Origin of the sequence: Pseudomonas syringae (assembly GCF_023278085.1) — a bacterium.
Lineage (GTDB): Bacteria > Pseudomonadota > Gammaproteobacteria > Pseudomonadales > Pseudomonadaceae > Aquipseudomonas > Aquipseudomonas syringae_Q.
This window is the reverse complement of record NZ_CP066265.1, coordinates 2,954,622-3,177,500: the sequence shown is the minus strand read 5'-3', so window position 1 is coordinate 3,177,500 and position 222,879 is coordinate 2,954,622. Positions and strand designations below refer to the sequence as shown.

At 59.0% G+C, this 222,879-nt stretch carries 191 protein-coding genes, 4 tRNA genes, 3 rRNA genes, 9 pseudogenes and 1 riboswitch (2 of these 208 running past the window's edge); of the genes and pseudogenes, 103 read left to right on the top strand and 104 right to left on the bottom strand.

Features of this window, described 5'->3' with window-relative positions:
* From I9H07_RS14105 to rrf, 5 genes are all read left to right on the top strand, one after another.
* Window positions 1-179: ribosomal RNA gene (locus tag I9H07_RS14105) — 16S ribosomal RNA — on the top strand (it extends 1,360 nt beyond the left edge of the window).
* A gap of 123 nt (window positions 180-302) precedes the next feature.
* A tRNA-Ile gene (locus I9H07_RS14100) sits at window positions 303-379 on the top strand.
* Between the two features lie 30 nt (window positions 380-409).
* Window positions 410-485, top strand: a tRNA-Ala gene (locus tag I9H07_RS14095).
* Window positions 486-727: 242 nt separating this feature from the next.
* A 23S ribosomal RNA gene (locus I9H07_RS14090) occupies window positions 728-3,621 on the top strand.
* Between the two features lie 157 nt (window positions 3,622-3,778).
* A 5S ribosomal RNA gene (gene rrf, locus I9H07_RS14085) occupies window positions 3,779-3,894 on the top strand.
* Together the 16S, 23S and 5S rRNA genes with 2 tRNA genes alongside form the textbook arrangement of a ribosomal RNA operon.
* A 258-nt stretch (window positions 3,895-4,152) precedes the next feature.
* Here the strand turns inward: rrf and queD are convergent.
* Window positions 4,153-4,509 (bottom strand): 6-carboxytetrahydropterin synthase QueD, encoded by a 357-nt coding sequence (queD, locus tag I9H07_RS14080; RefSeq protein WP_005886646.1) that lies wholly within the window; start codon window positions 4,507-4,509, stop codon window positions 4,153-4,155.
* A 314-nt stretch (window positions 4,510-4,823) separates the two neighbouring features.
* Between queD and I9H07_RS14075 the strand changes: the two genes are divergently transcribed.
* The 7 genes and pseudogenes from I9H07_RS14075 (at window position 4,824) to I9H07_RS14050 (ending at window position 10,441) form a co-directional block, all read left to right on the top strand.
* Window positions 4,824-5,132 carry a PepSY domain-containing protein gene (locus I9H07_RS14075; RefSeq protein WP_024674058.1) on the top strand — a complete coding sequence of 103 codons (309 nt, stop codon included), beginning with the start codon at window positions 4,824-4,826 and terminating at the stop codon, window positions 5,130-5,132.
* A complete protein-coding gene (locus I9H07_RS14070) occupies window positions 5,132-5,440 on the top strand; it encodes a PepSY domain-containing protein (RefSeq protein ID WP_024674057.1) in 309 nt (102 codons plus the stop codon). Before I9H07_RS14075 ends, I9H07_RS14070 begins: the two co-directional genes overlap by 1 nt.
* A complete protein-coding gene (locus I9H07_RS14065) occupies window positions 5,440-6,108 on the top strand; it encodes a response regulator transcription factor (protein WP_024674056.1) in 669 nt (222 codons plus the stop codon). The genes I9H07_RS14070 and I9H07_RS14065 overlap by 1 nt, the downstream gene beginning before the upstream one ends.
* Window positions 6,105-7,424: a sensor histidine kinase gene (locus I9H07_RS14060; RefSeq protein ID WP_024674055.1), complete on the top strand. Its 1,320-nt coding sequence runs from the start codon at window positions 6,105-6,107 to the stop codon at window positions 7,422-7,424. Before I9H07_RS14065 ends, I9H07_RS14060 begins: the two co-directional genes overlap by 4 nt.
* Window positions 7,425-7,550: 126 nt before the next feature.
* A pseudogene (locus tag I9H07_RS25095) lies at window positions 7,551-8,372 on the top strand (cache domain-containing protein); the annotation flags it as partial.
* A gap of 15 nt (window positions 8,373-8,387) precedes the next feature.
* Window positions 8,388-9,230, top strand: coding sequence for a methyl-accepting chemotaxis protein (locus tag I9H07_RS25090; RefSeq protein ID WP_419178524.1), 843 nt, complete (start codon window positions 8,388-8,390; stop codon window positions 9,228-9,230).
* A 146-nt stretch (window positions 9,231-9,376) separates the two neighbouring features.
* A complete protein-coding gene (locus I9H07_RS14050) occupies window positions 9,377-10,441 on the top strand; it encodes an AI-2E family transporter (RefSeq protein ID WP_236425559.1) in 1,065 nt (354 codons plus the stop codon).
* A 116-nt stretch (window positions 10,442-10,557) separates the two neighbouring features.
* Here the strand turns inward: I9H07_RS14050 and I9H07_RS14045 are convergent, their stop codons facing one another.
* Window positions 10,558-11,481, bottom strand: a complete 924-nt coding sequence (locus tag I9H07_RS14045) for an alpha/beta fold hydrolase (RefSeq protein WP_058391809.1) — start codon at window positions 11,479-11,481, stop codon at window positions 10,558-10,560.
* Window positions 11,482-11,618: 137 nt separating this feature from the next.
* Here I9H07_RS14045 and I9H07_RS14040 point away from each other — a divergent pair, with 137 nt between their 5' ends.
* A complete protein-coding gene (locus I9H07_RS14040; RefSeq protein WP_058391810.1) occupies window positions 11,619-12,575 on the top strand; it encodes an AraC family transcriptional regulator in 957 nt (318 codons plus the stop codon).
* 69 nt (window positions 12,576-12,644) lie between these two features.
* Here I9H07_RS14040 and nuoN read toward each other — a convergent pair whose 3' ends face one another.
* The 22 genes from nuoN to I9H07_RS13930 form a co-directional block, all read right to left on the bottom strand.
* Window positions 12,645-14,114 carry an NADH-quinone oxidoreductase subunit NuoN gene (gene nuoN / locus I9H07_RS14035; protein ID WP_236425558.1) on the bottom strand — a complete coding sequence of 490 codons (1,470 nt, stop codon included), beginning with the start codon at window positions 14,112-14,114 and terminating at the stop codon, window positions 12,645-12,647.
* A gap of 7 nt (window positions 14,115-14,121) precedes the next feature.
* Entirely contained in the window at window positions 14,122-15,654 is a 1,533-nt protein-coding gene (gene nuoM, locus I9H07_RS14030) for an NADH-quinone oxidoreductase subunit M (protein WP_024646628.1), read from the bottom strand.
* Between the two features lie 39 nt (window positions 15,655-15,693).
* Window positions 15,694-17,547 carry an NADH-quinone oxidoreductase subunit L gene (gene nuoL, locus I9H07_RS14025; RefSeq protein WP_024646627.1) on the bottom strand — a complete coding sequence of 618 codons (1,854 nt, stop codon included), beginning with the start codon at window positions 17,545-17,547 and terminating at the stop codon, window positions 15,694-15,696.
* Window positions 17,544-17,852, bottom strand: a complete 309-nt coding sequence (gene nuoK, locus I9H07_RS14020; protein ID WP_003380111.1) for an NADH-quinone oxidoreductase subunit NuoK — start codon at window positions 17,850-17,852, stop codon at window positions 17,544-17,546. The genes nuoL and nuoK overlap by 4 nt, the downstream gene beginning before the upstream one ends.
* On the bottom strand, window positions 17,849-18,358 hold the full coding sequence (gene nuoJ / locus I9H07_RS14015; RefSeq protein ID WP_024646626.1) for an NADH-quinone oxidoreductase subunit J: 510 nt from the start codon (window positions 18,356-18,358) through the stop codon (window positions 17,849-17,851). The genes nuoK and nuoJ overlap by 4 nt, the downstream gene beginning before the upstream one ends.
* A 10-nt stretch (window positions 18,359-18,368) precedes the next feature.
* A complete protein-coding gene (gene nuoI / locus I9H07_RS14010; RefSeq protein WP_024646625.1) occupies window positions 18,369-18,917 on the bottom strand; it encodes an NADH-quinone oxidoreductase subunit NuoI in 549 nt (182 codons plus the stop codon).
* Between the two features lie 11 nt (window positions 18,918-18,928).
* The gene (nuoH, locus tag I9H07_RS14005) at window positions 18,929-19,936 is read right to left on the bottom strand and encodes an NADH-quinone oxidoreductase subunit NuoH (protein ID WP_003411662.1); all 1,008 of its coding nucleotides are present in this window, start codon (window positions 19,934-19,936) and stop codon (window positions 18,929-18,931) included.
* Window positions 19,933-22,650, bottom strand: coding sequence for an NADH-quinone oxidoreductase subunit NuoG (nuoG, locus tag I9H07_RS14000; RefSeq protein ID WP_236427074.1), 2,718 nt, complete (start codon window positions 22,648-22,650; stop codon window positions 19,933-19,935). Before nuoG ends, nuoH begins: the two co-directional genes overlap by 4 nt.
* A gap of 137 nt (window positions 22,651-22,787) precedes the next feature.
* Window positions 22,788-24,146 (bottom strand): NADH-quinone oxidoreductase subunit NuoF, encoded by a 1,359-nt coding sequence (gene nuoF / locus I9H07_RS13995; RefSeq protein WP_058391814.1) that lies wholly within the window; start codon window positions 24,144-24,146, stop codon window positions 22,788-22,790.
* Window positions 24,143-24,640, bottom strand: a complete 498-nt coding sequence (nuoE, locus tag I9H07_RS13990) for an NADH-quinone oxidoreductase subunit NuoE (RefSeq protein ID WP_024674049.1) — start codon at window positions 24,638-24,640, stop codon at window positions 24,143-24,145. The genes nuoF and nuoE overlap by 4 nt, the downstream gene beginning before the upstream one ends.
* Window positions 24,641-24,642: 2 nt before the next feature.
* Complete coding sequence (nuoC, locus tag I9H07_RS13985; protein ID WP_024646621.1) at window positions 24,643-26,424, bottom strand: NADH-quinone oxidoreductase subunit C/D; 1,782 nt, start codon at window positions 26,422-26,424, stop codon at window positions 24,643-24,645.
* Window positions 26,425-26,498: 74 nt separating this feature from the next.
* Window positions 26,499-27,173 (bottom strand): NuoB/complex I 20 kDa subunit family protein, encoded by a 675-nt coding sequence (locus tag I9H07_RS13980; protein ID WP_024646620.1) that lies wholly within the window; start codon window positions 27,171-27,173, stop codon window positions 26,499-26,501.
* A 10-nt stretch (window positions 27,174-27,183) separates the two neighbouring features.
* Entirely contained in the window at window positions 27,184-27,597 is a 414-nt protein-coding gene (locus I9H07_RS13975) for an NADH-quinone oxidoreductase subunit A (protein ID WP_002554011.1), read from the bottom strand.
* Between the two features lie 458 nt (window positions 27,598-28,055).
* Window positions 28,056-29,381, bottom strand: coding sequence for an isocitrate lyase (aceA, locus tag I9H07_RS13970; protein WP_024674048.1), 1,326 nt, complete (start codon window positions 29,379-29,381; stop codon window positions 28,056-28,058).
* Window positions 29,382-29,655: 274 nt separating this feature from the next.
* Window positions 29,656-30,393, bottom strand: coding sequence for a secretin N-terminal domain-containing protein (locus I9H07_RS13965; protein ID WP_236425354.1), 738 nt, complete (start codon window positions 30,391-30,393; stop codon window positions 29,656-29,658).
* 180 nt (window positions 30,394-30,573) lie between these two features.
* Window positions 30,574-30,996 (bottom strand): GNAT family N-acetyltransferase, encoded by a 423-nt coding sequence (locus tag I9H07_RS13960; RefSeq protein ID WP_024646617.1) that lies wholly within the window; start codon window positions 30,994-30,996, stop codon window positions 30,574-30,576.
* On the bottom strand, window positions 30,989-32,155 hold the full coding sequence (locus I9H07_RS13955) for a cupin domain-containing protein (RefSeq protein WP_024674046.1): 1,167 nt from the start codon (window positions 32,153-32,155) through the stop codon (window positions 30,989-30,991). Before I9H07_RS13955 ends, I9H07_RS13960 begins: the two co-directional genes overlap by 8 nt.
* Before the next feature lie 60 nt (window positions 32,156-32,215).
* Entirely contained in the window at window positions 32,216-33,586 is a 1,371-nt protein-coding gene (gene purB, locus I9H07_RS13950; RefSeq protein WP_236425355.1) for an adenylosuccinate lyase, read from the bottom strand.
* Window positions 33,587-33,717: 131 nt separating this feature from the next.
* On the bottom strand, window positions 33,718-34,338 hold the full coding sequence (gene hflD / locus I9H07_RS13945; RefSeq protein WP_058823639.1) for a high frequency lysogenization protein HflD: 621 nt from the start codon (window positions 34,336-34,338) through the stop codon (window positions 33,718-33,720).
* Entirely contained in the window at window positions 34,338-35,468 is a 1,131-nt protein-coding gene (gene mnmA / locus I9H07_RS13940; RefSeq protein WP_024674043.1) for a tRNA 2-thiouridine(34) synthase MnmA, read from the bottom strand. The genes hflD and mnmA overlap by 1 nt, the downstream gene beginning before the upstream one ends.
* A gap of 60 nt (window positions 35,469-35,528) precedes the next feature.
* Window positions 35,529-35,975 (bottom strand): NUDIX hydrolase, encoded by a 447-nt coding sequence (locus tag I9H07_RS13935; RefSeq protein ID WP_058391818.1) that lies wholly within the window; start codon window positions 35,973-35,975, stop codon window positions 35,529-35,531.
* A gap of 74 nt (window positions 35,976-36,049) precedes the next feature.
* Complete coding sequence (locus I9H07_RS13930; RefSeq protein WP_058823638.1) at window positions 36,050-36,955, bottom strand: LysR family transcriptional regulator; 906 nt, start codon at window positions 36,953-36,955, stop codon at window positions 36,050-36,052.
* A gap of 297 nt (window positions 36,956-37,252) precedes the next feature.
* Here I9H07_RS13930 and I9H07_RS13925 point away from each other — a divergent pair, with 297 nt between their 5' ends.
* A complete protein-coding gene (locus I9H07_RS13925; RefSeq protein ID WP_236425356.1) occupies window positions 37,253-38,134 on the top strand; it encodes an alpha/beta fold hydrolase in 882 nt (293 codons plus the stop codon).
* Window positions 38,135-38,287: 153 nt separating this feature from the next.
* Here I9H07_RS13925 and I9H07_RS13920 read toward each other — a convergent pair whose 3' ends face one another.
* The gene (locus I9H07_RS13920) at window positions 38,288-40,510 is read right to left on the bottom strand and encodes an NADP-dependent isocitrate dehydrogenase (protein WP_236425357.1); all 2,223 of its coding nucleotides are present in this window, start codon (window positions 40,508-40,510) and stop codon (window positions 38,288-38,290) included.
* A gap of 625 nt (window positions 40,511-41,135) precedes the next feature.
* Complete coding sequence (gene cspD / locus I9H07_RS13915) at window positions 41,136-41,414, bottom strand: cold shock domain-containing protein CspD (protein WP_080266597.1); 279 nt, start codon at window positions 41,412-41,414, stop codon at window positions 41,136-41,138.
* Between the two features lie 220 nt (window positions 41,415-41,634).
* Between cspD and clpS the strand changes: the two genes are divergently transcribed.
* Window positions 41,635-41,997 (top strand): ATP-dependent Clp protease adapter ClpS, encoded by a 363-nt coding sequence (gene clpS / locus I9H07_RS13910; RefSeq protein ID WP_004884680.1) that lies wholly within the window; start codon window positions 41,635-41,637, stop codon window positions 41,995-41,997.
* Window positions 41,998-42,027: 30 nt separating this feature from the next.
* On the top strand, window positions 42,028-44,301 hold the full coding sequence (clpA, locus tag I9H07_RS13905; protein ID WP_024646607.1) for an ATP-dependent Clp protease ATP-binding subunit ClpA: 2,274 nt from the start codon (window positions 42,028-42,030) through the stop codon (window positions 44,299-44,301).
* Between the two features lie 115 nt (window positions 44,302-44,416).
* Here clpA and infA read toward each other — a convergent pair whose 3' ends face one another.
* The 3 genes from infA to aat form a co-directional block, all read right to left on the bottom strand.
* The gene (infA, locus tag I9H07_RS13900) at window positions 44,417-44,635 is read right to left on the bottom strand and encodes a translation initiation factor IF-1 (RefSeq protein WP_002553999.1); all 219 of its coding nucleotides are present in this window, start codon (window positions 44,633-44,635) and stop codon (window positions 44,417-44,419) included.
* Between the two features lie 101 nt (window positions 44,636-44,736).
* Entirely contained in the window at window positions 44,737-45,444 is a 708-nt protein-coding gene (locus I9H07_RS13895) for an arginyltransferase (RefSeq protein ID WP_024674036.1), read from the bottom strand.
* A 51-nt stretch (window positions 45,445-45,495) separates the two neighbouring features.
* Window positions 45,496-46,185 (bottom strand): leucyl/phenylalanyl-tRNA--protein transferase, encoded by a 690-nt coding sequence (aat, locus tag I9H07_RS13890; RefSeq protein WP_236425358.1) that lies wholly within the window; start codon window positions 46,183-46,185, stop codon window positions 45,496-45,498.
* A gap of 467 nt (window positions 46,186-46,652) precedes the next feature.
* On the opposite strand from aat, the gene ftsK reads away from it, so the two are divergent.
* The 6 genes from ftsK (at window position 46,653) to cysG (ending at window position 54,164) form a co-directional block, all read left to right on the top strand.
* Complete coding sequence (gene ftsK / locus I9H07_RS13885; protein ID WP_236533860.1) at window positions 46,653-49,058, top strand: DNA translocase FtsK; 2,406 nt, start codon at window positions 46,653-46,655, stop codon at window positions 49,056-49,058.
* A gap of 75 nt (window positions 49,059-49,133) precedes the next feature.
* Entirely contained in the window at window positions 49,134-49,757 is a 624-nt protein-coding gene (lolA, locus tag I9H07_RS13880) for an outer membrane lipoprotein chaperone LolA (RefSeq protein ID WP_236425286.1), read from the top strand.
* 18 nt (window positions 49,758-49,775) lie between these two features.
* On the top strand, window positions 49,776-51,098 hold the full coding sequence (locus I9H07_RS13875) for a replication-associated recombination protein A (RefSeq protein ID WP_024674032.1): 1,323 nt from the start codon (window positions 49,776-49,778) through the stop codon (window positions 51,096-51,098).
* Entirely contained in the window at window positions 51,098-51,472 is a 375-nt protein-coding gene (crcB, locus tag I9H07_RS13870; protein WP_024674031.1) for a fluoride efflux transporter CrcB, read from the top strand. Before I9H07_RS13875 ends, crcB begins: the two co-directional genes overlap by 1 nt.
* A 16-nt stretch (window positions 51,473-51,488) precedes the next feature.
* Entirely contained in the window at window positions 51,489-52,769 is a 1,281-nt protein-coding gene (gene serS, locus I9H07_RS13865) for a serine--tRNA ligase (protein WP_024674030.1), read from the top strand.
* Window positions 52,770-54,164: a siroheme synthase CysG gene (gene cysG / locus I9H07_RS13860; protein WP_236425287.1), complete on the top strand. Its 1,395-nt coding sequence runs from the start codon at window positions 52,770-52,772 to the stop codon at window positions 54,162-54,164.
* A 54-nt stretch (window positions 54,165-54,218) separates the two neighbouring features.
* Here cysG and I9H07_RS13855 read toward each other — a convergent pair whose 3' ends face one another.
* From I9H07_RS13855 to tusD, 6 genes are all read right to left on the bottom strand, one after another.
* Window positions 54,219-55,217 (bottom strand): glutathione S-transferase family protein, encoded by a 999-nt coding sequence (locus I9H07_RS13855; RefSeq protein ID WP_058391824.1) that lies wholly within the window; start codon window positions 55,215-55,217, stop codon window positions 54,219-54,221.
* 108 nt (window positions 55,218-55,325) lie between these two features.
* Entirely contained in the window at window positions 55,326-56,327 is a 1,002-nt protein-coding gene (locus tag I9H07_RS13850) for a glycosyl transferase family protein (RefSeq protein ID WP_236425288.1), read from the bottom strand.
* Entirely contained in the window at window positions 56,324-56,659 is a 336-nt protein-coding gene (locus tag I9H07_RS13845) for a TusE/DsrC/DsvC family sulfur relay protein (protein WP_058391826.1), read from the bottom strand. Before I9H07_RS13845 ends, I9H07_RS13850 begins: the two co-directional genes overlap by 4 nt.
* Window positions 56,656-56,955: a sulfurtransferase complex subunit TusB gene (tusB, locus tag I9H07_RS13840; protein WP_058391827.1), complete on the bottom strand. Its 300-nt coding sequence runs from the start codon at window positions 56,953-56,955 to the stop codon at window positions 56,656-56,658. The genes I9H07_RS13845 and tusB overlap by 4 nt, the downstream gene beginning before the upstream one ends.
* Window positions 56,955-57,317, bottom strand: a complete 363-nt coding sequence (tusC, locus tag I9H07_RS13835) for a sulfurtransferase complex subunit TusC (RefSeq protein WP_058391828.1) — start codon at window positions 57,315-57,317, stop codon at window positions 56,955-56,957. Before tusC ends, tusB begins: the two co-directional genes overlap by 1 nt.
* Window position 57,318: 1 nt before the next feature.
* Window positions 57,319-57,711, bottom strand: coding sequence for a sulfurtransferase complex subunit TusD (gene tusD / locus I9H07_RS13830; protein ID WP_024674023.1), 393 nt, complete (start codon window positions 57,709-57,711; stop codon window positions 57,319-57,321).
* A gap of 309 nt (window positions 57,712-58,020) precedes the next feature.
* On the opposite strand from tusD, the gene I9H07_RS13825 reads away from it, so the two are divergent.
* Both I9H07_RS13825 and I9H07_RS13820 read left to right on the top strand, forming a co-directional pair.
* Window positions 58,021-59,322 carry an MFS transporter gene (locus I9H07_RS13825; RefSeq protein ID WP_024674022.1) on the top strand — a complete coding sequence of 434 codons (1,302 nt, stop codon included), beginning with the start codon at window positions 58,021-58,023 and terminating at the stop codon, window positions 59,320-59,322.
* A gap of 15 nt (window positions 59,323-59,337) precedes the next feature.
* On the top strand, window positions 59,338-60,117 hold the full coding sequence (locus tag I9H07_RS13820) for a substrate-binding domain-containing protein (protein ID WP_236425289.1): 780 nt from the start codon (window positions 59,338-59,340) through the stop codon (window positions 60,115-60,117).
* Here the strand turns inward: I9H07_RS13820 and I9H07_RS13815 are convergent.
* The 7 genes from I9H07_RS13815 to I9H07_RS13785 form a co-directional block, all read right to left on the bottom strand.
* A complete protein-coding gene (locus tag I9H07_RS13815; RefSeq protein WP_024674020.1) occupies window positions 60,103-61,011 on the bottom strand; it encodes a LysR family transcriptional regulator in 909 nt (302 codons plus the stop codon). The two genes, I9H07_RS13820 and I9H07_RS13815, sit on opposite strands and share 15 nt — an antisense overlap.
* Window positions 61,012-61,100: 89 nt before the next feature.
* Window positions 61,101-61,517: a hypothetical protein gene (locus I9H07_RS13810; protein ID WP_024674019.1), complete on the bottom strand. Its 417-nt coding sequence runs from the start codon at window positions 61,515-61,517 to the stop codon at window positions 61,101-61,103.
* 165 nt (window positions 61,518-61,682) lie between these two features.
* Entirely contained in the window at window positions 61,683-62,948 is a 1,266-nt protein-coding gene (locus tag I9H07_RS13805) for an aminotransferase class I/II-fold pyridoxal phosphate-dependent enzyme (protein WP_058823655.1), read from the bottom strand.
* A 4-nt stretch (window positions 62,949-62,952) separates the two neighbouring features.
* Window positions 62,953-63,297 (bottom strand): AzlD domain-containing protein, encoded by a 345-nt coding sequence (locus I9H07_RS13800; RefSeq protein ID WP_024674017.1) that lies wholly within the window; start codon window positions 63,295-63,297, stop codon window positions 62,953-62,955.
* Window positions 63,294-64,028, bottom strand: a complete 735-nt coding sequence (locus I9H07_RS13795; RefSeq protein WP_058391831.1) for an AzlC family ABC transporter permease — start codon at window positions 64,026-64,028, stop codon at window positions 63,294-63,296. Before I9H07_RS13795 ends, I9H07_RS13800 begins: the two co-directional genes overlap by 4 nt.
* A gap of 49 nt (window positions 64,029-64,077) precedes the next feature.
* A complete protein-coding gene (locus I9H07_RS13790; RefSeq protein WP_058823629.1) occupies window positions 64,078-64,959 on the bottom strand; it encodes a sugar phosphate isomerase/epimerase family protein in 882 nt (293 codons plus the stop codon).
* 128 nt (window positions 64,960-65,087) lie between these two features.
* Entirely contained in the window at window positions 65,088-65,687 is a 600-nt protein-coding gene (locus I9H07_RS13785; protein ID WP_024674014.1) for an acyl-homoserine-lactone synthase, read from the bottom strand.
* 95 nt (window positions 65,688-65,782) lie between these two features.
* Here I9H07_RS13785 and I9H07_RS25085 point away from each other — a divergent pair, with 95 nt between their 5' ends.
* Window positions 65,783-66,106 (top strand): helix-turn-helix domain-containing protein, encoded by a 324-nt coding sequence (locus I9H07_RS25085; RefSeq protein ID WP_419205018.1) that lies wholly within the window; start codon window positions 65,783-65,785, stop codon window positions 66,104-66,106.
* Here the strand turns inward: I9H07_RS25085 and I9H07_RS13780 are convergent.
* Entirely contained in the window at window positions 66,041-66,760 is a 720-nt protein-coding gene (locus I9H07_RS13780) for a helix-turn-helix transcriptional regulator (protein WP_236425290.1), read from the bottom strand. The two genes, I9H07_RS25085 and I9H07_RS13780, sit on opposite strands and share 66 nt — an antisense overlap.
* Window positions 66,761-66,900: 140 nt before the next feature.
* Here I9H07_RS13780 and I9H07_RS13775 point away from each other — a divergent pair, with 140 nt between their 5' ends.
* A complete protein-coding gene (locus I9H07_RS13775; protein ID WP_058823628.1) occupies window positions 66,901-67,854 on the top strand; it encodes a PDR/VanB family oxidoreductase in 954 nt (317 codons plus the stop codon).
* Between the two features lie 116 nt (window positions 67,855-67,970).
* Here I9H07_RS13775 and I9H07_RS13770 read toward each other — a convergent pair.
* Window positions 67,971-68,058, bottom strand: a tRNA-Ser gene (locus I9H07_RS13770).
* 121 nt (window positions 68,059-68,179) lie between these two features.
* Here I9H07_RS13770 and I9H07_RS13765 point away from each other — a divergent pair.
* The 6 genes from I9H07_RS13765 to I9H07_RS13740 all read left to right on the top strand — a co-directional run bounded on the left by I9H07_RS13765 (window position 68,180) and on the right by I9H07_RS13740 (window position 75,713).
* Window positions 68,180-68,851, top strand: a complete 672-nt coding sequence (locus tag I9H07_RS13765) for a Bax inhibitor-1/YccA family protein (protein WP_005893886.1) — start codon at window positions 68,180-68,182, stop codon at window positions 68,849-68,851.
* 426 nt (window positions 68,852-69,277) lie between these two features.
* On the top strand, window positions 69,278-70,705 hold the full coding sequence (locus tag I9H07_RS13760; protein ID WP_236425291.1) for a serralysin family metalloprotease: 1,428 nt from the start codon (window positions 69,278-69,280) through the stop codon (window positions 70,703-70,705).
* A gap of 65 nt (window positions 70,706-70,770) precedes the next feature.
* Window positions 70,771-71,154, top strand: coding sequence for a protease inhibitor Inh/omp19 family protein (locus tag I9H07_RS13755; protein WP_236425292.1), 384 nt, complete (start codon window positions 70,771-70,773; stop codon window positions 71,152-71,154).
* A 74-nt stretch (window positions 71,155-71,228) separates the two neighbouring features.
* Complete coding sequence (locus tag I9H07_RS13750) at window positions 71,229-73,016, top strand: type I secretion system permease/ATPase (RefSeq protein WP_236425293.1); 1,788 nt, start codon at window positions 71,229-71,231, stop codon at window positions 73,014-73,016.
* A complete protein-coding gene (locus I9H07_RS13745) occupies window positions 73,013-74,350 on the top strand; it encodes an HlyD family type I secretion periplasmic adaptor subunit (protein ID WP_058390883.1) in 1,338 nt (445 codons plus the stop codon). Before I9H07_RS13750 ends, I9H07_RS13745 begins: the two co-directional genes overlap by 4 nt.
* Before the next feature lies 1 nt (window position 74,351).
* Complete coding sequence (locus I9H07_RS13740) at window positions 74,352-75,713, top strand: TolC family outer membrane protein (RefSeq protein WP_024674007.1); 1,362 nt, start codon at window positions 74,352-74,354, stop codon at window positions 75,711-75,713.
* Here the strand turns inward: I9H07_RS13740 and solA are convergent, their stop codons facing one another.
* The 3 genes from solA to I9H07_RS13725 all read right to left on the bottom strand — a co-directional run bounded on the left by solA (window position 75,714) and on the right by I9H07_RS13725 (window position 80,075).
* Window positions 75,714-76,889: an N-methyl-L-tryptophan oxidase gene (gene solA / locus I9H07_RS13735; RefSeq protein ID WP_236425169.1), complete on the bottom strand. Its 1,176-nt coding sequence runs from the start codon at window positions 76,887-76,889 to the stop codon at window positions 75,714-75,716.
* A gap of 450 nt (window positions 76,890-77,339) precedes the next feature.
* Window positions 77,340-78,923 carry an aldehyde dehydrogenase (NADP(+)) gene (locus tag I9H07_RS13730; RefSeq protein ID WP_024674005.1) on the bottom strand — a complete coding sequence of 528 codons (1,584 nt, stop codon included), beginning with the start codon at window positions 78,921-78,923 and terminating at the stop codon, window positions 77,340-77,342.
* Between the two features lie 261 nt (window positions 78,924-79,184).
* Window positions 79,185-80,075: a LysR family transcriptional regulator gene (locus I9H07_RS13725; RefSeq protein ID WP_236425170.1), complete on the bottom strand. Its 891-nt coding sequence runs from the start codon at window positions 80,073-80,075 to the stop codon at window positions 79,185-79,187.
* A 104-nt stretch (window positions 80,076-80,179) separates the two neighbouring features.
* Here I9H07_RS13725 and I9H07_RS13720 point away from each other — a divergent pair.
* Both I9H07_RS13720 and I9H07_RS13715 read left to right on the top strand, forming a co-directional pair.
* A pseudogene (locus tag I9H07_RS13720) lies at window positions 80,180-80,721 on the top strand (GNAT family N-acetyltransferase).
* A 57-nt stretch (window positions 80,722-80,778) separates the two neighbouring features.
* Window positions 80,779-81,423: a TetR/AcrR family transcriptional regulator gene (locus tag I9H07_RS13715; RefSeq protein ID WP_236425171.1), complete on the top strand. Its 645-nt coding sequence runs from the start codon at window positions 80,779-80,781 to the stop codon at window positions 81,421-81,423.
* 38 nt (window positions 81,424-81,461) lie between these two features.
* On the opposite strand, the gene I9H07_RS13710 is transcribed toward I9H07_RS13715, so the two are convergent.
* Window positions 81,462-84,203 (bottom strand): beta-glucosidase, encoded by a 2,742-nt coding sequence (locus tag I9H07_RS13710; RefSeq protein ID WP_024674001.1) that lies wholly within the window; start codon window positions 84,201-84,203, stop codon window positions 81,462-81,464.
* A 495-nt stretch (window positions 84,204-84,698) separates the two neighbouring features.
* Here I9H07_RS13710 and I9H07_RS13705 point away from each other — a divergent pair, with 495 nt between their 5' ends.
* The 13 genes from I9H07_RS13705 (at window position 84,699) to I9H07_RS13645 (ending at window position 95,870) form a co-directional block, all read left to right on the top strand.
* Window positions 84,699-84,926: a hypothetical protein gene (locus tag I9H07_RS13705; protein WP_024674000.1), complete on the top strand. Its 228-nt coding sequence runs from the start codon at window positions 84,699-84,701 to the stop codon at window positions 84,924-84,926.
* Between the two features lie 82 nt (window positions 84,927-85,008).
* Window positions 85,009-86,733, top strand: a complete 1,725-nt coding sequence (gspE, locus tag I9H07_RS13700) for a type II secretion system ATPase GspE (RefSeq protein ID WP_058823622.1) — start codon at window positions 85,009-85,011, stop codon at window positions 86,731-86,733.
* Window positions 86,730-87,932 (top strand): type II secretion system inner membrane protein GspF, encoded by a 1,203-nt coding sequence (gspF, locus tag I9H07_RS13695; protein ID WP_024673999.1) that lies wholly within the window; start codon window positions 86,730-86,732, stop codon window positions 87,930-87,932. The genes gspE and gspF overlap by 4 nt, the downstream gene beginning before the upstream one ends.
* A 24-nt stretch (window positions 87,933-87,956) precedes the next feature.
* Window positions 87,957-88,388, top strand: a complete 432-nt coding sequence (gene gspG, locus I9H07_RS13690) for a type II secretion system major pseudopilin GspG (protein ID WP_024646572.1) — start codon at window positions 87,957-87,959, stop codon at window positions 88,386-88,388.
* An 8-nt stretch (window positions 88,389-88,396) separates the two neighbouring features.
* Window positions 88,397-88,831 (top strand): prepilin-type N-terminal cleavage/methylation domain-containing protein, encoded by a 435-nt coding sequence (locus I9H07_RS13685; RefSeq protein WP_080266594.1) that lies wholly within the window; start codon window positions 88,397-88,399, stop codon window positions 88,829-88,831.
* Window positions 88,831-89,202, top strand: a complete 372-nt coding sequence (locus tag I9H07_RS13680) for a prepilin-type N-terminal cleavage/methylation domain-containing protein (protein WP_024673998.1) — start codon at window positions 88,831-88,833, stop codon at window positions 89,200-89,202. The genes I9H07_RS13685 and I9H07_RS13680 overlap by 1 nt, the downstream gene beginning before the upstream one ends.
* Window positions 89,199-89,831 carry a prepilin-type N-terminal cleavage/methylation domain-containing protein gene (locus I9H07_RS13675; RefSeq protein ID WP_236425172.1) on the top strand — a complete coding sequence of 211 codons (633 nt, stop codon included), beginning with the start codon at window positions 89,199-89,201 and terminating at the stop codon, window positions 89,829-89,831. Before I9H07_RS13680 ends, I9H07_RS13675 begins: the two co-directional genes overlap by 4 nt.
* Window positions 89,828-90,562: a general secretion pathway protein GspK gene (locus I9H07_RS13670; protein WP_236425173.1), complete on the top strand. Its 735-nt coding sequence runs from the start codon at window positions 89,828-89,830 to the stop codon at window positions 90,560-90,562. The genes I9H07_RS13675 and I9H07_RS13670 overlap by 4 nt, the downstream gene beginning before the upstream one ends.
* Complete coding sequence (locus I9H07_RS13665; RefSeq protein ID WP_236425174.1) at window positions 90,559-91,629, top strand: type II secretion system protein GspL; 1,071 nt, start codon at window positions 90,559-90,561, stop codon at window positions 91,627-91,629. Before I9H07_RS13670 ends, I9H07_RS13665 begins: the two co-directional genes overlap by 4 nt.
* On the top strand, window positions 91,604-92,215 hold the full coding sequence (gene gspM / locus I9H07_RS13660) for a type II secretion system protein GspM (RefSeq protein WP_236425175.1): 612 nt from the start codon (window positions 91,604-91,606) through the stop codon (window positions 92,213-92,215). Before I9H07_RS13665 ends, gspM begins: the two co-directional genes overlap by 26 nt.
* The gene (locus tag I9H07_RS13655) at window positions 92,212-92,742 is read left to right on the top strand and encodes a general secretion pathway protein GspN (protein ID WP_024673993.1); all 531 of its coding nucleotides are present in this window, start codon (window positions 92,212-92,214) and stop codon (window positions 92,740-92,742) included. The genes gspM and I9H07_RS13655 overlap by 4 nt, the downstream gene beginning before the upstream one ends.
* On the top strand, window positions 92,742-95,075 hold the full coding sequence (gene gspD / locus I9H07_RS13650) for a type II secretion system secretin GspD (RefSeq protein WP_248957183.1): 2,334 nt from the start codon (window positions 92,742-92,744) through the stop codon (window positions 95,073-95,075). The genes I9H07_RS13655 and gspD overlap by 1 nt, the downstream gene beginning before the upstream one ends.
* 75 nt (window positions 95,076-95,150) lie before the next feature.
* Window positions 95,151-95,870: an alpha/beta hydrolase gene (locus I9H07_RS13645; RefSeq protein ID WP_058392045.1), complete on the top strand. Its 720-nt coding sequence runs from the start codon at window positions 95,151-95,153 to the stop codon at window positions 95,868-95,870.
* On the opposite strand, the gene I9H07_RS13640 is transcribed toward I9H07_RS13645, so the two are convergent.
* Window positions 95,867-97,066 (bottom strand): MFS transporter, encoded by a 1,200-nt coding sequence (locus tag I9H07_RS13640; protein WP_236425176.1) that lies wholly within the window; start codon window positions 97,064-97,066, stop codon window positions 95,867-95,869. The genes I9H07_RS13645 and I9H07_RS13640 overlap by 4 nt on opposite strands.
* Before the next feature lie 247 nt (window positions 97,067-97,313).
* On the opposite strand from I9H07_RS13640, the gene I9H07_RS13635 reads away from it, so the two are divergent.
* Both I9H07_RS13635 and I9H07_RS13630 read left to right on the top strand, forming a co-directional pair.
* Window positions 97,314-98,669 carry an AAA family ATPase gene (locus I9H07_RS13635; RefSeq protein ID WP_236425177.1) on the top strand — a complete coding sequence of 452 codons (1,356 nt, stop codon included), beginning with the start codon at window positions 97,314-97,316 and terminating at the stop codon, window positions 98,667-98,669.
* A complete protein-coding gene (locus I9H07_RS13630; RefSeq protein WP_236425178.1) occupies window positions 98,656-99,306 on the top strand; it encodes a TIGR02646 family protein in 651 nt (216 codons plus the stop codon). The genes I9H07_RS13635 and I9H07_RS13630 overlap by 14 nt, the downstream gene beginning before the upstream one ends.
* 39 nt (window positions 99,307-99,345) lie before the next feature.
* Here I9H07_RS13630 and I9H07_RS13625 read toward each other — a convergent pair whose 3' ends face one another.
* From I9H07_RS13625 to pncA, 8 genes are all read right to left on the bottom strand, one after another.
* Window positions 99,346-102,384, bottom strand: coding sequence for an efflux RND transporter permease subunit (locus I9H07_RS13625; protein WP_236425179.1), 3,039 nt, complete (start codon window positions 102,382-102,384; stop codon window positions 99,346-99,348).
* On the bottom strand, window positions 102,381-103,481 hold the full coding sequence (locus I9H07_RS13620; RefSeq protein WP_236425180.1) for an efflux RND transporter periplasmic adaptor subunit: 1,101 nt from the start codon (window positions 103,479-103,481) through the stop codon (window positions 102,381-102,383). Before I9H07_RS13620 ends, I9H07_RS13625 begins: the two co-directional genes overlap by 4 nt.
* Window positions 103,478-104,677 (bottom strand): efflux RND transporter periplasmic adaptor subunit, encoded by a 1,200-nt coding sequence (locus tag I9H07_RS13615; RefSeq protein WP_236425181.1) that lies wholly within the window; start codon window positions 104,675-104,677, stop codon window positions 103,478-103,480. Before I9H07_RS13615 ends, I9H07_RS13620 begins: the two co-directional genes overlap by 4 nt.
* A 98-nt stretch (window positions 104,678-104,775) precedes the next feature.
* The gene (locus I9H07_RS13610) at window positions 104,776-105,702 is read right to left on the bottom strand and encodes an alpha/beta fold hydrolase (protein ID WP_024673984.1); all 927 of its coding nucleotides are present in this window, start codon (window positions 105,700-105,702) and stop codon (window positions 104,776-104,778) included.
* Between the two features lie 510 nt (window positions 105,703-106,212).
* On the bottom strand, window positions 106,213-107,610 hold the full coding sequence (locus tag I9H07_RS13605; RefSeq protein ID WP_236424702.1) for a sensor histidine kinase: 1,398 nt from the start codon (window positions 107,608-107,610) through the stop codon (window positions 106,213-106,215).
* A complete protein-coding gene (locus tag I9H07_RS13600; protein WP_003343378.1) occupies window positions 107,588-108,271 on the bottom strand; it encodes a response regulator transcription factor in 684 nt (227 codons plus the stop codon). The genes I9H07_RS13605 and I9H07_RS13600 overlap by 23 nt, the downstream gene beginning before the upstream one ends.
* Before the next feature lie 86 nt (window positions 108,272-108,357).
* Window positions 108,358-109,293, bottom strand: coding sequence for a formate/nitrite transporter family protein (locus tag I9H07_RS13595; protein ID WP_058823615.1), 936 nt, complete (start codon window positions 109,291-109,293; stop codon window positions 108,358-108,360).
* Between the two features lie 139 nt (window positions 109,294-109,432).
* On the bottom strand, window positions 109,433-110,077 hold the full coding sequence (gene pncA, locus I9H07_RS13590) for a bifunctional nicotinamidase/pyrazinamidase (protein ID WP_236424701.1): 645 nt from the start codon (window positions 110,075-110,077) through the stop codon (window positions 109,433-109,435).
* A 197-nt stretch (window positions 110,078-110,274) separates the two neighbouring features.
* Here pncA and I9H07_RS13585 point away from each other — a divergent pair, with 197 nt between their 5' ends.
* Window positions 110,275-112,401 carry a TonB-dependent siderophore receptor gene (locus I9H07_RS13585; RefSeq protein WP_236424700.1) on the top strand — a complete coding sequence of 709 codons (2,127 nt, stop codon included), beginning with the start codon at window positions 110,275-110,277 and terminating at the stop codon, window positions 112,399-112,401.
* Between the two features lie 104 nt (window positions 112,402-112,505).
* Here I9H07_RS13585 and I9H07_RS13580 read toward each other — a convergent pair whose 3' ends face one another.
* On the bottom strand, window positions 112,506-113,750 hold the full coding sequence (locus I9H07_RS13580) for a cellulase family glycosylhydrolase (RefSeq protein WP_236424699.1): 1,245 nt from the start codon (window positions 113,748-113,750) through the stop codon (window positions 112,506-112,508).
* A 449-nt stretch (window positions 113,751-114,199) separates the two neighbouring features.
* Entirely contained in the window at window positions 114,200-115,417 is a 1,218-nt protein-coding gene (locus tag I9H07_RS13575; protein ID WP_236424698.1) for a cellulase family glycosylhydrolase, read from the bottom strand.
* Between the two features lie 600 nt (window positions 115,418-116,017).
* Here I9H07_RS13575 and I9H07_RS25080 point away from each other — a divergent pair.
* Both I9H07_RS25080 and I9H07_RS25075 read left to right on the top strand, forming a co-directional pair.
* A pseudogene (locus tag I9H07_RS25080) lies at window positions 116,018-116,551 on the top strand (MCP four helix bundle domain-containing protein); the annotation flags it as partial.
* Between the two features lie 51 nt (window positions 116,552-116,602).
* Window positions 116,603-117,646: a methyl-accepting chemotaxis protein gene (locus tag I9H07_RS25075; RefSeq protein ID WP_419178522.1), complete on the top strand. Its 1,044-nt coding sequence runs from the start codon at window positions 116,603-116,605 to the stop codon at window positions 117,644-117,646.
* A 39-nt stretch (window positions 117,647-117,685) separates the two neighbouring features.
* Here I9H07_RS25075 and I9H07_RS13565 read toward each other — a convergent pair whose 3' ends face one another.
* The 4 genes from I9H07_RS13565 to I9H07_RS13550 all read right to left on the bottom strand — a co-directional run bounded on the left by I9H07_RS13565 (window position 117,686) and on the right by I9H07_RS13550 (window position 122,210).
* Entirely contained in the window at window positions 117,686-118,642 is a 957-nt protein-coding gene (locus I9H07_RS13565) for a D-2-hydroxyacid dehydrogenase family protein (RefSeq protein WP_236424696.1), read from the bottom strand.
* Window positions 118,643-118,679: 37 nt separating this feature from the next.
* Entirely contained in the window at window positions 118,680-119,333 is a 654-nt protein-coding gene (locus I9H07_RS13560) for a DUF1345 domain-containing protein (protein WP_236424695.1), read from the bottom strand.
* Between the two features lie 148 nt (window positions 119,334-119,481).
* The gene (gudD, locus tag I9H07_RS13555) at window positions 119,482-120,834 is read right to left on the bottom strand and encodes a glucarate dehydratase (RefSeq protein WP_236424693.1); all 1,353 of its coding nucleotides are present in this window, start codon (window positions 120,832-120,834) and stop codon (window positions 119,482-119,484) included.
* 50 nt (window positions 120,835-120,884) lie between these two features.
* A complete protein-coding gene (locus tag I9H07_RS13550) occupies window positions 120,885-122,210 on the bottom strand; it encodes an MFS transporter (protein ID WP_024673973.1) in 1,326 nt (441 codons plus the stop codon).
* Window positions 122,211-122,680: 470 nt separating this feature from the next.
* On the opposite strand from I9H07_RS13550, the gene I9H07_RS13545 reads away from it, so the two are divergent.
* The 5 genes and pseudogenes from I9H07_RS13545 (at window position 122,681) to I9H07_RS13530 (ending at window position 127,725) form a co-directional block, all read left to right on the top strand.
* The gene (locus I9H07_RS13545; protein ID WP_058392057.1) at window positions 122,681-123,394 is read left to right on the top strand and encodes a FadR/GntR family transcriptional regulator; all 714 of its coding nucleotides are present in this window, start codon (window positions 122,681-122,683) and stop codon (window positions 123,392-123,394) included.
* A gap of 75 nt (window positions 123,395-123,469) precedes the next feature.
* On the top strand, window positions 123,470-124,612 hold the full coding sequence (locus I9H07_RS13540) for a glycerate kinase (RefSeq protein ID WP_236424692.1): 1,143 nt from the start codon (window positions 123,470-123,472) through the stop codon (window positions 124,610-124,612).
* Window positions 124,613-124,729: 117 nt separating this feature from the next.
* Window positions 124,730-125,500 (top strand): annotated as a pseudogene (locus I9H07_RS25070) (MCP four helix bundle domain-containing protein); the annotation flags it as partial.
* Window positions 125,492-126,355 carry a methyl-accepting chemotaxis protein gene (locus tag I9H07_RS25065; protein ID WP_419205016.1) on the top strand — a complete coding sequence of 288 codons (864 nt, stop codon included), beginning with the start codon at window positions 125,492-125,494 and terminating at the stop codon, window positions 126,353-126,355. The pseudogene I9H07_RS25070 and the gene I9H07_RS25065, both read left to right, overlap by 9 nt.
* A 125-nt stretch (window positions 126,356-126,480) precedes the next feature.
* On the top strand, window positions 126,481-127,725 hold the full coding sequence (locus I9H07_RS13530) for an AGE family epimerase/isomerase (RefSeq protein WP_236424690.1): 1,245 nt from the start codon (window positions 126,481-126,483) through the stop codon (window positions 127,723-127,725).
* 21 nt (window positions 127,726-127,746) lie between these two features.
* On the opposite strand, the gene I9H07_RS13525 is transcribed toward I9H07_RS13530, so the two are convergent.
* Window positions 127,747-128,829 carry an AbrB family transcriptional regulator gene (locus tag I9H07_RS13525; RefSeq protein ID WP_236424688.1) on the bottom strand — a complete coding sequence of 361 codons (1,083 nt, stop codon included), beginning with the start codon at window positions 128,827-128,829 and terminating at the stop codon, window positions 127,747-127,749.
* A gap of 106 nt (window positions 128,830-128,935) precedes the next feature.
* Here I9H07_RS13525 and I9H07_RS13520 point away from each other — a divergent pair, with 106 nt between their 5' ends.
* A complete protein-coding gene (locus I9H07_RS13520) occupies window positions 128,936-129,838 on the top strand; it encodes a LysR family transcriptional regulator (protein ID WP_236424687.1) in 903 nt (300 codons plus the stop codon).
* A 111-nt stretch (window positions 129,839-129,949) separates the two neighbouring features.
* On the opposite strand, the gene I9H07_RS13515 is transcribed toward I9H07_RS13520, so the two are convergent.
* Window positions 129,950-130,456, bottom strand: a complete 507-nt coding sequence (locus I9H07_RS13515; protein ID WP_236424686.1) for a nucleoside 2-deoxyribosyltransferase — start codon at window positions 130,454-130,456, stop codon at window positions 129,950-129,952.
* Window positions 130,457-130,625: 169 nt separating this feature from the next.
* Between I9H07_RS13515 and I9H07_RS13510 the strand changes: the two genes are divergently transcribed.
* Window positions 130,626-132,314 (top strand): VRR-NUC domain-containing protein, encoded by a 1,689-nt coding sequence (locus I9H07_RS13510; RefSeq protein ID WP_236424685.1) that lies wholly within the window; start codon window positions 130,626-130,628, stop codon window positions 132,312-132,314.
* Here the strand turns inward: I9H07_RS13510 and I9H07_RS13505 are convergent.
* Window positions 132,290-132,592, bottom strand: a complete 303-nt coding sequence (locus tag I9H07_RS13505; protein WP_236424684.1) for a hypothetical protein — start codon at window positions 132,590-132,592, stop codon at window positions 132,290-132,292. The two genes, I9H07_RS13510 and I9H07_RS13505, sit on opposite strands and share 25 nt — an antisense overlap.
* 127 nt (window positions 132,593-132,719) lie before the next feature.
* Complete coding sequence (locus I9H07_RS13500) at window positions 132,720-133,013, bottom strand: hypothetical protein (RefSeq protein ID WP_236424683.1); 294 nt, start codon at window positions 133,011-133,013, stop codon at window positions 132,720-132,722.
* Between the two features lie 549 nt (window positions 133,014-133,562).
* Between I9H07_RS13500 and pstS the strand changes: the two genes are divergently transcribed.
* The 4 genes from pstS to pstB all read left to right on the top strand — a co-directional run bounded on the left by pstS (window position 133,563) and on the right by pstB (window position 137,325).
* A complete protein-coding gene (gene pstS, locus I9H07_RS13495; protein ID WP_058392064.1) occupies window positions 133,563-134,588 on the top strand; it encodes a phosphate ABC transporter substrate-binding protein PstS in 1,026 nt (341 codons plus the stop codon).
* A gap of 81 nt (window positions 134,589-134,669) precedes the next feature.
* On the top strand, window positions 134,670-135,665 hold the full coding sequence (pstC, locus tag I9H07_RS13490) for a phosphate ABC transporter permease subunit PstC (RefSeq protein ID WP_005770815.1): 996 nt from the start codon (window positions 134,670-134,672) through the stop codon (window positions 135,663-135,665).
* Window positions 135,662-136,546, top strand: coding sequence for a phosphate ABC transporter permease PstA (pstA, locus tag I9H07_RS13485; RefSeq protein ID WP_236424682.1), 885 nt, complete (start codon window positions 135,662-135,664; stop codon window positions 136,544-136,546). Before pstC ends, pstA begins: the two co-directional genes overlap by 4 nt.
* Window positions 136,546-137,325, top strand: a complete 780-nt coding sequence (gene pstB / locus I9H07_RS13480) for a phosphate ABC transporter ATP-binding protein PstB (protein WP_024646511.1) — start codon at window positions 136,546-136,548, stop codon at window positions 137,323-137,325. The genes pstA and pstB overlap by 1 nt, the downstream gene beginning before the upstream one ends.
* On the opposite strand, the gene I9H07_RS13475 is transcribed toward pstB, so the two are convergent.
* Window positions 137,326-138,255, bottom strand: coding sequence for a LysR family transcriptional regulator (locus I9H07_RS13475; RefSeq protein ID WP_058392065.1), 930 nt, complete (start codon window positions 138,253-138,255; stop codon window positions 137,326-137,328).
* 246 nt (window positions 138,256-138,501) lie between these two features.
* Here I9H07_RS13475 and I9H07_RS13470 point away from each other — a divergent pair, with 246 nt between their 5' ends.
* Window positions 138,502-139,500, top strand: coding sequence for an alpha/beta fold hydrolase (locus I9H07_RS13470; protein ID WP_024673960.1), 999 nt, complete (start codon window positions 138,502-138,504; stop codon window positions 139,498-139,500).
* Window positions 139,501-139,566: 66 nt separating this feature from the next.
* Here I9H07_RS13470 and nirD read toward each other — a convergent pair whose 3' ends face one another.
* Both nirD and nirB read right to left on the bottom strand, forming a co-directional pair.
* Window positions 139,567-139,953 carry a nitrite reductase small subunit NirD gene (gene nirD / locus I9H07_RS13465; protein ID WP_236424680.1) on the bottom strand — a complete coding sequence of 129 codons (387 nt, stop codon included), beginning with the start codon at window positions 139,951-139,953 and terminating at the stop codon, window positions 139,567-139,569.
* Window positions 139,953-142,514, bottom strand: coding sequence for a nitrite reductase large subunit NirB (nirB, locus tag I9H07_RS13460; protein WP_248957182.1), 2,562 nt, complete (start codon window positions 142,512-142,514; stop codon window positions 139,953-139,955). Before nirB ends, nirD begins: the two co-directional genes overlap by 1 nt.
* 722 nt (window positions 142,515-143,236) lie before the next feature.
* Between nirB and I9H07_RS13455 the strand changes: the two genes are divergently transcribed.
* Window positions 143,237-143,731 carry a GNAT family N-acetyltransferase gene (locus I9H07_RS13455; protein WP_236424679.1) on the top strand — a complete coding sequence of 165 codons (495 nt, stop codon included), beginning with the start codon at window positions 143,237-143,239 and terminating at the stop codon, window positions 143,729-143,731.
* Window positions 143,732-143,787: 56 nt separating this feature from the next.
* Here I9H07_RS13455 and I9H07_RS13450 read toward each other — a convergent pair.
* From I9H07_RS13450 to I9H07_RS13435, 4 genes and pseudogenes are all read right to left on the bottom strand, one after another.
* A pseudogene (locus tag I9H07_RS13450) lies at window positions 143,788-145,798 on the bottom strand (peptidase U32 family protein).
* Between the two features lie 106 nt (window positions 145,799-145,904).
* Window positions 145,905-146,696, bottom strand: coding sequence for an ABC transporter ATP-binding protein (locus I9H07_RS13445; RefSeq protein ID WP_024673955.1), 792 nt, complete (start codon window positions 146,694-146,696; stop codon window positions 145,905-145,907).
* The gene (locus I9H07_RS13440) at window positions 146,693-147,715 is read right to left on the bottom strand and encodes a FecCD family ABC transporter permease (RefSeq protein WP_236534011.1); all 1,023 of its coding nucleotides are present in this window, start codon (window positions 147,713-147,715) and stop codon (window positions 146,693-146,695) included. Before I9H07_RS13440 ends, I9H07_RS13445 begins: the two co-directional genes overlap by 4 nt.
* Window positions 147,712-148,725, bottom strand: a complete 1,014-nt coding sequence (locus tag I9H07_RS13435) for an ABC transporter substrate-binding protein (protein ID WP_236424677.1) — start codon at window positions 148,723-148,725, stop codon at window positions 147,712-147,714. Before I9H07_RS13435 ends, I9H07_RS13440 begins: the two co-directional genes overlap by 4 nt.
* 130 nt (window positions 148,726-148,855) lie before the next feature.
* A riboswitch (cobalamin riboswitch) is annotated at window positions 148,856-149,055 on the bottom strand.
* Between the two features lie 330 nt (window positions 149,056-149,385).
* On the opposite strand from I9H07_RS13435, the gene I9H07_RS13430 reads away from it, so the two are divergent.
* From I9H07_RS13430 to I9H07_RS13420, 3 genes are read left to right on the top strand one after another with little or no spacing between them, the layout of a single operon-like run.
* Window positions 149,386-150,084, top strand: coding sequence for a histidine phosphatase family protein (locus I9H07_RS13430; protein WP_236424676.1), 699 nt, complete (start codon window positions 149,386-149,388; stop codon window positions 150,082-150,084).
* A complete protein-coding gene (locus I9H07_RS13425; RefSeq protein WP_236424674.1) occupies window positions 150,084-150,950 on the top strand; it encodes a phosphatase PAP2 family protein in 867 nt (288 codons plus the stop codon). Before I9H07_RS13430 ends, I9H07_RS13425 begins: the two co-directional genes overlap by 1 nt.
* Window positions 150,951-150,982: 32 nt before the next feature.
* Complete coding sequence (locus I9H07_RS13420) at window positions 150,983-151,657, top strand: response regulator transcription factor (protein ID WP_024645541.1); 675 nt, start codon at window positions 150,983-150,985, stop codon at window positions 151,655-151,657.
* A gap of 7 nt (window positions 151,658-151,664) precedes the next feature.
* Here the strand turns inward: I9H07_RS13420 and I9H07_RS13415 are convergent, their stop codons facing one another.
* Window positions 151,665-152,702 (bottom strand): AraC family transcriptional regulator, encoded by a 1,038-nt coding sequence (locus tag I9H07_RS13415; protein WP_058823600.1) that lies wholly within the window; start codon window positions 152,700-152,702, stop codon window positions 151,665-151,667.
* An 8-nt stretch (window positions 152,703-152,710) separates the two neighbouring features.
* Window positions 152,711-153,625: a GGDEF domain-containing protein gene (locus tag I9H07_RS13410; RefSeq protein ID WP_024673948.1), complete on the bottom strand. Its 915-nt coding sequence runs from the start codon at window positions 153,623-153,625 to the stop codon at window positions 152,711-152,713.
* A gap of 612 nt (window positions 153,626-154,237) precedes the next feature.
* On the opposite strand from I9H07_RS13410, the pseudogene I9H07_RS13405 reads away from it, so the two are divergent.
* The 5 genes and pseudogenes from I9H07_RS13405 to I9H07_RS13385 all read left to right on the top strand — a co-directional run bounded on the left by I9H07_RS13405 (window position 154,238) and on the right by I9H07_RS13385 (window position 160,793).
* Window positions 154,238-156,754, top strand: a pseudogene (locus tag I9H07_RS13405) (TonB-dependent receptor).
* 37 nt (window positions 156,755-156,791) lie between these two features.
* Window positions 156,792-158,720, top strand: coding sequence for a phytase (locus tag I9H07_RS13400; RefSeq protein ID WP_236427122.1), 1,929 nt, complete (start codon window positions 156,792-156,794; stop codon window positions 158,718-158,720).
* Window positions 158,721-158,775: 55 nt separating this feature from the next.
* Entirely contained in the window at window positions 158,776-159,486 is a 711-nt protein-coding gene (tolQ, locus tag I9H07_RS13395) for a protein TolQ (protein ID WP_236423822.1), read from the top strand.
* Between the two features lie 9 nt (window positions 159,487-159,495).
* A complete protein-coding gene (gene tolR, locus I9H07_RS13390) occupies window positions 159,496-159,942 on the top strand; it encodes a protein TolR (RefSeq protein ID WP_236423820.1) in 447 nt (148 codons plus the stop codon).
* A complete protein-coding gene (locus tag I9H07_RS13385) occupies window positions 159,939-160,793 on the top strand; it encodes an energy transducer TonB (RefSeq protein ID WP_236423819.1) in 855 nt (284 codons plus the stop codon). The genes tolR and I9H07_RS13385 overlap by 4 nt, the downstream gene beginning before the upstream one ends.
* A 42-nt stretch (window positions 160,794-160,835) precedes the next feature.
* Here I9H07_RS13385 and I9H07_RS25060 read toward each other — a convergent pair.
* Together I9H07_RS25060 and I9H07_RS25055 are read right to left on the bottom strand one after the other, a co-directional pair.
* A pseudogene (locus tag I9H07_RS25060) lies at window positions 160,836-161,381 on the bottom strand (methyl-accepting chemotaxis protein); the annotation flags it as partial.
* A 315-nt stretch (window positions 161,382-161,696) separates the two neighbouring features.
* Window positions 161,697-162,566: pseudogene (locus I9H07_RS25055) on the bottom strand (cache domain-containing protein); the annotation flags it as partial.
* A gap of 505 nt (window positions 162,567-163,071) precedes the next feature.
* Here I9H07_RS25055 and I9H07_RS13375 point away from each other — a divergent pair.
* Window positions 163,072-163,147: transfer RNA gene (locus I9H07_RS13375), tRNA-Asn, on the top strand.
* 151 nt (window positions 163,148-163,298) lie between these two features.
* Here the strand turns inward: I9H07_RS13375 and I9H07_RS13370 are convergent.
* Both I9H07_RS13370 and mapR read right to left on the bottom strand, forming a co-directional pair.
* Window positions 163,299-163,466 (bottom strand): hypothetical protein, encoded by a 168-nt coding sequence (locus I9H07_RS13370; protein WP_236423815.1) that lies wholly within the window; start codon window positions 163,464-163,466, stop codon window positions 163,299-163,301.
* 86 nt (window positions 163,467-163,552) lie between these two features.
* Window positions 163,553-164,962, bottom strand: coding sequence for a GntR family transcriptional regulator MpaR (gene mapR / locus I9H07_RS13365; RefSeq protein WP_236423814.1), 1,410 nt, complete (start codon window positions 164,960-164,962; stop codon window positions 163,553-163,555).
* A gap of 420 nt (window positions 164,963-165,382) precedes the next feature.
* Between mapR and I9H07_RS13360 the strand changes: the two genes are divergently transcribed.
* Window positions 165,383-166,870 (top strand): SulP family inorganic anion transporter, encoded by a 1,488-nt coding sequence (locus I9H07_RS13360; protein WP_236423812.1) that lies wholly within the window; start codon window positions 165,383-165,385, stop codon window positions 166,868-166,870.
* A 7-nt stretch (window positions 166,871-166,877) separates the two neighbouring features.
* Here the strand turns inward: I9H07_RS13360 and I9H07_RS13355 are convergent, their stop codons facing one another.
* On the bottom strand, window positions 166,878-168,053 hold the full coding sequence (locus I9H07_RS13355) for a sensor histidine kinase (RefSeq protein WP_236423811.1): 1,176 nt from the start codon (window positions 168,051-168,053) through the stop codon (window positions 166,878-166,880).
* A gap of 22 nt (window positions 168,054-168,075) precedes the next feature.
* Complete coding sequence (locus I9H07_RS13350) at window positions 168,076-168,765, bottom strand: response regulator (protein ID WP_058823595.1); 690 nt, start codon at window positions 168,763-168,765, stop codon at window positions 168,076-168,078.
* A gap of 98 nt (window positions 168,766-168,863) precedes the next feature.
* On the opposite strand from I9H07_RS13350, the gene I9H07_RS13345 reads away from it, so the two are divergent.
* The 6 genes from I9H07_RS13345 to I9H07_RS13320 all read left to right on the top strand — a co-directional run bounded on the left by I9H07_RS13345 (window position 168,864) and on the right by I9H07_RS13320 (window position 177,350).
* Window positions 168,864-170,336, top strand: coding sequence for an efflux transporter outer membrane subunit (locus tag I9H07_RS13345; protein ID WP_236423809.1), 1,473 nt, complete (start codon window positions 168,864-168,866; stop codon window positions 170,334-170,336).
* A gap of 19 nt (window positions 170,337-170,355) precedes the next feature.
* Window positions 170,356-171,195 (top strand): MipA/OmpV family protein, encoded by an 840-nt coding sequence (locus tag I9H07_RS13340; RefSeq protein WP_236423807.1) that lies wholly within the window; start codon window positions 170,356-170,358, stop codon window positions 171,193-171,195.
* Window positions 171,196-171,277: 82 nt separating this feature from the next.
* Entirely contained in the window at window positions 171,278-172,345 is a 1,068-nt protein-coding gene (locus tag I9H07_RS13335) for an efflux RND transporter periplasmic adaptor subunit (protein ID WP_236423828.1), read from the top strand.
* On the top strand, window positions 172,342-175,392 hold the full coding sequence (locus tag I9H07_RS13330) for an efflux RND transporter permease subunit (RefSeq protein WP_024674219.1): 3,051 nt from the start codon (window positions 172,342-172,344) through the stop codon (window positions 175,390-175,392). The genes I9H07_RS13335 and I9H07_RS13330 overlap by 4 nt, the downstream gene beginning before the upstream one ends.
* 109 nt (window positions 175,393-175,501) lie before the next feature.
* Window positions 175,502-176,743 (top strand): M20/M25/M40 family metallo-hydrolase, encoded by a 1,242-nt coding sequence (locus I9H07_RS13325; RefSeq protein WP_058823592.1) that lies wholly within the window; start codon window positions 175,502-175,504, stop codon window positions 176,741-176,743.
* 181 nt (window positions 176,744-176,924) lie between these two features.
* Window positions 176,925-177,350, top strand: coding sequence for a VOC family protein (locus tag I9H07_RS13320; RefSeq protein WP_058823591.1), 426 nt, complete (start codon window positions 176,925-176,927; stop codon window positions 177,348-177,350).
* An 8-nt stretch (window positions 177,351-177,358) separates the two neighbouring features.
* Here the strand turns inward: I9H07_RS13320 and I9H07_RS13315 are convergent, their stop codons facing one another.
* The gene (locus I9H07_RS13315; RefSeq protein ID WP_236423805.1) at window positions 177,359-178,234 is read right to left on the bottom strand and encodes a LysR family transcriptional regulator; all 876 of its coding nucleotides are present in this window, start codon (window positions 178,232-178,234) and stop codon (window positions 177,359-177,361) included.
* A 441-nt stretch (window positions 178,235-178,675) separates the two neighbouring features.
* Here I9H07_RS13315 and I9H07_RS13310 point away from each other — a divergent pair, with 441 nt between their 5' ends.
* Window positions 178,676-179,149: a hypothetical protein gene (locus tag I9H07_RS13310; protein ID WP_236423803.1), complete on the top strand. Its 474-nt coding sequence runs from the start codon at window positions 178,676-178,678 to the stop codon at window positions 179,147-179,149.
* A gap of 232 nt (window positions 179,150-179,381) precedes the next feature.
* Complete coding sequence (locus I9H07_RS13305) at window positions 179,382-180,008, top strand: glutathione S-transferase N-terminal domain-containing protein (protein ID WP_236423801.1); 627 nt, start codon at window positions 179,382-179,384, stop codon at window positions 180,006-180,008.
* A 153-nt stretch (window positions 180,009-180,161) separates the two neighbouring features.
* Here I9H07_RS13305 and I9H07_RS13300 read toward each other — a convergent pair whose 3' ends face one another.
* Window positions 180,162-181,469: a sensor histidine kinase gene (locus I9H07_RS13300; protein ID WP_236423800.1), complete on the bottom strand. Its 1,308-nt coding sequence runs from the start codon at window positions 181,467-181,469 to the stop codon at window positions 180,162-180,164.
* 461 nt (window positions 181,470-181,930) lie between these two features.
* Here I9H07_RS13300 and I9H07_RS13295 point away from each other — a divergent pair, with 461 nt between their 5' ends.
* The 8 genes from I9H07_RS13295 to I9H07_RS13260 all read left to right on the top strand — a co-directional run bounded on the left by I9H07_RS13295 (window position 181,931) and on the right by I9H07_RS13260 (window position 191,157).
* Complete coding sequence (locus tag I9H07_RS13295; protein ID WP_236423798.1) at window positions 181,931-183,538, top strand: M10 family metallopeptidase; 1,608 nt, start codon at window positions 181,931-181,933, stop codon at window positions 183,536-183,538.
* A gap of 364 nt (window positions 183,539-183,902) precedes the next feature.
* On the top strand, window positions 183,903-185,261 hold the full coding sequence (locus tag I9H07_RS13290) for an amidase (RefSeq protein WP_236423796.1): 1,359 nt from the start codon (window positions 183,903-183,905) through the stop codon (window positions 185,259-185,261).
* A gap of 79 nt (window positions 185,262-185,340) precedes the next feature.
* Window positions 185,341-186,099: a DeoR/GlpR family DNA-binding transcription regulator gene (locus tag I9H07_RS13285; protein WP_058823585.1), complete on the top strand. Its 759-nt coding sequence runs from the start codon at window positions 185,341-185,343 to the stop codon at window positions 186,097-186,099.
* Window positions 186,077-187,357, top strand: coding sequence for a Zn-dependent hydrolase (locus tag I9H07_RS13280; RefSeq protein WP_236423794.1), 1,281 nt, complete (start codon window positions 186,077-186,079; stop codon window positions 187,355-187,357). Before I9H07_RS13285 ends, I9H07_RS13280 begins: the two co-directional genes overlap by 23 nt.
* A gap of 9 nt (window positions 187,358-187,366) precedes the next feature.
* Complete coding sequence (locus I9H07_RS13275) at window positions 187,367-188,320, top strand: phosphotransferase family protein (RefSeq protein ID WP_236423792.1); 954 nt, start codon at window positions 187,367-187,369, stop codon at window positions 188,318-188,320.
* The gene (locus tag I9H07_RS13270; RefSeq protein WP_236423791.1) at window positions 188,317-189,252 is read left to right on the top strand and encodes a choline kinase family protein; all 936 of its coding nucleotides are present in this window, start codon (window positions 188,317-188,319) and stop codon (window positions 189,250-189,252) included. The genes I9H07_RS13275 and I9H07_RS13270 overlap by 4 nt, the downstream gene beginning before the upstream one ends.
* A 118-nt stretch (window positions 189,253-189,370) precedes the next feature.
* A complete protein-coding gene (locus I9H07_RS13265) occupies window positions 189,371-189,631 on the top strand; it encodes a hypothetical protein (protein ID WP_058823582.1) in 261 nt (86 codons plus the stop codon).
* Window positions 189,628-191,157: a sodium:solute symporter family protein gene (locus I9H07_RS13260; RefSeq protein ID WP_024673086.1), complete on the top strand. Its 1,530-nt coding sequence runs from the start codon at window positions 189,628-189,630 to the stop codon at window positions 191,155-191,157. The genes I9H07_RS13265 and I9H07_RS13260 overlap by 4 nt, the downstream gene beginning before the upstream one ends.
* A gap of 41 nt (window positions 191,158-191,198) precedes the next feature.
* Here I9H07_RS13260 and I9H07_RS13255 read toward each other — a convergent pair.
* Window positions 191,199-192,111 (bottom strand): annotated as a pseudogene (locus tag I9H07_RS13255) (LysR family transcriptional regulator).
* A gap of 141 nt (window positions 192,112-192,252) precedes the next feature.
* On the opposite strand from I9H07_RS13255, the gene I9H07_RS13250 reads away from it, so the two are divergent.
* A complete protein-coding gene (locus I9H07_RS13250; RefSeq protein WP_236423787.1) occupies window positions 192,253-193,116 on the top strand; it encodes an aldo/keto reductase family oxidoreductase in 864 nt (287 codons plus the stop codon).
* 66 nt (window positions 193,117-193,182) lie between these two features.
* Here the strand turns inward: I9H07_RS13250 and I9H07_RS13245 are convergent, their stop codons facing one another.
* Window positions 193,183-194,019 carry a pirin family protein gene (locus I9H07_RS13245; RefSeq protein WP_236423786.1) on the bottom strand — a complete coding sequence of 279 codons (837 nt, stop codon included), beginning with the start codon at window positions 194,017-194,019 and terminating at the stop codon, window positions 193,183-193,185.
* A gap of 111 nt (window positions 194,020-194,130) precedes the next feature.
* Between I9H07_RS13245 and I9H07_RS13240 the strand changes: the two genes are divergently transcribed.
* Window positions 194,131-195,042 (top strand): LysR family transcriptional regulator, encoded by a 912-nt coding sequence (locus I9H07_RS13240; RefSeq protein WP_058823578.1) that lies wholly within the window; start codon window positions 194,131-194,133, stop codon window positions 195,040-195,042.
* A 21-nt stretch (window positions 195,043-195,063) separates the two neighbouring features.
* Here the strand turns inward: I9H07_RS13240 and I9H07_RS13235 are convergent, their stop codons facing one another.
* The 7 genes from I9H07_RS13235 to I9H07_RS13205 all read right to left on the bottom strand — a co-directional run bounded on the left by I9H07_RS13235 (window position 195,064) and on the right by I9H07_RS13205 (window position 200,976).
* Window positions 195,064-195,513 (bottom strand): helix-turn-helix domain-containing protein, encoded by a 450-nt coding sequence (locus I9H07_RS13235; protein ID WP_236423826.1) that lies wholly within the window; start codon window positions 195,511-195,513, stop codon window positions 195,064-195,066.
* A gap of 280 nt (window positions 195,514-195,793) precedes the next feature.
* Window positions 195,794-196,417 carry a PqiC family protein gene (locus I9H07_RS13230; protein WP_236423784.1) on the bottom strand — a complete coding sequence of 208 codons (624 nt, stop codon included), beginning with the start codon at window positions 196,415-196,417 and terminating at the stop codon, window positions 195,794-195,796.
* A complete protein-coding gene (locus I9H07_RS13225; protein WP_024673079.1) occupies window positions 196,414-198,093 on the bottom strand; it encodes an intermembrane transport protein PqiB in 1,680 nt (559 codons plus the stop codon). The genes I9H07_RS13230 and I9H07_RS13225 overlap by 4 nt, the downstream gene beginning before the upstream one ends.
* Window positions 198,086-198,700 (bottom strand): paraquat-inducible protein A, encoded by a 615-nt coding sequence (locus I9H07_RS13220; RefSeq protein ID WP_024673078.1) that lies wholly within the window; start codon window positions 198,698-198,700, stop codon window positions 198,086-198,088. The genes I9H07_RS13225 and I9H07_RS13220 overlap by 8 nt, the downstream gene beginning before the upstream one ends.
* The gene (locus I9H07_RS13215) at window positions 198,697-199,326 is read right to left on the bottom strand and encodes a paraquat-inducible protein A (RefSeq protein WP_024645354.1); all 630 of its coding nucleotides are present in this window, start codon (window positions 199,324-199,326) and stop codon (window positions 198,697-198,699) included. The genes I9H07_RS13220 and I9H07_RS13215 overlap by 4 nt, the downstream gene beginning before the upstream one ends.
* Before the next feature lie 250 nt (window positions 199,327-199,576).
* Window positions 199,577-199,876, bottom strand: a complete 300-nt coding sequence (locus I9H07_RS13210) for a protealysin inhibitor emfourin (protein ID WP_024673077.1) — start codon at window positions 199,874-199,876, stop codon at window positions 199,577-199,579.
* 32 nt (window positions 199,877-199,908) lie between these two features.
* Window positions 199,909-200,976: a M4 family metallopeptidase gene (locus I9H07_RS13205; RefSeq protein ID WP_058392117.1), complete on the bottom strand. Its 1,068-nt coding sequence runs from the start codon at window positions 200,974-200,976 to the stop codon at window positions 199,909-199,911.
* 268 nt (window positions 200,977-201,244) lie between these two features.
* On the opposite strand from I9H07_RS13205, the gene I9H07_RS13200 reads away from it, so the two are divergent.
* Window positions 201,245-201,595, top strand: a complete 351-nt coding sequence (locus tag I9H07_RS13200; protein WP_024673075.1) for a hypothetical protein — start codon at window positions 201,245-201,247, stop codon at window positions 201,593-201,595.
* A 119-nt stretch (window positions 201,596-201,714) separates the two neighbouring features.
* On the opposite strand, the gene I9H07_RS13195 is transcribed toward I9H07_RS13200, so the two are convergent.
* Window positions 201,715-202,032, bottom strand: coding sequence for a DUF883 family protein (locus I9H07_RS13195; RefSeq protein ID WP_007249305.1), 318 nt, complete (start codon window positions 202,030-202,032; stop codon window positions 201,715-201,717).
* Between the two features lie 151 nt (window positions 202,033-202,183).
* On the opposite strand from I9H07_RS13195, the gene I9H07_RS13190 reads away from it, so the two are divergent.
* From I9H07_RS13190 to I9H07_RS13180, 3 genes are all read left to right on the top strand, one after another.
* Window positions 202,184-202,438 carry a hypothetical protein gene (locus I9H07_RS13190; RefSeq protein WP_024645349.1) on the top strand — a complete coding sequence of 85 codons (255 nt, stop codon included), beginning with the start codon at window positions 202,184-202,186 and terminating at the stop codon, window positions 202,436-202,438.
* A gap of 158 nt (window positions 202,439-202,596) precedes the next feature.
* On the top strand, window positions 202,597-203,958 hold the full coding sequence (locus I9H07_RS13185) for an MATE family efflux transporter (RefSeq protein ID WP_236423782.1): 1,362 nt from the start codon (window positions 202,597-202,599) through the stop codon (window positions 203,956-203,958).
* A 98-nt stretch (window positions 203,959-204,056) separates the two neighbouring features.
* Window positions 204,057-204,632, top strand: coding sequence for a TetR/AcrR family transcriptional regulator (locus tag I9H07_RS13180; RefSeq protein WP_236533926.1), 576 nt, complete (start codon window positions 204,057-204,059; stop codon window positions 204,630-204,632).
* A gap of 16 nt (window positions 204,633-204,648) precedes the next feature.
* Here I9H07_RS13180 and I9H07_RS13175 read toward each other — a convergent pair whose 3' ends face one another.
* Window positions 204,649-207,390 carry a beta-glucosidase gene (locus I9H07_RS13175; RefSeq protein ID WP_024673072.1) on the bottom strand — a complete coding sequence of 914 codons (2,742 nt, stop codon included), beginning with the start codon at window positions 207,388-207,390 and terminating at the stop codon, window positions 204,649-204,651.
* Window positions 207,387-207,623, bottom strand: a complete 237-nt coding sequence (locus I9H07_RS13170; RefSeq protein ID WP_024645345.1) for a hypothetical protein — start codon at window positions 207,621-207,623, stop codon at window positions 207,387-207,389. The genes I9H07_RS13175 and I9H07_RS13170 overlap by 4 nt, the downstream gene beginning before the upstream one ends.
* Window positions 207,624-208,212: 589 nt before the next feature.
* On the opposite strand from I9H07_RS13170, the gene I9H07_RS13165 reads away from it, so the two are divergent.
* Window positions 208,213-208,551, top strand: a complete 339-nt coding sequence (locus tag I9H07_RS13165; protein ID WP_236423780.1) for a hypothetical protein — start codon at window positions 208,213-208,215, stop codon at window positions 208,549-208,551.
* 22 nt (window positions 208,552-208,573) lie between these two features.
* Here I9H07_RS13165 and I9H07_RS13160 read toward each other — a convergent pair whose 3' ends face one another.
* Both I9H07_RS13160 and I9H07_RS13155 read right to left on the bottom strand, forming a co-directional pair.
* Window positions 208,574-209,443: a glycoside hydrolase family protein gene (locus I9H07_RS13160; RefSeq protein WP_236423778.1), complete on the bottom strand. Its 870-nt coding sequence runs from the start codon at window positions 209,441-209,443 to the stop codon at window positions 208,574-208,576.
* A gap of 157 nt (window positions 209,444-209,600) precedes the next feature.
* On the bottom strand, window positions 209,601-210,080 hold the full coding sequence (locus tag I9H07_RS13155) for an LEA type 2 family protein (RefSeq protein ID WP_236423777.1): 480 nt from the start codon (window positions 210,078-210,080) through the stop codon (window positions 209,601-209,603).
* Window positions 210,081-210,255: 175 nt separating this feature from the next.
* On the opposite strand from I9H07_RS13155, the gene I9H07_RS13150 reads away from it, so the two are divergent.
* Both I9H07_RS13150 and I9H07_RS13145 read left to right on the top strand, forming a co-directional pair.
* Window positions 210,256-211,464 carry an acetyl-CoA C-acyltransferase gene (locus I9H07_RS13150; RefSeq protein ID WP_236423775.1) on the top strand — a complete coding sequence of 403 codons (1,209 nt, stop codon included), beginning with the start codon at window positions 210,256-210,258 and terminating at the stop codon, window positions 211,462-211,464.
* 94 nt (window positions 211,465-211,558) lie between these two features.
* Window positions 211,559-212,332 carry an enoyl-CoA hydratase gene (locus I9H07_RS13145; RefSeq protein ID WP_058392121.1) on the top strand — a complete coding sequence of 258 codons (774 nt, stop codon included), beginning with the start codon at window positions 211,559-211,561 and terminating at the stop codon, window positions 212,330-212,332.
* Here I9H07_RS13145 and I9H07_RS13140 read toward each other — a convergent pair.
* On the bottom strand, window positions 212,319-213,944 hold the full coding sequence (locus I9H07_RS13140; RefSeq protein WP_236423773.1) for a type VI secretion system Vgr family protein: 1,626 nt from the start codon (window positions 213,942-213,944) through the stop codon (window positions 212,319-212,321). The genes I9H07_RS13145 and I9H07_RS13140 overlap by 14 nt on opposite strands.
* A 325-nt stretch (window positions 213,945-214,269) precedes the next feature.
* On the opposite strand from I9H07_RS13140, the gene I9H07_RS13135 reads away from it, so the two are divergent.
* Window positions 214,270-214,974, top strand: coding sequence for a YebC/PmpR family DNA-binding transcriptional regulator (locus I9H07_RS13135; protein WP_024673066.1), 705 nt, complete (start codon window positions 214,270-214,272; stop codon window positions 214,972-214,974).
* 19 nt (window positions 214,975-214,993) lie between these two features.
* Here I9H07_RS13135 and I9H07_RS13130 read toward each other — a convergent pair whose 3' ends face one another.
* Window positions 214,994-216,298, bottom strand: coding sequence for a leucine-rich repeat-containing protein kinase family protein (locus I9H07_RS13130; RefSeq protein ID WP_236423771.1), 1,305 nt, complete (start codon window positions 216,296-216,298; stop codon window positions 214,994-214,996).
* 76 nt (window positions 216,299-216,374) lie between these two features.
* The gene (locus I9H07_RS13125; protein WP_024673064.1) at window positions 216,375-216,920 is read right to left on the bottom strand and encodes a TetR/AcrR family transcriptional regulator; all 546 of its coding nucleotides are present in this window, start codon (window positions 216,918-216,920) and stop codon (window positions 216,375-216,377) included.
* Between the two features lie 108 nt (window positions 216,921-217,028).
* Here I9H07_RS13125 and I9H07_RS13120 point away from each other — a divergent pair, with 108 nt between their 5' ends.
* Window positions 217,029-218,246 carry an MFS transporter gene (locus tag I9H07_RS13120; RefSeq protein ID WP_236423769.1) on the top strand — a complete coding sequence of 406 codons (1,218 nt, stop codon included), beginning with the start codon at window positions 217,029-217,031 and terminating at the stop codon, window positions 218,244-218,246.
* A gap of 34 nt (window positions 218,247-218,280) precedes the next feature.
* Here I9H07_RS13120 and I9H07_RS13115 read toward each other — a convergent pair whose 3' ends face one another.
* The 3 genes from I9H07_RS13115 to I9H07_RS13105 all read right to left on the bottom strand — a co-directional run bounded on the left by I9H07_RS13115 (window position 218,281) and on the right by I9H07_RS13105 (window position 221,017).
* The gene (locus tag I9H07_RS13115; RefSeq protein ID WP_236423768.1) at window positions 218,281-219,417 is read right to left on the bottom strand and encodes a M14 family metallopeptidase; all 1,137 of its coding nucleotides are present in this window, start codon (window positions 219,415-219,417) and stop codon (window positions 218,281-218,283) included.
* A gap of 99 nt (window positions 219,418-219,516) precedes the next feature.
* Window positions 219,517-220,050 (bottom strand): DUF4880 domain-containing protein, encoded by a 534-nt coding sequence (locus I9H07_RS13110; protein ID WP_236423766.1) that lies wholly within the window; start codon window positions 220,048-220,050, stop codon window positions 219,517-219,519.
* 499 nt (window positions 220,051-220,549) lie between these two features.
* A complete protein-coding gene (locus I9H07_RS13105) occupies window positions 220,550-221,017 on the bottom strand; it encodes an Lrp/AsnC family transcriptional regulator (RefSeq protein WP_007249327.1) in 468 nt (155 codons plus the stop codon).
* Window positions 221,018-221,191: 174 nt separating this feature from the next.
* Here I9H07_RS13105 and I9H07_RS13100 point away from each other — a divergent pair, with 174 nt between their 5' ends.
* Window positions 221,192-222,879, top strand: the 5' end (the start) of a protein-coding gene (locus I9H07_RS13100) for an indolepyruvate ferredoxin oxidoreductase family protein (RefSeq protein ID WP_236423762.1). 1,795 nt of this gene lie beyond the right edge of the window; the window shows 1,688 of its 3,483 coding nt (coding positions 1-1,688); its start codon is at window positions 221,192-221,194; its stop codon lies off the right edge, out of view.

Here is a 222,879-nt window from a genome sequence, read left to right as displayed (position 1 = left end):
TGTCGCGGTGAATACGTTCCCGGGCCTTGTACACACCGCCCGTCACACCATGGGAGTGGGTTGCACCAGAAGTAGCTAGTCTAACCTTCGGGGGGACGGTTACCACGGTGTGATTCATGACTGGGGTGAAGTCGTAACAAGGTAGCCGTAGGGGAACCTGCGGCTGGATCACCTCCTTAATCGACGACTCAGCTGCACCATAAGCACCCACACGAATTGCTTGATTCATTGAAGAAGACGATTAGAAGCAGCTTTAAGCTCCAAGCTGATAGCTCCAAGCTAGCGGCTACAAGCTCGAAATTGGGTCTGTAGCTCAGTTGGTTAGAGCGCACCCCTGATAAGGGTGAGGTCGGCAGTTCGAATCTGCCCAGACCCACCAATTTTGTGTGGGAAACGCCTGTAGAAATACGGGGCCATAGCTCAGCTGGGAGAGCGCCTGCCTTGCACGCAGGAGGTCAGCGGTTCGATCCCGCTTGGCTCCACCACTTACTGCTTCTGTTTGAAAGCTTAGAAATGAGCATTCCATCGATCCTGAGGATTGATGCGTGAATGTTGATTTCTAGTCTTTGATTAGATCGTTCTTTAAAAATTTGGGTATGTGATAGAAAGAAATATAGACCGGGCACCTCTTTCACTGGTGTGTGTCCGGGCTAAGGTAAAGTTTGTGAAATGCAAACTTTCGGCGAATGTCGTCTTCACAGTATAACCAGATTGCTTGGGGTTATATGGTCAAGTGAAGAAGCGCATACGGTGGATGCCTTGGCAGTCAGAGGCGATGAAAGACGTGGTAGCCTGCGAAAAGCTTCGGGGAGTCGGCAAACAGACTGTGATCCGGAGATGTCTGAATGGGGGAACCCAGCCATCATAAGATGGTTATCTTGTACTGAATACATAGGTGCAAGAGGCGAACCAGGGGAACTGAAACATCTAAGTACCCTGAGGAAAAGAAATCAACCGAGATTCCCTTAGTAGTGGCGAGCGAACGGGGACCAGCCCTTAAGTTGTATTGAGATTAGCGGAACGTTCTGGAAAGGACGGCCATAGTGGGTGATAGCCCTGTACGCGAAAATCCCTTTGCAATGAAATCGAGTAGGACGGGGCACGAGAAACCTTGTCTGAATATGGGGGGACCATCCTCCAAGGCTAAATACTACTGACTGACCGATAGTGAACCAGTACCGTGAGGGAAAGGCGAAAAGAACCGCGGAGAGCGGAGTGAAATAGATCCTGAAACCGTATGCGTACAAGCAGTGGGAGCCCACTTTGTTGGGTGACTGCGTACCTTTTGTATAATGGGTCAGCGACTTATTTTCAGTGGCGAGCTTAACCGAATAGGGGAGGCGTAGCGAAAGCGAGTCTTAATAGGGCGTCTAGTCGCTGGGAATAGACCCGAAACCGGGCGATCTATCCATGGGCAGGTTGAAGGTTGGGTAACACTAACTGGAGGACCGAACCGACTACCGTTGAAAAGTTAGCGGATGACCTGTGGATCGGAGTGAAAGGCTAATCAAGCTCGGAGATAGCTGGTTCTCCTCGAAAGCTATTTAGGTAGCGCCTCATGTATCACTGTAGGGGGTAGAGCACTGTTTCGGCTAGGGGGTCATCCCGACTTACCAAACCGATGCAAACTCCGAATACCTACAAGTGCCGAGCATGGGAGACACACGGCGGGTGCTAACGTCCGTCGTGAAAAGGGAAACAACCCAGACCGTCAGCTAAGGTCCCAAAGTCATGGTTAAGTGGGAAACGATGTGGGAAGGCTTAGACAGCTAGGAGGTTGGCTTAGAAGCAGCCACCCTTTAAAGAAAGCGTAATAGCTCACTAGTCGAGTCGGCCTGCGCGGAAGATGTAACGGGGCTCAAACCATGCACCGAAGCTACGGGTATCATCTTATGATGATGCGGTAGAGGAGCGTTCTGTAAGCCTGTGAAGGTGAGTTGAGAAGCTTGCTGGAGGTATCAGAAGTGCGAATGCTGACATGAGTAACGACAATGGGTGTGAAAAACACCCACGCCGAAAGACCAAGGTTTCCTGCGCAACGTTAATCGACGCAGGGTTAGTCGGTCCCTAAGGCGAGGCTGAAAAGCGTAGTCGATGGAAAACAGGTTAATATTCCTGTACTTCTGGTTATTGCGATGGAGGGACGGAGAAGGCTAGGCCAGCCTGGCGTTGGTAGTCCAGGTTTAAGGTGGTAGGCTGAGATCTTAGGTAAATCCGGGATCTTAAGGCCGAGAGCTGATGACGAGTGTTCTTTTAGAACATGAAGTGGTTGATGCCATGCTTCCAAGAAAAGCTTCTAAGCTTCAGGTAACCAGGAACCGTACCCCAAACCGACACAGGTGGTTGGGTAGAGAATACCAAGGCGCTTGAGAGAACTCGGGTGAAGGAACTAGGCAAAATGGCACCGTAACTTCGGGAGAAGGTGCGCCGGTGAGGGTGAAGCATTTACTGCGTAAGCCCACGCCGGTCGAAGATACCAGGCCGCTGCGACTGTTTATTAAAAACACAGCACTCTGCAAACACGAAAGTGGACGTATAGGGTGTGACGCCTGCCCGGTGCCGGAAGGTTAATTGATGGGGTTAGCGCAAGCGAAGCTCTTGATCGAAGCCCCGGTAAACGGCGGCCGTAACTATAACGGTCCTAAGGTAGCGAAATTCCTTGTCGGGTAAGTTCCGACCTGCACGAATGGCGTAACGATGGCGGCGCTGTCTCCACCCGAGACTCAGTGAAATTGAAATCGCTGTGAAGATGCAGTGTATCCGCGGCTAGACGGAAAGACCCCGTGAACCTTTACTATAGCTTTGCACTGGACTTTGAATTTGCTTGTGTAGGATAGGTGGGAGGCTTTGAAGCGTGGACGCCAGTCTGCGTGGAGCCAACCTTGAAATACCACCCTGGCAACTTTGAGGTTCTAACTCAGGTCCGTTATCCGGATCGAGGACAGTGTATGGTGGGTAGTTTGACTGGGGCGGTCTCCTCCTAAAGAGTAACGGAGGAGTACGAAGGTGCGCTCAGACCGGTCGGAAATCGGTCGTAGAGTATAAAGGCAAAAGCGCGCTTGACTGCGAGACAGACACGTCGAGCAGGTACGAAAGTAGGTCTTAGTGATCCGGTGGTTCTGTATGGAAGGGCCATCGCTCAACGGATAAAAGGTACTCCGGGGATAACAGGCTGATACCGCCCAAGAGTTCATATCGACGGCGGTGTTTGGCACCTCGATGTCGGCTCATCACATCCTGGGGCTGAAGCCGGTCCCAAGGGTATGGCTGTTCGCCATTTAAAGTGGTACGCGAGCTGGGTTTAGAACGTCGTGAGACAGTTCGGTCCCTATCTGCCGTGGACGTTTGAGATTTGAGAGGGGCTGCTCCTAGTACGAGAGGACCGGAGTGGACGAACCTCTGGTGTTCCGGTTGTCACGCCAGTGGCATTGCCGGGTAGCTATGTTCGGAAAAGATAACCGCTGAAAGCATCTAAGCGGGAAACTTGCCTCAAGATGAGATCTCACTGGAACCTTGAGTTCCCTGAAGGGCCGTCGAAGACTACGACGTTGATAGGTTGGGTGTGTAAGCGCTGTGAGGCGTTGAGCTAACCAATACTAATTGCCCGTGAGGCTTGACCATATAACACCCAAGCAATTTGATCGAAAGGCCAGATTGCGGTGACTGTGGAGATGACACGAACCGAAGGTTTGCGGTCACGAACAACACCTGAACGACTGACTGTCACATACCCGATTTGCTGAAGCGCGCCGCAAGGCACGACTCGGTACCCGAATTTCTTGACGACCATAGAACATTGGAACCACCTGATCCCATCCCGAACTCAGCAGTGAAACGATGTATCGCCGATGGTAGTGTGGGGTTTCCCCATGTGAGAGTAGGTCATCGTCAAGATTAAATTCCAAAAACCCTCATCGCTCACGCGTTGAGGGTTTTTGTTTTTATGGCGTTCGATATTTCGCAATCCTTATCGATGCTGGCATGCCTGTCGCGGGCATTGGATGCGGGCATACGACGTTGTAGGGTTCGCGCCGTCTACACCCTCTATCAACGTCTCCTCGCATTCGGACGGCTGCCGTGCAATCCGGCAAGAACGCCAGATACCAGGCATAAAAAAACCACCGCCAGGGTGGTTTTTCATGCTCGCAAAGATCAGTCTCCGCGGTATTCACAGCCGCTGGTGCAGGTCTCGTGAATGCGGATGGCCGACAGCTCCGGCAGCAATGGTTTCAACTCATCCCAGATCCACTTCGCCAGGTTTTCGCTGGTCGGGTTCTCGAGGCCTGGAATATCGTTCAGGTAGTGATGATCAAGACGCTCGTAAAGCGGTTTGAAAATGGCTTTGATCTCGGAAAAGTCCCGGATCCAGCCGGTGTGAGGGTCTACCTTGCCAGCCAGATGAATGCCGACACGAAACGAATGCCCGTGCAGGCGTCCACACTTGTGCCCCTCTGGAACATTGGGCAGAAGGTGGGCTGACTCGAACGTAAACTCTTTGAAAATTTCCACTGTGTATAGGCCCCGAAAAATGGCGATCGCACACGCGATAAATGCAGGCGGCGAGTTTAACAGCAATGGCCTGAAACTCCACGCGGGGCCCTCATCGTCGTACAGATTCCAACTGACTGTCCCCATGTTGGCATGCACTCGGTGACGGTCAGCCTCCTAGCTCTGCCGTCTTGCGTGAAAACAGACATAACCACTATCCACTTATTTTTCAGGGTGATTGATGGCAATCGGCCAGAACTCTTCAGCTTGAGTTAAGTTGCAGTGGGTAAGGTGATCACCATAAAAACACTTGGCTGCCATGGATCTACTCATTGATGAAAACGCTGACAACTCTGCTGACAACCTTGCCCCTGGTTCTGATGACGTGTGTCATTCAGGCGCGTGGCATTGATCCGCAGGAGGTGTCGCGTCTGAGCGATGAGGGGATCCTCCATACAAGCGAAAAGCTTGATGCCAAAGCTTTGAACGAACACCCCGGCGCCAGAATAATTGGCACACAGCTCAAGAATATCTACGGCCGCTACGTTTACAATGTCGAGCTGCGTGATGCACAGGGGATTGAGTGGGATCTCGAAATAGACGCTGCCACGGGCCGCGTCTACAGGAATCGTCAGGATAACTAATGAATGTCGACAAGCGTCTCTGTGCCATCCTCGGTTTGAGCCTGACCTGCTCCTTTGCGTATGCCAGAGATCTGAATCAGGATGAGGCGCTCAGTTTGCGGCAGCGCGGTGTCATCCTGCCCCTCGAACAATTCATAGAGCGGGCGCTCGGGCTTCACCCGGGAGCGCGTTTGCTGGAAGCCGAGCTTGAAGAAAAAAATAATATGTACGTATATGAATTCGAATTGCTGACGCCGCAAGGCGTTGTCCGCGAGCTCAAGTTCGACGCGCGTGACAGCCGATTATTGAAAGACGAGGATGATGACTGATGCGCCTGCTACTGGTTGAAGACCATGTCCCCCTCGCGGATGAGTTGCTTGCTGCATTGGGACGACAGGGCTATGCAGTCGACTGGCTGGCTGATGGGCGTGATGCAGTCCACCAGGGGGCAACTGAGCCCTACGACCTGATCGTGCTCGATCTGGGGTTGCCTGGCATGTCGGGGCTTGAAGTCCTTCAGCAATGGCGCCAAAAGGGGCTGGCGACGCCGGTGCTGATCCTGACCGCACGGGGCTCCTGGTCTGAACGTATCGAGGGGTTGAAGGCCGGTGCCGATGATTACCTGACCAAACCTTTCCACCCTGAAGAGCTGCAATTGCGCATTCAGGCACTGCTGCGTCGTTCGCATGGCAAGGCCAATCAGCCAACCCTGGAATCCGCTGGCCTGAATCTGGATGAAAGCCGTCAATGCGTGAGCCGGGAGGGTGTCGACATCCAGCTTACCTCCGCAGAGTTTCGGTTGTTGCGTTACTTCATGCTTCACCCCGGCCAGATTCTTTCCAAAAGCCATTTGTCCGAGCATTTGTATGATGGCGAGAATGAGCGCGACTCCAATGTTATCGAGGTTCATGTCAACCATCTGAGGCGCAAACTGGGCCGTGCGGTGGTCGAGACCCGTCGTGGCCAAGGCTATCTCTATGCTGGAGCCGGGGGTTGAAGTCCATACAGAGGCGTCTGAGCCTGGGGCTGATTGCCGTCATGGTAGTCGTGGGCCTGGTGATGGCGCAGACCAGCCTCTGGCTGTTTGAAGTAGGCTTGCAGCGCTATCTGGAGTCCGGGCTGCGCAATGAAAGCGAGAACCTGCTGGTGGCGCTGGTTCGCGGGCCATCAGGACTTCAGCTGGACGATCATCGCCTCTCGGGGGCTTATCAACGTCCGCTGTCTGGTCACTATTTTCGTGTTGACCTGCCGCAGGGACACTGGCGGTCCCGCTCCTTGTGGGATTTTGAGTTGCCTCAGCCAGGTACGGGTTTGCATGCCAATCTTGAGCTGGGCAAGACCGGGCAGTCACTGCTGCTTCTGACAACGGAGTACCGCAAGTTCGGCCAGCAGATTTCCATCACCGTGGCGCAGGATTACACCCCGGTCAGAGCCAGCTTCCGGCGTGTGCAACAGATTGGTCTGGGCCTTGGGCTTGCTGCGCTGATTCTGGTGCTTGTCCTGCAACGCGTGACGGTGCGCAGGGCGCTGCGGCCGCTGGAGACTGTTCGCGAGCAGATCTTCCAGCTGCAACAGGGCCAGCGTTCGCAGCTCGATAATCAGGTCCCGCTGGAACTCGAGCCGCTGGTTGCCCAGATCAATCACTTGCTCGCACACACCGAAGACAGCCTGAAGCGCTCGCGCAATGCGCTGGGCAATCTGGGGCACGCGTTGAAAACCCCTCTTGCAGTCCTGCTCAGCCTGGCCCTCAGTGGGCAACTGGATGCCAACCCGTCGCTGCGTAAAATCCTCCAGGAACAACTGGAAAACATCCGTCAGCGTCTGGAGCGGGAGCTCAATCGTGCACGCTTGTCCGGGGATGCCTTGCCCGGTGCGCGCTTTGACTGTGACACCGAGCTGCCGGGGCTGTTTTCGACGTTGGGAATGATCCACGGTGGCCATCTCGATCTGGTCAACGATGTCGAAACCGGCATGTACCTGCCTTGGGACCGTGAGGATATTCTCGAGCTGTTGGGCAACTTGCTGGACAACGCCTGTAAATGGGCCGACAGCGAAGTGCGCTTGAGTATTCTTCGAGAAGCGCAAGGCTATTGCCTGCTGGTTGACGACGACGGGCCAGGCATACCCGAATCCAGACGCGCAGAGGTCTTCAGCCGGGGCGCACGCCTGGATGAGCAGATCACCGGGCATGGATTGGGGTTGGGAATCGTGCGCGACATCGTTGAAGCCTGGGGTGGTCAACTGCAATTGCTGGAAAGCCCGACTGGCGGGCTTCGGGTACGCATTGACCTGCCTGAGCGAACGGCTCCATAGCGTCGGGAGCACTCATAAAAGAGATCTTTCTTACGAAAAACAGGATAAGTCTTAATGTAGGCCGGAGAATGCCGATAGTCTGATGAGCACCTCTGACTTTATAAAAATAACCATAAGGCTAATCCTATGCGTCTCAGTCTGAAAGCCAAGGTTCTGTCGCTGGCCGTATTGCCGGTCCTGATGTTTGCGCTGGTGATCAGTGCCACGACGGTGTTCATGCTGCACAAGCAGGCCGAGCGAGAGGTCAGCGATACGCGAGAGCGCCTGCTCTCCGAGGCCAAGACTACGCTGCAGAATTATGTTGCGATTGCCATGACATTCATCAAACCCCTGTACGACGCCGCAGCGCCGGGTGACGAAGCTGCGCGCGCCAATGCCATCAAGCTGCTTTCTGCAGTCAGTTATGGCAAGGACGGTTATCTCTTTGGCTATGACTCACAGGTAATCCGTATCTTTCGCAGCACCAGTCCGGATGGCGTGGGGAAGAGCTTCAATGACGCCCGCGATGCAAACGGAGTGTATATCAACCGGGAGTTGGTAGCGGTCGGCAAGGCGGGCACTCACTACGTGATGTATTCCTCGGCCCTGCCGGGCAAGACCGAACCTGTGCCCAAGATCGGCTACACGGATTACCTGCCCAAGTGGGATCTGGTCATTGGCTCTGCCGTCAACCTTGACGGCATCGACGCTCAGGTGGCGGTGGTCAGGCAGAACGTCGAAGCGCGTTTGCAGGAGATGCTCTACAGCATACTGGGGATCACGGTTCTGGTGCTGGTCATCATCAGCGTGATCGGGATCTTGATGACCGGCACCTTGCTGCGTCCGTTGGGTTTGATGAAAAACAACCTGGACGACATTGCTGCAGGCGAGGGCGACCTGACCCGGCGTCTGGCCATTACCAGTAACGACGAGCTGGGTGACCTGGCCGGCTCGTTCAACCGATTTGTCGACAAGATTCACGGCATGGTTCGTCAGGTCAGTAGCATGACCGGACAGCTCAATGGTCTGGTCGGAGAGGTTTCAGCACAGGCGCAACGTTCCGAGACTGCAATGGATCGTCAACGCCATGAAACCGATCAGGTGGCCACCGCGATCAACGAAATGTCGGCTGCTGCTCAGGAAGTTGCCAAGAGCGCACAAGGTGCTTCGGTGGCTGCTCAGCAGACCGATGAGCAAGGGCGCGCCGCCAAACGTGTGGTAGATGGCAGTATCAGGCAGATTCACGCGCTGGTGGATGACATCCGTAAAAGCGGCTCGTCTCTGGACGTCCTGCAGAAGGATGTTTCTTCGATCGTCAGCGTGCTGGGGGTCATTCGCTCGATTGCCGAACAGACCAACCTGCTGGCACTCAACGCTGCCATCGAAGCCGCGAGGGCAGGGGAAGCAGGACGGGGCTTTGCCGTAGTTGCTGACGAGGTTCGGGCGCTGGCCAGTCGTACCCAGCAAAGCACGCAGGAAATCCAGAGCATGATCGATCGCCTGCAACAGGGCACTCAGGAGGCGGTCACGGCCATGCGCCGATCCAGTGAGGCCGGTGACGGTACGTCGGCGCAAGCCAACGAAGCGGGTCTGTCGCTGGTGACCATCGGCGAGCTGATCGCAACCATCAACGCCATGAACGCGCAGATCGCCAGCGCTGCCGAAGAACAGACGGCAGTGGCTGAAGAAATCAATCGCAGCGTTCACCAGATCGCTGGTGCAGTTGAAAGCGTGGCCGATGAGACGCGGCAAAGTGCGCAGACTTCACGCAGCCTCGCCGAGCTGGGCGCAAGCCTCGACAGGCTGGTAGGTCAATTCCGAGTGTGAGGTTGCCTGGCAGGGTCGAAAGACCCTGTCGCTGTGCATTTCGGACGCTGACGTCATATTGCCTTCATTCGATGGCACTCGTACGCTCATGTGCTGACTAAGCTCTAGACCGCGCGCAAGGCGCGGTTTACTGACATGGACAGGACATGAACGAAACCACGTTGCAATACAAAACCCTCATTCTGCTGTTGGTGCTGGTGACCATTGCCTTCATATGGATTCTGCTGCCGTTCTACGGCGCGGTGTTCTGGGCGGTCATCCTCGGGATCATTTTTGCGCCGGTGCAGCGCAGGCTGCAGATCAAGTTCAACTGGTCCCGCAATCTCACCTCCCTGTGTACCCTGACTATCTGTCTGGTCATTGCGATTTTGCCGGTGATTGTCATCAGTGCGCTGCTGGTTCAGGAAGGCACCACGCTGTACAAGAACGTCGAAACCGGGCAGCTGGATATCGCCGGCTATCTGGCCGAATTCAAGAACCTGCTGCCGCACTCGGTTCAGGCATTGCTTGATCGGCTGGGCATGGGCGACCTTGACGGGCTGCGCGACAAGATCACCAAAGGCGCGATGCAAGGCAGCCAGTACCTGGCGACTCAGGCATTCAGCTTTGGGCAAGGCACCTTCGATTTTGTGGTGAGCGTCTTCATCATGCTGTACCTGCTGTACTTCTTCCTGCGCGATGGCCAGGAACTGGTCCGCAAGATACGTACTGCGGTGCCATTGGGCGAACAGCAAAAGCGTCGTCTGCAGCTCAAGTTCACCCGCGTGGTACGTGCCACAGTCAAAGGCAACGTGGTAGTCGCGGTGACGCAAGGTGCGCTGGGTGGTTTCATCTTCTGGGCGCTGGACATCCCGAGTGCGTTGCTCTGGGCCGTGATCATGGCCTTCCTGTCGCTGTTGCCGGCAGTCGGCGCGGGAATCGTCTGGGCACCCGTGGCCGTCTACTTTCTGCTCAGCGGAATGATCTGGCAAGGTGTGGTACTGGGATTGTTCGGGGTATTCGTGATCGGACTGGTGGACAACGTGCTGCGTCCGATTCTGGTCGGCAAGGACACCAAGATGCCGGACTACCTGATCCTGATTTCTACCCTGGGCGGTATGTCGGTCTTCGGTCTGAATGGCTTTGTGATCGGCCCGCTGGTAGCGGCGCTGTTCATCTCCAGTTGGGGCCTGTTCAGCGGTGACAAAAAGTCGGTGAAGTTGCCGGGCTAGTCGTGTGAGGTCCTGTACCAAATAGGCCCCGCGCATGCGTTACGATTATTCGTCAAACGCATGTGCGGGGTTTCCAGCGAAGTCCGGCTGCAAAGGTCAGGCTGCCAGAGCAAGCGTCAATAAGAACCCTTCTTTACCCCAACTGCCGATTCCACAAAGGTCGCCAGATCATGATTGAAGCGCGACGCTTCCTCCAGGAACGGCGCATGGCCCGAGCTTTCATACACACTCGATTGAACGCGAGCATTGAGCTGCCTGGCACGTGCGATGCTCGGCTGAACCTTTACAAGTTCATCCTTGCCGCCGTACAGCAGCAAGACCGGCACCCTTGCCTTGGGCAATCCTTCAGCCACTGCAACCGTCATTGACGGCGTGACGCGGGTCATCGTCCAGGATGCCATCGCGGCGCTCGATAACAGCTGTTCGAAAGTCGCTGTATCGGGCCGGGTGTGAAAGCACAGCCCGAGAAAAGTACGTACCGCATCTAGGTGCGTTTTCAGATCCTCTGAAGCCAGCCCCGCATACACCTGAGGATGAGCGGTGATCAGCGCGGCATTGAGCTCAATCACGCCGTCGACATACATGACCCCGCCAATCCTGGTATCGCCATAAGCGGCGAGGTAATTGGACATGACTACGCCTCCCAGTGACCACCCGACCAGTACCGGGCGTTTGCTCCCCGTAGCGTCTATGACCGCCGCCAGATCGTCCGCGTAGCGACGTCCGTCACGATACGCATCAACATTTTCAGGTTTATCGGAGAGCCCATGACCCCGCAGGTCATAAGTGATCATACGGTAGCGATGCAGCTCGGGGCTGCTGGTCTGCTTTTCCCAGTTCAGACGACTGCCGAGCAGGCCGTGGACAAAGATAATGGCAGGCCCGTTCGGATCTCCTGACTCCTGCACGGCGAGTTTCAGCCCGTCGGGGGCGGTTACCGTATAGCGCTTGTCTGCGGCCATAGCCATTGACGATAGCTCGACCAACAAGGCGACCAGCCAGATGGTGCGCAATGTGCGAAGAAATAAAGTGCGACTCATGAGGTTATTTCCAGATGACGAATGTGATGAACTCAATGTAGGTTTAGGGCGTCGGACGGTCTATGACGTAAAGTCTGGAAAAATTGATCATTCGTCCTGAACTGACCTTTATGTTCAACTCATCAAGGCATGACGCCATGCAATCCAGCTCCAGTGAGCTGATCAGCGAACTGCTGCTCGGCATGCGCCTTTCCGGCGTTCAATTTCGCAGGATCGAAGTCTCACACCCTGCGGGCGTCGGCTTCAGCAACGCAGTGGGGCGAGCACAATTTCATTTTGTCGGACGTGGACCTGTCTGGTTGCGAGGCGTTGACAATTGCGTATACAGGCTCGATACCGCAGACGCCGTCCTCATTCCGCGTGGAGGGTCGCATGCGATTTTGACCGCCGAGGACACGCGTGCAGGCGATGTGCAGCCGTTTGATCCGTGCGGGGCCATCACCAATGAAATCCACGATCCGAGTGGCGCGGGTGAGGGCGATGTGCTTCCTCACGCCGTGATCTTCAGTTGTTGCATGGAGCTGGAACTGGGTGGCATGCAACCGCTCGTTACCGCGATGCCGGACGTCATGCAGGTGAGCACGATACTGGACACATCCCCCGAGCTACGCCCGATGCTGGCCGCAATGGAGCGCGAAGCTATGATGCTACAGGCCGGACACGCTGGCATTCTGGCGCGCCTTGCCGAAGTGGTTGCCGCGTTGCTCGTGCGTGGTTGGGTCGCAAATGGATGCGAAAATACCACCGGCTGGTTGGGGGCTTTGCAGGATCCCCGGTTAAGCCGGGCCATCGTCATGATGCACAGACAGCCGGGCAGAAACTGGACGGTCGCCGCGCTGGCCAGTGAAGCCAGGCAGTCTCGTTCGGTGTTTTCTCAGCGTTTTCTCAGTGCGACAGGTGATCCTCCGTTGCGATACCTCAGGGAGCTGAGAATGCGCTTGGCGACGGACAGGCTGAGCCGTGAACATCAGCCTCTGGAGATTGTGGCCAGTGAACTCGGGTATGGTTCGCTGGCGGCCTTCAGTCGCGCGTTCAAACGCTCGGTGGGAGTGTCTCCAGGCGCTGTCCGTGCGACGAATCGCAGCACGGACTAGACAGGACGCGTGTTTTTCCAAGGCAAAAAAAAACCCTGCTCGACGGCAGGGTTTTTTATTTGCGGATAATCAGCCTGCTACGTGCAGACCCGCATTGAGCACCAGGTCCAGCAGCGGTTGCGGGTAGACACCCAGCACGAAGGTCAGGATCGCAACGGCCAGCAGCATGACGCCACCCGTGCGCTGTGCCCAGTTGATCGCTGCGTCGTGACGCGGCATCTTGTTGTCGACCAGGTACATGGTGACCATCACCCGCAGGTAGTAGAACAGGCCGATGGCGCTGCCGATGACCAGCGCACCGACCAGCCACCACAGCTGCGACTCAACGCCAGTGGCCATGATGTAGAACTTGCCGATGAAGCCTGCAGTCAGCGGAATGCCTGCCAGCGACAGCATCATCAGAGTCATGACCGCTGTCAGGTAAGGACGACGCCAGAACAGGCCGCGGTATTCGAACATCGCATCGGCATCACGCCCGCTGTAAGGCGAGGACATCATGGTGATCACGCCGAAGCTGCCCAGCGAGGTCAAGACGTAGGTCACCAGGTAGACACCAATCGCCTCGACCGCCATGCCCTTGCTGGCCACCAGCGCAATCATCAGGTAACCGAAGTGCGCGATGGACGAGTAACCCAGCAGACGCTTGAGGTTGGTTTGTGTCAGTGCCAGCAGGTTGCCGACCAGGATCGACGCCACGGCAATCACGGCCAAAACGTCATGCAACACGCCGCTGCTGGCTGCCGGGGAAATCTGGAACAGACGCACCAGCACCGCGAACACAGCAACCTTGCTTGCCGTCGCCAGAAACGCTGCGACAGGAGCAGGGGCACCTTCGTAGACGTCTGGCGTCCACAGGTGAAAGGGCACCAGCGACAGTTTGAAGGCGAGCCCCACCACCATCATGCCCAGACCCAGGCTGGCGATCGGGCTTGGCATGCCGGTGGCCGCAATGGCTTTACCGATGCCTTCGAAGCTCAGCGAACCTGCTTCTGCGTACAACAGCGCCATGCCGAACAGCAGAAATGCCGAACCGGCCGCCGACAGCACCATGTACTTGATGCCGCCTTCCAGGGAACGCTTGTTGAAGAAGGCATAAGCCACCAGACCGTAGACCGGCACCGACAGCAGTTCCAGACCGATGAACAGGCCAGCCAGGTGCTGCGCGCTGACCAGCACCAGGCCACCGGCGGCGGCCAGCAGGATCAGCAGGTAAAGTTCTTCGCGGTTGCCCGGGTAGCCCGCCTTGCCGTCACCCAGATAGGCGTGCGCCATGGTCACACAGGCCAGGGTAGAGGCGAGGATGATCGCCATGTACAGGCAAGCGAAGTTGTCGATGTGCAGCAGCGGTGTCACCACCAGCGGGGCGACTTTCAGTGCGGGGTAAATCGACAGCAGGGCCAGGTTGAGGCCTGCTACCGACAGCAGGAATGTTTGCGAGTGATTGCGGCGCCATGCAATCGCCAACATCACCACGACAACGGTGAGGCTGGTGATCAGCAGTGGCGCAAGCGCAATAAAGTGTTGAATCGTCAGGTCCATAGCGCTCTTACCGGGCCGAAGCGAGTTGAGTGAAGGCAGTGCCTAGCCATTGCTGCACGCCATGCATGGTCGCTGCCGAGGTGTCGAGGAACGGCTGCGGGAAAACCCCGAGCACGATCAGCAACACGGCAAGGCCGAGCACCATGATCATTTCCCGTCCGTCCATGCCTTTCAGAACCTCGTCGGACTTCGACGGGCCGAAATAGGCGCGGTGGATCATGATCAGCGAGTAGACAGAACCAAACACCAGACCGGAAGTGGCAATCGCCGTGATCCATGGCGAGCTGGCGAAACTGCCCATCAGAATCAGGAACTCGCCGACGAAATTGCCGGTACCCGGCAGCCCCAGAGAGGCCGCTGCGAAGAACAGGCTGATCGCCGGTATGTAAGCGATGCGCGACCACAGGCCACCCATCTCACGCATGTCCCGAGTGTGCAGACGCTCATACAACTGACCGCTGAGAATGAACAGTGCGGCGGCCGACAGACCGTGCGCGATCATCTGGATCAGCACGCCTTGCAGAGCTTGCTGACTGCCCGAGTAGATGCCGATCAGCACGAAGCCCATGTGCGAGACACTGGAGAACGCGATGAGGCGTTTGATATCGGTCTGGGCAAACGCCAGGAATGCACCGTAGAAGATACCGACCAGACCCAGGCCCATCGCAATCGGCGCGAATTCGGCCGATGCATTTGGGAACAGTGGCAAGGCGAAGCGCAACAGGCCGTAGGCAGCGGTTTTCAGCAGGATACCGGCGAGGTCGACGGAACCGGCAGTGGGTGCTTGTGCATGCGCATCCGGCAGCCAGGAGTGCAGCGGCACGACCGGCAGCTTCACCGCGAAGGCGATGAAGAAGCCCAGCATCAGGATGTACTCGGTACCCGGCGCCAGTTTGGTCTTCAGCAGATCAGCGTAGGCAAAGGTGATTACGCCGGTCTGATTGAAGTGCACCAGCACCAGACCCAGGATCGCCACCAGCATGATCAGGCCGCTGGCCTGAGTGAAGATGAAGAACTTGGTCGCTGCGTAGATCCGGGTTTTCTTGCCGTCCGAGGAGCTATGACCCCAGAGCGCGATGAGGAAATACATCGGCACCAGCATCATTTCCCAGAAGAAGAAGAACATGAACAGGTCGATGGCGAGGAACACGCCGACGACACCGCCCAGAATCCACATCAGGTTAAGGTGGAAGAACCCCACCTTGCGCTGGATTTCCTTCCACGAGCACAGCACCGACAACACGCCGAGCAGGCCGGTCAGCAGGATCATCAGCAGCGACAGGCCATCGAGTGCCAGGTGCACGTCGATGCCGAAGCGGGTGATCCAAGGGTGGTGGAACTCCAGGGTCCAGGTCGGATCGGCACCGGGCACTGGCGCATAGCCAAAGTTGCCGGTTGCCCACAGCCAGAGGCCGAGGACCAGTTCGAGGGTCATTGTCAGCAGCGCAATCCAGCGCGGCAGAGTAGGGCCGAAGCGCTCACCCAGCCAGCACAGCAGGCCGCCGATAAAGGGGATCAGGATTAGCCAAGGCAGAATCATGACGGGCTCAATTCCTTTCGCAAATTCGCAAGGTTCATGTCAGACCGCAACCAGAACGACGGCACCGAGTACCAGAACGGCACCTATGGCAATCGAGGCAGCATACCAACGCAACTGGCCGGTCTCGGTGCGGCTCATGGTGTCATGACCGCCTTTGACCAGACGTGGGATCAAGCCGATGGTGCGGTCGAACGGATCGCTACGCAGCAGGTGACTGATCGCCAGATAAGGTTTGACGAACAGCTTGTCGTAGATCCAGTCGAAGCCCCAGGCGGCGAACCACCAGGCTGAAAGGAAGCGACCCGGACCGCTGTTGGCGATAGCCGTTGCCAGACGGCGCTTGCCGAGAAACAGCAGCGCTGCCAGCAGAATACCGGCCAGGGCAATGGCCCCCGAGGCGATTTCCAGGCTGTGCTTGGCTTCGCCACCGGCATGGCCCACGCTTTGCGGCAGAACACCGGCCAGTGGCGGGGTGATCAGTGCGCCGATGAACGTCGACAGCACGATCAGCACCGACAGTGGCAGCCAGTGAGCCACGCCATGGCCTGCGTGCGCTTCGGTCTTGGCCTCACCGTGGAACGCGATGAAGATCAGGCGGAAGGTGTACAGCGAGGTCATGAACGCACCGACCAGACCGGCATACAGCAAGGCATTGTTACCACTGGCGAACGCTTCCCAAAGGATTTCGTCCTTGGAGTAGAAGCCGGCCGTCAGCAGCGGCAGGGCGGACAGTGCGGCGCCGCCGACAATGAAGCTGGCATAGGCCAACGGCAGTTTCTTCCACAGGCCGCCCATCTTGAAGATGTTCTGCTCGTGGTGGCAGGCAACGATGACCGCACCGGACGCAAGAAACAGCAGCGCTTTGAAGAACGCGTGGGTCATCAGGTGGAAGATCGCGCCGTCCCAGGCACCCACGCCCAGCGCCAGGAACATGTAGCCGATCTGGCTCATGGTCGAGTAGGCGAGGATACGTTTGATGTCGGTCTGTACCAGTGCTGCAAACCCTGCCAGAACCAGAGTGACGCCACCGACGATGCCCACCAGATGCAGAATGTCCGGTGCCAGCACGAACAGGCCGTGGGTCCGTGCGATCAGGTAGACACCTGCGGTAACCATGGTGGCAGCGTGGATCAGTGCCGACACCGGAGTAGGACCGGCCATCGCGTCTGCCAGCCAGGTTTGCAGCGGCAGCTGTGCGGATTTACCGACGGCGCCACCCAACAGCATCAGCGTCGCCAGCACGATCCAGAAATCGCCGACCTTGAAGTGCTCTGGTGCCTTGACCAGCAGTTCCTGCACATTGAGCGTGCCCAGTTGCTGGAACAGGATGAACATGCCGATGGCCATGAACACGTCACCGATACGGGTGACGATAAAGGCCTTGAGCGCTGCATTGCCGTTGTTGCGGTTGCTGTAATAGAAACCGATCAACAGGTAGCTGCACAGGCCCACACCTTCCCAACCGAAGTAGATGAACAGCAGGTTATCGCCCAGAATCAGGAACAGCATGCTGGCGATGAACAGGTTGGTGTAGGCGAAGAAGCGCGAATAACCAGCTTCACCGCGCATGTACCAGGACGCGAACAGGTGAATCAGGAAGCCGACGCCAACCACCACGCCCAGCATCGTGACGGACAGACCGTCCAGATACAGCGCAAAGTTGGGCTGGAAGCCCGCGACGTCCATCCAGCGCCACAGCACCTGGGTGTAATGACCACCCTCTGGCGGGGCGACGTTGAACTGCCAGATGATCCAGGCCGTGACGATGGCCGACAGACCGATCGAGCCGACGCCAATCAGCGCCGCGAGGTTTTCCGAGATGCGTCCACGAGAGAACGACAGCAGCAGAAAACCGATGAGGGGAAATACGAAAGTCAGAAAGAGAAGATTCATCCGCGCATCTCGCTGGCAGCATCGATATCGAGAGTGTGGAAGCGGCGATACAGTTGCATCAGGATCGCCAGGCCAATACTGGCCTCGGCTGCCGCAAGGCTGATCACCAGAATGAACATGACTTGCCCATCCGGTTGAGCCCAGCGACTGCCGGCAACTACGAACGCCAGCGCAGCCGCGTTCATCATGATTTCCAGGCTCATCAACACGAACAGAATGTTGCGGCGCACCATCAGGCCGACCAGACCCAGGCAGAACAGGACCCCGGCGACGGCCAGACCATGTTCAAGAGGGATAGCATTCATTGGCTTGGCTCCTTGGCCTCGTTGCGGCCCAGATGGAATGCCGTGATGGCTGCAGCAAGCAGCAGCATCGAGGCGAGTTCCACCACCAGCAGATAAGGCCCGAACAGGCTGATGCCGACCGCCTTGGCGTCGACGGTGGTGTGGCCGATGGCAGCGCCGGTCGGGTTGGCGAACAGTACATACAGCAACTCGGCGAGCAGCAGTGCGCCGAGAATGACCGGGCCAATCCAGATGCCGGGCTTGAGCCAGGCACGTTCCTGCTGAACCGAGGCCGGGCCGAGGTTCAGCATCATCACCACGAACACAAACAGGACCATGATCGCGCCAGCATAGGCAATGACCTCCAGGACCCCGGCGAACGGTGCGCCCAGACTGAAGAAGGTCATGGCTACGGCGATCAGCGAAATGATCAGGTAGAGCAGGGCATGCACCGGATTCGTGTTGGTGACCACCCGCAGGGTGGACACAACAGCGATACCGGATGCGAAATAGAAAGCGAATTCCATCTTTACTTCCTTAAGGCAGCAAGCTCTTGACGTTGATCGGCTCGGCTTCATTCTGCGCAGCGCCCTTGGGCTTGCCGCCAATAGCCATACCGGCAACGCGATAGAAGTTGTATTCAGGGTTCTTGCCGGGGCCGGAGATCAGCAGATCTTCCTTTTCGTAGACCAGATCCTGACGCTTGAAGTCGGCCATTTCGAAGTCCGGCGTGAGCTGGATCGCGGTGGTCGGGCAGGCTTCTTCGCACAGGCCGCAGAAGATGCAGCGCGAGAAGTTGATACGGAAAAAGTCCGGATACCAGCGACCGTCTTCCGTTTCAGCCTTCTGCAACGAAATGCAACCGACCGGACAGGCCACGGCGCACAGGTTACAGGCCACGCAGCGTTCTTCTCCATCAGGATCGCGGGTCAGGACGATACGGCCACGGTAACGCGGTGGCAGATACACCTGCTCCTCGGGGTATTGCAGGGTGTCGCGTTTGCGGAAGCCGTGACCGAATACCATCACCATGCTGCGCAACTGGGTACCGGTACCCTTAACGATGTCACCAATATATTTGAACATGGGTCAAATCCTCACTGAACCGAGCCTGCCGGTGTGTTCAACAACACAATCGCAGCAGTCACCAGCAAATTGATCAGGGTCAGCGGCAGACAGAACTTCCAGCTGAAATCCATGACCTGGTCATAACGCGGACGCGGGATGGAAGCGCGCAGCAGAATGAACAGCATGATGAAAAACGCGGTTTTCAAGGCAAACCAGAAGAACGCCAGCGATGGCAGAATATCGAACGGACCGTGCCAGCCACCGAAGAACAGCGTGACCAGCAACGCCGAGATCAGAATGATCCCGATGTATTCACCGACGAAGAACATGCCCCATTTCATGCCGGCATATTCAATGTGGTAACCGTCAGCCAGTTCCTGCTCGGCTTCCGGCTGGTCGAACGGGTGACGGTGAGTCACTGCCACGCCTGCAATGAAGAACGTACAGAAGCCGAAAAACTGCGGAATGATGAACCACAGGTTCTGCGCCTGGTATTCAACGATGTCGCGCATGTTGAACGAACCGACCTGAACCACGATGCCCATCAGCGCCAGACCCATGAACACTTCATAGGAAACGGTCTGTGCCGAGGCACGCAGACTGCCGAGCAGTGCAAACTTGTTGTTGCTGGACCAGCCAGCGAACAGCACCGCATACACCGACAGACCGGCCATGGCGAAGAAGAACAACAGACCGATGTTCAGGTCCGCAACACCCCAGGTCGGTGTGATCGGGATCACGGCGAAGGCGATCAGCAGGGCGCTCATGGCCACGACCGGTGCCAGGGTGAAGATCACCTTGTCGGCGAACGGCGGTGTCCAGTCCTCCTTGAAGAACATTTTCAGCATGTCGGCTGCAATCTGGAACATGCCGAACGGACCCACGCGGTTCGGGCCATAACGGTCCTGCCACCAGCCCAGCAGACGACGTTCCACGAAACTCAGCAACGCGCCGCAGACCACGACAGCCAACAGCACAACGATTGCCTTGACGACCGCAATGATCGCGTCAATCACATCAGGTGTGAACCAGGTCATTGCGCTGCCTCCTGCAGACCGTCAACGGATTTGCCGAAAATCGCTGGCGGAATACCCGGCAGCCCGACAGGCAATGCCACCAGACCTGCGCCCAGTTCTTCATTGATACGCAACGGCAGCGTCAGCGACTGACCCTCAACGCTCAGCGAGAGCAGGGCACCTTCGTTGACGCCCAGACGGTCGGCTTCGGATTTGGCCAGCGCCACGTAAGGCTGCGGAATGCGCTCCTGAACCGGCGCGGCCAGTGACGAGGTTTCGTCGCTGCCGAACAGGTGGAAGAACGGCACAACCTGCCAGGTGCCGCGTTCCGGAGAGAAGGCACGCGGTACGCTGGAGTACCACGACAGGCCGTCACCCTGGCTTTCGATCAGGCGGGTGCCCGGATCGCCAGCACGCAGATGACCACCAACTTCGTCCTGGAACTTGTTCCAGGCTTGCGGCGAGTTCCAGCCCGGAGACCAGGCAAATGGCACCTGCTGGCGCGGTTCGGCAGAACCCGAATAGCCTTCCATGGAAAACGAGAACGCGGTGTCCTTGTCTTGCGGAATGCGCGGCTCATGAACGTTGATGTTGGCGCGCATTGACGTCCGGCCGCTGTAACGCAGCGGCTCACGCGCCAGTTTCAGGCCCTTGATCCGGAACGAGGCAGATGGCGCGGCGTTGATGATGCCGGCCAGTTGCGCAGAGCTGCCGGCGCAGGCTTCGGTCACGTGATCGAGTTGCGTCCAGTCCACAGGCTGATTCAGCAGGGTAGCGCGCAAGGCATGCATCCAGCGCCAGCCTTCGTGAACCAGAATGCCCGGGTCCAGATAGGTAGGATCGAACACCTGGAAGAAACGCTGGGCGCGGCCTTCCTGGCTGACCAGCGTGCCATCACCTTCAGCGAAGCTGGCCGCTGGCAGCACCAGATGCGCACGATCGGCAGTAGGTGTTTTCTGGTGGTCGGCCACGATCACGACTTTCGCAGCGCTCAGTGCAGCATCGACAATTTTCGCGTCGACACGACGATACAGATCGTTTTCCAGCACGACGATGGCGTCGGCCTGACCGGAAATCACCGCTTGCAGGGCGGCATCGACAGACTCGCCGCCGAACATCGCCAGGCCCATGCTGTTGGCTTCCGGCACGATCAGGCTGATGGAGCCTTGCTTGTCGCGCAGTTTCAATGCCTTGGCAATGTTGGCCGCCGCTTCGATCAGCGCTGTCGAACCCAGCGAGCTGCCGGAAATGATCAGCGGACGCTTGGCCGCGAGCAGCGCGTCTGCAATGCGTTGCGCCAGTTCCAGCGCTTCGCTGTCCAGACCTTCAACGGCAGGCGCGCTGGCGTCCAGCGCGTGCGCCACGGCGAAGCCGATGCGCGCCAGATCATCCGGTGCGGCATGTACGCATTCTTCTGCGATGTCATCCAGGCGGGTTTCAGCCAGGCTGGCGATGAACAGCGGATTCAGCTCGTGCTGACCGATGTTCTTCACTGCGGCGTCGAGCCATGGCTGGACTTTCATCCCAGCGGCCATGTCTTCCGCCTTGCCCTTGACTGCCTGACGCAGGCCAAGGGCCATGCGCGCCGCGGTCTGGGTCAGGTCTTCGCCGAGGACGAAGATGGCGTCGTGATCTTCGATGTCGCGCAGGGTCGGGATCGGCAGCGGGCTGTCGTTCAGGACCTTGAGGATCAGGCGCACGCGCTCCAGTTCACCGGCTTCGATACCGCTGTAGAAATGCTCGGCGCCGACCAGTTCACGCAACGCGTAGTTGCTTTCCAGGCTGGCGCGAGGCGAGCCGATACCGACAATGTTACGGCCGCGCAACAGGTCAGCAGCTTTGTCCAGCGCTTCGTCCAGGCTCAGTTTGACCTGGCCGGCAGCCAATAGCGGCTGACGTGGGCGGTCCTTGCGGTTGACATAGCCGTAACCGAAGCGGCCCCGGTCGCAAAGGAAATACTGGTTGACCGAACCGTTGTAGCGGTTTTCGATCCGGCGCAGCTCACCGTAACGCTCGCCCGGGCTGATGTTGCAGCCGCTGGAGCAGCCATGGCAGATGCTCGGCGAGAATTGCATGTCCCATTTGCGGTTGTAGCGCTCGGAGTGCGTCTTGTCGGTGAACACACCGGTCGGGCAGACCTCGGTGAGGTTGCCGGAAAACTCGCTCTCCAGCGTGCCGTCTTCGACGCGGCCGAAATAGACGTTGTCATGAGCGCCGTAAACGCCCAGATCGGTGCCGCCCGCGTAGTCTTTATAGAAGCGCACGCAGCGATAGCAGGCGATGCAGCGGTTCATCTCGTGTGCGATGAACGGCCCCAGTTCCTGGTTCTGGTGAGTGCGCTTGGTGAAGCGATAACGTCGTTCGTTGTGACCGGTCATCACGGTCATGTCCTGCAGGTGGCAGTGACCGCCTTCTTCGCAGACCGGGCAGTCGTGCGGGTGGTTGGTCATCAGCCATTCGACGACACTGGCACGAAAGGCCTTGGACTCATCATCTTCGATGGAAATCCAGGTGTTATCGGTGGCTGGCGTCATGCAGGACATGACGATACGACCACGGGTGTCGTTCTCGTCGGTGTACTGCTTGACCGCGCACTGGCGACAGGCGCCAACGCTGCCAAGGGCGGGGTGCCAGCAGAAATAAGGGATGTCGAGGCCCAGCGACAGACATGCCTGTAACAGGTTGTCTGCACCATCGACTTCGAGCGCTTTGCCGTCTACGTGAATAGTAGCCATGGTTCAAAGGTCTTCGTTGGCCCGTTGTCAGCGGGCGTGGCTAATGGAATCTCGGTAGTACCTGTATCGTTCAGCCCGTGAAGGCGTCAGCAGGTACGAAGTCGGCGGCTCGAACAACCGCCGACCGGTCAGTCTTGTTATGCGCCGGCCATGGTCGGACTTTTACCCGGGACAAGCGTGTCGGCGCTGGAGGGCGCTATACCTGCTTCGAACTCCGGGCGGAAATACTTGATCGCACTGCCCAGCGGCTCTACCGCGCCGGGTGCATGCGCGCAGAAGGTCTTGCCAGGGCCGAGGAAGTTGACCAGGCCCAGCAGGGTTTCGATATCCCCCGACTGACCCTGACCCTTCTCGATGGCACGAAGTATTTTCACACTCCATGGCAAACCGTCGCGGCATGGCGTGCAGAAGCCACAGGACTCCTGGGCGAAGAACTCTTCCATGTTGCGCAGCAGCGAAACCATGTTGACCGAGTCGTCGACAGCCATCGCCAGACCCGTACCCATACGGGTGCCGACCTTGGCGATGCCGCCTGCGTACATCTGGGCGTCCAGGTGTTCGGGCAGCAGAAAGCCTGTACCGGCTCCGCCTGGCTGCCAGCACTTGAGCTTGAAGCCGTCGCGCATGCCACCGGCGTAGTCTTCGAACAGCTCGCGAGCCTGAACACCGAACGGCAGCTCCCACAGGCCAGGGTTTTTCACCTTGCCGGAGAAGCCCATCAGCTTGGTGCCGTGGTCTTCGCTGCCTTCGCGCGCCAGCGACTTGTACCAGTCGTTACCGTTGTTGACGATGGCCGGCACGTTGCACAGGGTTTCGACGTTGTTGACACAGGTCGGCTTGCCCCACACGCCTACTGCAGCAGGGAAGGGCGGCTTGGAACGTGGATTGGCACGACGGCCTTCCAGCGAGTTGATCAGGGCGGTTTCTTCGCCACAGATGTAACGACCGGCGCCGGTGTGGACAAACAGCTCGAAATCGAAGCCGGTGCCGAGAATGTTCTTGCCCAGCAGACCGGCAGCCTTGGCTTCGGCCACGGCACGGTTCAAGTGCTTCGCCGCCGTTACATATTCACCACGCAGGAAGATATAGCCACGATAGGCTTTCAGTGCGCGGGCGCTGATCAGCATGCCCTCGACCAGCAGATGGGGCAGTTGCTCCATCAGCATGCGGTCTTTCCAGGTGTTGGGTTCCATTTCGTCCGCGTTGCACAGCAGGTAGCGGATGTTCATGGATTCGTCTTTGGGCATCAGGCCCCATTTGACCCCGGTGGGAAAACCCGCACCGCCACGGCCTTTGAGACCGGAGTCCTTGACCGACTGGACGATGTCGTCGGGTGCCTGCTGGGTCAGTGCCTTGCGCGCTGCCGCATAGCCGTCTTTGGCCTGATATTCTTCAAGCCAGACCGGTTCGCCGTCATCGCGCAGACGCCAGGTCAGAGGGTGGGTTTCTGCCGTGCGCGCAATGCGATTGGCAGGGCCGAAGGACGTAATGGTCATAGGTAACCCTCCAGCATCTTGGCTACGCCAGCAGGCTGTACGTCGCCGAAAGTGTCATCGTCGACCATGACGGCCGGGGCCTTGTCGCAGTTGCCGAGGCAGCAGACGGGCAACAAGGTGAAACGGCCATCGGTTGTGGTCTGGCCCAGGCCGATGCCCAGTGAGCTCTTTATTTCGTCCACGACGTTCTCGTGACCGCCGATGAAGCACACCATGCTGTTGCAGACGCGAATGATGTGGCGGCCGACCGGCTGACGGAAAATCTGGCTGTAGAACGTGGCCACGCCTTCAACGTCGCTGGCCGGAATGCCCAGCATGTCGCCGATGGCGTAAATTGCGCCGTCCGGCACCCAGCCGCGTTCCTTCTGAACGATCTTCAGGGCTTCGATGGACGCCGCGCGCGGGTCCTCGTAGTGATGCAGCTCGTGCTCGATGGCCGAGCGCTCTGTTTCGCTCAGGGCGAAACGGTCTGTCTGGATTAGCGGGCTGTTCATGCTTAGCGGTCCACGTCGGCCATAACGAAATCGATACTACCCAGGTACGCGATCAAGTCCGCGACCATGCTGCCTTTGATCACCGAAGGGATCTGTTGCAGGTGCGGGAAGCTTGGGGTGCGAATCCGGGTACGGTAGCTCATGGTGCCGCCGTCGCTCGTCAGGTAATAGCTGTTGATACCCTTGGTCGCTTCGATCATCTGGAAGGCTTCGTTGGCCGGCATGACCGGGCCCCACGATACCTGCAGGAAGTGCGTGATCAGGGTTTCGATGTGCTGCAAGGTGCGTTCTTTCGGCGGCGGCGTCGTCAGCGGGTGATCAGCCTTGTAAGGGCCGGCCGGCATGTTGCGCATGCACTGGTCGATGATCTTGATGCTCTGGCGCATTTCTTCGACGCGTACCATGCAGCGGTCGTAGGCATCACCATGCACGGCGAGAGGCACTTCGAACTCGAAATTCTCGTAACCGGAATACGGACGCGCCTTGCGCAGGTCGAAGTCCAGACCGGTAGCGCGCAGGCTCGGACCGGTAACGCCCCAATCGAGCGCTTCCTTGGTGTTGTACGCGGCAACGCCGACGGTACGACCCTTGAGAATGCTGTTCTGCAGGGCGGCCTTGTTGTATTCGTCGAGCCGCTTCGGCAGCCAGTCGACGAAATCCTTGACCAGTTTTTCCCAGCCGCGTGGCAGGTCGTGGGCAACCCCGCCAATCCGATACCAGGCCGGGTGCAGACGGAAGCCAGTGATGGCTTCAATCACGGTGTAGGCTTTCTGACGGTCAGTGAAGGTGAAGAACACCGGCGTCATGGCCCCCACGTCCTGGATATAGGTCCCCAGGAACAGCAGATGGCTGGTGATGCGGAAGAACTCGGCCATCATGATGCGAATCACGTTGACGCGGTCCGGTACGGTAATGCCCGCCAGCTTCTCGACCGAAAGCACGTACGGCAGGTTGTTCATCACCCCGCCGAGGTAATCGATACGGTCGGTGTAGGGAATGTAGCTGTGCCAGGACTGGCGTTCGCCCATTTTCTCGGCACCACGGTGGTGGTAGCCGATGTCCGGAACGCAGTCGACGATTTCTTCGCCGTCCAGTTGCAGAATGATACGGAATGCGCCGTGAGCCGAAGGGTGGTTCGGGCCCAGGTTGAGGAACATGTAGTCTTCGTTCTTGCCGGAGCGCTTCATGCCCCAGGCTTCCGGATCGAAGCGTGCTGCTTCTTCTTCCAGTTGCTGCTTGGCCAGGGTCAGGCTGTACGGGTCGAATTCTGTTGCGCGGGCCGGGAAGTCCTTGCGCAGCGGGTGACCTTCCCAGGTCGGCGGCATCATGATCCGGGTCAGGTGCGGATGGCCCGGGAAGTCGATCCCGAACATGTCCCACACTTCACGCTCGTACCAGTTGGCATTGGGCCAGATACCGGTAATGGTCGGCACGCTCAGGTCACGTTCTGACAGCGCTACCTTGATCATGACGTCGCTGTTACGTTCTACCGACAGCAGGTGGTAGAACACCGTGAAATCGGCGGCAGGCAGATCGCGGCGATGGGTACGCAGGCGCTCGTCGACACCATGCAGGTCATAGAGCATCGAATACGGCTTGGGCACCTGACGCAGGAACGTCAGTATTTCAACCAGTCTGGCGCGGTCGACCCACAGCACAGGCATGCCGGTGCGTGTCGACTGGGCAGTGAACGCCTCGGCGCCAAAACGGTTGTTCAGTTCAACGACGACATCTTGGTCGTCAGCCTTGTAAGGCGGGATGTACAGAGCGTTGTCTGCAGTCATAGGTCTCAATCACTTCGGTCAACGTACAGAATCAACCCCGGTTCCTGTCTTTTTTATAAGAAGAACGGGCTGGATCAGACTTCGTCGGGGCTGCGCAGGTTGGTGACCTGGATACGCTGTTCACGACGCTGTTCCTTTTGCGACGGCATGTCGGCGCGGTACACGCCTTGATCGCCGACGACCCAGGAAAGCGGGCGACGCTCCTGTCCGATGGACTCCTGCAGCAGCATCAGGCCTTGCAGGAATGCTTCGGGGCGGGGCGGGCAGCCGGGCACGTAAACATCCACGGGGAGGAACTTGTCCACGCCTTGAACAACGGAATAGATGTCGTACATGCCACCGGAGTTGGCACAGGCGCCCATCGAGATGACCCATTTCGGTTCGAGCATCTGTTCGTACAGACGCTGAATGATAGGAGCCATCTTCAGGAACGGCGTACCGGCGATTACCATGAAGTCCGCCTGACGCGGCGATGCACGGATAACCTCGGCGCCGAAGCGGGCGATGTCGTGGGGAGCCGTAAAGGCAGTGGTCATCTCTACATAGCAGCATGACAAACCGAAATTGTACGGCCACAGGGAGTTCTTGCGTCCCCAGTTGACCGCGCCATTCAGCACGTCTTCCAGCTTGCCCATGTAGATGTTTTTGTGGACTTGGTCTTCTAACGGATCGGAAACAGTTTCCCGTTTGCCGATGGGGTACTGCTCGTTAGGAGCATCCGGGTCGATCCTGGTGAGATTATATTGCATCGCCAAAGCCTCATTGTTTCAGCTTCGCTTGCCGATTACGGCGACCTTCAGGAGCCCAGTCAAGTGCTCCAACCCGCCATAGGTAGACAAGACCTGCCAACAGAATTGCTATGAAAACGAGAGCTTCGACGAATCCGGTCCAGCCGCTTTCGCGGACGGACACAGACCAGGCAAAGAGAAAGAGGGCTTCGATGTCAAAGATCACGAACAGCATCGCGACCAGATAGAATTTGGCGGAGAGTCGCAGGCGCGCACTGCCGGTAGGCAGCATGCCGGACTCGAACGGTTCGTTCTTGCTGCGGCCCCAGGCCTTGCTTCCGAGCAGGCTGGAGAGGCCGAGCATGAAGGCGCAAAGGCCTACTACACCCAAAAGGAAAATGGCGAAGCCCCAGTTGTGGGCAATCAGACCTGTCGATTCGGGCATGCTGGCAGTCCTTGTTAGAGAGCAAAGGTCTCTGTGCTTGATAAAGAGTCGAGGCAGTGACGAAATGTCGCAGTGCGGTCAACGGATTGATTTTATGTGCAAACAGTTGGCAAGTAAATTTTCTACATCAAATTTATTCACTTAATCAATCATGGAAAGCCCCGCAAAGTGCCTGGAGGGCTTGCCAGGCGGGCATTAGAAGTCTTTTGTTTAATTATGTCTGGCTAAGGTGAAAAGGAATGAAAGGTAATTTGAATGATAACTAATATCATTTAAACGCCTTTTATACTCGCTGCCAGGAAAGTCAACGCCGGGTTAGGCCGATTGCTTCTATAAAGAACAGCTTTGTAGCACTTTGAACGGCGTCGCCCTTTGTCCGGGATCAATACAGGCAAAATCCGACGCAAAAAAAAGACCGCCCTTACGGACGGTCTGTCTTTCGCTCTGCGTAAAGCGGCTTAGTGGAACTGCTCCTCCTCGGTCGAGCCAGTCAGCGCAGTCACCGAAGACACGCCGCCCTGAATCACGGTGGTCATGTCATCGAAGTAGCCAGTGCCCACTTCCTGCTGGTGGGCCACGAAGGTGTAGCCCTTGGCAGCGTCGGCGAACTCCTGTTCCTGCAATTTGACGTAGGCGGTCATGTCATTGCGCGCGTAGTCATGCGCCAGGTTGAACATGCTGTGCCACATGTTGTGGATACCCGCCAGGGTGATGAACTGATGCTTGTAACCCATGGCCGAGAGTTCACGCTGGAATTTGGCGATGGTCGCGTCGTCCAGGTTTTTCTTCCAGTTGAAAGAGGGCGAGCAGTTGTACGACAGCAACTGATCCGGGTACTCCTTCTTGATCGCTTCGGCAAAGCGGCGTGCTTCGTCGAGATCAGGTTTCGCGGTTTCGCACCAGATCAGATCGGCATAGGGCGCGTAAGCCAGGCCGCGTGAAATGGCCTGATCCAGGCCGGCGCGAACCTTGTAGAACCCTTCATGAGTGCGCTGGCCGGTCACGAACGGCTTATCGTAAGGGTCGCAGTCGGAGGTCAGCAGATCTGCGGCGTTGGCGTCGGTGCGCGCCAGAATGATTGTCGGCACACCGGCAACGTCAGCGGCGAGACGCGCAGCCACCAGCTTCTGTACGGCTTCCTGAGTCGGCACTAACACTTTGCCGCCCATGTGCCCGCATTTCTTCACCGATGCCAGTTGATCTTCGAAGTGAACGCCTGCGGCACCTGCTTCGATCATGCTTTTCATCAGCTCGTAGGCATTGAGCACGCCACCAAAGCCTGCTTCTGCGTCGGCGACGATGGGCGCGAAGTAGTCGATATAACCTTCATCGCCCGGCGTTTTACCGGCTTTCCACTGGATCTGATCGGCACGGCGGAACGAGTTATTGATGCGTTTGACCACGGTGGGCACCGAGTCGACCGGGTACAGCGACTGATCCGGATACATCGACTCGGCCGAGTTATTGTCGGCTGCGACCTGCCAGCCGGACAGGTAGATGGCCTGGATGCCGGCTTTGACCTGCTGAACGGCCTGACCGCCAGTCAACGCACCCATGCAGTTGACGAAATCCTTGTCGGGGCGAAATGAAGGTTTGGCACCTTGGGTCACCAGATTCCACAGCTTGTCGGCACCCAGTCTTGCAAAGGTATGTTCGGGTTGAACCGAGCCACGCAAGCGGACCACATCAGCTGCGGAATAAGTACGGGTCACGTTTTTCCAGCGCGGATTTTCAGCCCAGTCTTTTTCGAGAGCCGCTATTTGTTGTTCGCGTGTCAGTGCCATTTTATAAACCCCAGGAAGTAGGTCTCGATTAAAGTCCTGCTCCGCCAAATGCCTTGCGTAACGGCACTGTGAATGGCTGCTCGCTGCACAGAAGGTGACGATTCAAAAGCCTGTCATGCAGCCTCTGAACAGCGGGAGCGAGGCAATCATGCCTCGGGGTCTGGAAGGGCGTCAAACGTTTTGTAGTGACTTTTTAAATTCACTACATATTTGTGGGGTGAGACCGGATAGTCACTAAAAGGCCCACAGGTATTGGCTTTCGCGCCAGCCCACGTTATTCGAGCGTTTCAACCTTTACGCGTAAAACCATGTCGTTGCGACCCTGCGTCGAATAGCGTTGCGCGATGCCTTGCTGATCGGCGACGGATTGGTCGCTATTGCTCGCCAGGGTGATCCATTCGCCCAGTCGACCGCTGACCTGGCTGTCGGTGCTCTGCACTTTGATAGCGTCAGGCCGTTCCTGACTCATGCGATCATGGTTGGTGCTGATGCTCAGGTGAACGGTATCGCCGGTCACGCTGGCGGTGACGTAAAAACCCTGAGTCACGTTGCGGTATTCGGTGTTGTTCTGCGAGTAGCCGTAGGAATCAGTCGAAGAAGAGGTCAGCGGAACGCTCTGCCCAACCTGAATCAGCGCCGGCGTGCCTTCGCTGGTCTGTACCTGCTGCACGCCGCCGTCGCGACTGGTAGTGCCGTATTCGATGACCTGCGAGCCATTGCTGCTGCGGGTGGCAGTATCGCTGGTGTCAACGCTGATCAGCAGGCGTTTTGGTGCAGTGTCCAATTGTGAGATCAGGGCGCGAAGTTCTTCGATCTTGCGCGACTCGGCGTTGACGATCAGCTGGTTGCCATAGGCGCTGACGGTGCCATCGGCCCCTAAAAACGATTTGGCCACCGGCAGCAGGTCGGCGCTGGTGCGGTAGTTGAGCGGGACCACTTCGGTCGCCGCCAGTGCGCTGGCACTGAATGCAATGAGCAGCGAGGTAAGCAGGATGCGTATAACCATGTTCATTCTCCGCGATGGGCGCGTAAAGCATGAGTGTGCCACTGTGTCGGCCGCCATAGACACTAGCTGAATGGCTGGACGTAAAAACGCCCTGCCTTTTTCAGTCCGGCATCAGTGATACCAGCCTGCAAAGGGCAGGGCGTCAATTATGTAGTGCTCTTGAAAACGCCTACATATTCAAGTCCGTTACACCTGTCGAAGCATATCGACATGTGGCAGACCGGCTTCAAGAAACTCTTTGCTGGTGACCACGAAACCGAAACGCTGGTAGAAATCGACAGCTTGTACCTGAGCGCTGAGTTTCAGTGGTTCGAGCCCGCGTTTTTCAGCTTCATCGATGACGGCGCTCAGCAAGGCTTCACCGACCTTGAGGCCTCGCCAGTCCTTGAGCACCGAGAGGCGACCGATTTCACCGTCCGCCAACAGGCGCGCAGTACCCACTGCATAGTCACCTTCACGGGCCAGAAAATGCACAGCATCTGCGTCTTCGGCGTCCCACTCCAGCTCCGGTGGCACCGACTGCTCAGCGATGAACACCGAGTCGCGTATACGCCGGATATCAGCATTGTTCTTCTGCCATTGTGCGACAGATACAGTGATTTTATTCATCGGCAAATCCCAGGCTTCCTTGTTTTACGAGTTCGCAAAGCAGATTGCGACCCTCATCATCGGCCAACCATTGGCCGAGGTTTTCACTGTGCAGCGCGTCTGCCGCACAGATCAGTTTGAGCAGTTCACGCAGGCTGCCGGGTAACAGGCGGCTCTGGCCGCTGGCAAACAGCAGCAGATCGTCATCAACCTCGGACCAGGCCAGTCGGGCGGCCGGGTTGCGAATCAGTACGGCGCCTTGTTCGAGGCTGTCGAGCAATTCCTCTTCGCCCAGCTCCGGTCCGGTGACCAGTTCCGGGTAACGCGGTTCGGTCATGAACTGGCCAAACCAGGTCAGCAGCAGGCGCTCGTCGCTCATGTGCTCTGCGAGCAAGGCTTTCAGGCGATCAAGGGCGTCACGCTGGATCTGATGAGGATCGCTGGCCGGTTGTGCGTCGGCATCAGTGTAGCGCTCTTCATCGGTAATGAACTGGGCGAGGAAATCGGTGAAATGAGTGAGCACTTCCGCCGCACCGGGTGCCCGAAAGCCGACCGAGTAGGTCAGGCAGTCATCCACGGCAACGCCGCAATGGGCCAGTCGCGGCGGCAGGTAGAGCATGTCGCCCGGCTCCAGGGTCCATTCCTCGGTCTTTTCAAAGCCGGCAAGAATGCGCAAATCGGCATGCTCCAGCAGCGGGCTTTCGGCGTCGCACATCTGGCCGATCTGCCAGTGACGTTTGCCGTGGCCCTGGAGCAGGAACACGTCATAGTTGTCGAAATGCGGGCCAACGCTGCCACCCGGCGCTGCGTAGCTGATCATCACGTCGTCGATGCGCCAGCTCGGCAGGAAACGGAAGTTTTCCAGCAGCTCGCTGACTTCCGGGACGAACTGGTCGACCGCCTGCACCAGCAGGGTCCAGTCACGTTCAGGCAGCTTGCTGAACTCGTCTTCGGCGAAAGGACCGCGACGCAGTTCCCACGGGCGCTCGCCGTTTTCGATGACCAGACGCGACTCGACTTCTTCTTCCAGGGCCAGACCGGCAAGTTCGTCGGCATCGATCGGGCTTTGGAAGTCCGGCAGTGCCTGACGGATCAGCAGCGGTTTTTTCTGCCAGTAGTCGCGCATGAAAACGCGCGCGCTGATGCCGCCCAGAAGTTGAAGAGGAATATCAGGATTCATGTGTAAGCCCTTGAAATGAAAACGCCCGGCACAGCCGGGCGTGTGCAATGTTTTTGCGTGTCAGATGCGCTTGGCCTGAGCGGCCGCGTTGCCGATGTAATTGGCAGGCGTAAGCTTCTTCAGTTCAGCCTTCGCTTCAGCAGGCATCTCCAGTCCGTCGATGAAAGTCTGCAACGCTTCCGGGCTGATGCCCTTGCCGCGGGTCAGCTCTTTCAGTTTTTCGTACGGGTTTTCGATGTTGTAACGACGCATTACGGTCTGGATCGGCTCGGCCAGTACTTCCCAACAGGCATCCAGGTCAGCGGCGATACGTTGCTCGTTCAGTTCCAGCTTGCTGATGCCCTTGAGGCTGGCTTCGTAGGCAATGACGCTGTGAGCGAAACCGACGCCCAGGTTGCGCAGCACGGTAGAGTCGGTCAGGTCGCGCTGCCAGCGAGAAACAGGCAGTTTGCTGGCCAGATGCTGGAACAGTGCGTTGGCGATACCCAGGTTGCCTTCAGAGTTTTCGAAGTCGATCGGGTTGACCTTGTGCGGCATGGTCGACGAGCCGATTTCGCCAGCGATGGTGCGCTGCTTGAAATAGCCCAGGGAGATGTAACCCCAGATATCACGATCGAAGTCGATCAGGATGGTGTTGAAGCGAGCGACTGCATCGAACAGCTCGGCAATATAGTCGTGCGGTTCGATCTGCGTGGTGTAAGGGTTGAAGCCCAGACCCAGTTCGTCTTCGATGAACGCGCGTGCGTTGGCTTCCCAGTCGATGTCGGCATACGCGGAGAGGTGCGCGTTGTAGTTGCCGACTGCGCCGTTGATCTTGCCCAGCAGTGGCACGGCAGCGACCTGGCTGATCTGGCGCTCCAGGCGATAGACGACGTTTGCCAGTTCCTTGCCCAGTGTGGTCGGGGAGGCTGGCTGGCCGTGGGTGCGCGACAGCATGGGCACGTCGGCGAAACGAATCGCCAGTTCGCGGATGGCGTCGGCGATCTGGCGCATCAGCGGCAGCATCACCGTATCGCGGCCTTCGCGCAGCATCAGGGCGTGGGACAGGTTGTTGATGTCCTCGCTGGTGCAGGCGAAGTGAATGAATTCGCTGACCTTGTCCAGTTCAGGCAGCTTGGCAGCCTGTTCCTTGAGCAGATACTCCACCGCCTTGACATCGTGGTTGGTGGTGCGCTCGATTTCCTTGACGCGCTCGGCGTGCTCCACGGAGAAGTCTTCAGCCAGGGTGTTGAGGATGGCGTTGGCTTGCGCGGAGAAAGCCGGGACTTCAGTAATCTGCGGATGCGCCGCCAGACGCTGGAGCCAGCGGACCTCAACCATCACGCGGAAACGGATCAGGCCGTATTCGCTGAAAATCGGGCGCAAGGCCTGGGTTTTGCCGGCGTAGCGGCCATCAACAGGGGAAACCGCGGTGAGCGAAGAAAGCTGCATGGGATGCTCTCGGACAGTCGGGCACGAAAAGGGGCGCGTATCATACATGAAAAGTCGGCCGGACCGGAGCCCGCCGACCAGCGTAGACGGCGCTGTGCCTGTGGTGGTGAGGAACATTGGTGCGCGGCGGATCAGCCGTGCAGCAATGGATACAGTTCTTTCAGTAACTTGCGACGGTTGAAGACCAGTTGCCAGCGGTGCCCGCCAACTTGTCGCCACAGCCGGGCAGAGCGGATGCCTGCCAGCAGGATGGCGCGGATCTTCGACGCGTTGTTGGGTTGCTGCAGGTTGCGCATGTCGCCTTGCACCTGAATGCGCTGGCGCAGGGTGCTCAGGGTGTCCTGATACAGCGCGCCAGTCGCGGCAATCACGTTTTCGTGGGCCACGCCGAAATGCTCGACCTGCGATTGAATGACCGGAATGCGCTTGCCGATGATTTCCAGCATGTCGTCGCGCTTTGCCAACTGGCGTTCAAGGCCGAGCATCGACAGGGCGTAGCGCAACGGTTCGCGTTGCAGCGTGGCCGGATCGCGTTCCAGAGCGCTGGCCATGGCGCGATAGCCCTCGTGCAGATTGAGGTCATCGCCGCCGTAGACGTCCAGCGTATCCTTCGGGTCGACCACCAGCACACTGCCCAGCATGCAGCTCAGTGCCGCCTCGCTGATCTGGCCGGTCTTGGCGATCCGGTCGACCAGCACGGCAGCCTGGAATACAGCACCCAGAGCCACCAATTGTTCCTGAATCGGGGTCATCAACGCTTGTCCTTGCTGGTCCAGGGTTCGGCAACTTCGATCACGCCGCCACCCAGACAGATTTCGCCATCGTAGAACACGACAGACTGGCCGGGCGTGACAGCGCGCTGTGGATCATCAAACAGGGCCCGGTAACCCTCGGCGGTCTTTTCCAGCGTGCATGGCTGGTCGCCCTGGCGATAACGGACTTTTGCGGTGAGCCTGCGCGGGCTGCTCAGATCGATCGGGTTGACCCAATAGATTTCCGAACTGACCAGTGCGCTGGAAAACAACCACGGATGGTCATTGCCCTGGCCGACGATCAGCTCGTTGTTCTGCAAGTCCTTGACCAGCACGTACCACGGGTCGTCGCTGGCGTCCTTGAGGCCGCCGATCCCCAGCCCCTGACGCTGGCCGATGGTGTGATACATCAGGCCGCTGTGGCGACCGATCACTTCACCTTCAGTGGTCTTGATCTCGCCGGGCTGGGCTGGCAGGTACTGACGCAGGAAATCGGTGAAGCGCCGCTCGCCAATGAAGCAGATACCGGTGGAATCCTTCTTCTTGGCCGTTGCCAGCCCGTGCTTTTCGGCAATCGCGCGGACTTCGGGTTTTTCCAGTTCGCCGACCGGGAACAGCGTGCGGGCGATCTGCTCGCCGCCCACGGCATGCAGGAAATAGCTCTGGTCCTTGTTCGGGTCCAGGCCTTTGAGCAGTTCGGTGCGACCGTCGATGTCACGGCGGCGCACGTAATGGCCGGTGGCGATCAAATCTGCACCCAGCATCAGGGCGTAGTCGAGAAAGGCCTTGAACTTGATTTCCCGGTTGCACAGGATGTCCGGGTTAGGGGTGCGCCCGGCCTTGTACTCTTCGAGAAAGTGTTCGAACACATTGTCCCAGTACTCGGCCGCGAAGTTGGCGGTGTGCAGCTTGATGCCGATCTTGTCGCACACGGCCTGGGCATCTGCCAGGTCTTCGCGGGCGGTGCAGTATTCCGTCCCGTCGTCTTCTTCCCAGTTCTTCATGAACAAGCCTTCCACCTGATAACCCTGCTCCATGAGCAGTACGGCGGAAACGGAAGAGTCCACGCCGCCGGACATGCCGACTATGACGCGCTTCATTTCTGAGTTCGAGGGGGCTGGATCACGCATGGGGATTCAACGGCTGACCTGTAAAAGGACGCGATTCTAACAGGCTGAAGGCGTTGAGTCTCACGCCTTGTCGCGCAGCAGATCGAGACTGAAGTGTTCGGCATTCAGGTAATCGTCCAGGCAGCGCATGACCAGCTCACTGCGCCAGCGTGGCTGTTCTGCCAGCAGTTCGTCGCGCGTCAGCCAGACAGGGCCGACGATACCGTCATCCAGCACGTAGTCCGGGTTGTGTCGCACAGCTTTGGCGGCGAAGCAGATGCGCTGGTAAGTCACGCCGTTACTGGGCGCGGTGTACAGATAAATACCTGTCACGCTGGTCAGTTCGACGTCCCAACCGGTTTCTTCGAGGGTTTCCCGGACGGCTGCACGTTGCAGGCTTTCGTTCGGGTCGAGATGCCCGGCGGGTTGATTGAGCACGGTACGACCGCCTTTCATTTCCTCGACGAAAAGAAAGCGGCCTTGATCTTCGACGATGGTGGCGACGGTAACGTGGGCTTGCCAGGTCATGAGAAGGGTCTCTTTGAGTGTGAAAAAACGGGAGTCGGTCAACCGTAACAGACAGCGCGGAAAAGCCCTGTGCGCTATTTTTGTTCAAACTGCAGATCGTGTCTCAGGGCGCTGACGCAGAAGTCTACAAAGGCACGCACCTTGGAGGAGCCACGGCGGCCTTCCAGGTAAACGACGTGAACCGGCTCTGGTGCGATTTCAAACGTGTCCAGAACGCATTCAAGCCTGCCGTCCTGCAAGTGCTCGCGTATCTGGTAAAACGGCACCTGGGTCAGCCCCCAGCCCTGCAACGCTGCGCTGATGGCCGCCTGATAGGACGTCAGGCTGAGTCTGGAGCCAACGTCCACCGAATACTCTTCGTGATCAACCCGGAAAAGCCACTGGGGCGGACGTTCAAAGGTGGTGGTCGAGACCGTGGAGTGTTGCCGCAGGTCATCAGGATGTTGCGGGACGCCGTGCTCTGCCAGGTAGGCAGGAGACGCGCACACCATGCGCCGCACGCTGCCTGTCGGTATCGCGATAAGGGATGAGTCGGGCAGGCTGCCGATTCTGATTGCCACGTCGACACCTTCATCGAGCATGGACACAACCCGGTCGACAAGGATGGCGCGTACATCGACCGACGGGAATTGTTCGAGAAAGCTCGTCAATACAGGCACGACATGCAGCGCGCCGAACATCTGCGGTGCGGTTACCGTCAGCAGGCCGGCTGGACGTGCGTGCAATCCGCCAGCCGCGTTTTCAGCCTCGTCAAGGTCAGCAATCAGCCGGCGGCAATCAACGGCGAAGCGTTGACCTGCTTCGGTGAGCCGCATGTTACGTGTGGTGCGCACGACCAACAGGATCCCCAGGCGGCGCTCCAGGCTGGCAACTGCCCGAGTCACCGTGGCGGTCGACAAACCGGCGTGGCGGGCTACCCCGGCAAAGCTGGTGTGCTCGGCCAGTGCGGCAAAAAGTGTCATCTCCTGAATACGGTCCATATCTCGCCTGCGCGCCCTGACTTTTCGGAATTTTTCCAGTATTTCAGAAATTGAAAGGGTGAATTGAGTTTTATGGTGATTCTGCATGAGTAGCGCAACAATTAGGCTTGAGGTCAATTCATCCAGTCGGGTTCTCTTATGAATAGCTTCGATCCGCCCAACGCTGAAAACGCTGTGCATGGCGTCAGTCGGCGCAAGGTTTTACAAGCGTCTGCGTTAGGTGCGGCTTCTGCACTTGGTGCTTCGTTGGCAAGTGCCGCTTCTTCCAGCCAGAAACCTGCTTCCAGGGGAAATACCATGAATTCTGATCAGGACTTTCGCGTGACGTATCACACTCGAAAAGTGGGCGATGTGGAGGTGTTCTATCGCGAAGTCGGCCCCAAGGATGCGCCGGTGCTCCTGTTGCTGCATGGCTTCCCGAGTTCCAGCCACATGTTTCGCGATCTGATGCCATTGTTGGCGAGTCACTACCGCCTGATTGCCCCCGATCTGCCCGGTTTCGGCAACACTAAGGCGCCACCGCGCGGGCAGTTCGATTACAGCTTCGAAAACCTCTACAAAGTGGTTGAGGGATTTACCGAGGCGTTGGGGCTCAAGAAGTATGCGTTATACGTATTTGATTACGGTGCGCCGACCGGCTTTCGACTTGCAGCCGCGAACCCGGAAAAGGTCACTGCCATCATCAGTCAGAATGGCAACGCCTATCTGGAAGGGTTCAGTGATCAATGGGGCCCTTGGCAGGCCTACTGGCGCGAACCTTCAGCGGCCAATCGCGAAGCGTGTCGTGCCTCGTTATCACCGGAAACCATCCGTGACTGGCAGTACGGTACGGGGGCCGATCCTGAAAAACTGTCGCCCGACGGCTACAACCTGGACATCCTGTACATGGCACGGCCGGGCGCAGAAGAAATCCAGCTGGACCTGATTCTGGATTACCGCACCAACGTGGCCGCGTACCCCTCGTTCCAGGCATACCTGCGCAAGTACCAGCCACCCGTGCTGGCGGTCTGGGGCAAGCACGATCCGGCGTTCATACCACCGGGCGCGCAGGCGTTCCGCAAGGACGTTCCAGCTGCCGAGGTGCATCTTCTGGACGCCGGCCACTTCGCGCTCGAAACACATGCGCCGGAAGTCGCCGAGTACATTCGTGAGTTTCTTTCGCGCACGCTGAAAGGCTAGAAGCTTTGCGTCAGGTGCTTCATGGGGTATTTGTCGAGCGCCTGGATCCAGGCTTGTAACTGAAATTTTTCCGCGCATACAAAAATCCCCGGCACCAGGCCGGGGATTTTTTACGAGGCAGCGCATTATTAGTGCGCCGCTTCGGTTTGCCTCTTACAACGCGGCGATGGCTGCGTTGAATGTCGCGCTTGGGCGCATGGCTTTGCTGGTCACTTCCGGGTTAGGGAAGTAGTAGCCGCCGATGTCCACTGGCTTGCCCTGAACAGCGTTCAGCTCGGCAACGATTTTTTCCTCGTTGTCGGTCAGGGTTTTGGCCAGTGGTGTGAACTGCGCCTTGAGGGCTGCGTCGTCATTCTGCGCGGCCAGTGCCTGTGCCCAGAACAGGGTCAGGTAGAAATGGCTGCCACGATTGTCGATACCGCCGACCTTGCGCGAAGGTGACTTGTTGCGATCCAGGAACTCGCCAGTGGCCTGGTCGAGTGTCTTGGAAAGAACCAATGCTTTCGGGTTGTTATAAGCGTTGCCCAGATGCTCCAGCGAGGCCGCCAGGGCGAGGAACTCGCCCAGCGAATCCCAGCGCAGGAAGTTCTCTTCGACGAACTGCTGAACATGCTTCGGCGCCGAACCGCCAGCGCCGGTTTCGAACAGGCCGCCACCGTTCATCAGCGGAACGATCGACAGCATCTTCGCGCTGGTGCCCAGTTCCATGATCGGGAACAGGTCGGTGAGGTAGTCGCGCAGCACGTTACCGGTCACCGAGATGGTGTCCTTGCCGGCGCGCGTGCGCTCCAGGGTCAGTTTCATGGCGTCGACCGGCGACAGGATCTGGATGTCCAGGCCCGAGGTGTCGTGATCGCCCAGGTACTTGCGGACTTTCTCGATCATCACGCTGTCATGGGCGCGAGACGCATCCAGCCAGAAAATCGCTGGTGTGTTGCTGGCGCGAGCGCGGTTGACGGCCAGTTTCACCCAGTCCTGAATCGGCGCGTCCTTGGCCTGGCACATGCGCCAGATATCGCCCGCTTCGACGTTCTGTTCCATCAGCAGGTTGCCCTGGCTGTCGGTCACGCGAACCACGCCGTTGCTCTGGATATGGAAGGTCTTGTCGTGGGACCCGTACTCTTCAGCTTTCTGAGCCATCAGGCCGACGTTTGGCACGCTGCCCATGGTGGTCGGATCGAAAGCGCCGTTTTTCTTGCAGTCTTCGATGACGGCTTGATAAATAGTGGCGTAGCAACGGTCCGGGATGACGGCCTTGGCATCGTGCAACTGACCGTCTGTGCCCCACATTTTGCCGGAGTCACGGATCATGGCCGGCATCGATGCGTCGACGATCACGTCGCTTGGTACGTGCAGGTTGGTGATGCCCTTGTCGGAGTTGACCATCGCCAGTTGCGGACGGACGGCGTAGACCGCCTCGATGTCAGCCTTGATTTCCGCCTGTTTTTCCGCTGGCAGAACGCCAATGCGCTCGTACAGGTCGCCAATGCCGTTGTTCAGGCTGAAGCCGATCTGTTTCAACGTATCAGCGTGCTTGGTCAACGCGTCTTTGTAGAACTCGTCGACGATCTGGCCGAACATGATCGGATCGGAGATCTTCATCATGGTGGCTTTCAGGTGCACCGAGAACAGCACGCCTTGCTTGCGGGCGTCTTCGATTTCAGCAGCGATGAAGCTGCGCAGTGCCTTGGCGCTCATCACCGAGCAATCGACGATCTCACCGGCCTTGACGGCGGTTTTTTCTTTCAGGACGGTGGTAGTGCCGTCCTGGGCGACCAGTTCGATCTTGACGGTGTTGTCAGCTTCGATCTGGGCGGCTTTTTCGCTGCCGTAGAAATCGCCATTGCTCATGTGCGCAACGTGCGCTTTCGAGTCGGCGGACCAGGCGCCCATCTTGTGCGGGTGCTTGCGGGCGTAATTCTTGACCGACAACGGCGCGCGGCGATCGGAGTTGCCTTCACGCAGCACCGGGTTTACAGCGCTGCCCTTGGTCTTGTCATAGCGGGCGCGGGTTTCTTTTTCCGCATCAGTGGCAGGGTTCTCAGGGTAGTCAGGAATGTTGTAGCCCTGATTCTGAAGCTCCTTGATGGTCGCTTTCAATTGCGGGACCGAGGCGCTGATGTTGGGCAGCTTGATGATGTTGGCTTCCGGCGTGGTAGCCAGTTTGCCCAGCTCGGCGAGATGATCCGGCACTTTTTTGTCGGCAAGCAACTCCGGGAAGCTGGAAAGAACACGGCCCGCCAGAGAGATGTCGCGTGTTTCCACGTCGATATCGGAGGTTGCCGTGAAAGCTTCGATGACAGGCAGCAGGGAGTAGGTGGCGAGGGCCGGAGCTTCGTCGGTGAAGGTGTAGATGATCTTCGAGCGGTTGGACATTCGTATTAACTCTCTTTTGCTGAGCATGCACAAAATCTCGATACGCGCAGTCTATGCGCGTCTGCCCACGGTTCGGCCATGAGCCAGGTCGAGGTTTATTCGCGGTGATGTTGGGTGCATCAGTCGAGCGTCAAGCTGTCGGGTCAGGTAGCGGCCCGACGCATAAGGAAGGCCGAGGGTCAGAAATGAGACGGGTCAGCCTTGATGACTCTGCGGTCACGGCGCGAGTATATCAAACCATTGGCGCCAGGCATTAATGCTATGCGAGCTATCAAAAAATGAATATCCGCCGTTGGTCGAACGATCAGCTTTGCGGATCAGGCATTCAGGCAGGCATTTACGATGGGTTTGATGGCCGGGAGGCAAGGTAATTCAACGGGGGAGGGATGGGGGCTGCCGCGCAGATCGGTGAGTGGTGGCCGAGTCGGGCGCTATTGCAGACGGGGCATCAGCGGTGCAATAACCGCTAATTCGACACCCTGTGGAGTCGTGACGGATAACAGGAGGTGCAATTTTCTGTCTCCTTGTATGTCCGGCACACGCTCATTGCGTGCTTCTGGCAAGCCAGCTGTCCGGCGTGATCCGGCGGCCGCTGTCACGTTACAGAGAATTACGCTGACAAGTGTCAGGCATCTGCGTGAACGTGTTCGTGGTGCTGTGCGGAATGCGTGCCCTTTGCCGCATCTTCTTTTTTGACCTCCGATGCCCTGATATTCACAGCGTGCAGCCCTTTTGGACCTTGAAGGATATCAAAGTTGACATTCTGGCCAGCTCTGAGCGTTTTGTAGCCGTCCATCTGGATTGCTGAAAAATGAGCGAACAAGTCTTCGTCATGCTTGCCGTCAGCATTTATGAATCCAAATCCTTTTGCATTGTTGAACCACTTGACTTTTCCTTCGATCATTACCATCTCCCTCTGCAAAGGACTCCGTCAGGAGTATCATCCACTTCAGCCCGCCAACCCAAAAAATTTAGGTTGACTGCGCGGACCCTTTTTACCCAATGTGGACTCTATTGTTTGTAACACCGTTTAGCTGATAGTCAAGGTCATGCGGCATTCCATTTGAAAACCGGCCAGACCGTGACTAATTGCTCAATCCGCCCTCACACGAACGTTTCTTTCCATGCATGCATTTAGCAAGATTCGACTAACATTCAATCAGGATGGTCCGCAGTCACACGAGGACGACTCGGCAGGCATCGCGGTGCAGGATGCCAAACCGACCCTGCAGGCGCCACCGATGTACAAGGTGGTTTTGTTCAATGATGACTACACCCCGATGGATTTCGTCGTAGAAGTACTCGAGGTGTTTTTTAACCTGAATCGTGAGCTGGCCACCAAGGTCATGCTGGCCGTCCATACAGAGGGACGGGCAGTCTGCGGATTGTTTACCCGCGACATCGCCGAGACCAAGGCAATGCAGGTCAATCAATACGCCAGGGAGAGCCAGCATCCGCTACTCTGTGAGATCGAGAAGGACGGTTAAACGCCGACCACTTGGGTATGAGGTGAAGCTATGTTGAACCGTGAACTCGAAGTCACCCTCAATCTTGCCTTCAAGGAGGCACGTTCGAAGCGTCATGAGTTCATGACGGTCGAACATCTCCTGCTGGCTCTATTGGACAATGAAGCTGCAGCCACTGTCTTGCGTGCCTGCGGCGCAAACCTCGATAAACTCAAGCATGATCTGCAGGAGTTCATCGACTCCACCACTCCGCTGATCCCCGTTCATGACGAGGATCGCGAGACCCAGCCAACGCTGGGCTTTCAGCGCGTGCTACAACGTGCCGTCTTCCATGTGCAGAGCTCCGGCAAGCGTGAAGTGACCGGCGCCAACGTGCTGGTTGCGATTTTCAGTGAGCAGGAAAGCCAGGCCGTATTTCTGCTCAAGCAGCAGAGTGTGGCCCGGATTGATGTCGTCAACTACATTGCCCACGGTATCTCCAAGGTTCCGGGGCACGGCGAACACTCTTCTGAAGGTGAGCAGGATATGCAGGATGACGAGGGCGGTGAAGCATCTTCCTCAGGCAATCCACTGGATGCCTATGCCAGCAATCTGAACGAATTGGCGCGTCAGGGGCGCATCGATCCGCTGGTCGGCCGCGAAAGCGAAGTCGAGCGCGTTGCGCAGATTCTGGCCCGTCGTCGCAAGAACAATCCGTTGCTGGTCGGCGAGGCAGGGGTCGGTAAAACGGCCATTGCCGAAGGTCTGGCCAAGCGCATCGTCGACAATCAGGTCCCTGATCTGCTTGCCAACAGCGTGGTCTACTCGCTTGATCTCGGTGCCTTGCTGGCCGGGACGAAATACCGTGGCGATTTCGAGAAGCGTTTCAAAGCGTTGCTCAATGAACTGCGCAAGCGGCCTCAGGCGATCCTGTTCATCGACGAGATTCACACGATCATTGGCGCCGGTGCAGCTTCCGGCGGCGTGATGGATGCATCGAACCTGCTCAAGCCGTTGCTTTCCTCTGGCGATATTCGCTGCATCGGTTCGACCACGTTTCAGGAATTTCGCGGGATTTTCGAGAAGGATCGCGCCTTGGCGCGTCGCTTCCAGAAAGTCGATGTCTCCGAGCCTTCGGTTGAAGACACCATTGGCATACTGCGCGGCCTGAAAAGCCGTTTCGAGCAGCATCACAGCATCGAATACAGTGATGAGGCACTGCGCGCAGCGGCCGAGCTGGCCTCGCGCTACATCAATGATCGTCACATGCCCGACAAGGCCATCGACGTGATTGACGAGGCGGGTGCCTACCAGCGCTTGCAGCCGGTCGAGAAGCGCGTCAAGCGCATCGATGTGCCGCAGGTTGAAGACATCGTTGCCAAGATCGCGCGTATTCCTCCAAAACACGTTAACAGTTCCGACAAGGAGCTGCTGCGTAACCTGGAGCGCGATCTCAAGCTCACCGTGTTCGGTCAGGATGCGGCGATCGATTCGTTGTCGACTGCCATCAAACTGTCGCGTGCAGGCCTCAAGTCGCCTGACAAGCCGGTCGGTTCGTTCCTGTTTGCCGGTCCTACGGGTGTCGGCAAGACGGAAGCGGCTCGTCAGCTGGCCAAGGCGCTGGGTGTAGAGCTGATCCGTTTCGACATGTCGGAGTACATGGAGCGGCATACCGTGTCCCGTCTGATCGGCGCGCCTCCGGGCTACGTCGGTTTCGATCAGGGCGGTTTGCTGACCGAGGCCATCACTCGCCAGCCTCATTGCGTGCTGCTGCTCGATGAAATCGAGAAGGCGCACCCGGAAGTCTTCAACCTGCTGTTGCAGGTGATGGACCACGGTACGCTCACCGATAACAACGGGCGCAAGGCGGATTTCCGCAACGTGATCGTCATCATGACGACCAACGCCGGTGCCGAATCGGCTGCGCGGGCTTCAATCGGCTTCACGCATCAGGACCACTCGTCTGATGCAATGGAAGTCATCAAGAAGAGCTTTACGCCGGAGTTCCGCAACCGTCTGGACACCATCATTCAGTTTGGTCGTCTCAGCCACGAAGTCATCAAGAGTGTGGTCGACAAGTTCCTTACCGAGCTTCAGGCCCAACTGGAAGACAAGCGCGTACTGCTCGAAGTGTCCGAGGCGGCAAGAAGCTGGCTGGCGCAGGGCGGTTACGACGCGGCAATGGGCGCCAGGCCAATGGCTCGCCTGATTCAGGACAAGATCAAACGGCCGCTGGCTGAAGAGATCCTGTTTGGCGAATTGTCCGAGCACGGCGGTGTGGTGCACATCGACATCAAGGATGGCGAAATCACCTTTGATTTCGAGACCACGGCAGAAATGGCCTGACATTCGAAGCCTTGCCCGCATCGTTGATTGATGCGGGCAAGGTCATCGAGGAAAACTCATCAGGCAGACAAACAAAAACGCCCGGCTTATGCCGGGCGTTTTCGTCAATGACTGATTAACGGGCGCGGTAGGTAATGCGCCCTTTGCTCAGGTCATAGGGCGTCAGTTCTACACGCACTTTGTCGCCGGTCAGAATACGGATGTAATTCTTGCGCATCTTGCCGGAGATATGCGCGGTTACGACGTGCCCGTTTTCCAACTCCACACGAAACATGGTGTTGGGCAGGGTGTCGACGACAGTGCCTTCCATTTCGAAGCTGTCTTCTTTCGACATGCAGTAAAGCCCTCGGTATACAAATGAGTGGCCCGGTGCAAGTGGCGCCAGGCAAAAGCGGCGTGCATTGTGCCCGAAAAAACATGTTTAAGCCAAGGGGTTCAGTACAGAGTGACCCATCTTTGATTAGTGAGCAGTTCGATGGGGCGATATTGAGTCTTGTAATTCATCTTTTTGCAGTTCTTTATCCAGTAACCCAGATAGACCGCTTGCAGCTGAAGCCGGGCAGCTTCGGCGATTTGCCACAGAATGGCGTAGCGGCCCAGACTGCGGCGCTCTTCCTCAGGTTCGTAGAAGGTGTAGACCGCAGAAAGCCCATTCGGCAGCAGGTCGGTAACCGCCACTGCCACCAGACGCTGATCAAGGCGAAATTCATAGAAACGTGAGAAGGGCAGGTCGCGCACCAGAAATGTCGAAAACTGCTCGCGACTGGGCGGAAACATGTCGCCATCGGCGTGGCGTTGTTCGATATAGCGCTGATAAAGGTCGAAGTATTCCTGGGTGAAGACCGGCTTTGCGCTGCTGACCTGAAGGTCAGCATTGCGTTTCAGGATGCGTTTTTGCTGTCTGTCAGGCACAAACAGGTTGACCGGAATGCGCGCAGGCACACAGGCACTGCAATTCTGGCAGTGAGGGCGATAAAGATGGTCGCCGCTACGACGAAAGCCCATGTCGGACAGGTCGGCATAGACCTGAACATCCATTGGCTGGCTGGGGTCCAGGAACAGCGTCGTCGCCTGCTCTTCGGGCAGGTAACTGCACGTGTGGGGTTGGGTGGCATAAAACTTAAGCCTGGCCAGCTCTGTCATCGTCGCCCCCCTTTGTTGGTGAGTCCATAGCCATGAGTGTATGCCAGCCTTTCAAACTCGCCTAGGTAACCAGTCGGCATCGGTCGGCCGGTCCAGGTATTGCGCGAGATAATCGGCAAACGTCTGGCGGGGAATCGGGCGGGCACCGAAGCTGTGCAGGTGTTGAGTGGGCATTTGGCAATCGATCAGTACGAAGCCCCAGGCTGTAAGGCGTTCGACCAGTGTGGCAAAACCGAATTTGGAAGCGTTGTCGGCGCGGCTGAACATGGATTCACCGAAGAACAACTGACCCATTGCCAGGCCGTATAAACCTCCGACCAGCTCGCCTTGATCCCAGACCTCGACACTGTGCGCATGGCCGCGTTGGTGCAGCTCCAGATAAGCGCTCTGCATCGAGTCGGTAATCCAGGTGCCGTCAGCATAGCTGCGCGGCGCAGCGCAGGCTTCGATTACGCGAGCAAAATCCTGATCGAAGGTCACTGTATAGCGAGCCTGGCGCAGGAGTTTGGCGAGGCTGCGTGAAACGTGCAGCTCGTCGGGAAACAGTACCGTGCGCGGGTCGGGTGACCACCAGAGAATGGGTTGGCCATCCTGAAACCAAGGAAAGCAGCCATGACGATAGGCCTGGATCAGGCGATCTGCAGACAGATCCCCGCCTGCCGCGAGTAACCCGTCGGGTTCACGAAGCGCCTTCTCCAGGGGTGGGAAATCAAGACTGTTGCGTTGTAACCAGGTCAGCATGGCATCACGACTTTTCGGAAGGGGAGGGCACTCAGTGCCTGCAAGTGCAACTCTGTGCGGCAAGCGTGGTCACAGTGGGTTGCCATTATGGCGCGCACCCGAAGCGTGCGGTAGGGTGCGCCCACCATCGCCCGGTCGACGCATTTGAAGTTGCGGGCAGTTGATAAAATCACATCATAAGCCTTTGTCACAAAACGGAATGCATGCTCAAATTGAGCGTTATCGATGAACACCAAGGCTAGCCCGATATTTCAGTGGTTGCAGATCGATCTGACGAGTTTTCGTACAGACCCCCGCGCGCGTAAAGCCGTACAATGCTCGCGTCGGGCGTTATCATTCAAGCGTCTGTCTTGCATGTCTTGCAGGTTCTGTCTGCTTTTTTCAGTCGGGAGCAGGCAGTGCAGTCCGACAGCCGTTTCTGGTCAATCAACGAGATGTTCGCGCTACAGCGCAGGAAATAAAGCGTTTTGAAGAAATCCACCCCAGCACCCAGCGCTGTTCCGCTCTGGCGACAGCAACTGCACTACAGGCTCAAGGAAGGGGCCCTGATCGCCTTTGGCGCCCTGTGCCTGTATCTGATGATGGCTTTGTTGACCTACGATCAGAGCGATCCCGGCTGGAGCCATACCAGCAGCAATGCCGCGCAGGTTCAAAATGCTGCCGGGCGTGCTGGCGCGTTCTGTGCCGACATTCTGTTCATGGTGCTCGGTTATTTCGCCTACATATTCCCGTTGCTGCTGGCGATCAAGGCCTGGCAAGTGTTTCGTCACCGCCATGAGCCCTGGCAGTGGAGCGGCTGGCTGTTCTCCTGGCGCCTGATCGGGCTGGTGTTCCTGATACTCGCCGGTGCCGCACTGGCGCATATCCATTTCCATTTTTCGGCAGGCTTTCCCGGGTCTGCGGGCGGTGTGCTGGGCGAAGTACTGGGTGATCTGGCCAAGAAGGCCCTGAATATCCAGGGCAGCACCTTGCTGTTCATCGCCCTGTTTCTGTTTGGCCTGACAGTGTTTACCGACCTGTCATGGTTCAAGGTGATGGACATCACCGGCAAGATCACGCTGGACCTGTTCGAGCTGTTTCAAGGCGCTGCCAACCGTTGGTGGACTGCCCGTGCCGAGCGCAAGCAGATGGTTGCGCAATTGCGCGAGGTCGATATGCGGGTCAACGATGTGGTAGCACCCGTTGCCCCGGATCGCCGCGAGCAGGCCAAGGCCCGCGAGCGTCTGATCGAGCGCGAAGAGTCGCTGAGCAAGCACATGACCGAGCGTGAAAAGCACGTGCCTGCGGTCATCGCGCCAGCCCCGGCCAAGCCTGCCGAGCCCAGCAAGCGCGTGCAAAAGGAAAAACAGGCGCCGTTGTTCGTCGACAGCGCGGTCGAAGGCACGCTGCCGCCGATCTCGATTCTCGATCCGGCGGAAAAGAAACAGCTCAATTACTCGCCGGAATCGCTGGCCGCGGTCGGTCATCTGCTGGAAATCAAGCTCAAGGAGTTTGGTGTCGAAGTCTCGGTGGACTCCATCCACCCGGGCCCGGTCATCACCCGTTACGAAATTCAGCCTGCTGCAGGCGTCAAGGTCAGTCGCATTTCCAACCTGGCCAAGGACCTTGCGCGCTCGCTCGCGGTGACCAGCGTCCGGGTAGTCGAAGTCATCCCCGGCAAGACCACCGTCGGTATCGAGATTCCCAATGAAGACCGGCAGATCGTGCGCTTCTCCGAAGTGCTGTCGACGCCTGAATACGATAACGCCAAGTCACCTGTGACGCTGGCTCTGGGCCACGATATCGGCGGCAAACCGGTTATCACCGATCTGGCGAAAATGCCGCACTTGCTGGTGGCCGGTACGACCGGTTCCGGTAAGTCGGTGGGTGTCAACGCCATGATCCTGTCGATCCTGTTCAAGTCCGGCCCGGAAGACGCCAAACTGATCATGATCGACCCGAAAATGCTTGAGCTCTCAATCTACGAAGGCATTCCGCATTTGCTCTGTCCGGTCGTGACCGACATGAAAGACGCCGCCAACGCCTTGCGCTGGAGCGTCGCCGAGATGGAACGCCGTTACAAGCTGATGGCGAAAATGGGCGTGCGTAACCTTTCCGGTTTCAACCAGAAGGTCAAGGATGCTCAGGACGCTGGCGAGCCACTGGCCGATCCGCTGTACAAGCGCGAGAGCATTCACGACGAAGCACCGCTGCTGACCAAGTTGCCGACCATCGTGGTGGTGGTGGATGAGTTTGCCGACATGATGATGATCGTCGGCAAAAAGGTCGAAGAGCTCATCGCCCGTATCGCCCAGAAGGCCCGTGCCGCAGGTATTCACCTGATCCTGGCGACCCAGCGTCCGTCGGTGGATGTGATTACCGGTCTGATCAAGGCCAACATTCCGACGCGAATGGCGTTTCAGGTCTCCAGCAAGATCGACTCCCGAACCATCATCGATCAGGGCGGCGCCGAGCAACTGCTGGGCCACGGTGACATGTTGTACATGCCGCCCGGCACCAGTCTGCCCATTCGTGTCCACGGTGCGTTCGTTTCCGACGAAGAAGTGCATCGTGTCGTGGAAGCGTGGAAACTGCGCGGCTCCCCGGAATACAACGACGATATTCTCGCGGGCGTGGAAGAGGCCGGTAGCGGCTTTGACGGCGGCAGTGGCGAAGGCGGCGACGATAGCGAGAGCGACGCCCTTTACGATGAAGCTGTGAAGTTCGTGCTTGAAAGCCGTCGTGCTTCTATTTCTGCGGTTCAGCGCAAGCTCAAGATCGGTTACAACCGCGCTGCACGCATGATCGAGGCGATGGAAATGGCCGGCGTCGTGACATCGATGAACACCAATGGCTCGCGCGAAGTCATCGCGCCGGCGCCTATGCGCGACTGAGTTGTACCACCCCAGGATTGTCGCGGCAGCGTATACAAGCGCTGCCGCATCATCTTCGACACAATGAGGAATCCCATGCGCCTTTTCCGCATGCTGTTGGCCACCGCACTGACGTTTTCCGCGATATCCGCCCACGCTGACAGCAAGGACGTGGCACGTCTGACCCAACTGCTGGAAAAATCCCAGACGCTGACTGCACGCTTCTCGCAGCTGACCCTTGATGGTGGCGGTACGCAATTGCAGGAAACAGCAGGTGAAATGGCCTTGCAGCGCCCTGGCCTGTTCAACTGGCACACCGATGCTCCGCAAGAACAGCTGATGGTCTCCGACGGCAAGAAGGTTTCCTTGTGGGACCCTGACTTGGAGCAGGTCACCATCAAGAAGCTCGATCAGCGCCTGACCCAGACTCCGGCACTGCTGCTGTCCGGTGACGTGTCGAAGATCAGCGAAAGTTTCGATATCACAGCGAAAGAAGCGGGCGGCGTGATCGATTTCGTGCTCAAGCCCAAAACCAAGGACACGCTGTTCGACAGCCTGCGTCTGTCGTTTCGCAATGGCGTGATCAATGACATGCAGTTGATCGACAGCGTGGGTCAGCGCACCAATATTCTGTTCACCGGGGTCAAGGCCAACGAGCCGATCCCGGCGAGCAAGTTCAAGTTCGACGTGCCAAAGGGCGCTGATGTCATTCAAGAGTAAAAGGGTTTAATTCCGACCATGGACCTGTTCAGCCGCGAACCGATCGCTCAGCCTCTGGCTGCACGCCTGCGTGCCACCAATCTGGATGAGTATGTCGGGCAGGAGCATGTGCTTGCGCATGGCAAGCCTTTGCGTGAGGCGCTTGAGCAGGGTGCCTTGCACTCGATGATTTTCTGGGGGCCTCCGGGTGTGGGCAAGACCACCCTGGCGAGGCTGCTGGCCAAGGTTTCGGACGCGCATTTCGAGACTGTCTCGGCGGTGCTGGCCGGGGTCAAGGAAATTCGTCAGGCGGTTGAAGTTGCCAAGCAGCAGGCCGGACAGTACGGCAAGCGCACGATTCTGTTCGTCGATGAAGTACACCGTTTCAACAAGTCGCAGCAGGATGCATTTCTACCCTACGTTGAAGACGGCACATTGATTTTCATCGGTGCCACCACCGAGAACCCTTCGTTCGAACTCAACAACGCGCTGCTCTCACGTGCGCGCGTCTATGTGCTCAAGAGCCTGGACGAAGCGGCCCTGCGCAAGCTGGTCAATCGCGCCTTGACTGAAGACCGGGGCCTGGGCCAGCGCAAGCTGACCCTGAGTGACGAAGGCTTTGCGATTCTCATGTCCGCCGCTGATGGCGATGGCCGTCGCATGCTCAACCTGCTGGAGAACGCCTCCGATCTTGCCGAGGATGGCAGCGAGATTGATGTCGAGTTGCTGCAGAGCCTGCTGGGTGACAGCCGACGCCGGTTCGACAAGGGCGGCGAGGCGTTCTATGACCAGATCTCGGCGTTGCACAAGTCTATTCGGGGCTCAAACCCCGATGCTGCGCTGTACTGGTTTGCCCGAATGATCGACGGTGGTTGCGACCCGCTGTATCTGGCCCGCCGTGTGGTGCGCATGGCCAGCGAAGATATCGGCAACGCCGATCCACGTGCGTTGCCGCTGTGCATGTCCGCCTGGGATGTGCAAGAGCGTCTGGGCAGCCCGGAAGGTGAGCTGGCGGTGGCGCAGGCGATTGTCTATCTGGCCTGCGCGCCTAAAAGCAATGCGGTGTACATGGCATTCAAGGCGGCGATGCGCGAAGCGGGTGAACATGGCTCGCTCGAGGTTCCGCTGCACCTGCGCAATGCGCCGACCAAGTTGATGAAGCAGCTCGGTTATGGCGAAGAATATCGTTACGCTCACGACGAGCCGGAAGCCTACGCCGCAGGCGAGGACTATTTCCCGGACGAACTGGAGCCGCGTCAGTATTACCAGCCCGTGCCGCGTGGCCTGGAGCTGAAAATCGGTGAAAAGCTCAGGCATTTGACTGCACTGGACGATGCCAGCCCCCGCAAACGGAGAAAGTGATGTTTCAAACCATTCTTGCGGTGTCGATTGCCGGGATCGCTGGTACATTATTGCGCTTCGCTGCCGGCACATGGGTCATGGCCAACTGGCCTCGCCATTTCTATGCCGCGACGCTGGCCGTCAATATCGTCGGCTGCCTGATCATCGGTGTGCTGTACGGTCTGTTTCTGCTTCGTCCGGAAGTACCCATCGAAATTCGTGCCGGACTGATCGTCGGCTTTGTAGGGGGTCTCACGACCTTTTCATCTTTTTCACTGGATACGCTACGCCTGCTGGAAAGCGGGCAATTGCCGCTGGCGCTGGGCTATGCAGGCATCAGTGTATTCGGCGGGCTGCTCGCGACCTGGGTTGGCCTGTCCCTGACCAGACTTTGATAGACGAGAGAACGATATGCTCGATTCCAAACTGTTACGTACTCAACTTCAGGACGTAGCGGATCGCCTGGCTTCCCGTGGCTTTACGCTGGATGTGGCCCGTATTGAAGCGCTGGAAGCCCAGCGCAAGGTGGTGCAGACCCGCACCGAGCAGTTACAGGCCGAACGTAATGCCCGGTCCAAGTCCATCGGTCAGGCCAAGCAGCGCGGCGAAGACATCGCACCGTTGATGGCAGACGTCGAGCGCATGGGTAACGAACTGAGCGAAGGCAAGGTTGAGCTGGACTCGATTCAGGCTGAACTGGACGCGCTGGTGCTGAGCATCCCGAACCTGCCGCACGAGTCCGTGCCGGTGGGTGCCGACGAAGAAGGCAACGTCGAAGTTCGCCGCTGGGGCACGCCGACCGCGTTCGATTTCGAGGTCAAGGACCACGTTGCGCTGGGCGAAAAATTCGGCTGGCTGGATTTCGAGACCGCCGCCAAGCTGTCCGGTGCACGTTTCGCGCTGTTACGTGGCCCGATCGCGCGCCTGCACCGTGCGTTGGCGCAATTCATGATCAATCTGCACATCAACGAGCACGGCTACGAAGAAACCTACACGCCGTACCTGGTTCAGGCGCCTGCACTGCAAGGCACCGGTCAGTTGCCCAAGTTCGAAGAGGATCTGTTCAAGATTTCCCGCGAAGGTGAGGCGGACCTGTACCTGATTCCGACTGCCGAAGTGTCGCTGACCAATATTGTGTCGGGTGAAATCCTTGATGCCAAACAGCTGCCGCTCAAGTTCGTGGCGCACACACCGTGCTTCCGCAGTGAGGCCGGTGCCTCGGGTCGTGATACCCGCGGCATGATTCGCCAGCACCAGTTCGACAAGGTCGAGATGGTCCAGATCGTTGCACCTGATGAGTCCATGGCCGCCCTGGAATCGCTGACCGGCAACGCCGAGCGGGTTCTGCAATTGCTCGAGCTGCCTTACCGTACGCTGGCGCTGTGCACCGGCGACATGGGTTTCAGTGCAGTGAAGACCTACGATCTGGAAGTGTGGATCCCGAGCCAGGACAAGTACCGGGAAATCTCCTCGTGTTCCAACTGCGGCGATTTTCAGGCGCGTCGCATGCAAGCACGCTGGCGCAACCCGGAAACCGGCAAGCCGGAACTGGTCCATACCCTTAACGGTTCGGGGCTGGCGGTGGGTCGTACACTCGTTGCTGTGCTGGAAAACTATCAGCAGGCGGATGGTTCGATTCGCGTGCCGGAAGTGCTCAAACCGTACATGGGCGGCCTTGAGGTCATTGGTTAAATGGAATTCCTGCCGCTGTTCCATAACCTGCGTGGCAGCCGCGTGCTGGTGGTCGGCGGTGGTGAAATCGCCCTGCGCAAATCCCGCCTGATCGCTGACGCGGGTGCTGTGCTGCGGGTGGTCGCGCCGGAAATCGAAACCCAGTTGCGCGAGCTGGTCGTTCAAAGCGGTGGCGAGCTGATTTTGCGCGGTTACAGCGAGAGTGATCTGGACGGTTGCGTGCTGATCATTGCTGCAACAGATGACGAACCGCTCAACGCGCAGGTTTCCCACGATGCCAGGCTGCGCTGTGTGCCGGTCAACGTGGTGGATGCGCCTGCGCTGTGTACGGTGATCTTTCCGGCGATCGTCGACCGCTCGCCCTTGGTCATTGCTGTCTCCAGTGGCGGCGATGCGCCGGTGCTGGCGCGCCTGATCCGTGCCAAGCTGGAAACCTGGATTCCGTCCTCTTACGGTCAGCTCGCCGGGCTGGCCGCTCGTTTTCGCAATCAGGTCAAAGGCCTGTTTCCGAACGTGCAGCAGCGTCGGGCGTTCTGGGAAGAAGTTTTTCAGGGGGCCATCGCCGATCGCCAACTGGCCGGGCAGGGCGCAGAGGCCGAGCGCATGCTGATCGCCAAGATCGCAGGCGAGCCGCCTGCGGAAACCGGAGAGGTTTATCTGGTGGGCGCCGGTCCGGGTGATCCTGATCTGTTGACCTTCCGCGCGCTGCGCCTGATGCAGCAAGCGGATGTGGTGCTCTACGACCGTCTGGTTGCGCCGACGATTCTTGATCTGTGCCGTCGCGATGCCGAGCGTGTCTATGTCGGCAAGCGACGTGCGGAACATGCGGTTCCTCAGGAACAGATCAACCAGCAACTGGTTGCGCTGGCCAAACAGGGCAAGCGGGTGGTGCGCCTGAAAGGCGGCGACCCGTTTATCTTTGGCCGTGGTGGCGAGGAAATCGAAGAACTGGCGGCACACGGTATCCCGTTCCAGGTCGTTCCGGGCATCACCGCTGCCAGTGGCTGTGCAGCCTACGCGGGCATCCCGCTGACACACCGCGATCATGCACAGTCCGTGCGTTTCATCACGGGCCACCTGAAAAATGGCACGACTGACCTGCCTTGGTCCGACCTGGTAGCCCCTGCTCAGACACTGGTGTTTTACATGGGGCTGATCGGTCTGCCGGTCATCTGTGAACAGCTGATCAAACACGGTCGCTCTGCTGATACGCCTGCGGCGCTGGTTCAGCAGGGCACGACTGTCAATCAGCGGGTGTTCACTGGCACCTTGGCCAACCTGCCGCAAATGGTCGCCGAGCATGAGGTGCGCGCCCCGACGCTGGTGATCATCGGTGAAGTGGTCAAGTTGCGCGAAAAGCTGGCGTGGTTCGAAGGCGCTCAGGCAACGCTCTGAGGTTGAAAACGGATAGCCCGCTCGGGCTATCCATCTTCGTTGCAAACAAACAGATTACCGCTTCCAGACGCCTTTGCCGGACAGGCGCTCACGGTCGTGAGCCGCGTGCAGATCAAGCGCTGGCCCCTTGGGGATGATTCCGTTCGGGTTGATGGTGCGATGGCTGCCGTAGTAGTGACCTTTGATGTGCTCGAAGTCCACGGTCTCGGCGACGCCCGGCCATTGGTACAACTCGCGCAGCCAGTTGCTCAGGTTCGGATAGTCTGCAATACGCCGCAGGTTGCATTTGAAGTGGCTGTAATAAACCGCATCAAAGCGCACGATGCTGGTGAACAAGCGTATATCGGCCTCGGTCAGGTGTTCGCCGGTCAGGTAGCGCTTCTCTCCCAAGAGCTTTTCCAGCGCGCCCAGCTCGGTAAATACATCGTCGAATGCTGCTTCGTAAGCGCCTTGCGAGGTCGCAAAGCCCGCGCGATACACGCCATTGTTGATGTTCGGGTAAATCTGCTCGTTGAGCTCGTCAATGCTCGGTGTTAACGCCTGGGGATAGAAATCCAGGGTGTTGGCGGTCAGTTCGTTGAAAGCAGAGTTGAACATGCGGATGATTTCCGCTGATTCATTGCTGACGATCCGTTTCTGTTGCTTGTCCCACAGCACCGGCACCGTTACGCGCCCAGTGTATTTAGGGTCATCTGCGGTATAGCGTTGGTGAAGGTACTGCAACCCATCGAGTGCATCACCGCTGGAGCCTCTCTGCTGATCGAAAGTCCAGCCGTTTTCCAGCATCAGGTAACTGACCACTGAAACATCGATCAGATTTTCCAGGCCTTTCAGTTTGCGCAGGATCAGCGTGCGGTGCGCCCACGGGCACGCCAGCGACACGTAAAGGTGGTAGCGACCTGCTTCAGCAGTAAAGCCACCTTCGCCGGATGGCCCAGGCTGCCCGTCGACGGTGACCCAGTTGCGACGCTGGGCGCTCTCGCGTTGGAATGCACCGTCTTTGCTGCTTTCGTACCACTGGTCTTGCCAGCGTCCTTCGACCAGAAGGCCCATGTTCGACTCCCGTTGCTGAGTGATAGAACTTGGAGGTCAGTTCAGGCGCGTCGGTTCGATCTGAAAAGCGCAAGATTATGGACGCTGGTTATCGCCACAGCCGATAGATCATAAGGTCTTGTCGCGGCGATCCCAGAATGTTTGAGCTTGCTGGAAAGCCTCCTCGCGAGCGACGCCCAGGCCACGCAAGGCAAGCGCCATGGTTGAAATCAACGCCAGTTGCGGATAACTGTCCTCGATCTCGCCGCGCCACAAGGCCAGCAATTGCTGCGGATCAAGGGTGGCCGGCTTGACGTGCCGACGCGGTGAAAGCGCTGGCCATTCCTCGTCCCAGGGCTGCCCACCCGTCGTGCCATACAGATGGCTGATGGTGTCGGGGTTGATCTCGATCTCGCCGCCATCACCCTTGACCACAATGACGTTGTCGCCCAGCAGGCTGCTGGCATCGCGGTGTACGCTCTGGTAGCCCGGATGAAAGATGCTCTGAAGGCCGCAGCGCGCTTGCAGCGGATTGAGAATGCGCGCCAGCGAATGAATGGGAGAGCGCAGGCCCAGGATGTTGCGCAGGTCGATCATGCGTTGCAGCTGTGGCGCCCAGTCGGCGAGCGGGATAAACGCCAGGTTTCCCTGCCCGAGCGCGCTTTCGACCGCTGCCCAGTTACGGCACAGCGGGATATCCAGCACACCCAGCAACTGTTCGGTGTACAGGCGTCCTGCGGTATGCGCGCCACCGCCGTGCAGAAGGATCTTCACGCCGTTCTGTGCCAGGCACTTGGCCGCCAGCAAGAACCACGGCAGGTGGCGCTTTTTGCCAGCGTAAGTCGGCCAGTCGATGTCCACGTGCAGGGCCGGGGCGTTCAGGCGTTCGCGCAGTGCTTCCGTGAACCCTGCCAGCTCCTCGGGGCTTTCTTCTTTGTGACGCAGCAACATCAGGAACGCGCCGAGCTGAGTGTCCTCGACCTTTTCGTCAAGCAGCATGCCCATGGCCTCGCGCGCTTCCTCGCGAGTCAGGTTGCGTGCGCCACGTTTACCTTTGCCAAGGATGCGGACGAAGGGGGCGAAGGGGTGTTCTTCCGGCGTGTCGGTCAGCAGCGGTGCGTAGTCGTTCATATGCAATTGGTCGGCTTTGGCAGGCCCGCCAGCTTGGCGGCAAGTTTGGCAGGGGTGCCGTTGAACAGGCGGTTGAGGTGCAGGCTATTGCCTTTTTCCACGCCCAGCTTCAATGCGGTGTATTTGATCAATGGCCGAGTGGCGGGCGAGAGCTGAAACTCGGCGTAGAAATCGCGCAGTAACCAGAGGATTTCAATGTGCTCGGCGCTCAGGACGATACCTTCCTCGGCAGACAAGGCATGCGCAACGTCCATTGACCAGTCGTTGAGGTCCTGGAGAAATCCGTCCTTGTCCAGTTCGAGGGTGCGTCCGTCAATGATCAACTGTTTCATAACCAGGTATTGACCTTGTCGAAGCGCAACGCCAGTTCCACGAATGCCGGGTAGTCAATGCTGCCTACCCCTGCGGGAAGCTGCAGATTGCGCGCCTTGACGTCCTCATCGAGGACGAACAGCTGCGATGAGCCGATCAGGGTTTGCAGGTTCTGCAATGGGACGCTGGCCGCTGTTAACGCGTAAGTGGCGTCGCCACACAACAACACACCGTCGCTGCTGCCCAGCAGGCGCAGGCAGCTGTCTAGCCGGGTGTCGGTGAAGGGCGAGTGAGATAGAACGTGCAAGGTAGCCATCAGATGGTAATCACCTCATCGTAGCGGTCCAACAGTGCCGACAACTCGGACCGTGCGGCCAGCTGAGTGATTTCTTCGCCCACTGTACTGGCAGCAATGCCACGTTCAGCCAGGCTTTGCCCACAGGCATACAGGTCTTCAACGCCGAACATCGACAACGCTTTCAGGTTTGCGGTCAGGTCTTTCTGTTGCAGGGCGTCTGGAGCCTGCTGTGATGACAACTGAAAAACACCGTCGTCCAGAAACAGCAGGCCGACCGGCAAGTCGAACGCGCCGCCTGCCAGCACTATGTCCAGCGCCTCTCGGGCACCGGGACCGGACCACGGCGACTGGCGGCTGACAATCAATAATGAGCGGGACATCTCACGGCCCTCCAAAGCAGATCAGACGGTCAGCGGATTGCACGGCGTCGTGCAACTGGCCCAGCCCGGACAATTCCCACGGCGCAAGCAGATTCGCGGCTGGCCGCTGATAGCGTTCGGCTTCTTGAGCATCCAGCACGCCACGCCGCAACGCAGCGGCAATGCACACCACACCGTCCAGACTGTGCTCGACGATGAACTCACGCCATTGCTGCGCCAGGTCCTGTTCGTCCTGGGGTGTCACGACGTTGGCCGACGCGCTGTGAACGCCGTCCTGATAAAAAAACAACCGGACAATTTCATGCCCGCCCGCAAGCACTGCTTTCGCGAACAGCAAGGCACGCCGCGAGGAGGGCGCATGTGCGGCGGAAAAAAGCGAGATGGCGAATTTCATGAGTGGCTCTGCCAACAAAACATGCGCAATGATAAAGAATTCACGGGCGAGTGTGTAAGTCTGGCGAAAATGCCATTCACGCTGATTCCATAGGCTAAGACTATCGTGCCAATGCGTGTTGGCAGGCAGCTCGTGACATTCCGCGTTACACGCCTCTCGCGGCACGACATTCGATGTCGCTCGTTCTGATTGATAACGTTTAAACATCAATAGATGAAAAGATAGCACTTATCGTTTCAAGGTGTGTCCGGCAGACTCCTCGATCACAAGCGCTGACAAGCACTCTAATAAGATCGCTGGAGAACAATCATGAACGGCTCATCCCCTCAACCCGTTGCGTCTGCCCGTTCCAGGGCCGGAGCGGTATTCCGCGTTACATCCGGCAACTTCCTCGAACAATTCGATTTCTTCCTGTTTGGTTTCTACGCAACTCAAATCGCTGCTGCCTTTTTTCCTGCGACGAGCGAATTTGCCTCACTGATGATGACGTTTGCCGTCTTCGGTGCGGGCTTTCTCATGCGTCCATTGGGTGCGGTGATTCTGGGTGCCTACATTGATGACGTGGGTCGGCGCAAAGGGCTGATCGTGACCTTGTCGATCATGGCCAGCGGTACGTTGTTGATTGTTCTGGTGCCAGGCTACGCAAGCATCGGTCTCTGGGCACCGGCCTTGGTGTTGATCGGCCGGTTGCTGCAAGGTTTCTCCGCCGGGGCCGAACTGGGCGGAGTGTCGGTGTATCTGGCTGAAATGGCCACGCCGGGTCGCAAGGGGTTCTACACCAGTTGGCAATCCGGCAGTCAGCAGGTGGCGATTGTGGTTGCCGCTGCGCTGGGTTACGCCCTTAACCAGTGGATGGCACCTGCGGCTGTGGCTGACTGGGGCTGGAGAATTCCATTCGCCATCGGTTGCCTTATCATCCCGTTCATTTTCCTGTTGCGCCGCAGCCTGCAGGAAACCGAAGAGTTCGCCACCCGCAAGCACCGCCCAAGCATGCGTGAGGTCTTCGCGACCCTGTTGCAGAACTGGCGCGTGGTGATTGCCGGGATGCTGATGGTTGCGATGACCACCACCACGTTCTACCTGATCACCATTTATGCACCCACCTTCGGCAAGACCGTGCTGAACCTGAGTACCGCCGACGCGCTTCTGGTGACCCTGCTGGTCGGCGTGTCCAATTTTATCTGGCTGCCGATAGGCGGCATGTTGAGCGACCGTTTCGGGCGCAAGCCACTGCTGGTTGCGATGACCTTACTCACCATTATCAGCGCCTATCCTGCACTGTCATTCCTCGCTCAGGCGCCCAGTTTCGGTCACATGCTCGAGGTGCTGCTGTGGTTCTCGTGCCTCTACGGTTTGTATAACGGCGCGATGATTCCGGCGCTGACTGAAATCATGCCGGTAGAAGTGCGCGTTGCCGGGTTTTCTCTGGCCTACAGCCTGGCGACGGCGGTTTTCGGTGGTTTCACCCCGGCCATATCCACCTGGTTGATCCACTTGACCGGAGACAAAGCCGCGCCCGCCTACTGGATGACATTTGCTGCCATGTGCGCGCTGGGCGCGACACTGGTGCTCTACCGACATATCTCAGCTCGCCCGCAACTGGCTGTTTAATCAAGGAAAACAAACATGCAATCTTTACCTAAACGTCAACTGGCACTGCTCTTTCTGGGCTGCATCGCAGTCAGCGCTGGCGCCCAGGCAGAAGAACTCAAGGTCATGACCTCGGGTGGCTTTACCGCAGCTTACAAATTGCTGGGGCCTGAATACGCCAAGGCGTCCGGGGATTCGCTGGACACCATTCTCGGGCCGTCGATGGGCAAGGCGCCTGAGGCGATTCCAAACCGGCTGGCCCGTGGCGAGCACGCCGACGTCGTGATCATGGTCGGCTACGCGCTGGATGAGCTGATCAAGCAAGGCAAGGTAGACCCGGCATCGCGTGTCGAGCTGGCAGACTCGCGTATCGGCATGGTGGTGAAGCAGGGCGCCGCCAAACCTGCCATCGGCACCGACAGCGAGCTGAAAGACACGCTGCTGAAAGCCAGATCGGTCGCCTACTCTGACAGCGCCAGTGGCGTGTACATCGAGAAAGAGCTGTTCAAAAAGCTGGGCATCCAGCAGCAGCTTGCGCCAAAGAGCAAGATGGTCGAACGCATCCCGGTTGCCTCAGTGGTTGCCGCAGGCGATTACGAACTGGGCTTTCAGCAGGTCGCCGAATTGCTGCCGATTCCGGGCGTAACCTTCGTGGCGAAGATCCCGGAAGACGTCCAGTCGGTCACGCGTTATGCCGCGGGTGTTCCGGTCAACGCCGAGCATCCGAAACAGGCCAAGGCCTTACTCGACTACCTGGCATCGCCCAAGGCACAGGCCACCGTGCAGTCGACGGGTCTGGATTCAGTCCCGCGCTGATCGAGACGGCATCTGCCTGACCAGGCGTTCCAGCTCCAGCGCTGCGGGTGTCAGTGTTCGCCCGCGGCGCTTGATCAGTCCGACATTACGGATCACCTCGGGTGCCACCAATGGCACGCTCACCAGAAACGGGTGTGCGGTCATCGGCATGGCAATCGAGGGCACTGCCGCCACGCCAAGCCCGGCTTCCACAAGCCCTATCATGGTCGTGACATGCCGCGTTTCGCAGATGCTTTCCCTGGGCGGACGCGAGGCTGCCAGCGCCTTGTCCAGTACCAGTCTGTTGCCCGACGTGATATCCAGGGCGATGTAGTCATGGCGATACATCTCTTCCCAACTGACACTGTCGTGCCTCGCCAGCGGATGATCGCGGCGGCAGGCCATCACATAGCGCTCCTGCAGAAGCAGTTCAAAGTCCACCTCCGGCGCCAGATTGCCGCTGAAACTCACCCCGAAATCCGCTTCACCCAGCGCAACCGCGCTGTTGACCTCATTGGCGCTCGCGTCCAGCACCTTGATTCTGATTTTAGGAAACAGCTCATGGAAAGCACTGATGACCTGCGGCATGAAGTAATAGGCCGCTGAGGGGACACAGGCGATGGTGACGTTGCCCATTCGGGTCGAGCCAACCTCGCCGATGGTCATCAATGCGCTGTCGAGATCGTCCAGGATGCGCTCGACCTGCGGCAGAAAAGCGCGACCGACCGTGGTCAGGCTGACCTTGCGCGTGGTGCGCTCGAACAGCTTCACATTCAGCGCCGACTCCAGCTTTTCTATACGCCGACTGAGCGCAGGCTGCGTGATCTGCACGGTTTCGGCAGCCTTGCGGAAGCTGCCATTTTCGACCACGGCCCGAAACGCCTGGAGGTCGTTGAGATCGAAATTGATGGGCATCAAGAGACCGTTTGACTGATACGTGAAGCGCATCAATATATCAGACTGCGCGGCCCGGTCTGCGCGCGGGTTGCACTGCGCCGCTCATGTCAGGCGTGTGCGTCCCGACCATCGTGTGCATGTTCAGCGTCCGTTATCAGAAACGGCTGAACGAGACGAATCCGCCGCTCGACGTGATAGGCGCCGTCATCGTTGTGACGCAGGTAGATACGCCGGCAATGGGCGCACTGCCAGACAGTGGACTGGTTATAGGGATAAAAGCGGGGAGCGATAGGCGCGTCGGGAGACCAGTAGAGCGTTCCGTCGGGGTGGTATTCATCGATGGTCGCTTCTTCAGGGGAGTGCTTCGCCAGAGTCCCCAGCTTGTTGAACGCTTCCTCCCGGTAACCCACCGGCCAACTGCTCCAGCCTGCAAGGTCTCGTTGCAGGCAGCTGCATTCCGCTGACAGAGGCAATGACGTTGTGGTCAGGGCGAGTAAGGCCTGAGCGTCCATGAATGAGTCCATGTTGATGAGTATCTCCTGATGAGAGCCTGCCGGCAGCAGATTCGCATAATACTCCAGGTCGCCAGTGTCTCTCGACAGGCCACACCGTTTTATTGTCTGCTGCTGCACCGATGGCGAGACAGAGGCTTTGTCTGGCGCGCCACGGATGCAGAGCCGATTCCAGCGCTAGCTTCTGGTCATCTGTTCGGCGCAGGCAAGCAGTACCGAGTTGGCAATGACCTCGGCAGCCTGATCGATTTGCGCAAGGTTGAGATAGGAGGGTGCAATCCGCAGGTGGCGTCCGGTGCTATCTGTGCCGTGGCAGTGAGTGGCGCCTGCCGGTGTCATTTTTACCCCCGCGTCTGCGGCGATGGCCACGACGCGTCCAGCCAGCCCCTCGGGTACCAGCAGCGAGATGAAATAACCGCCGCGCGGCGTAGACCAGCTGACCCCGGGAACCCCCTCAAGTTGTCGGCTGAAGGTGCGCAGGACTCTATCGAACTTCGAGCCAAGGGACTGGCCATGGCGCTTCATATGCGCAGTCAGGTTTTCCGCCGTCTGAAAGAACATCAGGTGCCTGACCTGATTGACCTTGTCCGGGCCGATGGTTTTATGTTGACGGCATGCCAGCCACCAGCGAACGGTTTCGACGCTGCCGCCGAGCATGGCGATGCCGGAACTCGGAATGACCATCTTCGAGGTCGACGAAAACATGATCGGCCGGTCAGGGTTGCCGTTGCGGACACAGGCCTGGTAAATATCCGCTGCGTGCGGGCCCGGCGCATCGAAATCGTGGATCGCATACGCGTTGTCCCAGAACAGCTTGAAGTCCCCGGCGGCCGTCACCATCCTTGCGAGTCGGCTGACCACTTCCTCGCTGAAGGTCGCTCCATTGGGGTTGGCATGCTTGGGCACACACCACATGCCTCGCACATCGGGGTCCGCTGCGACAATGCGCTCGACCTCGTCCATGTCCGGGCCGTGTTCGCCCAATGCGACGGGAATCATCTCTATTCCGTAATACTCGCAGATGGAAAAGTGCCGGTCGTAGCCGGGTTCCGGGCAGATGAAACGAACCTTGTCGGCCTTACCCCAGGGTGACGTACCGGGAAAACCTTTGATCCACGCATGCCCGATGGCCTCATGCATCAGCGCCAGGCTGGAATTCTCACCGATGGCAATCTGATCCCCAGGGAGATTCAGCATTATCGGGCCGAACAGGTCACGCACTTCTTTGACGCCTTGAAGGCCACCGTAGTTAAGCCAGTCCTGGCCGTCCGACGATGCAAACTGGTGATTGCCTGGAAGGCTGAGAAAGTCTCGCGAAAGAGATATCTGCTCAGGTGACGGCAGACCACGCGTCATGTTGATAGGGTCGGAACGCTGGCAGAAGCGGGCATGTCGTTCCTGCAACTCATGGAGGTCAGGCAGTGGCGGGCAGGTGTCGAGCATCACGTCAGGCTCCTGTAAAAAAGCTCATGGCGATGAAAAAGCCAAGGCAGATGAATAGGGTTTTGAATACGCCTCTGAACCGTGCTGCGATGAACACCGCGAGGCAAAGCGTTGCCAGCTTGAGTACCACTGTGTGATGGGTGAAATGCCCCATCAGGTTGCTGTAATAGGTTTCTCCCAGCAACGCGGAATAAATGATGCCGCCCATGACCCCGAACGCCGCATAGTTCAGAAAGCGATAGATCAACCCGTCGGACGCTATCTGAAACCTGTGGAAAACAAGGATGGGGAGCGCACGCAGTGCATAGGACGCGACCGAGGCAATGAGGATAATCGTCCAGGTATTCATTTTGCTTTGCCCTCAAACAGTTCGTCCCAGATCAGCAAAGCGCCGCCCAGCACGAAAGGGACGACGAAAATCTGGTACTCATGCAGGTAGCTCCCGACAATTGGCGTCAGGACGAAGCCTGCAACCGTCGCGATCAGCGGCTTGAGTTTTGGCCAGGCCAGCGAAGCCAGCACGGTGAAGTGAATAGGCAGAATCACGCTGATGACCGACTGCATGAAAGGGCTCTGTTCGCCGCTGATCCAGAACCCCAGTCCAGTCGCGATAATCGCGATCGTCAGGGTGCTGATGCCACAGCCCAGGTAGTAGTCGTAGACGTTGGCGATTTTGTCTTTTCTGGCGTTGGACAGGGTAAATGTGGAGATCGACAGCAGTTGCGCCGACAGCAGCGCTTTCCACAGTGGCACACCTTTGAAATGCTCGGTCAGCACAGACGACATGATCAGGAAGCGGAAGTTGACCACCAGCGTAGTGAACAGGATCGACATGATCGTGAGGTTTTCGCCGTGCTGGGCGATGAACACTTGCAATGGCGCAGCATGCACCGTGAATGTCATGGTCAACGCCTGAAGCCCGTTGAACCCTGCATCCCGGCAGGCCGCACCAATCGAGAAAAACAGGAACATGAAGGTCAGGCAGACGGGCAGCGAGTCCACGCAGCCGTCCGCGAATGAACTACGGGTGTTCAGGCGCTGGCCGCTTGATGACGGTATGGAGGGTGATGGGTTGCTCATAAGAACCTCAACGCTGATGCCGGGGCGTACCCGGCATCAGCGCTCCAGATTATCGAACGGAAGACGCTACGAGTTGGTTGAGAAAGTCGACGCTGCCGCGCAAGGTTCCGCCGCGCGTTTCAAAGCCGATCAGGCCTTTCCAGCCGGTGTACTGGATAGCATTGACCAGGCCCGTGAAATCGAGATTGCCTCGGCCCAGCGGGAAGTGTGAATCACGATCGCCGTTGTTGTCACTGAACGACATGCCTACCACCCGATCGGTGAACTTCCAGAAGAAGGAGAGGGGATCACCTTCATTCACGTACGCGTGAGAGACGTCCAGAAACATATGCAGGCCGGGTACGGAGTTGAGCACATGCTCGACTTCATCTTCCGTGGTGCAAATGTAATAGAAGGGATGAAAACGGGTGTAGTTACACAGGTTTTCCAGCCATATCTCGACGCCACGCGCTTCACCGTAAGCGACCAGCTCTTGAAGGTTCGCGATGAGGCGATCAAGGCCTTTCTCGCGGGCTTCCTTGACCAGGCGCGGCTCGACTACGCCGCCGCCATGAACGATCAGCGGAGCACCGCCAAGTGCCGCGCAGATATCGACTTCCTGTTTGACGTAATCCAGCGCTGCCGCCGCCAGAGCATCCACATCGCTGCCCAGCGGTGCTTTGAAGTTGCCATGAAAGACCGGCTTCAACCCGGTGGAATCGATCATTTCATTCAGCGCGGCGATACGTGCCGGGGTGAAGTCGACCGGGCGTTCGCCTTCCAGGCTGCCGTCGATGTACCAATGGCTGTAACCTTGTTCATGCGCGGTCCGCAGCCCGGTTTCTGCGCCTAGGTAATCCTGAAGCGCAGTCGCTGTCATGAATGCCGGCCAGCTCTCCGGGCCTGCGAATTCGATGGCGTCACGTTTGGGCGAATCAATCACGGTTTCCATGTGTCTTCTCCACAGTCCAATTGTAGTTATTGTGAATCGGGGGTAACGCGGTATCGCTGGCCAGCATGCAGTGATCAGGTGCAGGGCGACGTGCAGATCATCTACCAATCCGCTTTTCGGAGAACCTATCAGTTTGACAGGTAGGGCTGATCTTCTTCCTCGGCCAGTGCGTCCAGTGTTTTCCGGTTAAGCGCGATGGACAATGCAACAGCGCGTTCCACGCCGACAGTCTGCGCAGGGCCAAGCCGCTGAATATCCAGGCCCAGCCGAATCAACAGCTTTTCCACGCCTACCGTGGTGACGGTGACGAACCGTTTCAGGCCGCGTTCGACGCCAAAATGGACAACGGCTCTGATGGCGATCAGAGACTGGTCGGAAAACCCGTACGGGCGCCCGCTCTGCTGGCAGATCGCGAACCGGCTCAGTTCCCAGGTGTCGTCGGCACAGGGGGCAGGAGAACCTGCCAGCAGTTCCGGAAATGTATCGGCAAGCATGTTGGGTCCCGTGGTGGGCAAGAGCCGCCAGCAGCCAGAGACGCTCTCTTCGCGATCAGTGTCCTGAAGAATCATGTAATAAGGATTCAAGGCATCGTACCCGTCGATTTCCATTCCGCAGATAACGCTGACGTCCCACTCCTTTTTATCGCGAAAAACTTTCGCCCGCAGCGCATGCATTTTTTGCAGGCGGACACTATCGAAGTTGCTTCTTGCATCAATCGCTATGGTCATGAAAGTCGCCTCGGAAAGAGACACTTTTATATATCCGATATGGATATTAATCAGCCTATCAATCTGATAGGTAGTCGGTGTTGCAGCGGTCGATTATGGTTTTGGCATCGACGGAAGGTGTTGAAATGGGGTCTGAGCAGAGATTAATCCGGCAGGCGGTTGCCAGGCGAATGGCGCTGGGCAAGAGTCAGGGAGGGTTCTGGCGAATGTTCGGGCTGAGTCAGCCGGCTGCGAGCCGGCTGGAGTGCAGTGGTCGGGGATCGCCCAGCCTCATCGTGTTGCTTCGTCTTTATTTTGCGGGGTGCATAGACGACAACGATTTATTGCATGCGCGAGTCAGTGCATGCCCGGTGCTACGGTGCGATGAGGTCCAGTTGTATGGCCCGGGCGACCGCAAGCCTGCGCGACGTGACGTTTAGTTTTCGCCGGATGTTCTTGAAGTGGAATTCTACGGTGGGTTCGGAAATAGCGAGAATTTTTCCGATTTCCCACGTTGTTTTTTCTGCGCAGGCCCAGCGAAGGATTTCCAGTTCTCTCGCCGTCAGGTGAGGGTTTTTTGTGCCGTTATGTTGTAGCAGGTACTGGCTGCCGCTGGTCACGGCATAGTCGCGAAGTATCGCTGCCGCACCGGTGCTGTAACGAAGCGTACTCCGGTACTCGGCCTCCGGCATGGAATCGCAACTAAGACTGAGCATCCCGACCTGGCCCTGTGGCCCGTGTATGGGAAGGGTTATGCCGTGACTGAGGCCTGCACCTTTCGCTTCTTCGGCGAATTCGCTTTGAGTGAGGGTTTTGTAAAGCGTGTCATGCCAGTGAACGGGCAAAGAGGACGAAAGGCTGTGTGACACTGTCGGGTCGATCGCTGCATAGTTTTCAGCATCGTAGCGGCGACGCCACTCGGAAGGAAAGTTACTCACGATATCGGCAGCGGTATGGGGAGCCTCTTTATTGGATTTCAGGGCGTACAGGACCTGACCATATCCAAGTTTGCGCGCCGCAACGACGAGGGAGTTAAACCAGTCTTGCGCGTTCGCTGCATTCAGCAGCTCTATACATTCATCCATGAGCGGCATAGAAAATCCAGAGTGTGGTTGTACTTGTTATTCACACAAAGTAAAGGAGTCGTCCGGTCAGCGTCAAGGTGCGTGACGGCTCTGCCCGGGGCTATGCAACGGGCTTCGTTCGGTTGTTGATCTGTACAAGGAACGTAGATATGGGCATTGGCCTGCAGACCGTCCGGGTGACGGGTGTTACCCGACACACGCCGAACATCGTGTCGATCAATCTCGCGCCTGTCGGCTCCGATTGCCTGTCGGCATTCGATCCGGGCGCACATATAGATGTGCACCTGCCCAACGGGCTGGTGCGCAGTTATTCATTGATGACGTCTTTGACGGATTCAGGCCACTACCGTCTTGGCGTGCTTCACGATCGTCAAAGTCGGGGCGGGTCCGCATTTATCCATAAGTACCTCCGTACAGGTGTGGTGCTCAAGGTGTCGTTGCCTAGAAATAATTTTCCCGTGTCCAGCGCTCGACAGGCAGTCTTCATTGCCGGAGGTATCGGCATTACTCCGCTTCTCGGCATGGCCAGGCAGCTTGCGGAACGTGGCGCAGCGGTCGGGCTGCTCTATTGCGTGCGTTCGGAAGAAGAGATGGCATTTCGCGATGAACTGGACGCGCTGTCGGCCGACGTGAGTTACCACATTGACGATCGGCAGGGAGGGGCTCCTGATCTGCTGTCATTCATGCAGGGTTATCCGGCCGACACGCATTTTTACTGCTGCGGCCCTGCACCCATGCTCAATGCGTTTGATCGGGCCTGTTCTTCACTGGGTATCAGGCACAGCCACACCGAGCGTTTTTCCGGAGCCGCGCCGCCGCCCCCGGACGCTATCAGCAAGGGCTACCAGGTTGTGCTCTCCCGTTCAGGCGCGCAGCTTTATCATGATGGCAAAGGCAGTTTGCTTGATGTGCTGATCGCCTCAGGGCACACGCTTTCCTATAGCTGCAAGGAGGGCGTGTGCGGAGCGTGTGAAGTCAGGGTGCTTGAAGGCGCTCTGGAACATCGCGACGTGGTTCTCAGCGCTGCGGAGCGAGCATCCGGGAGGACGATGATGATCTGCGTGTCGGGATGTACGTCAGAACGGCTGGTTCTGGACATCTAGGCTGCTGCAAGTCGGCAGTGGGGCACCTGGCCTCACTGGCATATCAGCAAGGTTGCATTGAGCAAACCCCGGAAACGACAAAGCCCTGAATATTCAGGGCTTTGCGCTTTCAAATATGGCGGAGGCATAGAGATTCGAACTCTAGGACCTGTTACAGTCGGCAGTTTTCAAGACTGCTGCCTTAAACCACTCGGCCATACCTCCACTTCGTTGCGGGCGCCATAATACCGGAATGAAACAAGCTGTCAAACTCTGTGACTAGCCAGTTGCCGCGCCTCTGTTATGATCTTTGCAACTCAACATTTCAACAGGAAGGAGTTTCGCCATGCGCGAACAGGATTACAGCCTTAAAACCGGCGTGCAGGCCGACCAGCTAGAGGTTAGTCGTGTCCTGCGCAACACTTACGGTCTTCTCGCTCTGACGCTGGCTTTCAGCGGCGTCATGGCCTTTGTCGCTCAGCAAATGCGCGTCGGCTACCCGAACATCTTCGTGGTGCTGATCGGCTTCTATGGTCTGTTCTTCCTGACCAACAAGCTGCGCGACTCGGTCTGGGGCCTGGTTTCCACTTTCGCCCTGACCGGCTTCATGGGTTTCCTGCTGGGCCCGATCCTCAACCGTTATCTGGGCATGGCAGGCGGTGCTGAAGTCGTCAGCTCCGCGTTCGCCATGACCGCACTGGTATTTGGCGGTCTGTCGGCTTACGTGCTGATCACTCGCAAGGACATGAGTTTCCTGGGGGGCTTCATCACCGCCGGTTTCTTCGTCCTGCTGGGTGCGGTGGTGGCCAGCATGTTTTTCCAGATCAGCGGGCTGCAACTGGCGATCAGCGCAGGTTTCGTCCTGTTCTCGTCGGTCTGCATTCTGTTCCAGACCAGCGCGATCATTCAGGGTGGCGAGCGTAACTACATCATGGCTACCGTCAGCCTGTATGTATCGATCTACAACCTGTTCATCAGCCTGCTGCAGATCTTCGGCATCATGAGCCGCGACGACTGATCACGTGGCCTGAGTATTCAGGCCGCTCCGCTTCAAACAAAAGCCCCGACTTGTCGGGGCTTTTGCGTTGTCGGGTTTCGAGAATGCCAGAAGGGGGCATGGGTTCGATATTCGACGCGGCTCAATATCTGACTGATCAGTCATCTTTATCAAGATTGCGCCAGCCTGTTCAATGGCTTATCGAAAGCCAGCCATCACCAAAAAAAATATCAGACGATTCCCTAGTGCCTGTAGGCAGATTCCTGATTTAGGCGATTTGACATCACTTATCAGGGCTGGACACAAGATTTCAAGATGTGTCAGTTTTGTTACGTAACACCAGTTACGTAACACCCGTTACGCAACACAAGGCGAGTGACAGGATTCCCTCGCTGCAGATGGAGTCCTGCCGCACCAATCTGTTCTATCAGCAAACAAGGAAGTGTCATGACGAAAGTCAAAGAAAATGCTGCAATTCAACTCTCCGCCGCTACCAGTAGCTCCTTCGACCAGATCAATACGTTCGCTCACGAGTATGACCGTGGTGGCAACCTCACGATCAACGGCAAGCCTTCGTATTCGGTCGATCAGGCTGCTAACTTCATTCTTCGCGATCACGCCTCCTGGGCGGACCGCGACGGTAACGGCACCGTCAACCTCACGTATACGTTCCTGACCGCAAAACCTGCCGGCTTCGACAACTCGCTGGGGACGTTCAGTGCGTTCAACGCGCAGCAGAAATCCCAGGCAGTGCTTTCGATGCAGTCCTGGGCGGATGTCGCCAAGGTCAGCTTCACCCAGGCGGCCTCCGGCGGTGACGGGCACATGACCTTCGGTAACTACAGTGATGGCAGCAGCGGCGGGGCGGCGTTTGCCTATCTGCCTAGCGGCGGCCGTACAGATGGCCAGTCCTGGTACCTTGTCGACAATTCCTACAAGGTCAACACCACCCCGGACAACGGCAACTACGGCCGTCAAACGCTGACTCACGAAATTGGCCATACCTTGGGCTTGTCTCACCCTGGCGACTACAACGCTGGCGAAGGCAACCCGTCTTACAAGGATGTCAGCTACGCAGAAGACACGCGCGGCTACAGCGTCATGAGTTACTGGAGTGAGTCCAATACCGATCAGAACTTCGTCAAGGGCGGCGCCCCGTCGTATTCCTCGGCGCCGTTGCTGGACGATATTGCTGCGGTTCAGCAGCTCTACGGCGCGAACATGAGCACGCGTGCCACTGACACGGTCTATGGCTTCAACTCCACTGCCGGGCGCGATTTCTATAGCGCTACCTCTGCCGCTTCCAAAGTGGTGTTCTCGGTATGGGACGGCGGGGGCAAGGATACCCTCGACTTCTCAGGCTTCACCCAGAACCAGAAGATCAATCTAAACGCTGCTTCCTTCTCGGACGTTGGCGGCATGGTGGGTAACGTTTCCATTGCCAAAAACGTCGTGGTTGAAAACGCAGTGGGCGGTTCGGGCAATGACCTGTTGATCGGTAATGCTGCTGCAAACGACCTGAAAGGTGGTGCCGGTAACGACATCATCTACGGTGGCGGCGGTGCTGACAGCCTGACCGGTGGTGCAGGAGCAGACGTCTTTGTGTTTGGCGCCAGTTCCGATTCCAATCGGGCGACCCAGGATACGATTCGTGACTTCGTCAGCGGTCAGGACAAAATCGACGTATCGGCCATTTCCACGCTGAGCGCGTTGCAGTTCGTCAACGCCTTCAGCGGTCATGCCGGCGAAGCGATCCTGAACTACAACCAGAGCAGCAACCTGGGTAGCCTGGCCATCGACTTCACGGGGCAAGGGGCGGGCGATTTCCTGGTAGGGACCGTGGGTCAAGCGTTCGCGACTGATATCGTGGTTTAACCACTGGCACTCATGGGCGAATTGTTTGATTCGCCCATGATCTGGAACACCCTGATCTGACACTTATGAGAATCAACCATTTTTTAAAAATCGCTCCGGCTGCTCTAGCGCTGCTGGTGGGTATTTCTGGAGCAAGCATGGCCATGAGTCTGAAACTGCCGAGCCCCGCTGAACTCAGCGGCAAGTGGCGCTTATTTCTCCAGGCGCAGAGCGCTAATTCCTGCGAGCTGCGTCTCAACACCGATACACCGCAGCTGGGCGGCGATCCGGCCTGCGCAGCAAAATGGTTGCACGAAACGCCCACCGGCTGGTTTCCAACCCCCGATGGATTGGCCTTTACCGGTAAGGATGGCAATCGTCTTATCCATCTCAACCATATGGGACAACAGCGTTATGAAGCGCGGCTGCCCAGCGGTCAGGTATTGATGCTGGAACGGCTTGCCGAGTAGGCGATGTCCGCACGCTATCCGATAAATATCCCAGGTTGTCACTCGGTCGCAGGTGCGGCCATCAAGGAAGAACCATGAGTGCGTTGCCCCGTAGCGCCCAGCCGCCGCTTTATAAAGCGCTGGCGGATTACAAGAGCGCGTTGATCGGTGTCGGTTGTTTTACCGCGCTGATCAACGTGTTGATGCTCGCCCCGTCGATTTACATGTTGCAGGTGTATGACCGCGTATTGACCTCGCAGAACCAGACCACATTGGCCATGCTTACCCTGATGGTGGTGGGGTTTTTTGCCTTTATCGGCCTGCTGGAGATGATTCGCAGTTTCGTAGTGATCCGCATTGGCAGCGAGTTGGAGCGGCGTTTCAATCTACGCGTCTATCAGGCGGCGTTCGAGAGCAACCTGCATGCCGGGCAGCGTCAGGCCGGACAAGCGCTGGGCGATCTGACCTTTATTCGCCAGTTCCTTACCGGCCCTGCGTTGTTTGCGTTTTTCGACGCACCCTGGTTTCCCGTTTATCTGGCGGTGATTTTTCTTTTCGATCCATGGCTGGGCGTGCTGGCCAGTGTCGGCACGGTGTTGCTGGTAGCGCTGGCCTGCCTGAATGAATGGCTGACCCGCAAACCGCTGGCTGAGGCCAGTGGTTATTCGCAGCAGTCTGCGCAATTGGCGACTCGCCATCTGCAACAGGCCGAAGCCATTCAGGCCATGGGCATGCTGGAGGCGTTACGACGTCGCTGGTTCACTGTGCACGGGCGTTTTCTTGCGTTGCAGAACCGCGCCAGCGACACCGGCGCGGTCATCAGTTCGATCAGCAAGGCGTTGCGCCTGTGTCTGCAATCGCTGGTACTGGGCCTCGGCGCGCTGCTGGTGATCCGTGGCGACATGACGGCGGGGATGATGATTGCTGGTTCAATCCTGATGGGCCGGGTTCTCAGCCCCATCGACCAGTTGATTGCGGTCTGGAAACAGTGGAGTTCTGCACGTCTGGCGTATGGCCGCCTTGACCAGTTGCTCAAGACTTACGCCGAACCCGCGCCGCGCATGCCGTTGCCGGCACCACGCGGCCAGATCACTGCGGAGCAGGTCAGCGCCGCGCCCCCGGGCAGAACCTCGCCCACTGTGCAGCACGTGAGTTTTCAACTGCAGGCCGGAGAAGTGCTCGGCGTGCTGGGCGCTTCCGGCTCCGGCAAATCGACCCTCGCGCGGGTGCTGGTCGGCGTATGGCCGGTGCTGTGCGGCACGGTCCGGCTGGACGGGGCTGACATGCACCGCTGGGACCGCGAGGCGCTAGGCCCCTATATCGGTTATTTGCCGCAAGACATAGAACTGTTCGGTGGCACCGTGGCCGAGAATATCGCCCGCTTCCGCGAGGACGATGCGAGCGCGGTGGTTGCTGCTGCGCAGCTGGCAGGTGTGCATGAGCTGATTCTGCGTCTGCCGCAAGGCTATGACACGCGGCTGAGTGATGACGGTGGCGGTTTGTCAGGCGGTCAGAAACAGCGCGTTGCATTGGCTCGTGCGCTGTACGGCGAGCCCAGGCTGGTGGTGCTCGATGAACCCAACTCAAACCTGGATGCGGCTGGCGAAGCGGCCCTGACTCAGGCAATAGGTGAACTCAAGGCCCGGGGTTGCACGGTGGTACTGGTTACCCACCGTACGCTTTCATTGAATCAGACCGATCGGCTACTGGTATTGAGCGAAGGCCGTATGCAGGCTTTTGGGCCAACGGCTCAGGTCCTGCAGGCTCTGTCGGGCCAGACATCCCCGGCACAGGCCACCGCGCAACCGCAACCCCGCTCGGCACCGTCCGGAATTTCCATGAGCCGCCAGTACGGCTCCCAGAACAGGCAGTCCGACGTATGAGCCGCTCTCTCGACAATCATTACGCCGTGCCGGGCAAGGAGCGCGGGGTGCAATTCTTCGTCCGCGCCGGCTGGATTCTGATGCTGGCAGGGGCGGGCAGCTTCTTTCTCTGGGCCAGTCTGGCACCGCTGGATCAGGGCATTGCCGTGCAAGGGACGGTGGTGGTCTCGGGCAAACGCAAAGCGGTGCAGTCGCTGGATGGCGGCGTGGTCAGCAAAATTCTGGTCAGCGAAGGCCAGTTGGTAAAAGAAGGCCAGCCGCTGTTTCGCCTCGATCAGACGCAGGTTGAGGCCGATGTGCAATCGTTGCGTGCTCAATACCGGATGGCCTGGGCAAGCCTGGCCCGCTGGCAGAGCGAGCGAGACAACCTGAATGAGATCAACTTCCCTGCAGAGCTGATCGCCGCCGGGCAAGGGCAAGACCCTGATCCACGATTGGCGCTGGTGCTGGAAGGGCAGCGGCAATTGTTCAGCAGTCGTCGACAGGCGCTGGCACGTGAGCAGTCGGGCTTGCAGGCGAGTATCGAAGGTGCCGGGCTGCAACTGAAGGGCATGCGCCGCGCACGTCTGGATCTGCAAGCCCAGGCTGACTCGTTGCGCCAGCAATTGAGCAATCTGCAACCTCTGGCGCAAAACGGTTTCATCCCGAGCAACCGGCTGCTGGAGTTTCAGCGTCAGTTGTCTCAGGTGCAGCAGGATCTTGCGCAGAACGCAGGCGAAACCGGACGAATCGAGCAGTCCATCGTCGAGTCGCGGCTGCGCCTGCAACAGCAGCGCGAGGAGTACCAGAAAGAGGTGCGCAGCCAATGGGCCGATGCGCAGGTCAAGGCGCTCACGCTTGAGCAGCAACTGGCATCGGCCGGTTTCAGCCTGCAACACAGTGCCATTCTGGCGCCTGCCGATGGCATTGCCGTCAACCTGGGCGTGCACACCGAAGGCGCGGTGGTGCGTGCGGGTGAAACGCTGCTGGAAATCGTCCCGCAAGGTACGCGGCTGGAAGTTGAAGGGCGTTTGCCGGTGCAGTTGATCGACAAGGTCGCCAGCCACCTGCCGGTGGATATTCTGTTCACGGCATTCAACCAGAGTCGTACCCCGAGAGTGTCGGGTGAGGTGAGTCTGATCTCCGCCGACCAGATGCAGGACGAAAAAACCGGCCAGCCGTATTACGTATTGCGCACCTCGGTCGGCGATGCAGCGCTGGAAAAACTCAACGGTCTGGTAATCAAGCCGGGCATGCCCGCTGAAATGTTTGTGCGCACGGGCGAACGCTCGCTGCTCAATTATCTGTTCAAACCTTTGCTGGACCGTGCCGGCTCCGCGTTGACGGAGGAATAGGATGTCTGGTTATCCGCTGAAAGCCGCTTTGCTGACGGCCAGCCTGTTGGGTGGGCTGCTGGCTGTGGTTCCCGCAAGTCATGCCATGGGTCCGTTCGAGGTCTATGAGCTGGCGCTGCGCAACGATCCGACTTACCTGGGCGCAATCAAGGAGCGCGATGCGGGTCTGGAAAATCGCGTGATCGGGCGAGCCGGCTTGTTGCCCCGTGTGTCGTACAGCTACAACAAAGGGCGTAACGATTCCAAGGCCACCGTCAAGGGCGCCCGTGAAGACACCACTGACCATCGCCATTACAACAGTTTTGGTTCCAGCCTGACGATCCAGCAGCCGCTGATCGACTACGAGGCCTACGCCAATTACCGCAAGGGCCTGGCTCAGGCGCTGTTTGCCGACGAGACCTTTCGCAGCAAAAGTCAGGAATTGCTGGTACGGGTCCTGACGCTGTACACCCAAGCGCTATTTGCGCAGGACCAGATCAACATTGCTCGCGCCAAACAGCAGGCCTTCGAACGCCAGTTCGCGCAGAACCGGCAGATGTTTCAGCAGGGCGAGGGTACGCGCACCGATATTCTCGAAGCGGAATCGCGCAACGAGCTGGCGATTGCCGAGCAGATCGAAGCCACAGACGAACAGGACGCTGCCTTGCGTGAGCTCGGCGCTTTACTGGGCGAACCGGGCATTGAAGTGGCTCAGCTGGAGCCGCTGAAAGACAGCTTTCAGGCGCTGGTACTGGCACCTTCCAGTTACACCGAATGGCATGCGCTGGCTATGGCTAACAGTCCGATTCTGGCGTCGCAGCGTCAGTCACTGGAAGTGGCGCGCTATGAGGTAGAGCGCAATCGCGCCGGTCATCTGCCGACGGTCAACGCCTATGCGAGCATTCGCCAGAATGAGTCCGACAGCGGCAATACCTACAACCAGCGGTACGACACCAACACCGTCGGTATCGAGCTCAGCTTGCCGTTGTATGCCGGGGGTGGCACTAGCGCTTCGGTGCGTCAGGCCAACAGCAAGCGTGATCAGGCTGAGTACGAGCTGGAGGGCAAGACTCGCGAAACCCTGATCGAGGTGCGGCGCCAGTTCAATGCCTGCGCATCCGGCGTGAGCAAGCTGCGTGCCTATCAGAAAGCGCTGGTTTCGGCGCAAGCTCTGGTCGAATCGACACGGCAGAGCATTCTTGGTGGTGAACGCGTCAACCTGGATGCGCTCAACGCCGAGCAGCAGCTTTACAGCACCCGGCGCGACCTGGCAAAGACCCGCTATGACTACTTGATGGCCTGGATCAAGTTGCATTACTACGCGGGCACCTTGCGCGACACCGACCTGGCGCGGATTGACGAGGCTTTTGTGGTGGTGCGCTGATCAAGCCTGCCTGGTGAAGCGTTGCAGCGAGAAGGCTGAAAGGTCTGCCTCGCTCTTGCCATGCATACAGCGTTGCGCCAGCGCCAGCCCGAGCCCTGCCGAATGCTTGAAACCATGCCCGGAGCAGGCTGAGACCACCGTCACGTTTTTCAGCTGTGGGTGCTCGTCAATGATGAAGTGGTAATCCGGTGTGACGGTGTAGGCACACACCGATGACTTGACCACCTTCGGCTTGAGACCGGCGATCTTTCCCTGCACCTGAGTCCGGAACATGTCCTGTTGCTCTTCTGCCGTGATGGTGCGATTCAATGTGCTTGGCGTTGAGGCGTCCTTGTACTGTTCGGTGGCGATTTTCATGCTGTTTTCGCCCGGGAGGGGCGGGAAGCCGTAACTGACGTCAACCTCGCCCGGCCCGTGACTCAGGATAAAGCTGGGCGAGGCCGGAGCAAAGACCGCATCCTCCTGCAGCTCGAACCAGAACAGCTTTTGGCGACAGACCCTGAGCAAGTCGCTGAACGGTGCGCCCAGCAGCTCCGACGACCACATGCCTGCGCTGACCACCACTTTATCGGCGATGATCGAGCGTCTGTCGGTGATGATCTGCACCTGTTCGCCATGGTTTTGCAACTGCACGACCGTTTCATCGGTCAGCAGTCGCGCGCCGTGTTGCCTGGCCAGTTTCAGTTGCGCAGCGATGCAGCGCTCTGGCCGGACAAAACCACCCTCCGGTTCAAAATAGCCGATGGCGTTGTCCCGCACGGGAGAGAACTGCGGAAAGCGTTCACGAATGGCTGCTGCATTCAGCACCTCGTGTTCAACGCCATAGGCGCGGGCCAGTGCGATGGTCTGGTGGGTGAAGTCGTCGCTGTCCTCAGGGTCGTAAGCCGGGCTGGAGGTCATCACCAGCACGCCGCATTGCTCGAACAGCGACTCTCCGGTCAGCGCTTCCAGCTCGCGCCAGATACCGTGCGAACTGCGCACCAGCGGCAGGTATTGCGAGCCTTCGCCCACTGACAGGCGCGTGATGCGCGTATCGCCATGACTGGAGCCAAGCGTATGCGGCGGATCATGCCGATCAACGCCTATGACATCGACTCCGGCTTTGGCCAGTTGATAGACAGTGGCTGCACCCATGGCACCCAGGCCAAGCACGGCGACCTTGCAACGCTGTTCCATCTGCTGTGCACCTCGAAAAAAGCCACCATTTCAGGGGGATGTACGTTTCAAATCAACAGTCAACCCGGCCTAAGCATATGTCAACGCTCAGTCGCACTGCGTGGTGCAGGTATCTACGCTCGCCAAAAAATTTACGCTTGCACTGCTCAGGGTTTTTAAGTTCCGGAATCGCTGAAAAGTTGTCCACGGAAATCGTGGGTATGTCTGTGGGTAACTTTTTGAAACCCTTGTTACACGTGGCTTACAGCTGTGTGGTTAATTTATGAACAGCCTGTGAATTGCACTTCTATGGTGCCTTGGCCAAGGGGGGTAACCGGTCTGATTCACGCGACGGTACGCACAAAATCAGAAATATTTTACGTTCAGGTTACCGTGCTTTTTTTACAAAAAAAAAGGCGCCACCCTCAACAGGTGGCGCCGCTTTTCGTTTCAGGTGCTACAGGTCAGCCGTTACACGACAGGCTGATCGCTCCACTCGCCGTTGACCAGGCGACGCAGGCCCAGCGGGTTGGCGTTCTGCAAGGCAGGTGGCAACTGGCTGTCTGCCAGGTTCTGGTAGCAGACCGGGCGCAGGAAGCGATCGATGGCCAGGGTGCCGACCGACGTACCGCGCGCATCCGAGGTCGCCGGGTACGGGCCGCCGTGAACCATGGCTTCGCACACCTCGACGCCGGTCGGGTAGCCGTTGAACAGGATGCGACCGACTTTTTCTTCCAGAATCGGTTGCAGCCAGCTGTACTGGCTCAAGTCCGCCGGCTCGCCGATCACGGTGGCCGTCAACTGGCCGCGCAGGGCTTGCAATGCCTCGTTGAGCTGTGCGTCATCAGCAACCTCAATGATCAGCGTGGTCGGGCCAAAGACTTCTTCCTGCAACAGCTGATCACCCTTGAGCAGCAGGCTGACGTCCGCCTTGAACAGTTGCGCCTGAGCCTGCTTGCCTTCCTGCGGCTTGCCAGCCAGATGGGTAACGCCAGGGTGCGACAGCAGATGCTCGACACCTTTGCTGTAGCTGCGCAAACCGCCTGCGTTGAGCATGGTTTGCGGAGCCTGACTGCCCATCTGTTCGGTCAGGTGCTCGACGAATGTCGAGAACGCAGGTGAGCGCAGGCCGATGACCACGCCTGGATTGGTGCAGAACTGACCGGCACCCATTACCACCGAGCCCGCGAGTTCCTTGGCCACGGTTTCGCCACGTGCCTGCAAAGCGCCCGGCAGCAACACCACCGGGTTGATGCTCGACATCTCGGCAAACACTGGAATCGGTTGTGGACGCTCGGCCGCCATTTTGCACAAGGCGTTGCCGCCGTTCAGCGAACCGGTAAAGCCCACTGCCTGAATGGCCGGGTGCTTGACCAGACCCTCGCCGACGCCGTTGCCGAAGATCATGTTGAACACGCCTTTTGGCATCTGCGTGCGTTCAGCTGCGCGGATGATGGCGCTCGCCACCAGATCGGCAGTCGCCATGTGACCGCTGTGCGCTTTGAAAACCACCGGGCAACCGGCTGCCAGTGCAGCCGCCGTGTCACCACCGGCAGTGGAAAACGCCAACGGGAAGTTGCTGGCGCCGAACACTGCTACCGGGCCGACACCGATGCGGTATTGGCGCAGGTCGACGCGCGGCAGCGGTTTGCGGTCCGGCAGTGCGAGGTCAATGCGCGCACCGACGAAGTCACCGCGTCGCAGAACTTTGGAAAACAGGCGCATCTGGCCGCTGGTGCGACCGCGCTCACCCTGGATGCGTGCCTGAGGCAGGGCGGTTTCCTGGCAGACGATGGCGACGAAATCGTCACCCAGCTGGTCCAGTTCATCGGCGATGGCGTCGAGGAAGTCAGCACGACGAGTCGGGCTCAGTTGACGAAACTCAGGAAATGCAGCTTTGGCTGCCAGCGCAGCAGCGTCGATTTCGCCATCGGTGGCCTGGTGAAAGCTGTAAGGCAGTTCTTCACCGGTGGTGGCATCCAGGCTCTTCTGCAGGCTTTGGCCGAGGGCACTGCGGCCGCCTGCGATGAAGTTCTGGCCGAGAATGTTAGGCATCGGTATCTCCTGTTGTTTGAAGTTGGAGGCGGGTGCCGAAAGGGTACGGACCGTGCGCTCCTTTATATGGGTTGCCGAGTTGCTTTGCGGGTGTTCTTGATGGAGTCTGCTCAACGCAAGCCAGCATCAGTGTGTTGATCAGTGGGCAGTCATCGTACAACTTGAATCGCTGCCGATGCAACTGCCGGGCTGAGCTTACCCAGCGCAGTGCACTGCTGTTATAGCTTATCAGCGAAGTCAGGCGTCTATCGTGAGCCGTCTTTATGACTCTTTCAGGTGCTGCACTGCATCCAGCACCTGGCGCAGCGCTCTGCTTATCGGTTTGTCCTGGCGCAACACGATGCCCAGCTTACGGCTCAGCCCCGGCGTCAGTGCGCGCACCTCCAGCCCGCGACGATGATGGGCGGCGCTGACTGCCATGCGCGGCACAATGCTATAGCCCAGACCGGCCGCGACCATTTCCTTGATCGCTTCGATACTGCCCAGCGCCATCACCGGCTTGACGCGAATTCCCGCCCGCAAAAACCATTCATTAATCAGCAGGCGCGTGCTGCTTCCCTCTTCGAACACCACCAGCGGCAGCGCGCTGAGGTGCTCGGGCTTCATGCAGGCAGGCGGCGTCTGTTGGCCCTTGGCGAAGATGGCCACGAACCCGTCCTCAAGCAAGGGCGTGATGTGCAGACTGCGACCCGAGGCGGGCAGGGTGACCAGTGCCAGGTCCAGGCGGTTCTCTTCGACTGCCTTGAGAATGCCATCGGTGTTGCCGGTGCTGACTCGCACATCGAGCTCGGGGAAGCTGCGACGTAAAGCCTGCAGCATGGGCGGCAACAGATGAATGCAGGCAGTGGCGCCAGTACCGATGGCGATTTTTCCGGCGACGCCGCTGGCATGGCTGGCCAGATCCTGCAGGGCATCCTCGACCACCGCATCGATGCGCGCGATATGCTCCAGCAGGGTGTGGCCAGCCGACGTAGGTTTGAGGCGCTTGCCGACACGCTCGATCAGTTGCAGGTTCAGCTGATCCTCCAGCTGTCGCACGTGCAGGCTGACGGCAGGTTGGGTCAGATGCAGGCGCTCCGCGGCCGCCGAGAAACTGCCGTGGGCGATGACCAACGAAAATGTGTGCAGGTGGTTGAGATTCAGCCGACGCATGGCAAAGTAATTCTTATGCTAAGGATGAAAGATCATAGCTTTTTTAATGGCGCGGACGGCGGCATGATTGCGATCATTCACCGACAGCCGAACAGAGCCCGGACATGACCTCACCCTTTGACCTGCGCGACGCACGCGACGACGACATGCCCGCCGTACAGGCGATTTACGCTGACCACGTGCTGCACGGGATTTCCAGTTTCGAGCTGGAACCGCCCGACCTGAGCGAGTTGCTGCACCGCCGTGCTCTGGTGCTTGCCAAAGGGCTGCCGTATCTGGTCGCCGAACGCGCGGGGGAAATCCTTGGCTATGGGTATGTCACGCCCTATCGACCGCGCCCCGGCTATCGCTTCACCGTCGAGGATTCGTGTATGTGCGGGACGGGCTGGGCGGGCAGGGGATTGGCCAGTCGTTGCTCAGTGCGTTGGTGCAGCGCTGCGAATCGGGCGGCTGGCGGCAAATGATTGCGGTGATTGGCAACAGCGAGAACATCGCCTCGTTGCGTTTGCATGAACGTCTCGGTTTTCGCCGCGTCGGAGTATTCGAGTCGGTCGGCTTCAAGCACGGCCGCTGGGTAGACACTGTGCTGATGCAGCGCGCACTGGGCGACGGCTCGTTGAATTGTCCGACAATTCTGGCTCAATAGCGTTGCCAGCGGCGGTCTGAATGGGTAGGGTACGCGGCTGTTAAAAAGGAGCCTGATATGACTCGGCATGACCCCACGGAAACGGGCATGGTTGCAACCCGGCAGCGGCGTGCGCCCAAGGGCGAGAAGCGTCGCGAAGAATTGCTGGATGCGGCCTTGCAGCTATTCTCGCTTGAGGGCTATACCGGCGCATCGGTCGCCAAGGTCGCGGCCATCGTCGGCATTTCCGTCGCTGGATTGCTGCACCATTTTCCTAGCAAGATCTCCCTGTTGATGGGCGTGCTGGATCGGCGTGACGAGGTCAATGCTCGAATCGCTGCCGAAGTCCGCACTGAAAATACCTTGACCGGCCTGCTCAATGGCCTGCGCGCCATCAATCGTTCCAACTCCACCGCGCCGGGCGTGGTGCGGGCCTTCTCGATTCTGAATGCCGAGAGCCTGCTGGAAAGCCAGCCAGCCTTTGAATGGTTCCAGACCCGTTATGAGCGCATTCACGCGCACCTGCTTAAACAGTTCTCGGCGTTGGTAGAGCGCGGGGAGGTACGGGCGGATGTGGATTTGTCGAAGGTGATCCAGCAGATTCTGGCCATGATGGATGGCTTGCAGATTCAGTGGTTACGCTTTCCCGATCAGGTGGATCTGGTCGAGTGTTTCGATGCCTACATTGCGCAGGTCGATGCAGCGGTAAGGGCTCGTCCCTGAGCCTTTATTTGTCCGTTTACCCTTCAGTCAGCTAATGCTTACTCAACGGTCTGCTTGAATACACCGCCGGTCTTGACCGGTGGTTTCTCGACCAGAACCGAGTTCAGAGCGGAGCGTGGCAGCGGGTTGCTGGTGGTGGTCGACAGTTCCTGACGGAACGAGTTGACCAGCTTGGCGTTCAGGCGGATGTCCTGCGAGGACGAACCGAGCGAGATGTTGAAGGTGTCGGCATCGACCACCCACTGCTTGCTCTTCTCGTCGAAGTAGGCCAGCGAGCGGTCATTCAGCTCGATGGTCACACGCTTGCTTTCACCCGGCTTGAGGAACACCTTCTTGTAGCCTTTAAGTTCCTTGATCGGACGCTCGACTTTCGGGTTCTGCTGGCCCACGTACAGCTGAGCGACTTCCGAACCACCGACCTTGCCGGTGTTGCTCAGGTCGAACGACACCTTGATCGGCGTATTGCCGACCGCGACGCCCGGCGTGACCTTGATGTTGCTGTAGCCAAACGTGGTGTACGACAGACCGTAACCGAACGGGTAGAGCGGCTTGATGCCCTTCTTCTCGTATCCGCGATAACCCAGCAGCAGGTCATCCTTGTAATCCATGTCAGTCAGAGTGTTCTGATTGTCGAATTTCGGGAAGGAAGCGTAAGCCGGGTTGTCTTCGATGTTGCGTTCGATACTGATCGGCAGCTTGCCCGACGGGTTGACCTTGCCGAACAGGATCTCGGCCAGGGCCTGACCACCGTTCTGACCCGGGTAGAAGGCGTGCAGTGCTACCGGAACCTGTTCGATCCAGTCGCTCATCTTCAGGCCGGTACCGCCGTACATGGTCACCACGGTGTTCGGGTTGACCTTGGCGATGTTCTGGATCAGTTCGTTCTGGAACTCAGGCAGATCGAAGCTGTGGTCGAAACCTTCACCTTCGTATTCGTTGCTGTTACCGACGGCAACCACAACGGCGTCATAGCCGGAAAGATCCTGAGGCGCGTTCAGCGAAGCAGAGCTCAACTGCACACCGACCAGACCACCCATGGTCGACAGGTAGCCTGCACGACGCGAGTACTCAAGCTTCACATCGTAAGACTGGCCAGCTTCCAGGCTGATCTTGGCGAACTCTGGAATGGTTGGCGGAATGCTGTTGCCCGGAAGCGGCTTGCCGTCACCGTTGTCGATGATTTTCTTGCCGTTGACCCACAGGCGCACAGCACCGTCAGCACGAACCTTGAACACCTGCTCGCCGCTCTGGGTCGGGGTGACCTTGCCGGTGTAGCGAATCGATGTCGACGACGTGTCGCCGTTCAGCTCGCCAGCGGTAGAACCTTTGGTGGTGTACGGATCGGACGTCGAGGTGTTGCTTTCGAACGGCAGGTTCTTGTCGTTGGCCCAGTCCAGATCAACGTGCTTCTCGGTACGGGTGACGGCTGCATCACCGGACCAGTCGGCGTTGCTGAAGTACTCGACCTTCATGCCTTGAACGTCGTTGCCAGTTGTGTCGGTGGTGGTCCAGGCGCTGGTGCTTGGGTCCAGAGACAGGCCTTCGATGAAGTCGACCTTGGCGTTAGGCGCGATTTGCTGCAGACCGCTCAATTCGCTGACGTAATGGCTGGCCATGACGTTGGCGCTACCGAAACCGGTAGGAGGCGAGTACTTGGCCAGGGTGCCGACGACGGCGATTTTCTTGACCTTCTGCTTGTCCAGCGGCAGCAGATTGTCCTGGTTTTTCAGCAGCACGATACCTTCACGAGCAGCGTTCAGAGCAACCTTGTTGCTGGTCGAGCTGTTCATGTTGTGCGTGGTCAACGGCGCTTTGCTGTCGAACTTGTACAGGTAGATCTGCTTGAGGATACGGCGGACCTTGTCATCGATGGTCGCAGCGCTCAGGTCGCCGGCGTCCAGATGCGGCTTCAGCACGGAGCTGTTCATCTGGTAGCCCATCATGTCCAGATCGGTACCGGCGCGGGCAGCGTTGAAACCGTGAACAACAGCGTTGTAGTCGCTCTGAACAAAGCCCTTGTAGCCCCATTCCTTCTTCAGGATCTGAGCAATCAGGTGCTCGCTTTCGCAGGCAAACTCACCGTTCACTTTCTGGAAGGCGCACATCATCATCGCAACGTTGCCGTTTTTCGACGACGATTCGAACGCAGGCAGCGACATTTCGCGCAGAACGCGCTCGCTCATCTTCTGATCAAGATTGAAGCGGTTGCTTTCCTGATCGTTGGCCGCGTAGTGCTTGGCGTTGGCCCAGACACCACGAGACTGGATACCGTTGATGACGCCCGGTGCCAGGCTGGCGCCCAGGAACGGATCTTCACCGGAGAGGTATTCGAAGGCACGGCCGCCGTACGGCATGCGGTACAGGTTGACGCCCGGGCCAGTGATGAACTGGTAGCCGCCGGTGGCGGTGTCGTAGCCCAGCGCGCGACCCAGGTCGATGGCACGACGCGGGTTGAAGGTAGCTGCCAGGTTAGGGCCGGACGGGTAGACAACACCCTGATCGTTGCCTTCGCTGGTGTAACGCACGCCAACACCGCCATCCGCACCATGAATCTGCGGGACGCCGTAGTTGGTCAGTGGCTTCACGTCCCAGCCGCCCGTGCCGCCGATATAGGCCAGCTTTTCTTCCATGGTCATCTTGGCCAGGGTTTTTTGCGCGGCTTTTTCGGCGCGATCTTCACGGCCTTGCTGCACGGTAGCGTCAGCTGCGTACACCTGCGAAACCGCCAGCGCCAGCAAGGCCAGTGCCGAGTGCGCGCCTATCATCTTTCGTTTGTTCATGCTGCTCTCCAACTGCGTTTAAATTAACTGTTTGTCCGCGCTTGAGCGCAGGCTTAACAAGTCAAAACTTGCTAATCAGTCTTAAATAATTTGTTCGGGCAACCGTCATGCGTTGTCGCGTTTTCCCCTTGTAAGGTCCGCGAGCTTTATGACTGTTTAGTTATCGTTTTTCGTTTTAATTATTATGTTGTGCTGGTTCTAAGGCGCCATCATATTGACATCAAAAACAGCGCCTCCGGTTCGTTAGCGGTTACAATTAAGTCTAAAAGACGGCATAAATGTCAAACAAAAGCGTATTTTTCTTTATTTTCGTATTTTTTCTTTACAAATGAGGAACTCTTCTTAAACCTACTGGTCGATGGGTTTAAGATTTTTCAGGATGAAGAAAGACGGCTCGCAAGTTGTAATGCGTGCTGTGCGTTAATTCTTGCCCGATCTTTAAACGAGCGCTGTGACTTGCAGGGTTCACTTTGTTTTTTTCGAGGAGTTACCACGATGAAATTTTCCATGATGAGTGCAGCTGTTGTTTTAGGTCTGGCCCTTAGTGGTGCAGCAGTTGCCGAAGATGCGACCGATGCAGACGCAACTTCGGGCGCCAGCGACGAGACCGTGATGACTCAGACTCAGGACGCCAAAGCGGCGCAAAAAGCGCAACAGCAGAAGACCGAAACCACAAAAGGCGGCCGCCCACAGAACGCAACCCCTCAAAAGCAGTCAAACTGATCGTTTGAAGCCTTTGAACGCAGCACTCTCCCACTGAGAGTGCTGTAACATGTCCCTCCGAAGTAGCAAAATGCCCTCATCCATGCCGCCAGTTCCCGTTGATGTATCCCGTATCCAGATTCCGGATGCCGAGCAGGTCTGCGCCTGGCTGGTCGAAAACGCCGGGCTGAAAGCAGTCGATCTGGAGCGCGCGCACCGTTTGCAGCAGGAGTCCGAAGGCACCGAGCTGCTTGGCCTGCTGACCCGGCTGGGTCTGGTGTCCGAATTCGAGCTGGCCCGCGCCTGGGCCGCTTTGTTGAATGCGCCGCTGGTGCTGGCAGACAGCGTGCCTCCCATGCTGGACCCGTTGCCGCCGCTGACCGAGCGCTTCATGCGCCACTATCAAGTCGTCCCGGTAGGCTGGAGTGACCAGGGTCTGCAAGTGCTTGGCGCCAATCCCGGCACGCTGTATCCGTTTCAAGCCATCGCATACGCCTGTCAGGTACCGGTGCGGTTATCCGTCGGTCCGCGTAATGAGGTGGAAACACTGATTGAGCGTTATTACGGGCAGGGCCGTTCTGCGATGGGCACCCTGATCGAAAACCTCGATGACGAGGGCGGCTCGCTGGAAGACATCGAGCACCTCAAGGATCTGGCCTCCGAAGCGCCGGTCATACGTCTGGTCAACCTGATCCTGCAACGCGCGGTCGAACAGCGTGCATCGGACATCCACATCGAACCGTTCGAAAGCCAGTTGAAGGTGCGTTATCGCATCGACGGCGTGCTGCACGAAGCAGAAGCGCCGCCTTCCAGTTCTTCGGCAGCGGTGATTTCCCGGGTGAAGATCATGGCCCGGCTGGACATCGCCGAGCGGCGTCTGCCGCAGGATGGCCGGATCATGCTGCGTATTCAGGGCAAGGAGCTGGACCTGCGGGTGTCCACCGTGCCCACCAGTTTTGGCGAATCGGTGGTCATGCGTCTGCTGGACCGGCAGACCATCAATTTCGATTTCCCGAGCCTGGGGTTCGATGGCGAGCGTCTGGATGAGTTTCTGGATGTGCTGGAGCGTCCGCACGGCATCCTGCTGGTCACCGGCCCGACCGGTTCCGGCAAGACCACTACGCTGTATACCGCGCTGTCGCGGCTCAATACGGCCGAGCGCAAGATCATCACCGTTGAAGACCCGGTGGAGTATCAGCTCGAAGGCATCAACCAGATTCAGGTCAAGCCTTCCATCGGCCTGGACTTCGCCGGGGCGCTGCGCTCCATTGTGCGTCAGGACCCGGACGTGATCATGATCGGTGAGATGCGCGACCTGGAAACCTGCCGCATCGCCATCCAGTCATCGCTGACCGGTCACCTGGTGCTCTCGACCCTGCACACCAACAGCGCCGCGGCGAGTATCACCCGTTTGCTGGACATGGGCGTCGAGAGCTATCTGATTGCCTCCACGGTCAACGGCATTCTGGCCCAGCGACTGGTGCGCCGTCTTGACCCTGCCACTCGCGAAGCGTTTGACGCGCCACCGGAACTGATCGCCGAGCATGGCCTGGAGCGTTTTACCGACGAGCGTCCGATTCGTCTGTATCGCCCGCGCGCCGATGCGCCGGGCGGCGGTTATCGCGGGCGCAGTGCAATTACCGAATTGCTGGTCATGAACGAAGAACTGCGCAGCCTGTTGATGCGCCATGCCGATGCATCGACGCTGGAAGAGGCGGCCCGCCGTGGCGGTTTGCGGACCTTGCACGAAGAGGGCCTGCGTCAGGCCGTGGCCGGTGTTACATCGCTGGAAGAAGTATTGCGCGTGACTCGCGGTGAAGGCACATGAGCCTGTTCAAATACCGCGCGCTGGACACTCAGGGCGCGCCGCAGAATGGCACGCTCGAAGCCAGGGATCAGGAAGCCGCCATCGCCGCCCTGCAAAAACGCGGCTTGATGGTGTTGCAGGTAGACGTCGCCGGGCTCGGCGGTCTGCGTCGCGCACTGGGCAGCGGCATGCTCAATGGTGCCGCGCTGGTCAGCTTCACCCAGCAGCTCGCGACCCTGTTGGGTGCCGGCCAGCCGCTGGAACGATCACTGGGCATTCTGCTCAAGCAGCCAGGCCAACCGCAGACCAGAGCGCTGATCGAACGCATCCGCGAGCAGGTCAAGGCCGGTAAGCCGTTGTCCGTGGCGCTCGAGGAAGAAGGCAGCCAGTTTTCGCCTCTTTATATAAGCATGGTTCGCGCCGGTGAGGCCGGCGGAGCACTGGAAGGCACGCTTCGGCAACTGAGCGATTACCTCGAGCGCAGCCAGTTGCTGCGTGGCGAAGTGATCAACGCGCTGATCTACCCGGCGTTTCTGGTCGTAGGTGTACTCGGCTCGCTGGCGCTGTTGCTGGCTTACGTGGTGCCGCAATTCGTGCCGATCTTCAAGGACCTCGGGGTGCCGATCCCGTTGATCACCGAGGTCATTCTTGACCTCGGACAGTTTCTCGGCGATTACGGCCTGGCCGTGCTGGCGGGCATCATCGCATTGATCTGGGGCATGGCCATTCGCATGCGCGACCCGCAACGGCGTGAGCGTCGTGACCGTCGCTTGTTGGGCATCCGGGTGATCGGCCCGTTGTTGCAGCGTATCGAAGCGGCGCGCCTGACCCGCACCCTCGGCACCCTGCTGACCAATGGCGTGGCGTTGCTTCAGGCATTGGTGATCGCGCGCCAGGTCTGCACCAACCGCGCCTTGCAGGCACAGGTCGAACAAGCGGCCGAGTCGGTCAAAGGGGGCGGGACGCTGGCCAGCGCGTTTGGTGCACAGCCGCTGCTGCCGGACCTGGCGCTGCAAATGATCGAAGTCGGCGAACAGGCTGGCGAACTGGACACCATGCTGCTCAAGGTCGCCGATGTGTTCGACGTTGAAGCCAAGCGCGGTATCGACCGCATGCTGGCGGCGCTGGTCCCGGCGTTGACGGTGGTGATGGCGGGCATGGTCGCGGTGATCATGCTGGCCATCATGCTGCCGCTGATGAGCCTGACCAGCAATATCTGAATTCATGAATGAGGAACCATCCCGATGAGCTTCAACCGCATACGCTTCAAACCCGCGCGCCGTCAGGGCGGCTTCACCTTGCTGGAAATGCTGGCGGTCATTGTATTGCTAGGCATCGTGGCGACCATCGTCGTGCGTCAGGTGGGCGGCAACGTCGACAAGGGCAAGTACGGCGCAGGCAAGGCGCAACTGGCCAGCCTGGGCATGAAAGTCGAGAGCTATGCGCTGGACGTCGGTTCGCCACCCAAGACCTTGCAGCAGTTGACTGAAAAGCCGGGCAACGCTTCCAACTGGAACGGCCCTTATGCCAAACCTTCGGACCTGAAAGATCCGTTCGGTCATGCATTCGGCTATCGCTTCCCTGGCCAGCACGGCAGCTTCGACCTGATCTTTTACGGTCAGGACGGTCAGCCAGGCGGTGAAGGTTACAGCGCCGATCTGGGCAACTGGGAGTAAGTACCGGTATGAAAACGCCTGTCGCAAGCCGTGGTTTTACCCTGATGGAAATGCTGGTCGTGCTGGTGTTGATGAGCATTGCTGTCGGTCTGGTGGGTTTCGGTCTGCAACAGGGTTTGAGTACGGCCAGCGAGCGGCGGGCAGTGGGCGACATGGTCGAGGCACTGCGCGCGACCCGGGTGCGCGCCATCGTCACCGGTCAGCCGGCACGCACCGAGTTCGACCTGCGCAAGGCGACGTTCAAGGCACCCGGCAAGCGTGAGATGCGCTGGCCCGAAAGTTTGCGCGTGACGATGCAGACCGCGTCGGATCTCGGCTCATCGGTGGAGTTTTACCCGGACGGCGGTTCCAGTGGTGGCAACGTTGTTGTCGCTGACGGCGATCGACGCTGGCGCATCGACATTGGCTGGCTGACCGGTAGTGTTCAGGTACGGTCACTTTAATGAAAACATCGCAGTCGGGGTTCACCCTGCTGGAGATGCTGGCTGCATTGACCGTCATGGCGGTGTGCAGCGGGGTTCTGCTGGTAGCGTTCGGACAAAGCGCGCGCTCCTTGCAGCAGGTATCGCGTAGCGACCGGCTCAGTCATGCCGCGCGAACGATCCTGGACCAGGAAAGTGCCGGACCGCTGGAAAACGGTACACGTCAGGGCAAGCTCGCAGGCATCGAGTGGACACTGGATATTCGTCAGATGGCAGGTGCCAATGGCCAGCCCAGGCTGTTCCGTCTCGACCTGCTGCTGAGTGAGCATCAGCGCCGGGCACAGTTCAGTACCCTGAAGCTGCGCGGCGCGGTTAGCGGGGCGGGTTCATGAAGCGTACGCAGCGTGGGTTTACGCTGCTGGAAGTGCTGCTGGTGATCAGCCTGTTGGGCGTGTTGCTGGTACTGGTTGCCGGGGCGCTGCTGGGTGCCAATCGCGCGGTGCTCAAGGCTGAGCGTTACACCGTCAACCTGGATGAGACCCGGGCTGCGCAGGCATTTTTGCGCAGTTCGATCAGTCAGGCGTTACCGCTGGACACCTCTGCCGAAGACGACGCCAACAGCGGATTTTTCGAAGGCTCGGCACAGCAATTGCAGTTTGTCGCCACATTGCCCGGCGAGCTGGGCGGCGGCATTCAGGTGCACACCCTCGGGCTGAAAGGGCCGGAGGGCCATCGTAGCCTGCAGGTGTCGTTTGCGCAGGTACAGTCTGCGGCAAACGGCATTTCACTCACGCCCTGGGGCGAGCCGCAGGTGCTGCTGCAAAACGTCGAGTCATTGACGTTCAGTTATCGGGGGCTGAACCCGAAGGGTAAACCGACCGGCTGGATAGCCGAATGGCCCTGGCCGAACCGCCTGCCTCGCGCCGTGCGGATCGATCTGCAAGTCAAAGGAACCGTGAAGTGGGTTCCAGAAGTGGTGGCTCTGCGTCTGGACTTGTCCGGTGGGGCAGGTGGCGAATGAGCCGCTCAGGTAAACAACAGCGCGGCGTAGCGCTGCTGGTGGTGCTCTGGGTGCTGGCGCTGTTGAGCCTGTTGCTCGGCGGGCTGGCCGGATGGGTGCAACTGGAAAGTCGACAGGCACTCTGGTTGCGCCAGAACACTCAGGCGCTTATGGCGGCCGAGGCTGGCATGAATATGGCGGCGCAGGGGTTGCTGGATACCGCGCAGCGCAAGCGTTGGGTCGCGGATGGACGCTCGGTGGCATTGCGTTTTGATGACACTCAACTGCTCGTCAGTGTGAGAAGCGAGCGCGGCAAGCTGGATTTGAACAGCGCACCGGTGGCCGATATTGCTCGTGTATTGCAAGCCTGCGGCGCGGCAAAAAACCAGGCCAGCAGTATCGCGCAGGTGCTGGAAGCGCAGCGCAATGGCGGGCAGTCGCCGCTGCGAGTGGTCGAGGAGGTGCGCCAGTTACCGGGCATGACCCAAACGCTGTACACCCGGCTATTGCCGGAAATTACATTATGGAGCGGGCTGGATCGACCTGATTCGGCATTCGCTTCGGGCTTGTTGCGTCGGGCGTTGAACCTGCCCAACCAGAGTGCGGTAGGGGCTGACCCCGGTGAGGTATTGACCATCGATAGCCGTGCAGAACGACCGGGCGGTGTCACTGCCTTTTTACAGACCACTGTTTTATTGAGCCCATCGGAGGGAAGCGCACAACCCTATAGGGTGTTGCGTTGGCAAGAATGAATTCATCAGTTTCTTCACGTCTGGCGCCTGTGTACGCGTTACGCGAGCAGGTCGCCCGACAGTGGCGCGGCAGCCCGGCGCAACACGCCTGGCAATGGTGGGTCGCGGAATTGCGCGCCTGCCTGCCGCTGCGTGTGCGTCGTTGGCTGGGGGGCGAAACCGCCGAGCAGCTGCACGCCTGGCCATTGAGCGGACCGCTGTCCGTTGCACCCGCTCAGACACGTCGTGTTCTGTTGTTGCCGGTTTCTGCCGTATTGGTGCAGTCGCTCCAGTTGCCTGCGGCTGCGGCCCGCAATCTGTCGACGGTGGTGGGCTACGAGCTGGACCGCTTCACGCCGTTCGATGCCGGGCAGTTGTATTTCGTTGCCCGGCAGGACAGCCGCAGCGCCAGCTTCCTGCAGGTCACGCTGGTGGCGATCCTGCGTGAGCGGCTGGACACGATTCTGAGCGAGTGTGCCGGGCACGGTCTGCGCCCGGACGTGGTGGATGTCGGCAGCGAAGGGCAGCGCATGGGCATCGACCTGCTGCCGATGCCGGCGCGCCCGCAACAATCGCGTTCAGGCCATCGTCTGCAACGCGGGCTGATCTGGCTGTGCGCCGGCCTGCTGCTGGGCGCCATGCTGCTATGGCTGAACGAGCGTCAAAGCCTGCTCGAAGAGATGCAGGCCAGCGTCCAGGCGCAGAAGGCTCAGGTCGGCGAGATCCAGCAACTGCGCCAGCAATTGACCAACACCCGTGGCGCGGCCAACTACCTGTTGCGGCGCAAGGCCGAGCAACCGCCGCTGTCAGCGCTCCTCAGCGAACTGACGGCGTGCCTGCCTTCGGACACCTGGATCGAGCATCTGGAAATCAGCGACAGCGCCGACGTGGCGTTTTCCGGGCAGAGCGGCAAGGCCAGTGCGCTGATCGGTCGCGTCAAGGAATGCCGCAGCCTAGACAACGCGCAGTTCCAGGGCGTGATCCAGCCCGACACCAAGACCGGCAAGGATCAGTATTCCCTGCGCGCGCATTTGCACCAGAATCTGCACCAGGAGAACGCCGATGCGCCGTCCACTGACAAGCCGTGAGCGGCGGGGCGCTGCCCTGATCATTCTGGCGCTGGTGCTTTGCGTGGCGTACTGGCTGTTGATCGACAGCTGGTTCGCCGGTCCGTTGCGCGACATGAACGAGCAGGCCGAGCAACTGCGCGAACAGCAGCAACGCTACGCCGGGTTGTTGCAGCAAGGCGATTCATTGCGCGAGCAACTGGAGCAGGCGCGCCGCGATCCGGCCAGCAGCACCAGCCTGCTGCCGGGGGAAGACCCCAGTGCGGTAGCTGCCGACCTGATGCAGCGCATTGCCGATCTGATCAGCAGTCAGGCCAGCACCGGTGGCGGCTGCGAGCTGACCCAGCGTATGCCGATCACGCCCGAGCAGGACAGCGCCGAGCCGTATCGCCAGGTCAAGGTCAGCCTGACCCTGAACTGCGCCATCGAGCCCCTGACGGCCATTCTGCACGCGCTGGAATACCAGCGTCCGTTTCTGTTCATTGACGAGATGAGTATGCGCCGTGATGCCAATGCGCCGGCCAATGGTCCTGCGGGCAAGTTGGTGGTTCACCTGCTGGTGCGCGGCTACCTGCAACCGGCGAGTGCCGGGGAGGGCGAGCAATGATCGGTTCGTTACGCCCGCTGGAGTGGTCGCTGCTGGCGGTGGCGGCAGTGCTGGCCGCGCTGATTGCCCTGATTTTCAGTGGCGCCGCACATTCACCCGACTGGTTGCCGGAACAGGCACCCCGCAACCTGCTGGACCAGAAGACCCAGGCCCACAGCGCGCCGTCGGCCACCCTGGACAGTCTGGCCAATACCTGGAAAACCCCGCTTTTCAGCCCTGAGCGCAGCCCCGATGTGGCCGTCCGCAAAGCCGACGTACAGGCGTCCAGCCTGGCCGGCCTGACCCTGACCGGGGTCATCATGGACGGCTCGCTGCGGGTTGCACTGCTCAAACAGGCCAGCGGCCCGGCCTTGAAAGTTCGTCAGGGCGAGCGTCTGCCTAACGGCTGGACGCTTGACCGCCTGGAGCCCACGCAAGCCACCTTCAAGCTCGATGAGCGTACCCAAGTGCTGCGCCTGCCCGCGCTGCGCCTGCCGCCGCCGTCGAACACCCCCCCGATTACCTTAACCAACGATTCCACCCTGTGATGGGTACCTTTTCTGGAGTTCCTGCCATCGCTACCTTGCGCACACCCTTGCTTTGCCTGGCCACCGCCGTCGCCCTTGGCGGCTGCGCGTCACAGTCAGACACACTCGATCCCGACAATGGCATGCTGCAGGAAGCGCTCCAGGGAACCGGTTCACAACGCCCGCCGGTAGACCCGCGCAGTGAGCGCCCGCCCGTCGAGCCACCTTCCCAGCAGACGACTGCTTCGCCGCAGCGCCAGATCATCAAAGGCAACCAGCGTTTTATCCGCCAGCCTGCTGCGGCCCCGGCAGCGCGCCCGGGCGAGACCGGCGACATCGTCTTCAACTTCACCAATCAGCCGATTCAGGCGGTGATCAACAGCATCATGGGCGATCTGCTGCATGAGAATTACAGCATCGCTCAGGGTGTAAAAGGCGATGTCAGCTTCTCGACGTCCAAACCGGTCAACAAGCAGCAGGCGCTGTCGATTCTTGAAACGCTCCTGTCCTGGACCGACAACGCGATGATCAAGCAGGGCAACCGCTACGTCATCCTGCCTTCCAGCCAGGCCGTGGCAGGCAAGCTGGTGCCGGAAATGCGCGTGGCGCAACCTTCGGCGGGCATGTCGGCGCGGCTGTTTCCGTTGCGTTACATTTCGGCCACCGAAATGCAGAAGCTGCTCAAGCCGTTCGCCCGGGAAAACGCCTTCCTGCTGGTCGACCCGGCGCGCAACGTGCTCAGCCTGGCGGGCACGCCCGAAGAGCTGGCCAACTATCAGGACACCATCGACACCTTTGATGTGGATTGGCTCAAAGGCATGTCGGTCGGTGTATTCGGCCTGCAACGCGCCTCGGTCGGTGAACTGATGCCCGAATTGCAGAAGATGTTCGGCCCGGAAAGCGGCATGCCGCTGGCGGGCATGGTGCGTTTCCTGCCGATCGAGCGGACCAATTCGGTGGTGGCGATCTCGTCGCAGCCCGAGTACCTGCACGAAGTCGGCGAGTGGATTCACACCATCGACGAAGGCGGCGGCAACGAGCCGCAGATGTACGTGTATGACGTGCGCAACATGAAAGCCACCGACCTGGCCAAGTACCTGCGGCAGATCTACGGCACGGGCGCCATCAAGGATGACTCGCCTGCCAAGGTTGCGCCGGGGCTGCGCACCACCTCGCTGTCGTCACTCAACTCCACGGGTGGCGGCGGGGGCGGCATGAACAGCTCCAGCGGTCTGGGCGGCAACAGCAGCAACGGTGGCCTGAGCAATGGCGGCGGGTTTGGCAGCAATCAGGGCATGAACAACAGCCAGACCAGCGCTGACAGCGAATCCGAGGGCGACGATCAGAGCGGCGGTGATTCGGATTCCGCCAGCCAGGACGGCAGCGGCTCGGCCGGCAACAGCAAATCGCTGGATGCCAGCACGCGCATCACGGCCCAGAAGAGCAGCAACCAGCTGCTGGTGCGCACGCGTCCTGCACAGTGGAAAGAAATCGAATCCGCCATCAAGCGCCTCGATAATCCGCCACTGCAAGTGCAGATCGAGACGCGCATTCTGGAAGTCTCACTGACCGGCGAACTGGACATGGGCGTGCAGTGGTATCTGGGGCGTCTGGCAGGCAATTCGGGTACGACCGGAAACGTCACCAACACCTCAGGCAGTCAGGGTGCGATCGGGACAGGCGGGGCTGCGCTGGCGTCTACCGACGCGTTCTTCTTCTACTCCTTCGTCAGCAACAACCTGCAGGTCGCATTGCGTGCGCTGGAAACCAACGGCCGCACCCAAGTGCTGTCGGCACCTTCGCTGGTGGTCATGAACAACCAGCAGGCGCAGATTCAGGTCGGCGACAATATCCCTATCAGCCAGACCTCGATCAATACCAACACATCGACCAACACCACATTGAGCAGCGTGGAATATGTGCAGACCGGTGTGATTCTCGACGTCGTACCGCGCATCAATCCGGGCGGCCTGGTGTATATGGATATTCAGCAGCAGGTCAGCAACGCAGACACCAGCGGCAACAACGATGATGCCAACGGCAACCCGCGTATTTCCAGTCGCTCGGTGTCCACCCAAGTCGCAGCGCAGAGTGGCCAGACGGTGCTGCTGGGCGGGCTGATCAAGCAGGATAATGCGGAGACCGTCAACGCCGTACCGTATCTTGGGCGTATCCCCGGTTTGCGATGGCTGTTCGGCAATACCAGTAAGTCCAAGGGCCGTACCGAGCTGATCGTGCTGATCACGCCACGGGTCATCACCAGCAGCAGTCAGGCGCGCCAGGTGACGGATGATTACCGTCAGCAGATGCAGTTGCTCAAGCCCGAGGTTTCGCGGACCAGCATGCAGAACTGAAGCTGTGTTAGTTTTTGCCGCGACTCCCACTCATGACGCTGCCTGCGGGCTGCGTCCAACAGAGGTGATGAACCGATGCTGAAGTTTTTCGCTGCCTTGCTGTTTGCTGTCGCCGGGATGGCGCAGGCACAGGACACCCTGCACACGGACCTGCCGCTGGATTATCTTGCACAGGCCAACGCCGAAAAAGCTGACCAGCCGCTGGTGATTTTTATCCACGGTTACGGCAGTAATGCGGCCGACTTGTTCGGGCTCAAGGAACAGCTTCCGGCCGATTACAACTACCTGTCGGTGCAGGCACCTGTGGAACTACAGCCTGACAGCTACAAATGGTTCACCCAGAAAAAGGGTGTGCCGGACTACGACGGCGTGACCGAAGACCTGAAAAGCAGCGGCACAAAACTGACTGCCTTCATTGCTCAGGCCACTGCAAAGTTTCATACACAACCGGGCAAGGTATTTCTCATCGGCTTCAGTCAGGGCGCGATGATGAGCTACGAAGTTGCCTTGCGTCAGCCGAAACTGGTCGGCGGCTTTGCAGCGTTGAGCGGAAGGTTGTTGCCGGTCGTACAGTCCGAGGTCAAAGCCTCCGATGACCTCAAGGCCCTGAAAGTCTTCATTGGTCACGGCACGCAGGATCGCCAGGTGGCCTACGCCAGTGCGCCACACGCCGAAGCGACCTTGAAAACGCTGGGTCTGAAGCCAGAGTTTCACGCCTACGAAGGCATGGGGCACAGCATCAACGAGGCTGAAGTGATGGACCTGGCGAACTGGTTGCAGCAGTCAGCTCGTTAGTCTTGGCTCTGCCCAGACCTGTCCTTGAGAAACGCCAGCAACGCTATCAGCGGCAGCACCGTGCCTGTGATCAGCACCCAGCGCCAGCCGCCATGGTCGAACAACGGGCTGGCGACGGCTGAGCCAATGGCGCCGCCGATGAAAATACTGGTCATGTACAGCGCGTTGAGCCGGCTGCGACTGGCGGCATCCAGCGCATACACCGTGCGCTGACCCAGCACCATGCTGGTCTGCACGCAGAAATCCAGCAACACGCCGGTCACCGCCAGGCCGATCACGCTGTAGGCAGGGTGAATCAGCCCCGGCAGGAAACTCAGTGCGCCGAGCAGCAATGCGCCCAGTGAGGCTATCCGGGTGTGACCGGCGTCTGCCAGGCGACCGCTGATAGGCGCCGCGATTGCACCAATCGCGCCGATCAGGGCGAAGAGGGCGATCTGGGTTTGTGACAGCCCGTGATTGCGCGACAGCTCAAGCGGTACGGCGGTCCAGAACAGACTGAAGGTCGCGAACATGCACGCCTGGTAGAAGGCACGCTGGCGCAGCACCGGCTGCGTCCGTAACAACGTCCACAGCGAGAACAGCAACTGGCCATAGGAGGCGCGATGGTCCGGAACGCGTTTCGGCATGGTGGTCGCCAGTACCACGCTGATGCCGATCATCACGACGGCCGCCGAACCGAATACCGCACGCCAGCCGAAATGGTCAGCCACCAGGCTGGCGATGGGCCGCGCCAGCAGAATCCCCAACAGCAGCCCGCCCATGATTCCGCCAACCACTCGACCACGGGACTCCTCCGGTGCCAAGTGCGCCGCCAGCGGGATCAGCATCTGCACCGACACCGAACTGAAGCCCACCAGCAGCGACACCAGCAGAAACAGATTCGGCTGCTCGGCAAATGCAGCACCCAGCAAACTGAGGACCGCCACCACCGTCGTGATCAGCATCAGCCTGCGGTTTTCCAGCAGATCGCCCAGCGGCACCAGAAAGAACAGGCCCAGCGCATAACCGATCTGCGTCAGTGAAACGATCAGACTGGCTGCGGTGCTCGACAGCCCGATGTCCGGCGCAATCAACTCGATAATCGGTTGGGCGTAGTAAATATTGGCGACAATCGCACCGCAGCAGAATGCGAACAGCCTCACCAGACCGGGGGTCATGGCTACGGCCTTGTGCGGGGCTTGGGACGAGTGGGGCATGACAAGTCTCGCTTGGGCATAAACCGGTCAGACGCGCGAAACGCGTCTGTCAGGAGGGTTTTTGAATGATGGTGAGCAGGCTAACGGTTTTGTCGGCGATTAAGTAGGCATGGCGAGTTGATACAGGATATTTCTGGGAATGATGATTGGAAATGAGTCGATGTGTGGTCAGGCCTTCACGGGGCGCGCAGGAATGCCATAATGCCGACCGTCATTCTGTTCTGGATCAATCCCCTCAGGGACCTTCATGGAAATCAAAAGCTTCAGGCTCATCAATGTGGGACGGTTCAGCGATCTGGAAGTCGCACTCGCGCCTACCGAACGGCACGCGTCGAGAGTGACAGTGCTGGTCGGGAACAATGGGGCGGGGAAGACCACACTGCTCAAATCTGTCGCTACATCATTGAGCTGGCTGGTGGCGAGGGTCAGGACGCCGAAAGGTGGTGGCGGTCGGATCGATGAGGATACGATTCATAACGGTACGGTAACTTCTTCAATTTGTATTGACGTTTACGATGATCAGATTTTCGATTCTCTGGTGTGTGGGCCTGATTTTCACTGGGAGATCGCTGGAACCCTCAAGGGGCGTAAAGCGACCTCGTCTACTGTGCTGGGCGAGCTGAGTATGCTGGCAGAGGGATACCGCTCAGCGTTGACGGCCAAGAGCGATTCATCTCTTCCCCTTCTGGCCTTTTATCCAGTTGAGCGCTCTGTGATTGAGATACCGCTCAAGGTCCACGCCAAACACACATTCGATCAGTTGGATGGCTACGATAACGCGTTGGGTCGTGGAGTGGATTTTCGCCGGTTTTTTGAGTGGTTCCGAGAGCGCGAAGACAGCGAGAACGAAACAGGTATCCCGACTGAGCTACTCAATAAACTGTCTCAGAAGTTACTTGATACAGAACTCTGGAAAGTACTGGTCAGGGAGCATGCTTCGTCGCGTGACCGTCAGCTAACCGCTGTCAGAAATGCGGTTGAAGCGTTCATGCCAGGCTTCACAAAACTGCGCGTCAAACGCAAACCGCGCCTGCACATGGCCATCGATAAAGACGGCCAGACGTTGAACGTGTCGCAGCTGTCCCAAGGCGAGAAGTCCATGATGGCGCTCGTCGGCGATATCGCCAGACGCCTCGCCATGATGAACCCTGCCCTCGAAAATCCTCTGCATGGCAATGGCATCGTATTGATCGATGAGGTCGATTTGCACCTGCATCCCAAATGGCAGCGCAGCCTGATCGCCCAACTCACTACAACCTTCCCGAACTGCCAGTTTCTGCTGACCACGCATTCGCCACTGGTCATCAGCGATAGCAAGGATGTTCTGGTGTACGTCATGGACGATGGCGAGCTAAGCGAACCTGACAGTCTTTACGGGCTTGATGCCAATCAGGTGCTGTTGAGTGTCATGGACACGGACATCCGCAATGTCGATGTCCAGAAACGTCTGGACAGGCTCCAGGAGCTGCTGATGCTTGGTGATCTGGAGGAGGTTCGCTCCCTTTACCAAAAGCTGGCCAATGACCTGCCTTCTGGACACATAGAGTTGGCCAAGGCGTCTCTGTTGATCCGCAAGCTGGAATTACGTCGTGCGAAAGATTGAGAAGGGAAGTCTCGCAGTTCTGGAGCAGTGGGCGCGCGCCAACAAGGGAAAGAAATACGCGGATCTGGCTAACCGGGAAGATATCAAGAATGCCATTCGACATGCCTGTGTCCTAGAGCAGCATGGGTTATGTGCCTATTGCTGCCGCAGCATCACCTCTTTGAAAGACAGTGCTCACAATGAACACGTCGAAGCGCAACGCCTGGCACCCAATCGCACGCTCGATTTTCAGAATATTGTTGCCAGCTGCAATAAACCCGGTCGATGTGGGGACGCGCATGGTCACCAGATTCTACGCTTGACGCCTCTTATGGTTGAGTGTGAAACGGAGTTGCAGTTTGAGTTGTCCGGGTTGGTGAAAGGTCAGACCGACCGAGCGCGAGACTGTATAAAAGTGCTTAACCTGGGTGGTGATCAAGCGTCCAACCGGGGCCTTATTGACGAGCGTAAGGCGATGATCAACGAACTGCTGTTCTCACAGAGCATGGATTCGTCAGGGCTGGGCCTGGAAAGCGATGAGGTCCTTGATTTGTTGCATGACGAGCTATCGGACCCTGATGAACAACAGCAGCTTCAGGCCTTTTCCCCCGTTCTGGTAAACGTGATTCGTCGTCTCAAGGCTTTGCGGACCTCCTGAACCGAGCCCTTGCGGGCCTGCCGGCGAATGCCGGCACACTTACGTTGGCGGCCGCTTTATCCCGTAACTCACCACATACAGCGCAGGCAGAAAAAACAACGTCAACAAGGTCGCCATGGCGATGCCGCCGATCATGGCAATGGCCATCGGCCCCCAGAACACCTCGCGGGCGATGGGGATCATGCCGAGGCTGGCGGCCGCTGCGGTCAGTAGAATCGGTCGGCAGCGATGCTCGGTGGCCTTGACCACCGATGACCAGGCACTTTCGCCTGCGGCAATGAATTCGTCGATCTGGGTGACCAGAATCACCGAGTTGCGGATGATGATGCCGATCAGCGCCAGCACGCCGAGTATTGCGACGAAGCCCAACGGGTAGCCGGATATCAGCAGCGCGGCGACCACCCCGATCAGCCCGAGCGGCACCACGCTGACCACCAGCAGGATTTTCTTCACGCTGTGCAGCTGGATCATCAGGAAACTCACCACTAACAACAGCATCAGCGGCACGACTTTCAATATCGGCCCTTGTGAGCGCGCGCTGGCCTCGACTGCGCCGCCGGTGGCGACCGAGTAGCGTAGCGGAAGACTGGCGCTGAAGGCATCGACGTCAGGTTTCAACTGCTTGACCAGTGCGGCCGGTTGCAGCTTGCCCAGCACGCTGGCCTTGAGGGTAATGGTCGGCAACCGGTCGCGACGCCAGACCAGAGGTTGTTCCTGCTCGTAACTGAGGGTGGCAAACGCCAGCAGCGGCACGGTCGAACCGTCCGGGGTCGGAATCTGCAGGTTGCTGAGGGTCTGCACCGAGCTGCGTTCGTCGCTTTCGGCGCGGCCTACCAGATCGATCAGATACGTGCTGTCACGCACCTGGGTAATGGTGTTGCCGGTCACCAGGCTGTTGAGGATCTGCGCCACGTCTTCCGAGGACAATCCGAACTGGCGCACCTTGTCTTGAGCGATGTCGATCTTCAGCACCTTGCCCGGCTCGTTCCAGTCATAGATCACCTGACCGATATTCGGGTTGGCGTCGAGAATGGCGGCCAGTGCCATGGCCTGGCTGCGCACCTGTTCGATGTCCGGCCCGCTGACCCGATACTGCACCGGCCAGCCGACCGGCGGCCCCATGTTCAGCGGCTGAACGTAGCCACCGACACCCACGTAGTCGTCCCGGAAGCGCTGGCGCAGACGTTCGATCAAGCGGTCGCGCGCTTCGCCACCCTGGCTGACGATCACCAATTGTCCATAGAACGGGTTGCTCAGTTGCTGATCCAGCGGCAGGTAAAAACGCACCGCGCCTTTGCCGACATAAGAACTCCAGCGCAGCACATCCGGATCATGCTTGAGCGTCGCTTCGAAACGATCCATGGCCTGACGCGTGCCGTCGATGGAGCCGTTTTGCGGCATGTAGATATCGACCAGGATTTCCGGCCGATCCGAGTCGGGAAAGAACTGGTTTTGCAGCAACTTACCAGCGAACAGCGAGCCGATGAACAGCAGCACGGTAACGCCGATCACCCACCCGCGATGGTCCAGTGTTTTGATCAGCAGGCGACTGAAGCCACGCGCCCAGCGCCCCGGCGCGACGTGCTTTGCCGAGGCCTTGAGGATGTGTACGCCGATCAGCGGCGCAAACAGCACGGCCACCAGCCAGGACAGCAACAGGGCCACGGCAATCACTGCGAACATGGTGAACACGTATTCGCCCGCTGAGCTGGAGTTCAGGCCGATGGGCACGAAACCGGCGACCGTCACCAGCGTGCCGGTCAGCATCGGGAACGCGGTCGAGGTGTAGGCGTAGGTTGCGGCTTGCGGTAACGAGTCGCCGCTCTCCAGGCGGGTGACCATCATTTCGACAGTGATCATCGCGTCGTCGACCAGCAGCCCGAGGGCAATGATCAGTGCGCCGAGCGAGATGCGCTGCATGGTGATGCCACTGTATTCCATGAACACGAAGACCAGCGCCAGTACCAGCGGGATCGAACAGGCCACCACCAGACCGGCGCGAATGCCGAGGCTGATGAAGCTGACCACCAGCACGATAAGAATTGCTTCGAACAGTGCATGGGTGAAGCCGCCAATGGCTTTCTCGACTACCTCGGCCTGGCTGGACACCAGATGCACGTCAATGCCCAGCGGCAGTTCGCGGGTCAGATCGTCAATGCGCTGCTGTAATTGCGTGCCGAACGCCTGAATATTGCCGCCTTGCTTCATGGCCACCGCCAGGCCGATTGCCGGTTGACCGTTGAAACGGAACAGCGAGGAGGGCGGGTCGGCATAGCGGCGTTCGATGGTCGCCAGATCGCTGAGGCGGAAGAAGCGCTCGCCCAAGCGCAGGTTGACGGCTTTCAGGTCTTCTTCGCTGCTGAACTGGCCGCTGGCGCGCACCGCAATGCGCTCGGGCCCGGCTTCCATGACGCCTGCCGGTGTGACCGAGTTCTGTGCTTGCAGGCTTTGCAGCACCTGACGCTGATCGATGCCGAGCGCGGCCAGTTTGCGGATGGAAAAATTCAGGTAGATGACTTCGCGTTGCGCGCCGAGCAGTTCGATCTTGCCCAGGTTGGGCACGCTGCGGATATCGGCCCGCACCTGTTCGACGTAATCGCGCAACTGGCGAAACGAAAGACCATCGGCGGTGAATGCATAGATGCTACCGAATACGTCACCGAACTCGTCGTTGAACGCCAGGCCCTGAATGCCACTGGGCAACTCGGCGCGCACATCGTTGATTTTCTTGCGCACCTGATACCAGGCTGCCGGGATGTCGGCGCTGCGGGTTTCACTTTTGAGAAATACGAAAATCGTCGATTCACCGGCCAGCGTGTAACTCTTCACGTAATCCAGCGCATCGATTTCTTCGAGCTTCTTTTCCAGTCGATCGGTCACCTGTTGCAGGGTGTCGGGCAACGTCGCACCCGGCCAGCGGGCCTGAATGACCATGGTCTTGATCGCGAACGACGGATCTTCCTCGCGGCCCAGGTTCAGGAATGACCCACTGCCCATCAGCAGTGAAACGAACATCATGTACCAGACCAGTGTGCGATGCCGGAGCCCCCAGGCCGACAGATTGAAACGCGCCTTCACAAACTGACCTCTCGTTGCATACGCACCTTCTGTCCGACCTGCATGCCGTTGACGCCGGCGATCACCACTTTTTCGCCCGCCCGCAGTTCGCCACTCAGCTGTACCGTTGAGCCGTTGCGCGCCATGACCTGCACCGCTCGCGGGCTCAGTGTCGATGTCGACGGATCTATCACCCACACCTGAGCCTTGCCGTCCTGTTCCAGCACGGCGCTGCCGGGCAGCTCGTGAAACACCGTTGCGTCGCCGCTGATGTCCACGCTAACGGTCGAACCCAGCCGGAAGCTGTCCGGCGTGTGCTGCAACGCCAGACGCACGCGCTGGGTGCGCGTACCCGCATCAATCTGCGGCGCCAGTTGACGGACCTGCGCCAGGACCGTGACGTGCTCGTCAAGCTGGGAGATCACCCTGATTTGCCGGCCATTATTCTGCGCGGCGAGCAACCCCATTGGCAGGTCGACCACCGCTTCGCGACTTTCCGGTCGGGCCAGGCTGACCACCGACTGGCCGGCTGCAATGACTTGACCGACCTCGGCATGCCAGCCGGTCACCAGACCGTCGAACTCGGCGGTCAATCGGGTGTAGGACACATGATCACTGGCTTGCTGCACGGCAACGCCGGTCTGTTGGCGGATCGCGTCTTGCGCGTGAAGGTCGCTGTTCAATTGATCCACTCGCGCCCGCGAACCGATGCCGCGCTCGTACAACTGGTCATAGCGCACGTGCTCGTCTCGAGCCTGCTGCCAGGAGGCCTGTGCCTTGCTGAGTTCGGCCTGCCGGGCGCGCAACTGATGCTGCTGATCAGCGGAGTCGAGGGTGGCGAGCAGATCGCCTTTGCGCACCAGCTGACCAATTTCGGCATGACGGGTCGTTATGCGTCCGGCGACGCGAAAGCCGAGTGCCACTTCGTACTGCGGCTGGATGGTCCCGGCGAAGCGGCCGGAGGAGGCGCTGCGCTGATCGACGATCTCGGTGTAAAGCACCGGACGCTCGACAACCGGGCGCACCGGCTTGTCGCGACAGCCCGGCAGCACGACGATCAAGGTGCAGAACAGCCAGAGTGCGCGTCCCGGTCGGGGGTTGCCTGATGGCGGGCTCATCGTGTTGCCTCCGGGCTCGATAGAGAGCGCGCCAATGAGGCGTCCCTATGGACCGAAGCTCGCTCGGCCACCTCGACCTTTTGCCCGGCATAGAGAAATTGCAGCCCTCGGGAAACCACTTGATCACCCTCGGCCAGACCTGCCGATACAAGCACCTGGCCCTGTTCGTAACGCAACACTTTCACACGCGCCAGCCTGACTTTTGCCTGCGCATCGACCAGCCACACCGCCGGCTCCCCTTTGGTGCGGCTCAAGGCCGACCAGGGCAGGGCAAACGCTGGCTGAGAGATAGTTTCCAGGTGTGCGCTGACCACACTGCCCAGCGCAAGCGCAGCTGCGTTGTCCGGCAAGGCCACGCGCACCCGCAACGTACCGTTGCTGGCAGACACAATGGGCGTGATTTCGCGGATCACACCGGTCAACCGGATATCCGGCTGACCCACCGGGCTCACCGAGATCGCTCCGCCGGTGTGATCGGTGGGCAACAGCGACTCATAGGCGGAGAACACGGCCTCGCGCTCGCCGTCGTGGGCGAGGCTGAAAACCGGTGTGGCGGCTTGCACCACCTGGCCTTCTTCGGCATGCCGGGCGGTGATGACACCATCGGCTACCGCGACCAGTTCGGTGTAACCCACCTGATCACGCGCGTTGGCCCGTTGCGCTTGCAGTGCGGCAAGATCTGCGCGAGCGCTTTCCAGGCCCGAACGGGCTTTCTGATGTTCGCTGAGGTTGGTATAGCCCTTGGGCAGCAGTATTTGCTGACGCTGATAATTCTGTTCCGCGAGGCGCAAGCGTGATTCCCTGACCGCCACGTCGGCGTTGACAGAGGCCAGATCAGTCTTTTGTTCGCGAGGGTCCAGCCTGGCAAGCAGTTGATTGGCCCGCACCCGGTCCCCGACGTCAACGTAGCGTTTTACCAGCTTGCCGGACACACGAAAGGATTGCTCGGTCACCTTGCGCGCCTGAATATCGCCGGTCAGGACCACGCTGCTGGTGATCTGCGTGGCTGTCACAGGCAGCACCGCGACCCGTACCAGCGCTTTATCTGCGGGTTTTCCTGCAGAACAGGCGCTGAGCGAGAGCAGCGAAACGAGCCCCAGCACAAGGCCGGGTTGAAAGGCGGACGCGTGCAACGGCCGAAAAAATCCGCAGGCACGGCACAACGAACGCAAGCGCGTTGCAAGAGAAAGAGTCATCAATGAATGGCACTGCCCGATCAAGTAAGCCGATACGCATGAATGACAGCGTCACGCCGGAAAAGCCGCAGAGCTTTCCGGACGCTGACGGTTGTGCTTCATGCCATCGCAGTGACGCTTGGCCATACTTCGGTTCTGGCTTCGGTGCCCAGAAATTGCAGCGCAGTCTTTTGCGAGTGGTGCCAGGCCGCCTTGCTTTCCAGGTCCAGAAAGTGCCCGGTGTCCGGCACGACGTTGAAACTACTCTTGGCGATGTAGTTGGAGAACATGCGTGCATCTTCGACGGTGGTGTATTCATCCTTCTCGCCGTTGATGAACAGCACCGGGATCTTGATCGACGAAAAACGCTCGACGTAGTTACTGGCGCTTAGTGTGCGAATCTGGCTGATATGGAAGTCGATCTGCGCGTACTCATGTTCGGCAAGGCTGATCAGGTGCTTGTAGTTGTAGAGCTTGAACAGGCGGGGTAAGTACTTGCCGACCGTGTCGTTAAGCAGCGCGCCGATCTTGCGTTTCTCGCGTGCGGCGAGGTACACCTGAGCATTGTCGATGTAGTCGAGCATCGGTTCGTTGAGGACCGGCGAAAACGAGCTGATGATCGCCTTTTCCACGGATGCCGGGCATTCGGCAAGCGCCAGCAAGGCTGATACGCCGCCCCACGACACAGAAAGCAGGTAGTTGACCTGATACAGATCGATCAGTTGAAGGAGGATGTTTACTTCATCTTCCTTGCTGACAATCATGTCATCCGAGTTGTGCGCCCGGGATTGTCCGGAAAAGGGCAGGTCGAAGAGAACCAGGTTGTAGTGCGGTTGCAGGTACTTGACGGTCTGTCCGAAAGAGCCTGTTGTGGACAATGCGCCGTTGACCAGCAAGATGGTTTTGGCGTCGCTGCTTCTCCAGTAAGTCTCGGTATAAACCTTGTACTCACCTACGCTTAAAATCTTTGATTGTGCGCCCATAATAGCCTCCCAGCCGATGTCGATCCCACGATTAAATACAGCTTTCTCTGCTCGGGCAGCCATGCCTGAGCCTCGCCTTGTCAGTGGCGAAATCCGGTGAGTTATTATTTTGGGTAGAACAGGAAAACGGTGTTGCGACTGCGCGTGATGCCCGGCTATAGATAACCCAGTGCCATCAGACCGACAAGTCACTGACGTCATAAAAATGTAGGGCAGTTCACATTTTCAATACCCACCCGTTTGGATAGGGTGATGAGCACGACGGGTTTGTTCGGGGAAAAGCGAGCTAAAGCGCCCGAAAAGCTCAACTAATGGTCGGAACTTGTGCACGCTGAAACGGTCAAGCAATATCATTTTATGAAACATAATGTTACAAATAGGTGCTTGGCAAGCTGCGCCAGATTATTATCAAAACGCAGAAACCCTTGATCCAGACACTTCAAGCTTGTCAAAAAGCAGGCGCGCCGCGGTTTTTCGAGCCAGTCAGCTCACGTTCTTCAGTCTGCTTGCAGGCATCAACCTTACGCCGTGGCTGATAGCAAAAATCCCGCTAAAAAGCGGGATCCGTACTGATCATGCCAGCGCATGTACCGGACGACATTCCAGCAGCAGGCTGGCGCCGCCGTATTCGCTGGTGCCGATCTGCAGGGTAAACCCGTGCAGATTGACGATGGCGGCAACTACCGACAGGCCGAGCCCGAAGCCGCTGTGCTCGTTGCCGTTTTCGCTGCGATAGAAACGCTGGAACACTGCATCACGCTCGGCGACCGGGATGCCTGGCCCGGAATCCTGCACTTCAATGCATGGCGTGGTGCCGTCCTTTGCGGTGTAGGCACTGATTTTCACGATTCCGCCAGACGGGGTGAATTTGATCGCGTTACCCAGCAGATTGGTCAACGCCTCGAACAGCAGGGCCCGGTCACCCACCAGAGTGGGCAACGGATCATGCAGTTCCAGCAGCAGCGTAATCTGGTCTTCTTCGGCCAGTGGCAGGTAAAAATCGTGCAACTCCTGCAGTAGCGGCTGCAACTCAAGCTCGATGAACGCTGAACGTCGTTGACGGTCTTCCAGCTCCGAAATCCGCAGCAGGCCCCTGAACCGCGCCATGAGCGTATCGGCCTCGCCAATCACCTGAGCGATCTGCGTGGCGTGGGTAGAGTCAGGCGCCGATTGCTGCTGAATGCGGTACAACTGAGCGCGAAGACGTGTCAGCGGAGTGCGCAGATCGTGAGCGATGTTGTCACAGACGCCCTTGACTTCGTTCATGAGTTTTTCGATGCGGTCGAGCATGGCGTTGACGATCACCGCCAGCATGTCCAGTTCGTCGCGCCGGTTGGAAACCGGCAGGCGCCCGGCCATGTCGCCCTCGATGATCGATTCGGCGCTCGCCTGAATGGCCCTGATGCGCCGTAGCGGGCGCCGACGCAGCAAGTGCCAGCCTGCGACGCCCGGGATAATGGTCAGCGAGATACCCCACAGCAAGGCGTGCAGGATCAGTGTGCTGACCGCAAACAATGAACCATTCTCGCGAACCAGCACCAGCCAGCGGCCATCCGGAGTGCGATTGACGATTGCATCGCAACTGCCTTGCGGCATCCCCGGATCATCCGACTCGATGCAGTCGTTCAGGACATGAATCTGGCCGTCGATCGGCAGGTTTTTCGGGATGCTGGTGATGGGGCCGGCCACCGGGCGGAAGTTCTGATCGAACAGGCCGTAGGCATCCACCGAGCGTGTATCGAAGGTCATGCTGGTTGCCAGGGCGTCCACCAGACCCTGACCCTCGAAGCGTGAGAACAACTGCTGGCGATGGGTGAGCGACTGGCGGGCGAGGGTATCCAGGTAGGACGTGACCTCCCAGTACAGGACGCCAAGAAGAATCACGCTCCAGGCCACGAACAGAGAACTGTACAGCGCCAATAATCGGCTTGTAGACGATCGCCAGCCCTTAGACGGGTTCGGCAATGACATAGCCGGATCCTCGCACGGTCTGAATAAGCTGTGCGGTGCCGGGTTGGTCGATCTTTTTGCGCAGGCGGCCGATGTGGACGTCGATCAGGTTGGTGCCCGGATCGAAGTGATAGCCCCAGACTTCCTGGAAGATCATCATTCGCGTGATGATCTGCCCACTGTTGCGCATCAGAAACTCCAGCAGTTTGAACTCCGTGGGCAGCAGGATCAGCGGCTCGCCGCCGCGACAGGCTTCCCGGGTGATCAGGTTCAGTTCCAGATCGGCAACCTGCAACACCGTCTTGGCGGCACTGACCGGGTTGCTGCGCCGCAACAAGACCTCGACGCGTGCGGCCATTTCGTCCGACGCAAAAGGCTTGGGCAGATAGTCATCCCCTCCGGCACGCAATCCCCGAACGCGCTCGTCCACATCGGACAAGGCGCTGATCATCAGAATGGGGGTGGAAATACCCTGAGCCCGCAGGTGGGTGACGATGGTCAGACCATCCATCTCCGGCAGCATGCGGTCCAGGGTAATAAGGTCGTAATCGCCACTCACTGCACGCGCCAGGCCATCACGGCCATTGTCGACCCAGTCCACTTCCAGCCCGTGGCTGCTGAGTTCGGTGACGATTTCCTTGGCGGTGATGGCATCATCTTCGATAGCCAGAATTCGGGTCATGGTCCCTGCCTGAATAAGTGCGTTCAAAGCGTCATTCTGCCTTTAAAACCCGGCGCGTTCCCTGAAAGAAAGTTTAATGACGGGGATCATATCTCTTGTTGGGCTGCGGAATCCGCGTCCTTGAGCGTCTGCTCTTTTTCCAGACGACGTTTTTCCGCCTTGTTTTTGCGGTCGCGTTCCATTTTGGCTGTGGTGTCCTTCTCGCTACGAATCTGCGCATGGCTGATCAGGGCAAAGATAAAACTGCCACCAATGATGTTGCCTGCCAGCGTAGGTGCTGCAAAAGCAAACCAGAAGTCCTTCCAGCCCAGCTCACCCGCGAATACAAGATAGGATACTTCGGCCGAACCCACCACGATGTGAGTGAAATCGCCCAGCGCCATCAGGTAAGTGATGAGCACGATGATTGCTATCTTGGCGTTTTCCATCGAGGCAATCATCCAGACCATGGTCGCAATCATCCAGCCGGAGACAATGCCCTTGGAAAACATCTGGCTGAGGTCGTTCTCCATGACCTTGCGGCCAATCTCCAGAAACGCCTTGTCAGTGCTGCTATCGAAAATCGGCAGGTTGAGCATGACGTAGGCCACCAGCAGCGTGCCGACCAGATTGCCGGTCAGAACCACACCCCACAGACGAAGCAGCCGCCCGATATTGGCCAGGTTCAGCTTGCTCATGACCGGCAGCACGGCGGTGATGGTGTTTTCCGTGAACAGCTGCTGGCGTGCCAGAATCACCGCGAGAAACCCTGCCGAATAGCCAAGGCTGCTGATTACATGGCTGCCGGCGATGCCTTCGAGACGCGAGTTCAGCAGCCCCATCGCCATCAGCGAGAGGCCCATGGTCAGGCCTGCAGCCAGTGCCGACCACCACAGCGCGGCCACACTGCGCTCCAGTTCGTGGTCGCCCTGCATCCGAATGGTTTCATGCAACACCGCCGCACGGGGCGGCTGGTTTTCGTCAATCTCGCGCTCTTCCTCGGCGGAAAGGCCGGGGGTCTTGCCGTCTACTTCGTGATCCATACCACATCCTCAGCGCCAGTGATGAAATGGACCCGCCAGGCGGCCTCAGTCCGATGCTTCAGACAGGTATCGCGCGCCGTCGTTCGCTGTTGAACCACTGTATATGGCGTTGTAAGGGGCAATTCACAGAAATTCCGTACTAGCCCAGCAACTCCGAGCTCTTCACGCGCTCGACGCCTGCGCTCAGCATCGTTCGCCAGGCCTGTTCCAGCGAGCCGTTCATGTCGATGGCGCGGCAGGCATCTTCGATCACACAGGTATTGAAACCGGCACTGCGCGCATCCTGAGCCGACCAGGCAACGCAGAAATCCAGCGCCAGGCCAACCACGAACACCGTGTCGATGCCACGCTCTTTCAGGTAACCGGCCAGCCCCGTCGTGGTTGTGCGGTCTGCTTCCAGAAACGCCGAATAGCTGTCGATGTGCGCATTGCAGCCCTTGCGCAGGATCAACTGCGCATGAGGCAAGTCAAGATCGGCATGCAACTGCGCGCCATGGCTGCCTTGCACGCAGTGGTCCGGCCATAGGGTTTGCGGGCCGTAGGGCAGGCTGATGCTCTCGAACGGCATGCGTTGCACATGACTGGAGGCAAACGAAATATGCCCGGCCGGGTGCCAGTCCTGAGTGATGATCACCCTGGCGAAACGCTGCCCCAGACGATTGATCAGCGGCAGCAATGCATCGCCATCGGATACCGCCAACTGGCCGCCGGGCATGAAGTCGTATTGCATATCGATCACCAGCAAGGCGCAGCGAGGGTCGGCGGGCTGCTTGGAAAGAGGCATTGTCGGTTCTCTCATCGGAAGGCATTCGGTTGGGCAGAGTTTGCCTGTTTGTCCCCGTATTTGCTAAGCGAGATGTTCGACAGGGTAAAAGGTATTTTTGCGAATTTGTATCAAGTGTTAATACGAATCTGTACTATTCGCGAAAAAATCCTGCCAGGTCCCAAGAGGTCTGGTTTCTTGCCAAGGGCTGCACGTCGATGCGTCGTACTCTCGTTTCACTTTGTGTCATTCAAGCTGTTTCACAAGCCGCCTGGGCTGACCAGGTCACTGCCGCGCAACCTTCGATAGAGTTGCAGAACATCGACATTCAAGGCAGCGCCAGTGCCGAAAGCGCGCAGGGGCCGGTCGATGGTTATCGGGCCACGCGCTCCGCCAGCGCCACACGTACTGACACGTCTTTGCATGAAACCCCGCAGTCCGTCAGCATCGTGACTCGCGACGCGGTGGAAGATATCGGCGCCACGCGTCTGCAGGATGCCCTCGATTATGCAGGCGGGGTCGGGCGAGCCAACAACTTCGGCGGTCAGGGCCTGACCACCTTTACCGTACGCGGCTTCACGACGGGCGAGTTCTATCGCAACGGCTTCCCGATCAACCGTGGTTACCCGAACATGCCGGACGCCAACACTATCGAGCGCCTTGAAGTGCTGCGCGGTCCTGCTACCACGCTGTATGGCCGTGGCGACCCGGGCGGCACCTTCAACGTGGTCTCCAAACAGCCGCTGGCCGAGCCCTCGGTTACCTTGGGCAGCCAGCTCAATGATCAAGGCATGAAGCGCGGGACACTGGATGCCTCCGGCCCGCTGGATGACGAGGGGCGCTTTGCCTATCGCCTGAATGTGGTGGGCGAGGGCGGTGATACGTTCCGTGATCACGTCGAAACCGAGCGTTATGGCGTTGCACCGGTGTTGAGCTGGCAGGTCAACGACGCCACGCGCATCACTTTCGAGGGTGACTTCATGCGCAACAACGCGCCGCTGGACCGGGGCCTGACGCGTTATGCCAGCCAGACCCGTACAGCGTCACGCGATACCTTCTTCGGCGAGAAGAGCGTGGGCAAACTGCACAATGACAACAACATGGCGCAACTGCGCTTCGATCACGACCTTAATGCAGACTGGAAGCTGGGCGGTGGCGTGCAGATACTCGATGGCTCCCTCAAAGGCGACGCGATCGAGGCCAACGGCCTGGCCGCCGACGGTCGCACGCTGGGCCGTAACTTCAACTACCGCAAGCTGGAATGGACCGACCGCGATGTGCAACTGAACCTGACCGGGCATTTCTCGGCGGGTGGTTTCGAGCACACGCTGCTGACCGGCGTCGAGTACGAAAACTACGACTACAAGTCGATCATCCAGCGCTCCAGTGGCGCGGTCAGTGCGTACCCTATCGACATCTTCAACCCGGTCTATGGCCAGGCCCGCCCGGCACTGACCCGGACCACCACCCACGACAAGGAAAACCTGAAAACCTGGGCGGCCTTCGTGCAGGACCAGGTGGCGCTGACCGAACGCCTGAAATTGCTGGGCGGCGTACGTGTTGAGCGTTTCGAACATGACTACGATTCCTTTCTGCCAGGCACCAGCAGCTGGACTGCCAGCGATAACGCTGTCACGCCGCGCGTCGGCCTGAGCTACGACCTGACCGACACCGTTGCGGTGTATGCCAACACGGCGCGCTCGTTCAAACCCAATAGCGGTGCCAGCCGGCTGGGTGGCGGCTTCAAGCCGGAAGAGGGCAAGTCCTACGAGATAGGCACCAAGTGGGAAGCGCTGGAAGGACAGTTGAGTGTGGACGCGGCGATCTACCAGATCGAGAAGCGTAACGTGCTGACCACCGATCCGGTCGATTCAACGTTCAGTGTGGCGGCAGGCGAGGTGCGCAGCCGTGGCCTGGACCTCAACGTGGTCGGCAACCTGACGCCCGAGTGGAAGATGATGGGCAGCTACGCCTACGTCGACGCCGAAGTGACCAAGGACAATGCGCTGCGCTCGGGTACACGCTTGATGAATATCCCCGAACAGACCTTCAGCCTGCTCAACGTCTACGAATTTCAGGACGGTGTGCTGCGCGGCCTGGGTCTGGGGGCTGGCGGTCGCTACGTTGACCAGCGCGCCGGGCGTACGGCCAACGTTGCTTTTTCGATGGACAGCTACACCGTGTTCGACCTGCTGGCCTACTACAAGGTCAATTCGCACGTAAAACTCAACCTGGACCTGAAGAACCTCTTCAATACCGAGTATGAGGAAGGTGCGTTTGGTAACGTCTACGCGTATCCGGGCGCTCCGCGGACGGTGCAGATGGGCATTGCCTATACGTTGTGACGCCGCAGGTATCGAGTTCTGATAGAGGAAGCCTGACCCTTTTCGGGGTCAGGGTCAGTAGCGTGCGTTATGGAGAGCGGACGGTCACACGCAGCGTGGAATCATCAGTACTGATCGGACTTTGAAAATCCGACCCGGCGGCGAAGTTTGCCATCCTGGAACTGGTCCTTCCCGGGTAAGATGTCCGCTCCGGCCGCTTTGAGAGCGGTCAGATTATCCGTCAAGGCTTTAGTGGCATCATCCTTTTGCTGGAACATGTTTCCTGCCAGCCATTTGGCATTACCCACTTCGCCAATCTGGAGTTTATAGCCAGCATTTTTCAGCGCCTTGATCTGGCTTGCAAGCCGGGAAGAGGCTTCGCTTTCCCTGGCATACACATGAGAGCTGCCAATCAAGGCAGGATTGCCGTCGCCATTGGCGGCCTTTAATTGATCGGCAAACTTGACCAGCCCGCTTTCCGGGCCAGCGGTCAGGCCGCCACCCCAGTTGCTGTCCTCGACAACGATACTTCCTTTATAGCCGGCATCGCGTGCCGATTTAATTAGTGTGCTTTGCATGTCGGCCCAGTCCTTACTGGCACTTTTACCGCCCTGATTGAACGTATCCAATACGAAACCGGTATGACTGCCGAACTTTTTGACCACGTTACTGATGTCGGTCGAGGCCTGTTTCAATTTTTCTCCCGTCAGCACGTTTCCGCTACCCTGGTTCGCACTGTCACGAAAAGTGAACTGAACTTTTACGCCATGTTTGCCCCCTTCATTAAGCAATGCTCTGAGCTTGTCCATCTGCCTGGCATCCTGAATCTGATCATGCGTCATCTGAATGCGTAAGGTCCCGCCGCCAATCGCTTTCAGATTCTGGATCATCTGCGTGGCTGCCGCAGGTGTGGTGATGTCATCCGGCACAACGTTGGCTCCCCCATGCGAGACGACCTCGGCAACCTTGACCGGCTCTGAGGAGGAAACCTTGTCTTTGCCTTTGGCTTTTTCCGCTGGCTCTGAACGGGGCGCGTTATCTTTTGCAGTTGCCACTTCGTCGCGCAGAGCCTTGGTATCGTCCTGACTGACACGTACTTGACTGGCCAGTAGAGCCGCATCCGAAGAGGATGCTCCGCTCTCCAGCGACTGAGCGTTTCGATTAAGCATCCTTCTCGTGTAGACCGGAAACGCTTCCGGCGACTCGGCGGGGCGGCTGTCGGAGGCGGTGTAGGTGTCGAGTTTTGCCTGCGTATCCGGATGTGCGTCATTAGTGCCAGCGTTCACGGGGCGCGTGGGTCTGTCTTCCATGACAGGCTTTTCTTTGGCGGCCGTGAGGAGGTCATATGACCTGGCTGAGCGGATATTCATCAAATTGCCCTTTAGCGCTGTACGAGAAGTGACAGGGCATCGGTGATGCAGGAGAGTGGGTTGCCAGGGAGTCGATAACTTTTTAAATGACAGTGTTCATATAAAGCAGTGGGGAACTTAATATGACGCGCTTATCAACGTGTTGCCTTTTCTGCTATGTATTAAGATACGGCCTCTTGGCGTTACCCTGTTTCGAAGATTATCAATCGGCGGCGCAGGGTCGCATAAACAGGGTTTTTTGAACAACAAAAATTCGGAGTGGCTGATTGTTTTTTATGTGACTGCGCTGGTCGTTTGCAGGTCCTGGGCTATGTGCGGGTCTGGAGCAAGAGACCGACAGCGCATCGGCCTGCCTGTCTCTGAATAGACAACCCGCCCCTTTTTTTTGGGGGGGAGTTCAACTGCGCGCTACGGTTTGCCGGACCACAATCCCACGGCGCGTTGAATGATCAGTATTGATCCGATTTGGAGAATCCAACGTGGTGGCGAATTTGGCCATTCTGGAACTGGTCTTTCCAAGGCAAAATATCTGCCCCTGCCGCCTTGAGAGCGGCAAGGTTATCCCGCACGGCTTTCGTGGCATTAGCCCTTTCCTGGAACGTGTTCCCACCGAGCCAGTTGGCGTTGCCCACTTCGCCGATTTGAGGTTTATAGCCGGCATTTTGCAGCGCTTTTATCTCGCTTGCCAGGCGGGCAGAGGCATCGGCATCGTTGGCGTATTCATGAATACTGCCAATCAGGCCAGGGTTGCCTTTGCCATTGGCGGCCTTCAGTTGATCGGCGTATTTGACCAGGCCACTCTCAGGGCCCGCGGTCAGGCCACCTCCCCAATTACTGTCCTCAACAACGATGCTTCCTTTATAGCCGGCACTGCGAGCGGATTTGATTAATGTACTTTCCATGTCGGCCCAGTCCTGGCTGGCTTTTGTACCACCTTCATTGAACGTGTCCAGGACGAAGCTGGGACGACTGCCGAATTTTTTCACCACGTCACTGATGTCGGCCGAGGCCTCCTTCAACTTGTCTCCCGTCAGCACGCTTCCGCCTCCGCCGTTCGCATTGTCACGGAACGTGAACTGAACTTTTACGCCTTGTTTATCCCCTTCATTAACCAAGGCAGTCAGTTTATCCATCTGCTTGCCATCCCGGATCTGATCATGCGTCATCTGGATGCGCAATGTGCCGCCCCCGATGCTTTTCAGATCCTGAATCATTTTCGTCGCGGCTGCAGGCGTGGCGATGTCATCAGGATCAACATTGGCGCCGCCATGTGAGCCACTGTCCGCAGTGCTGGCATTTGTAGTCGGGCCTGAAACCTTTTGTTCGGCAGTTGCAACGTTATCCTGGAGTGCGTTTGTGGTGACGGTACTGGCAAGTACTTGCTGACTGGCTGACGCTGTACTGGATGAGGCAGTGGTGTTTTGCAGCGGCTGCGCGTTGCGATTGAGCATGGCTCTTGTGTAGACCGGTGAGGCCTCTGGAATTTCTGCAGGACGCCCTGAAGCATCGTATTTATTCGACGCCGTGTAGGTATCAATTTTTGCTTGCGAATCGGGAGAGGGACCACTAACGGCAGTGCTCGCAGGCAATATCATCTTGTCTGCCATAACGGATTTTTCTGTCGTGGCCATAGAGTGGTCATATGACTTGGTTGAACTGATGTTCATTGTACGCCTCGGGTGGGGGGTAAGTAAATTTGGCGGCGATACTAGGGGTGGCAATTGGCCAATTCAAGAGGTTAAAAAGAATAGAGATAAATACCGAGAGCAGTAATGTATTAAATGCAGGTAATCATATGAAAAATAGATTATAAGTTAAGCTTTTGATTTTAAAGGTTATTGATCTGTTCTGGTTTTCTTTTGGCGTCGTTTGACAGTGAATGTTGCGGCGAGGTTTTATCTACAGAGTGAATGGGGAAGCATAAATGAAGTACTGGGTTAGACTAAAAGTCTGACTTTTTACTGTGTGGAAATTTTTATTTTAACGCTCTAAAAGTTCTGGATTAATTGCGAGGGTTCTGGATTAATGGCCGAAAATTTTCCCCCGGCGCCTTTTGCCTGGCTCAATAGCCTGGCGGCGTTTTTTATAGAAGTGTCTTGGTGAGCAAAATAGTATCGGTCGTTTTAATAAATAGTACCGGCGAAGTGCGTTTGAGTATGTGCGCGTCGTCGCTAACATAGCCCTTCAAGACTTTATTTTCCCTGCCATCACACTGCGGGTTGCAGTTCCGTGTGTGCCTGGGGCACCTGTTATCGAGAGGAAGTTGTATGTACTTGAGACGTTTCAAAATAGCCACGCGAACCTTGGCGTGCTTCGCAGTCATGGTGTTGCTGGTACTGGGCCTGGGTATTTTTAGCCTGGCGCAGTTGTCCAGTATTCGCGCCAAAGGTCTTGAGATCGAAAACGATTCATTGCCTGGAATTGCCTTGGGCGACGCCATTGCGTTGGCGTTTTCAAATACGCGTTACGACGTGATGAAAATGCTGTCTGCCCGCAATGCCGATCAACTGGCGCAAGCGCGCGACGAGTTAATGCAGCGCGAATCAGCATTCACACAAGCCATACAGGCGTACCAGCCATTCATCGACTCGCCGGGTGAGCGTGATTTGATCGAGGGTGTCGACAGGACGTTTCGAAACTATGCCGGCCATGCCGAACAGGTTCACGCGATGATCACCGCAGGCCAGGAAGACGCTGGCCGTCTGCTGGCCTGGAATGAGATGGCAGCTATCGCGAAGTCTTTGATGGGCCAGCTGGATGACTTGAAGCAGCTCAACGATGCTGCGCAGGTCGACGCCAGCACCAGTTCCAGCCATACCTATGCCACCGCCAATCAGGTGACATTGTTCACTATGGTTTTCGCGCTGTTGATAACCCTCGTTCTGGCCTGGCGACTGACTGTCAGCCTGTCGGGGCCTATCAGGCAGGCATTGGCTGCGTCCGAAATGATCGCGGCAGGCGACCTTCGCGTCGGGCACATCGAAAACCAGGGCAGTGACGAAGCAGCCTTGTTGCTCGGGTCGATGGTACGAATGCGTGAAAACCTTCGGAACACGCTGAGCCATGTCGGGCAGGCCGCAGGTCAATTGTTCACGGCAACCGAAGAAATGAACGCGTTGATGCGTGATAGCAACGCTGACCTGCAGGTTCAGAATGGCGAAATAGAGCTGTCTGCTACGGCGGTTAACGAGATGAGTCAGGCGGTACAGGAAGTGACGCGCAATGCTGTTTCCACTTCGGAGGAATCGAGGGCGTCTGCGCAAGCTGCGAGGGAGGGGCAATGTGAACTTGGTCTGACCATGGGATCGATCACGCAACTGACGGACGATGTGCAGCGGGCGACCGACCAGGCACAGCTGCTTGCCCAGAGGGCGCTGGAAATTTCGAAAGTCCTGGAGGTGATACGGTCGGTTTCCGAGCAGACCAATCTGCTGGCCTTGAATGCCGCCATCGAGGCCGCCCGTGCCGGTGATGCCGGGAGGGGGTTTGCCGTTGTCGCGGATGAGGTTCGTGCATTGGCCCACCGCACCAGTGATTCAACGCGAGAGATCGAGAGCATGATCGAGCATGTGCAGGAGGGCACCCAGAATACCGTAACGGCTTTGTCGCTTAGCCGCGAACAGGCGCATCGCACCAAAGCTCAGGCCGAACTGGCCAGCGCGGCGCTGGCATCTATCGCCAGTTCGGTGATGATCATTGATGACCGCAACATGGTGATCGCCAGCGCCTGTGAAGAGCAAACCCAGGTTGCCCGTGAGGTTGATCACAATCTGGTGCGCATTCGCGATCTGGCTGCCCAATCGATAACTCGCGCGAACAAGACCACCCGTGCCAGTCAGGTGGTTGCAGAGCTTGCTGACGGACTGAATGAAAGGTTGAGGCATTTCCAGTTGTGAAGAAATGCCGTGGCCCGGGCAGGGCAACGTCTCGACGTCTCAGCCAAACACCCGAATCGGCGCTCCTGCATGCCACGCCTGAATGTCCTCGATCATCTGCCCGTAAAAGGTCCGGTAGTTGTTCTCGGTCACATAGCCGATGTGCGGCGTTGCCAGGACGTTGTCCAGCGTGCGAAACGGGTGATCGGCAGGCAGTGGTTCGATGTCGAACACGTCGAGCGCCGCGCCGGCGATTCTGCGCTGTTGCAGCGTTTCGATCAGTGCGGCCTGATCGATGATCGGGCCGCGTGACGAGTTGATCAGGTAGGCGCTCGGCTTCATCCAGCCCAGCGCCTGCGCATCGACCAGGCCGCGGCTGCGCTCGCTGAGTACCAGGTGCACCGACAGCACATCAGCCTGCTCGAACAACTGCTGCTTGCTGACGTAGGTAACGCCTGATTCTGCGGCGGCCTCTTTGGTCAGGTTCTGACTCCAGGCGATGACATTCATGCCGAATGCCTGGCCGTAGCGGGCGATCCATTTGCCGATGCTGCCCAGCCCCAGGATGCCCAGCGTCTTGCCGTGCAAATCACTGCCCAGCCCGACTTGCCACTGGCCCGCACGCAATGAATTGGCCTCGGCCACCAGATTGCGGGTGATGCCCATGATCAGTGCCCAGGTCAGTTCCGGGGCAGCATTCTTGTAGCTTTCAGTGCCACACACGACAACGCCCTGGCGCCTGGCAGCAGCCGTATCGATGGCCGCGTTGCGCATTCCGCCAGTGACCAGCAGTTTGAGCCTGGGCAATTGGCTGAGTAACGCCTCGTCGAACGGGGTCCGCTCGCGCATCACGCAAATGATCTCGAAGCCTTGCAGGCGCTGCACCATGGTCGCGGTATCGGCCGGGAAGTCGTGCAGGAAGCTGACGTTGCCGACCGGATTGAGCGCCGACCAGTCCACCACGTCGCTGGCAACGTTTTGCCAGTCATCGAGCACTGCGATGTTCAATGGGATCATGGTTTAAAGGCCTCTTGATGGGGTGTTTGAAAGAAGGCTAGTTGAACAGGCTGGCGGCAATGTTGATCGAGAAACCCAGAATAGCGGTGTTGAATACAAAACAGATCAGCGACTGGCCCAGCACTACCTTGCGCATTTCACGCGTCGCCACGCCGACATCAGAGGTCTGTACCGCAACGCTAAGGGTGAACGAGAAGTACAGAAAGTCCCAGTAGTCGGGATTCTTTTCCCCACCCACAAACGCCAGCGCTGGTTCCTTGCCTTTCCAGGTGTAGAACATGCGCGCGTAGTGCAGGCTGAAAATCACCCCGATCATCAGCCACGCACCGATCACGGTCAGGCCGGTGAACGCGTGATGGAGCATCTTGGCATCGCTGGAAAGACCTTTGCTGCCGGCGATCTCAAAAATGATCGCGGCCAGGCTGGCAAGCGCTGCGACGCACACGGTGACCAGAATGACACCCGCGTTTTCGTCTTCCATCAACGCCACGCGCCGAACATCGTCGGCGTTGCTGCGTAGGGTGCGGACGAAGATAAGGATCAGGTAAAGCCAGACGCCCGTGTCCCAGCCAGTCAGCAGGCTTTGCGTCAGCGTTGCGTGAGGGATCAGCCAGGACCAGGCGATGCCTGCGGTCAGGCCAATCATGGCGGCGAGAGTAAGGCGAGGGCGGGTGCGGGCGAGATGGCGCATGCGGTCTAGTCGTTACGGGATGTTGCGAGACAGTAGCATGCCGATTCAGCCCGCCAAATCCGATTTGAAAAAAACGGCGCGCAAGGGGGTTGCGCGCCGTGTGCCAGCCAGTGATGAACAGGCGGCGAGTCAGTTGCGAATGTCCGGATCAACGCACCAGGCAAGGCTGTTTGTTGTTGAATTTCCAGTCTGGTATCAGAAACTGCATGGCCACGGCATCGTTGCGTGCGCCCAGGCCCATGCCTTTATACAGTTCGTGAGCCTTGGCCAACTGGTCCGTGTCCAGTTCTACACCGAGCCCCGGTTTCTTCGGTACGTCCACCTTGCCGCCGATGATTTGCAGCGGCGCCTTGGTCAGACGCTGACCGTCCTGCCAGATCCAGTGCGTATCGATCGCCGTGATGTTGCCCGGCGCTGCGGCGGCGACGTGAGTGAACATCGCCAACGAGATATCGAAATGGTTGTTGGAATGCGAACCCCAGGTCAGGCCCCATTCGTTGCACATCTGTGCCACGCGGACTGAGCCCTGCATGGTCCAGAAGTGCGGGTCGGCCAGCGGAATGTCCACCGATTGCAGTTGAATGGCATGGCCCATTTCGCGCCAGTCGGTGGCGATCATGTTGGTGGCGGTCTTCAGGCCGGTGGCGCGACGGAATTCAGCCATGACTTCGCGGCCGGAGTAGCCGTTTTCCGCACCGCACGGGTCTTCGGCATAGGCCAGCACATGATGCTGATCGCGGCACAGGCGGATGGCTTCCTTGAGCGACCATGCGCCATTGGGGTCCAGCGTGATGCGTGCGTCGGGGAAGCGTTCGGCGAGGGCGGTAACCGCTTCTATTTCCTGGTCGCCGCTCAACACACCGCCCTTGAGCTTGAAGTCCTGAAAGCCATAGCGCTGGTGCGCGGCTTCGGCCAGGCGCACCACTGCTTCCGGAGTCAATGCTTCTTCATGGCGGACACGAAACCAGTCGTTATCGGCGTCTGGCTCGCTGCGGTAGGCCAGGTCTGTCTTGCGCTGGTCGCCTACGTAAAACAGGTAACCGAGCATGTCGACCTGATCACGCTGCTGACCTTCGCCCAACAACGCTGCAACCGGCACGTCCAGATGCTGGCCCAGCAGATCGAGGAGGGCGGCTTCCAGTGCTGTTACCGCATGAATGGCGATACGCAGATCGAAGGTCTGCAGGCCTCGGCCGCCTGAGTCCCGATCGGCAAAGGCTTTACGCGCTTGGTTGAGAATCTTCTGGTAAGTGCCGATGCTGCTGCCGACCACCAGCGAGCGCGCGTCTTCCAGGGTCTGGCGGATCAGCTCGCCGCCGGGCACTTCGCCGACGCCGACATGCCCGGCGTTGTCCTTGAGAATGACGATATTGCGGGTGAAATAAGGGCCATGCGCGCCGCTGAGGTTGAGCAACATGTCGTCATGGCCGGCCACCGGTACAACCTGCATTTCAGTAATGACCGGGGCCTTGCTGGTGATGTTGGAGTGCTGAATGTTCATGACTGCTCCTGTAAAAATATGACCTGTAATGGCATCACTGTCCGCGTGCATCAATGCGTGGCCGGGGTCTGGATGGCGGCGACCGGCGTCGCGCCTGGCTTGGGTGTATTGCGGGCGGCAAAAACGATGATCGCGGCAATGATCGACGTCGCGGTCAGCCCATAAAGTCCGCCCTGGATCGAGCCGGTATGTTCTTCCAGCAGGCCGAACGTGGTCGGCGCCACGAAGCCGCCGAGGTTGCCCACCGAGTTGATCAGCGCAATGACCGCTGCGGCGATACGCGCGTCCAGGTACGCCTGCGGAATCGGCCAGAACAGCGAGGAGGCTGACTTGAACCCCAGTGCCGCAAAGCAGATGGCAACGAAGGCAAAGATCGGGCTGCCGGTGGTCGACATGAACATCCCGGCCGCGGCGATCAGCAGGGCGATGGCTACCCACGCCTGTTGGCGCTTCCATTTGGCCGACAGCGTGGCAAAGACGTACATGCCGATGATCGACAGCAGCCACGGTATGGAGTTGAACATGCCCACTTCGAAGTCGGTCATGTCGCCCATTTTACGAATGATGCTGGGCAGCCAGAAGGTTGCAGCGTAGATAGTCAACTGAATGAAGAAATAGATCAGGCAGAACAGAATGATCTGACTGTCTTTCAGCAATTTGCCAATCGAGGCCTTGACCGGGGTCGCCGCTTCACGAGCCGCCTGTTCGGCATCAATGGCGTTGACCAGAGCGTCCTGTTCTTCGCGGGTCAGCCATTTGGCATCGTGCGGTTTGGAGTCCAGCCAGAACCACACGAAGAAGCACAGGCCGACCGAGAACATGCCTTCGATGAAGTACATCCACTGCCAGCCTTTCAGGCCAAAGCCGGTGATTTGCAGCAGCAGGCCGGACAGCGGGCCGGAGATCAGCGAGGCAATCGCCGAACCGCTGAGAAAGATGGCGATGGCCTTGCCACGCTCGACGCCTGGCAACCAGCGGGTGAAGTAGTAGATCACCCCCGGAAAGAAACCTGCCTCAGCCACACCGAGCAGAAAACGCAGGATGTAGAAGTGGGTTTCGTTCTGAATGAATGCCATGCAGGCGGCCACGATGCCCCAGGTCAGCATGATCCGGGTCAGCCAGATCCGTGCGCCGACTTTTTGCAGCAGGATGTTGGAAGGCACTTCGAACAGGGCGTAACCGATGAAAAACAGCCCGGCACCCAGGCCATAGGCGGCGGCACCAATGCCCAGGTCGTGCTCCATGTGCGAGCGTACGAAGCCGATGTTCACCCGGTCGATGTAATTGACGATAAACATGATGACGAAAAGCGGCAGGACGTGACGTTTGACTTTGGATACGGCCGTATTCAGGACCGAATCGGTGCCATCAGCCATCCTGGAATTGGATGTGCTCACAGTTGAATCTCCCACTCGTTGTTTTTATGCGGGTATGTGCAAAGTGTGTCCTTCGCATTGTCGGTCATCATACAAGTAAAAAGCGCTTTCGCAAGTCCCTGTTGTTATCGAAAGGGAAGATAGTTGGCGCAGTTCAGAGCAGGGGTAGCGTATTGGTCCAGCGAGGAGGGTGAGCGTCAAGGATAGGGTGGAACCCATTAAATGCTGGGCTTCTAGAGGTATCGCTGGAGAATGGTAGGGTCTGTATTGACCCTTTTCGGCGGTTTTTTTTGCGTCAGGACGATCCTGTCCATATCTCGGAGACTTTGACAGGTAAGGTTTACTTGTAATACAAGCTAGACAAGCGCGCAGGCCTTTTAAACGCCGGACCTTCACGCATTCATCGCTATGCGCACGTCATTAAAGGCGCCGCATGGCCGCCCATTCAGACAAGTCAGGACCCGAATACCATGCAGGAATCCGTCAGCCCGGCGCCCAAGCGTCGTCAGCACAGCCTTGCCACTGATCTGGTCACTGAGCTGAGTCAGCGCATTTTGCTGGGCAAGATCGCTCCTGGTCAGAAGCTGCCCTCCGAAAATCAGATCGTCCGCGAGCACGGCGTCAGTCGCACAGTGGTGCGCGAAGCGATTTCCAAGTTGCAGGCATCCGGGCTGGTCGTCACTCATCACGGCATCGGCACTTTTGTGCTGGAGCGCAGTGACCAGACCGGGTTGCGCCTCAAGGTGGAAACCGTCTCGCGAGTGCGCGACATCATCGAGTTGCGCATCGGCCTGGAAACCCAGGCGGTGGCGTTGGCCGCCATACGCCGCACTGATGAGCAACTGGCGGCCATGCGTCAGGCGCTGGACGACTATCAGGACCTGCTGGCCAATGAAGACAGCTGCGTCGAGGCCGACAAGCGCTTTCATATGCTGATCGCTGAAGCGACCGGTAATCCTTATTTCATGGAGATCATGCAGCACCTGGGCAGCGCGATCATCCCGCGCAGCCGCATTGCGGCCAGCGAGCGGGCTGGCAATAACCTGGCGCATCAGGGCTATCTGGCCAACCTGGAACATGAGGCGCTGCTCAGCGCCATTCGCCGCAAGGACCCGGACGCCGCCCGCGCCGCCATGTGGACGCACCTCAGCAACAGTCGTGAGCGATTGGTGCCACTGGAGTAGGCTGATTAGTGTCACATTGTGCTTCGAGATATTCTGCTTTTGGGTATTCAGAACAAGAAAATACGGAGAGCAATAATGAAAATAGTCATCGCCCCTGACTCGTTCAAAGACAGCCTCAGCGCGCAGGCCGTTGCCGATGCGATTGCCAGTGGTCTGGCCGAAGTCTGGCCTGATGCCGAACTGATCAAGTGCCCAATGGCCGACGGCGGTGAGGGCACCATCGAAGCCGTGCTGGACGCCTGCAATGGCCAGTTGATGAGCGCCAGCGTCAGCGGGCCGCTGGGCACGCCGGTCGAGGCGCAGTGGGGCTGGCTGGCGGACAGCAGGACCGCAATCATCGAAATGGCGATGGCCAGCGGCCTGCAGTTGCTGACCCTGGAGCAGCGCGATGCCTGCGTGAGCAGCACCTTCGGCACCGGACAACTGATTCGGGCAGCGCTGGACGCCGGGGCGCAACGAGTGATCCTGGCCATTGGTGGCAGTGCGACCAATGATGGCGGAAGCGGCATGCTATCGGCATTGGGCGCACGCTTTCTCGACGCAGAGGGGCAACCATTGCAGGCCGGAGGTCTGGCACTTGCGGGGCTCGCACGCATCGACCTGAGCGGCTTTGATCCGCGCTTGTCTGACGTGTGCGTAGAGATTGCCGCCGATGTCGATAATCCACTGTGCGGAACCCATGGCGCGTCACATATATTCGGCCCGCAAAAGGGCGCTTCCGCCGTACAGGTATTGGCGCTGGACGCTGCACTGGGGCATTTTGCCGATCACTCAGCGCAGGTCCTCGGGCAAGACCTGCGCGACAGTCCTGGCAGTGGCGCGGCCGGGGGCATGGGCTTCGCCGCCAAGGCGTATCTGAAGGCTTCGTTTCGCCCCGGTGTCGAGGTTGTTGCGGACCTCACCGGGCTCGAGCAGGCGTTGGTGGGTGCCGATCTGGTGATTACCGGTGAAGGTCGTTTCGACGCACAGACCCTGCGTGGCAAGACACCTTTGGGTGTGGCGCGGGTCGCCCAGCGGCAACGTGTGCCGGTGATTGTGCTGGCCGGGACGCTCGGCGATGGCTATGAACAGCTCTACCGGCACGGAATCAGCGCGGCCTTCGCATTGGTCAGTGGCCCGATGAGCCTGGCGCAAGCCTGCCGCGACGCCAGCGGCCTGCTGCATGATCGCGCCCGGGATGTGGCTCGGCTCTGGCAGTTGGCCGCAGGTCGTGGCTGAAACATTTTGAATTATTGATGACAGCGCTCAAGAAACATAGGACAGGGACGATATGTTCTCGGTTGTCTGACAACTTCTCGTCAGGCACCGCCCTCCAAATATAAAAGAGTTCTGTCCATGAACATACGCAACCTCACTATTGCTCGTCGTGCCGGTCTGGGTTTTACCCTGATTTCCCTGCTGGTGGCATTGCTCGGCTGGTTCGCGCTGGCGCAGATGTCGACCATCCGACAGAGCGAGGTGGCGGTCGAAACCAACTGGCTGCCCAGCATGCGAGTGGTCAACGATATCCGGGAAATCATGCTGCGCATCCGGACCATCTCTCTGCGCATGGCGCTGGACACCGATCCTGCAAGCATTCCGACCTATCGCGGGCAAATGGACGTGCGCCTCGGCGATCTGAACAAGAAGCTGGACATCCTCAAGACATTTGTCGACACCCCTGAGGAAAAGTCCCTCACTGAGCAGTTCATGGTGACCTTGGGCCAGTATCGAAGCGCGCTAGACCGCTCTTTTGTACTCGCCAACCAGAGTGACAGCGCTGGTCTGAACAAGCTGTTGTTGATCGACATGAAGCAGATCGTCGACGGCTCGGGCAAGCAGCTCAATGATCTGGCTGAGTTCTACATGACCAAAGTCGATGCCGAAGGCAAGTCGGCCGAGGCGCAGTACAGCAAATCGCGCGATATCGTGATTGCCTTTGTGGTCCTTGCCGGACTGTGCACCATCGGTCTGGCCCTGTGGCTGACCCGCAGTATCGTTCGCCCGCTGCAACGCGCCGTGAATGCGGCCGAACAGGTGGCTCAGGGGGACCTGACCCATAGCATCGAAGTCGATGGCGACGACGAGGTCACGCGCCTGCTGCGTGCGCTGGCAACGATGCAGATCAATCTGCGCGACGCCATGCGCCACATCGGCAGCTCGGCTACTCAGCTGGCCTCGGCTGCCACCGAACTGAATTCGGTGACCGAAGACAGCTATCGCGGTCTGCACCAGCAGAACGCCGAGATCGATCAGGCCGCCACCGCGATCAACGAAATGACCTCGGCAGTGGAAGAAGTGGCGCGTAACGCGGTGTCCACTTCCGACGCTTCCAACCAGTCCAGCACGTCGGCACAGGCCGGGCAGACGCGTGTGATCGAAACCGTGCAGTCGATCCAGACGCTGACCGACAACGTCCAGTCCACCTCGGCGCTGGTGCAAAATCTCGCCAACCAGTCTCAGGATATCGGCAAGGTGCTGGATGTGATTCGCTCGATTGCCGAGCAAACCAACCTGCTGGCGCTCAACGCGGCGATCGAAGCGGCGCGTGCGGGCGAGTCGGGGCGCGGTTTTGCGGTGGTAGCAGACGAAGTGCGGGCACTGGCGCATCGTACCCAGCAATCGACACTGGAAATCGATTCCATGGTCAGCGCCATGCGCAGCGGATCGGCACAAGCGCTGGATTCGATGAACATCAGCCGTGATCGCGCCGACTCGACCCTGTCACTGGCCAAGGGCGCTGGCGAATCGCTGAGCGAAATCACCGCGTCGATCAATCAGATTTCCGAGCGCAACCTGGTCATCGCCAGCGCGGCGGAAGAGCAGGCGCAGGTGTCGCGTGAAGTCGACCGCAACATCGTCAACATTCGTGACCTGTCCATGCAATCGACCCAGGGCGCCAATCAGATCAGTGCATCGAGCCATGAACTGTCGCGTCTGGCAGCGGACCTGAATCAGGTCGTCTCACGCTTCAAGGTGTAAAAGCCTGCAGGATTGCAGGCGGTGTCTGCTTGCCGTCGAACGACCGGGCGCGCATTATGCCCTCGGTCGAAATGACCTCCGGTACAGTTTGGGTTCAACCTTATTGAAGGGGGCGGCATCGCGTCATGGACAATAATAATCACACCTTCAGCAGTTGGTTACGCTCACCGGCCCATCATCAGTGGCTGGCACTGGAAGGCAAGCGTCTGCTGGGTTTCGCCAAGGCTGCGAAACTGGAAAACGGTTTTGGCGGCCTCGATGACTATGGACGCTTGATGGTCGGTGCCACGGCCGGAACGATGAACACCGCGCGCATGACTCATTGTTTCGCCATGGCTCACACGCAAGGTATCCCTGGCTGCGCTGCGCTGATCGATCATGGCATCGCCGCCTTGAGTGGTCCGCTGCGCGATGCCGAGTACGGCGGCTGGTTCAACGCCGCACCTGAAGACAACGGCAAGACCGATAAACAGGCCTACCTGCACGCGTTCGTCGCGCTGGCGGCCAGCTCTGCTGTGGTTGCCGGCCGACCCGCTGCGCAGGCGTTGCTGTCCGACGTGATACAGGTGATTCAGACCCGCTTCTGGAGTGATGAAGAAGGCGCCATGCGCGAATCTTTTTCCCAGGACTGGAGCGACGAGGAACCTTACCGCGGCGCCAACAGCAACATGCACAGCACCGAAGCCTTTCTTGCCCTTGCCGATGTCACCGGTGACGCGCAATGGCTCGACCGGGCCCTGAGCATCGTCGAGCGGGTGATTCACCAGCATGCGGGGGCCAACAACTTTCAGGTCATCGAACACTTCTCCTCGGACTGGCAGCCACTGCCGGATTACAACCACGACAATCCGGCAGACGGCTTTCGGCCATTCGGCACCACGCCCGGCCATGCGTTCGAGTGGGCGCGCCTGGTGCTGCATCTGGAAGCGTCGCGGCGTCGCGCCGGGCGCAGCAATCCTGAATGGTTGCTCGACGATGCCCGGCAGTTGTTCGCCAATGCCTGTCGCTATGGCTGGGATGTCGACGGCGCTCCCGGCATCGTTTACACCCTCGACTGGCACAACAAACCGGTGGTTCGCCATCGCCTGCACTGGACGCATTGCGAGGCTGTCGCGGCAGCCGCGGCCTTGTTGCAGCGTACTGGCGAGCAGCAGTATGAAGACTGGTATCGCTGTTTCTGGGAGTTCAACGAAACCCTGTTCATCGACATCGAACATGGCAGCTGGCGTCACGAACTGAATGAGCGAAACCAGCCCAGTGAGGACATCTGGCCGGGCAAGCCCGATCTGTATCACGCCTACCAGGCCACGCTGCTGCCGGTGCTGCCGCTGGCACCCAGTCTGGCCAGCGCTCTGGCGGGGCTGGACTGACCGGGAGCCGTCAACGTGCGATCAGAGCGCAGGGATGGGCTTGTCGGTCCAGCGAATGATCTGCCGGGCGAGGAAACTGCCGGTCAGAATCACGCCGAACAGGCGCAGGGTCTGCATGGCCAGTACGAAGCCGACGTCGGCATGGGTATCGATGGCGATGATCGCCATGGTATCCAGGCCGCCGGGGCTGGTGGCCAGATAGACCGAGAGGTAATCCTTGCCCATCATGACCGCAATCAGCCACGCCGACAGCGCGCACAGCACGATCAACAACAACGAAGCCAGAATCATCATCGGCAGTCGCCTCCAGACATACCGTACGGTCGGCTGGTCGAAACGCAGCCCGACATAGCAGCCGATGGCACCGTAACCGATCGGCAGCAGCCAGTCCGGTATGGTGATCTGCAAGACCCCGCTCAGTTGCAGGGCACCGCCCAGCAACAACGGCACCAGCAACGCCCCAGCCGGTAGACGCGAGCCCAGCACCACGCCAACCACAATGACCGCCAGGCTCATGCCCAGATCAGGCAGGCTCAGGCTGTTCACTACGGCCGCGCTCTGGTGCGCCTCAGTGCCCGAGGCTCCGATAAGGTGGCTGACCAGTGCGCCGATGGTCACCACACAGACGACCCGCACATACTGCATGGTGGCGACGATTCGCGAATCTGCACCGTAATCTTCAGACATTGCGACCATTGCCGATGCTGCGCCGGGCGATGTACCCCAGGCGGCCGTGTTGCTCGGGATACCGGCAAAGCGCACCAGTATCAGGCCGACTGCCGCGCTGAGCACAACGGTCAGAGCCGTCGCCAACAACATCACTGGCCAGGATTGCAGCGCCGTCAGCAGCACGCTGACCGACATCGCATGTGCAATCAGTACACCGACGGTGCCCTGGCCCAGTTGAAAGATGCGTTTATGCATTCGGATGGTTGCGCCCGATACGCCAAAGCCGATGGCGACCAGCATGGGCCCGAGGAACATTGCGGCAGGCATGTTGAACAGTTTGAGCAGGTGTCCGGCGGTACCGGCCATCAGAATCAGGCCCGCCCATTGGGCCAGCGGGGGAAGGGTGGATATCGAAACACGTGCAGCCTGTGACAAGGACGTTCTCCTTGAATGAGATGAATCACATGCGCACAGTATCGACATCGCAACTCATCAAGTCTATTTTCTAATAGTCATGAATTGATAACTTTGGTTGATAGATATGGACCTGCGCGATCTCACTTATTTCGAAACCATCGCTGAGCTGGGCCATCTCGGGCGCGCAGCGGAAAAGCTTAATCGCAGCCAGCCTGCACTGACCAAAAGCATCCAGCGCCTGGAAGAGTCATTTGGCACGCGGCTGTTTCAGCGCGATGGTCGGCGTATCAAGCTGACGCCGGTGGGCGAACTGTTGCAGGCGCGCGGCAAGGAGTTGCAGCAGAGCATTGCTCAGACCCAGCGCGAGGTAAGGGATTTTGCCAGCGGCATGGTGGGTAATATCCGTGTCGGCTGCGCGGCAACCATGGCCGAGTACCTGATGCCGAAACTGACCTCGGCATTGTTACAGCGCACGCCTGACGTCACGTTCAAGCTGGTGATTGGCCAGGATGACCTGCTGCGTGAATCCCTGCGTTCCGGGCAACTCGACATGATCATCTGCGGGCTCGTGCCGGACAGCGATGACATGACCAGCTTTGCGGTGTTCGAGGATGAAGCGGTGGTGATTGCCAGTAAGCGGCATCCGATCTTCAAGACCTCCTTGCAGATGAGCGACCTGTGCGCTTACCGCTGGGTACTGCCGCCCGCCAGTGTGTCATCGCGCAAATGGCTGGATGCAGCATTTGCCGCGCATGGGTTGCCATTGCCGACCGTGCAGATCGAAGCCAACTCGATTTCCCTGCTGCCGGGTCTGATTGCCCAGAGTAACCTGCTGAGTTTCATCGCCCGCGAGTCGCTGGAGTTCGGCAAGACCATGCAGCACCTGCGCGAAGTAACGCTGGAACAGACCACCATGAAACGCACCATTGGCGTGACCCTGCGCAAGGGCGGCTACCTGTCGCCGGCGGCAGAGGGCATGTTGCAGATGCTGCGCGATAACGGCGGGGATTTTCTGGGCTGGGTCTGAAGATTCTCGTTCCGCACGCTCCAGTGGGAATGCCGTTCGCGACGCTCTGCGTCGCAAAATGACGCGCAGCTTGACAGCATGGAACGCATTGGCACGCGAGTTACAAGATCATCAGTTGCCCTGCAACTCACCCAGATACTTCGCCAGCGCCTCCGCGCCCAGCTCCACGGTTGAGCTGGTGCCCGCCCAACTGCAGGCAAGCATCAGGTTGCGTGGCAAATCGAAGTCTTCGACCATGAAACCGTCCTTGTCGAAGCCGTTTTCGTCATGCGGCACCTGTTCACGCAGTGAAGCCACCGGTTCGAAATAGGCCCATACCGGCTTGTTGAGCGCCACCGCCATACCGACTTCAAATACCGTTCCCGAATCCGGCTCCAGGCCGCGAAACAGGTTCAGATTGACCAGCATCGCAGAGCAGCGGTGGATCATCGCGACGTTCATCGAGTAGATCTGCTGCGCAGCTTCATGCGGCGTCTGCCCTGGCGTGACGTCATTGTCGAACGGGTACAGACCTTCCAGCCCGTGCGCAGTACACAAGGCCTTGAGATAACGACCATGCTCGACGGCGTCCGCCCGGAATACGTCAAAACCTGCGAGATAAACCAGTGGCGCTTGCATATGCTGTTCTCTGCTACCGATGAAATCCCGCCAATACTACGGCTGACTGCCTGTCCGGGAAACACGCCATTGATCGGCCAACGAAGCACCAACAGGTTTTTACGCTGGAATCTGTACGGATAACCAGTATCCTTCTGCTGTGTACTTCGTCTTTATGTGAACGCTGGTCTTGAATACTTCGCCTCTCGACAATCCGTTTTACTACCTGGAGAACTTTCGCCAGGTACTCGGCTGGATTACGCACCGCTACGATGACCTGCTTGACGCGTCCGAGCGTCGTTTCATCGTTGAGTTCGCTGACTTGCCAACGCCCGCCCAAGGGTTGTTGGTGCGCATGGTCATGCGCAAAGGTGCGCTATTTCGGGCCAGCAAACTGAGCTATGCGGAGATTGGCGATCCTCATCAGGCGGTTGTGCCGCTGTTGCAACGGCATTGGGTGGACAGCAGCCCGGCGCTCGAGCTGAGCGAACTGTTTCAGTTGCTGCGCAAGGATGAATTGAGCGAGTGCTTCAAGGCCCATGCCGTGAAAGGGCCGGAACGCAAGCACGACTGGCTTGAACGCCTGCAACCGCTTTATACAACGCCGCAACCCCTCGAACACTGGCACCCGTCGCTGTCCGACGCCGTGTTCGGCCTGAAGATCATGCCGCTGTGTGATCGGCTGCGGCTGTTGTATTTCGGCAATCTGTATCAGGAGTGGTCGGAGTTTGTCCTGGCCGATCTGGGCATCTACCGCTATGAAAAGGTCGAGTTTTCGGCTGAGTCCCGCGCCATAAGCGAGCGGGCCGACATTGACGTGTGCCTGCAACTGCACGACTGCCGTGAGGCGCTGGAAACCTGCCTTGAGCTGCATGAGCTTGCCGACCGGGTCATTGCCATCCACTGCCGCAACCCCTGGCTACAGATGCGTCGCGCCAAGTTGCTGTTTCGCATCGGGCAGCAAGCCGAGCGTTTGCAGGACTGGCCGCTGGCAATGTCGGTGTATCGCCAGTCCAGCTACCCCGGAGCGCGTTCGCGGCAGATCAGGGTGCTGGAACTCAGTGCGGAGTACGCCGAGGCGCTGATGCTCGCGGAGCAGGCACGATGTGCTCCGGAAAGCGATGCGGAGGTTCAGCATTTGTCACGCGTCATGCCACGCCTGCAACGCAAGCTCGGCCTGGCTGCCGAGCGTAAACGCGCGGCACGTATCGTCTCGCGACTTGATCTGCAAGTGACGCCGCTACCGGGGGTGAGTGTCGAGCGCCTGATAAGGCTGCATCTGGAAGAAGAGCAGGGCGGCGAAGTGCATTACGTCGAAAATGCGCTGATCAATTCGCTGTTTGGTCTGCTGTGCTGGCGGGCGATCTTCGCGCCATTACCAGGTGCGTTCTTTCATCCGTTTCACAGTGCGCCCAGTGATTTGTATAGTCCGGATTTCTACCAACGCAGGGCCGCACTGTTCGATGCCTGCATGGAGCAACTGGAATCGGAAGCGTATCGGGAGACCATTCTCGAACATTTCGAAAGCAAGTACGGCTTGCAATCACCGTTCGTGTTCTGGGGCACGCTGACCCCGCAGTTACTGGCGCAGGCGCTGCATTGCCTGCCTGCCAGACACTTGCAGCACTGGTTTCGTCGCTTGCTGCAAGATATCAAGGCCAACCGCACCGGAATGCCCGACCTGATCCAGTTTTTCCCGGAACAGCGTCGTTACAGGATGATAGAGGTCAAGGGGCCGGGTGATCGTCTGCAAGACAACCAGCTGCGCTGGCTGGATTTCTGTGCCGAGCACGGTATGCCGGTCGAGGTGTGCTACGTGCAGTGGGCCGTGCAAAGCGCTGATGTAGCTGCCGATCAAGGCGCCTTGTCGTCGTCCTGATCGTCATCATCGTCCATATCGGTCGATTGCTTCGAGCCGGATGACCGATCACTGCTGCTGTCTTTCTTGCCGGGTAACGGGTCCATGCCTTTGGTGCCGGGGCTGGTGCCTGCGGCGCCTGGACTCGTGCCGTCGACGTTCCTTTCCATGCCGGTGCCCGGTACTTTCACTGCACCGCTGTCCGGATTGGTCGGGCCGGTCGAACCTGCCATGGTTGCTGCACTGGCGCAGGCCAAAAAAGCTGTGAGGCTCAACGCTGCAATTCTTTTGTCGATCATGATGCACACCTCTTATGAGTATTGTCGGTACAGTCAGTGAGCGTTTGTAGCGAATACAGGTGCGGGATATCTGGAAGGTGCCTGACCTGCGGGCAGAGCGTGAGCACTGCCCGCACGGCCTCACTCATCACTGAGTTTTGCTTTTCTCGGTAACGCTGTTCTTGTCGTGCGTACCACCGTGGGTGGTCGTCTTGTCGTGCTTCATCGACCTTTCGGCAGCCGCTTCTTTGCTTTCAGTCTGTACGCCAGGGGTTTCGGACGAGGTGCGGTCCATCGGCTGGGTGTTGGTGCCTGGCAGCTTGGTCGCGTTCTTGTTGATCGGGGTTTCCGGGGTAGCATTCGTCGAATCGGCAAAGGCTGCGCCGGAAGCGACAGCCATCAAGCCTGCCAGAGTAAGGGCGGTCAGTTTGGTCTTGATCATGGTGGTGACTCCGTCATTTGCAGAGGCCGCTTTTTCAGGCAGCCATGAATTAAGGTACTCATATTGGTCATTGGCCAGTGGCCATAGGTGCCGTCGATCCCGACGAACGGTAGCTGTACGACGCTTTCTGCCCGACGGTCTCTTCCGGCGTTCCAAATAACGCAGTTGACCGTCCGGGCCCTCGCCAAGGCTGCCGAAAAGACCTCCCATCATCGTTTTTCAGTCGATTCGGCTATAACGTGACCGCTTGGTCATTTCTATTGCTTATTAAAATGCACACTTTCTTACACTTTTATAACGTGGGTAGCACTTGGCTATCGTCAGGGGTGTGGCAAAAAGCTATTGAGCGGTACCAAGCGCCAAACACCCGTGAATATTGGACAAAACCGGTTTCTACAAAAAAATAAGGCCCGAAAATCCCCAGCAAATCGCCTCGTCAACCGACACGATTCGTTTGATTGTCATTAAACAGCAACATTTCAGGTTTTAAATCCGCCTCGGGCCTCCTTATATGGGCCACCACACAATCTCCTGGACTGAGGTATTACCGTGATACTGCTGACTAAAAAACGCTTGTCGCTTCTGATCGCTTCGCTGTGCCTCAGCGGTGTAGCCCACGCGACTGACGTCACAGGCGCTGGTTCGAGTTTCGTTTTCCCGGTTATTTCGGCGTGGTCCCAGGACTACAGTAAAAGCAACGACTCCAAAAACCGCATCAACTACCAGTCCATCGGTTCGGGCGGCGGTATTGCTCAGATCAAGGCAGCGACTGTCGATTTCGGCGCATCCGATGCCCCGATGTCCGCTGAAGACCTGCAAGCCGGCGGTCTGGGCCAGTTCCCGAGCGTGATCGGCGGTATCGTGCCGATCGTCAACGTCGAAGGCGTTGAAAGCGGTGAGCTGAAGCTGGACGGCGCACTGCTCGCCAAGATCTTCATGGGCGAAGTGAAGAAGTGGAACGACCCTGCAATCGTGGCCCTGAACCCGGGCGTCAAACTGCCTGAGACCGCAATCACCGTCGTTCACCGTTCGGACGGTTCGGGCACTACCTACAACTTCACCAACTACCTGAGCAAAGTCAGCCCGGAGTGGAACGAGAAGCTGAAGTTCGGTTCGACCGTGCAATGGCCAGCAGGCGTGGGCGGTAAAGGTAACGAAGGTGTTTCGGCCTACGTGAAACAGATCAAGGGTTCGATCGGCTACGTCGAGTACTCTTACGCCGTCACCAACAAACTGTCCTACACCCAGTTGAAGAACGCCGCCGGCAAATTCATCAAGCCAGACGCCAAGGCGTTTGCTGCCGCTGCCGACTCGGCCAAGTGGGAAGATGCCAAGGACTTCAACCTGATCATGACCAACGCTCCGGGTGACACCGCGTGGCCGATCACGGCAACCACCTGGATCATCATGTACAAGAAAGCCAAGAACGAAGAGAAAAGCGCAGCGGCTTTCGACTTCTTCAAATGGTCCCTGGAAAACGGCCAGAAACAAGCCGAAAAACTGGACTATGTTGCTTTGCCAAAATCGCTGGTTGATCGCGTAGAGACCTACTGGAAAACGGAATTCACCAAGTAAGTGATTCAACCCGTACCACCCCTGTCATCAGCCGCGATATCGGCTCGGTGACAGGGGCTTTTCCTTGCGAGTGGCCTCAACATGACTGAAAACACCCAATACCTGTCCGCGAATGTCTCCGCTGGTGAGTCCGAGGGCGAGAAGCGCGCCAAACGGGATCATCGTCATGACCTGTGGTTCAAGCGTTCATTGCAGGCTGCAGCGATGCTGGTGCTTGCTTTGCTGGGTTGTATTGCCTTGTCGACCCTGTGGGGCGGCAGTCTGGCATTCCAGACGTTCGGCTTTGAGTTTCTGACCAGCACCGAGTGGGACGTGAACGCCGGCAAGTTCGGCGCACTGGTTCCGATCTACGGCACTCTGGTTACTTCTTTTCTGGCGTTGCTGATCGCCGTTCCGGTGAGCTTCGGCATCGCAATCTTCCTGACCGAAGTGGCTCCGCCCTGGCTGCGCATGCCGATTGCCTCTGCAATCGAACTGTTGGCCGGTATTCCTTCGATCATCTACGGCATGTGGGGGCTTTTTGTGTTCGGTCCGTTCATGGCCGAACACCTGTCGCCATGGATCACCGAAAACCTCGGCGCGCTGCCATTGATCGGCCCGATGTTCCAGGGTCCGCCCTTGGGCATTGGCATGCTGACCGCCGGTATCGTGCTGGCAATCATGATCACGCCGTTCATTACCTCGGTAATGCAGGAAGTTTTCCGCACCGTACCTGTGGCGCTGAAAGAGTCGGCCTACGCGTTGGGCGGCACGACCTGGGAAGTGGTCTGGGACATCGTGCTGCCTTACACCCGTTCGGCAGTGGTCGGCGGCATTTTCCTCGGCCTGGGACGCGCGCTGGGCGAAACCATGGCGGTGACCTTCGTTCTGGGCAACGCTCACCAATTCTCTGCGTCGCTGATGATGCCAAGCAGCTCGATTGCCTCGGTGATCGCCAACGAGTTCAACGAGGCTTATACCGACTTGCACCGTTCGGCCTTGATCGCGCTGGGCTTCCTGTTGTTTATCGTCACCTTCATCGTGCTGGCCCTTGCACGTCTGATGCTGTCGCGCCTTTCGCGTAAGGAGGGGTTATGAGTAAGGACATGACGGGCAGTGAGCGCATTTACCGGGCTCGCAATTTCAAGAACAAGATCGCGATGGTGCTCAGCTGTGGCGCCACTGCCTTCGGCCTGTTGTGGCTGGTCTGGATTCTGCTGACCACCATCATCAAAGGTATCGATGCACTCAACCTGCAACTGTTTACCGGCATGACCCCGCCGCCCGGCACCGAGGGTGGCCTGGCCAACGCGTTCTACGGCAGCGTTCTGATGTCCGGCATCGGTCTGCTGATCGGTACGCCGATCGGCCTGATGGCCGGCATCTGGCTGGCCGAGTTTGCCCGTTACACCAAGCTGGGCAACACCGTACGCTTCATCAACGACATTTTGCTGTCGGCACCTTCCATCGTGCTCGGCCTGTTCGTTTACACGGTGGTGGTACTGCCACTCAATGCGGTGACTGGCCATCAGGTCGGCTTTTCCGCGCTGGCAGGTGCGCTGGCGTTGGCCTTGCTGGTCATCCCGGTGGTGGTGCGTACCACCGATGAAATGATGCAACTGCAACCCTCGACCATGCGCGAAGCTGCGCTGGCGCTGGGTGTACCGCAATGGAAGCTGACCCTGCAAATCGTTCTGCGCGCCGCCAAGGCTGGCGTGGTCACGGGCTTATTGCTGGCGCTGGCACGGATCACCGGCGAAACCGCGCCATTGCTTTTCACCGCTTTCGGCAACCAGTTCTGGAGCAGCGATCTGCTCAAACCAATCGCCAGTGTTCCGGTGGTGGTTTTCCAGTACGCAATGAGCCCGTTCGAAGACTGGCACTCCCTGGCATGGGCCGGTGCACTGGTCATGACGCTGTTCGTACTGATACTGAGTCTGCTGTCTCGCTTAATTCTTCTGCGCAATAGGGCGTCCTGATGAACAACCTTTCCCTGGCCAATGAAAAAACCAAGATCCAAGTTCGCGGTCTGGAGTTTTTCTACAACAACCAGAAGTCGTTGAAGTCCATCGACATGACCATTCCCGAGAAGCGCATCACTGCGATCATCGGCCCGTCGGGTTGCGGCAAGTCAACCCTGCTGCGCGTGTTCAACCGTATCTATGCGATGTACCCGAAGCAGGAAGCACGAGGCGAAGTGCTGCTCAATGGCGAGAACATCCTGGCGCCGGGCTATTCGATGAACCGCCTGCGCAGCCATGTGGGCATGGTATTTCAGAAGCCCGTGCCGTTTCCGATGTCGATCTACGACAACATTTCCTACGCCATCAAGCACCACGAAAAACTCTCGCGTCGTGAAATGGAAGATCGTGTCGAGCAGGCCCTGCGTGGCGCGGCCTTGTGGGACGAGGTCAAGGACAAGCTCAAGCAGAGCGCTACCGGCCTGTCCGGTGGTCAGCAGCAGCGTCTGTGCATCGCCCGAACCATCGCGTTGCGCCCGCAGGTCTTGCTGCTGGACGAACCGACCTCCGCGCTCGATCCGATCTCGACCGGTCGCATCGAACAGCTGATCACCGAGCTCAAAGAGCAGTTCACCGTGATCATCGTGACGCACAACATGCAACAGGCGGCACGCTGCTCGGATTACACGGCGTTCATGTTCATGGGCGAACTGATCGAGCATGGCGACACCGACACCATCTTCACCAAGCCCTCCAAGAGCCAGACCGAAGACTACATCACCGGTCGTTTCGGCTGATCAATCGGCCAGGGCGGGCGCTTCCCGGCGCTCGCCCATGAATTCCTCGATCCTGCTGCGCAACCAGCGTTCGGCAGGGTCGCTGTCCATCACGCTCAGCCAGGTCATCGACAGGTCCAGCCCCGGCGTGGGGAAGGGCAATGGCTCGTCATACAGCAAACCCAATGCGCTCATCGCCTTTGCCGCGTAGTCGGACAGCCCCGAAATCATGTCGGTGCCTGCCATCAATGCGGGCAGGGTGGTGAATTGCGGCACTGACAGCACCACCTGACGCTTGCGACCCAGGGCGGTCAGCCATTCATCTGAAAAACTGCTGACACTCGCGACGTGCGACACCACAACGTGCGGCCTTGAGCAGTACTCGTCCATGCTCATGGGGCCAGATGGCTTATCGGCGCGCACCAGCCGTGGCTGCACGTTACGCAGTGTCTTGCGCTTGGCGTTGGCCGGCAGTTCTCGGGTCAGGCAGACGCCGACGGTGATGTCCCCGGACATCAGCACCTCGGAGATATTCAGGTAGTCGACGTGCTTGACCACGATCACCACCCCAGGTGCTTCCTGGCGTATGGCCTTGAGCATGGCGGGCAATAAACCGAACTCGACGTCGTCGGTCAGACCGATGCGAAAGGTCATCTTGCTGACCGAGGGGTCGAAGTCGGTCGTCAGGCTCAGCGCGGTGGACATGGCGTCCAGTGCGGGCGTCAGGTGCTTGAGGATTTCATGGGCGCGGGCGGTGGGCTCCATGCGATGGCCGACCCGGATGAACAACGGATCATTGAGCAGGCTGCGCAGGCGGTTCAATGCGGCGCTGATCGTGGGTTGGCCGAGGAACAGCTTTTCTGCTGCGCGGGTGACGTTACGCTCCTGCATCAATGTCTCGAAGACCACCATCAGGTTGATGTCGGCCTTGCGCAGTTCATTTCGATTCATTGCTGTTCCTTGGCATCAGACCCTGCTGGCCACAACGGCCCATAACGGACGGCCCAGTCTAGGCAGGCACTGCGGGAGGCGTCCAGCATTTTGCCATTGCCCGAAGGCTGCGTGACGAAACGTCTGCTAACGGTTCTGTTGGCAGGAAAAAGGCGAATCTATCGTGGGAACAGGGTCTACTTGCAGGTCAGCCGTTTACGGTTCAGGCGGTTCAAGCATTTGATTCCATTTACAGGAGGTGCCCCTATGCGGGCTGCAAAGATTGCCGGCGTGTTGATGTCCCTTGCACTGTCAGGCACGGCGCTGGCTGAAACACCCGGCTACGGTCAGCAACTGGAAGGTTTCGCTTATCCTCATCCGCTGCTGAAATTCCCGTTCGAGTCGCAGGGCCAGTCCCTGGAAATGGGTTACATGGACGTGAAGCCCACCGGCAAGGCCAACGGTCGTACCGCTGTTTTGCTGCACGGCAAGAACTTTTGCGCGGCCACTTGGGAAGACACCATCAAGGGCTTGAGCGCGGCAGGCTATCGTGTCGTCGCACCGGATCAGATCGGCTTCTGCACCTCGACCAAACCCGAACACTACCAATACAGCTTCCAGCAACTGGCGCTGAACACCCATGCGCTGCTGGAAAAACTGGGCCTCGAGAAGGTGTCGGTGATCGGCCACTCCACCGGCGGCATGCTGGCCACCCGATACGCGTTGATGTACCCGAAACAGACCGAGAAACTGGTGATGGTCAACCCGATCGGTCTGGAAGACTGGAAGGCCCTCGGCGTGCCGTATCGCAGCGTTGATCAATGGTACGAACGCGAGTTGAAGACCACTGCCGAAGGCATTCGCGCCTACGAGCAGAAGACCTATTACGATGGCCGCTGGAAGCCCGAGTACGACAAGTGGGTCGATATGCTGGCCGGTTTGAACAAGGGGCCGGGCCACAAGGTCGTTGCCTGGAACTCGGCGTTGATCTACGACATGATTTTCACCCAACCGGTGTTCTACGAGTTTGCGAAGTTGCAGGTGCCGACCGTGCTGATGATCGGTGACGCAGACACCACGGCTATCGGCAGCGATATCGCGCCACCGGAGGTCAAGGCGAAGATCGGTCAGTACAAGGTGCTGGGCAAGCAGGTCACGCAGATGATTCCTGGCGCCAGGCTCGTTGAGTTCAAAGGCATGGGCCACGCCCCGCAAATGGAAGATCCGGCAGGCTTCAACACCTCACTGGTGTCCGAGCTTCAGTAAACGGCGCTATGCCAGGCGATAACCTGATCGATCAGCGATCAGGTTGTCGCCCCTACCGTTTGCAGGCTAGACCGCAATCTCCACCTGTTCGCCGTTCAGGCGCACCGGCCAGACTTCCAGCCGCTGTTCCGGGTACTCGATGCAACTGCCGTCGTGCAGACGAAAGTGCTGTTTGTACAACGGCGATGCGATGACCAGCTCACCACCGATCTGCCCCAGCAGCCCGCGTCCGATCACATTCGCTCCGGATTTCGGGTCCCGGTTGTCGATGGCAAACAGGTGTTCGCCCTGTGTCGTATCAGGCAGATAGAACAGCGCGATCTGCTTGCCAGCCAGCCAGGCCACCACGCCGGAATTGGCGACCAGATCCCTGCGTTCACACAGTGCATGCCACTGCACGTGCAGCGCAGAGGGTGTGTTTTCTTGCATTAATGCTGTCTTGGACGAGCTCATCACACCACCTCCTTGAACAACGGGATAAGCGCGAGTTCTTCGGGTTTTGCCGGGCGACGCTGAGCGCGCTCCTTGACGAAGTGCACGTCAGGGTCGCTGCGTCCGTCGTTGACGAAGGTGCGAAAGCGCTTGAGTTTTTCCGGATCCTTGAGGGCATTGGCCCATTCGCATTCGTAGCGATCCACCACCAGTTGCATCTGTGATTCCAGCTCTGCGGCCAGGCCCAGGCTGTCGTCGAGGATCACCGCTTTGAGGTAATCCAGGCCGCCTTCCAGTGTTTCTCGCCATACCGACGTGCGCTGCAGCTTGTCGGCCGTGCGGATGTAGAGCATCAGGAAGCGGTCGATGTAGCGGATCAGGGTTTCGTCATCCAGATCGGTGGCGAACAGCTCGGCATGGCGCGGGCGCATGCCGCCGTTGCCGCACAGGTACAGGTTCCAGCCGTTTTCGGTGGCGATCACGCCGACGTCCTTGCTTTGTGCCTCGGCGCATTCACGGGTGCAACCAGACACGGCGAACTTCAGCTTGTGCGGCGAGCGCAGGCCTTTGTAGCGATCCTCGATGCGCAAGGCCATGGCGACGCTGTCCTGCACCCCATAGCGACACCAGGTGCTGCCGACACAGGACTTCACGGTGCGGGTCGATTTACCGTAGGCATGGCCGGTTTCGAAACCGGCAGCGATCAGCTCGCTCCAGATGTCTGGCAGTTCGTGCAGTTGCGCACCAAACAGATCGATGCGCTGGCCGCCGGTGATCTTGGTGTACAGGTCGTACTTCTTGGCTACTGCGCCAATCGCGATCAGGCCGTCCGGGGTGATTTCACCGCCCGGAATGCGCGGCACCACCGAGTAGGTGCCGTTTTTCTGCATGTTGGCCATGAACGTGTCGTTGGTGTCCTGTAGCGGCACCAGCGAAGGCTCGGTGATGGGGCGGTTCCAGCACGAGGCGAGAATCGAGCCGACCGCAGGCTTGCAGATGTCACAGCCATGTGCGCCTTTGCCGTGCCGGGTCAACAGCTCAGCAAAGCTTTCGATGCCTTCGACGCGCACCAACGAGTAAAGCTCCTGGCGGGTGTAGGCAAAGTGTTCGCACAGACTTTTGTCGACGGCCACGCCGCGGGCCATGAGTTCGTGCTCGAAAACCTGTTTGAGCAGCGCCGTGCAACCGCCACAACCGGTTGCGGCCTTGGTGCACGCCTTGATCCCGGCCAGATCCGTGCAGCCACTGTCGATGGCCGAGCAGATCGAACCCTTGCTGACATTGTGGCAGGAACAAACCGTCGCCGTGGCGGGCAGGGCATCGACACCCAAGGTTGGTGCGCCTTCACCGCGCGGCAGAATCAGGCTGGACGGATCGGCGGGCAGGGTAATGCCGTTCTGCGCGTATTGCAGCAGGGTGTCGTAGTAACTGTTGTCGCCGACCAGCACTGCGCCGAGTACCTGTTTGCCATCAGCCGATACCACCAGGCGGCGATAACTGGCGGTGGCTTCGTCGATGTAGCGATAGCTGACCGCCCCGGCCAGCGCGCCATGTGCGTCACCGATGGAACCGACGTCGACGCCCAGCAGCTTGAGCTTGGTGGACAGATCGGCACCGAAGAACGGTTCGGTGTCTTTCTCGCACAATTGCGCCGCCACGGCACGCGCCATCTGGTAGCCAGGTGCGACCAGACCGAACACGCTGCCGTTCCAGGCCGCGCATTCGCCAATCGCATAGATATCGGCGTCGCTGGTACGGCAGTGTTCGTCAATGGCAATGCCGCCGCGTGGACCGAGTTGCAGCTCGCACTGGCGGGCCAGGGCATCCTGCGGGCGAATACCGGCCGAAAACACGATCAGGTCGGTTTCCAGAAATTCGTCATTGGCGAAGTTCATGCGGTAGCGATACTGCTTGCCGTCGCTGATCGACTGCGTGGCGCGTGACAGATGCACGCCCACCCCAAGCGCTTCGATACGCGACTTCAACGCGGCACCGCCGTGGTCGTCCAGCTGCACCGGCATCAGGCGTGGGGCGAATTCGACGACGTGCGCTTCAAGGCCGAGGGACTTCAGCGCGTTGGCCGCTTCCAGGCCCAGCAAGCCGCCCCCGACCACCACGCCACGCCGCGCTTTCGTGGCGGCATAACGAATGTTGTCGAGGTCTTCAAGGGTGCGATACACCAGCCGCGAATGGCCTTGTGCACCTTCAATCGGCGGCACGAAAGGGTAGGAGCCGGTGGCCAGAATCAGTTTGTCGTAGCTAAAGCAGCCTTCGGCCGTGATGATCTCGTGCCGGTCACGATCAATCTCCAGCACCGGCACGCCGAGGTGCAGGGTCAGGCCGGCCTTTTCATAGACAGACATTTCGCTCATGGCCAGCGATTCGGCGTCGCGGCCCGTGAAGTACTCGGACAGGTGCACGCGGTCATAGGCACGCTGCGCTTCTTCGCCGAACACATGAATGCGATAACGCTCAAGCGCGCCGCCCGCGATCAACTGCTCGACGCAATGATGCCCGACCATGCCATTGCCGACGACGATCAGGGTTTTTACATCGTTGGAGGGGAAGACTGTGGTGTTCATAGTGAGTCCCGGCCGAGGCCAATCAGGTTTTTCAACGCAAAAAAAAAGCGCCCGGAACCTTTCGGTCCCAGGCGCCTTTGCCTGTTCTCTTGTTGGAAATTCGAGGGTGCCATCGAGCCACGTTGCCGGACGCACCTGAGTAGCCCTCTGGTCTCAGCGAGACTGGCGATCAACGTCGATCAACCGGGGCAGGCCCGACCACATTCAGGGTGGGGCTATCAGGGTTATGCAGAGGGTGTGCCAGTTTGCGGTTGCAGTGTGAACAGGCGCATTAGCGCTGCTTGCAGGGTGGTTCGCTGTTCAGCGCGGCGCCTGGCTTAGCGCTTTTCCTGCCTTGCATTGGTGCGGATAGCGCAGGTTGCGCTGTAAAGCTGTGCGCAGCCTCGCCCGGTCAACCCCGGACGCAGAGCGTCACGAAAGGCATGCCCATGCTGAGCGTGGGCACGACAGTTTCCCGGACACCTCTCGTTCCTCACGCTCAAGTGCTCATCGTTATGTACAAGTCTGAAGAGCTCTGAAAAAGGAGCTGATACCCCGATAATTCTCGTTCCCACGCCCCGCGTGGTAATGCATTTCGTGACGCTCTGCGTCACAAATCTGCGCCGCGCCGTCTGTTCAGGATCGGATGCAGAGCACGGTGAGTGATGAGTTGTACGCCATCAGCCTCAAGTCTGGCGTAACATTTGTATCACCCTGCAATTCCCCTATTTAAGTCAGTGCTCATGAACATCGCTATCACTGAGGTACACCCCGCCGATATCCCGCACACCGTCGATTTCGTCATGCGTGCCCGCGCCGAGATATTTCCTTTATTGGACGCCGTTACCGTTCCACCGGATCTGGCCGGTTTCGAACAGGTTTACCTGAAAGGCGAGAATGGAAAATTCCTCATCGCTCGTTGCGACGAGCGCATCATCGCTGCCGTGGGCTATCTGCCTTACGACCATCGCTTTGCGCAGTTCGACTACACAGGCCGCCGAACCGTAGAAATCGTGCGCCTGTACGTGATGCCCGAGTTTCGCGGTGACGGCTTGGCCAGCCGCTTATGCCAGGCGCTCTGGGCTCATGCCGAGGCGGGGGGCATCGAGGTTTTGTACTTGCACACCCATCCGTTTCTGCCCGGCGCGATCCGTTTCTGGGAGAAACAGGGTTTTGCCGTGACCGATGTGGAAAGCGATCCGGTGTGGAACACGACCCATATGGAGCGTGTTCTTTAAGAGGGCTTTGTCAGAAGACGGAAGGGGGCTGGCAGACGCCAACTCCCTTGTACCGGTCAGCGCGGAGAGCGCTGACGTGCCGTCTTGAGCAGGTCTTCCGGGGTGATGTGACCGACCACTGACTTGGCCGCAGCGCTGCCGGGCAACGGCAGGTCGAGGATGTGGCCTTTCATCTTGCCGATGACGTGCATTTCACACGGCTTGCAATCGAATTTCAGGGTCAGCACTTCGTCACCCTGCACCAGTTGCATGGGCGCGACCTTGGTGCGCACGCCGGTTACGCCTTTGGCCTGTTTCGGGCACAGGTTGAACGAGAAACGCAGGCAGTGCTTGGTGATCATCACCGGTACTTCGCCGGTTTCTTCGTGCGCTTCGTAGGCCGCGTCGATCAACTGCACGCCGTGGCGATGGTAGAAGTCGCGGGCCTTCTGGTTATAGACGTTGGCCAGAAAAGACAGATGTGATTCAGGATAAACCGGCGGCGGGCTGGTTTCGGCCTTGCGTCCACCACGCGGGTGAGCCTGGACGCGGGCTTCAGTCAGCGCTTCAATGGCATCGCGGCGCAGGGCTTTAAGCTGCGAATTGGGCACGAAAAACGCCTGTGGCGCATCCAGCTTTACGTCTTGAGCATGGTAAATCGTGGTGCCCAGCTGAGTGAGCAAGTCACGCATCTGGTCCAGCGCCTGCTCGGGCTTGTTGGCCGCGCCGAACGGACCGTCCAGGCCGACAGTCACGCGCACGCCTTCTTCGCTGATCGCGTTCAGGCTCAGGTGATCCTCACGCAGCGTCACCTGCCACTGAATACCGATGCGGCGTTCGGCTGATGTCTTGAGCAACGCCTGCTGCCAGTTATGGTCCAGGTTGCGGTTCAGTGGATGATTCGGGCGCAGGCCGGAGAGGGCAGCCGGCATTTCGTTGGGTTCTACGCGATAGCGCCAGCGCTTCTGACCTTCTTCCTCAAACTCGCCTTTCAGTTCGGCGATGTTGGCCCGAAAGCCCACCACTTCACGTTTGATCTGCACATTGAGGCCGTCACCGTTGGACAGCGGCTCATGGGTGACCGCGATCAGATCGCGCTTGCCGAGTTTTTCGACGGTACCCACCGCCAGACCGGTAAACGTCGGCGTATCGAACGCGCCGATATCGATCTTGCGATCACTGACGAAGTAAGTAATCGGTGCTGCCGCGATGAAAGGTTTTCTCCGGATCAGGCACGAAGAAGTGCGCGGTACGGCCGCTGGACGCGCGTGCAAGGTCCGGCCGGTCTTCAAGAATCTCGTCCAGACGCTGCCGATAATAAGCAGTAATGTTTTTGACGTAGCCTGCGTCCTTGTAGCGGCCTTCGATCTTGAACGAGCGCACCCCGGCGTCGACCAGATCACGCAGGTTGGCGCTCTGGTTATTGTCCTTCATCGACAGCAAGTGCTTTTCGAACGCCACCACACGACCCTGATCATCCTTGAGTGTGTACGGCAGACGGCAGGCCTGCGAGCAGTCGCCACGGTTGGCGCTGCGGCCATTTTGCGCGTGGGAAATGTTGCACTGCCCGGAGAACGCCACGCACAGCGCGCCATGGATGAAGAACTCGATGGTCGCATCGGTTTCACTGGCGATTTCACGAATTTCCTGCAGGTTCAGCTCGCGCGCCAGTACCAGTTGCGAGAAACCGGCCTGATCGAGAAACTTTGCCCGGCCCAGGGTGCGAATGTCGGTCTGTGTGCTGGCGTGCAGTTCGATGGGCGGAATGTCCAGCTCCATGACCCCGAGGTCCTGCACGATCAGTGCATCGACGCCCGCGTCGTAGAGCTGGTGAATCAGCTTGCGTGCCGGCTCCAGCTCGTCGTCATGCAGAATGGTGTTGATCGTGGTGAAGATCCGCGCGTGATAGCGATGGGCGAATTTCACCAGCTCGGCAATGTCGCTGACCTCGTTGCAAGCGTTGTGTCGCGCACCAAAGCTCGGCCCGCCGATATACACCGCGTCGGCGCCATGCAGGATGGCTTCACGGGCGATGGTCACGTCCCGGGCAGGGCTGAGCAATTCCAGGTGGTGCTTGGGTAACGACATGGCGACAGGATCCGGCGGCGGGCAAAGCGCGCATTGTAGTGCGCCGCGCCGCGCTGCGCACCTGTTGACGTCATCGGCAGGTCATCGGCTGACCGTCGGCGTGCGGTCAGCGGGAACGCAAGCGCAGGATTTTCGCGCCGTCGCAAGGATCAGTCAGCCAGTGCGCGACGACGCCGAAGGTGCTCAGCAGACGCTCCGGTGTCAGCACCTCGACCGGCGCACCCAGGGCGACCAGCCGGCCTTTTTCCATGACCGCCACGCGGTCGCAATCCAGTGCTTGGTTGAGGTCATGCAGGGCAATCACTGTGGTCACCGGCAAGGTCCTGACCAGCCCGAGGATGGTCAATTGATGCTGGATATCCAGATGGTTGGTCGGCTCGTCCAGCAGCAGGATTTTCGGCCGTTGCGCCAGCGCTCTGGCGATGTGGACCCGTTGCCGTTCGCCGCCGGACAGGGTGTGCCAGGCACGTTTCTGCAGGTGCAGCATGTCGACGTCCTGCAACGCCTGACGGACGATGGCGTCATCCTCGGCGCTCCACGGCTCCAGCGCCGACAGCCAGGGCGTGCGGCCCAGTTCGACGGCGTCGAGTACGGTCACCGCGTCGCTGGTTTCAGCCTGCTGTTCGACCACTGCCAACAGGCGTGCAACCTCTCTGCGACTCATGTCTGCCAGCGGCTGTTCGCCCAGCGTGACCATGCCACTGCCTGGTTTCTGGATACCGGCCAGCAGTTTGAGCAAGGTGGATTTGCCCGAACCGTTGGGGCCGACCACGGCCAGCGTTTCGCCCGCTGCGATGCTCAGGTCGACGTCACTCAACAGTGCCGTGCCACGCACCGAGTAGCCCAGCCCTGAACAGCCAAGCACTGGCGCCTCGAGCCGATGAGGAAATGCGTTCATCGCGTGCTGTTGCCCCGGATAAGAATCAATGCGAAAACCGGGGCGCCGATCAGCGCGGTAATCACCCCGATCGGCAGCGCCTGACCTTTGATCATGGTGCGCGAAAGAATATCGGCAGCGATCAGATACACCGCGCCGCTCAGCGCGCTAAGCGGCACCAGCCGTGCATGACGCACGCCGACCAGCATACGTACCGCGTGTGGAATCACCAGCCCGACGAAACCGATGGAACCGACAATCGAGACCATCACTGCGGTGACCAGCGCAGCGGTGGCGATCAGGATGATCTGCACGCGGCGCACCGCAATCCCGAGAGACGCGGCCGAATCGCTGCCGAAGGTGAAAGCATCCAGCGCGCGTCTGTACCATAGGCACACCAGCAGGCCGACCAGCACTGTCGGCACGGCGAGCCACACCGAGTGCCAACGTACACCGCTGAGGTTGCCCAATAGCCAGAACATGATGCCGCGCGCCTGTTCTGAACTGGCGGATTTGGTAATCAGAAACGACGTCAGCGCGTTGAACAATTGTGAACCGGCGATTCCGGCCAGAATGATCTGCACGGACGCTGTCGTGCCCCGCGATGAATGTGCAAGCAGGGCAACCAGTGAAAACGCCGCCACGGCCCCGGCGAAAGCGCCGGCCGACATGGAAATCGCTCCCGCGCCAAAGCCCAGGATGGCAACCAGCACGGCACCGGTCGAAGCCCCTGCGGAGATTCCCAGCAGATACGGATCGGCCAGCGGGTTGCGCAATAACGATTGCAGCACCACCCCGCAGATCGCCAGTCCGGCACCACAGGCGGCTGCGACGATTGCTCGGGTCAGCCGGTAATTCCAGACAATGCCTTCGTCGATAGGATCGAGCACATAACCTGCCGCCCACAGCTTGTTGGCCAGCACCTGAAAAACCACCTTGAGGCTGATCGAGGTCTCACCAATCGCCGCGCCGACCATGATCGCCAGCACCAGCACGGCGGATACCCAAAGCACATGGCCCAGCGCTATCGGTCGTTTCATTGCGCAGCGTTGAAGCGGTTGGCGGCGTCAGCCAGTTCTTCGAACCCGATGAACAGGCGCAGACCGGCTTGCATACCCTCGGCGTCGATGATCACGATCCGGTCATGCTTGACCGCGTCCATGTTGCGCGTCACCGGGTCGCTTTTGAGAAATTCGATTTTCTTCAGGTAGTCGTCGGCCGGGAAGCGGCGGCGGTCCATGCGCGCAATCACCAGAATGCTCGGGTTGGCCTTGGCGATGGTTTCCCAGCCTACGGTTGGCCACTCTTCGTCGGACTGCACGATATTGCGCATGCCCAGGCTGTTGAGCATGAAGTCCGGAATGCCTTTGCGGCCTGCCACGAACGGGTCGCTGGCAAGCTCGGAGCTGGAAAACCAGAACAGCGCCGACACGTCGTTGGCCTGGTTCTGCCTGACGTTGGCAATCGCTGCGCTCAGACGCGACTTAAGATCAGCAACCAGTTTTTCGCCGCGATCCTGCACATCGAACACCTGCGCCAGCTGCTCGATGCTCTTGTAGATGGTCTCGATGCGGAAGGGCTCCAGGCGTGTGCCATCGGCGCCCACCAGGTTGTCTTTGCCCTCGCAATCGGACGGCAGGATGTACGTCGGGATTTTCAGATCATGAAACTGCTCGCGGGTGCCGACCGCGCCCTGTTTACCAACCATCCACTCCAACTGAACAACCACCAGCTCAGGACGCTTGCCAATCACCGCTTCGAAGCTGGGTTCGTTGTCGGCCAGACGCTGCACCTTGTCGTTCTGCGCCTTGAAGCGCGGCAGTACGTTGTTGAACCACAGCGAAGTGCCGACCAGTTTGTCGCCCAGGCCCAGCTCGTAAAGCATTTCAGTGCCGGCCTGGCCAATGGTCACGGCCTTGCTCGGTGCATGGGCGAAGGTGAGGCTCGAACCGCAGTTTTCGAGGGTCAGCGGGTACTGTGTGGGCGCGGCGAAGGTCAGGCCGGACAAGGTCAGGCTGGCGACGAGTGCGGCGAGGCGGGGCAGCGACATGAAATGCGGTCTCCGTTGGAGCAGGTGCCAAGGCGCAATGCATATCAGGAAACACATCCCCGGCAGCTGACCGGGCACGGCAAAGAATGCCGACGCGTGCGGATGTCCTTCCCGGACACCCCGCCGGTTAGTTGGTTGAATCGGGTCGGCAGGTCTCCTGACTGGCACGTCATCGCCACGCTCCGGCCTTCCCGGATCTGAATCCAGTGGCAGTCATGGAGCAGGCTCGATGCCTACAGTTGCGGGGGCAGTTTCGTTTTGACCTTGCTCAGACAAGGCGGGCGAATTCCCTGTTAGTTCCTCTCGGAAACCGACGGCCGGCATGGTAAACGATAAGCGTTTTAGTGGCTAATGCTTTGCTTGCGCGCAATCGTCGTCTGCAAGCACTTTCTGCCTTTAGCGTGCTTGTTGCCACCGCTCCGCCTCGCGGCATGAACCCGAATACGCTTAAATTATCTTCATGTTCAACTCATAAAAAATTTAACTATTTGTTTTTTATAGTTTTATTGAAATCAGCAGTGCCCGGCTGCAACACCTTTTTCACATCTTCTTCACTGAGTCAGCACCATGCTGAACCTATGTTGGCCCCATGGGGGCGGTTACGGCTTCGGGGCTCTCCCGGGTCAACGCCACACGTATGCTCAGTGTAGGAGTGGTCACTTGGCTGACACGGTAATCAACAACAAGAATCTGCTTCCCGTTGCGGGCATCCATCGACGTTTCAACATTCATCAGAACATCGTATCGATCTCCATCGTTGTAACACTGGTGGCGATTTGCGCGTGGTTTTTCACTGCGTTTTCAAGCGTGCACGTGGTGGATCTCGGTGCGGGCAACAACCTGAAGGTATCGGGCCTGCGCGAGCAATGGCTGCGGGGGGATGTGGTGGTGATGATTCGGCATGCCGAACGCTGCGACCGCTCGACGAACCCGTGCATGGCCAGCGCCGAGGGCATCACCCTCAAGGGTCGGGACGCCGCGCTGGCGGTTGGCGCAGGGTTACAGAAAATGGGCCTGGCCCGCGCCCGGTTGGTCGCCAGCCCCAAGGTTCGTACGCAACAGACCGCAGAATTGCTGGCCGGGCATGCAGTGCCGGCCCAGGAATGGATCACCGAATGTGACAGCGGCTTCATGAAAGCCGTACAGGCTCATAAAGTCAGCGGTGAAAATCTGGTACTGATCACCCACAGCGGTTGCATCGACCAGTTCGAGCGCAAAGTGGGTGTACCTGGCGGCGAGCGCTCAAGTGATTATGCCGAAGCCTTCTTCGTGCAAATGGATGGCAGCCACCTGCCGAAAGTAATCGGTTCACTGAACGTCGAACAATGGGCAAACCTCAACAGCGAGCAATTCAATTGATGACATCGACCCACTCCAGATTGCGGTTTTACGGCATTAATCTGGGTTTACCCGTGCTTTTCGCTTTACTGGTGTTCGTGACATTTGACCTGACCAACCTTGATCGACGATTGAGCGACTTGCTGTTTGATTCGGCAGCCGGGTTGTTCCCGATCGGGCATATCCGGCTGTTCGAAACCATCACCCACAAATGGGCGCGGATCATTCCCAACCTGACCGGCGAGCTGGCAATCATCGGCGCGATCGCCTCGTTTGTCTGGCCGCTGCTGGAAAAATATCGCGACTCTGGCCTGACACGGCTTGCTGTACGCGCCCGGCTTGAAGGCCCTCTGCAATTTGCACGCAGGCATCGGCTTGATTTCCTCTTCGTGACGGTCGCATTTGCGCTGAGCACCGGCATGATCCATTACCTGAAAAGCCACACCAGCGTGTATTGCCCGGTCGAAACCACTTTGTACGGTGGTCCTCAGGCGCATATCGAGTGGTTCAGAAACTTCAATCTGTTGCATGAAGCAGGCGCCGGGCGATGCTGGCCTGGCGGCCACGCGTCAGGTGCATTCAGCCTGTTGGCTTTGTATTTCGTGGCGCGGCGCTATTGCTGGAGGTATTCAAAGGTACTGCTGGCGGGAATATTGTTGCTGGGGATGATCTATGGCACTACGCGCGTGCTGCAAGGCTGGCATTTTATGTCGCATACCTTCTGGGCGGGCATTGTGGTGTGGCTGAGTACGCTGCTGGTTGCCCTGTGTTTCTACGGACGCTCGACCCTGCAACAACCGATACACGCCGCGCGCCGAGCCTTGATGTCCGGGCAACCTGATGCATTGCTGGCTCGGGGTACCGATTCAGCGACTACAGTTTCCTGACCGGTCAGTTAGAAAAACAACAAGGCGCTGCAATGAACATTCTGGTGATTGAAGACCACCGCGATATCCACGACAACCTGCTGGAGTTTTTCGAACTCCGCGGGCATGCCGTGGAAGGCGCACTGGATGGCCTGAGCGGCCTGCATCTGGCAGCGTCGAAACGTTTCGACGCGATCATTCTCGACATCATGCTGCCAGGCATCGACGGCAACCAGATCTGCCGAAGCCTGCGTCAGTATTCGAAATCGGAAGTTGCGATTGTGATGCTCAGTGCGCGTGATGAACTGGATGATCGCCTCATCGGTTTCAAGGTGGGCGCGGATGACTACATCACCAAGCCCTTTGCAATGTCCGAGGTGCTGGCCCGGGTCGAGGCGGTGGTGAGCCGGCGTCAGCCCAGACACAACCGGGTCATGGTAGTTGCCGACCTGCAGTTTGACCTGGACACTCTTGAGATAACCCGCAACGGCAGGCCCTTGAAGCTCAACCCGACCAACATGAAGCTGCTTGAATTGTTGATGCGCAAAAGCCCGCATATCGTCAAGCGCAGCGAACTGGAAGAAGTGCTCTGGGGCCGCGATGCGCCAAACAGCAGTAGCCTGCGCAGCAACATTCATATGCTCAGACGCGCCCTGGACGGCGACCATGACACGCCGCTGTTGCACACCGCTCACGGGCTTGGCTACAAATTGTGCGTGCCGCGCTGACACGCGTTCAGTCGAAACGGAACAAGCGCTGGATCAGCGTCGGCGTGCTGCCGGTCCAGCGTTTGAACGAACGGCGGAAGTTGGCCGGATCGTTGAAATTCAGGTACTCGGCCACTGCTTCGTTGCTCATCCCTTTGATCTGATACAGGTACAGCGCAACATGTTTGCGCGCCAGGTCGTGCTGGGCCTGAAAGCTGGTGCCGTGTTTTTGCAGCTTGCGCTTGAGTGTGGCCGGGCTCATGGCGAAAGCCTGAGCGACCTGATCGAGACCCACAGCGTCACGCACATGATGGCGCAGATGATCATGCAACCGGTCCAGCAGGCTGGCCTGCATGCCCAGCGCAGCCAGTTGTTGCGCAGCTTCCTGCCGGGCAACCTGCGCGGCAATCGGCGATGCGCCGGGCCATGAACGGGTCAGGTAATGCCTGGGCAGACGCATCATGTTCAGCGGGCGGCCAAAAAGGGTGTTTTCGCCCAGATGGACCCAGTATTGCTCAACGTAGCGCGGCTCCTCGTGACAGACGCTGCACTCCCACGGCAGGCGTTCGCCGCCCAACTGCTGACTCATCGCAACCAGTGCGGTCATGCTGGCCTCCAGCAGGAAGCGTTGCTGTTCGCCCGCGCCGCAGTTGTCCAGCCAGTAGAGGTAGGCGAAATGCTCGTCCAGCTCCAGGCGCGGGGTGAGCAGCGGGCTGAGCAAGGCTTGCTGACAGATCAGCACCTCAAGCGCCTGGTGCAGACTCTGCGCATGGCGCAAGGCATGGCTGGCTGCGCCGTAGTGACCGGGAAACAACCGCTGACCGAACAGAAAGCTGGTGTCATCGGCTTCCATCTGGCGTTGTGCGTTACCGATCAAGGCAAAGAATTGGTGGGGGCTGAGTCGGGTCTTGCCCGCCACGATGTCTTCGTAGAACAGGCTGGTGCCTTTCAGCAGGCGATGGCTGTCGATGCCGCGTGACAGCGCCAGGTCAATCAGTGTGGCAGGCTGGTAATGGCCCGGAATGAAGCGGCTGTCGGCCTCGTACCAGTCACTCTTGATGGTCACGGCAAGCCTCAGGCAGTGCGCGTCAGCGGACGCCGGGCGCGGGCCAGCGACAGGTTGAGGCGTCGCAGCAGGTTGTCCGGCGTTTCGTTGAGCGCCATCACAACTGCAACGCTGGCCGACAGCAGAATGCGTTCACCTTGTTGCCGGGTCTTGTGCGCCAGGCTGGCGACCGCCTGTTGCAGTTCAAGGGCCAGCACCTTGGCCTGGCTTTCGCCGGTGTTGGGCAACAGCACCACAAAACGGTCGCCGGCCAGGCGGCAGAGCAGGTCCTGACGCCGCAGATTGAGCACCAGCAAATGGCTCAGCGCAGACAGCACCTCGTCACCTTCGGTGTGGCCGTAGGCGTGGTTGATGGCGCTGAAGTCATCGATGTCCAGCGCCAGCAGTGACAGCGGTTGCTGCTCGCAGACGCTTTGTTCCAGGCTCACCACCAACTGACGTTTCAGGTAGTCGGCACTGCCCAGCGGAGTGAGCTTGTCGTAAAGCCGGTGCTCACGAAAGCCACGCTCGCGTTTTTCCATCTGCGCGCTGATCGCCAGTTGCTCGCGGTGCCAGTGGTAGATACCGATCGTCAGCAGGATCAGCCCGACCGGCATCGGCCCGGACTCCAGCCAGTGGTCCCATTCGATCTCGGCAGGCAGGCGAATGAACTCGTCCAGCGCGTCGATCCACCACGAAAAGAACACGCAGCTCAGGCCCACCGACAGGTAATTGGTCACCCGACCGGCGGGACGGCTCTTGAACACCAGAAACAGCCAGACCAGCGACAGCAGGGCAGAGCCGCCTTCGCCGACGATATCCAGCCACTTCCATTCGCTGACGTATTTGATATCGCCAAACGCCAGAAACGCCAGCAGCCCCAGATTGGAGGCAATCAGCAGAACAGCGAGTTTCCAGCGATGGGGTTGGATGATCCTGAACATGGAAGGCGGCTCCTGATGTACTGATTGTCGGCCAGCAGAACAGATGCACATGACACTTGGGTGACGGGTAACACGAACGTCCGAAGGTCGAATCAGCTCACGTATGTTGCAGGCGATGATCGTTCCCACGCTCCGCGTGGTAACGCATTTGGTGACGCTCTGCGTCACCTTGCGGCCATCGCGCATGCTTCAATCCGGCCCGTGATACAAGCAGCACTAAAGCCTGAGACTCCTTTTTACTTGATACCGTGCCAGGCTGCAGATCTGTGACGCAGAGCGTCACCCAATGCATGCCAACGCGGAGCATTGGCACGATAGCCACACCGGGAGTCAGTCAGGCCTCCCGGCTCCAGCGTGATGATCGTTCCCAAGCTCCGCGTGGTAACGCATTTGGTGACGCGGAGCAGCCACACCGAGCGTCAGTCAGGTCTTCAGCTGCAGCGTCGCCTGAAAGTCAAATCAGCTCATTTACCTGCCCGATACCCCTCAAACCTCCCGTTTTCAGCCCCTCGGCCCGTGACCTGTCACAGAACCGTCATTGCACCGCTCTAGCTTGCGCCTCCAGTTGCCGGGCCATTTGCCTGGCTGGTCGGGATTCTGGGGAGGACTCGTATGTACAGGCGTCGCAGCAGGGCTCAACTGGTTGGTTTCACCCTCGGTTCGCTGGCGTTCGCCATTGCCAGCGAGCGCTTGCAGGCGGCCGACACCGACACTACCGAACATGTGCAAGTGGTCGGGCAGGCGGCGAGTATCGATAATGCGCTCAAAGAGCAGCGCAGTTCCGACAGCATCAAAAGCGTCGTGCATGCCGACGGCGTGGCGCAATTGCCGGACCAGAACGTCGCCGAAGCGGTACAGCGCCTGCCGGGTGTCAGCGTCGAGCGTGATCAGGGCGAAGGGCGCTTTGTCACCGTGCGTGGGCTGGCTCCCGACCTGAACAGCGTGACCATCAACGGCACGCTGGTGCCCGCCCCGGAAAGCGGCCGCCGCGCTGTGGCGCTCGACGTGCTGCCTGCCGAACTGGTGCAGTCGCTGTCGGTGATCAAGACCCTGACCCCGGACATGGACGCCAACTCGCTGGGTGGCACCATCGATGTCGAGAGCCTGTCGGCTTTCGATCACAAAGGCCTGTTCTACACCGGCAGCAGCGAAGCCAGCTACGACAAGAACACCCACCAGACCAGCCCCAAGTTTTCCGGCGCGGCGAGCAATCGTTTCAGCCTTGGCGACGGCATCGACAATTTCGGCGTGGCGGCTGCACTGAGCTGGCAGAAGCGTGACTTCGGCTCCGACAACGTCGAGACCGGCGGTGACTGGGACGGTTCGCGCCTGCAATCATTTGAACAGCGCGATTACGACATCAGTCGTGAGCGCGCCGGCGGCGGCCTGAACTTCGATTACAAGCCCGATGACGTCAGCAAGTATTACCTGCGCACCCTGTACAGCCGCTTCAAGGATGACTAAGTCCGCACCACCAACGGTTTCGAGTTTGCCGATGCGCAAAGCGCAGGCCAGACCGGCGATGCCGAGGGCACACGCAAGCTCAAGGCGCGCACCGAAACCCAGGAAATCCAGTCCTACGTATTCGGCGGCGAGCGTATGGTTGGCCTGTGGACCCTCAGCGGCCAGGCCGGTTACAGCACCTCCAGCGAAGACAGCCCAGGGCACATTGCCGGGGCCACGTTCGTCGGCAACGATGATTTCAGCGACGCCGGGTTTTACGACCGTGACAAGCCGCGGCCGATTATCGGCTCTTCGTTCTACGACAATTCGAACTTCACCCTCGACAAGGTTGACTGGGAAAAGCAGTACACCAAGGACACCGAGAAGAACCTGCGCCTCGACCTGGCTCGCGATTACGACGTCAAGGGCTATGCCTCGCAGTTCAAGTTTGGCGGCAAGGTCAGTCGCCGCGACAAGAGCAACGATCTGGAAGTCTGGAAATACGAGGATTTCGATGACCTGGGTTTCAGTGACCAACAACTGAACCTGACGCAGTTCCAGAAAGGCAATATCGACTATCGGCTGGGCAATTTCGGCAGCGGCATCAGCCCAAGCGCGATCAAGGGGCTGATAGGCGGACTGAACGCCGCCGATGCCTATGATCAGGCCGAGTCCAGCGCCAATGACTTCAAGATCAACGAAGACATCAACGCCGGCTACTTCATGAACACCATAGACGTCGACAAGTGGCGCTTCATCGCCGGTCTGCGTTACGAAGGCACGGAAATGGACGCCAAAGGCACGGGTGTGCGCGACGGCACGTTCGAGGCCAGCGATACCAGTCGCCGCTATCACCACTGGCTGCCGGGGCTGCACGCCCGTTACCAGATCGACAAAAGCACCCAATTGCGTGCTGCCTGGACCAAGACCGTGGTGCGCCCGACCTTCGGTCAACTGGCGCCGGGTTTTGTGATCGACGATGACGAAGCGTCCTTTGGCAACCCGAACCTCAAGCCGCTGGAGTCCAGCAACCTGGACCTGGGCATCGAGCATTTCATGGGCCGCGCCGGCACCGTGTCGGCGTTCGTGTTCTACAAGGACATTCAGAACTTCGTCTACAACACCGACCTGGCGGGCACCGGCCAATGGGCGAACTTCGCCGAAGCCAACACCTACGCCAACGGCGACAAGGCCAAGTTGTATGGCCTTGAACTGGCCTACTCGCAGAAGCTCGACTGGCTGCCGTCACCCTGGAATGGCTTGCTGTTGGGCGCCAACGCCACACTCAGCCGCTCGGACGCCAGCATCAACGGTTTTGATCAAAGTACCGGCACCAACCGCAAGCGCGATATCGACCTGCCCAGCCAGTCGAAGACGGTCGGCAACGTCATGCTCGGCTGGGAAAACGACAAGCTCAGCCTGCGCCTGTCAGCCAACTACAAGTCAGCCTATCTCTACGAACTGGCGGCCATCGGTGACAAGGATCACGACCAGTACGTGGACGCACAGACCTTTGTCGATTTCAGCGCGCGCTACTCGCTGACCAAAAACCTCAAGGTCAGCTTCGAGGCGCAGAACCTTACCGATCAGCCGTATTTCGTCTACAGCGGCCATCGCGCCTACAACGGCCAGTACGAGGAGTACGGCCCGACCTACAAAGTCGGCCTGACCTTCACTCACTTCTGATCGACCTGATGCGCCACTTCAAAGGATTACACCGTTCATGATGATTTCGTTATCACCCAGACCGGCTGGTCTGATGCTGTTGCTGAGTCTGGCGGCCGGCGTTGCACAGGCCTCGCCGCCGACCGACCTGAACCTGACACGCTGGGCCGAAAAGGCGCCGTTCAAGGCGCAGTCTGTGGCGTTTGTGCCAGGCAGTGACGGGGCTCGACGTCTTGCGGCAAGTATCAAAGGCGGGTTGTTGTTGCTGGACGATCAGGGTAAAGAACTGGCAAACATGCCGGGTTCCTTTCAAGGCCTCGACAGTCGCCTGACAGGCGCCAGTGTGCTGGTTGCGACGCTGGACAACAGCCGCCAGCAGGCAATGCTGACTCAGCTTGATCCGGCGACAACGCAGTGGACGAAGCCGCTGTACTTGCCCGCCCGCGATTATTCGGTGGCCGGCCTGTGCCTGTACCGCGATGACGCCAGCAACCTGTTTGTGTTTCTGGTCGGCGAAGAGGGCAAGGGCGAGCAGTGGCTGGTCGGCGCTGCTGACCGCTTGAATGACGTGCCGCGTCTGGTGCGCAATCTGCCGCTGCCGCCGAACGCCGAGTTCTGTCAGGTCGACGACGCGGCACACCGCCTGTTCGTCAATGAACAGAACATCGGCTGGTGGGCCTACCCGGCGCACCCAGAGGCCGACGTCGCTCGCCAGCCGGTGGCCCTGCGCGAGCCGTTTGGCGAGCTGAAACAGGCGGCAGGTGCAGTGGCTGTTGTGCCGGGCGGCCTGCTGGCACTGGACCCGAAAGGCAAGTCCTTGCACCTTTATCAGCAGCAGGGGCAGTCAGAGAGCTGGACGCCAGTGGCCGATCTGTCGCTGATGAACCTGAAAAAGCCCGAAGGCCTGTCTGCACGGGAAGACAAGACCGGTGTGCAACTGCTGGTCAACGACAACGACGGTGAGCGGCTGTACCAGGGCGAGTTGAGCTGGACGCCACAACCGGTGGCCATTGCTGCGCCGCTGCCCAGTGTCATGCCGCTCAGCCAGAGCCAGCCGGTCGGGCGGCAGGGCGATGCCGCCGATGATCCGGCGATCTGGGTCAACCCGCAGAATCCGGCCCTGAGCCGGGTGCTGGGCACCAACAAGAAACAGGGCCTGCTGACCTACGACCTCAGCGGCAAACAGTTACAGGAACTGCCGGTCGGGCGCTTGAACAACGTCGATGTGCGCCCCGGCTTCATGCTTGGCAAGCACAAGGTGGATCTGGCGGTGGCCAGCAACCGTGATCGCAACAGCCTGAGCCTGTTCAGCATCGACCGCAGCAGTGGCGTGGTCCGCGAAGCGGGCGAGATCCCTACGCCACTGGCAGAAATCTACGGTGTCTGCCTGTTCAAGCCGGCCAGCGGCGAGCTGTATGCCTTCGCCAACGGCAAGGACGGCAGCTTTCTGCAATACCGCCTCAGCGCAGCGGATGGCAAGGCGCACGGCGAGATGGTGCGGCGTTTCAAGGTCGAGACCCAGCCCGAAGGCTGTGTTGCCGACGACCAGCGTCAGCGCCTGTTTCTCGGTGAAGAGGACGTGGGCGTCTGGGAAGTCGATGCGCGCGCCGATCAGCCCGCGACGTTGTCCAGCGTGATCAAGGTCGGCGAGGCGGTGCATGCCGACGTCGAGGGCCTGGCGCTGTATCAGAGTGACAGCCACGACTATCTGGTGATCTCCAGTCAGGGCAACGACAGCTACGTGGTGGTCGATGCCGAGCCGCCCTACGCGCTGCGCGGCGCTTTTCGGGTCGGCCTGAACGCCGAGGCCGGAATTGACGGTACGTCTGAAACCGATGGCATCGAGGTGACTTCCATGAACCTGGGCGGGCCCTGGAGCAAGGGCATGCTGGTGGTGCAGGACGGGCGCAAGCGCATGCCCGAACAGGCACAGAACTTCAAGTTCGTGCCGTGGGCCGAGGTCGTGAAGACCCTGTCGCTGCCGTAAGTCGTTTGTCATCAAGCGATGCTAATCATTCGTTTCACTACAGAGGATTACCCCGATGCACGCCACCCTCGAACACATGACCGTCTGGGGCCTGATCAGCGATGCCAGCCTGCTGGTCAAGGCCGTGATGCTGATTCTGCTGCTCGCATCACTGGTCAGCTGGTTTCTGATCATCCAGCGCAGCCTGGCCCTGCGTCACTACGAGCGCTCGCTGGATGCCTTTCAGCAGCGTTTTCGCAGTGAACCCGAACTGGCTCCGCTGTATGCCGAGAGCCGGTCGGCTCCAGAGGGTACTGAAGGAATCAAGCCGGTCTTCAACGCCGGTTACGCCGAGTACGTGCAGCTCAAACAGCGTCCGGGTATCGAGCCTGATGCAGTGCTGTCAGGTGTCGAGCGCTCGCTGCAAGTCGCGATCAGCGAGCAGGAATTGCAGCTGGAAAAGGGCTTGCAGTTTCTCGCCACGGTCGGCTCGGTTAGCCCGTATATCGGCCTGTTCGGCACCGTCTGGGGGATCATGAACTCCTTCATCGGCCTGTCTCAGGTGCAGCAGGCCACGCTGTCGACGGTCGCGCCGGGCATTGCCGAAGCCCTGATCGCCACCGCCATCGGCCTGTTTGCCGCCATTCCGGCGGTTATTGCCTACAACTGCTTTGCGGCACGCGGCCAGACCCTGACCGCGCGCTATTACACCTTTGGCAACGAATTGCAGGTGCGCCTGAACCGCACCCTGCAAGGCCTGACACGCAACATGGCCGCTGCGGCCTGAGGACTTGCCATGCTGGTCAAACCGCAACGCAAACACGGCCCGAAAGCCGAAATGAACGTCGTGCCGTACATCGACGTGATGCTGGTGCTACTGGTGATTTTCATGGTGACCGCGCCGATGCTGACCCAGGGCGTGAAGCTCGACCTGCCGAAAGTCGCCAGCGAAGCCCTCGCCAGCGATACCCGGCAGCGCATCGTGACCCTGTCGGTCAAGGCGCAAGGCGGCTACTACTGGAACCTGGGCGACACCGTTGATACGCAGTTGCAGACCGATCAGGCTGCCAGCCTTGAAGACATGCAGGGGCGCATCGCGCAAATCGTGGCCGAGCGCCAGGACACGCAAGTGCTCATTCGTGCCGATGACAAGGCTGACTATGGCCGGGTAGTCGCTGCCATGGCCGCGCTGCAACGCAGTGGCGTGACGCAATTGGGGCTGGTGACCGAGGCACCGCAATGAACAGCATGGCCCTCAGCTATGAACCGTCTCGCGACGAATCGGTGAACTGGCCCTGGCTGCGCAACAATGGCCTGGCGGCGGCTGTCGCGCTGGCGTTGCACGGTGTGCTGATCGGTGGGTTGATGCTGGGCTGGAGCGTGCGTGAAAAACTGCCTGAGCCGCCCCGAACGTTGATCACCCAGTTAATGATTCTACCGTCCGCACCTACACCAACACCCGTGGCCGCAGCACCGGTGGCGGTGATCGAACCTGTTCAGGCCCCGACGCCGGTTCCCGTAGCCGCGCCGCCGGTAGCAAAACCCATCGAAACCCCGAAGCCACAGGTCGAACCGCAACGTCAACTGGAGCAGGCTGCTCTGGCGCGCAAGCGGGTGGATGAGCAGAAGCGTGAGCGCGAAGTCGAGCAGCGTCAACGTGCGCAACGGGTTCTTGAAGCGCAACAGCAGCAACGCGTGGCTGATCAGCAGCGCCTGCAGGTTCAGGCCGAGCAACAACGTCAGGCCGAACAGGCGCGCCAGTCCGCCGAACGTGCCCGCCCGTCGCAAGCTGCGCAGCAGGCACAATCGCAGGTGGCCGCCGACAGCAGTCAGTATCAGCCGCTGAGCAAAGAGGCGCCGGACTACCCGGAACGGGCTTTGGACAAAGGCATCGAGGGGGATTGCACGGTGGTGTACGACGTGTCGCCGCAAGGCAAGGTGGTCAACCCGCAAGTGCAGGGCAGTTGCCACCCGCTGTTCATGCGTCCGTCATTGGCGGCGGCGGAAACCTTTCGTTATCAGCCGAAGATTGTCGAGGGCAGGGCGGTGACGGTGTCCGGGGTGAAGAATACGTTTCATTACCGGATCAAGTAGCCAGCGAGCCTGACGCGTGCAGCGTCAGGCTCTATTCGGGCCTCAGCTGACCTTGAAGCGTCTGACCAATGCAATCAGGCGGGTATTGGACTCGGACAGCGCTGCGGTGCTTTTTTCGTTGCTGGAGCCGCCTTCGACCAGTTCTTCAACGATGTGACGCACCGCGATGATGTTGCGACTGATTTCCTCGGACACGGCACTCTGCTCTTCGGCCGCCGTGGCGATTTGCGTGCTCAGGTCGTTGATCTGCAACACCGAACGGGTCATCTCATCCAGCCCGACGGTAACGGCCGTGGTCTTGCTCGCAGTGGCCTGGCAGCTCTGACGGGTCTTCTCCATTGCCGCGACGGCCGCGCTGACGCCTTGCTGCAGGCTGCTGAGCATTTCATTGATTTCCGACGTGCTGGCCTGAGTGCGGGCGGCGAGGGCGCGCACCTCGTCGGCCACCACCGCAAAACCGCGCCCCTGTTCACCGGCGCGCGCAGCTTCGATGGCCGCGTTCAGTGCCAACAGGTTGGTTTGCCCGGCGATTTCGCCGATTACCGCCAGCACCGCGTTGATACGCTTGGCGTCCTGCTCCATCGATTGCACTTTGCTGGTCGCCGAGTCCACCTCGCTGATCAATGCGCTGACGCTGTCCGATGCCTCCGCAACCACGGTTTTCGACACCTGCGCATTTTCGTTGGCAGACTGAGTGAAGCTTGCAGTCTGCGCCGCGCTGCGCGCCACTTCGTCAGCCGTGGAAGACATCTCGGTAATTGCCGTGACCGCCTGATCGGTTTCATTGGCGTGACGTACCAGAACCGCGTTGGTCACGCCTGCCTGGCTGCGTAATTGCTCGATGCCGCTGGCGATGTCGCTGGTGGAGCTGCTGACGTCAAGCATCATGCGTTGCAGGTAGGCAATGAAACGGTTGACCGATTCACCCACCTGATCGACTTCGTCATGGCCTTTGACAGCAATGCGTCGGGTCAGGTCGGCATCACCGGCCGACAGTGTGTCGATGTTGATTTTGAGTATGCTCAGGCGTTTCATCAGCGTGCGCAGCGCGACGATCATCAGTATCAGCAGTACCAGAACCATCGGAATCTGCAGCCAGGCCAGGGTCTTGAGGACTGTTTCGCTCTGGCTTTTCAGCAACGCCGTGTTTTGCGCGACCGCCAGCAGCCAGGGCGTGCCTGCAACCGGCATCAGGAACAGCGTCGACTCTTCACCCTCACTGGTCTGGTAGGTCAGGCGTGAGGTGCCGGTGCCCTTCGCCGCCAGCGCCGTCTTGATACCGTTGATGAACGGCGACTGCGGGGCAAGTTCGGAGACGTTGCGCAACACGATCTTGTCGCTGCTGCCCGGCACGTTGGACAGGATCTTGCCGTCTGCCTCAATAATCATGATCCGGCCATTGACCTCGCGCTCCTTGGCTTCAACCAGCGTGTTGAAGAAGCCCAGCGTCACGTCGATGGTCGAAACGCCCCACGGCTGGCCGTCTTTGGTGATGGCCATGGCGCAGTTGGTACGCGGTTCCGGACTGGCGGCATCCTGATAGGCAGGTGCCCAGGCACACTGTCCAGCAGGGGCGTTCAAACCGCCTTTATGCCAGCCCTGTTCGAAGTAGTTGAGCGATTCAGGCGAGTTCCAGTGGGTGTTGACGATCAGCTTGCCCGAGGCATCGCGGTGGTAAAACGTACTGTGCTTGGCCCGACCAGGCGTTCGCACATTCGGCAAGGGCCAGATCCCGCCGCCGAACACCTTGGCCTCGCCGTACTGGTTAACCATGAAGGGCAGCAGCCGGTCGATGTCATCGCTGGACAACTGCGGCACGAGCTCGGTAATCACCCGCGCCTGCGCCTGTACGCGGGCCAGCTCGGTGTTGATTTCGTCACTGATGTCTGCCGCCTTGGCGGTCAGCATGTTCTCATCGTTGGCGGTCAGCCTGGGGGAGACGAACTGGCCGATGCCATAAATCGTCAGGATAATGACCAGGGCCATGAAACCCACGAAGGTCGCGGTGTAGCGTGCTTGTACGGTCTTGAGAGAGGCCATTTTTTTTATATACCTGATCCGTGGGAGAGGGGCTGCCTAGTTCAGGTGTCGGCCAGGACGAACGTTTCTTGACGTGGTGAAAACGCCAATGTCGGTACGAAATGGACATGCGCTTCTCGTTGCCCCTTTGAATGAACAGCGCGTTCAAAACCGGTTTTCTCAAATGGACCGTTCAGCGCGGAATCTTTTTCAGGGCCTTGCTTGACTTCCTTTTCCGAATCAGTAACATAGCGCCTATTCCGCGATAGCTCAGTTGGTAGAGCAAGTGACTGTTAATCACTGGGTCCCTGGTTCGAGTCCAGGTCGTGGAGCCAGACATTATTTCAGCGGTGCTATGTAAAGCCTCTGAAACCTGAAAACCCGCCTTTTGGCGGGTTTTTTCGTTGCAGCGGTAATCTCACTGATTCTCGCGCCAATGCTCCCGCCGGGGCGTGACGAACGAGCGCTTTGTTGAGTCCCTGACCCTCAATACGGCGAAATGGTCCCCAACAGCCCCACCGCAATCGCCAACAGCAAAAAACCGATCAATGAAAGTCCGAGCTTGCCCATGAACATCTCCTGCTGGTCTGCCATGTCGCAAGCCGCAGGTGCCAAGGATTGGCGGTCGGCATGCGCGTTTGAATGCGCTGCCATTATCTTGCTCAGGGAGTTTCTGGTACAGATTCAGAAATGGCTTAAAAATACGGATCAGTTACCGAGAGGCGGCTTGTCTGAAGACTTCAAAACGAGGCAATGATGCGCCCGAGCATCGCCATGGCCTGCTCACTGCGTTCATCCCACGGTGTGCCGTAATTCAGGCGTGCGCAGTTCTTGAAGCGCTGCGAGGCCGAGAAGATCGGGCCGGGCGCCAGGCTGATGCCTTGGGCCAGCGCGAGCTGGAACAGCTGCAGCGAATCCACTTGCTCGGGGAATTCGAACCACAGAAAGTAGCCACCGACCGGCCTGGTCACACGAGTCCCGATCGGGAAATAACGTGCGGCAGCGGCGAGCATCGCGCCTTGTTGCAGCTCCAGGGTGTCGCGCAGTTTGCGCAGGTGCCGGTCATAGCCGCCGTGCTTGAGGTAATCGGCAATGGCGGCCTGAGCCGGGACCGAGGGCGAGATCGTGGTCATGAGTTTCAGGCGATCGATCTGCCCGGTGTAGCGGCCGCCAGCCGCCCAGCCGACCCGATAACCGGGGGCCAGGGTCTTGGAAAACGAGCTGCAATGCATCACCAGTCCGCTGCGGTCCAGGCTTTTGATCGGCTGGGGCGCTTTGCCACCGTAGTAAAGCTCGGCGTAGACATCGTCCTCGATCAGCGGTATCTGCCGCTGTTCCAGCAGGTCGTAGAGCCTGACTTTTTTCTCCTGCGTCATGCTCGCGCCCAGCGGGTTCTGAAAGCTGCTCATGAACCAGCAGGCCTTGATCGGCAAGCGGGTCAGGCTGTCCTGTAACGAGTCCAGGTCCACGCCATCACGCGGGTGTACGGGAATTTCGACGGCCTTGAGCTTGAGTCGCTCCAGCACTTGCAGGCAGGCGTAGAACGCAGGCGCTTCGATGGCGACCAGGTCGCCGGGTTCAGTGACGCATTGGAGGCACAGGTTCAAGGCCTCCATTGCGCCATTGGTGATCACCAGTTCGTTGGCCGGCAGGCGCACGCCGCCGATCATGTAGCGCAAGGCAATTTGCCTGCGTAGCTCGGAGTTGCCGGAGGTCATGTCACTGACGATGCCGGTCGGCGTCATTGCCCGAACGGCGGAGCCCATCGATTTCGCCAGACGCGGCAGCGGGTACAGGTGCGGGCTGGGAAACGCCGAGCCAAACGGCACGGTTTCCGGGTCCTTGAGTGAACCGAGCACTGAAAAGATCAGATCACTGACCCCCAGTTCCGTGCCTTCGCTGCTGTGCCTGACCAGCTCCGGCTCGGTCAGCGCGTTGGAAACATACTCCCTAACGTAATAACCGGAGCGCGCACGAGCCTGAATCAGGCCCTTGTCTTCCAGCAGGTAATAGGCCTTGAAAACCGTCGCGGGGCTGACCGACCAGGTGCGGCTGGCGACCCTGACAGACGGGACCTTTGCTCCGGCAGGCAGCACGCCGCTCCGAATCATTTCCGAGATATCAGCGGCGAATTGTTCGTAGCGTTTCATGGGCGGCATCGTGTGAGCAGTGCGCGCATCATGAGCGAAATGAGGCGTGGCGAACAGAGTCAATGCCTGGGCAAAAAGACGTATCAGATGGCGCTTTGCGGCTTTCAGATGTGGAACCATTCGTCCAACAGCACAGCACGCAGGTTCGTCCGGGTTGAACCCTTCAAACGGATAGGTCTATGATATTTGCGTCCTTCGACTCATTAAAGGAAACACGTTTGTCTCGTTCCAACTGGCTGCCTACGCCGCCTTAGCGCTACGCCCCCTCGCCACACCCTGACTGCCACTGGCTGCGGTCGCCTGTTGCTGTGTCCGTTTCGCGGTCGCTGCCACCTTCTCACTACTCAATCGAAAACTGATGCTCTTGCTCGTCCGGCACTCGCTGCCGAGCGTCCTGCTGTGTCTGTCACAGGTATTTCTATGCTCAAAAAAATCAAAGCTGCGTGGTTTTCAAACGTCCGTGCCGATGTTCTGGCCGGGCTGGTGGTTGCATTGGCCCTGATTCCAGAGGCCATCGCGTTCTCGATCATCACCGGCGTGGACCCGAAAGTCGGGCTGTATGCGTCGTTCTGTATCTGTACGATCATCGCGTTTGTGGGTGGGCGCCCGGCCATGATTTCCGCTGCCACGGGTGCGATGGCGCTGCTGATGGTGAACCTGGTGAAAGAGCACGGTCTGCACTATCTGCTGGCAGCGACCTTGCTGTGCGGCGTGTTGCAAATCATCGCCGGGTACCTGCGACTGGGTGAGTTGATGCGCTTTGTTTCACGATCAGTCGTCACCGGCTTTGTGAACGCACTGGCGATCCTGATCTTCATGGCTCAACTGCCAGAGCTTACTCACGTGACCTGGCCGGTGTACGCGATGACTGCAGCCGGTCTGGCGATCATCTACCTGTTTCCCCGCGTGCCGGTACTGGGAAAACTGCTGCCTTCGCCGCTGGTGTGCATTCTGCTGCTCACCGCGATTTCCCTCTACATGTGCCTCAATGTGCGAACCGTGGGCGACATGGGCGCGATGCCCGATAGCCTGCCGACCTTCATGTGGCCGGACGTGCCACTGAGTCTCGACACGTTGCTGATCATCCTGCCGTATTCCGCCGCACTGGCGGTGGTGGGCCTGCTTGAATCAATGATGACGGCAACCATCGTCGACGACCTGACCGACACCGGCAGCGACCGGAATCGCGAGTGCAAAGGGCAGGGCATCGCCAACATCGCCAGCGGCTTTGTCGGTGGCATGGCAGGCTGCGCCATGATCGGGCAGTCGATGATCAACGTGAAGTCCGGTGGCAGAACGCGCCTCTCTACCTTCAGTGCGGGTGTCCTGCTGCTGATCATGATGCTGTTTCTCGGCGACTGGCTGGCGCGCATTCCGATGGCAGCGTTGGTGGCGGTGATGATCATGGTGTCGATCAGCACCTTCAGTTGGGGATCGATCCGTAACCTGAAACAGTATCCGCTCTCGACCAATATCGTGATGGTGGTCACCGTGGTGGTAGTCGTAGCGACCCATAATCTGGCGTATGGCGTACTGGTCGGCTCCCTGCTGGCTGCGATGTTCTTTGCCAGCAAAATCGCCCATTATCTGGACGTCACCTCGCAACGCGATCCCTTCCACAGCCACCGCACTTACTACGTGACCGGCCAGGTGTTTTTCGCCTCGGCTGACCGCTTCATGGCGTCGTTTGATCTGCGGGAAAACCTCGACACACTGGCCATCGATCTGCGCGAGGCGCATTTCTGGGACATCACTGCAGTGGCAGCGCTGGACAAAGTGGTGCTGAAACTGCGAAGGGCAGGTGTCAGCGTGGACGTCGTCGGCATGAACCGCGCCACGGCCACACTGGTGGACCGGTTTGGCGTCCACGACAAGCCGGACGGCATTGATTCATTGATGGGGCATTGATCTGCGGTCAGCCCGGAATTTCCAGCCTGATGACCGAGCCACCGCCAGGCCTGTTGCGCACCTCGATGTGGGCGCCATGCTCGACACAGATGGCGCGGGCGATGGACAGGCCAAGACCGCTGCCACCGGAATAGCGCGCCCGTGATCGTTCGGCGCGCCAGAAGCGGTCGAACACCTGTTCAAGGTTATCCGGACCGAAGCCGGGGCCGCGGTCCGAGAACGTCAGCTCGATATTTCGTGCGCTGGCTCTGGCCACAATCAGCAGTTCGCCACCCAGCGCCGAATAGCGCAACGCGTTGTCCATGAGGATGTTGACCACCTGGCCGATGCGATCGCGATCCGCCATGATGCTCAGGCGTTGCGGGATATCGAGCTTCACCTTTATGTTCGCCTCATCGAGTTGGTCAGCAAACCAGCTCAGGCGTTCGGCCACCAGTTTCTGCAAAGGAAATTCAGACTTGTCCAGCGTCAGCTGGCCGGCGCTGGCGAGTGACAGCAGGTGCAGGTCGCTGACCAGTTTGTTCAACTGGTTGAGTTGTCGGTGGACCATTTCCAGTTGTTCGAGATCACGCGGAAAGACTTCATCGATCATGCCCTGAACGCGGCCCATGGCGGCGTTCAGCGGTGTTCTCAATTCATGAGCGATCATCGCGCTGGACTCGCTGACTTCCAGCTCGTAACGGCCCAGTTGGGTGGTCATGGTGTTGAAGTCGCTGACCAGTGCCTGTAGCTCGTCCGGCCCCTCGGAGTCCGTCGGCAGGCGGGTCTTGAAATCGCCTTGGGCAACCTGGCGTGCGCCTCTGGCAATCGAGGAAAACTGACTGGAGAGCGGGCGTGAGAACAGGAAGCCGAAAAAGATGACGATGGGAATGGCCGTCATCACCAACCCCGCCAAAACCCACCACTCCTTGTTGGCAATACCGGGCAGCAGATTTTCGATTGGGTAGTACTGGACGAACAGTTCGCGAAGCCTGGCGATGTTCATTTCAGGATCGGCTTGCAGCTGCTCAAACTCACTGCGCACCTCGACTGGCATTGCCTGCAGGGTCATCCAGTCAGACACCGTGACGTGCAGCCACATGCAAAACGCGATAACGATGACGGCACCCACCGCCAGCATGCTCATGCGCATGCCGACCCAATGCCACAACGGTTGCTGCCTGTGTTGGAAAAGGTATCGCATGATAGTCACCTGGATCTGACAGCTACCGGAATCGATAGCCGACCGAACGCACTGTCACGAGCACGTTATCCACGCCGTGGATTTCGAGTTTGCGACGCAGATTATGCACATGTGCGTCCACCACTCTGGCCAGCGCCTCGCTGTCGGGCAGACAGATCTCGAGCAGCTCTTCCCGGGTGAAGGCCTTGGAAGGCGTTTTCAGCAACGTGGAAAGAATCTTGAACTCGGTCGGGGTCAGGTCCAGCAGTGTGTGCATGGCATCGTTGCTTTGGATGGTGGCGGTGACCGCGTCCAGGTCCACCAGCAATGTCTGGTAACGCAAGTGCCGCTCGTTGCTGCCGTTTTGTTGGGAGCGTCGCAGCACGGCATGTACGCGGGCGACCACTTCCTTCGGGTTATAGGGCTTGACCACATAATCATCCGCACCATAGCGCAGTGCGCCGAGCTTTTCCGGCTCGTCGCCCATGGCCGTCACCATGATCACCGGTGTATCGCTGCAACGCCTGACCGCCGACAGCACGTCGGTTCCGCTGACCAGAGGCAGCATCACGTCCAGCAAAATCAGGTCGGGTTTCCACTGGCGATGCATGTCGATGCCGCGCTGACCGTTTTCGGCCAGCCCTACGGTGAAACCGTCACGACGCAGGTAGGCGTCGAGAATACTGGCACTGTCGGCATCGTCTTCGACGATAAGAATGCGTTTTCCTGACACGAGCGTGCCTCTTGATCAAATCTTGATAATTCACGAACGGTTTATTGAAAGTCGGCGTTCAGGATGGCGTCCAGAGCCCACTGTCGCGGACAGATCCTATGCTGATGAGTACACCGCTGTCCAAGCGTATCCGCAACCTCGGGTACCGTTATCTGGCAGCATTGCTGAGCCTGAGTGTTTGCGGTTGCTCGCTGATCCCGGACTACCAGCGACCGGCGCTGCCGGTTCCGGCAGATCAGTTGTCCCGCGTAGTGCCTGCCGGTGATGTATCGCCTGCAATCGTGCTGAGCACTGAGGAAGCAGCGCTGGTTTCCGAGTTGTCTGCGAACGGGCAACTGCGTGCTCTACTGCAAGCTGCCCTGGCGTTCAATCGCGACTTTCGAGTGGCGACACTGCGGGTGGAAGAGGCCAGAGCCATGCGTGGCATCAGTCGCGCCGATCGTTTCCCGACCCTCGCCGCTGGCGTCGAGCGTGATCGACAGCATTTCGATGATGCCGCTGCCGACGAGCGATATGGTCAGGACATTTCCATTGCTTCGCTGGGCATCTCCGACTTCGAGCTGGATTTCTTTGGCCGTGTGCGCAGCCTGTCCGAGGCGGCGCGGCACGATTACCTGGCCAGTACTTACGGTCAGCAGGCGGCACGCAGTGCGTTGGTTGCGGAAGTGGCGCAAGCCTGGCTGACGGAACGTCTGGCCGCTGCGCTGCTACAGGATGCGCAGGCTGTTAGCGATGCTCGACTGATGCTGGTGAAAGCGGCTGAAGAGCAGCAGCGTCAAGGGGCCATCTCGCTGGATGATCTACTCGTGCAGCGTCTGCAGGCGTTGAACGCGCAACAGCGCGTACAGGATGCGCTGGGCGATCATGCCAGTGCATCGCAGGCATTGCTGTTGCTGACCGGCTATTCGACAGCGCTGCCAGTCGCAAAGCCTGACATGCCGGTGCTGAGCAACGCGCTGCTTGATACGCCTGCCTGGCTGGCGAACCTGCCATCACAACGGCTGCTGGAGCGCTTTGATATCCGTCAGCGCGAAGAGGCGCTCAAAGCCGGCAATGCCAACATTGGTGCCGCGCGCGCAGCGTTCTTTCCGTCCATAAAACTCAGCACTGGCATTGGCATCCAGAGCGACAGCCTGCGCACGCTGTTCAGTGGCGGCAGCGGCGCCTGGTTGTTCAGCTCGCAGTTGAGCCTGCCGCTGTTCGACGGCGGGCGTAATCAGGCGAATCTGGATCTCGCCCAGGTACGCCAGCAGATTGCTGTTGCTGAATATGAGAAGGCGATACAGAACGCTTTCCGGGAAATGTCCGGAGTCCTGAGCCGACGTCAGCAGGCGCTGGAACATGCGCGCAATGAGGTCGAGCGTGTCGCGCTGGTGCAGGAAAAAGTGCGGCGTCTGTCCTTCGAGCTGAACGCAGGTGCTGCCGACCGTACAGCCTTGTTGACCTCCAGCATCCGTATCGCCGAAGCCGACGCAGCCTGTCGCAAGTCCCTCGATGATCTACAGCAAAACCGTATCGATCTGTTCCGCGTACTGCGCGGCGCAGAACCCGCAAGCCCCTCGAAATCCTGACCGAAACCGGAGTATCACCATGACTCATGACCTCTCTCATTCTCGCGTACGTCACACTTTGCTCAACGTGCTGATCGCCTCCGCTGCCATGGCCCTGATCGGTCAGGCTTATGCTCAGGGCAGCGATTCTGCTGACAGTCAGTCGATTCTCGGCGACCAATTCAACGTCAACTTCGGTCTGGGTATGGCCGTGTTGCCCCGCTATATGGGTGCGGATGAATACCGCAGTCAGGTGCTGCCGATGCTTACGGTTCAGCGCGGGATCTTTTTTGCTGACACCACTCGTGGTCTGGGGCTTCAGTGGCAATCGGCTTCCGGGCTCGGCGCCAGTGCGGCGCTCAATTATGACTTTGGCCGTACCGAGAAAAACAGCACCAACCGTCCGGGCTCCAATGAGCTCAGGGGCATGGGTACCGTCGAGGGCGCGACCGTTGGCGACTTCACGGTCTCTCAGCAGCTCACGCCATGGTTGTCGGCGAGTGCCGAGGCCGAGTTGCGGGTGGCGGGCGAAAAACGTGGGAACCGCTACCGGTTGGGCTTTGAAGGCATCGCTTACCACAGCCAGAGTGACACGGTGACGCTCGATATCGATGCGCATGCCGGCGACGGCCGTTACAACCAGACCTATTTTGGCGTGAGCCCGATCCAGAACCAGCGCAGCGGCTTTTCCAGGTTCACGGCAGACAGCGGCATTTATGCCTATTCGGCGGCACTCGCCTGGCAGCATACCTTCGACGCTCACTGGTCAACTGTCGCCAGTGTTGGCGTCACTCATTACACCGACCAGACCCGTGGCAGCCCGCTGGTCGAAACCGATGCCGAAGGCAGCGGCCTGCTTGCCTTGAATTACGCCTTCTGAAGAGTGGACGCCTGCCATGCGATTTCATCCTGATGCGTTTCCTGCTCCACGCCGATGTGTTGCCCGCGCGTGCAGCATCGTACTGATTGCCTTGCTGGCTGGTGGCTGCAGCGACAAACATCCGGCCAGCGTCGCGGCTGTGCGTGCCGTCAAGGTCGAGGCGGTGCACGCAGGTGAGGGTGCCGTGATGCGTTTTATCGGTACCGTTCGGCAGCAGCAACGCGCCAGTCTGGCGTTTGAGTCGGCAGGTACCGTGGCCGAGTTGCGGGTCGATGTCGGAGATGCCGTGGAAAAGGGCCAGGTACTTGCCAGCCTCGATCGGCAGCCTGCGACCTTGCATCTGCAACAGGCGCAGGCCAGTGCGGGCCTGGCCGCTTCGCAGGCAGTCGAGCGTGAGCAGAACTATCAGCGCCAGAAAAATCTGCTTGCGGCAGGCAGTGTTGCGCAAAGCGTTGTCGAGTCGGCCTTGGCATCCCGCGAGCAAGCCCGGAACGAACAGATTCGGGCGCAAGCCGAAGTGGCCTTGGCGCGTCGTGAGCTGGATCATAGCCAGTTGATTGCGCCGTTTGCCGGGCGGGTGGTGGCGCGCCATGCAGAACCGCGCAGCGTGTTGCCTGCCGGGCAGGCGCTGCTGGATATCGAGTCCGGCGCAGAACAGCAGGTTGTGGCGGCTGTTCCGCTGGCGTTTGCCGAGGCGCTCAAGCCCGGCGACCTTGCCAGAGCCTCAAGCACGGCAGACACCACTGACGGTTTTGATCTGGTGCTTGAAGGCATTTCGCCTCGATCCGATGACGGGTTGGTCAGAACGGGCATCTTTCGTGTATTGCGTCCTGCCGACAGGCTGCCCGGCGGTATCACGCTACTCGTACAGGTGCGCCCTGACGCTGCAACGCAGGCCCTTTCGGTTCCCGTTCAAGCACTGTGGATGGGAACTGACAGTAATACGGCTGAGGTTTTCGTCTACCAATCGGGTGGAACAGTGGCCATCCGCTCTGTTTCCCTAGGGGCGGTCAGCGCGGGTCGAGCGATCATCCACACCGGGCTGGTCGCGGGGGAGCAGGTGGTGACTGCCGGAGCCGCTTTTCTGCAGGACGGACAGACCGTCAGCCTGTACCAGCCGACCAGCCGTTTGAGCGGAACTGCGCCATGAGCCTTACCTATCGTGCAATGGGTGCGAGTCGCCTGACCTTTTTCGTGGCCTGCCTGATTTTGCTGGCGGGGGTCGCTACCTTTTCGGGTTTTCCGTCTCAGGAAGAACCTTCAGTGACGGTTCGGGATGCGCTGGTCAGCGTCTCGCTGCCGGGGCTTTCCGCGGAGCGCACAGAAGAACTGCTGGCCAGGCCGCTGGAAGAAAAAATTCGCGAGCTGGCCGAGATCAGGAATGTGGTGACCACGGTCAAGCCTGGCCGGGTAACGGTGCAGGTGACCGCTTATGACAGCATCAAGGATCTTGGGCTTTTATGGCAGCGACTGAGAGCCAAAGTCGGTGAAACCAGCGGTGTGTTTCCGCCCGGCACCCAAGGGCCTTTCGTGGATGACGATTTTGGCCGGGTGGCAGTGGCTTCCGTCGCCGTGACCGCGCCGGGCTTCAGCATGAGCGAAATGCGCGGACCGATCAAACGGCTGCGCGACCAGCTTTATGGGCTTCAAGGGGTTGATCAGGTCGAGCTGTATGGCCTGCAAGATGAGCGAATCTATCTGGATTTCGATCAACAGACCCTGGCTGCCGCAGGTCTGTCGCCTCAACAGTTAATGCAGCAGTTGCAAGCCCGCAACCTGATCGCGTCGGGAGGTAACCCGGTTATCGGGCAGCAGAGCACCACACTCTTGGTGAGTGGCGAAATCCTTTCGCTGGAGCAATTGCGCCAGTTCCCCGTGCAGTTGGCCGGCGGTCAGAGAGTGGCACTGCGAAGCCTGAGCAAAATATCGGTGGTCCCGGTCGATCCGCCGGAGACCGAAGCTATCTATCAGGGGCAGGATGCTGTGGTGCTGGCGGTTTCAATGCAATCCGGCCTCAATGTTCAGGCCTTCGGCAGCGCGCTGCGCAAACGCCTCGGCGAGCTGGAACAGCAACTTCCGACTGGCTTTACGTTGCACGTCGTGACGTTTCAGGCTGATGTGGTGCAACACGAGATGAGCAAGATGTACCACGTCATGGCTGAAACCGTGGTTATCGTGATGTGCGTGGTCATGTTGTTTCTCGGCTGGCGTACCGGGCTGGTGGTCGGGGTTATCGTGCCATTGACGATCTTGAGTACGCTGCTCGTCATGCGTTCGGTGGGCATCGAGCTGCAAACGGTGTCAATTGCCGCGATCATCCTGGCCCTGGGATTACTGGTGGACAATGGCATTGTCATCGCCGAGGACATCGAGCGGCGTCTGCATGCCGGAGAAGAGCGGCGAACCGCGTGCGAGGAAGCAGGGCGTACACTGATGATCCCCTTGCTGACGTCCTCACTGGTCATCGTGCTCGCGTTCTCGCCATTCTTTTTGGGGCAGACCAGCACCAATGAATACCTGCGTTCACTGGCGATTGTGCTGGCGACCACGCTGATCAGCTCCTGGCTGCTCAGCGTGACGGTGACGCCGCTGCTGTGTTTCTACTTTGCCAAGGCTTCGGCCGTCGTCGACAAGCCTGCTGCCGATGAGTATGCATCAGGGTTTTATCGTGGCTATCGCAGCGTCATCCAGGCGCTGCTCGATCACTCCCTGCTATTCATCGGCAGCATGGTTGTTCTGCTGGTGGCTGCGGTCGTGGTATTGACTCACGTGCCCTACGATTTCCTGCCGAAATCAGACCGCATGCAGTTCCAGATTCCTCTGGTAATGGAGCCTGGCAGCAGCTCGCGCGACACCTCACAGGCCGTGCGCGATATCAGCCAGTGGCTGAGTAACGACCAGGATGTAAAGGACAGCATCGGTTATGTTGCCGATGGCGGCCCGCGGATCGTTCTGGGCCTCAATCCGCCTTTGTCTGCCCCGGACATTGCCTATTTCACCGTCAGCGTGCGCGAAGGCGCCAATGTAGACGCGGTGATTGACCGGACCCGGCGCTTTCTTCTGGCGCAGCACCCGGAAATCGAAGCGCAGCCCAAGCGTTTTTCGATGGGCACCACTGAGGCGGGGATTGCGATCTATCGGGTCATTGGCCCTGATGAAAAAGTGTTGCGAACGATTGCCCGCCAGATCGAACAGGCCTTGTCGGCGTTGCCTGGCACGCAGGACGTACACGATGACTGGCGCACCCGATTGTTGCGTTATGACGTCCTTGTCGATCAGTACAAGGCTGTGCAGGCGGGTGTCTCCACGCAGGACATCGCTCAGGCATTGCAACTGAGAAGCAACGGGCTGGCGGTGTCCTCGTTGCAGGATGGCGAAACTGCGGTGGCTATAATGGCCCGAGAACACTGCACGCCGGGCATGCCCGTGAGCGAACCGGACAGCACGCTGATCTATCCAGCCTCCGGGGCTGCGCCGCTGATGTTATCCGCTATTGCCACAATCGAGCCCAAGGCCGAAGCCTCGACCATTCAACGCCGTAATCTGGAGCGGGCTATTACCGTGGTCGGACACAATCCGTCACTTACCGCAGCATCAATCGTGGAACAACTGGCACCGCAAGTTGCGGCACTGAAGCTGCCAGCCGGTTATCGCGTTGAACTGGGTGGCGAGATAGAAGACTCGGCCGAAGCCAATCAGGCGCTCTTGCAGTACATGCCGCATGCGCTGATTGCGATGCTGCTGCTGTTCGTCTGGCAATTCAATTCGTTTCGCAAATTGCTGATTGTTATTTCCAGCGTGCCTTTTGTGCTGATTGGCGTGGCGCTGGCCCTGCTGATTACCGGGTATCCGTTCGGCTTCATGGCCACTTTCGGGCTGCTGTCGCTGGCGGGAATTATCGTCAATAACGCGGTCTTGCTGCTGGAGCGCATCGAAGCCGAGCGCGGTCAGGGCCTGCCGGTGCGCGAAGCGGTGGTCAATGCGGCGGTCAAACGGTTGAGGCCGATTGTAATGACCAAACTGACCTGCATCATCGGCCTTGTGCCACTGATGCTGTTCGCCGGTCCGCTCTGGGAGGGCATGGCCATCACGATCATGGGTGGACTTGCACTGGGCACACTGGTGACCCTGGGCCTGATTCCCATTCTGTACTGGCTGCTGTTCGACAAGCTTGATCGTTTGCGCGGCCGTACCTGAATGATCCAGGTTCCTGGCGTATGTGTCGGGCACCCTGCTTATGACGACGAGTAGCGCTTTGAGGTATGTTCCTGAAAACGTCACTCAATAAAACAAGGATGGAACACGTATGCGCTCATTCTCACGCTCGCCACTGGCCGCTCATTTGGCCCTGGCCCTCGCGTTAACAGCCCTGGCACCTGCGGCTATGGCCGAGCCGCACAAGGCAATCCAGGCTGATGCCGAGCAGTACCAGGACGACGCCTTGAAACTGCTGGAGCGTCTGGTGAACATCGACTCGGGTTCCGGCTATGTGCCGGGTCTGACCAAGGTCAGCGACATCGCCATCGAAGAGCTGAAAAAGCTCGGTGCGACCATTGAGCAGGTGCCGAATACGCCTGAAGCCAGCAATCATGTCATCGCCACTCTGAAAGGCACCGGCAAGGCGAAGATTCTGTTGATGGCGCACATGGACACCGTGTTCAAGGAAGGTTCGGCGGCAGAGCGGCCGTTTCACATCAAGGACGGTCGTGCCTACGGCCCGGGCGTGATGGATGACAAGGGCGGTATCGTCGCTGCCATTTATGCGCTGAAGGTCTTGCATAACCTGAAGTTCACCGACTACGCGCAGATCACCGTATTGCTCGACGCCAGTGAAGAAACCGGCTCGGTCGTTGCTACCGAACTGATCAAGAAAACCGCCAAAGAGCACGATGTCACGCTGAACCTGGAGCCAGGTCGCCCGGCCGACGGGCTGGTGGTGTGGCGCAAAGGCTCGGCGACGGCGCTGGTCGAAGTGAAGGGTAAGGCATCCCATGCAGGTGTTGCACCGGAACTGGGGCGCAACGCGGCTACCGAGGTGGCGCATCAGATTCTGCAGCTCGGCAAGCTGGGCGACGAAGAGAAGAAAACCACCATCAATTTCACGGTGCTCAAGGCCGGTGATCGCACCAACGTGATTCCGGATCAGGCCAGCGCCAAGGCTGATGTAAGGGCGGCAGTGCCGGAGGAATTCGACCGGATCGAGCAGGACCTCGCCAAGGTCTCGGCCAACAAGCTGGTGCCGGATACCGAGGTCAAGACCAGTCTGGTGCGCGGCCTGCCGCCGATGCCGCAAACGCCGAAGTCAGATGCGCTGGTTGCGATGGCGCAAGGCATCTACGGCGAGCTAGGACGCACGCTGACCATTGAAGGCAGCGGCGGGGCGGCTGACTCCAGCCTGTCGGCCAGCGTGGGCACGCCGACGCTGGATGGTTTCGGCATTGTCGGTGGCAATATCCATACGCCGGAAGAATACGCCGAGGTGGGCAGCGTGGCACCGAGGATTTATCTGCTGTCGCGGATGATCATGAGGCTGTCCGGGCAGCCGTGACAGGGTCCTTCCGAGCGATTGAACTTAGGGAAAGCACAAATATTATTTGTGCTTTCCAAAAAACATGTTGATTTTATTTTGTTCAAGCCAGCTCTAGGATAGGTCTCACCTTCAAGTGGATCGTCAGGTCGCGCATGGCCCTGTTCGACACTTGATCCTGCACATCACCTCTGGAGTTCTGATGAGCCTTTCTCCTTTCCACTTGGCAATCCCTGTGTATGACCTGGCCGCTACCCGGACTTTTTATGGCGAAGTGCTCGGGCTTGCCGAAGGGCGTTCCAGTGCGCAGTGGGTCGACTTCGATTTCTACGGCCATCAACTGGTCATCCATGAACATCCCAAAACGGCTTCTCAAGAAAGCGTTCACAGCAACCCGGTGGACGGGCATGACGTGCCGGTTCCGCACTTCGGCATCATTCTGGAGTGGGCGCAGTGGGAAGCATTGGCTGAACGCCTGAACTCGTTCGGCATTCAGTTCGTGATCGAACCTTACATCCGCTTCAAAGGGCAGGTCGGCGAGCAGGCCACCATGTTTCTCTTCGACCCGTGCGGTAACGCGCTGGAGTTCAAGGCGTTCAAGGACATGAGCCAGCTGTTCGCCAAATAGCCTGCTTGTCACTGCGCTTCGTGAGCCTGCTCGTTCAATAGCTGAGCGAGCGTCCTCACCGGCTCCGACAGGCTGCGTCGCGCGCGGTGTACGAGCCCGATGTCCCGATGAAATGTATGCTGCCCAAGGTCGATAGCCCGCACAGTCGCAGGCCACGCCTGAATGGTCGCCGTTTCCGGCACCAGTGCCACGCCCACGCCGTTGGCAACCAGTTTGACGATGGCGTCCAGCTCGTCGAGTTCGCACACTTCACGTAACGCAACGTGCGTCTGACGCAGAAAACGGTCGACCTGCCGCCCGCCAAACGACGATCGGTCGTAACGGATAAAGGGCTGGCTGGAGATCAGTTCTGACCAGTCTCCCCCTTGAACATCGGCTGGAACGATCAGGCGATAGGGTTCGCGCGTCAGGGTGGTCCAGCGCAGATCACTTTGCAGTGAGAAGGGCGGACGAATAATCGCGGCCATGTCCAGTTCCCCCGTATCCACCTGATTGATCAGGTCCATCGACAGCCCGGGAACGATGCGCGTTCGACATTGCGGAAACTGCCGATGAAACCCGGCCAGCACATCCGGTAGAAAAGAACGCTGCACGGAAGCAATAGCGCCGATGGTCACCAGCAAAGTGGGTGCAAGCCCGACAGCGGCACTGCCCAGATTGCCGTACAGGCGCACCAGTTCCTGACCTTGCAGCAGAACTTGCTGGCCCATGCGGTTCAACTGCGCCGAACGCCCCTTGCGGTCGAACAACTCGATGCCCAGCTCTGCTTCAAGACGCTGCATCTGCGCGCTGACCGCCGCCTGGGTCAGACCGATGCGGTCTCCGGCTGCGGCGAACGTACCTTCTCTGGCTACGGCAATAAGGGTTTTCAGTTCTTTGATCATTGGCAAATATTAGTTGTGTTTTGGGTGTGCAGGTATTTGTTTTTTTGATGAAGCAGCTTGCGAGATGACAGCCCCCCGGCCATGACAGCGGTTAGCCTGATGAACACGGCCTGTATAGAAGCCGGTAATCCGCTCGGCATGATCAAACAGCATCACGGCATAAGCTGGCGATCTCTTCCGCCAGGCAGGTACCTCTGGCGTTGTCTATGCCACCGCTGAACTACCCATGCAAGCAACCAGGCAACGTCGTCCACGTTAATCCAGTCACCTTCGCGATTAGCGAGCGAGAGTAGGCATTGGCGGTGCCGACAAAGCGGTTGGCTTCGGCATTCGGTCAGGAGCGAAAGGGAGTGACGGGGGTATGAGATTGGATTAAATTTTCGCCGAAATAGTGCCATGCCGACGATGCGGCATGTCGCGCCAAAGCAGGGAGCACGCGCAGTGAATGACACCTTCAATGAAGTGACAACAGGAAAAACAAACAAAGTGGTGTTGTGTTGGGTGGTAGGGGTGTGTTTTTTGACGCTGGCAATGGTTATTTTCAAGCAGGTAATGGTGGTGCCACACCAACCCAGCCAGCCTGGCTTTCTCAGCGATCTTATAATTGTTGCCGCGCGAACGACTGCCCGAAATCAAAAGATCGATGAGAGTACAAGGCTTTTACGCGCTGAGGCGTCTGACAGTCACACACTAGCGTTCTATTATGATTTGGTAAGTTATGATGCCCACCCCGCTGGCTTTGACTTGAGCGCCACCAGGCTTGGAGTCGTAAAAGCTGTGTGCGATTCGCAAAGACTGAGAGAGAGTTCGATCCTGGCACTGGGTGGTACTTACGTTTTTATCTATGGCAGTAAAAATATAAAAGAAATTGGCCGGTTCGAAGTCAATAAGCAGCTTTGTGATAGCGCCCCGTAACCGATGCTGGACTCAGCATCCGCGTCTCAAGGGTTCAGGTTCACAAAGCGCCTATCCAGCCAGGAGCTCCCTGTGTTGTGTAGAAATATTCGTCTGTCCCCCTATAATCTGCTACCGCGCCCAACACTCAAGTGAATAACTCACTACGGAAGTAGACATGCCTCAACCTTGGTAAGCCGCACGCTCTGTATCATCGTGCGGACCAAGCAGGTCGCCCTTTAGGAGCATCAGCATGTACACGCTTTTCGGCAGCGAAGGTTCGGGTTCGGCAGCGATCGAGATAGCGCTTGAGCGCTGCGCGGTCCCGTTTACCCTGATCAGGGCCAGCTCGTGGGAAGAGGGGGCGGGGCAGGAAGCGTTGCGTCCGGTCAATCCGTTGCTGCAAGTGCCGACGCTGGTGCTGGCCGATGGCACGGTGCTGACCGAGAGCGCTGCGATTCTGATTCATCTGGGTCTTGAGCACCCCAATGCCGGACTTCTGCCGAAGCAAACGTCCGCACGGGCCCAGGCGTTTCGCGGGCTGGTTTACATTGCCACCAACTGTTATGCACCCATCGGCATTATCGATTACCCGCAACGCTGGCTGTCGGGTTCTGATGAGGCGCTGGAAGCTGCACTTGAAGTGGGCGCTCGGGCGCGATTGCATGATAACTGGGAGACGTTCGCTGATCTTTTCGGTAGCTCAGCCACTTGGCGGCCGGATGCCCCCGGCGCTGTGGAGATATTGGCAGCGATTGTGACGAGATGGAGCGGTGCACGTGAGCACCTGAGTTCAACCCGACCAGCGTTTTATGCATCGCTGTTGCAAGTTGATACGAACCCGACTGTCGGTGGGGTAACGAAGCGCCACTGGTCTTGAATGTCAGGGCTGTTGGGAACAGCCGCTGAATGCCATGCCGCTGTGCAGAAGCCGCACCTGCAATCAGCCAAACGTGCTTCATCACAGGTCGAGCAACAATAAAGTTGCCTGCTCTAGCTGTCTGACAGGCAGGACAGCTTAGAGAGCATTTTTTTACGCCTGCGTTGAATTGATCCGGCCCAGAATTCTCAGGTAAAGGTGCAAGGTTGTGCCGGTCCCCTCGGACGTTTCGATTCGCACCGCGCCGCCAGCGTTGACTGCAAATTCCTGCACCTGAGCCAGCCCCAGGCCGGTGCCGAGGCCCGCCTGTTTGGTGGTGAAGAAGGGCTCCATTATCTGATCCTTCAGGTCAGCGGTCATGCCCGGGCCGTTGTCGGTTACGCTGAGTACGACGTAGTCACCCTGTGGCAGCTGGGCGTCGCCCTTGATCGACTCAAGTCGCGTCGCGATGTGGGCCTTGCCGGGTTCCGACATGGCGTCGCGTGCATTGGCCAGCAGGTTCAACACGGCGGCGTGCAGTTGCGCCTCGACGCACAGAACGCCCCAGCCACGGGCACTCAGGTCAAAGGACAACTCCAGTTGGTCGCCAACCGAGCGAAACAGCAAATCACGCGCCGCATCCAGCCGTTCGCTGACATCGATGCAGATCAACTCCGGACCGTCCTGGCGCACGCTGGCCAGCAGACGCGTGACCAGTTGCCGGCCATGTTCTACCGCCTGCATACCGGTATTGCTGAAGGTCTCGACATCGATAGGACGTCGTGAGCGCATATGGATGAGTTGCAGACTCGCACTCAGTGCCTGAAGCAGGTTGTTGAAGTCATGGGCGATGCTCGCGGTGAGCATCCCCAGCGACGACACCCGCTGTGAGTGCCGTAGATTTCGCTCAAGTGCCTGGCTCTGGTTTTGCGCATTTTCGAGTTCCAGCTCAAGAGCTGCGGCACGTTTTTCCCGCTGATCATTGATCAGACGGTATTGCAACAGGTCGCCTGTCTGGCGTGCCAGGGCCAGCAGCGCAGCGCGCTGCTGGTCAGAGAGGACGCGTGGCCAGATGTCGATGATGCAGACGGTGCCCAGCGCATTACCCGACTCGTCGCGAATCGGTGCGCCGGCATAAAATCGAATGTAGGGAGGCCCAAGTACCAGCGGGCTCTCCCTGAAACGTGGGTCGGTGGTGGCATCTTCCACGACCAGCACGCCGTCAGGCTCAAGGATCGCATGGGCGCAGAAAGCCAGGTCGCGATGGGTTTCCCTGATGTCCAGACCGATGCAGGCCTTGAACCACTGACGCTCGCGATCGATCAGCGAGACCAGTGCGATGGGGGCATCGCACAAGGTCGTGGCGAGCAGCACCACGTCTTCAAAACCCTGTTCGGGTGCGCTGTCCAGCACCTTGAGGTGTTCGAGCGAGAGGATTCGATCCTCCTCGTTGGCTGGAAACGGTGCTGGAGTATGGGTCATGAGTACGTATCACGATGAGTACAAGGCCATATGATGCCTATGATTTACAGGCGGCAGCAAGGCGCTTCTTATCGACGAATCAACGTTGTCCCTGCAAGGCCTTACAGGCGCGTGCTTTTCAGTGCGGGACTGGCCTTCAAACGAGCATTTCGTGCCTTGTCGGTCGGGCTTTGGCGAGGTCTATCGATCACTGAGTTGCTCGTGATCGGGGGCGCCGGAAGACGGGCATGTTTGGCAGACTATCCACTCTGTACAACATAGGTATGCGGCAAGTTAGTTAAAGTACGCTCGTAATAAGAAGTTTCAGGCGTTGATATTACCGGTCAAGTAGATGCGGATACTTTAGTTGTAACGTATTGTGTCCAGCTTGTACCTGTTGTGTAATAAATGTCCATTCGGTCTTGCAGCGTCTGCATAACTCGATGGCCAATCAATAATGCCTGTCTTCAGGAGCATTGCCGATGCCCGGCCCAAATGATTCAAGCCCTGCCGAACTGTTGCCAGAAGGAGCTGCCGACGACAGAGTCACCAGCCTGTTGTGGGGGCCGTTCTGGCTGGGCGATACGTCCGGTACCCATCTGACTTACAGCTTTCATGCTGCAGATTCGGTATACGCCACTGACTACAGCCGCTCGCAGGAACCGAGTGACGCCTATTCGCTGACCAGTGCCCAGATGGCGGCTGCAAAAAGTGCGCTGGGCGCATGGAGTGCGGTAGCGGATATCACCTTCACCGAGGTAAAGGACACCCCCGACAATGTCGGAGATATCCGTTTCGGTGGCTTCAATGGCCTGCAAGGTACCGAGTATGGCCAGGCTTATGCGCCCGGCACACTGGGTCGGTCCGGCGACGTCTGGATCGGGCCTAAAGTCAACGCGGCGGCCCCGGCGAAAGGCACCGATGACTACCTGACGTTCATGCACGAAACAGGTCATGCGCTCGGTTTGAAGCATTCGTTCGAAGCCTCGCAGTACAACGATGTGCTGCTTGACGCCAAATTCGAAGACGCCCGTTACACCATCATGAGCTACACCAACAACTACAGCTTCAAGCCCACCACGCCGATGCTGCTGGACGTCGCTGCCATGCAGTTCATCTACGGCGCCAACACCCACTATCACACCGGCGATGATGTTTATAAGTGGGCACCCGATCAGTCGGTGTTCGAAACCATCTGGGACGCGGGCGGCAAAGACACCATCGATGCCAGCAATCAGGCCGCGTTTGTGAAGATCAACCTCAATGAAGGTGAGTTCAGCACCATCGGCAAGGCTTTCCTTGATTACAACCAGAACCCTGACAGCCCGACCCAGATGAACTCGGGTCTGGCGATTGCCTACGGCGCGCACATTGAAAACGCCATTGGCTCTGCGTTCGATGACACGCTGATCGGCAACGACCTGGCAAACGTACTCGATGGTCGTGGTGGCCTGGACACCATGATCGGCGGGCTGGGCAACGACACCTACGTTGTTGATCAGGTCGGTGAACTGGCGCTGGTGCAGGAAAAGGCCAGCGAAGGCATCGACACACTCAAGATCACGTACGACAACACGTCCAGCACCGCGGCGGTCATCGACCTGAATGCCGGACCGCTGGCGAACTTCGAGAACGTGCATTTGAAGGGTGAGGGTGCTTTCACGCTGCTGGGCAATGATCGCAACAACACCCTGACCGGCAACGACGCGGACAATATCCTGATCGGCGGCGCAGGCAACGACAAGCTGGTCGGCGGCATGGGCGCCGATCTCATGACGGGCGGCACAGGTGCTGACCGTTTCGTGTTCAACAACCTGTCGGAGCTGGGCAAGGGCCTGTCCAGCGACGTGATTACTGACTTCAACGCGCACCAGGGCGACAAGCTGAGCTTCCTCAAGATGGATGCCAACGTCGATACCAAGGCTCTGGACGCCTTCACGTTTATCGGCAGTGGCGAGTTCACGGGTGCCGGTCAGGTGCGCTTTGCCGATCATGTGTTGTCCGGCAACGTTAACGGTGACCTGCACGCGGATTTCGAAATCCAGCTGGTCGGCGTGACGGCCTTTCATGCGCATGACCTGGCGGTCTGATTGCTGATTGAGTGCTTGTCTGCAAGATAAAAACGGTGCCATGGAATGGCGCTGTTGTGACGGTCCTTCAGTGATCTGTTGGTAAAATCCTGTCTCGGTTTTCAGCTGATTCTGTGCGCACTGCAAATGGGCGAAACAGGATTTTGCCTGGCTTTTCAGCACCACGACGGTGCTGTTACAAATTTAAAAGCCACAAAACCAAAATATCCAACAAAACCCACTTGACTCGTCACAGGTGCCTGACTGTAATGCGCTGAAGGACATCTGTGCCGGACATTTTCTAGAGGTATCAGCATTGATAGAGCCTACACAATCCGTTGTACCCACATTGATCGAAGCGATCGGGCATGTGCGCAGAGGCTGCATGACCCCGATTCGCCTGACCGAGATATGCCTCGAATCGATAAAAACCCACAATTCCACACTCAATGCGTTTGGTGATGTCTACGCCGAAGCCGCTCTGGAACAAGCCTGGAGCATGACGGCCGAGTTGCAGCGCGGTCAGGTACGCGGCCCATTGCATGGCATACCGTTCGGCATCAAGGACCTGTTTTCAACAGCGGGATTGCGCACCACGCGCGGTTCCCTGACCGGGCTCGACACCGTGCCGGTCAAGGATGCGCCGATCATCCGCCGTCTCAAGGACGCCGGGGCGATCATTCTGGGCAAGACGGCAACTACCGAGTTCGGCTGGACCGGCGCAAGTACTTCACGGGTGTTCGGCAACGGTCGCAATCCATGGGACCCGACCCTGACCAGTGGCGGTTCCAGCTCCGGCTCGGCGATTGCCGTGGCGGCGCGCATGGTGCCTGCGACGCTGGGCTCCGACGGCGGTGGCTCGGTGCGGATACCGGGGGCGTTCTGCGGCGCATTCGCGCTCAAGGGCACGTTGGGGCGTATTCCGACCTGGCCCTGGTCAGCCACCGAAATGCTCAGTCACGCCGGGCCGATCACCCGTACCGTACGCGACAGTGCCTTGCTGTTCGACATCCTCTCGGGCCCCGATCCACTGGATCATCAGGCCTTGCCGGCGCCGGACGAGTCCTTTCTGACCCGTTGCGATCAACCGTTGCAACCCCTGCGCATCGGCTATTGCCCGACCCTGTTCGACACGCCGGTCGATCCCGAAATTGCCGCTGCCGTCGAGGCCGCCGTGAGCGATATCGCCAGAACACTGCCGGTTACGCTCACAACACTCAAGCTCGACTGGCAGGACCCGCTGGCCACCTTCGAAACCCTGTGGGTTGCAGGTCGCGGTATCGCTTACGGCAAAGGCCTGGCCCAGCAAATGGACCAGCTCGACCCGGGTTTCGCCGAGTTGATCAGGCGTTCGGCGCAGTACGATCTGAGTGATTACCTGCAAGCCATGCAGCAGCGAGCGGCATTTGCCAACCAGGTGCACGCGCTTTTCGAGGATTACGACCTGCTGCTGATGCCCACCTTGCCGATCCTGCCGTTCGCGGCCGACGATGTGGCACCTGCCGGTTACGTCGGGCAGGACGGCGCGGTGCCTTGGGCGCGCTGGACGCCGTTTACTTACCCTTTCAACATCTCCGGCAACCCGGCTGCCAGTTTGCCCTGCGGGCGCAGTTCGACCGGGCTGCCCATTGGCCTGCAAGTGGTCGGGCCACGTTTTGCCGACGCTCAAGTGCTGCAGTTCTGTGCCGCCGTGGAAGACATGGTGCCGTGGGATCAGCACCTGCCCCCGATGCTGAGCCGCTGACATGCAACCCCCAATCGTTGGGCATGGGCCAGACGCCCTGGATACCGGAATCCACACCTCGCAAAGGAATGTTACGAGCATGCTCAATCAGCCTCGACTGGAAGAAATCATGCGCTTGCTGGTTCAACAGCAGCGCGTCAAGGCGTCTGACCTCGCGCAACTGTTGTTCGTGTCCGAGGAAACCATACGCCGGGACTTCAAGTACCTGGAGGAAGAAGGCCGGTTAAGGCGGATCCATGGCGGTGCCATCCTGCCCAGATCCAGTGAAGAATTGCCCTTGCAGGAACGCAGTCGACTCAAGCCGAGGGCCAAGGCGGGCATCGCTGCATGCGCTGCCCGGCTGGTGACTGAAGGCATGGCGATCTTTCTCGACACCGGCACTTCGACCTTGGCGCTGGCCCAGCAACTGACCACCTTCAACCAACTGAAGATCATTACCAATTCGCTGGACATCGCCCAGCTCATCTCGCACCAGAGTGACAATCAGGTGCTGGTCGCGCCCGGCGATGTGCGGCGCACCGACAACGCCTTGATCGGGCCGCACACGCTGGAGTTTGCCAGGCAGTTTCACTACGACATTGCCTTTATGGGGATTGGTGGCATCGATCTCGACCTTGGGCTGATGGATTACCAGGAGCCTGAAGCGATGTTGCGCAGGACGCTGGTCAGGCATTGCGCGCGCAGTGTGATTCTTGCCGACGACGGCAAGTTCGGCCATCGCACCTTCATCAATACGCTGCCGTTTGCTGCAATCACGACCCTGGTCACCAATCGAGCATTATCCGACGAGTTCGCGACACGCCTGGAGAAAGACCATGTCGACACGCTCTACGCCTGAACTGATCGAACCCGGTGCAGAAGACCTGACCGAATTCGACCGCCTGTTCGAGCACACCTCAGCCATTGGCGCGACGCCTGCCGGGGGGCTGCATCGGCTGGCTGCGTCGGCCGAAGACGGCCGGGTACGTGACCTGTTCCGTGACTGGCTCAAGGCCCATGATTTTGAAGTGCGCGTCGATGCGGTCGGAAACATGTTCGGCCTCATGACCTTTGATCCCGATGCGCCCTGGCTGCTCTGCGGCTCGCACCTGGACAGCCAGCCGAGCGCCGGGCGTTTCGACGGGGTTTATGGCGTCCTCGCCGGAGCCGTGGCGGTGTCCAGCCTGGCGCGGCAGCTGCGCGAGCGCGGCGAGAAGCCCGCGTGCAACCTGGCGGTGGTCAACTGGACCAACGAGGAGGGCGCACGTTTTCAGCCAAGCCTGATCGGCAGTGGGGTTTTCACCGGCGCATTGCCTCTGGAGAAAGCCTGGGAAAGCCGCGATGGCGATGGCATTCGCCTTAAAGATGCATTGCAGGCCATTGGTTACCTCGGCGAAGACCCGGTCGATCTGAACATCGCCGGTTATGCCGAGATCCACGTCGAGCAGGGTTCCGGGCTGGAAAGCAGCCAGACGGCGATTGGTGTGGTGCGTGAAACCTGGGCGGCGTTAAAGCGCCGGGTACGCTTCGATGGCGAGCAGAATCACACCGGCCCTACGCCCATGGCCGCACGCCGGGATGCGCTGCTGGCCGCTGCGCATGCGATCACCGCGGTGCGCGCCGAAGCCGATCAACAGGGTTTGCAGATGCACAGTTCGGTCGGGCGCATCGAGGTCTATCCCAACTCGCCCAACGTCGTGCCGTCCAGAGTGTCGCTGTTGATCGAATACCGCTCTCGCGACATCGACCTGCTGAGCGCGGCCAGCGAGCGGCTGGACACGACATTGCACCGCATCGCCGAGCAGACCCTGACCGGGTTCGAGGTGGAAAGCAGCGTGCTGCGTTCCCCTGCCAGCCTGCATCAGGGCTTTGCCGAACTGGCGCATGCCGTGGGGGCCGAACTGGATTTGCCGACCACCGACAGCACAACCGTAGCGGGGCACGATGCGATCAGCATGAACAGCCGCTATCCGGTATGCCTGCTGTTCATCCCCAGCAGCAATGGCGTTTCACACAACGAGGCCGAATACACCAGTGACCATGACATGCACAATGGTTTGCGCATGTTGACCGGGCTGTTGCATCGCGCCTGTACCTCATCCGCTGCATTTCGCTGAGGGCCGACCATGTCATCTGCAGAAAACCTGACAACACGCCTGCTCGCCGCGCTGGCACACCAAGGATTCGACGCAGACACTCAGGTCGAGTCGGTCACGCAGGGCGTGGCGTCGCCATCGCGGCTGGCGACTGAATGGGCAGGTTTTCGCGCCTCTTCCGGCGAAAGACGCTGTTACGCAAAAGTGCTGCATGCCGACATGGCGTCGGTCATCGATATCGAGTCTGCGGCGCGGGTCAGTGAGTGTGCGGGCCTCAGCGGTGCGGCACCACGTTTGCTGAGTAGCGACAAACAGAATGGCGTGCTGATGTTCGAGGACCTGGGCCCGCAATGGCGCGTTGCCCGACTGGATGATTTGCTGGTGCCGGGCCGACTTGACGCGCTATGGGCACTCAAACGGCAGGTTCATGCCGGGCCGGTCCCTGACGTTGTGCGCTCGCCAATGGCCGATATCCAGCATCTTCGCGACCTGTGTGTGCGCGACAACGTGGTGTTGCCGGATGAGCATCACTGGATCGATCGCTGCATCGATATGGCCTGGCTGACATTGCAGGCGCATCCGGTGCAGCGGCGGCCGCTGCACGGAGACGGTGTGACCAGCAACGTCATGGTGTCGGACACCGGCGCACTGCGCCTTATCGATTTCGACTACGGCGGCTGCATGGACCCGTGGTACGACGTGGCAATCACCCTCAACGAGCTGTATTCGTTCGAGCATGAGTGGCGTGAAGGGATCAGCGCCTGGGCCGGGCAATGCCGCGAAGTCGACTATGCCGTGTGCCGGCTGTACGCGCTGATCAACGACTGGTACTGGACGTTGTGGGGGTTCTGGGCAGGCAGTACGTCCTCGCGGCCACTGGAGTTTTCCAAGGTCGGGCAATGGACCCTGCTGCGCTGCCGTCAGAGCGTTCAGGACCCACGGCTGGAAGGTTGGTTGCGTCAGGTTCAGGAGGGCAGGGCATGAAAACGTTAGGACAATCGGTCAGCAGCCAGGAGCAACAGCTCGAAGCGGCGGTGCGCAGCATCGATGGCTGGCAGGGTCGACAGGTGGCTTATGAACCGGTAAGCGGCGGTATTTCCAACACCAACTGGCGAGTCGAAGTCGAAGGTGCCGACACGGCTTACTTCTTCAAGGTGCCGGGTGTCGGTACGGAAATGTTCATTGATCGCCAGACCGCTCACGAGGCGAGCGTTAAAGCCGCGCAGACCGGCTACGGCGCGCCGGTATTTGCCTTCCTTGAAGCCTACGGGGTCGAGGTATTCGAGTTCATGGAAGGCTGGCGAGCGTCTTCCAATCACGATTTTCTGCAACGCGACATACGCCATGGCGCGCTGCACGGGCTCAAAGCGTTCAACGATCAGCCGTTGCTCAAACAGACCAAGACCGTGTTCGACATGATCGCCGAACACCAGCGCCAGGTGGCTGAACTCAACGGTGCGAAACCTCAGGATGATGCCTGGTTGTGCCTGCAGTACCAGCGTGCAATGCAGGCGCTGCAAGCTTCCGGCATTGATCTGGCACCGTGCATGAACGACACGCTGGCAGGCAATTTCATGCTCAATGCCCAGCAACAGATACGACTGGTGGACTTCGAGTACGCCTCCAACAACGACCGGCATTACGAGCTGGCGCTGTGGTTCGGCGAAATGTTTTTCAGTGACGACATGGAACTGGCGCTGATCGAAGACTATTTCGGCCACGTCAGTGCGCAGACCGTTGCACGCATCAAGCTGAACAAGGCGCTGGCAGATATCAAGTGGTCAACCTGGGCGATGGTTCAGCACGCCGTCTCGCAACTGGATTTCGATTTCTATAAATACGGCGCCTGGAAGCACATGCGCGCGCGCAGCATCATCAACGATTCACACTGGGAAACCTGGCTGAGGCAAGCCTGACCCCGCCAACGCCAGTCATCCAATAAGAAAAACGTAGCGGCTCACCGCACATTCCTTTCACTGCTTGAGTTTTATCCGGTCACTTCACCGCCCGATTCTGAAATTCAAGGAGCACCCGATGAGTACCATTCCGTCCACCGCACAGCCCGGCCGCCTGAAAAGCCTGGTCTTCGGCGTTTATTTCTTCGCGCTACTGATGATGGCGCTGTTTCCGCCGTTTTATCTCCAGGTCAGCGGCAGTGCCGTGATAGTGCTCGGCATCCCGTTGCCGATCTTCTACTGGATTCTGATCGCGGTGTTGATGGGCCTTGGCCTGTGGTTGCTGTATGTCGTCGAGTCTGTGCTCGGCGAAATTCCTGATGAAGGGGACGCGCAATGATCAGCACAACGAGTGTTTCGGACCTTTACATCACCTTTGGCCTGATCGGCCTCTTTCTCGCGGGCATGATTGCGGTGCTGTATGCGACCAACCGCAAGAGCGACAGTTTTTCTGACTATGCGGTGGGCGGGCGTTCCTATGGCCCGTGGTTCATTGCCATGTGCTACACCAACTCCTGGTGGCCGGGCGCAACCTTCACGGCATTCTTTGCCCTGTCGGTCGGCGGCGCGCTGGGGTTTTACGGCATGGTCTACGCCACCCTCGGTGTGACCGCGATGTACCTGATGGCCAACCGCGCCTGGACCTGGGGCAAGCGCTTCAACCTGACCACTCAACCTGACTTGCTGGGCATGCGCTTCAACAGCCCGGTGGTCAAACGCATTGCGTCGATCATTGGCATCATCTCGGTATTCCCCTGGGTGGTGATGGGCATTCAGGCGCTGGCCACGCTGTTCCAGTTCGCCAGCTTCGGCCGCTGGGGCGTGACCACCTGCCTGCTGGTCGGGGTCGCCGTCATTCTGATTCGTCAGTACTGGACGGTCAGCATGGGCATGCGTGGGCTGATCATGACCGACATGTACCAAGGGCTGATCGCTTACGTACTGTGCGCTGCGTTGTGCATCTTTCTGCTGTTCGGTGCCCAGGCTTCATTCTCGAACCTGTCGCAACTGCCAGCCAGCATGCTGGTGATTCCCGGCGGCGCAGGCAGCACGTATGGCCCGATGTACATGTTCAGCCTGATCTTCACCGGCGTGATCGGCTCGATGTGCTGGCCCATGAGTTTTCAGCGTATCTACACCGCCAGCGGTGTACGTTCCGTGAAAAAAGGCACGCTGCTGACCATCCTGCTGGTGGGCGGTTTCTACGGCATCCTGATGCTGTTCGCCGCAGCCATCAGCCAGGACCCGAACGTCGCGGCTCATCCGCAACACGGCTGGTTTCTGTCCCTGTTCGATATCGGCGGTCCGTGGCTGCTGGCGGTCGCGATCATGATCGTGCTGGCGGCCAGTATCGGTCACGTCGACGGCTGCGTTCAGGTATGCGGTACGCAGTTCGCCAATGACCTGGCAACCTGGAACAAGCCACGCACTGACCGCGAGAAGACCATTCTGGCCAAGGCGGGCATGGTGGTGTTTATCGCCGCGGCATCGCTGCTGGCCTACCTGACCTTCGATTACGCACGCCTGCAACTGCTGGCGCAGATTTCCTACCAGGGCATTATCCAGTTGGCCGTGCCGCTGTTCTTCGGTGTGTTCAGCCGACATGGCAACAAGCAAGGGGCGATTGCCGGCATGCTGGTCGGCATTGTCATCGCGATTGTGCTGACGACGATTTACCCCGACGACATTCCGGCACTGGGGTCGCTGACCAGTGGCATCATCGGTCTGATTTTCAACGCAGGTATTTTCGTGGCATGCGCGGCGCTGATCAAACCGAGTGCGGAAGAAGTCAGACGTGTCGATGAGCTGTTTGCCATGGCAGCCCCGCGTCGGCATCCGCTGGGCGCAGCCCCGGTGATGAGCTGACAGCGGGCAAGTGCTTGCAGTCGAATCGCCAGTTTGCAAGATTAGCGGCTGGCGTCTCGACCGGCATTGACGAAGTCCACAAAAGCCCTCAGCGGTGAGGGCAGGTAGCGTCGGCCGTGATAATAGAGGTACGGCCCGGTAAAGCGTTGCCACCACGGTTCAAGGATCGGCTCCAGTGCTCCGCTGTCCAGATGCGGACGCAGCCAGTCTTCGAACAGGTGGACAACGCCCAGCCCATCCATTGCGCATTGCACCGTCAGGTCAAACGCGCCGCCTATTCTCACAGTCAATGGCCCGCTCGGGTCGACCCTGACAACCTCGCCGTCACGCTCGTATTCCCAGGGTGGCAGATTTCCGCTGGGGAACTTGCCACGCAGGCAGGCATGGCCCAGCAGGTCTCGTGGATGCTCGGGGCGTCCTCTGGCATTGAGATAAGCGGGTGACGCGGCGGTTGCAAAGCGCTGGAAGCGTGGACCGATGGGCACGGCGATCATGTGCTGCTCCAGACGATCATCGTAACGAATCCCCGTCGTCACAGCCTGCCGCGAGCATGTCGACGAAACTCTCCTCGGTGACCACTTCCAGTCGGATATCGGGGTACATCTGCAGAAAGGGCGTGATGATCGACGGCAGCACCAGTCTGGCGGCGCTGACCGGCACGTTCAGCCTCAAGGTGCCGGAAGGGCGATCACGAAAATCATTGACGACATCCAGCGCGGATTCCACTTCGCCAAGGGCGGGCACAATGCGCTCCATCAGCTTGGCACCGGCTTCGGTAGGCGCCACGCTGCGCGTTGTACGGTTGAGCAAGCGCACGCCAAGCCTTGATTCCATGCGGCGAATGGCATCGCTGAGACTGGAGGCGGATTTGCCGCTGACCCGGGCGGCCTCGCGAAAGCCTCCGGCGTTGACTACCGCGACAAATGCCAGCAAATCCTGAATGTCTGTATTCACGCTCGTCTGCTCGATTTTTTGTGTTGAAGGTCTTGTACGGGCTGTTCTCTGAGCCGTACAGCCTGTGCCGATTGCACCTGATTATCAACCAGGTAGCCGATGTCTATAGTGCTGCATACACATCGGATCAAGGCGCATGAAATGAGCAATCCAGAAAAGGCAGGCACATTCCAGATAGGCAACCATCAGGTCAGTCGCATGGGGTACGGGGCGATGCAACTGGCCGGGCCCGGCGTGTTCGGTCCGGCCAGGGATCCCGAGGCCGCCATTGCGGTGCTGCGCGAAGCCATTGCGCAGGGCGTCAATCATATTGATACCGCAGATTTCTATGGTCCTCATGTCACCAACATTCTGATTCGCGAAGCACTGCACCCCTATGCGGATGATCTGCTGATCGTGACCAAGGTCGGCGCGGTGCGTGGTGCGGATGCTTCGTGGAATCCTGCATCCAGTCCGGCAGAGTTGACCCGGGCCGTTCACGACAACCTGAAAAACCTCGGCCTTGAGGCACTTGATGTGGTCAATTTCCGCGCCTGGGGAGATCATCAGGCGCCTGCCGAGGGCTCCATCGAAGAACCGTTCAGCGCGCTGGTCAGGCTGCAGGAGCAGGGTCTTATCCGTCATCTGGGGTTGAGCAACGTCACGGCGAAACAGGTCAGGCAGGCGCAGGGCATGGCTGACATCGTGTGCGTGCAGAATCATTACAACCTGTCCCACCGCACGGACGAATCGCTGATCGCCGAGCTGAACGAGCAGGGCATCGCTTACGTGCCGTTCTTCCCGTTAGGTGGTTTTTCGCCTTTGCAGTCACAAACCCTGTCCAGCGTGGCAAACCGCATGAAGGCGTCGCCATTGTGTGTCGCGCTGGCCTGGCTGCTGCAACGCTCGCCGAACATCCTGCTGATCCCCGGTACGTCCTCGGTTGCGCATTTGCGCGAGAACCTCAGTGCCAGCGAACTGGCGATAGAGCCCGAGCTTCTGGCCGAACTCGATAGCGTGGCGTAGAGCAACACACCGGCGGTGAGGTTCTGCCTGAAGTGGCTAGGGCAGGTCGTCGCTGCGACTGCGCGGCTACAACCTGCCTGCTTCGCGCAACAGGACGCCGATCCGCTCGATCTCCTGTTCGCCTCGAATGAGCGCTGCTTTACTGGTGTGTACCGAGTAATAGCCTGTCACCAGATCGTGCGGGTGTTTGATGGCCGAGCCGAGTACGAAGCAGGTCGGGCCTGTCGCCACGAGGTCGATGGGGCGGTCCGACTCTTCAAAGACCGCCAGCTCACCTGCACTGATCGGGCCGCTGGCATCAAGGTGCCCGGTGCTGACTGCCAGCCAGCCCACGGTATGGCCTGCTGGTGGCGTATAGCGCCAGTGTTCGCCATCCTTTAGCTGCACCGCCAGATAATTCATGCCTTGCGGCGCAGGTATGCTGCTTTGCGCGCTGCCGTAACGGCCCAGCAGCACCTGCGCCGGACCTTGTTGCGCGACCTGCGAGGCCGCCAGGTAAACGCTTTGTGCGGGACCATTTTCCTGTGCGGCGGGCAGGGCTACCCACAATTGAAAGCCGGTAATCAACGCATCGCCCGCGGGTTGAGCGTCGTGCCATACCCCGTTGCCCGCGTTCATCCACTCCACACCACCACTCGGCAACAGCCCGGATTTACCGGTGGTGTCTTCGTAGGTCAATTCGCCTTCAAGCATGTAGGTCAGCGTTGCTATCCCGGAGTGCGGGTGCATGCCGAAGCCTTTTTTTGCCGACTCCGGCCTGAACGCAAACTGATCAAGAAAAACAAACGGTTTCAGCAGCTGGCCCAGATCGCCCGGACTCATCAGGCGCGTGATCGGCCCTCGGTTTCTACCGCTGGTGCGATGGGTGATAGCGCGCGGCTGGATAGTGACGATGCTGTTCATGGGGTGTTCCTCCGGACCTGATGTCTGAGTGCCCAGCATAAGCGTCTATGAATTGGCTTATTAGACGGTATAGTTGGCTTGCACTCGTCCATAAACAGAAGGAATTCAGCTGTGGTGCCGGACCTCAATGACGTCGCTCTGTTTGTGCAGGTCGTGCGCAGCGGCAGTTTCGCGCAGGCGGCGCGGCATCTCGGCATGCCGTCCAATACCGTCAGCCGCCGGGTCCAGCAATTGGAAGTACAACTGGATACGCGGCTGCTGCAGCGATCCACGCGCAAACTGATGCTGACCCAGGCAGGTCAGGACTTTTATGGCCGTTGCACAGACGCCGTGGATGGTTTGATCGACGCCGCAGAGCAGCTGATTTCAGGACGTGAAGAGCCCAGTGGCCGGGTGCGCATCGCAGCAATGGCGGATTTCTTCGACTTTTTTTCCATGGAATGGGTGGCGGATTTCCTGGCCCGTTATCCGCGTGTACAGCTTGAGTTCGTGCTCAGTGACGAGCGCGCGGATCTGATCGCTGACCGGCTGGACATCGCGTTCAGAGGCGGACCCTTGCAGGATTCGGGTTATGTGGGGCGCCAACTGATAGGGGAGGAGCGCGACGGCATGGTGGCCAGCCCAGCCTATATCGCTGCTCACGGCATGCCTGCGTCGCTGGAACACCTGCACGAGCATTACTGCGTGTGCGCGGCGCATCCCGGCGGTTCTGCTGCCTGGCGTCTGCTCGGACCGGACGCGAGGGTGCATGAGGTACAGATCGCCAGCCGATTCAATGCAAACACTGCGCAGGCATTGCGCAAGGCGACGCTAGCGGGGATGGGTATTGCGTTGTTGCCGGCAACCCTGATTCGCGCCGATCTGCGCAGTGGTCTGCTGGTGCCGGTACTCCCGCACTATCAGCGCACCAGCCACGGCCTGCACGTGCTTTATCCCAGTCGGCAACATTTACCTCTAGCCGTATCGGCGTTTATCGGGCTGGTGATGGAAAAGCTCAGGGTTAACGCGTTCCCTGTGCAGTGAGCGGCAGTAGTGGCGTTCGGGTCATTTCAATTTCGAGGTCATGTAAATCAATCGGACCGTCGCAATGGTGATGGCTTCTGCGTCGCTCTTGATGTTGTCCAGCTGATTGTTGTCCAGGACGCCGTTGTCAGCGTTCGATTCTACCAAACGGGCGACCTGGTAAAGGCTCTGGGTCACCTCATGCAGGCTGCCGTGCAGACGGGTGATCACGCCCTTCAGGCGCTCGCTGCTCGATCTGTCAGGCAAGGCTGGCGCGGAGGCGAAATGCTGTGCGCTGAACCCGGTAACGAGGTAAGTGATGTCGACGCCGGCTTCTGCGACACGTGACAAATAGTCTGCCCGGGGTGACCTTGCACCATTTTCATAGTTGCCCTGAGCATTGGTTTCCACGCCGCCTATGGCGCCCAATGCGCTTTGCGAAAGCTTGAGACGCAGCCTTTCCTGTTTTAGCCGTGTTCCTATCCCTTTCATCCGGTTATCCTCGATAAACTGCCCGCCGGAAATCTGGCTGTGCTGCAACAATCAGGGTTAACAAGCAAGTCTGGTTGTGACCAAAAAAGCTGCCGGATCGGCATGGGTGCATGCGTTCGCAGCAGTTCAGGTACCGACGTACCTGATGGGGCGAAGAGTCTACGGATGAATCGGGCAGGGTGATACTGATTTGTACTGATTTGTACTATTTTTCGCGCAGTTCAGACGGGCTTCGAGCAGGGTGCCGGAAGGCCTTGGCAAAGGCCTTTCGGGGCTGTTTTCACAGGCAGCGGGACGTCGGTTGCTGTGTCCAGCGTTGCGCCGTTGCGGCGATCTTGTCGGCCAGTATGGAGACGGCTTTCTGATGGGCGACGATGAGATTTTCCATACCTTCACCGGCCTGCTCGCGGATGACGCTGCTGCAGGTCAGGCTTTGTCGTTTGCTGCCGGCAGTGGCACCTGCTTCACGAAGCCCGAGGGTCCATACGACATCGATCAGCGCGTAGTTACCCGGCATGGACTCGAAACGTCGGACGTCGGTACGCACTGAAAGCACAGGCTGCTCGCCGTTTTTCGGCAGGCCGGCCATGTCGCGGCTGCCGAACCGGTGTTCCAGCTGCGGCGTCAGTGCGTCATGAAATTCGTCGCCCAATGGCGAGCCCCAGCGCTCGGTGTCCAGAATCGCCAGGCTGCCATTGCCTTGACGAACCACCAGGGGTGGCTGGTCCACCTGAACCGGCATCAGCACCGGCAGCATCTCGAACTGGAACGGCATGGGGTTGACCGCCGCAGCGCTGGTTGTGCCCATCGGCGCGATCAACGTGTAGTAATGAGTCTGGGTCGACGTGCAGGCACCCAGGCCCAATGCGGCGGCCAGCACCGCCAGTTTCAAACGCAAGGTCATTGTTTTGGCTCCAGATCAATTGCACGGGACGACGACGGGGCGTTGAACGAACGTGGGGCGGCGTCGCCGGTACGGCCGCGGATCAGCGATTCAGGGTGACGGCTGAGGAAGTCGGTCAGCACGCGAACCGAACGCGCGGTGCGCTGCACTTCATCCAGCGCCTGGCCCAGTTGCTGACGCGCAGGCGAGTCTTCGGCGAACGAATCGTTGGCGGTGCCCAGGGTTTTTTCAGCCTGCTGCAACGTGCCACGCATCTGCGGCAACACGCTGCCGTTGACCTGTTTGAGGGTTTTCTGCAACTCGCTCAACGTACCATTGAGGTTGTTCGCCAATTGGTCGATCGGCAAGTTGCTGAGCTTCTCGACGAATGCCTGCAGTTGCTCCTGCAGCTTGTCGAAGCTGCCCGGCACTGTCGGGATTTCCAGCGGACGCGCCTTGGCGTTGAACGCTACCTTCGGTGCCTTCGGATCGAATTCCATGGCGATGTAAAGCTGGCCGGTCAACAGGTTGCCGTTACGCACCTGAGCACGCAGGCCATTGGCGACGAAAGCGCCCAACACTCTGGCTGACTGTTCTTCTTCGTCACCGGAGCCACCCAGCTCTTTAAGCTTGGATTCGGCGGCGCCCAGACGCTTGGGATAGATCACTGCACCTACAATGCCGGGGAAGGTTTTGGTCGCCGGATCGTAGTCCAGGTCAACCGACACCACCTTGCCGATATTGACGCCGAGGAAGTCCACCGCGGCATTGACCGTCAGGCCGCGCAGCGATTGGTTGAAGCGCATGCGGATGTAGCGCGGCTCGCCGTCCGGAGGTGCCATCGCCGTGGTCTGATCGTCAAAGATCTTGAACTCGGCGTTCTCGTCGGCCAGCTTGGAATCCGGGCTCCAGTTGGGCTCGCGGAAGGCAATCCCGCCGGAGATGATCGAGGTCAGCGACTGGGTATTGACCTTCACTCCCGAGGCGCCCACGGTGATGTCTACCCCACTGGCGTTCCAGAAGCGGGTATCGGAGGTGATGTACTGATCGTTCGGCGCGTTGATGAAGATCTGCACGTCGACCCCGCGGCCATCCTTGGAAAGGTCATAGGCCACAACCTGACCGACCTGAATGCGTCGAAAGTAGATCGGTGAGCCGATATCCAGCGAGCCCAGATCGTCGGTGTGCAGAATGAAGCGCTTGCCTTTCTCGCCGAACGTTACCGGCGGTGGCGTTTCCAGACCGGTGAAACTGGTCTTGGTTTCCTCGGAGCTGCCGGCGTCGGCACCGATGAATGCGCCGGAAAGCAGGGTGTCGACACCCGACACGCCATGCGCACCGATGCGGGGTCGCACGACCCAGTACTGGCTGTCGATGCGGGTGAACGGCGTGGCACTGGTATTCAGTTCGATGGTCGCCAGCACATGGGTTCGGTCATCGCTCAGGGTGATTTCCGAGACCATGCCAATAACCACGTTCTTGTATTTGACCTGGGTCTTGTTGGCTTCAAGCCCCTCTGCGGTGAGGAAACTCACGGTAATCCTGGGCCCGACGTTCATCCAGTCATGAAAGGCCATCGAGATGCCGATGATTGCCGCAACGATAGGCACCAGCCAGATCAGCGAGACGCGCAGGCGACGACGTTTGACTTCAGGGCGTGGCACTGAAGCAGACGGGGGGAGGGTATTGTCAGACATCTTCAACCTCTGCGTCCCAGATAAGTCGGGGATCAAAACTCATGGCGGCGAACATCGTCATCACCACTACCAAGCCAAAAAACAGGATACCGATACGCGGCTCGATGGTGCTGAGCTCACGAAACTGCACTAGAGACGCCACGAGCGCCACGACCAGCACATCGAGCATCGACCAGTAACCGATCAGTTCGATAAAGCGGTACAGGCGGGCCCGTTCGCGCATCGCCCAGGTGCTGCGCCGCTGGCACGTGATCAGCAGCATGCCGAGCACCAGAAATTTGATACAGGGCACCAGCACGCTGGCAACGAAAATCAGCACGGCAATGTCCCACGAGCCGCTTTCGAAAAACTCGATGACGCCGCTCATGATGGTGCTTTCGCTGCGGTTGCCCAGCAGGTTGGTGTACATCACCGGCAGCAGGTTGGCCGGAATGTAGAAAATCAGCGCGGCAATCAGGAACGCCCAGGTGCGGCTGAGGCTGTCGGGCTTGCGTCGATGCACGGGTGAGTCACAGCGTGGGCAGCGGTGCGTGTCTTCCTGGCAGGCATACCCACAGGTGTGGCACAGGCAAAGCTTGTGTTCATGGGCGAAGGGGATGCCATTCATTGCGCTGGCACTCCCAGTTCATCCCACAAGCGGCGGATGTCCTTGTTGGCGATCAGCAGAATCAGCACCATGAGCATGGCCATGGCCCAAAGGCCTACGCCGGGATGCACGTCGAGCATCCCGGATAACTTGATGATCGCCACCAGTACGCCGAGCATGCACACTTCGAGCATGCTCCACGGGCGCAAGTGCTCCAGCGCGCGCATGCAGGTTTTGAAGCCGGGGGCGATGATGCCTCTGTGGGCATGCACCAGCACCCAGAACAGCAGCGTGATCTGCAGCAGCGGCGCGAAAATGATCGACAGACCGGCTACCAGCGCAATGATTGTGATCCGCCCTTGGGCAAGCGCTTCAACGGATTGCCAGAGCGTGACCTCGTTGGTCAGCCCTTTCATGCTGATGCTGATCACCGGGAAGAAGTTGGCGAACAGAAAAAACATGGCCGCCGCAATGGTCAGGGCCAGCAACTGTTCGATATTCATCCGGTGGCCGCGACCGAGCAATGCGTCGCAACGCAGGCAGAACGCCGCCTCACCCGGTTTTAACGGCTGGGCTTCATAGAGCGAATCGCAATGTTCGCAGATGATCAGGCCGGACGAATGTTCAGTAGGATGCTCAGTGCTCATCGACGCCATTGATGCAGAGGTAAGGGGTGATAATTCGAAGCACGAAAAGATACCTCGTTAATGGCATTGCGTAGCGATTTTTTTGTACCGCCCACCACCATGTGACGATACAAAACATTGACCGCGGCGTTAAGGGGTCGTTCAGATGTCACAGCGCCATTATTTCATGAGCGCAGAAGGGTGGCGAACCAGCGTGTGATCAATGCCCTGCAATCGATGGTTGCAGGGCATTGGCGCGCTCAGGTCTGTCTCAGGGCTTGCCGGGTTTGACGCGCTGTTTGAGATACCCCAGCAACTGGCGGGCCGACGCCGGAACATTGTGTTCGTCAAAGGTCAGGCAAATGGCCCTGGACTTGTCCTCGATGGTGATCTCGTACTGATTGAGATCCCGTGCCTCGTCGTTGAAGGCGCTGCTCGACTGATCCAGGCCACTGTCACTTACCAGCTGCTGCAACTGCTCCGCTTCTGGCTGATCCAGCGTCTCGGTGTCAAGGTCACAGCGCTTGACCGCGCCTGCAAAACCGCCTGATTGCACTAGACAGACCTTCATTTCAAGCACCTTTTCGGATTAGACCTTGAGCCTTATACCTTGACCCCGACCTCTTTCCAGGCCGCCTGTACGGCTTTTTTGGCTTTTGCACCAAACCGTGAGTCTCCGGCAATTTTTATGCTGGTTTTGGCGCAATCGACGAACTGACTGTCCGGTTTCAACGCCAGCATCGTTTCATACCAGATTCTGCCTGCAACTTCCCAGGCATTTCCGCCGAGCGCCTTGGCGACCAGCACGAAGGCCCGGTTGGGGATGCCGGAGTTGATGTGCACGCCGCCGCGATCCTTGGCACCTTTATACAGGTCGGCCATGGTCGCAGGCTGCGGATCATCGCCCAGGTCCGGGTCGTCGTTATACGCCGTACCGGGGTTTTCCATGTCGCGAATGCCCCGACGCGTCGGCGCGGGCACCAGCAATTCCTTGCCCACCACCCAGTCCGCCTCGGCGGCACTGGTGCCTTCCTTCCACTGGCGTACCAGCGTGCCGAACACATCGGCGAAATGTTCGTTGAGGGCGCCGGACTGACCGCGATACTCCAGATTCGACGTGAAGCTCTGCACCCCGTGGGTCAACTCATGGCCAATGACTTCAAGGCTGCCGGTGAAGCGCTTGAACACCAGATCGTCACCGTCGCCATAGGCCATCTGGCTGCCGTTCCAGTAGGCATTGCTCAGGGGAACATGATTGCCTTCAAAATCCACTTCAGTGACATGCACCGTCGAGACCAGCGACATGCCATTGTCATCCAGCGAGTTACGCTCGAACAGTTCGGCATAAAAGTCATAGACATCACCCGAACCGTCGAAGGCCTCGTCTATGGCCTTGTCCCCGCTGGCTTTCTGGCCCTCTGAACGGGCGAGAGTGCCGGGCAGGTCGTCAGTGCCTTTGGCGTCGTACACCATGCGGTGTTTGCTGCCTTCAGGCGACTTGATCGCGTGCATGGACGGCATGGTTCTGGCGGACAGGCGAGAGGCGAGGAAGGCCGAGCTGCTCGTCAGGTTGGCGATGGCTCTGGCGCTGACCAGCGTTTTGGGGGAAAGCGCCATACGCTCCAGCATATAAGGCGGGATGAAACAATGCAGTGGGTCTCGGTCGCACATGATGAACTCCTGTACTAATGCACCGATGGCGGCAAGCCATCGATCAACATGGTCGCAGGAGCTTTGACACGTCGGGTTGCGTTTAATCTGCAAAGAAATATCTGTTTACACGATCTTTACTGCATATCGCTTCGGTGATTCGCGCGAAGCCCAGCGCGGCCGGGCCTTTGCGTGAAAACACAGCGGTGTGCGACACCGGGACACAGTGGCTCATTGAGGCTGGCGGGAATGCTAGACTCGCGCCACTTCAGACGAGGAGCAGACTCACGTGCGCAAGACGGTAATGATGATAGCGGTGCTGGCGCTGGCCGGATGTGACGGAGGCAGCCCTGGTACGCCTGCCAGAGACAAGGTTCAGGACGCAACGGCGAATGCTCCGGTCTCCACGCCGCAGTGGTATATCCAGATGAACTCGCGAGAGGCCGTGAGTGATACCAGTGCCTGGCTGCTGGAACGCAGCTATGCGCCGGTCATTGTCGACATCAACGGTAAGCAACAGACGCTGATCGGCCCCTATGAGAGCCAGGCCCAGGCCGAAGAACAACGCGTGGCGTTGCAGGCCAAGGTCACCAAGTCCCATCGTTTTGCGGAACCTTCGGTGGTGCAGTACAGCCGTTAAGCTGCCGCGGCAAGCATTAGAGCCAGAATTACCCGCCGTGCAGACAGCGAAATTACCCTCCCAGACAGCAGCGCGGGCCGTTCAGGACGGCCCGCGCGTTGCCCGTTACCGGACGTCGATCAACGACGGCCCAGCAGCAAGCCCACTACCAGACCAAAGCCTGCAGAAATTGCCACAGTCTGCCAAGGATGGCCGCCGATGTAGGTTTCGGTCGCTTCTACAACCGGCTTGGTGCGATCACGCACGCTGGCCATCGAGTCCAGCGCCTGCTTGAGCTTGAGACTCAGTTGCGCGCGAATGCTTTCTGCATCTTCGCCAACCAGTGCCGCGCTGTCTTTGAGCAGTTTGTCGGATTCTTCGATGAGGGCCTGCAATTCGCTGAATGCCTGATCCTTGATTTGATCGGCAGCATTTTGGGCAGAAGTCTTACGAGCCATGTGATTTTCCTTTCAAGTGATTGCACAGTAATCAATGGAGTCTGGCGCATCCGGAAAAGTTGCAATTGTGTGAACGACCCGACGTGAGACTCTGCAAGTGAAGTCCATTCCCGGTGTAAGATGCAGCCGTTTTTAGCCGTAGGTGACTGTCATGAGTTTCAATCTGGCCAATCGGCCTCTTCCCGAGCGTACCGCCATTGAAGACGAGAAATCCCGTCTGTTCGACCTCTGGCAGAGCAATCTGGGCAAGGCCAAGGCTGACGCTGCACGCCTGATGGGCGAACGCGCCAAACGCAAGGGCAAGTGGTCCGAATGGGTAAGGTCCGAACTGGACACCATGAGCCCGCCGGAATACGCCAACATGGTCCGCAGCGAAGTGAACCGGCTGATGGCGGCGACCCGATAGTCGAGCGGGGCATGATGAAGGACGCTCGTGCCAGCGCGGAGCATTGGCATGAGTGTCAAAGCAGACCGGTATGTAATCAATGAGCATGGAGCGCCCAAACAACCATTATCACGACTTGAGCCCAGCGTCCGGACGCATCAGGCCTTTTGAGAAACTTGATGGCCGAAGCCAGCGCAAAATTTACCCAGGGCAGTGTGGCACGTCACATCGCGATGACTGCCAGCACCAGTGCCGTAAGCCTGTTCGCCGTGTTCCTCGTAGACATCCTGACACTGGTCTACGTCTCGATGCTCCACGATCCCGTGCTGCTGGCGGCCATCGGCATTGCCAAGGTGCTGATGTTCTTCAACAGCGCTTTGGCCACCGGCCTGATCATCGCCGCAACCGCCGTGCTGTCAGAGCGTATCGGCCACCATGCCGCCGGGTCCATCCCCAGGCTCACCGCGAGCCTGCTCTTGATGGTGTTTGCGGTCTGCGCCCTTTCCGCGAGCCTGCAGATCGCGTTGATCGGGCCGATCACCCACTGGCTGGGAGCCGAAGCCGCCACTGACGAAGCTGCGCGCAGTTTCATCTGGCTGACGCTGCCGTTCACGGCGATTCAGGCCGTTATGCAGATGGCCGCCCAGATCCTCAGGACCTCCGGTGATAACAGCCGGGCGCTGTGGGTCGTGCTGTCAGCTGCCGCCACGCTGGCGGTTGCCGACCCGTTCTTCATCTTTGCGCTGGGCCTTGGCCTGAATGGCGCGGGCGTCGCCTTCGCGCTGTCCGCCTGCGTTTCCGCGTCGCTGGGCGTGTATTGGGTGCGAAAGAGAGTGGGGCTGGTGCTGACGCGCAACCTCAAGCTGCTGCGCCTCCACGCAGTTCGCACCTTCAGGATTGCGCTTCCGGCGATGGCCGCCAACCTGGCGACTCCGATAGGGCTGGCTTACCTTGTGGCCTCGTTGTCGGCCTTCGGCACCTCGGCTCTGGCTGCCATGACGGTGCTGGACAGGGTCCTGCAATTTTCCTATTGCGCGTTTTTTGCCTTGCCCGGTGCTCTGGCGCCAGTGTTGGGGCAAAATATCGGCGCGCAGCGGGATGACCGGGTCAGTGCAGCTATCGTCTTCACCCGCAGACTGGTGGTTGGCTACGGTCTGACGGTGTGGTTGATACTGGTGCTGTGCGGCGCAATGATCGCCGATCTCTATCAGCTTGAAGGTGATGCCCGCACATTGTTCCTTGCCTTTTGCCACTTCGGCGGCGGGCTATGGGTGATTATCGGTCTGGATTTTGTTGCCATCGCCGTGTTCATGACCATGAACAGATCATGGTGGGTGCCGGTTTTCGCTTGGCTCAGGGCCACAGCAGGTACAGTGCCCTTCGTCTATGCAGGCACTCACTGGTTTGGCAGCAGCGGGGCGTTTCCCGGAATGCTGGCCGGTAACGCGGTGATTGCGCTGATATCAATTACCACCGCTTCGCTGACGGCGAAGCGCTTTTTCACCAGCAGAGCCCGGGCCAAGTGCGCCGGGGCACATTGAATCAAGGCGTTATCAGGTTTTTATGGCAGTCGACGAATCAGGGAATGACATCGAAGAAGCAACACCACCCCAAGCGTCGCCGGGCGCCCAAGGGGGACATGCGCAAACAAGCCTTGCTGGATGCAGCGACGGTCATTTTTGCCAGAGACGGCTATTCCAGCGCTTCGATGCGTGAGGTGGCCGTGCTTGCCGGCATCACCACGGTAGGTTTGCTGCACCACTTTCCCAACAAGGAAGCCTTACTCAACGCGCTTCTGGAGCGCAGGGATCAGCGCGTCACGTCGAGGTTTCAGGACCTGACCACTGAACTGACGCTCGAGGGATTTCAGAAATTCCTGAAAATGAGCATGAGCTTCAGCATCGAGGAGGCTGCCGAGTGCCAGGCGGCGCTGCTGATGAACACCGAGAGCCTGTCGCCTTCGCATCCGGCCTGGTCATGGCATAACGAACGATTCCACCTGACCCATCAGCATGCACGCGGCCACTTGAACGCACTGATAGAGGCAGGGGAAGTTCGCGCGGACATCGACGTGAAAGCCCTGGCTCAGGAAATTTTCTCGGTCATGGACGGCTTGCAGATTCAGTGGCTCAGAAGCCCGGAAGAGGTGGACGTCATGGCCGTATTCGATATCTACGTGCAACGTCTGGGAAGGGACATCAAGGCTCGTCCCTGAGCCTTGACGGGGTGTATCAGTAGGCTTGTGTGGCGCTGACCTGCACGGCCTTGCGCAGTGGCAGTGGCAGCGGGTTGCTGTCGCGGGTGGTCAGTTTTTCCGGATACAGGGTGATCAGCGTGCGGTTAAGCGTCAGGCTTTCCGAATCTGCGCCCACCAGGATCTTGAACTTGCCGGCATCGACGTCCCAGCTGTCGGTCTTGTCGACGTAGTAAGCCAGTGAGCGTGAGTCGACAGGGATGCTGACCGTCTTGCTCTCGCCAGGCTGCAAGTACACCTTGCTAAAGCCCTTCAGCTCTTTCTCGGGACGGTCTACTGCCGGTTTCACTGGCTGCACGTAGAGCTGCGCCACCTCGAAACCTGCCTTGTCGCCGGTGTTGGTCACGGTGAACTTGACGTCAATCGTGGAGCCTGGCGTCAGGACGTTGGTCGACAGCTTGAGATCGCTGTAGCCGAACGTGGTGTAGGACAGGCCGTAGCCAAACGGGTACAGCGGCTTGGCGTGCTTCTTGTCATAACCGCGATAGCCCATGTACAGGCCTTCGCTGTAGGTCATTTCAGTCAGCGCATTGTCGCCACGATAGGCCGCCGGGTCCGGATACGAGGCGTAGCTCGGGTTGTCTTCGATGTCCTTGTCGATGGTGATCGGCAGCTTGCCCGACGGGTTGACCTTGCCGTACAGAATCTCGGCCAGGGCCTGGCCGCCTTGCTGACCCGGGAACCAGGCTTGCAGCGTAGCGCCCACTTTGTTGGCCCATGGCTGCATGTTGGCAACGCCGCCACCGTGCATGACCACAACCGTGTTGGGGTTGGCTCTGGTCACGAAGCTGATCAGTTCAGCCTGTTGGTCAGGCAGATCGAAACCGTGGTCCGAACCTTCTCCTTCGTTTTCATAGTTGCTGCCGACAGCGACCACGACTGCATCGTACTTCGACAGATCCTTGGGCGGACGCAACGCTGCCCAGCTCATCTGTACGCCAGTCAAACCGCCCAGCGCCGGGATGAAATTGCCCTGCACACGCTTGTATTCCAGTTTCACGGTGTACTGCTTGCCAGCGGTCAGTGCAGCGGTCTTCCCGGAAGTGACCATCGCGTTCACGACGTCAGCGGAGTACGGCACGCCATCGCTTTGCAGCACCAGCTCGTCGTTGACCCACAGTTTGTAAGGGCCGTCTGCACGAACCTTGAACACCTGCGCGCCCGAGACGGTCGGCTTGATGGTCGAGGTAAAGCGCGCCGAGAACGCGCCTGCCGACGGGCTGAAGCCGGAGACGGCGGTGCTGCCAGCGTCGGTGACGTTGGTGCCGGTGGTCCAGTTCAGATTTACGCCTGGCTCGACCCGCGTCAGCACAGGATCGCCGGACAGGCTGGTGTTGGAGAAGTACTCGGCCTTGACGCCCGAATTGGTGATGCCGTTGTCACCTGTTGCAGGCTGATACCAGGTGGAACTGGCCGGGTTCAGGCTCATTTCCGGGAGATAGGTCACATCTGTGCTGCTGGACGCCAGTTGTTGCAGACCACTCAGCTCGGTCACGTAGCTGTTGGGCGGCGAGTTGGCTGTGCCGAATGGCGAGCCCGGAGCCTGACGTGCCCAGTCGCCGATGACGGCGATCTTGGCCGAGCGGGCCAATGGCAGCAGGGGTTTGCCCGCAGCGGTATTTTCATTGCGCAGCAGCACGATGGACTCGCGTGCAGTATTCAGCGCCGCGCGCATGCCGTATTCCGGGTGCTCCAGCGTTTTGGCGGTGTTCAGGTTGTCCTGAAAGTCATAGCTGACAATAGCGCGCAGGTTGCGTTTGACCTTGTCGTCAATCACGTTCTGGGTGAGCTGGCCGCTCCACAGGTAAGGCAGCAGGTTGGCTTCGGTAAACTGCAAGCCGGACGGCATATCGATATCCGTACCGGCCCATGCGCCTTTGAACGCATCGTGGATGGCATTGAAGTCGCTGATGACCGTGCCCTGATAGCCCCATTCGCCTTTGAGCACTTCAGTGATCAGGTGATGGTTTTCGCACGCGTAGTCGCCGTTGACCTTGTTGAAACCGCACATGATCGACGCCACGTTGGCGTTCTTGACCATCGACTCGAAGCCCGGCAGGTACAGTTCGCGCAGGGTGCGTTCGTCGACATTGACGTTGACCGCCTGACGATTGGCTTCCTGTTCATTGGCCAGGTAATGCTTGCCGCTGGCCTGGATCCCCTGCGCCTGAATGCCGTTGACGATGGCGGGTGCCAGTACGGCACCGAGGAAGGGGTCTTCGCCACTCACGTACTCGGCCGAGCGCCCGTTGTAGGGGGTGCGGTACAGGTTGGCGCCAGGCGAGAGCATTTGCTGACCGCCGGAAATCCGCGTTTCGTAGGCGATGGCCAGGCCGAATTCCTTCGCCCGGTTGATGCTCCAGGTCGCGGCCAGTGCGGACTGTGAAGGGTACTGCGCGCCGAAGGTGGCGTTGTTGACGTGAACGCCCATGGACGAGTCATACGCCACGGTGCCTTTGATGCCCCATTTGAGCAGCGACGGGATCATGTGACCGTCATTCACGCGGGTGAAGTTGATCTTTTCCGACTGGTTCATGTTGTCTAGGATCGAACTGACGCGCGCTTCGACAGCGTCGCCGGTGGCCGGAGTCACTGCGGCGAGGGCCATATTGGCCTGCATGACGCTGAACGTCAGCAGGCTCAAACCCAGTGTGTGCTTGAAGACTGACAAGGAAGGTGTCCTTCGGGTGAGTGCAGTTGGCTGTGGGCGGCAGATCATGGTCGTTGCGCCTGTGCAGGGGCGTCGTCGGTCACTACCGGCGCATCAAGCAGGGTGGAAGAGCTTTTCTGCCCGGTCGGGCTGATTTTGTCGGCACCGGACAACTGGTCGCGTTTCGCTTCTACCTGCACCCTGATCTGTTGATCAGTGGTCGTCGCTGTAGAAGTTGAATCCGCTGCCAGCGCGGACACACTTTGCGCGCACAGAAGTACTGCGCTGAAAACAGACAGCATGCATCTAGTCATCGATCGCATCTCGATTATGGGTTCACAAGGGGAAAACAGACGGCTGTCGCAATGACGCATTGCTTGGCTGAACATTAAGTCCAGCGTGCAGTTAAAAAGTTCGCCGGGTTATAAAATATTCGCAATGCTGTTTTTAATAAATGATATCACTTGGCTAGTATCTTGTTTTTGAGTCGTTTTTGACTGTGTCCCTTCTGAAATTTAAAGAAATACTTCGATTTTTCGATAAAATTTCACCAAAAAAATGAAAAATACGGACGATAAATTGCCTTTTAGCGTTATTTTTAAGGTTTTAATTGCGTTCTGTAAACCTAATTGCTGTTAGGTTTAGTGATCTGGTAAGCTGTGCAGCTTGAAGGGGAAGTCACGCCTGCGGTATTTATTATTCGCGCAGCGATGTATTTTTTATCAGCAGTCACGTGGCGTGCTCAGGTGTAAAATTATTTAAATGCATTAACGGTCAATGACAGCGGATATGCCTGTTTCAATACATCGGCATTCCACTTTTAGTGTTGTTTATTAGTGCCGGATCTCGAGTCTAACGGTCGAGTGCAGTTAGACCCGATCCGCTGGTTATGTGTGGGCGTTGATTATTTTAAAGGCAGGTGAGGTGAGTCACGAACATCAACGGATTGATCTTGCGATCTTGAGGATCGTCAGACGTCTGTGCTCAAGCAGACCGCGGAAACTGACATTCGGGCAGATCTATATAGAGCTGGTTCGCGCCTGTACCAGCCTTCCGGCCATACCTGTCTGCGTAACGACCGTCGATACGATGGTCAGGGAAGGGCTGCTGACCTCGGCAAAAGTCCTTGAGCCCGATCTGTCATTTCCTTACACCCAGCACCTCATCAGCGGCCTGACCGAAATCGGCGCTGCGTCTTTGGCGGACCAGCGCGTCACCTGTTCGCGCTGATCGCCTCATCAAGGTGCGAACGTCACTCGCTGTACGGCAGAGACAGGTAGTACTGACCCAGCTCGGTCAGTTTGCCCTCATCGCTCAGCAAACTGGAGAAGTGCGGGTCCTGAGTCATGCGCCCGGTGAACCAGGCATACCTGAACACGTCCGCACGTCCTTCAAGGGTGGCAACCATGTCGGCCATTTGCTGCTTCTGCTTTGCGACAGAGTCAATCTGCGCTCCATCATCGAGCCCGTGCCAATTGGCAAACTCTGTGACCCACACCGGTTTCCCGTAGCGAGCCAGCCGGTCGAGCATCCCTGACAGGCCGTAGTCGTACCAATGAAAGGCCAGATAATCGATCTGCGGGTCGCGATTCTGGTTCATCGATCGGTACGCAGCGTAGAAGGCATCGAGCCATAGCACCGGGTCGCCGTAACCCGCCATGGTTCCCCAGTTCATGGCCGGGCCTACCAGTTTCACGCCGGTCTGCGCCGCGATCTGTTCCAGTCGCGGCCAGAAGCGGGCAGCCGCCTCAGGCGTCATGTTGGCCTGGTCTGTCAGATTGGGTTCATTGATGACCAGCAGGTAGCGAATGGCGGGGTGTGCCTGTAGATAGAGCTTCAACTGGCCGTCATCGACGTTGTCGTTCCAGACCATCGGGATGAAGTCGACGCCGTACACCGAGGCGTAATCGTAGGATGCCAGGCGGTCATGCGGTTTCGGGCTCCAGTTGTACCACCAGCTCACGCCGGACGATAACGCGCTCAGATCGGCAGGCGAGGTGATGTCATAGGCGATACCGCGTTTGGCACTTTTATCGGCGGCCCATACGGGGCCGGTCAGCAGCGCGCTGAAGGTGAGAACAAAAAGGGTGCAGAGTTGTGCTGACAGCGTTCGCAGCATCATTGGCAGGTCTTCCTTGAGCGTGAGGATTGAGGGGCGTAGGTGTCTCTGGTCAAGCAGCAAACATGCCACTGCTTTCTGACAGATTCACCCGTGCGCCTGTCTCGTGCTCACATCAACGACCTGAAGCTGAATATTTCTGCTAGTCAGCGATCAGGCGTTACCAGGGGTCGCCCTCAGCCTGGCGCAGGTCCAGTGTGCCGCTGTCGCTGAAACGCAGGGTGCCGAACAGGCCGCCAGCCAGTTTGCCACGCAAGGTGTACGGCAGATTGTCCAGACGCTGGCTCTGGGTCAGGCCCAATGCCTGACGCAGCGCGGCAAAGGCCGACACGCTGACCGGCACCACCAGTACGGCTTCGGAGAAGCGTCCTACCGTGCCTTTCTGATTACTGACGCCCGAGGCCAGCAGTCTGCCGTTCACGTCCAGATCCAGCGCCACGCCGGTGTAGTTGATCTCGGTTTCGTTAGGATTCTGCACGCGCAAGGTGACCGCCATGCGCAGTTCCAGTCCTTGCCCCGGAATCGGCTCGATACCGACGACATTGATGCTCAGCGGGTCGCGCTGCGGCATCAGCGCACACGCGCTCAGGGCCAGAACCAGCAAGCCCGAGATCAGGGCGCGGATCGGGTGTAGCGACATTGGCGGGCTCCAGGGGCAAGGTTCAGTAACCGTCAGACCTCGTCTTCGGTCAGAGATTCGTCCGCTCGGGCGCAATCTGCAGATACCCGCTAATCTGCCTGCTTTACCCGTTGCGTGGTTGAAGCGACGGGTTGATCATTTCAGCGACCCGATAAAAACAAGACTGGAGATAGCCATGTCCATAGAAGGGACAACCCCGCATCACGACCCCGTGGTCATTGTCAGCGCTGCACGCACGCCCATGGGCGGTTTTCAGGGCGATCTGCAGAGCCTCAGTGCCACCTGCCTGGGCTCGGCTGCGATCCGCGCCAGCGTCGAGCGCGCCGGGATAGATCCCGCTCATGTCGACGAAGTGCTGTTTGGCTGCGTGCTGCCCGCCGGGCTGGGTCAGGCTCCGGCCCGGCAGGCTGCGCTCGGCGCAGGTCTGAGCACTGCGACGGTATGCAGCACGGTCAATAAAATGTGCGGTTCCGGCATGCAGACCACGATCATGGCGCATGACCTGTTGCTGGCAGGCAGCGCGAGGGTGGTGGTGGCTGGAGGCATGGAAAGCATGTCTAACGCACCCTATCTGCTGGATCGGGCCCGAGCGGGTTATCGCATGGGCCACGGAAAAATCCTCGATCACATGTTTCTCGACGGCCTGGAAGACGCCTACGAGCCCGGTCGGCTGATGGGCACTTACGCTGAAGATTGCGCGCAGCTGCATGGTTTCAGTCGCGAGGCGCAGGATGCCTTTGCCATGACCTCGTTGACTCGCGCTCAGCAGGCCATCGCCGACGGGCTGTTCGACGCCGAGATCGTTCCGGTGCAGGCCCGCGTCGGCAAGGAATCCAGGCTGATCACTCAGGACGAGCAACCCCCCAAAGCGCGTCTGGACAAGATTCCGACGCTCAAACCGGCCTTCCGCGAGGGGGGGACGGTCACTGCGGCCAACTCCAGTTCGATCTCGGACGGCGCTGCTGCGCTGTTGCTGATGCGTCAGTCAGAAGCACAACAGCGTGGTCTGCAACCGTTAGCCGTGATCCACGCACATGCTGCTTTCGCTGATGCCCCCGGCCTGTTTCCCACCGCCCCGATCGGCGCAATTCAACGCCTTTTGAGCAAGACAGGCTGGAATTTGAACGACGTCGATCTGTTTGAAATCAATGAAGCCTTCGCTGTGGTCGCACTGGTGACGATGAGCACGCTGGGCATCTCGCATGAGAAGGTCAACGTCAATGGCGGGGCCTGCGCGTTAGGCCATCCGATCGGTGCGTCGGGCGCGCGCATCATTGTGACGTTGCTCGCGGCTTTGCGAAGCAGGCAACTCAAGCGCGGTGTGGCGGCCATTTGCATCGGGGGCGGTGAAGCGACAGCAATAGCGATTGAATTAGTCGGTTAGTCTTTTAATTACAATGAGTTAAATGATATTTGCAAGGTGGATTCTATAGAATCTGCCTGAGCATTAGCTTTTTATATAAAAAGGATATTTATCAATGCCTTACGAGACTATTCTAAGTGAGATTATAGGCGGCGTCGGGGTGATCACTCTTAATCGTCCCAAGGCGCTGAATGCATTGAATGCCCGCCTGATCGACGAACTCAACCACGCACTTGACGCGTTCGAAGCAGACGCAGCCATTGGCTGTATCGTCCTTACGGGCTCGGAAAAAGCGTTCGCTGCAGGAGCGGACATCAAGGAAATGGTCGACCTGACCTATCCGCAGATCTACCTCGACGACCTGTTTCGCGAGAGTGACCGGGTTGCCGCCAGGCGCAAGCCGATGGTGGCTGCCGTGGCCGGCTTTGCACTGGGCGGCGGCTGTGAGCTGGCGCTGATGTGCGATTTCATTCTGGCCGCCGAAAACGCCCGGTTCGGCCAGCCGGAAATCAACCTGGGCGTGTTGCCGGGAATGGGCGGGACGCAGCGCCTGACCCGTGCCGTCGGCAAGGCCAAGGCCATGGAAATGTGCCTGACCGGCCGCCTGATCGACGCCCATGAAGCCGAGCGCGCCGGCCTGGTGGCCAGGGTTCTGCCGCTGGAACAGTTACTGCCGGAAGCATTGGCTGTCGCAGCCGTCATTGCCGAAAAGTCCCTGCCTGTGGCGATGCTGGTCAAGGAGAGTGTCAATCGCGCCTTTGAAGTCAGCCTGGCTGAAGGCATCCGCTTCGAGCGCCGGGTGTTTCATGCCACATTTGCCAGTCACGACCAGAAAGAAGGCATGACGGCGTTTATCGACAAGCGCAAGCCGGACTTCAAGGATTGTTGAGGGGGCCTGAGGACATCGTGGTAAAGGCTGCACCGATGATCGTGACGCCCTGTGTGTCGATATGAATGTCAGCCTGCCGCCCGTGCAACGTTATTGTTTCGCTGGACGCAATGTTCAGCCGCTGATCGTTTTCGAGCGGTAGGTCTCTGGTCGTTGTGACCTGTGCGCCGTCAAGGGTGATGCAGGGTCTGGCGGCATCCTCTGGCCGTAGCAGTGCTGCGCAGATCACCGGGCGGTCTGCGTTATTGTCGAGGTAGCGGATCAATACGCGCGCGCCGGGTGCCAGTGTGTACACCGTGTCGCAGGCGATTTGCACCCGTGGCCAGCGCGGCTGCGAGTCGGCGTAGGGCGAAGCTCGTTGCCAGTCGAAACCGACCGGTCGATAACCTGGATATTGCGCGCAATCATCGGACGGGGGCATCAGCGTCGCCTGGTGAGTGCCGGTCAGTGCGGGGCGCTGACGCTTCAGCGAGGGGCGAAACGGCGTTGCCCAGGGTATGACGCTGAAGCGGTTGCGGTAACTGTTGCCGGGCATCTGCTCAGCGTCAATCGATGCCGATTGTTCATCGGCAAGAATACGCAGGATGGCGAGTATGTCGTGCGTATTGAGCCCTCTGAGCACCCGCAACTGTCGAACGCTGTGGTGGACCTTAGTCAGCAGCCACTGATCGTTGAGCAGCCGCTCGGGGTGATCCAGCACCTGGAGGATCTGCCCGCTGCGCAGTGCCGTGTGATTGCTTCGTCCCCTTATATCGCGTCGTTCGCAGCGCAGGCGCTCCAGTTTGCGTGCGCCGTGCTGCAGGTGCAGGGCCTGTTGATGAGTACGCGGGCCGGCGTTGCCCATGGATTCGAATGGTTGGTTGGCTGCAGGCGATTCGGGTTGTCGGGCGCGTGCCGGAAATACAGGTGAATCATCCTCGTCAAGGTACTCGGCATGTTGGCGCAGCGCGCTCTGCATCGATAGCGTTTCAGCCATGTGCAGCAGCGTCGGCGGGTACGGGCCAGCCTGTTGCGCATGCCCGAACCGGACGGGCACCCGCTGCAGCGGAAAACTGGCCGGATCGTCTGAAAACACCAGAATGTGACGTTCGGCATCATGCTCAAAGCGAAAGTGGATACCTTCTTCCTCGCACAGACGTTGCAGCAGGTGCAGATCGCTTTCATCGTACTGAATGCACAGTGCCCGGCGGGGATACAGGCCTGTCATGTGGTCGAAGCGCTGCGCGTCGGCTTCTATGCCATGCGCCTCAAGCAACTGAACGATCAGTTGTGGAACCGTGAGGTCCTGATAGACACGGCGTTGACGTCGCCGGGCGAGCTTTTCCAGCGTCGGCATCAGCACCAGATGGTAGAGGCTCAAGTGCTCGCCGGTGTAGATCAGGCTGGCCTGGCTTATCCGCCCGTGGATCCCGTGGTCGACCTGCCCGAAACCCAGAAATGCGCCGCGTTCGAGCAGGCTGTCGAGATTCAGGTCCGGATCGCTGCCAACCAGTTTGATGTTGAAGCGATACGGCTCATTGAGGGCGTCCAGGCCGTTGAAACTGATGACACGCAGGTCCGTCTGGCAGTCGGCGATTGTCAGGGTGACTGGCGCTTGCTGGTCTTCATACATCCGATGGCTCTCTCACCTTGAAATTCTGGGGGCGAAGGTTACGAAATGCCGGTTCGGAAAAGCATTGCCGCCTGTTTTTTCGGAAAAGGACTACAAGCCGCGACGTGCATGAGAGCATTGCGCCCCGCTGAATCAACTTCGATCCAGGCGAGTTCGTCAGGCAATGTGCCCAGCGGGGGTTTCATCTGTCGTGATCGCGTATAAAATGCGCCGCGCCGGACGGGGATATTGGCCGGTGACCATTTTTCAGCGCCTTGCCATCGCCGCGTTCTGCCTGTCTTGCAGGCGCAGGCGGCGAGGCGCCTATCGGATCAAGAGAGCAGACATGGGCGCACAGTGGAAGGTCAAGCATAAAGAAGCGGCAGCCAATGCCAAGGGACGCACGTTTGGCAAGCTGTCCAAGGAGATCATGATCGCGGCCCGCGCAGGGGCCGATCCGGACATGAACTCACGCCTGCGACTGGTCGTGGAGCAGGCCAAAAAAGCGTCCATGCCGCGTGAAACCCTGGAACGTGCCATCAAAAAGGGTGCGGGTCTGCTGGGTGAAAGCGTCAACTTCGAGCGTCTGACCTACGAGGGCTTTGCCCCGCATCGGGTGCCGGTGATCGTCGAGTGCCTGACCGATAACATCAACCGTACGGTCTCCGAAATCCGCGTGCTGTTCCGCAAAGGCCAATTGGGCGCTGCGGGTTCGGTATCCTGGGATTTTCTGTATCAGGGGATGATCGAAGCGGTTCCTGCTTCACCGGACGCTGATGCAGACGAGGCGGCCATTGAAGCCGGTGCCCAGGACTGCGAACCGGGTGAAGAGGGCGCGACGCTGTTCCTGACCGAGCCTACCGACATGGATGCCGTCTGCAAAAAGCTCCCGGAATTCGGTTTCACGGTGCAATCCGCACAACTGGGCTATCGCCCGAAAAGCACCGTGGACGGCTTGACCGAAGAGCAAATGGCCGAGGTCGAAGCGTTTCTTGAAGCCATCGACAATCACGACGACGTGCAAAACGTCTACGTCGGTCTGGCTGGCTGATCCGCGTAGGTGGAGCGCTTTACGCGCTCCACGCCTGCAGCGCTCGCAGAATCTCCTCAAGCGCCGGTCGGCTATCGCGCTCAGGCTGAACGCAGCGCGCTTGAAGTGCCTGCAGGCCGTCGATGATGGTTGAGTGATGAGGTTGTGCATCACATCGCTCCAGCAACTCCCCCAGCAGAATTCCGAAAGCCCGCGTCTCGATGCGCTCTAGCGCAGGCCCCGCTACCGATGACGGGTGAAACGACGCCGCGCCGAAGTCTCCCAGCAGGCAATTGCCGTCGTTCTGCCAGAGAATATTGTGCCCATACAGATCGCCATGGGTGATGCCGCTGGCATGCAGGTGCGCAGTAACCGAGGCGATGCCTGTGGCGAGGCGTAACAGCACGGGCAGCGAATAGCGTGTATCGCTGGGGTAAACATCGCGACTGCAAGACTCAAGGCTGGGTGGTCCGGCCAGATTGCTGAAATCGGGCGCAATCAGTTCCATGACCAGGCCGCTTTGCTGTGCGGGATGCCCGGTGATCTGCCCCAGCACGTCAATCAGATGTTCATGGTTGCCGGCGCTGATGCACGCGGCCATTTCATTGAGCGGCGAGCCGTCGCTGGTGACGCTGCCCTTGTACAGCTTGACGGCGACTGCCCGCTCTTCGGTTTCGTTGTGCCAGACCGCCTGCTGGATAATCCCGGACGCACCTTCGCCCAGGCGCTGGCGCAGGCTCAGTTGCGGCCACGGAATCTGGCGGATCGGCGCTGCGGCGTGTTCCGGGCACAGCGGATTGTCAGCATAGGCAAGCCACGCCAGCGCAGGCAGGCGCAGCAGCCAGTCAGGCAGCTCGGTCAGCCGGTTGGCGGCGATACGGATCAGCTCCAGCTTGTGACATGCGCTCAGAGTCGAAGGCAGGGCGCTCAGCCGGTTACCAGCGAGCATCAGCTTTTGCAGATCGGGACGGCGCCCCAGTTCGTCAGGCAGCGACTCGATCCGGTTATCGGTCAGAATCAGCCAGCGCAGCCGGGGTGGCAGTGCCGCTGCGCTGACCTGCTCGATGCGGTTGGCCTTGAAGCCGACAATGCGCAGGTTCTGGCAACGGCCGAGGCCTTCCGGCAAATGCGTAAACAGATTGTCGGAGCCGAACAGTACTTGCAGGTGTGTAAGCCGATGCAGATCGTCGGGCAGGGAGGTCAACGCATTGCTACTGAGGTTGAGCACTTCGAGCGTGTCCGCCAGATCGAATATCTCCGGCGGAAACTCGCTCAGCCCACAGGAAAGGTCCAGCCGTTTGATGCCTGCCAGTTTGCCGGCGCGTAAGTCTGCGAGGGTATGCATGAGTCGGTTCGGTCATTGATCGGACAAGGCGCGCATCATACGGGAGTTTCGCGTGCAGGCTGCGGCGAGCAATGCTTCAGTTCAGGCAGCGGTCCACCCATTGCTGCACGCGGTCGAGTGCAGGCGGGCACTCGGCGTACAGAATCCGGTAAATCATTGGCCCGACAATGGCGTCGATCATGTCGTCGGCTGTCGGTGCGACTTCCCCGCGTTCTGCGGCGCGGTCGATGATGGTCTGCAACTGCTCACGTACCATCGCCGCGCATTTTCCGACACAACCGGCCGTGCTGGCGGCGACGTCGCGCATCAGCGCGCGGCCGGGTGCCGAGGACATTTCGTCGAGGTACATTTCGCTCCAGCTCAGCAGGTCCTGACGCAGGCTGCCGTGATCCATCGGTGCCTCGGGGCGCAGCCGTTCAAGGGCTGCATCGGCCAGCAACGTGGTCAGATCACCCCAGCGCCGGTAGATGGTCGATGGCGTGACCCCGGCCTGAGCCGCAATCATTGGCACGCTGATGGCCGAGCGGTCATGCTCGCGCAACAGATCGCGGACGGCGCGGTGGATGGATTCCTGCACTCGGGCGCTGCGGCCCCCGGTGCGTACTGCTTCTTTGATAGCCATGCGGCAGACCTTAACACAAAGTATTTGCTTTAAGCGGCGCTGAGTCGCACACTCCGCAAAAGCTAATTATTGGCTTTAAATTAAATTGTTGTCGCGGGGAGTGTACCCATGTCCGTTTCTTTGCAGAACCCGGAGCCTGAGGGGCAAGCACGAAGCCACCTCGGTTTCTTCGCCTTCACGACGCTGTGTTTCTTTGCCGCATCGAGTACGCCGACGCCGCTCTATCACCTGTACCAGGAGGCGTGGGGTTTCTCTGCCGGCGTGCTCACGCTGATTTTCGCGGTGTATGCGTTCAGCCTGCTGGCCGCGTTGCTGACGGGCGGTTCGCTGTCTGACTACCTGGGTCGCCGGCCGGTGATTTTCGGCGCGTTGCTGATGCAGATCGCCTCAATGCTGCTGTTTATCTTCGCCCGCGATGTTGCCTGGCTGATTGCCGCGCGTCTGTTGCAGGGGTTTGCCACCGGTCTTGCGGCCAGTGCGCTGGGGGCGGCCTTGCTGGACAGCGATCAGGTCAAAGGACCGGTGATCAACAGCATCTCGCCGATGCTCGGCATGGCGGTCGGCGCGCTGGGTACCGCGCTGCTGGTGCGATTCGCGCCATTACCGCTGATGCTTGCCTACGGCTTCCTGCTGGCGGCCTTCGTGGTTCAGGCCATTTATCTCGGTCGGGTCACCGAAACCGTCAGTCCTCAGCCAGGCGTATGGAGGTCTCTCAGGCCATCGCTGCACGTCCCGCAACAGGCGCGGCGCATGCTATGGCTGGTGCTGCCGGTGGATATCGCGGCCTGGGCGCTGGGCGGCTTCTTTCTGTCCCTGAGCCCGTCGCTGTTGGTGGCGGCGACCGGCTCGGCCTCGCCGCTCAATGGCGGCCTGGCCGTCGCAGCACTCACGCTCAGCGGCGCACTGGCCATTCTGATCTTGCGCCAACGCGAACCGGTACTGGGTTTGTGGGTGGGCGCGAGCTTTCTGTCACTCGGGGTGGCAGTGATTCTGTTGGCGGTCAATCTGGGGTTGCTGTGGCTGTTCTTCGTCGGTGCCGTGGTGGCAGGCATCGGTTTTGGATCAAGCTTTCTGGGCGCACTGCGCATGCTCATGCCAATGGCACATGCCCACGAACGGGGAGGGTTGATGTCGGCATTTCTGGTGCTCAGTTACCTGGCGTTCTGCATACCGGCGTTGATCGCAGGCTACTGTGCGCACAGTGCAGGCCTGGTGATGACCAGCAATGTGTACGGAGCGGTGGTGATCATTCTGGCGCTGCTGGCATTGGCGGGGTTGATCGTGCGGCAGGTTGGCAGTGGTGCGGAAAAAAATGCCCACGCGTAAGTGGGCATTTCGGATTGCTGTCGGTCAACAGCGCTTAGCGCAAATCGTTGACCATCTCCGCCAACACGCTCAGCACATCCTTGGCCAGTTGCGCGGAGCGCTTGCCTGACCAGCCGGTAACCGGGTCCGGTGCGTTGTCGTGATCCTTGAATGGCATCTCCAGGGTCAGCGACAGACATTTATAGCGTTCGCCCACAGCGTTGGCCGCCAGGTTCAGGTTGGCCTGGCCTTTGGCGCTGCGCGGGTATCCGTAGACGTTCTGGAAGTCGACGGTGACTTCGCCCAGACGGCGGCGAAAGCGCTCTTCCAGCTGTTGCTGATGCGGGGTGTAGCCCGGATTGCCTTCACAGGCGGCGGTGAATACGTAAGGAATTTCTTCATCGCCGTGGACGTCGAGGAACATGTCGACGCCGTATTTTTCCATCTGTTGTTTGACGAAAAATACTTCCGGCGTCTGCTCGGGCGTACTGTCCTGCCAGGCGCGGTTGAGGTCCTTGCCGTTGGCGTTGGTGCGCAAGTGGCCGTGAAAGGCACCGTCCGGGTTCATATTGGGCACCAGATACAGGTCGGCGCTGGACAGCAACGCTTGCAACGTGGCGTCATCCTGCTGCTGGAGGCGCTCGATCACGCCTTCCATGAACCATTCGGCCATGTGCTCGCCGGGATGTTGCTGCGCGATGATCCAGATCTTGCGCTTGCCCTCGGCACCATCACCTTTGCGCAGCAGCTGAATATCCCGGCCTTCGACGCTTTTGCCGGTTGCCAGTAACTGCGTATCGGCTTTTTCCTGGGCCTGCCCGATCAGCCAGTCATGGCGCTCGCGGCTATAGGGCTCGAAGTACGCAAACCAGACATGCGGCTGTTCAGGGGACAGGCCGAAATTCAGCGCCTTGCCATCAAAGCTGGACGGCACGCGAAACCAGTTCTGATGGTTGTAGGAAGCGACTGCGTGGTAGCCGCTCCAGGCGCTGTTGAACGTCGATTCGCTGGCGTTGCTCAGGCTGAACGCGTGAGCTTCGCCGACGTTCAGGCCGTCGACCTTGAAATGAAACCACTGAAAGTGTGCGCTCTGGGTATCCGGCCGAATGGCCAGGCTGATGCGGCGTGGGTCGCTGGCATCCAGAACCTGGATATTACCGCTGTCGAAGTCTGCGCTGATAGTGAGGGTCACGGTGGCTTCCTGTGTCCGTAGGCGTTTTCAGGCGGCTACTGTACACCGATCGACCCTTGGCCCCGCGACGGAAAGTTCTCTACAGCGGTCATCCGGCGTTCAGGAAATCGCTTCGGCGGTGACCATCAGGCTGCACACGAACGCGGTCAACAGGCACCAGGCAAGATAGGCGCGACGCTTGCGACGATGCCAGCCGGACGCGCCGAGCAGCAAGGCGGGTGCCTGCAACTGGCGCCACACGCGCTCGCTGTTCTGAAACGCCGACAGGTGAGCAGCATCGGCGTCCAGCCAGTGGCGAAACTCGATCCGCTCGCTGGCTGTTGCAGCAGGGCTCTGTAGATGCACGTACCAGCGACTGGCCTGATCCTGAACGGCACTGCTTTCGCCACTGGTGTAAACATGCGCCTTGCCCAATGCCCGACGCATGGCACGCTCCACTCTGGCGACCTCGACGTCCATGAACAGGGCAATGTCTGCGTAGGGCTGGCCGTCGACACGGCTGAGCAGGAATATTTGCAGGGTGCGGCGCGAGAGCTTGCGCAGCCTTTGGCCGAGTTCGACGGCCTCCAGCGTCGGTCGCGGGCGGGGCAGACGGGCCGGCAGGTGCAAGGAAGATGAGAGCTGATTACTCATGATGTATCGCTCGCTGATATTTCATGAAGGTCGTGGCTCGGTTGATCCGTGTACAGACTAGACCAGAAAATACGAGAATCATTCTCAAGTGGAAAATCACTGCATTTACTTTTTATGTGCCAGCTTCTGCTGCTTTCGGCCGTAAATCATGACCCCGATCAAGTTCTGGTTTGCTATGATTCGCGCCATTGCTACACACCAAGCGGCTGTACATAGCAACACCCTAGACTTCATTAGCCTGAAGCAGCGAAACCAAAAGAAAGAACCAAAAAAGACCCGGCTAAAAAGCCGGGTCAAAAACCGTGATTAGCCTGATGAGGAGATAATCAGGAAGCCGACCTAAGACTTCCTGGTTACTCGGCAGTTCTCGCGAACCGCTGACGCAATAATAATCATTATCATTTGAAAATCAAATGTTTTTATTGCCCTCATCGAAATAAATAATCCGCCGGCGCTCGCCCGGCGGATTATCCCTCTTGCAGCAGCCTCCGATACTCGTCTACTCCAACGGCAATTCCGTGGTGCGCTTTACCGTGCTCATGGCGATATTGGAGTGGGCTTCATGCACGTGAGGCAGTTGCAGCAAGTGGTCACGCAGAAAGCGTTCGTAGCTGGCGATATCCTGCGCTACCACCTTGAGCATGAAATCCATCCCGCCCGCCATGGTGTAGCACTCCAGCACTTCGGGGTGGCCGATGATTGCCTCTTCGAACTCAGCCAGATAGCGCCGGCCGTGACCTGACAGCTTGACCTCGACAAACACCGTCATGCTCAGACCAAGCTTCTGCGTACTCAGCAGGGCGACGGTGCGCTCGATGACGCCATCTTCCTGGAGCCGGTGAATGCGTCGCCAGCACGGCGATTGCGACAACTCGACACGCTCGGCGATTTCTGCAGCGGACAGATTGGCGTCGTGTTGCAGCAGGCGAAGGATCTTGCGATCGATGGGGCTCAATTTGGGCTGCATGAATTGACCTTGTTTTTTGTTATGGCCGAAAAAAGCATGCTCAGTATCAGCAGATTTGCACGCATTTAGAAAGAAAAAGCCGCGTTGCTACAGGCAGTCTAGTGCCAAGGCTGCCGGGCTGGACCGTCCCGGCGCAAAGACCTGACCCACTATAAGAACAAGAGAGGTATCCGCATGTCCCTGGCTGATATTCGTCTGGATGATAAATACCGGCTTGCCACCGGCAATCTGTACCTGACCGGCACACAGGCGCTGACCCGCCTGCCGATGCTGCAAAAGCAGCGTGATGAAGCGCAGGGCCTGAACACTGCCGGGTTTATCTCCGGCTATCGGGGATCGCCGCTGGGTAATCTCGACAAGAGTCTGTGGGACGCCAAGGACTACTTGCAGCAGAACGCTATCCATTTTCAACCGGGGATCAACGAAGAGCTGGCAGCCACGGCGGTATGGGGCAGCCAGCAGGTCAACCTGTTCCCGCACGGAAAATACGATGGCGTGTTTGCGCTGTGGTACGGCAAAGGGCCGGGCGTAGACCGCTGTGGCGATGTCTTCAAGCATGGCAACTCGGCAGGCGTCGCGGCCAAGGGTGGCGTGCTGATCCTGGCGGGCGATGACCATGGCTGCAAATCCTCGACCATCGCGCACCAGAGCGAACATGCCTTCATCGCCTCGATGATCCCGGTGCTCAACCCGAGCAATGTGCAGGAAATTCTCGACTACGGCATCATCGGCTGGGAGTTGTCGCGCTACAGCGGTTGCTGGGTGGCCATGAAAACCATTGCCGAGAACGTCGATTCTTCGGCCGTGGTGGAAGTCGATCCATTACGGATCAAGACGCGCATTCCTGACGACTTCGTACTGCCCGAGGGCGGCCTGCACATTCGTTGGCCGGACCCGCCGCTGGCTCAGGAAGCTCGCCTCAATACCTACAAGATTTATGCGGCCAGGGCGTTTGCCAGGGCCAACCAGCTCAATAAGGTGGTGATTGATTCTGCCCAGCCGCGGCTTGGCATCGTTACCACCGGCAAGTCCTATCTCGACGTGCGCCAGGCACTTGAAGAGCTGGGTATCGATCATGACCTGTGCGACAAAGTCGGCATCCGCGTGCTCAAGGTCGGCATGAGCTGGCCCCTTGAACCTGTTTCGGTGCATGACTTTGCCGAGGGGCTGGAAGAGATTCTGGTGGTCGAAGAGAAACGCAGCGTCATCGAAGATCAGTTGACCGGCCAGCTGTACAACTGGCCGGTGGATCGCCGCCCAGTGGTGGTCGGCGAATTCGACGAGCAGGGTCGTTCACTGCTGCCTAACCTCAGCGAGCTGACCCCGGCGATGATTGCCAGAGTGATCGCCAAGCGTCTGGCGCCGTTCTACAGCAGCCCGCAGATCGACGCGCGCCTGCAGTTTCTCAGCGACAAGGAAAAGGCACTGCAGGCCCCGCTGTTCAGCACCCAGCGCACGCCGCATTTCTGCTCCGGCTGCCCGCACAACACCTCGACCCGCGTACCGGAAGGCAGCCGTGCCCTGGCCGGGATCGGCTGCCACTACATGACCATCTGGATGGATCGCGAAACCGAGACTTTCACCCAGATGGGCGGCGAGGGCGTGACCTGGATCGGCCAGGCGCCTTTTACCGAAACCCCTCACGTCTTCCAGAACCTGGGCGACGGCACCTATTTCCACTCAGGGCACCTGGCGCTGCGTGCGGCCGTGGCTTCGAAGGTCAACATTACCTACAAGATTCTCTACAACGACGCAGTGGCCATGACCGGCGGCCAGCCGATTGACGGCGTTCTGCGGGTCGATCAGTTGAGCCGCCAGGTATTCAACGAAGGCGTGCAGCGCATTGCGCTGGTCTCTGACGA

Bases quoted from the DNA above. Each gene is read 5' to 3' on its own strand.
- I9H07_RS13275 (WP_236423792.1), top strand. From the start codon at position 187,367: ATGTCATCTGCAGAAAACCTGACAACACGCCTGCTCGCCGCGCTGGCA.
- I9H07_RS13120 (WP_236423769.1), top strand. From the start codon at position 217,029: ATGTCCGTTTCTTTGCAGAACCCGGAGCCTGAGGGGCAAGCACGAAGC.
- I9H07_RS13295 (WP_236423798.1), top strand. From the start codon at position 181,931: ATGCCCGGCCCAAATGATTCAAGCCCTGCCGAACTGTTGCCAGAAGGA.
- I9H07_RS13965 (WP_236425354.1), bottom strand. From the start codon at position 30,393: ATGAACATGGTTATACGCATCCTGCTTACCTCGCTGCTCATTGCATTC.
- I9H07_RS13550 (WP_024673973.1), bottom strand. From the start codon at position 122,210: ATGGCTGATGGCACCGATTCGGTCCTGAATACGGCCGTATCCAAAGTC.
- I9H07_RS13795 (WP_058391831.1), bottom strand. From the start codon at position 64,028: ATGAGCAACCCATCACCCTCCATACCGTCATCAAGCGGCCAGCGCCTG.
- I9H07_RS13270 (WP_236423791.1), top strand. From the start codon at position 188,317: ATGAAAACGTTAGGACAATCGGTCAGCAGCCAGGAGCAACAGCTCGAA.
- cysG (WP_236425287.1), top strand. From the start codon at position 52,770: ATGGAATTCCTGCCGCTGTTCCATAACCTGCGTGGCAGCCGCGTGCTG.
- I9H07_RS13435 (WP_236424677.1), bottom strand. From the start codon at position 148,725: ATGTCGCTGCCCCGCCTCGCCGCACTCGTCGCCAGCCTGACCTTGTCC.
- gudD (WP_236424693.1), bottom strand. From the start codon at position 120,834: ATGAACATTCAGCACTCCAACATCACCAGCAAGGCCCCGGTCATTACT.
- nuoG (WP_236427074.1), bottom strand. From the start codon at position 22,650: ATGGCTACTATTCACGTAGACGGCAAAGCGCTCGAAGTCGATGGTGCA.
- I9H07_RS13760 (WP_236425291.1), top strand. From the start codon at position 69,278: ATGACGAAAGTCAAAGAAAATGCTGCAATTCAACTCTCCGCCGCTACC.
- I9H07_RS13340 (WP_236423807.1), top strand. From the start codon at position 170,356: ATGACTCATGACCTCTCTCATTCTCGCGTACGTCACACTTTGCTCAAC.
- I9H07_RS13610 (WP_024673984.1), bottom strand. From the start codon at position 105,702: ATGGCTGCCCGAGCAGAGAAAGCTGTATTTAATCGTGGGATCGACATC.
- I9H07_RS13620 (WP_236425180.1), bottom strand. From the start codon at position 103,481: ATGAGCCCGCCATCAGGCAACCCCCGACCGGGACGCGCACTCTGGCTG.
- I9H07_RS13195 (WP_007249305.1), bottom strand. From the start codon at position 202,032: ATGGCTCGTAAGACTTCTGCCCAAAATGCTGCCGATCAAATCAAGGAT.
- I9H07_RS13475 (WP_058392065.1), bottom strand. From the start codon at position 138,255: ATGAATCGAAATGAACTGCGCAAGGCCGACATCAACCTGATGGTGGTC.
- I9H07_RS13125 (WP_024673064.1), bottom strand. From the start codon at position 216,920: ATGGCTATCAAAGAAGCAGTACGCACCGGGGGCCGCAGCGCCCGAGTG.
- purB (WP_236425355.1), bottom strand. From the start codon at position 33,586: ATGCAGCTTTCTTCGCTCACCGCGGTTTCCCCTGTTGATGGCCGCTAC.
- I9H07_RS13205 (WP_058392117.1), bottom strand. From the start codon at position 200,976: ATGTGCGACCGAGACCCACTGCATTGTTTCATCCCGCCTTATATGCTG.
- I9H07_RS13155 (WP_236423777.1), bottom strand. From the start codon at position 210,080: ATGTCGCTACACCCGATCCGCGCCCTGATCTCGGGCTTGCTGGTTCTG.
- mapR (WP_236423814.1), bottom strand. From the start codon at position 164,962: ATGAAACGCTACGAACAATTCGCCGCTGATATCTCGGAAATGATTCGG.
- I9H07_RS13385 (WP_236423819.1), top strand. From the start codon at position 159,939: ATGAACAGCATGGCCCTCAGCTATGAACCGTCTCGCGACGAATCGGTG.
- I9H07_RS13980 (WP_024646620.1), bottom strand. From the start codon at position 27,173: ATGCAATATAATCTCACCAGGATCGACCCGGATGCTCCTAACGAGCAG.
- nuoM (WP_024646628.1), bottom strand. From the start codon at position 15,654: ATGATTCTGCCTTGGCTAATCCTGATCCCCTTTATCGGCGGCCTGCTG.
- I9H07_RS13360 (WP_236423812.1), top strand. From the start codon at position 165,383: ATGCTCAAAAAAATCAAAGCTGCGTGGTTTTCAAACGTCCGTGCCGAT.
- nuoE (WP_024674049.1), bottom strand. From the start codon at position 24,640: ATGAACAGCCCGCTAATCCAGACAGACCGTTTCGCCCTGAGCGAAACA.
- I9H07_RS13680 (WP_024673998.1), top strand. From the start codon at position 88,831: ATGAAAACATCGCAGTCGGGGTTCACCCTGCTGGAGATGCTGGCTGCA.
- nuoH (WP_003411662.1), bottom strand. From the start codon at position 19,936: ATGACCTGGTTCACACCTGATGTGATTGACGCGATCATTGCGGTCGTC.
- nuoC (WP_024646621.1), bottom strand. From the start codon at position 26,424: ATGACTGCAGACAACGCTCTGTACATCCCGCCTTACAAGGCTGACGAC.
- gspE (WP_058823622.1), top strand. From the start codon at position 85,009: ATGCCGCCAGTTCCCGTTGATGTATCCCGTATCCAGATTCCGGATGCC.
- I9H07_RS13305 (WP_236423801.1), top strand. From the start codon at position 179,382: ATGTACACGCTTTTCGGCAGCGAAGGTTCGGGTTCGGCAGCGATCGAG.
- I9H07_RS13105 (WP_007249327.1), bottom strand. From the start codon at position 221,017: ATGCAGCCCAAATTGAGCCCCATCGATCGCAAGATCCTTCGCCTGCTG.
- I9H07_RS13605 (WP_236424702.1), bottom strand. From the start codon at position 107,610: ATGTCATTGCCGAACCCGTCTAAGGGCTGGCGATCGTCTACAAGCCGA.
- I9H07_RS13325 (WP_058823592.1), top strand. From the start codon at position 175,502: ATGCGCTCATTCTCACGCTCGCCACTGGCCGCTCATTTGGCCCTGGCC.
- hflD (WP_058823639.1), bottom strand. From the start codon at position 34,338: ATGACCCCGATTCAGGAACAATTGGTGGCTCTGGGTGCTGTATTCCAG.
- I9H07_RS13810 (WP_024674019.1), bottom strand. From the start codon at position 61,517: ATGGACTCATTCATGGACGCTCAGGCCTTACTCGCCCTGACCACAACG.
- I9H07_RS13780 (WP_236425290.1), bottom strand. From the start codon at position 66,760: ATGCCGCTCATGGATGAATGTATAGAGCTGCTGAATGCAGCGAACGCG.
- clpS (WP_004884680.1), top strand. From the start codon at position 41,635: ATGCATGCATTTAGCAAGATTCGACTAACATTCAATCAGGATGGTCCG.
- I9H07_RS13500 (WP_236424683.1), bottom strand. From the start codon at position 133,013: ATGATCAAGACCAAACTGACCGCCCTTACTCTGGCAGGCTTGATGGCT.
- pstB (WP_024646511.1), top strand. From the start codon at position 136,546: ATGAACAACCTTTCCCTGGCCAATGAAAAAACCAAGATCCAAGTTCGC.
- nirB (WP_248957182.1), bottom strand. From the start codon at position 142,514: ATGAACACCACAGTCTTCCCCTCCAACGATGTAAAAACCCTGATCGTC.
- I9H07_RS13665 (WP_236425174.1), top strand. From the start codon at position 90,559: ATGAATTCATCAGTTTCTTCACGTCTGGCGCCTGTGTACGCGTTACGC.
- I9H07_RS13170 (WP_024645345.1), bottom strand. From the start codon at position 207,623: ATGCTGTCTGTTTTCAGCGCAGTACTTCTGTGCGCGCAAAGTGTGTCC.
- I9H07_RS13635 (WP_236425177.1), top strand. From the start codon at position 97,314: ATGGAAATCAAAAGCTTCAGGCTCATCAATGTGGGACGGTTCAGCGAT.
- nuoL (WP_024646627.1), bottom strand. From the start codon at position 17,547: ATGAATCTTCTCTTTCTGACTTTCGTATTTCCCCTCATCGGTTTTCTG.
- I9H07_RS13960 (WP_024646617.1), bottom strand. From the start codon at position 30,996: ATGAATAAAATCACTGTATCTGTCGCACAATGGCAGAAGAACAATGCT.
- mnmA (WP_024674043.1), bottom strand. From the start codon at position 35,468: ATGCGTGATCCAGCCCCCTCGAACTCAGAAATGAAGCGCGTCATAGTC.
- I9H07_RS13530 (WP_236424690.1), top strand. From the start codon at position 126,481: ATGGACAATAATAATCACACCTTCAGCAGTTGGTTACGCTCACCGGCC.
- I9H07_RS13790 (WP_058823629.1), bottom strand. From the start codon at position 64,959: ATGGAAACCGTGATTGATTCGCCCAAACGTGACGCCATCGAATTCGCA.
- I9H07_RS13785 (WP_024674014.1), bottom strand. From the start codon at position 65,687: ATGACCATAGCGATTGATGCAAGAAGCAACTTCGATAGTGTCCGCCTG.
- I9H07_RS13355 (WP_236423811.1), bottom strand. From the start codon at position 168,053: ATGCGATACCTTTTCCAACACAGGCAGCAACCGTTGTGGCATTGGGTC.
- I9H07_RS13725 (WP_236425170.1), bottom strand. From the start codon at position 80,075: ATGCGTCGGCTGAATCTCAACCACCTGCACACATTTTCGTTGGTCATC.
- I9H07_RS13750 (WP_236425293.1), top strand. From the start codon at position 71,229: ATGAGTGCGTTGCCCCGTAGCGCCCAGCCGCCGCTTTATAAAGCGCTG.
- I9H07_RS13615 (WP_236425181.1), bottom strand. From the start codon at position 104,677: ATGACTCTTTCTCTTGCAACGCGCTTGCGTTCGTTGTGCCGTGCCTGC.
- I9H07_RS13595 (WP_058823615.1), bottom strand. From the start codon at position 109,293: ATGGATCACGAAGTAGACGGCAAGACCCCCGGCCTTTCCGCCGAGGAA.
- tolQ (WP_236423822.1), top strand. From the start codon at position 158,776: ATGCACGCCACCCTCGAACACATGACCGTCTGGGGCCTGATCAGCGAT.
- I9H07_RS13775 (WP_058823628.1), top strand. From the start codon at position 66,901: ATGGGCATTGGCCTGCAGACCGTCCGGGTGACGGGTGTTACCCGACAC.
- I9H07_RS14070 (WP_024674057.1), top strand. From the start codon at position 5,132: ATGAATGTCGACAAGCGTCTCTGTGCCATCCTCGGTTTGAGCCTGACC.
- I9H07_RS13505 (WP_236424684.1), bottom strand. From the start codon at position 132,592: ATGATCGACAAAAGAATTGCAGCGTTGAGCCTCACAGCTTTTTTGGCC.
- I9H07_RS13820 (WP_236425289.1), top strand. From the start codon at position 59,338: ATGCAATCTTTACCTAAACGTCAACTGGCACTGCTCTTTCTGGGCTGC.
- I9H07_RS13585 (WP_236424700.1), top strand. From the start codon at position 110,275: ATGCGTCGTACTCTCGTTTCACTTTGTGTCATTCAAGCTGTTTCACAA.
- I9H07_RS13815 (WP_024674020.1), bottom strand. From the start codon at position 61,011: ATGCCCATCAATTTCGATCTCAACGACCTCCAGGCGTTTCGGGCCGTG.
- I9H07_RS14065 (WP_024674056.1), top strand. From the start codon at position 5,440: ATGCGCCTGCTACTGGTTGAAGACCATGTCCCCCTCGCGGATGAGTTG.
- I9H07_RS14045 (WP_058391809.1), bottom strand. From the start codon at position 11,481: ATGAGTCGCACTTTATTTCTTCGCACATTGCGCACCATCTGGCTGGTC.
- I9H07_RS13175 (WP_024673072.1), bottom strand. From the start codon at position 207,390: ATGATCTGCCGCCCACAGCCAACTGCACTCACCCGAAGGACACCTTCC.
- I9H07_RS13935 (WP_058391818.1), bottom strand. From the start codon at position 35,975: ATGACCTGGCAAGCCCACGTTACCGTCGCCACCATCGTCGAAGATCAA.
- I9H07_RS13825 (WP_024674022.1), top strand. From the start codon at position 58,021: ATGAACGGCTCATCCCCTCAACCCGTTGCGTCTGCCCGTTCCAGGGCC.
- I9H07_RS13520 (WP_236424687.1), top strand. From the start codon at position 128,936: ATGGACCTGCGCGATCTCACTTATTTCGAAACCATCGCTGAGCTGGGC.
- I9H07_RS13545 (WP_058392057.1), top strand. From the start codon at position 122,681: ATGCAGGAATCCGTCAGCCCGGCGCCCAAGCGTCGTCAGCACAGCCTT.
- aat (WP_236425358.1), bottom strand. From the start codon at position 46,185: ATGCTGACCTGGTTACAACGCAACAGTCTTGATTTCCCACCCCTGGAG.
- I9H07_RS13955 (WP_024674046.1), bottom strand. From the start codon at position 32,155: ATGAATCCTGATATTCCTCTTCAACTTCTGGGCGGCATCAGCGCGCGC.
- I9H07_RS13215 (WP_024645354.1), bottom strand. From the start codon at position 199,326: ATGAGCACTGAGCATCCTACTGAACATTCGTCCGGCCTGATCATCTGC.
- I9H07_RS13185 (WP_236423782.1), top strand. From the start codon at position 202,597: ATGGCCGAAGCCAGCGCAAAATTTACCCAGGGCAGTGTGGCACGTCAC.
- I9H07_RS13265 (WP_058823582.1), top strand. From the start codon at position 189,371: ATGAGTACCATTCCGTCCACCGCACAGCCCGGCCGCCTGAAAAGCCTG.
- tolR (WP_236423820.1), top strand. From the start codon at position 159,496: ATGCTGGTCAAACCGCAACGCAAACACGGCCCGAAAGCCGAAATGAAC.
- I9H07_RS13765 (WP_005893886.1), top strand. From the start codon at position 68,180: ATGCGCGAACAGGATTACAGCCTTAAAACCGGCGTGCAGGCCGACCAG.
- I9H07_RS13230 (WP_236423784.1), bottom strand. From the start codon at position 196,417: ATGACCTTGCGTTTGAAACTGGCGGTGCTGGCCGCCGCATTGGGCCTG.
- I9H07_RS13410 (WP_024673948.1), bottom strand. From the start codon at position 153,625: ATGTTCAGGATCATCCAACCCCATCGCTGGAAACTCGCTGTTCTGCTG.
- gspG (WP_024646572.1), top strand. From the start codon at position 87,957: ATGAGCTTCAACCGCATACGCTTCAAACCCGCGCGCCGTCAGGGCGGC.
- I9H07_RS14040 (WP_058391810.1), top strand. From the start codon at position 11,619: ATGCAATCCAGCTCCAGTGAGCTGATCAGCGAACTGCTGCTCGGCATG.
- I9H07_RS13800 (WP_024674017.1), bottom strand. From the start codon at position 63,297: ATGAATACCTGGACGATTATCCTCATTGCCTCGGTCGCGTCCTATGCA.
- I9H07_RS13345 (WP_236423809.1), top strand. From the start codon at position 168,864: ATGCTGATGAGTACACCGCTGTCCAAGCGTATCCGCAACCTCGGGTAC.
- I9H07_RS13300 (WP_236423800.1), bottom strand. From the start codon at position 181,469: ATGACCCATACTCCAGCACCGTTTCCAGCCAACGAGGAGGATCGAATC.
- I9H07_RS13655 (WP_024673993.1), top strand. From the start codon at position 92,212: ATGATCGGTTCGTTACGCCCGCTGGAGTGGTCGCTGCTGGCGGTGGCG.
- I9H07_RS13110 (WP_236423766.1), bottom strand. From the start codon at position 220,050: ATGAGTAATCAGCTCTCATCTTCCTTGCACCTGCCGGCCCGTCTGCCC.
- pstA (WP_236424682.1), top strand. From the start codon at position 135,662: ATGAGTAAGGACATGACGGGCAGTGAGCGCATTTACCGGGCTCGCAAT.
- I9H07_RS13235 (WP_236423826.1), bottom strand. From the start codon at position 195,513: ATGAAAGGGATAGGAACACGGCTAAAACAGGAAAGGCTGCGTCTCAAG.
- I9H07_RS13220 (WP_024673078.1), bottom strand. From the start codon at position 198,700: ATGAATGGCATCCCCTTCGCCCATGAACACAAGCTTTGCCTGTGCCAC.
- I9H07_RS25075 (WP_419178522.1), top strand. From the start codon at position 116,603: ATGGTTTTCGCGCTGTTGATAACCCTCGTTCTGGCCTGGCGACTGACT.
- I9H07_RS13645 (WP_058392045.1), top strand. From the start codon at position 95,151: ATGCTGAAGTTTTTCGCTGCCTTGCTGTTTGCTGTCGCCGGGATGGCG.
- I9H07_RS14075 (WP_024674058.1), top strand. From the start codon at position 4,824: ATGAAAACGCTGACAACTCTGCTGACAACCTTGCCCCTGGTTCTGATG.
- pncA (WP_236424701.1), bottom strand. From the start codon at position 110,077: ATGCCTCTTTCCAAGCAGCCCGCCGACCCTCGCTGCGCCTTGCTGGTG.
- I9H07_RS13315 (WP_236423805.1), bottom strand. From the start codon at position 178,234: ATGATCAAAGAACTGAAAACCCTTATTGCCGTAGCCAGAGAAGGTACG.
- I9H07_RS13370 (WP_236423815.1), bottom strand. From the start codon at position 163,466: ATGGCAGCGCATTCAAACGCGCATGCCGACCGCCAATCCTTGGCACCT.
- I9H07_RS13740 (WP_024674007.1), top strand. From the start codon at position 74,352: ATGTCTGGTTATCCGCTGAAAGCCGCTTTGCTGACGGCCAGCCTGTTG.
- I9H07_RS13285 (WP_058823585.1), top strand. From the start codon at position 185,341: ATGCTCAATCAGCCTCGACTGGAAGAAATCATGCGCTTGCTGGTTCAA.
- I9H07_RS13580 (WP_236424699.1), bottom strand. From the start codon at position 113,750: ATGAATATCCGCTCAGCCAGGTCATATGACCTCCTCACGGCCGCCAAA.
- I9H07_RS13715 (WP_236425171.1), top strand. From the start codon at position 80,779: ATGACTCGGCATGACCCCACGGAAACGGGCATGGTTGCAACCCGGCAG.
- crcB (WP_024674031.1), top strand. From the start codon at position 51,098: ATGTTTCAAACCATTCTTGCGGTGTCGATTGCCGGGATCGCTGGTACA.
- I9H07_RS13210 (WP_024673077.1), bottom strand. From the start codon at position 199,876: ATGAAGGTCTGTCTAGTGCAATCAGGCGGTTTTGCAGGCGCGGTCAAG.
- aceA (WP_024674048.1), bottom strand. From the start codon at position 29,381: ATGGCACTGACACGCGAACAACAAATAGCGGCTCTCGAAAAAGACTGG.
- I9H07_RS13920 (WP_236425357.1), bottom strand. From the start codon at position 40,510: ATGTCCAACCGCTCGAAGATCATCTACACCTTCACCGACGAAGCTCCG.
- I9H07_RS13875 (WP_024674032.1), top strand. From the start codon at position 49,776: ATGGACCTGTTCAGCCGCGAACCGATCGCTCAGCCTCTGGCTGCACGC.
- I9H07_RS13330 (WP_024674219.1), top strand. From the start codon at position 172,342: ATGAGCCTTACCTATCGTGCAATGGGTGCGAGTCGCCTGACCTTTTTC.
- I9H07_RS13250 (WP_236423787.1), top strand. From the start codon at position 192,253: ATGAGCAATCCAGAAAAGGCAGGCACATTCCAGATAGGCAACCATCAG.
- I9H07_RS13975 (WP_002554011.1), bottom strand. From the start codon at position 27,597: ATGCCCGAATCGACAGGTCTGATTGCCCACAACTGGGGCTTCGCCATT.
- I9H07_RS13260 (WP_024673086.1), top strand. From the start codon at position 189,628: ATGATCAGCACAACGAGTGTTTCGGACCTTTACATCACCTTTGGCCTG.
- I9H07_RS13515 (WP_236424686.1), bottom strand. From the start codon at position 130,456: ATGCAAGCGCCACTGGTTTATCTCGCAGGTTTTGACGTATTCCGGGCG.
- tusD (WP_024674023.1), bottom strand. From the start codon at position 57,711: ATGAAATTCGCCATCTCGCTTTTTTCCGCCGCACATGCGCCCTCCTCG.
- I9H07_RS13925 (WP_236425356.1), top strand. From the start codon at position 37,253: ATGAATTCTGATCAGGACTTTCGCGTGACGTATCACACTCGAAAAGTG.
- clpA (WP_024646607.1), top strand. From the start codon at position 42,028: ATGTTGAACCGTGAACTCGAAGTCACCCTCAATCTTGCCTTCAAGGAG.
- I9H07_RS13560 (WP_236424695.1), bottom strand. From the start codon at position 119,333: ATGCGCCATCTCGCCCGCACCCGCCCTCGCCTTACTCTCGCCGCCATG.
- I9H07_RS13845 (WP_058391826.1), bottom strand. From the start codon at position 56,659: ATGAAACAGTTGATCATTGACGGACGCACCCTCGAACTGGACAAGGAC.
- I9H07_RS13705 (WP_024674000.1), top strand. From the start codon at position 84,699: ATGAAATTTTCCATGATGAGTGCAGCTGTTGTTTTAGGTCTGGCCCTT.
- I9H07_RS13245 (WP_236423786.1), bottom strand. From the start codon at position 194,019: ATGAACAGCATCGTCACTATCCAGCCGCGCGCTATCACCCATCGCACC.
- I9H07_RS13445 (WP_024673955.1), bottom strand. From the start codon at position 146,696: ATGAACGCATTTCCTCATCGGCTCGAGGCGCCAGTGCTTGGCTGTTCA.
- I9H07_RS13190 (WP_024645349.1), top strand. From the start codon at position 202,184: ATGAGTTTCAATCTGGCCAATCGGCCTCTTCCCGAGCGTACCGCCATT.
- pstC (WP_005770815.1), top strand. From the start codon at position 134,670: ATGACTGAAAACACCCAATACCTGTCCGCGAATGTCTCCGCTGGTGAG.
- I9H07_RS13805 (WP_058823655.1), bottom strand. From the start codon at position 62,948: ATGCTCGACACCTGCCCGCCACTGCCTGACCTCCATGAGTTGCAGGAA.
- I9H07_RS13930 (WP_058823638.1), bottom strand. From the start codon at position 36,955: ATGGACCGTATTCAGGAGATGACACTTTTTGCCGCACTGGCCGAGCAC.
- I9H07_RS13140 (WP_236423773.1), bottom strand. From the start codon at position 213,944: ATGTATGAAGACCAGCAAGCGCCAGTCACCCTGACAATCGCCGACTGC.
- nuoN (WP_236425558.1), bottom strand. From the start codon at position 14,114: ATGGACCTGACGATTCAACACTTTATTGCGCTTGCGCCACTGCTGATC.
- tusC (WP_058391828.1), bottom strand. From the start codon at position 57,317: ATGTCCCGCTCATTATTGATTGTCAGCCGCCAGTCGCCGTGGTCCGGT.
- I9H07_RS13400 (WP_236427122.1), top strand. From the start codon at position 156,792: ATGATGATTTCGTTATCACCCAGACCGGCTGGTCTGATGCTGTTGCTG.
- I9H07_RS13440 (WP_236534011.1), bottom strand. From the start codon at position 147,715: ATGAAACGACCGATAGCGCTGGGCCATGTGCTTTGGGTATCCGCCGTG.
- I9H07_RS13670 (WP_236425173.1), top strand. From the start codon at position 89,828: ATGAGCCGCTCAGGTAAACAACAGCGCGGCGTAGCGCTGCTGGTGGTG.
- lolA (WP_236425286.1), top strand. From the start codon at position 49,134: ATGCGCCTTTTCCGCATGCTGTTGGCCACCGCACTGACGTTTTCCGCG.
- I9H07_RS14050 (WP_236425559.1), top strand. From the start codon at position 9,377: ATGAACGAAACCACGTTGCAATACAAAACCCTCATTCTGCTGTTGGTG.
- I9H07_RS13160 (WP_236423778.1), bottom strand. From the start codon at position 209,443: ATGATGCTGCGAACGCTGTCAGCACAACTCTGCACCCTTTTTGTTCTC.
- I9H07_RS13180 (WP_236533926.1), top strand. From the start codon at position 204,057: ATGCGCAAACAAGCCTTGCTGGATGCAGCGACGGTCATTTTTGCCAGA.
- I9H07_RS13730 (WP_024674005.1), bottom strand. From the start codon at position 78,923: ATGCCTAACATTCTCGGCCAGAACTTCATCGCAGGCGGCCGCAGTGCC.
- I9H07_RS13455 (WP_236424679.1), top strand. From the start codon at position 143,237: ATGAACATCGCTATCACTGAGGTACACCCCGCCGATATCCCGCACACC.
- gspD (WP_248957183.1), top strand. From the start codon at position 92,742: ATGGGTACCTTTTCTGGAGTTCCTGCCATCGCTACCTTGCGCACACCC.
- tusB (WP_058391827.1), bottom strand. From the start codon at position 56,955: ATGGCTACCTTGCACGTTCTATCTCACTCGCCCTTCACCGACACCCGG.
- I9H07_RS13575 (WP_236424698.1), bottom strand. From the start codon at position 115,417: ATGAACATCAGTTCAACCAAGTCATATGACCACTCTATGGCCACGACA.
- I9H07_RS13425 (WP_236424674.1), top strand. From the start codon at position 150,084: ATGACATCGACCCACTCCAGATTGCGGTTTTACGGCATTAATCTGGGT.
- I9H07_RS13150 (WP_236423775.1), top strand. From the start codon at position 210,256: ATGTCCATAGAAGGGACAACCCCGCATCACGACCCCGTGGTCATTGTC.
- I9H07_RS13290 (WP_236423796.1), top strand. From the start codon at position 183,903: ATGACCCCGATTCGCCTGACCGAGATATGCCTCGAATCGATAAAAACC.
- I9H07_RS13135 (WP_024673066.1), top strand. From the start codon at position 214,270: ATGGGCGCACAGTGGAAGGTCAAGCATAAAGAAGCGGCAGCCAATGCC.
- I9H07_RS13145 (WP_058392121.1), top strand. From the start codon at position 211,559: ATGCCTTACGAGACTATTCTAAGTGAGATTATAGGCGGCGTCGGGGTG.
- I9H07_RS13855 (WP_058391824.1), bottom strand. From the start codon at position 55,217: ATGGGCCTTCTGGTCGAAGGACGCTGGCAAGACCAGTGGTACGAAAGC.
- I9H07_RS13540 (WP_236424692.1), top strand. From the start codon at position 123,470: ATGAAAATAGTCATCGCCCCTGACTCGTTCAAAGACAGCCTCAGCGCG.
- nuoI (WP_024646625.1), bottom strand. From the start codon at position 18,917: ATGTTCAAATATATTGGTGACATCGTTAAGGGTACCGGTACCCAGTTG.
- infA (WP_002553999.1), bottom strand. From the start codon at position 44,635: ATGTCGAAAGAAGACAGCTTCGAAATGGAAGGCACTGTCGTCGACACC.
- I9H07_RS13685 (WP_080266594.1), top strand. From the start codon at position 88,397: ATGAAAACGCCTGTCGCAAGCCGTGGTTTTACCCTGATGGAAATGCTG.
- I9H07_RS13640 (WP_236425176.1), bottom strand. From the start codon at position 97,066: ATGCCCCACTCGTCCCAAGCCCCGCACAAGGCCGTAGCCATGACCCCC.
- I9H07_RS13130 (WP_236423771.1), bottom strand. From the start codon at position 216,298: ATGCATACCCTCGCAGACTTACGCGCCGGCAAACTGGCAGGCATCAAA.
- I9H07_RS13470 (WP_024673960.1), top strand. From the start codon at position 138,502: ATGCGGGCTGCAAAGATTGCCGGCGTGTTGATGTCCCTTGCACTGTCA.
- I9H07_RS13745 (WP_058390883.1), top strand. From the start codon at position 73,013: ATGAGCCGCTCTCTCGACAATCATTACGCCGTGCCGGGCAAGGAGCGC.
- I9H07_RS25090 (WP_419178524.1), top strand. From the start codon at position 8,388: ATGGTTCGTCAGGTCAGTAGCATGACCGGACAGCTCAATGGTCTGGTC.
- I9H07_RS13565 (WP_236424696.1), bottom strand. From the start codon at position 118,642: ATGATCCCATTGAACATCGCAGTGCTCGATGACTGGCAAAACGTTGCC.
- I9H07_RS13850 (WP_236425288.1), bottom strand. From the start codon at position 56,327: ATGAACGACTACGCACCGCTGCTGACCGACACGCCGGAAGAACACCCC.
- I9H07_RS13675 (WP_236425172.1), top strand. From the start codon at position 89,199: ATGAAGCGTACGCAGCGTGGGTTTACGCTGCTGGAAGTGCTGCTGGTG.
- nuoF (WP_058391814.1), bottom strand. From the start codon at position 24,146: ATGACCATTACGTCCTTCGGCCCTGCCAATCGCATTGCGCGCACGGCA.
- I9H07_RS13600 (WP_003343378.1), bottom strand. From the start codon at position 108,271: ATGACCCGAATTCTGGCTATCGAAGATGATGCCATCACCGCCAAGGAA.
- I9H07_RS13280 (WP_236423794.1), top strand. From the start codon at position 186,077: ATGTCGACACGCTCTACGCCTGAACTGATCGAACCCGGTGCAGAAGAC.
- gspM (WP_236425175.1), top strand. From the start codon at position 91,604: ATGCGCCGTCCACTGACAAGCCGTGAGCGGCGGGGCGCTGCCCTGATC.
- I9H07_RS25085 (WP_419205018.1), top strand. From the start codon at position 65,783: ATGGTTTTGGCATCGACGGAAGGTGTTGAAATGGGGTCTGAGCAGAGA.
- serS (WP_024674030.1), top strand. From the start codon at position 51,489: ATGCTCGATTCCAAACTGTTACGTACTCAACTTCAGGACGTAGCGGAT.
- I9H07_RS13710 (WP_024674001.1), bottom strand. From the start codon at position 84,203: ATGAACAAACGAAAGATGATAGGCGCGCACTCGGCACTGGCCTTGCTG.
- I9H07_RS13225 (WP_024673079.1), bottom strand. From the start codon at position 198,093: ATGTCTGACAATACCCTCCCCCCGTCTGCTTCAGTGCCACGCCCTGAA.
- I9H07_RS13895 (WP_024674036.1), bottom strand. From the start codon at position 45,444: ATGACAGAGCTGGCCAGGCTTAAGTTTTATGCCACCCAACCCCACACG.
- solA (WP_236425169.1), bottom strand. From the start codon at position 76,889: ATGGAACAGCGTTGCAAGGTCGCCGTGCTTGGCCTGGGTGCCATGGGT.
- nuoK (WP_003380111.1), bottom strand. From the start codon at position 17,852: ATGAATGCTATCCCTCTTGAACATGGTCTGGCCGTCGCCGGGGTCCTG.
- I9H07_RS13420 (WP_024645541.1), top strand. From the start codon at position 150,983: ATGAACATTCTGGTGATTGAAGACCACCGCGATATCCACGACAACCTG.
- I9H07_RS13320 (WP_058823591.1), top strand. From the start codon at position 176,925: ATGAGCCTTTCTCCTTTCCACTTGGCAATCCCTGTGTATGACCTGGCC.
- I9H07_RS25065 (WP_419205016.1), top strand. From the start codon at position 125,492: ATGCAGATCAATCTGCGCGACGCCATGCGCCACATCGGCAGCTCGGCT.
- gspF (WP_024673999.1), top strand. From the start codon at position 86,730: ATGAGCCTGTTCAAATACCGCGCGCTGGACACTCAGGGCGCGCCGCAG.
- nirD (WP_236424680.1), bottom strand. From the start codon at position 139,953: ATGAGCTCGTCCAAGACAGCATTAATGCAAGAAAACACACCCTCTGCG.
- nuoJ (WP_024646626.1), bottom strand. From the start codon at position 18,358: ATGGAATTCGCTTTCTATTTCGCATCCGGTATCGCTGTTGTGTCCACC.
- I9H07_RS13755 (WP_236425292.1), top strand. From the start codon at position 70,771: ATGAGAATCAACCATTTTTTAAAAATCGCTCCGGCTGCTCTAGCGCTG.
- cspD (WP_080266597.1), bottom strand. From the start codon at position 41,414: ATGATCGAAGGAAAAGTCAAGTGGTTCAACAATGCAAAAGGATTTGGA.